The 230,686-nt window shown below is 36.6% G+C and carries 233 protein-coding genes, 2 tRNA genes, 3 pseudogenes and 9 other annotated features (2 of these 247 running past the window's edge); of the genes and pseudogenes, 183 read left to right on the top strand and 55 right to left on the bottom strand.

Translation table 11 applies throughout. The features are described 5' to 3' along the window. Positions 1–1,267, top strand: partial view of a DHA2 family efflux MFS transporter permease subunit gene (locus AC3EMB_RS22475; protein ID WP_353810691.1) — the 3' portion only. 533 nt of this gene lie to the left of the window's left edge; 1,267 of the gene's 1,800 nt are visible here — the last part of the coding sequence; its start codon lies off the left edge, out of view; its stop codon occupies positions 1,265–1,267. A 21-nt stretch (positions 1,268–1,288) separates the two neighbouring features. Here the strand turns inward: AC3EMB_RS22475 and AC3EMB_RS22470 are convergent, their stop codons facing one another. From AC3EMB_RS22470 to sspI, 5 genes are all read right to left on the bottom strand, one after another. After that, the gene (locus AC3EMB_RS22470; RefSeq protein WP_488517283.1) at positions 1,289–1,645 is read right to left on the bottom strand and encodes an ammonia permease; all 357 of its coding nucleotides are present in this window, start codon (positions 1,643–1,645) and stop codon (positions 1,289–1,291) included. Between the two features lie 38 nt (positions 1,646–1,683). Next, positions 1,684–2,055: a hypothetical protein gene (locus tag AC3EMB_RS22465; RefSeq protein ID WP_000491395.1), complete on the bottom strand. Its 372-nt coding sequence runs from the start codon at positions 2,053–2,055 to the stop codon at positions 1,684–1,686. Positions 2,056–2,242: 187 nt separating this feature from the next. Further along, on the bottom strand, positions 2,243–2,956 hold the full coding sequence (locus AC3EMB_RS22460; protein WP_001182112.1) for a CPBP family intramembrane glutamic endopeptidase: 714 nt from the start codon (positions 2,954–2,956) through the stop codon (positions 2,243–2,245). 290 nt (positions 2,957–3,246) lie between these two features. Continuing rightward, positions 3,247–3,804 carry an HD domain-containing protein gene (locus AC3EMB_RS22455; RefSeq protein ID WP_072940436.1) on the bottom strand — a complete coding sequence of 186 codons (558 nt, stop codon included), beginning with the start codon at positions 3,802–3,804 and terminating at the stop codon, positions 3,247–3,249. Positions 3,805–3,980: 176 nt separating this feature from the next. Next, on the bottom strand, positions 3,981–4,190 hold the full coding sequence (gene sspI, locus AC3EMB_RS22450; RefSeq protein ID WP_000009509.1) for a small acid-soluble spore protein SspI: 210 nt from the start codon (positions 4,188–4,190) through the stop codon (positions 3,981–3,983). 82 nt (positions 4,191–4,272) lie between these two features. Between sspI and AC3EMB_RS22445 the strand changes: the two genes are divergently transcribed. The 5 genes from AC3EMB_RS22445 to AC3EMB_RS22425 all read left to right on the top strand — a co-directional run bounded on the left by AC3EMB_RS22445 (position 4,273) and on the right by AC3EMB_RS22425 (position 10,941). Beyond that, positions 4,273–5,070: a TrmH family RNA methyltransferase gene (locus AC3EMB_RS22445; RefSeq protein ID WP_001986644.1), complete on the top strand. Its 798-nt coding sequence runs from the start codon at positions 4,273–4,275 to the stop codon at positions 5,068–5,070. A 48-nt stretch (positions 5,071–5,118) separates the two neighbouring features. Further along, positions 5,119–5,347: a binding site (T-box leader), on the top strand. Between the two features lie 44 nt (positions 5,348–5,391). Next, complete coding sequence (gene pheS, locus AC3EMB_RS22440) at positions 5,392–6,426, top strand: phenylalanine--tRNA ligase subunit alpha (RefSeq protein WP_000388220.1); 1,035 nt, start codon at positions 5,392–5,394, stop codon at positions 6,424–6,426. Positions 6,427–6,444: 18 nt separating this feature from the next. Continuing rightward, positions 6,445–8,865 (top strand): phenylalanine--tRNA ligase subunit beta, encoded by a 2,421-nt coding sequence (pheT, locus tag AC3EMB_RS22435; RefSeq protein WP_098125965.1) that lies wholly within the window; start codon positions 6,445–6,447, stop codon positions 8,863–8,865. 153 nt (positions 8,866–9,018) lie between these two features. Beyond that, positions 9,019–9,270: a binding site (T-box leader), on the top strand. Positions 9,271–9,322: 52 nt separating this feature from the next. Then, positions 9,323–10,714 carry an asparagine--tRNA ligase gene (asnS, locus tag AC3EMB_RS22430; RefSeq protein WP_000432189.1) on the top strand — a complete coding sequence of 464 codons (1,392 nt, stop codon included), beginning with the start codon at positions 9,323–9,325 and terminating at the stop codon, positions 10,712–10,714. Positions 10,715–10,806: 92 nt separating this feature from the next. Continuing rightward, a complete protein-coding gene (locus AC3EMB_RS22425; RefSeq protein WP_000039588.1) occupies positions 10,807–10,941 on the top strand; it encodes a YuzL family protein in 135 nt (44 codons plus the stop codon). Between the two features lie 41 nt (positions 10,942–10,982). On the opposite strand, the gene AC3EMB_RS22420 is transcribed toward AC3EMB_RS22425, so the two are convergent. From AC3EMB_RS22420 to rnhC, 3 genes and pseudogenes are all read right to left on the bottom strand, one after another. Further along, entirely contained in the window at positions 10,983–11,234 is a 252-nt protein-coding gene (locus tag AC3EMB_RS22420) for a hypothetical protein (protein ID WP_353810690.1), read from the bottom strand. A gap of 13 nt (positions 11,235–11,247) precedes the next feature. Further along, positions 11,248–11,481 (bottom strand): annotated as a pseudogene (locus AC3EMB_RS22415) (hypothetical protein). 132 nt (positions 11,482–11,613) lie between these two features. Beyond that, entirely contained in the window at positions 11,614–12,549 is a 936-nt protein-coding gene (rnhC, locus tag AC3EMB_RS22410; protein ID WP_353810689.1) for a ribonuclease HIII, read from the bottom strand. A 124-nt stretch (positions 12,550–12,673) separates the two neighbouring features. Between rnhC and zapA the strand changes: the two genes are divergently transcribed. The 13 genes from zapA to srtB all read left to right on the top strand — a co-directional run bounded on the left by zapA (position 12,674) and on the right by srtB (position 28,404). After that, positions 12,674–12,943, top strand: coding sequence for a cell division protein ZapA (zapA, locus tag AC3EMB_RS22405; protein WP_000082701.1), 270 nt, complete (start codon positions 12,674–12,676; stop codon positions 12,941–12,943). A 1-nt stretch (position 12,944) separates the two neighbouring features. Beyond that, a complete protein-coding gene (locus AC3EMB_RS22400) occupies positions 12,945–13,484 on the top strand; it encodes a CvpA family protein (RefSeq protein WP_000565409.1) in 540 nt (179 codons plus the stop codon). 55 nt (positions 13,485–13,539) lie between these two features. Then, a complete protein-coding gene (polX, locus tag AC3EMB_RS22395) occupies positions 13,540–15,258 on the top strand; it encodes a DNA polymerase/3'-5' exonuclease PolX (protein ID WP_071731433.1) in 1,719 nt (572 codons plus the stop codon). A gap of 19 nt (positions 15,259–15,277) precedes the next feature. Next, positions 15,278–17,638, top strand: coding sequence for an endonuclease MutS2 (locus tag AC3EMB_RS22390; RefSeq protein ID WP_000893743.1), 2,361 nt, complete (start codon positions 15,278–15,280; stop codon positions 17,636–17,638). Positions 17,639–17,833: 195 nt separating this feature from the next. Then, the gene (locus tag AC3EMB_RS22385; RefSeq protein ID WP_000700737.1) at positions 17,834–18,523 is read left to right on the top strand and encodes a 23S rRNA pseudouridine(2604) synthase RluF; all 690 of its coding nucleotides are present in this window, start codon (positions 17,834–17,836) and stop codon (positions 18,521–18,523) included. A gap of 108 nt (positions 18,524–18,631) precedes the next feature. Next, positions 18,632–18,887: a binding site (T-box leader), on the top strand. A 115-nt stretch (positions 18,888–19,002) separates the two neighbouring features. Beyond that, on the top strand, positions 19,003–20,328 hold the full coding sequence (brnQ6, locus tag AC3EMB_RS22380) for a branched-chain amino acid transport system II carrier protein BrnQ6 (protein ID WP_000842650.1): 1,326 nt from the start codon (positions 19,003–19,005) through the stop codon (positions 20,326–20,328). Positions 20,329–20,818: 490 nt separating this feature from the next. Beyond that, a complete protein-coding gene (gene isdC, locus AC3EMB_RS22375; RefSeq protein WP_023523143.1) occupies positions 20,819–21,532 on the top strand; it encodes a heme uptake protein IsdC in 714 nt (237 codons plus the stop codon). A gap of 23 nt (positions 21,533–21,555) precedes the next feature. Continuing rightward, a complete protein-coding gene (locus tag AC3EMB_RS22370) occupies positions 21,556–22,014 on the top strand; it encodes an NEAT domain-containing protein (protein WP_000476164.1) in 459 nt (152 codons plus the stop codon). A 24-nt stretch (positions 22,015–22,038) separates the two neighbouring features. Then, positions 22,039–24,885, top strand: a complete 2,847-nt coding sequence (locus AC3EMB_RS22365) for an NEAT domain-containing protein (protein ID WP_488517282.1) — start codon at positions 22,039–22,041, stop codon at positions 24,883–24,885. 69 nt (positions 24,886–24,954) lie between these two features. After that, the gene (isdE, locus tag AC3EMB_RS22360; protein ID WP_071731436.1) at positions 24,955–25,836 is read left to right on the top strand and encodes a heme ABC transporter substrate-binding protein IsdE; all 882 of its coding nucleotides are present in this window, start codon (positions 24,955–24,957) and stop codon (positions 25,834–25,836) included. Between the two features lie 27 nt (positions 25,837–25,863). Next, the gene (locus AC3EMB_RS22355; RefSeq protein ID WP_001036841.1) at positions 25,864–26,847 is read left to right on the top strand and encodes a FecCD family ABC transporter permease; all 984 of its coding nucleotides are present in this window, start codon (positions 25,864–25,866) and stop codon (positions 26,845–26,847) included. Further along, positions 26,837–27,607, top strand: a complete 771-nt coding sequence (locus AC3EMB_RS22350; RefSeq protein ID WP_488517281.1) for an ABC transporter ATP-binding protein — start codon at positions 26,837–26,839, stop codon at positions 27,605–27,607. Before AC3EMB_RS22355 ends, AC3EMB_RS22350 begins: the two co-directional genes overlap by 11 nt. 32 nt (positions 27,608–27,639) lie before the next feature. Then, positions 27,640–28,404, top strand: a complete 765-nt coding sequence (srtB, locus tag AC3EMB_RS22345; protein WP_157417504.1) for a class B sortase — start codon at positions 27,640–27,642, stop codon at positions 28,402–28,404. A gap of 72 nt (positions 28,405–28,476) precedes the next feature. Here srtB and isdG read toward each other — a convergent pair whose 3' ends face one another. Continuing rightward, positions 28,477–28,800: a heme oxygenase gene (gene isdG / locus AC3EMB_RS22340; protein WP_000587818.1), complete on the bottom strand. Its 324-nt coding sequence runs from the start codon at positions 28,798–28,800 to the stop codon at positions 28,477–28,479. A gap of 293 nt (positions 28,801–29,093) precedes the next feature. On the opposite strand from isdG, the gene AC3EMB_RS22335 reads away from it, so the two are divergent. Further along, complete coding sequence (locus AC3EMB_RS22335; RefSeq protein WP_053563583.1) at positions 29,094–30,293, top strand: class I SAM-dependent rRNA methyltransferase; 1,200 nt, start codon at positions 29,094–29,096, stop codon at positions 30,291–30,293. Between the two features lie 38 nt (positions 30,294–30,331). On the opposite strand, the gene AC3EMB_RS22330 is transcribed toward AC3EMB_RS22335, so the two are convergent. Both AC3EMB_RS22330 and AC3EMB_RS22325 read right to left on the bottom strand, forming a co-directional pair. Then, a complete protein-coding gene (locus tag AC3EMB_RS22330; RefSeq protein WP_001014310.1) occupies positions 30,332–30,526 on the bottom strand; it encodes a YwbE family protein in 195 nt (64 codons plus the stop codon). Further along, positions 30,527–30,700 carry a hypothetical protein gene (locus AC3EMB_RS22325; protein WP_001293578.1) on the bottom strand — a complete coding sequence of 58 codons (174 nt, stop codon included), beginning with the start codon at positions 30,698–30,700 and terminating at the stop codon, positions 30,527–30,529. It lies immediately after the preceding gene. Positions 30,701–30,868: 168 nt separating this feature from the next. On the opposite strand from AC3EMB_RS22325, the gene AC3EMB_RS22320 reads away from it, so the two are divergent. The 7 genes from AC3EMB_RS22320 (at position 30,869) to AC3EMB_RS22290 (ending at position 36,068) form a co-directional block, all read left to right on the top strand. Beyond that, on the top strand, positions 30,869–31,561 hold the full coding sequence (locus tag AC3EMB_RS22320; protein WP_000018029.1) for a response regulator transcription factor: 693 nt from the start codon (positions 30,869–30,871) through the stop codon (positions 31,559–31,561). A gap of 1 nt (position 31,562) precedes the next feature. Further along, complete coding sequence (locus AC3EMB_RS22315) at positions 31,563–32,498, top strand: HAMP domain-containing histidine kinase (protein WP_053563585.1); 936 nt, start codon at positions 31,563–31,565, stop codon at positions 32,496–32,498. 125 nt (positions 32,499–32,623) lie between these two features. Beyond that, positions 32,624–33,547 carry an ABC transporter ATP-binding protein gene (locus tag AC3EMB_RS22310; RefSeq protein ID WP_353810687.1) on the top strand — a complete coding sequence of 308 codons (924 nt, stop codon included), beginning with the start codon at positions 32,624–32,626 and terminating at the stop codon, positions 33,545–33,547. Next, positions 33,540–33,701 (top strand): hypothetical protein, encoded by a 162-nt coding sequence (locus AC3EMB_RS22305; RefSeq protein WP_000931814.1) that lies wholly within the window; start codon positions 33,540–33,542, stop codon positions 33,699–33,701. The genes AC3EMB_RS22310 and AC3EMB_RS22305 overlap by 8 nt, the downstream gene beginning before the upstream one ends. Before the next feature lie 34 nt (positions 33,702–33,735). Continuing rightward, positions 33,736–34,440: an ABC transporter permease gene (locus tag AC3EMB_RS22300; protein WP_000475536.1), complete on the top strand. Its 705-nt coding sequence runs from the start codon at positions 33,736–33,738 to the stop codon at positions 34,438–34,440. A 35-nt stretch (positions 34,441–34,475) separates the two neighbouring features. Continuing rightward, a complete protein-coding gene (locus tag AC3EMB_RS22295; protein WP_353810686.1) occupies positions 34,476–35,348 on the top strand; it encodes a DUF4097 family beta strand repeat-containing protein in 873 nt (290 codons plus the stop codon). A 24-nt stretch (positions 35,349–35,372) separates the two neighbouring features. Then, a complete protein-coding gene (locus tag AC3EMB_RS22290) occupies positions 35,373–36,068 on the top strand; it encodes an ABC transporter permease (RefSeq protein WP_053563587.1) in 696 nt (231 codons plus the stop codon). Between the two features lie 63 nt (positions 36,069–36,131). Here AC3EMB_RS22290 and AC3EMB_RS22285 read toward each other — a convergent pair whose 3' ends face one another. Next, a complete protein-coding gene (locus AC3EMB_RS22285) occupies positions 36,132–36,464 on the bottom strand; it encodes a YfjL-like protein (protein WP_001093302.1) in 333 nt (110 codons plus the stop codon). A gap of 136 nt (positions 36,465–36,600) precedes the next feature. Next, the gene (locus tag AC3EMB_RS22280; protein ID WP_157417506.1) at positions 36,601–37,104 is read right to left on the bottom strand and encodes a DinB family protein; all 504 of its coding nucleotides are present in this window, start codon (positions 37,102–37,104) and stop codon (positions 36,601–36,603) included. A 154-nt stretch (positions 37,105–37,258) separates the two neighbouring features. On the opposite strand from AC3EMB_RS22280, the gene AC3EMB_RS22275 reads away from it, so the two are divergent. Continuing rightward, complete coding sequence (locus AC3EMB_RS22275) at positions 37,259–38,158, top strand: tetratricopeptide repeat protein (RefSeq protein ID WP_488517280.1); 900 nt, start codon at positions 37,259–37,261, stop codon at positions 38,156–38,158. 197 nt (positions 38,159–38,355) lie between these two features. On the opposite strand, the gene fhuB is transcribed toward AC3EMB_RS22275, so the two are convergent. After that, positions 38,356–40,392: a Fe(3+)-hydroxamate ABC transporter permease FhuB gene (fhuB, locus tag AC3EMB_RS22270; protein ID WP_075719466.1), complete on the bottom strand. Its 2,037-nt coding sequence runs from the start codon at positions 40,390–40,392 to the stop codon at positions 38,356–38,358. A gap of 7 nt (positions 40,393–40,399) precedes the next feature. Continuing rightward, positions 40,400–41,374 (bottom strand): ABC transporter substrate-binding protein, encoded by a 975-nt coding sequence (locus AC3EMB_RS22265; protein ID WP_071731444.1) that lies wholly within the window; start codon positions 41,372–41,374, stop codon positions 40,400–40,402. Positions 41,375–41,825: 451 nt separating this feature from the next. Here AC3EMB_RS22265 and AC3EMB_RS22260 point away from each other — a divergent pair, with 451 nt between their 5' ends. The 8 genes from AC3EMB_RS22260 (at position 41,826) to uvrC (ending at position 50,563) form a co-directional block, all read left to right on the top strand. Then, positions 41,826–42,881, top strand: coding sequence for a BclA C-terminal domain-containing protein (locus AC3EMB_RS22260; RefSeq protein ID WP_488517279.1), 1,056 nt, complete (start codon positions 41,826–41,828; stop codon positions 42,879–42,881). A gap of 189 nt (positions 42,882–43,070) precedes the next feature. Then, positions 43,071–44,756 carry a long-chain-fatty-acid--CoA ligase gene (locus AC3EMB_RS22255; RefSeq protein WP_488517278.1) on the top strand — a complete coding sequence of 562 codons (1,686 nt, stop codon included), beginning with the start codon at positions 43,071–43,073 and terminating at the stop codon, positions 44,754–44,756. Positions 44,757–44,862: 106 nt separating this feature from the next. Continuing rightward, complete coding sequence (fadR, locus tag AC3EMB_RS22250; RefSeq protein ID WP_000742223.1) at positions 44,863–45,450, top strand: fatty acid metabolism transcriptional regulator FadR; 588 nt, start codon at positions 44,863–44,865, stop codon at positions 45,448–45,450. A gap of 11 nt (positions 45,451–45,461) precedes the next feature. Beyond that, a complete protein-coding gene (locus AC3EMB_RS22245) occupies positions 45,462–46,238 on the top strand; it encodes an enoyl-CoA hydratase (RefSeq protein ID WP_000911291.1) in 777 nt (258 codons plus the stop codon). A 78-nt stretch (positions 46,239–46,316) separates the two neighbouring features. Then, the gene (etfB, locus tag AC3EMB_RS22240) at positions 46,317–47,090 is read left to right on the top strand and encodes an electron transfer flavoprotein subunit beta (RefSeq protein ID WP_001029028.1); all 774 of its coding nucleotides are present in this window, start codon (positions 46,317–46,319) and stop codon (positions 47,088–47,090) included. Between the two features lie 36 nt (positions 47,091–47,126). Then, a complete protein-coding gene (gene etfA, locus AC3EMB_RS22235) occupies positions 47,127–48,104 on the top strand; it encodes an electron transfer flavoprotein subunit alpha (protein WP_000101946.1) in 978 nt (325 codons plus the stop codon). Positions 48,105–48,315: 211 nt separating this feature from the next. After that, positions 48,316–48,630 (top strand): thioredoxin, encoded by a 315-nt coding sequence (trxA, locus tag AC3EMB_RS22230; protein WP_001018944.1) that lies wholly within the window; start codon positions 48,316–48,318, stop codon positions 48,628–48,630. A gap of 148 nt (positions 48,631–48,778) precedes the next feature. After that, positions 48,779–50,563 carry an excinuclease ABC subunit C gene (uvrC, locus tag AC3EMB_RS22225; RefSeq protein WP_000544300.1) on the top strand — a complete coding sequence of 595 codons (1,785 nt, stop codon included), beginning with the start codon at positions 48,779–48,781 and terminating at the stop codon, positions 50,561–50,563. Positions 50,564–50,678: 115 nt separating this feature from the next. Here the strand turns inward: uvrC and AC3EMB_RS22220 are convergent, their stop codons facing one another. After that, positions 50,679–51,128: a YslB family protein gene (locus AC3EMB_RS22220; RefSeq protein WP_000042214.1), complete on the bottom strand. Its 450-nt coding sequence runs from the start codon at positions 51,126–51,128 to the stop codon at positions 50,679–50,681. 299 nt (positions 51,129–51,427) lie between these two features. Here AC3EMB_RS22220 and sdhC point away from each other — a divergent pair, with 299 nt between their 5' ends. From sdhC to AC3EMB_RS22200, 4 genes are all read left to right on the top strand, one after another. After that, the gene (sdhC, locus tag AC3EMB_RS22215) at positions 51,428–52,054 is read left to right on the top strand and encodes a succinate dehydrogenase cytochrome B558 (protein WP_000678354.1); all 627 of its coding nucleotides are present in this window, start codon (positions 51,428–51,430) and stop codon (positions 52,052–52,054) included. A gap of 13 nt (positions 52,055–52,067) precedes the next feature. Next, a complete protein-coding gene (gene sdhA, locus AC3EMB_RS22210; RefSeq protein WP_000676743.1) occupies positions 52,068–53,861 on the top strand; it encodes a succinate dehydrogenase flavoprotein subunit in 1,794 nt (597 codons plus the stop codon). After that, the gene (sdhB, locus tag AC3EMB_RS22205) at positions 53,854–54,615 is read left to right on the top strand and encodes a succinate dehydrogenase iron-sulfur subunit (RefSeq protein WP_001291830.1); all 762 of its coding nucleotides are present in this window, start codon (positions 53,854–53,856) and stop codon (positions 54,613–54,615) included. The genes sdhA and sdhB overlap by 8 nt, the downstream gene beginning before the upstream one ends. Before the next feature lie 90 nt (positions 54,616–54,705). Beyond that, positions 54,706–55,152, top strand: coding sequence for an acyl-CoA thioesterase (locus tag AC3EMB_RS22200; RefSeq protein ID WP_488517277.1), 447 nt, complete (start codon positions 54,706–54,708; stop codon positions 55,150–55,152). Between the two features lie 36 nt (positions 55,153–55,188). On the opposite strand, the gene AC3EMB_RS22195 is transcribed toward AC3EMB_RS22200, so the two are convergent. After that, positions 55,189–55,968, bottom strand: coding sequence for a M15 family metallopeptidase (locus tag AC3EMB_RS22195; RefSeq protein ID WP_423097714.1), 780 nt, complete (start codon positions 55,966–55,968; stop codon positions 55,189–55,191). 266 nt (positions 55,969–56,234) lie between these two features. Between AC3EMB_RS22195 and motA the strand changes: the two genes are divergently transcribed. Together motA and motB are read left to right on the top strand one after the other, a co-directional pair. Then, positions 56,235–57,029 carry a flagellar motor stator protein MotA gene (motA, locus tag AC3EMB_RS22190; RefSeq protein WP_000344862.1) on the top strand — a complete coding sequence of 265 codons (795 nt, stop codon included), beginning with the start codon at positions 56,235–56,237 and terminating at the stop codon, positions 57,027–57,029. Beyond that, positions 57,019–57,807 (top strand): flagellar motor protein MotB, encoded by a 789-nt coding sequence (motB, locus tag AC3EMB_RS22185; RefSeq protein WP_001256741.1) that lies wholly within the window; start codon positions 57,019–57,021, stop codon positions 57,805–57,807. Before motA ends, motB begins: the two co-directional genes overlap by 11 nt. Positions 57,808–57,831: 24 nt before the next feature. Here motB and AC3EMB_RS22180 read toward each other — a convergent pair whose 3' ends face one another. Continuing rightward, complete coding sequence (locus AC3EMB_RS22180; RefSeq protein WP_000782771.1) at positions 57,832–58,659, bottom strand: 5'-nucleotidase, lipoprotein e(P4) family; 828 nt, start codon at positions 58,657–58,659, stop codon at positions 57,832–57,834. A gap of 343 nt (positions 58,660–59,002) precedes the next feature. On the opposite strand from AC3EMB_RS22180, the gene AC3EMB_RS22175 reads away from it, so the two are divergent. From AC3EMB_RS22175 to AC3EMB_RS22165, 3 genes are all read left to right on the top strand, one after another. Then, the gene (locus AC3EMB_RS22175) at positions 59,003–59,887 is read left to right on the top strand and encodes an ABC transporter ATP-binding protein (RefSeq protein ID WP_000058130.1); all 885 of its coding nucleotides are present in this window, start codon (positions 59,003–59,005) and stop codon (positions 59,885–59,887) included. A gap of 2 nt (positions 59,888–59,889) precedes the next feature. Further along, a complete protein-coding gene (locus AC3EMB_RS22170; protein WP_001224987.1) occupies positions 59,890–61,116 on the top strand; it encodes an ABC transporter permease in 1,227 nt (408 codons plus the stop codon). A 118-nt stretch (positions 61,117–61,234) separates the two neighbouring features. After that, a complete protein-coding gene (locus tag AC3EMB_RS22165; RefSeq protein WP_000512998.1) occupies positions 61,235–61,666 on the top strand; it encodes an Rrf2 family transcriptional regulator in 432 nt (143 codons plus the stop codon). A 59-nt stretch (positions 61,667–61,725) separates the two neighbouring features. On the opposite strand, the gene AC3EMB_RS22160 is transcribed toward AC3EMB_RS22165, so the two are convergent. Further along, complete coding sequence (locus AC3EMB_RS22160; protein WP_000913213.1) at positions 61,726–62,391, bottom strand: aquaporin; 666 nt, start codon at positions 62,389–62,391, stop codon at positions 61,726–61,728. A gap of 142 nt (positions 62,392–62,533) precedes the next feature. Beyond that, positions 62,534–63,499, bottom strand: a complete 966-nt coding sequence (locus AC3EMB_RS22155) for a DMT family transporter (RefSeq protein ID WP_001201639.1) — start codon at positions 63,497–63,499, stop codon at positions 62,534–62,536. 100 nt (positions 63,500–63,599) lie between these two features. Between AC3EMB_RS22155 and AC3EMB_RS22150 the strand changes: the two genes are divergently transcribed. After that, positions 63,600–64,172 (top strand): helix-turn-helix domain-containing protein, encoded by a 573-nt coding sequence (locus tag AC3EMB_RS22150; RefSeq protein WP_488517276.1) that lies wholly within the window; start codon positions 63,600–63,602, stop codon positions 64,170–64,172. A 70-nt stretch (positions 64,173–64,242) separates the two neighbouring features. On the opposite strand, the gene AC3EMB_RS22145 is transcribed toward AC3EMB_RS22150, so the two are convergent. Then, positions 64,243–64,428: a PspC domain-containing protein gene (locus AC3EMB_RS22145; RefSeq protein WP_000044337.1), complete on the bottom strand. Its 186-nt coding sequence runs from the start codon at positions 64,426–64,428 to the stop codon at positions 64,243–64,245. Positions 64,429–64,607: 179 nt separating this feature from the next. On the opposite strand from AC3EMB_RS22145, the gene AC3EMB_RS22140 reads away from it, so the two are divergent. The 5 genes from AC3EMB_RS22140 to AC3EMB_RS22120 all read left to right on the top strand — a co-directional run bounded on the left by AC3EMB_RS22140 (position 64,608) and on the right by AC3EMB_RS22120 (position 69,269). Next, a complete protein-coding gene (locus AC3EMB_RS22140) occupies positions 64,608–65,849 on the top strand; it encodes an amidohydrolase family protein (protein ID WP_000219588.1) in 1,242 nt (413 codons plus the stop codon). 98 nt (positions 65,850–65,947) lie between these two features. Continuing rightward, complete coding sequence (locus AC3EMB_RS22135; protein WP_053563595.1) at positions 65,948–67,243, top strand: purine/pyrimidine permease; 1,296 nt, start codon at positions 65,948–65,950, stop codon at positions 67,241–67,243. 165 nt (positions 67,244–67,408) lie between these two features. Continuing rightward, entirely contained in the window at positions 67,409–67,633 is a 225-nt protein-coding gene (gene gerE, locus AC3EMB_RS22130) for a spore germination transcription factor GerE (protein ID WP_000659484.1), read from the top strand. Positions 67,634–67,740: 107 nt separating this feature from the next. Continuing rightward, positions 67,741–68,403, top strand: a complete 663-nt coding sequence (locus AC3EMB_RS22125) for a type 1 glutamine amidotransferase domain-containing protein (RefSeq protein WP_016512275.1) — start codon at positions 67,741–67,743, stop codon at positions 68,401–68,403. Between the two features lie 227 nt (positions 68,404–68,630). Further along, positions 68,631–69,269 carry a TetR/AcrR family transcriptional regulator gene (locus AC3EMB_RS22120; protein ID WP_029443378.1) on the top strand — a complete coding sequence of 213 codons (639 nt, stop codon included), beginning with the start codon at positions 68,631–68,633 and terminating at the stop codon, positions 69,267–69,269. A gap of 48 nt (positions 69,270–69,317) precedes the next feature. Here AC3EMB_RS22120 and AC3EMB_RS22115 read toward each other — a convergent pair whose 3' ends face one another. Then, a complete protein-coding gene (locus tag AC3EMB_RS22115; protein WP_071729569.1) occupies positions 69,318–70,001 on the bottom strand; it encodes a type 1 glutamine amidotransferase domain-containing protein in 684 nt (227 codons plus the stop codon). Between the two features lie 367 nt (positions 70,002–70,368). On the opposite strand from AC3EMB_RS22115, the gene AC3EMB_RS22110 reads away from it, so the two are divergent. The 14 genes from AC3EMB_RS22110 (at position 70,369) to AC3EMB_RS22045 (ending at position 80,759) form a co-directional block, all read left to right on the top strand. After that, positions 70,369–71,694, top strand: a complete 1,326-nt coding sequence (locus AC3EMB_RS22110) for an MFS transporter (RefSeq protein ID WP_053563596.1) — start codon at positions 70,369–70,371, stop codon at positions 71,692–71,694. 213 nt (positions 71,695–71,907) lie between these two features. Next, complete coding sequence (gene racE / locus AC3EMB_RS22105) at positions 71,908–72,717, top strand: glutamate racemase (protein WP_016512279.1); 810 nt, start codon at positions 71,908–71,910, stop codon at positions 72,715–72,717. Positions 72,718–72,900: 183 nt separating this feature from the next. Beyond that, positions 72,901–73,950, top strand: coding sequence for a spore germination protein GerM (gerM, locus tag AC3EMB_RS22100; RefSeq protein ID WP_001126743.1), 1,050 nt, complete (start codon positions 72,901–72,903; stop codon positions 73,948–73,950). 131 nt (positions 73,951–74,081) lie between these two features. Continuing rightward, on the top strand, positions 74,082–74,819 hold the full coding sequence (gene rph, locus AC3EMB_RS22095; protein WP_366985805.1) for a ribonuclease PH: 738 nt from the start codon (positions 74,082–74,084) through the stop codon (positions 74,817–74,819). Positions 74,820–74,830: 11 nt separating this feature from the next. Further along, positions 74,831–75,439 (top strand): XTP/dITP diphosphatase, encoded by a 609-nt coding sequence (locus AC3EMB_RS22090; protein WP_000815949.1) that lies wholly within the window; start codon positions 74,831–74,833, stop codon positions 75,437–75,439. 13 nt (positions 75,440–75,452) lie between these two features. Next, positions 75,453–75,956: a metallophosphoesterase gene (locus AC3EMB_RS22085; RefSeq protein ID WP_000645488.1), complete on the top strand. Its 504-nt coding sequence runs from the start codon at positions 75,453–75,455 to the stop codon at positions 75,954–75,956. A gap of 108 nt (positions 75,957–76,064) precedes the next feature. Beyond that, positions 76,065–76,138, top strand: a tRNA-Gly gene (locus AC3EMB_RS22080). A 1-nt stretch (position 76,139) separates the two neighbouring features. Further along, positions 76,140–76,213 (top strand) — tRNA-Arg (locus tag AC3EMB_RS22075). A 111-nt stretch (positions 76,214–76,324) separates the two neighbouring features. After that, positions 76,325–77,323, top strand: a complete 999-nt coding sequence (locus AC3EMB_RS22070; protein ID WP_098405580.1) for a tyrosine-type recombinase/integrase — start codon at positions 76,325–76,327, stop codon at positions 77,321–77,323. A gap of 671 nt (positions 77,324–77,994) precedes the next feature. Further along, entirely contained in the window at positions 77,995–78,678 is a 684-nt protein-coding gene (locus AC3EMB_RS22065; protein WP_488517784.1) for a hypothetical protein, read from the top strand. After that, complete coding sequence (locus AC3EMB_RS22060) at positions 78,675–78,875, top strand: hypothetical protein (protein WP_488517275.1); 201 nt, start codon at positions 78,675–78,677, stop codon at positions 78,873–78,875. The genes AC3EMB_RS22065 and AC3EMB_RS22060 overlap by 4 nt, the downstream gene beginning before the upstream one ends. A gap of 29 nt (positions 78,876–78,904) precedes the next feature. Continuing rightward, positions 78,905–79,093, top strand: a complete 189-nt coding sequence (locus AC3EMB_RS22055; protein WP_001244915.1) for a hypothetical protein — start codon at positions 78,905–78,907, stop codon at positions 79,091–79,093. A 157-nt stretch (positions 79,094–79,250) separates the two neighbouring features. Beyond that, entirely contained in the window at positions 79,251–80,114 is an 864-nt protein-coding gene (locus AC3EMB_RS22050; protein WP_173601233.1) for a hypothetical protein, read from the top strand. Positions 80,115–80,177: 63 nt separating this feature from the next. After that, positions 80,178–80,759, top strand: coding sequence for a hypothetical protein (locus tag AC3EMB_RS22045; RefSeq protein WP_000382612.1), 582 nt, complete (start codon positions 80,178–80,180; stop codon positions 80,757–80,759). 805 nt (positions 80,760–81,564) lie between these two features. Here the strand turns inward: AC3EMB_RS22045 and AC3EMB_RS22040 are convergent. The 6 genes from AC3EMB_RS22040 to AC3EMB_RS22015 all read right to left on the bottom strand — a co-directional run bounded on the left by AC3EMB_RS22040 (position 81,565) and on the right by AC3EMB_RS22015 (position 85,700). Continuing rightward, positions 81,565–81,777, bottom strand: a complete 213-nt coding sequence (locus AC3EMB_RS22040; RefSeq protein ID WP_000472089.1) for a helix-turn-helix transcriptional regulator — start codon at positions 81,775–81,777, stop codon at positions 81,565–81,567. A 684-nt stretch (positions 81,778–82,461) separates the two neighbouring features. Beyond that, positions 82,462–82,707, bottom strand: a complete 246-nt coding sequence (locus tag AC3EMB_RS22035) for a hypothetical protein (RefSeq protein WP_488517274.1) — start codon at positions 82,705–82,707, stop codon at positions 82,462–82,464. 206 nt (positions 82,708–82,913) lie between these two features. After that, positions 82,914–83,351, bottom strand: a complete 438-nt coding sequence (locus AC3EMB_RS22030; protein WP_488517273.1) for a hypothetical protein — start codon at positions 83,349–83,351, stop codon at positions 82,914–82,916. Further along, positions 83,320–83,796, bottom strand: coding sequence for a hypothetical protein (locus AC3EMB_RS22025; protein WP_098070577.1), 477 nt, complete (start codon positions 83,794–83,796; stop codon positions 83,320–83,322). Before AC3EMB_RS22025 ends, AC3EMB_RS22030 begins: the two co-directional genes overlap by 32 nt. Positions 83,797–84,288: 492 nt before the next feature. Next, entirely contained in the window at positions 84,289–84,870 is a 582-nt protein-coding gene (locus AC3EMB_RS22020) for a recombinase family protein (RefSeq protein ID WP_000873666.1), read from the bottom strand. 635 nt (positions 84,871–85,505) lie between these two features. Beyond that, complete coding sequence (locus AC3EMB_RS22015) at positions 85,506–85,700, bottom strand: hypothetical protein (RefSeq protein ID WP_488517272.1); 195 nt, start codon at positions 85,698–85,700, stop codon at positions 85,506–85,508. A 623-nt stretch (positions 85,701–86,323) separates the two neighbouring features. On the opposite strand from AC3EMB_RS22015, the gene AC3EMB_RS22010 reads away from it, so the two are divergent. From AC3EMB_RS22010 to AC3EMB_RS21980, 7 genes are all read left to right on the top strand, one after another. Next, entirely contained in the window at positions 86,324–86,956 is a 633-nt protein-coding gene (locus AC3EMB_RS22010; RefSeq protein WP_044584843.1) for a hypothetical protein, read from the top strand. 230 nt (positions 86,957–87,186) lie between these two features. After that, positions 87,187–87,363 carry a hypothetical protein gene (locus AC3EMB_RS22005; protein WP_488517271.1) on the top strand — a complete coding sequence of 59 codons (177 nt, stop codon included), beginning with the start codon at positions 87,187–87,189 and terminating at the stop codon, positions 87,361–87,363. A 19-nt stretch (positions 87,364–87,382) separates the two neighbouring features. After that, positions 87,383–88,327, top strand: a complete 945-nt coding sequence (locus AC3EMB_RS22000; protein ID WP_488517270.1) for a phage antirepressor KilAC domain-containing protein — start codon at positions 87,383–87,385, stop codon at positions 88,325–88,327. 203 nt (positions 88,328–88,530) lie between these two features. Then, positions 88,531–88,800, top strand: coding sequence for a helix-turn-helix domain-containing protein (locus tag AC3EMB_RS21995; protein WP_044584840.1), 270 nt, complete (start codon positions 88,531–88,533; stop codon positions 88,798–88,800). A gap of 115 nt (positions 88,801–88,915) precedes the next feature. Beyond that, positions 88,916–89,710: a hypothetical protein gene (locus AC3EMB_RS21990; RefSeq protein ID WP_488517269.1), complete on the top strand. Its 795-nt coding sequence runs from the start codon at positions 88,916–88,918 to the stop codon at positions 89,708–89,710. Positions 89,711–89,774: 64 nt separating this feature from the next. Continuing rightward, positions 89,775–90,002 carry a hypothetical protein gene (locus tag AC3EMB_RS21985; RefSeq protein WP_488517268.1) on the top strand — a complete coding sequence of 76 codons (228 nt, stop codon included), beginning with the start codon at positions 89,775–89,777 and terminating at the stop codon, positions 90,000–90,002. A gap of 33 nt (positions 90,003–90,035) precedes the next feature. After that, positions 90,036–90,281 carry a hypothetical protein gene (locus AC3EMB_RS21980; RefSeq protein WP_488517267.1) on the top strand — a complete coding sequence of 82 codons (246 nt, stop codon included), beginning with the start codon at positions 90,036–90,038 and terminating at the stop codon, positions 90,279–90,281. Between the two features lie 539 nt (positions 90,282–90,820). Here the strand turns inward: AC3EMB_RS21980 and AC3EMB_RS21975 are convergent. Together AC3EMB_RS21975 and AC3EMB_RS21970 are read right to left on the bottom strand one after the other, a co-directional pair. After that, entirely contained in the window at positions 90,821–91,177 is a 357-nt protein-coding gene (locus AC3EMB_RS21975; protein ID WP_001173693.1) for a DUF6572 domain-containing protein, read from the bottom strand. 12 nt (positions 91,178–91,189) lie between these two features. Next, a complete protein-coding gene (locus tag AC3EMB_RS21970) occupies positions 91,190–92,143 on the bottom strand; it encodes a WXG100 family type VII secretion target (protein ID WP_423115121.1) in 954 nt (317 codons plus the stop codon). Between the two features lie 624 nt (positions 92,144–92,767). Between AC3EMB_RS21970 and AC3EMB_RS21965 the strand changes: the two genes are divergently transcribed. Beyond that, positions 92,768–92,968 carry a hypothetical protein gene (locus AC3EMB_RS21965; protein WP_000124460.1) on the top strand — a complete coding sequence of 67 codons (201 nt, stop codon included), beginning with the start codon at positions 92,768–92,770 and terminating at the stop codon, positions 92,966–92,968. A gap of 84 nt (positions 92,969–93,052) precedes the next feature. Here AC3EMB_RS21965 and AC3EMB_RS21960 read toward each other — a convergent pair whose 3' ends face one another. Beyond that, positions 93,053–93,667 (bottom strand): PH domain-containing protein, encoded by a 615-nt coding sequence (locus AC3EMB_RS21960; protein WP_000473869.1) that lies wholly within the window; start codon positions 93,665–93,667, stop codon positions 93,053–93,055. Between the two features lie 519 nt (positions 93,668–94,186). Here AC3EMB_RS21960 and AC3EMB_RS21955 point away from each other — a divergent pair. The 7 genes from AC3EMB_RS21955 (at position 94,187) to ysxC (ending at position 103,625) form a co-directional block, all read left to right on the top strand. Continuing rightward, positions 94,187–94,435 carry a hypothetical protein gene (locus AC3EMB_RS21955; protein ID WP_001983650.1) on the top strand — a complete coding sequence of 83 codons (249 nt, stop codon included), beginning with the start codon at positions 94,187–94,189 and terminating at the stop codon, positions 94,433–94,435. A gap of 197 nt (positions 94,436–94,632) precedes the next feature. Then, on the top strand, positions 94,633–95,631 hold the full coding sequence (locus AC3EMB_RS21950; protein WP_000358255.1) for a hypothetical protein: 999 nt from the start codon (positions 94,633–94,635) through the stop codon (positions 95,629–95,631). A gap of 309 nt (positions 95,632–95,940) precedes the next feature. Continuing rightward, complete coding sequence (tig, locus tag AC3EMB_RS21945; RefSeq protein ID WP_353810681.1) at positions 95,941–97,218, top strand: trigger factor; 1,278 nt, start codon at positions 95,941–95,943, stop codon at positions 97,216–97,218. A gap of 264 nt (positions 97,219–97,482) precedes the next feature. Then, entirely contained in the window at positions 97,483–98,742 is a 1,260-nt protein-coding gene (gene clpX / locus AC3EMB_RS21940; RefSeq protein ID WP_000472289.1) for an ATP-dependent protease ATP-binding subunit ClpX, read from the top strand. 106 nt (positions 98,743–98,848) lie between these two features. After that, positions 98,849–100,519, top strand: coding sequence for an ATP-dependent protease LonB (gene lonB / locus AC3EMB_RS21935; RefSeq protein WP_000119173.1), 1,671 nt, complete (start codon positions 98,849–98,851; stop codon positions 100,517–100,519). A gap of 182 nt (positions 100,520–100,701) precedes the next feature. Then, a complete protein-coding gene (gene lon, locus AC3EMB_RS21930) occupies positions 100,702–103,032 on the top strand; it encodes an endopeptidase La (RefSeq protein WP_000097288.1) in 2,331 nt (776 codons plus the stop codon). Continuing rightward, positions 103,029–103,625: a ribosome biogenesis GTP-binding protein YsxC gene (gene ysxC, locus AC3EMB_RS21925; protein WP_000869118.1), complete on the top strand. Its 597-nt coding sequence runs from the start codon at positions 103,029–103,031 to the stop codon at positions 103,623–103,625. The genes lon and ysxC overlap by 4 nt, the downstream gene beginning before the upstream one ends. A 34-nt stretch (positions 103,626–103,659) precedes the next feature. Here ysxC and AC3EMB_RS21920 read toward each other — a convergent pair whose 3' ends face one another. Both AC3EMB_RS21920 and AC3EMB_RS21915 read right to left on the bottom strand, forming a co-directional pair. After that, positions 103,660–104,076, bottom strand: coding sequence for an organic hydroperoxide resistance protein (locus AC3EMB_RS21920; RefSeq protein ID WP_000359774.1), 417 nt, complete (start codon positions 104,074–104,076; stop codon positions 103,660–103,662). A 2-nt stretch (positions 104,077–104,078) separates the two neighbouring features. Continuing rightward, a complete protein-coding gene (locus AC3EMB_RS21915; RefSeq protein ID WP_016080166.1) occupies positions 104,079–104,531 on the bottom strand; it encodes a MarR family winged helix-turn-helix transcriptional regulator in 453 nt (150 codons plus the stop codon). 415 nt (positions 104,532–104,946) lie between these two features. Between AC3EMB_RS21915 and hemA the strand changes: the two genes are divergently transcribed. From hemA to pheA, 32 genes are all read left to right on the top strand, one after another. Beyond that, positions 104,947–106,281, top strand: a complete 1,335-nt coding sequence (gene hemA, locus AC3EMB_RS21910) for a glutamyl-tRNA reductase (protein WP_000547868.1) — start codon at positions 104,947–104,949, stop codon at positions 106,279–106,281. A 17-nt stretch (positions 106,282–106,298) separates the two neighbouring features. Next, on the top strand, positions 106,299–107,132 hold the full coding sequence (locus tag AC3EMB_RS21905) for a cytochrome c biogenesis protein (protein WP_000009005.1): 834 nt from the start codon (positions 106,299–106,301) through the stop codon (positions 107,130–107,132). A gap of 15 nt (positions 107,133–107,147) precedes the next feature. After that, on the top strand, positions 107,148–108,077 hold the full coding sequence (gene hemC / locus AC3EMB_RS21900; protein WP_016080168.1) for a hydroxymethylbilane synthase: 930 nt from the start codon (positions 107,148–107,150) through the stop codon (positions 108,075–108,077). A 2-nt stretch (positions 108,078–108,079) separates the two neighbouring features. Further along, positions 108,080–108,832 carry a uroporphyrinogen-III synthase gene (hemD, locus tag AC3EMB_RS21895; protein WP_098679244.1) on the top strand — a complete coding sequence of 251 codons (753 nt, stop codon included), beginning with the start codon at positions 108,080–108,082 and terminating at the stop codon, positions 108,830–108,832. Positions 108,833–108,852: 20 nt separating this feature from the next. Then, the gene (gene hemB / locus AC3EMB_RS21890) at positions 108,853–109,842 is read left to right on the top strand and encodes a porphobilinogen synthase (protein ID WP_001087056.1); all 990 of its coding nucleotides are present in this window, start codon (positions 108,853–108,855) and stop codon (positions 109,840–109,842) included. Continuing rightward, complete coding sequence (hemL, locus tag AC3EMB_RS21885; protein ID WP_000712942.1) at positions 109,842–111,128, top strand: glutamate-1-semialdehyde 2,1-aminomutase; 1,287 nt, start codon at positions 109,842–109,844, stop codon at positions 111,126–111,128. The genes hemB and hemL overlap by 1 nt, the downstream gene beginning before the upstream one ends. A gap of 82 nt (positions 111,129–111,210) precedes the next feature. Then, positions 111,211–112,221, top strand: a complete 1,011-nt coding sequence (gene spoVID / locus AC3EMB_RS21880) for a stage VI sporulation protein D (protein WP_003271973.1) — start codon at positions 111,211–111,213, stop codon at positions 112,219–112,221. Positions 112,222–112,287: 66 nt separating this feature from the next. Continuing rightward, positions 112,288–113,313 carry a spore coat protein YsxE gene (ysxE, locus tag AC3EMB_RS21875; RefSeq protein WP_000350660.1) on the top strand — a complete coding sequence of 342 codons (1,026 nt, stop codon included), beginning with the start codon at positions 112,288–112,290 and terminating at the stop codon, positions 113,311–113,313. Between the two features lie 217 nt (positions 113,314–113,530). Continuing rightward, positions 113,531–113,762 (top strand) — a binding site (T-box leader). Positions 113,763–113,799: 37 nt separating this feature from the next. Beyond that, positions 113,800–116,445 carry a valine--tRNA ligase gene (locus AC3EMB_RS21870; protein WP_488517266.1) on the top strand — a complete coding sequence of 882 codons (2,646 nt, stop codon included), beginning with the start codon at positions 113,800–113,802 and terminating at the stop codon, positions 116,443–116,445. Between the two features lie 93 nt (positions 116,446–116,538). Beyond that, a complete protein-coding gene (locus AC3EMB_RS21865) occupies positions 116,539–117,840 on the top strand; it encodes a bifunctional folylpolyglutamate synthase/dihydrofolate synthase (protein ID WP_023523115.1) in 1,302 nt (433 codons plus the stop codon). A 164-nt stretch (positions 117,841–118,004) separates the two neighbouring features. After that, a complete protein-coding gene (locus AC3EMB_RS21860) occupies positions 118,005–118,955 on the top strand; it encodes a hypothetical protein (protein WP_023523114.1) in 951 nt (316 codons plus the stop codon). Positions 118,956–119,188: 233 nt separating this feature from the next. Beyond that, positions 119,189–119,764 (top strand): Maf family protein, encoded by a 576-nt coding sequence (locus AC3EMB_RS21855; RefSeq protein ID WP_029443367.1) that lies wholly within the window; start codon positions 119,189–119,191, stop codon positions 119,762–119,764. 46 nt (positions 119,765–119,810) lie between these two features. After that, the gene (radC, locus tag AC3EMB_RS21850; RefSeq protein WP_053563605.1) at positions 119,811–120,488 is read left to right on the top strand and encodes a RadC family protein; all 678 of its coding nucleotides are present in this window, start codon (positions 119,811–119,813) and stop codon (positions 120,486–120,488) included. 157 nt (positions 120,489–120,645) lie between these two features. Then, entirely contained in the window at positions 120,646–121,665 is a 1,020-nt protein-coding gene (gene mreB / locus AC3EMB_RS21845) for a cell shape-determining protein MreB (RefSeq protein WP_000466736.1), read from the top strand. A 41-nt stretch (positions 121,666–121,706) separates the two neighbouring features. Then, positions 121,707–122,558 (top strand): rod shape-determining protein MreC, encoded by an 852-nt coding sequence (gene mreC, locus AC3EMB_RS21840; protein ID WP_001135487.1) that lies wholly within the window; start codon positions 121,707–121,709, stop codon positions 122,556–122,558. Between the two features lie 14 nt (positions 122,559–122,572). Beyond that, a complete protein-coding gene (gene mreD, locus AC3EMB_RS21835; protein WP_000975765.1) occupies positions 122,573–123,118 on the top strand; it encodes a rod shape-determining protein MreD in 546 nt (181 codons plus the stop codon). A gap of 35 nt (positions 123,119–123,153) precedes the next feature. Further along, positions 123,154–123,840, top strand: coding sequence for a septum site-determining protein MinC (minC, locus tag AC3EMB_RS21830; RefSeq protein ID WP_000391521.1), 687 nt, complete (start codon positions 123,154–123,156; stop codon positions 123,838–123,840). A gap of 2 nt (positions 123,841–123,842) precedes the next feature. Further along, positions 123,843–124,640 carry a septum site-determining protein MinD gene (gene minD, locus AC3EMB_RS21825; RefSeq protein WP_000503309.1) on the top strand — a complete coding sequence of 266 codons (798 nt, stop codon included), beginning with the start codon at positions 123,843–123,845 and terminating at the stop codon, positions 124,638–124,640. Positions 124,641–124,773: 133 nt separating this feature from the next. Then, entirely contained in the window at positions 124,774–125,520 is a 747-nt protein-coding gene (gene spoIVFA / locus AC3EMB_RS21820; protein WP_071729577.1) for a stage IV sporulation protein SpoIVFA, read from the top strand. Continuing rightward, positions 125,513–126,373 carry a stage IV sporulation intramembrane metalloprotease SpoIVFB gene (spoIVFB, locus tag AC3EMB_RS21815; protein ID WP_000599064.1) on the top strand — a complete coding sequence of 287 codons (861 nt, stop codon included), beginning with the start codon at positions 125,513–125,515 and terminating at the stop codon, positions 126,371–126,373. Before spoIVFA ends, spoIVFB begins: the two co-directional genes overlap by 8 nt. Before the next feature lie 67 nt (positions 126,374–126,440). Beyond that, entirely contained in the window at positions 126,441–127,829 is a 1,389-nt protein-coding gene (locus AC3EMB_RS21810) for an Rne/Rng family ribonuclease (protein WP_016512286.1), read from the top strand. A gap of 77 nt (positions 127,830–127,906) precedes the next feature. Continuing rightward, positions 127,907–127,984 (top strand) — a sequence feature (ribosomal protein L21 leader region). A gap of 14 nt (positions 127,985–127,998) precedes the next feature. Further along, the gene (rplU, locus tag AC3EMB_RS21805) at positions 127,999–128,307 is read left to right on the top strand and encodes a 50S ribosomal protein L21 (protein ID WP_000270907.1); all 309 of its coding nucleotides are present in this window, start codon (positions 127,999–128,001) and stop codon (positions 128,305–128,307) included. 11 nt (positions 128,308–128,318) lie between these two features. Further along, positions 128,319–128,663 (top strand): ribosomal-processing cysteine protease Prp, encoded by a 345-nt coding sequence (locus tag AC3EMB_RS21800; protein ID WP_002094147.1) that lies wholly within the window; start codon positions 128,319–128,321, stop codon positions 128,661–128,663. A 3-nt stretch (positions 128,664–128,666) separates the two neighbouring features. After that, a complete protein-coding gene (gene rpmA, locus AC3EMB_RS21795; RefSeq protein WP_000944957.1) occupies positions 128,667–128,957 on the top strand; it encodes a 50S ribosomal protein L27 in 291 nt (96 codons plus the stop codon). Positions 128,958–129,020: 63 nt separating this feature from the next. After that, positions 129,021–129,569 (top strand): Spo0B C-terminal domain-containing protein, encoded by a 549-nt coding sequence (locus AC3EMB_RS21790; protein WP_488517265.1) that lies wholly within the window; start codon positions 129,021–129,023, stop codon positions 129,567–129,569. After that, the gene (obgE, locus tag AC3EMB_RS21785) at positions 129,569–130,855 is read left to right on the top strand and encodes a GTPase ObgE (RefSeq protein WP_000497127.1); all 1,287 of its coding nucleotides are present in this window, start codon (positions 129,569–129,571) and stop codon (positions 130,853–130,855) included. The genes AC3EMB_RS21790 and obgE overlap by 1 nt, the downstream gene beginning before the upstream one ends. 140 nt (positions 130,856–130,995) lie before the next feature. After that, positions 130,996–131,703, top strand: coding sequence for a response regulator transcription factor (locus AC3EMB_RS21780; protein WP_002082113.1), 708 nt, complete (start codon positions 130,996–130,998; stop codon positions 131,701–131,703). Then, on the top strand, positions 131,693–132,775 hold the full coding sequence (locus tag AC3EMB_RS21775) for an ATP-binding protein (protein ID WP_488517264.1): 1,083 nt from the start codon (positions 131,693–131,695) through the stop codon (positions 132,773–132,775). The genes AC3EMB_RS21780 and AC3EMB_RS21775 overlap by 11 nt, the downstream gene beginning before the upstream one ends. Before the next feature lie 93 nt (positions 132,776–132,868). Further along, positions 132,869–133,645 (top strand): ABC transporter ATP-binding protein, encoded by a 777-nt coding sequence (locus tag AC3EMB_RS21770; RefSeq protein ID WP_000114529.1) that lies wholly within the window; start codon positions 132,869–132,871, stop codon positions 133,643–133,645. After that, on the top strand, positions 133,620–135,542 hold the full coding sequence (locus AC3EMB_RS21765; protein WP_075718177.1) for an ABC transporter permease: 1,923 nt from the start codon (positions 133,620–133,622) through the stop codon (positions 135,540–135,542). The genes AC3EMB_RS21770 and AC3EMB_RS21765 overlap by 26 nt, the downstream gene beginning before the upstream one ends. Before the next feature lie 49 nt (positions 135,543–135,591). Then, positions 135,592–137,505, top strand: coding sequence for an ABC transporter permease (locus AC3EMB_RS21760; RefSeq protein ID WP_072940472.1), 1,914 nt, complete (start codon positions 135,592–135,594; stop codon positions 137,503–137,505). Between the two features lie 96 nt (positions 137,506–137,601). After that, entirely contained in the window at positions 137,602–138,453 is an 852-nt protein-coding gene (gene pheA / locus AC3EMB_RS21755; protein WP_488517263.1) for a prephenate dehydratase, read from the top strand. 160 nt (positions 138,454–138,613) lie between these two features. Here pheA and AC3EMB_RS21750 read toward each other — a convergent pair whose 3' ends face one another. From AC3EMB_RS21750 to AC3EMB_RS21740, 3 genes are all read right to left on the bottom strand, one after another. Next, the gene (locus AC3EMB_RS21750; RefSeq protein WP_023523107.1) at positions 138,614–139,261 is read right to left on the bottom strand and encodes an MOSC domain-containing protein; all 648 of its coding nucleotides are present in this window, start codon (positions 139,259–139,261) and stop codon (positions 138,614–138,616) included. A 79-nt stretch (positions 139,262–139,340) separates the two neighbouring features. After that, complete coding sequence (locus tag AC3EMB_RS21745; RefSeq protein WP_000812275.1) at positions 139,341–139,883, bottom strand: transcription repressor NadR; 543 nt, start codon at positions 139,881–139,883, stop codon at positions 139,341–139,343. Continuing rightward, positions 139,883–141,025 (bottom strand): IscS subfamily cysteine desulfurase, encoded by a 1,143-nt coding sequence (locus tag AC3EMB_RS21740; protein ID WP_053563611.1) that lies wholly within the window; start codon positions 141,023–141,025, stop codon positions 139,883–139,885. Before AC3EMB_RS21740 ends, AC3EMB_RS21745 begins: the two co-directional genes overlap by 1 nt. Before the next feature lie 152 nt (positions 141,026–141,177). Here AC3EMB_RS21740 and nadB point away from each other — a divergent pair, with 152 nt between their 5' ends. The 5 genes and pseudogenes from nadB (at position 141,178) to AC3EMB_RS21715 (ending at position 147,626) form a co-directional block, all read left to right on the top strand. Beyond that, positions 141,178–142,707, top strand: a complete 1,530-nt coding sequence (nadB, locus tag AC3EMB_RS21735) for an L-aspartate oxidase (protein ID WP_095690179.1) — start codon at positions 141,178–141,180, stop codon at positions 142,705–142,707. A 19-nt stretch (positions 142,708–142,726) separates the two neighbouring features. Beyond that, positions 142,727–143,560, top strand: coding sequence for a carboxylating nicotinate-nucleotide diphosphorylase (nadC, locus tag AC3EMB_RS21730; protein WP_001092229.1), 834 nt, complete (start codon positions 142,727–142,729; stop codon positions 143,558–143,560). Between the two features lie 30 nt (positions 143,561–143,590). After that, the gene (gene nadA, locus AC3EMB_RS21725; RefSeq protein WP_095690180.1) at positions 143,591–144,697 is read left to right on the top strand and encodes a quinolinate synthase NadA; all 1,107 of its coding nucleotides are present in this window, start codon (positions 143,591–143,593) and stop codon (positions 144,695–144,697) included. Between the two features lie 225 nt (positions 144,698–144,922). Further along, positions 144,923–145,079, top strand: a pseudogene (gene safA / locus AC3EMB_RS21720) (SafA/ExsA family spore coat assembly protein); the annotation flags it as partial. A 1,899-nt stretch (positions 145,080–146,978) separates the two neighbouring features. Further along, a complete protein-coding gene (locus AC3EMB_RS21715) occupies positions 146,979–147,626 on the top strand; it encodes a YhcN/YlaJ family sporulation lipoprotein (protein WP_016080194.1) in 648 nt (215 codons plus the stop codon). 33 nt (positions 147,627–147,659) lie between these two features. On the opposite strand, the gene AC3EMB_RS21710 is transcribed toward AC3EMB_RS21715, so the two are convergent. Further along, positions 147,660–148,094 carry a branched-chain amino acid ABC transporter substrate-binding protein gene (locus AC3EMB_RS21710; protein ID WP_141240979.1) on the bottom strand — a complete coding sequence of 145 codons (435 nt, stop codon included), beginning with the start codon at positions 148,092–148,094 and terminating at the stop codon, positions 147,660–147,662. 430 nt (positions 148,095–148,524) lie between these two features. Between AC3EMB_RS21710 and AC3EMB_RS21705 the strand changes: the two genes are divergently transcribed. Next, positions 148,525–149,055, top strand: a complete 531-nt coding sequence (locus AC3EMB_RS21705; RefSeq protein ID WP_000871172.1) for a BofC C-terminal domain-containing protein — start codon at positions 148,525–148,527, stop codon at positions 149,053–149,055. A gap of 14 nt (positions 149,056–149,069) precedes the next feature. On the opposite strand, the gene AC3EMB_RS21700 is transcribed toward AC3EMB_RS21705, so the two are convergent. Continuing rightward, positions 149,070–150,014, bottom strand: coding sequence for an iron-hydroxamate ABC transporter substrate-binding protein (locus AC3EMB_RS21700; RefSeq protein WP_197242774.1), 945 nt, complete (start codon positions 150,012–150,014; stop codon positions 149,070–149,072). Positions 150,015–150,202: 188 nt separating this feature from the next. Between AC3EMB_RS21700 and ruvA the strand changes: the two genes are divergently transcribed. Genes ruvA through yajC form a run of 6 tightly spaced genes read left to right on the top strand, consistent with a single transcriptional unit; the run spans position 150,203 to position 154,536 of the window. Continuing rightward, complete coding sequence (gene ruvA, locus AC3EMB_RS21695; RefSeq protein ID WP_000464511.1) at positions 150,203–150,820, top strand: Holliday junction DNA helicase RuvA; 618 nt, start codon at positions 150,203–150,205, stop codon at positions 150,818–150,820. Between the two features lie 5 nt (positions 150,821–150,825). Further along, complete coding sequence (gene ruvB, locus AC3EMB_RS21690) at positions 150,826–151,827, top strand: Holliday junction branch migration DNA helicase RuvB (RefSeq protein WP_000344450.1); 1,002 nt, start codon at positions 150,826–150,828, stop codon at positions 151,825–151,827. Next, positions 151,824–152,024: a DUF2905 domain-containing protein gene (locus AC3EMB_RS21685; protein ID WP_000970410.1), complete on the top strand. Its 201-nt coding sequence runs from the start codon at positions 151,824–151,826 to the stop codon at positions 152,022–152,024. Before ruvB ends, AC3EMB_RS21685 begins: the two co-directional genes overlap by 4 nt. A 19-nt stretch (positions 152,025–152,043) precedes the next feature. Further along, complete coding sequence (queA, locus tag AC3EMB_RS21680) at positions 152,044–153,096, top strand: tRNA preQ1(34) S-adenosylmethionine ribosyltransferase-isomerase QueA (RefSeq protein WP_000354014.1); 1,053 nt, start codon at positions 152,044–152,046, stop codon at positions 153,094–153,096. A gap of 12 nt (positions 153,097–153,108) precedes the next feature. After that, complete coding sequence (gene tgt / locus AC3EMB_RS21675; RefSeq protein WP_000125365.1) at positions 153,109–154,248, top strand: tRNA guanosine(34) transglycosylase Tgt; 1,140 nt, start codon at positions 153,109–153,111, stop codon at positions 154,246–154,248. A 27-nt stretch (positions 154,249–154,275) separates the two neighbouring features. Next, positions 154,276–154,536: a preprotein translocase subunit YajC gene (gene yajC, locus AC3EMB_RS21670; protein WP_000991115.1), complete on the top strand. Its 261-nt coding sequence runs from the start codon at positions 154,276–154,278 to the stop codon at positions 154,534–154,536. A 36-nt stretch (positions 154,537–154,572) separates the two neighbouring features. Here the strand turns inward: yajC and AC3EMB_RS21665 are convergent, their stop codons facing one another. Next, positions 154,573–154,956, bottom strand: coding sequence for a TIGR04086 family membrane protein (locus tag AC3EMB_RS21665; protein ID WP_000349148.1), 384 nt, complete (start codon positions 154,954–154,956; stop codon positions 154,573–154,575). 103 nt (positions 154,957–155,059) lie between these two features. Here AC3EMB_RS21665 and AC3EMB_RS21660 point away from each other — a divergent pair, with 103 nt between their 5' ends. Then, positions 155,060–155,707 (top strand): DUF421 domain-containing protein, encoded by a 648-nt coding sequence (locus tag AC3EMB_RS21660; RefSeq protein WP_000454821.1) that lies wholly within the window; start codon positions 155,060–155,062, stop codon positions 155,705–155,707. An 80-nt stretch (positions 155,708–155,787) separates the two neighbouring features. Here AC3EMB_RS21660 and spoVB read toward each other — a convergent pair whose 3' ends face one another. Then, positions 155,788–157,347, bottom strand: coding sequence for a stage V sporulation protein B (spoVB, locus tag AC3EMB_RS21655; protein ID WP_000198301.1), 1,560 nt, complete (start codon positions 157,345–157,347; stop codon positions 155,788–155,790). Between the two features lie 185 nt (positions 157,348–157,532). Here spoVB and AC3EMB_RS21650 point away from each other — a divergent pair, with 185 nt between their 5' ends. The 12 genes and pseudogenes from AC3EMB_RS21650 (at position 157,533) to AC3EMB_RS21595 (ending at position 172,496) form a co-directional block, all read left to right on the top strand. Next, a complete protein-coding gene (locus AC3EMB_RS21650; protein WP_000886979.1) occupies positions 157,533–157,817 on the top strand; it encodes a post-transcriptional regulator in 285 nt (94 codons plus the stop codon). 269 nt (positions 157,818–158,086) lie between these two features. Beyond that, positions 158,087–160,351: a protein translocase subunit SecDF gene (gene secDF, locus AC3EMB_RS21645; protein ID WP_053563616.1), complete on the top strand. Its 2,265-nt coding sequence runs from the start codon at positions 158,087–158,089 to the stop codon at positions 160,349–160,351. 156 nt (positions 160,352–160,507) lie between these two features. Continuing rightward, on the top strand, positions 160,508–161,401 hold the full coding sequence (locus AC3EMB_RS21640) for a cation diffusion facilitator family transporter (RefSeq protein ID WP_000409746.1): 894 nt from the start codon (positions 160,508–160,510) through the stop codon (positions 161,399–161,401). 101 nt (positions 161,402–161,502) lie between these two features. Then, positions 161,503–163,842, top strand: coding sequence for a single-stranded-DNA-specific exonuclease RecJ (recJ, locus tag AC3EMB_RS21635; RefSeq protein WP_095690184.1), 2,340 nt, complete (start codon positions 161,503–161,505; stop codon positions 163,840–163,842). Positions 163,843–163,889: 47 nt separating this feature from the next. Beyond that, positions 163,890–164,402 carry an adenine phosphoribosyltransferase gene (locus AC3EMB_RS21630; protein WP_000346215.1) on the top strand — a complete coding sequence of 171 codons (513 nt, stop codon included), beginning with the start codon at positions 163,890–163,892 and terminating at the stop codon, positions 164,400–164,402. A gap of 210 nt (positions 164,403–164,612) precedes the next feature. Next, positions 164,613–166,796, top strand: coding sequence for a GTP diphosphokinase (relA, locus tag AC3EMB_RS21625; protein ID WP_001262795.1), 2,184 nt, complete (start codon positions 164,613–164,615; stop codon positions 166,794–166,796). Positions 166,797–166,812: 16 nt separating this feature from the next. Then, complete coding sequence (locus AC3EMB_RS21620) at positions 166,813–167,253, top strand: D-tyrosyl-tRNA(Tyr) deacylase (protein ID WP_001266965.1); 441 nt, start codon at positions 166,813–166,815, stop codon at positions 167,251–167,253. A 267-nt stretch (positions 167,254–167,520) separates the two neighbouring features. Then, positions 167,521–167,853 (top strand): annotated as a pseudogene (locus tag AC3EMB_RS21615) (YrdB family protein). Between the two features lie 82 nt (positions 167,854–167,935). After that, positions 167,936–168,112: a hypothetical protein gene (locus AC3EMB_RS21610; protein ID WP_001242605.1), complete on the top strand. Its 177-nt coding sequence runs from the start codon at positions 167,936–167,938 to the stop codon at positions 168,110–168,112. Between the two features lie 54 nt (positions 168,113–168,166). Continuing rightward, positions 168,167–168,397: a binding site (T-box leader), on the top strand. A 69-nt stretch (positions 168,398–168,466) separates the two neighbouring features. Beyond that, positions 168,467–169,738 carry a histidine--tRNA ligase gene (gene hisS, locus AC3EMB_RS21605; protein ID WP_000027079.1) on the top strand — a complete coding sequence of 424 codons (1,272 nt, stop codon included), beginning with the start codon at positions 168,467–168,469 and terminating at the stop codon, positions 169,736–169,738. Positions 169,739–169,750: 12 nt separating this feature from the next. Beyond that, on the top strand, positions 169,751–171,526 hold the full coding sequence (aspS, locus tag AC3EMB_RS21600) for an aspartate--tRNA ligase (protein ID WP_000840885.1): 1,776 nt from the start codon (positions 169,751–169,753) through the stop codon (positions 171,524–171,526). 202 nt (positions 171,527–171,728) lie between these two features. Then, positions 171,729–172,496 (top strand): tRNA threonylcarbamoyladenosine dehydratase, encoded by a 768-nt coding sequence (locus AC3EMB_RS21595; RefSeq protein ID WP_000903182.1) that lies wholly within the window; start codon positions 171,729–171,731, stop codon positions 172,494–172,496. A gap of 577 nt (positions 172,497–173,073) precedes the next feature. Here AC3EMB_RS21595 and AC3EMB_RS21590 read toward each other — a convergent pair. Next, a complete protein-coding gene (locus AC3EMB_RS21590; protein ID WP_000857709.1) occupies positions 173,074–173,715 on the bottom strand; it encodes an RsfA family transcriptional regulator in 642 nt (213 codons plus the stop codon). 37 nt (positions 173,716–173,752) lie between these two features. Further along, positions 173,753–175,039, bottom strand: a complete 1,287-nt coding sequence (locus AC3EMB_RS21585; RefSeq protein WP_000812919.1) for a replication-associated recombination protein A — start codon at positions 175,037–175,039, stop codon at positions 173,753–173,755. A 293-nt stretch (positions 175,040–175,332) separates the two neighbouring features. Here AC3EMB_RS21585 and cymR point away from each other — a divergent pair, with 293 nt between their 5' ends. From cymR to AC3EMB_RS21550, 7 genes are all read left to right on the top strand, one after another. Further along, positions 175,333–175,749: a cysteine metabolism transcriptional regulator CymR gene (cymR, locus tag AC3EMB_RS21580; protein WP_000704116.1), complete on the top strand. Its 417-nt coding sequence runs from the start codon at positions 175,333–175,335 to the stop codon at positions 175,747–175,749. 35 nt (positions 175,750–175,784) lie between these two features. Then, positions 175,785–176,930, top strand: a complete 1,146-nt coding sequence (locus AC3EMB_RS21575; protein WP_053563619.1) for a cysteine desulfurase family protein — start codon at positions 175,785–175,787, stop codon at positions 176,928–176,930. A 16-nt stretch (positions 176,931–176,946) separates the two neighbouring features. Further along, complete coding sequence (mnmA, locus tag AC3EMB_RS21570; RefSeq protein WP_001038010.1) at positions 176,947–178,062, top strand: tRNA 2-thiouridine(34) synthase MnmA; 1,116 nt, start codon at positions 176,947–176,949, stop codon at positions 178,060–178,062. Between the two features lie 109 nt (positions 178,063–178,171). Further along, positions 178,172–178,831, top strand: coding sequence for a tetratricopeptide repeat protein (locus AC3EMB_RS21565; protein WP_000066409.1), 660 nt, complete (start codon positions 178,172–178,174; stop codon positions 178,829–178,831). Positions 178,832–178,926: 95 nt separating this feature from the next. Then, positions 178,927–181,263 carry an SF1B family DNA helicase RecD2 gene (gene recD2 / locus AC3EMB_RS21560; protein WP_000528080.1) on the top strand — a complete coding sequence of 779 codons (2,337 nt, stop codon included), beginning with the start codon at positions 178,927–178,929 and terminating at the stop codon, positions 181,261–181,263. A gap of 127 nt (positions 181,264–181,390) precedes the next feature. After that, on the top strand, positions 181,391–181,579 hold the full coding sequence (locus AC3EMB_RS21555; protein WP_000469281.1) for a hypothetical protein: 189 nt from the start codon (positions 181,391–181,393) through the stop codon (positions 181,577–181,579). Positions 181,580–181,597: 18 nt separating this feature from the next. Beyond that, on the top strand, positions 181,598–181,726 hold the full coding sequence (locus tag AC3EMB_RS21550; RefSeq protein ID WP_001053553.1) for a YrzQ family protein: 129 nt from the start codon (positions 181,598–181,600) through the stop codon (positions 181,724–181,726). A 46-nt stretch (positions 181,727–181,772) separates the two neighbouring features. Here AC3EMB_RS21550 and AC3EMB_RS21545 read toward each other — a convergent pair whose 3' ends face one another. Next, complete coding sequence (locus tag AC3EMB_RS21545; protein ID WP_000242539.1) at positions 181,773–181,985, bottom strand: hypothetical protein; 213 nt, start codon at positions 181,983–181,985, stop codon at positions 181,773–181,775. A gap of 176 nt (positions 181,986–182,161) precedes the next feature. Between AC3EMB_RS21545 and AC3EMB_RS21540 the strand changes: the two genes are divergently transcribed. Further along, positions 182,162–183,229 carry an AI-2E family transporter gene (locus AC3EMB_RS21540; protein WP_000793129.1) on the top strand — a complete coding sequence of 356 codons (1,068 nt, stop codon included), beginning with the start codon at positions 182,162–182,164 and terminating at the stop codon, positions 183,227–183,229. 44 nt (positions 183,230–183,273) lie between these two features. Here the strand turns inward: AC3EMB_RS21540 and AC3EMB_RS21535 are convergent, their stop codons facing one another. Next, the gene (locus AC3EMB_RS21535) at positions 183,274–183,618 is read right to left on the bottom strand and encodes a PH domain-containing protein (protein WP_000209466.1); all 345 of its coding nucleotides are present in this window, start codon (positions 183,616–183,618) and stop codon (positions 183,274–183,276) included. Positions 183,619–183,859: 241 nt separating this feature from the next. Then, positions 183,860–184,079: a binding site (T-box leader), on the top strand. A 40-nt stretch (positions 184,080–184,119) separates the two neighbouring features. Between AC3EMB_RS21535 and alaS the strand changes: the two genes are divergently transcribed. The 12 genes from alaS (at position 184,120) to AC3EMB_RS21475 (ending at position 196,227) form a co-directional block, all read left to right on the top strand. Beyond that, the gene (gene alaS / locus AC3EMB_RS21530) at positions 184,120–186,762 is read left to right on the top strand and encodes an alanine--tRNA ligase (protein WP_075716650.1); all 2,643 of its coding nucleotides are present in this window, start codon (positions 184,120–184,122) and stop codon (positions 186,760–186,762) included. 76 nt (positions 186,763–186,838) lie between these two features. Further along, entirely contained in the window at positions 186,839–187,105 is a 267-nt protein-coding gene (locus AC3EMB_RS21525; protein WP_000348591.1) for an IreB family regulatory phosphoprotein, read from the top strand. Positions 187,106–187,108: 3 nt separating this feature from the next. Continuing rightward, entirely contained in the window at positions 187,109–187,522 is a 414-nt protein-coding gene (gene ruvX, locus AC3EMB_RS21520; protein ID WP_001221193.1) for a Holliday junction resolvase RuvX, read from the top strand. 12 nt (positions 187,523–187,534) lie between these two features. Beyond that, on the top strand, positions 187,535–187,813 hold the full coding sequence (locus tag AC3EMB_RS21515) for a DUF1292 domain-containing protein (protein WP_000392245.1): 279 nt from the start codon (positions 187,535–187,537) through the stop codon (positions 187,811–187,813). Between the two features lie 224 nt (positions 187,814–188,037). Next, positions 188,038–189,108, top strand: coding sequence for an endolytic transglycosylase MltG (mltG, locus tag AC3EMB_RS21510; protein ID WP_000572135.1), 1,071 nt, complete (start codon positions 188,038–188,040; stop codon positions 189,106–189,108). Positions 189,109–189,311: 203 nt separating this feature from the next. Then, complete coding sequence (locus AC3EMB_RS21505) at positions 189,312–189,953, top strand: O-methyltransferase (protein ID WP_000389102.1); 642 nt, start codon at positions 189,312–189,314, stop codon at positions 189,951–189,953. Between the two features lie 7 nt (positions 189,954–189,960). Next, on the top strand, positions 189,961–190,890 hold the full coding sequence (locus AC3EMB_RS21500; RefSeq protein WP_000742793.1) for a peptidase U32 family protein: 930 nt from the start codon (positions 189,961–189,963) through the stop codon (positions 190,888–190,890). Positions 190,891–190,908: 18 nt separating this feature from the next. After that, positions 190,909–192,189, top strand: coding sequence for a peptidase U32 family protein (locus AC3EMB_RS21495; protein ID WP_000217961.1), 1,281 nt, complete (start codon positions 190,909–190,911; stop codon positions 192,187–192,189). Between the two features lie 17 nt (positions 192,190–192,206). Then, entirely contained in the window at positions 192,207–192,845 is a 639-nt protein-coding gene (udk, locus tag AC3EMB_RS21490) for a uridine kinase (protein ID WP_000537080.1), read from the top strand. 278 nt (positions 192,846–193,123) lie between these two features. Beyond that, a complete protein-coding gene (gene greA, locus AC3EMB_RS21485; protein ID WP_014894880.1) occupies positions 193,124–193,600 on the top strand; it encodes a transcription elongation factor GreA in 477 nt (158 codons plus the stop codon). A gap of 93 nt (positions 193,601–193,693) precedes the next feature. After that, positions 193,694–195,448 carry a peptidoglycan D,D-transpeptidase FtsI family protein gene (locus tag AC3EMB_RS21480; protein ID WP_071729611.1) on the top strand — a complete coding sequence of 585 codons (1,755 nt, stop codon included), beginning with the start codon at positions 193,694–193,696 and terminating at the stop codon, positions 195,446–195,448. A 116-nt stretch (positions 195,449–195,564) separates the two neighbouring features. Next, positions 195,565–196,227, top strand: coding sequence for a YrrS family protein (locus AC3EMB_RS21475; protein WP_000897094.1), 663 nt, complete (start codon positions 195,565–195,567; stop codon positions 196,225–196,227). Between the two features lie 35 nt (positions 196,228–196,262). Here AC3EMB_RS21475 and AC3EMB_RS21470 read toward each other — a convergent pair whose 3' ends face one another. After that, on the bottom strand, positions 196,263–196,478 hold the full coding sequence (locus AC3EMB_RS21470; RefSeq protein ID WP_000010984.1) for a YrzA family protein: 216 nt from the start codon (positions 196,476–196,478) through the stop codon (positions 196,263–196,265). A gap of 136 nt (positions 196,479–196,614) precedes the next feature. Here AC3EMB_RS21470 and AC3EMB_RS21465 point away from each other — a divergent pair, with 136 nt between their 5' ends. The 13 genes from AC3EMB_RS21465 (at position 196,615) to AC3EMB_RS21405 (ending at position 208,627) form a co-directional block, all read left to right on the top strand. Next, positions 196,615–197,253 (top strand): class I SAM-dependent DNA methyltransferase, encoded by a 639-nt coding sequence (locus AC3EMB_RS21465; protein WP_000536323.1) that lies wholly within the window; start codon positions 196,615–196,617, stop codon positions 197,251–197,253. A gap of 14 nt (positions 197,254–197,267) precedes the next feature. Continuing rightward, positions 197,268–197,963, top strand: coding sequence for a 5'-methylthioadenosine/S-adenosylhomocysteine nucleosidase (mtnN, locus tag AC3EMB_RS21460; RefSeq protein ID WP_001217027.1), 696 nt, complete (start codon positions 197,268–197,270; stop codon positions 197,961–197,963). An 82-nt stretch (positions 197,964–198,045) separates the two neighbouring features. Then, entirely contained in the window at positions 198,046–198,969 is a 924-nt protein-coding gene (locus AC3EMB_RS21455) for an O-acetylserine dependent cystathionine beta-synthase (RefSeq protein ID WP_095690186.1), read from the top strand. Between the two features lie 3 nt (positions 198,970–198,972). Then, positions 198,973–200,106 carry a bifunctional cystathionine gamma-lyase/homocysteine desulfhydrase gene (locus AC3EMB_RS21450; protein ID WP_001201921.1) on the top strand — a complete coding sequence of 378 codons (1,134 nt, stop codon included), beginning with the start codon at positions 198,973–198,975 and terminating at the stop codon, positions 200,104–200,106. Positions 200,107–200,367: 261 nt separating this feature from the next. Further along, complete coding sequence (adhE, locus tag AC3EMB_RS21445) at positions 200,368–202,971, top strand: bifunctional acetaldehyde-CoA/alcohol dehydrogenase (protein WP_000260463.1); 2,604 nt, start codon at positions 200,368–200,370, stop codon at positions 202,969–202,971. A 126-nt stretch (positions 202,972–203,097) separates the two neighbouring features. Next, positions 203,098–203,325: a YrhC family protein gene (locus AC3EMB_RS21440; protein WP_000661454.1), complete on the top strand. Its 228-nt coding sequence runs from the start codon at positions 203,098–203,100 to the stop codon at positions 203,323–203,325. 157 nt (positions 203,326–203,482) lie between these two features. Then, positions 203,483–204,430, top strand: a complete 948-nt coding sequence (locus AC3EMB_RS21435) for an ABC transporter substrate-binding protein (RefSeq protein WP_048558750.1) — start codon at positions 203,483–203,485, stop codon at positions 204,428–204,430. Between the two features lie 5 nt (positions 204,431–204,435). Next, complete coding sequence (locus AC3EMB_RS21430) at positions 204,436–205,464, top strand: FecCD family ABC transporter permease (RefSeq protein ID WP_002082127.1); 1,029 nt, start codon at positions 204,436–204,438, stop codon at positions 205,462–205,464. Then, positions 205,451–206,269, top strand: coding sequence for an ABC transporter ATP-binding protein (locus AC3EMB_RS21425; RefSeq protein ID WP_000626528.1), 819 nt, complete (start codon positions 205,451–205,453; stop codon positions 206,267–206,269). The genes AC3EMB_RS21430 and AC3EMB_RS21425 overlap by 14 nt, the downstream gene beginning before the upstream one ends. Next, positions 206,236–206,631: an ankyrin repeat domain-containing protein gene (locus tag AC3EMB_RS21420; protein WP_053565472.1), complete on the top strand. Its 396-nt coding sequence runs from the start codon at positions 206,236–206,238 to the stop codon at positions 206,629–206,631. The genes AC3EMB_RS21425 and AC3EMB_RS21420 overlap by 34 nt, the downstream gene beginning before the upstream one ends. Before the next feature lie 428 nt (positions 206,632–207,059). Then, positions 207,060–207,599: a GNAT family N-acetyltransferase gene (locus AC3EMB_RS21415; protein ID WP_366988038.1), complete on the top strand. Its 540-nt coding sequence runs from the start codon at positions 207,060–207,062 to the stop codon at positions 207,597–207,599. A gap of 70 nt (positions 207,600–207,669) precedes the next feature. Next, positions 207,670–208,128 carry a GNAT family N-acetyltransferase gene (locus tag AC3EMB_RS21410; protein WP_000276127.1) on the top strand — a complete coding sequence of 153 codons (459 nt, stop codon included), beginning with the start codon at positions 207,670–207,672 and terminating at the stop codon, positions 208,126–208,128. Positions 208,129–208,249: 121 nt separating this feature from the next. After that, positions 208,250–208,627, top strand: a complete 378-nt coding sequence (locus tag AC3EMB_RS21405) for a hotdog family protein (RefSeq protein ID WP_000111564.1) — start codon at positions 208,250–208,252, stop codon at positions 208,625–208,627. A 38-nt stretch (positions 208,628–208,665) separates the two neighbouring features. Here AC3EMB_RS21405 and AC3EMB_RS21400 read toward each other — a convergent pair whose 3' ends face one another. Continuing rightward, a complete protein-coding gene (locus AC3EMB_RS21400; RefSeq protein ID WP_001020693.1) occupies positions 208,666–209,211 on the bottom strand; it encodes a helix-turn-helix domain-containing protein in 546 nt (181 codons plus the stop codon). A gap of 156 nt (positions 209,212–209,367) precedes the next feature. Between AC3EMB_RS21400 and AC3EMB_RS21395 the strand changes: the two genes are divergently transcribed. After that, positions 209,368–209,772 carry a DoxX family protein gene (locus AC3EMB_RS21395; RefSeq protein ID WP_001071553.1) on the top strand — a complete coding sequence of 135 codons (405 nt, stop codon included), beginning with the start codon at positions 209,368–209,370 and terminating at the stop codon, positions 209,770–209,772. Positions 209,773–209,794: 22 nt separating this feature from the next. Next, positions 209,795–210,652 (top strand): VOC family protein, encoded by an 858-nt coding sequence (locus tag AC3EMB_RS21390; RefSeq protein ID WP_488517262.1) that lies wholly within the window; start codon positions 209,795–209,797, stop codon positions 210,650–210,652. A 14-nt stretch (positions 210,653–210,666) separates the two neighbouring features. Here AC3EMB_RS21390 and AC3EMB_RS21385 read toward each other — a convergent pair whose 3' ends face one another. From AC3EMB_RS21385 to AC3EMB_RS21375, 3 genes are all read right to left on the bottom strand, one after another. Further along, entirely contained in the window at positions 210,667–210,981 is a 315-nt protein-coding gene (locus AC3EMB_RS21385) for a 4a-hydroxytetrahydrobiopterin dehydratase (protein ID WP_000979553.1), read from the bottom strand. After that, the gene (locus AC3EMB_RS21380) at positions 210,962–212,716 is read right to left on the bottom strand and encodes an aromatic amino acid hydroxylase (RefSeq protein ID WP_095690190.1); all 1,755 of its coding nucleotides are present in this window, start codon (positions 212,714–212,716) and stop codon (positions 210,962–210,964) included. Before AC3EMB_RS21380 ends, AC3EMB_RS21385 begins: the two co-directional genes overlap by 20 nt. A 163-nt stretch (positions 212,717–212,879) precedes the next feature. Then, positions 212,880–213,107 (bottom strand) — a binding site (T-box leader). 50 nt (positions 213,108–213,157) lie between these two features. Further along, positions 213,158–213,386: a binding site (T-box leader), on the bottom strand. A 220-nt stretch (positions 213,387–213,606) separates the two neighbouring features. Then, the gene (locus tag AC3EMB_RS21375; protein ID WP_095690191.1) at positions 213,607–216,354 is read right to left on the bottom strand and encodes a S8 family peptidase; all 2,748 of its coding nucleotides are present in this window, start codon (positions 216,352–216,354) and stop codon (positions 213,607–213,609) included. A 228-nt stretch (positions 216,355–216,582) separates the two neighbouring features. Between AC3EMB_RS21375 and AC3EMB_RS21370 the strand changes: the two genes are divergently transcribed. Next, entirely contained in the window at positions 216,583–217,821 is a 1,239-nt protein-coding gene (locus AC3EMB_RS21370) for a TolB family protein (RefSeq protein ID WP_095690192.1), read from the top strand. A 39-nt stretch (positions 217,822–217,860) separates the two neighbouring features. On the opposite strand, the gene AC3EMB_RS21365 is transcribed toward AC3EMB_RS21370, so the two are convergent. Both AC3EMB_RS21365 and AC3EMB_RS21360 read right to left on the bottom strand, forming a co-directional pair. Continuing rightward, a complete protein-coding gene (locus AC3EMB_RS21365) occupies positions 217,861–217,983 on the bottom strand; it encodes a DUF4023 domain-containing protein (protein ID WP_016512308.1) in 123 nt (40 codons plus the stop codon). A 69-nt stretch (positions 217,984–218,052) separates the two neighbouring features. Next, a complete protein-coding gene (locus AC3EMB_RS21360) occupies positions 218,053–218,388 on the bottom strand; it encodes a phosphoglycerate mutase (protein WP_095690193.1) in 336 nt (111 codons plus the stop codon). A gap of 168 nt (positions 218,389–218,556) precedes the next feature. Between AC3EMB_RS21360 and AC3EMB_RS21355 the strand changes: the two genes are divergently transcribed. The 3 genes from AC3EMB_RS21355 to AC3EMB_RS21345 all read left to right on the top strand — a co-directional run bounded on the left by AC3EMB_RS21355 (position 218,557) and on the right by AC3EMB_RS21345 (position 220,479). Continuing rightward, a complete protein-coding gene (locus AC3EMB_RS21355) occupies positions 218,557–219,159 on the top strand; it encodes a histidine phosphatase family protein (RefSeq protein WP_095690194.1) in 603 nt (200 codons plus the stop codon). 18 nt (positions 219,160–219,177) lie between these two features. Continuing rightward, complete coding sequence (locus AC3EMB_RS21350; RefSeq protein ID WP_095690195.1) at positions 219,178–219,714, top strand: delta-aminolevulinic acid dehydratase; 537 nt, start codon at positions 219,178–219,180, stop codon at positions 219,712–219,714. 264 nt (positions 219,715–219,978) lie between these two features. Then, complete coding sequence (locus AC3EMB_RS21345; protein ID WP_000236608.1) at positions 219,979–220,479, top strand: DoxX family protein; 501 nt, start codon at positions 219,979–219,981, stop codon at positions 220,477–220,479. 41 nt (positions 220,480–220,520) lie between these two features. Here AC3EMB_RS21345 and AC3EMB_RS21340 read toward each other — a convergent pair whose 3' ends face one another. Then, complete coding sequence (locus AC3EMB_RS21340) at positions 220,521–221,405, bottom strand: alpha/beta fold hydrolase (protein ID WP_000819813.1); 885 nt, start codon at positions 221,403–221,405, stop codon at positions 220,521–220,523. Between the two features lie 15 nt (positions 221,406–221,420). After that, the gene (locus tag AC3EMB_RS21335; protein WP_095690196.1) at positions 221,421–222,254 is read right to left on the bottom strand and encodes a GNAT family N-acetyltransferase; all 834 of its coding nucleotides are present in this window, start codon (positions 222,252–222,254) and stop codon (positions 221,421–221,423) included. 261 nt (positions 222,255–222,515) lie between these two features. On the opposite strand from AC3EMB_RS21335, the gene AC3EMB_RS21330 reads away from it, so the two are divergent. Together AC3EMB_RS21330 and AC3EMB_RS21325 are read left to right on the top strand one after the other, a co-directional pair. Beyond that, complete coding sequence (locus tag AC3EMB_RS21330; protein ID WP_000714908.1) at positions 222,516–223,901, top strand: alkaline phosphatase; 1,386 nt, start codon at positions 222,516–222,518, stop codon at positions 223,899–223,901. A 54-nt stretch (positions 223,902–223,955) separates the two neighbouring features. Further along, the gene (locus AC3EMB_RS21325; protein WP_071729627.1) at positions 223,956–224,423 is read left to right on the top strand and encodes a hypothetical protein; all 468 of its coding nucleotides are present in this window, start codon (positions 223,956–223,958) and stop codon (positions 224,421–224,423) included. Positions 224,424–224,503: 80 nt separating this feature from the next. On the opposite strand, the gene AC3EMB_RS21320 is transcribed toward AC3EMB_RS21325, so the two are convergent. After that, on the bottom strand, positions 224,504–225,154 hold the full coding sequence (locus tag AC3EMB_RS21320; RefSeq protein ID WP_000456213.1) for a GTP pyrophosphokinase: 651 nt from the start codon (positions 225,152–225,154) through the stop codon (positions 224,504–224,506). A gap of 353 nt (positions 225,155–225,507) precedes the next feature. On the opposite strand from AC3EMB_RS21320, the gene AC3EMB_RS21315 reads away from it, so the two are divergent. From AC3EMB_RS21315 to AC3EMB_RS21305, 3 genes are all read left to right on the top strand, one after another. Next, positions 225,508–226,131 (top strand): nitroreductase family protein, encoded by a 624-nt coding sequence (locus tag AC3EMB_RS21315; RefSeq protein ID WP_001008498.1) that lies wholly within the window; start codon positions 225,508–225,510, stop codon positions 226,129–226,131. Between the two features lie 146 nt (positions 226,132–226,277). Beyond that, positions 226,278–226,427 carry a 50S ribosomal protein L33 gene (rpmG, locus tag AC3EMB_RS21310; RefSeq protein ID WP_001265617.1) on the top strand — a complete coding sequence of 50 codons (150 nt, stop codon included), beginning with the start codon at positions 226,278–226,280 and terminating at the stop codon, positions 226,425–226,427. A gap of 88 nt (positions 226,428–226,515) precedes the next feature. After that, a complete protein-coding gene (locus AC3EMB_RS21305; RefSeq protein WP_095690197.1) occupies positions 226,516–228,009 on the top strand; it encodes a YcdB/YcdC domain-containing protein in 1,494 nt (497 codons plus the stop codon). 43 nt (positions 228,010–228,052) lie between these two features. On the opposite strand, the gene AC3EMB_RS21300 is transcribed toward AC3EMB_RS21305, so the two are convergent. Continuing rightward, positions 228,053–228,973: a hypothetical protein gene (locus tag AC3EMB_RS21300; protein ID WP_095690198.1), complete on the bottom strand. Its 921-nt coding sequence runs from the start codon at positions 228,971–228,973 to the stop codon at positions 228,053–228,055. Between the two features lie 152 nt (positions 228,974–229,125). On the opposite strand from AC3EMB_RS21300, the gene sigK reads away from it, so the two are divergent. Then, positions 229,126–229,839 (top strand): RNA polymerase sporulation sigma factor SigK, encoded by a 714-nt coding sequence (gene sigK, locus AC3EMB_RS21295; RefSeq protein WP_000051382.1) that lies wholly within the window; start codon positions 229,126–229,128, stop codon positions 229,837–229,839. 290 nt (positions 229,840–230,129) lie between these two features. Continuing rightward, on the top strand, positions 230,130–230,686 hold the 5' portion of the coding sequence (locus AC3EMB_RS21290) for a phosphatidylserine decarboxylase (protein WP_095690199.1). 232 nt of this gene lie beyond the right edge of the window; the window shows 557 of its 789 coding nt (coding positions 1–557); the start codon lies at positions 230,130–230,132; the stop codon falls past the right edge of the window.

The following is a 230,686-nucleotide window of genomic DNA, read 5'->3' as shown; positions in this document are numbered from 1 at the left end:
CATTTGTGCTACTTCAGGAAACTTTACAATGATGATGACAGGTCGCGTAATTCAAGCAGTTGGTGCGGGTATTTTAATGCCGGTTGGTATGAATATCTTTATGACGTTATTCCCGCCTCATAAACGCGGAGCGGCGATGGGATTACTAGGTGTAGCGATGATTTTAGCGCCAGCTATCGGACCAACTGTAACAGGTTGGGTGATTGAAAACTATAGCTGGAACTTAATGTTCTATGCGATGTTTATTATTGGTTTAATTATTACGTTCCTATCTTTAAAATTCTTTACACTAGCTCAGCCAGTGTCTAAAACGAAATTAGATATATTCGGTGTGGTTAGTTCAAGTATTGGACTAGGAAGCTTATTGTACGGATTTAGTGAAGCTGGAAATAATAGTTGGACTAGTGCAGAAGTCATTATTTCACTTGTTATCGGTGTAATTGGTTTAGCGTTATTTATTTGGAGAGAGTTAACAACGGACAATAAAATGCTTGATTTACAAGTATTTAAATATCCAGTATTTACTTTTACTTTAGTAATTAACGCAATCGTTACGATGGCATTATTCGGAGGTATGTTATTGCTTCCAGTATATCTGCAAAACATTCGTGGCTTTACGCCAATTGAATCTGGTTTACTACTTCTTCCAGGATCATTAATTATGGGGATCATGGGACCAGTAGCGGGTAAATTATTCGATAAATATGGCATTCGTCCATTAGCGATAATTGGATTGGCAATTACGACGTATGCGACATATGAATTTACAAAATTATCGATGGATACACCGTATAGCGTTATTATGACGGATTATATTATACGTTCAATTGGTATGTCATTCATTATGATGCCAATTATGACAGCTGGTATGAACGCGCTACCGATGAAATTAATTTCTCACGGTACAGCAACGCAAAATACGTCAAGACAAGTAGCTGGTTCAATCGGAACAGCGATTTTAATCACACTTATGACGCAACAAACAACTGCTCACGTAGCAGATTACGGCAACATGTTAACAACATCAAACCCAATTTTAGTTGATAAATTACACGGCATGGGTCAAAGCTTAGTGGCCTTAGCTGGATCAGCTCAAGCAGGAGACGCGATGAGCACACAACTATTATATGGACAAATTTCAAAGCTATCTGCAATTAACGGTATTAACGATGCCTTCTTAATTGCAACGATACTTGCAGGGATTGCTTGGGTGTTATCGTTCTTCTTACCATCAGGCAATAAACCAAATAGAAAAGCAGGGAATTAATTTCCCTGCTTTTTTGTCTTTTTAAAGAGTGAGATATAAAAAATGATAACCAGTTACGGAGCACAGCCCTGCTAGAAACAAAATTATCCCCATAGAACGAATACTTGACATGTGTCTGCCGCTTATAATAGCTAATAGTCCAGCTAAAGAGAAGAAGTACCAATATAAAGTTCCAGAAATTGGAATGATCCCCTCTAAATCTATTCCAGAACCTATACAAACGATAGGAACAACGATAAGTAATATGCTAATTAAACCAGCTATAATGGTAAGTAATTTACGATGTTTCATGCCAGCAATAATTAAAAAAATGCCGACGATGAATTCGCATAACATTAAAGTAAGAGCTAAAATCATCCAAGTTAATATTCCAAACACTTCTGTATTACCTCCGATTTGTAGGTTGCTAAAAAATATTATATATAGAATGAATCACCTACAGACATGAGCTCCCAGAAGATAACACCTAATATTCCAATGGTAAAAATAATGAATCCCATATTACGTATACTTTTAATTTTGGCTTGTACTCCACTTACCCCTGCTAATAATCCAGTTAAAGAAAATAGGGTCCAGTAAAGAGCAGTTGGAATCGGGAAAATTGTATCGATATGAATCCCTACACTTAAAAGAACAAAAGGTAGTGTGACAAAGGATAGGCTAAGTAGCCCCATTAAACCAACGAGTAATTTCCGATATTTAATCCCCGTTACTATTAAAAAAATACCACCAGCAATCCCGCATAGTAAGAGAAGTGGCGTGAAAAGCATCCAAATAATACTGAACATATGTAAACTCCTTTATGTGAATTAAGTTATATTTTACTACATGAGGTTTATTTTGGATATTATTAATGAGTATATATAAATTGAAGGAAATGGGTAATAACGATACGGATTATCAAAAACGCTAACCGCAGAAGAGTTTGAAGTTATGATAAAAGAGTAAAGAGAGGTATCGCGATGATACCTCTTTTTAACTCAAGAATGCCAACATGTTATTCATAATATGAAATAACATAGCTGGAATAATGGACTTTGTTTTTTTACATAAAATGGCCATTAATAATCCCATAAAGAAAGTAATTACCATTACCCCAAGTGAGTATGTATGAGCGATACCGAAGAAGAAACTTGTTACGATGGCTGCAATCCAAAATGGAAAGCGTTCTGAGAAGAAGCGAAGTATAAAACCACGGAAAATAAGTTCTTCAAAAATGGGTGTGAGTATTGCAAAGCTGAGAAGTAATAATATTTGATATTGCTTAAAGACGTCTAAGCTTAGTGCGGAAGATTGCTGCTTTGTTGCGTCTTGGAACACATAATTTAACAAGATGTAATTGAGTATGATGTTGATAACGAAGAAAAGAAGTAAGTATACGTATGTGCGCCATTCTTTCAGTGTTTTAAAGTTAAAAGATTTTAGTAGTAATTTTTTTGCGGGTTCGAATTTAAAAATGAAGAATAACAATACAGCTAGTTGTAATACGGTACTTGCAGTATTTGCAATAGATTCATACAGGGCAACTTGTTTTTTATCTGTAAGACCTGCTGTATAAATTGTTAATGGCATTGCGAGGAACACAGTAATAAGTCCAGTCCCAAAAAAGGCGAATAAAACAGAGCTAATAAATTGTCCCCATGACATCGAGTGTTTTTGTTCATTAGAAAGCTGTGTAGCGGGTTGCATTTGTAAAATCACCTCTTTTATATTTGTATATTTAATTATAAAGTAAAATGTTTTTGAATGTAATATTTAAATATTACATATAAAGTGAAACTTTAATCATTGGGGAGGTTCATCCCCCACTGATTATCAGCCCTCACCAATCGGGCTTTTACGGGCAGTTGATTCCCCACCTAACTTCCTCGTCTTTGCTGAATTTCGAGGTGGGGGTCTTACTGCCCGTTAATGCGGGATAAAGGTTTATTTTCCATAAAATAATAAAAGAGGTATCACCCTGTAGTGATGCCTCTTTCTCATTGATAACTATGTTCTGTCTTGTTATTCAATTTGGCTTGCTCTATTTGCAATTCACGCTCTACCAATCGATCTAATTGCTGAATAGCTTTAAGTGCTTTTTCATAAGAAATCGTTCTATAATGATGAGCTCCGCCTGGTTCTTCATCTGCTTCGTCTGCCCATTTAATAATGTTTTGAAGAGATGTTCTTTCAATTTCTTGTTCCACTAAGAAAGAATCTGTATGCAGAAGAATTGCGATAGAAATTTCTTTTGCTAGTTTTGGATGTTCTCCTAATCTAATAAGCAATTTATGTGCTCTTTCAGCACCTTTAATTGCATGGATATCATTCTTTTTATATAAGTCATAGTCCCATTCGCCGCCTGTGTACCACGTATGATGTCCGATATCATGAAGGAAACCGGCTTTTGTCGCAGCATCGACTGAGGCGTGATGCTTTTTGGCTAGGTGAAACGCATGGTAAGCGACAGCGATCGCGTGGACCATTCCAGAACGGTTTACGTATTTTTGTGTAATGTGATGTTTAAAAACTTGTTCAAGCGTAATACGGTGCATAAAACATTCACTCCTTTTATCTAATGATGTATACGAAGAAAAATCGATCGGTTTAAATGTATTTTGAACATTGTACTCCATCATAGTTCGTTAGTAAAGTAGAAATGTTTAGGAGAAGAAAAATTTTTTTCGTAAAAAAATCACCTTAGCTTATGCGAAGGTGATTTTCAAATTGCTTATTTTTTTAATCCTTGCTCTAGTGTTTCTAACATTTCGTGCTTTTCATTTTCATCAGCGTTTTTCCAAATGACTTCAAATAAAACGCCAAGACCTGGAAGCATTTTTTCTTCACCGCTTTGAATTGCATCGACAATTGTTTCTTGTAATTGATCTTGTGAATTACCAGATACATTCGCTAATACGGCACCGCGTAAATTAAAACTCATTGCTTTCACCTCTTCTTCAGAATTGAAACTGACGTTAGTTTTTGTTCTTTTTTATGTAAATATGTATGAAAAATAGGCTATAATGATAAGACAAGAAGAGAGGGAAATACATATTATGAAAAACATTGATTCAGTACAAAATCCGCGTGTAAAGCAGTGGAAAAAGCTGCAAACGAAAAAAGAACGCGATAAAAAAGGTTTATTTTTTGTAGAAGGATTTCACTTAGTCGAGGAAGCTCTGAAGGCAGGAATTGTAACAGAACTTATCGTTTCAGATCAGACAGACCTTCCGAAAGATTGGACAGTTAATGATGTGGAAATGTATATCGTGCCTGAGGCGATTGTAAAAATACTTCGTGAAACAGAAACGACGCAAGGTGTATTTGCTGTTTGTGAGAAGCATGAGAAAGAAGTAGCTCTTACTGATGGGAAATTCCTTTTATTAGATGGCCTGCAAGACCCAGGTAATTTAGGAACAATTATTCGTACAGCTGATGCAGCTGGTATTCACGCCGTTGTGCTTGGAGAAGGTTGTGTTGATGTTTACAATAGTAAAGTACTCCGCTCTACACAAGGTTCTATTTTCCACTTGCCAATTGTAAAAGGGAACTTAGAAGAATGGGTAGACAAGTTAAAAGAAAATAACGTTCCTGTATATGGAACAGCTCTTGAAAATGGAGTTCCGTATGGTGAAGTAACTCCGGCCGGAAGTTTTGCATTAATTGTTGGAAATGAAGGAAATGGCGTACGCCAAGAAATTCTTGCAAAAACGGATCAAAACTTGTATATTCCGATTTACGGCGGGGCAGAATCATTAAATGTTGCGGTTGCAGCAGGGATTTTAACGTATTATTTGCAAAGCCCGGTTGCGAACAAATAAAAAACTTCTTATAATAAGTTGAAGTACATTATATTAAAAGTTAAATAACGAAAAACGTTGATAGAGAAGAGTAGCTTACAAAATCGCCATATAGGGAGAGAGTGCCGTAGACTGAAAGCATTCTTATGGTAGACGGAAGTGAATTCACCTCTGGAGTTGACGCCAGGACCATGTATATGTAAAGGCGTTCCGGTCAGAATTGATCGTTATAACTAATGAGTGGGCAGACTTGTTCTGTCAATTTAGGGTGGTACCGCGAATTTACCTCGTCCCTTTTTGGGAGCGAGGTTTTTTTATTTTTAAAATTAGGAGGGTTCCAAAATGGAAGCACGTTTAAAAGAGCTAAAGCAAAAAGCGTTAGAGCTTATTGAAGAAGCGAAAGAGTTAAAGGGCTTAAACGACGTACGCGTAGCGTATTTAGGAAAAAAAGGTCCAATTACAGAAGTATTACGCGGCATGGGAAAATTATCAGCAGAAGAGCGTCCACGTATGGGAGCATTAGTAAATGAAGTACGTGAAGCGATTCAAACGCGTCTAGAAGACAAAATTGGTAACTTAGAAAAAGCAGTAATTGAAGCGAAATTAGCTACGGAAACAATTGATGTTACATTACCAGGTCGTCCTGTTGAAACAGGTTGTCACCATCCGTTAACAGCTGTTGTTGAACAAATTGAAGATGTATTCATCGGTATGGGTTATGAAGTAGCTGAAGGAACAGAAGTAGAAAAAGACTACTACAACTTCGAAGCACTAAACTTACCGAAAGATCACCCAGCACGTGACATGCAAGATACATTCTACATTACAGAAGAAACGTTACTACGTACACATACATCTTCTGTGCAAGCACGTACGATGGAAAATAATAAAGAAAAAGGCCCAATCAAAATTATCTGTCCTGGTAAAGTGTATCGCCGCGATGATGATGATGCGACGCATTCACATCAGTTCATGCAAATTGAAGGTCTTGTAATTGATAAAAACATTCGTATGAGTGACTTAAAAGGTACACTGCAAGTATTCGTGAAAAAGATGTTCGGTGAAGATCGTGAAATCCGTCTTCGTCCAAGTTTCTTCCCATTCACAGAGCCATCTGTAGAGATGGATATTTCTTGTATGATGTGTCATGGCAAAGGTTGCGGCACTTGTAAAGGAACTGGCTGGATTGAAATTTTAGGCGCAGGTATGGTTCACCCGAACGTACTTGAAATGGCTGGTTATGATTCAAAAGAATATCAAGGTTTCGCATTCGGTATGGGCGCAGAGCGTATCGCAATGTTGAAATACGGCGTAGATGACATTCGTCATTTCTATACAAATGATGTACGTTTCTTACAACAATTCAAACGAGCGTAAGGGAAGGAGAGGATAAATATGTTCGTATCATATCGTTGGTTACAAGAGTATGTAGATATTAAAGATGTAACAGCACAAGAACTAGCAGACAAAATCACGAAAAGTGGTATTGAAGTAGAAGGCGTTGAAGTATTAAATAAAGGTGTAAAAGGTGTTGTAGTTGGTCACGTATTAGAATGTGAAAAACACCCAGAAGCTGATAAATTAAGCAAATGCTTAATCGATATCGGTGAAGAAGAGCCAGTTCAAATTATTTGTGGAGCTGCTAACATTGCAAAAGGTTTAAAAGTACCAGTTGCAAAAGTTGGTGCTGTACTTCCTGGTAACTTCAAAATTAAAAAAGCAAAACTACGTGGTGAAGCTTCTCACGGTATGGTTTGTGCTCTTCAAGAGCTTGGCATTGATGGAAAGTTAGTTTCAAAAGAATATGCAGATGGTATCTTCATCTTCCCAAGTGACGCTGAAGTTGGTGCAGATGCACTTGAAATTTTAAACTTACACGATGAAGTACTTGAGCTTGGTTTAACACCAAACCGTGCAGATTGCTTAAACATGTTAGGTGTTGCATATGAAGTGGCTGCTATTTACGGGCGAGAAGTAAAACTTCCAGCTATCGAATTACAAGAAATAGCAGAAAAAACTTCTGATTATATTTCTGTAAGTGTAGAAGCGAAAGAAGAAAACCCATTATACATTGCAAAAATGGTTAAAAACGTAAAGATTGGTCCATCACCAATGTGGATGCAAACTCGCCTTATGGCAGCTGGCATTCGTCCAATTAGCAACGTAGTTGATATTACAAACTACATTTTAATGGAATACGGTCAACCGTTACATGCATTCGATTACGATAAATTAGGTTCAAAAGAAATCGTTGTTCGTCTTGCAAAAGAAGGCGAAAAAATTGAAACGTTAGATGATCAAGAGCGTACATTACAAAGCCACCACCTTGTAATTACAAACGGAACAAAAGCTTTAGCTGTTGCTGGTGTAATGGGCGGAGCGGATTCTGAAGTTACAAATGAGACAGTAAACGTTCTAATTGAGTCTGCATACTTTGCAGGTCAAACAGTGCGTCGTACATCAAAAGACTTAGGTCTTCGTAGTGAATCAAGTGCACGTTTCGAAAAAGGAATCGACCCAACACGTACATTTGAAGCAATTCAACACGCAGCTGCTTTAATGGCGAAATATGCTGGCGGTGAAGCGCTTGAAGGTGTAGTAGAAGCTGACAACTTACAAGTACAAGAGCGTACAGTATCTGTTACTGCTGAAAAAGTAAACCGTGTATTAGGTACAAATATTTCTGCGAGTGAAATGGGTACAATGTTTACAAACTTGAAATTCCCATTCACAGAAGTAGAAGGAACATTCCATGTAAATGTACCAGCACGTCGTCCTGATATTACAATTTCAGAAGACTTAGTAGAAGAAGTGGGCCGTCTATACGGTTATGACCACATTCCAGTTACATTACCTTCTGGAACGATGACTCGTGGTAAATTAACATCAGCACAAACGAAACGTCGTAAAGTACGTCGCTTCTTAGAGGGTGCTGGTTTATATGAAGCAATCACGTATTCATTAACAAGCGCTGACAAAGCGAAACAATACATGGTTGAGCCAAACGAAAAAGCACCTGTAAACCTTGCGCTTCCAATGAGCGAAGAGCGTAGCCAACTTCGTTTAAGCTTAGTGCCACAATTGCTAGAAGCAGTTTCATACAATGTTGCTCGTAAAAACGACAGCGTTGCTTTATACGAAGTAGGTTCTATCTTCTTACCAACAGAAGCAGGAGAACTTCCGAAAGAAGAACAACACCTTGCAGGTGTTATGACAGGTCTTGCCCTTCACCATGCATGGCAAGGTGAGAAGAAAGTAGTAGACTTCTTCGTTATGAAAGGTGTACTAGAAGGACTATTTGACGTACTTGGCGTTTCAAACCAAATCACATATGCACCAGCAAAACGTGAAGGTATGCACCCAGGCCGTACAGCTGACATCGTATTAGATGGCGAAGTAATTGGTTTCATCGGTCAATTGCACCCAGAAGCAGAAAAACAATTAGATGTGAAAAATACATTCGTATTTGAACTATCTCTTGTAAAAGTATTCGGTGCAGACGCTGAAGAAACTTACTACTCAGCAATTCCGCGTTTCCCATCTATGACACGTGACATGGCTGTTGTAGTAACAAAAGAAACAAAAGCTGGTGAAATGAAGCAAGTCATTGCTGAAGCTGGCGGAGAACTTCTGAAAGACGTAACACTATTCGACTTATACGAAGGTGAAAAAATGGAAGAAGGCAAGAAATCACTTGCATTCTCTATGACTTACTTCGATGCAGAACGTACGTTAACAGACGAAGAAGTAACAGAAGCACATAACCGTGTATTAACAACGGTAGAAGAGAAATTTGGTGCGGAGTTACGTAAGTAATTAGAAAATTGCCGGATTCATTCCGGCAATTTTTTTATTGCACAATCGTCGAAAGATGTCGGTAAGTCGATATATTACAAAAATCGCTTATATATTTTCTGGCATCTTGCATCTTTCTCTCGAATGTAGTACATTAATTTTAGTTTAACAAAATGAAAGACGATGATAAGGAAAAGTAGTATATACTATAATCCAAAGCGAGTCAGGGGCGGTGAGAGCCTGATGAGGCGGTATATGTGAAGAACACCTTGGAGTTGCTAACCGAAATTGAATCTTGTATTCAAGAGTAGACTTAGACGGGAATCCGGCCTGTTACAAACCGGGAAGTATGTATTACATACGAGTTAAAGTTGGTCTTTATGACAAATTGGGTGGTACCGCGAAGTTTAACCTTTCGTCCCTTTATGGATGAAAGGTTTTTTTGTATTTAAATATATCAGCAAAGGAGAATTTCACTATGGAAAACACATTAGTAAAAAGTCTGTATAGAGATACAGAAAAGTATGCAGGTCAAACAGTACAAGTATCAGGGTGGATTCGTAACTTACGTGATTCAAAAGCATTTGGTTTCATCGAATTAAACGACGGTAGCTTCTTCAAAAGCGTTCAAATCGTTTTCGATACAGAATTAGAGAACTTTAAAGAAATTGCAAAGCTTCCACTTAGCTCTTCAGTGAAAGTAGAAGGTAAAGTAATTGCAACGCCTGGGGCGAAGCAACCATTTGAAATTAAAGCAGAAAAAATTGATATCGAGGGCTTATCAGATTCTGATTACCCACTTCAAAAGAAGCGTCATACGTTTGAATACTTACGTACAATCGCTCACTTACGTCCAAGAACAAATGCATTCTCTGCAACGTTCCGCGTACGTTCTATCGCAGCATTTGCGATTCATCAGTTCTTCCAAGAGCGTGGATTTGTACATGTTCACACACCAATCATCACTGGTAGTGATACAGAAGGTGCTGGCGAAATGTTCCGCGTAACAACACAAGATTTAAACAACGTACCAAAAGGTGAAGACGGACAAGTTGATGAATCAAAAGACTTCTTCGGTAAAGAAACAAACTTAACAGTAAGTGGACAGCTGAACGCTGAAGCGTATGCATTAGCATTCCGTGATGTATATACATTCGGACCTACATTCCGTGCGGAAAACTCAAACACAACTCGCCACGCTGCTGAGTTCTGGATGGTTGAGCCTGAGATTGCATTCGCTGAGTTAGGCGATGTAATGGATCTTACAGAAGATATGCTGAAATATGCAATGAAATATGTATTAGAGCATGCACCAGAAGAAATGGACTTCTTCAACAGTTTCGTTGATAAAACAGTTCTAGAGCGTATGAACAACGTGATTAACTCTGACTTCGGTCGCATCACATATACAGAAGCAATTAAAGTACTTCAAGAATCAGGTGCTGACTTCAAATACCCAGTAGAATGGGGTATTGACTTACAAACAGAGCATGAAAGATACTTATCAGAAGAGATCTTCAAACGCCCTGTATTCGTAACTGACTACCCGAAAGACATTAAAGCGTTCTACATGCGTATGAATGAAGATGGAAAAACAGTAGCTGCTACTGACCTTCTAGTTCCTGGCATCGGCGAATTAATCGGCGGAAGTCAACGTGAAGAAAGAATGGACGTTTTAGTAGACAGAATTAAAGAATTAGGTATGAACGAAGAGGACTACTGGTGGTACTTAGAACTTAGAAAATACGGCGGTACAAAACACGCTGGATTCGGTCTAGGTTTCGAGCGCTTCCTAATGTACATCACTGGTATGGCTAACATCCGTGACGTAATTCCATTCCCAAGAACTCCAGGTTCTTCTGAGTTCTAAAATGTGAAAAAAGCGAGAGGATTTCCTCTCGCTTTTTATTTTGCATAGTTTATTACCCTGTAGCAAAAAGTAACGCGAAGGGGTGAATATAAATGAGTAAAAAAGTAAAAAAAGATCATTCAAGATCGGGCCTAGGTTCTCCAGAAGTAGAAGGACAAGGAACGACGACACATGAAACAGGTTCTCATAAAGTACCTTCATCTAATAAGAAGCAGAAACGAAGCTAATATAACAAAGGAGAGTCTTAAGGGCTCTCCTTTGTTATGTGTTACATCATATTATCGTTAATTTCTTTTGTAATCTTATTTATGTCTTTGTCTAATCGATCGAAATAGAAAAACCACAGTAAACTTATGAACACGTAATAGATGGCCATAACGCTAAGGCTATCAGATATGTTTTCGAATGTGGATTTAGTAGTGAAGAAAGTGCCCCAAACAGTAGAAATAATGAAGTAAGAAAGTGGAACTACGAGGTGTATGAAAACATATAATAATTTTTTAACTTTCACAGCGTCCATATGAATTCCCTCCTTATGTAAACAATCCTTTTCTTCTAATCATGAATTCAAATTCCTCACAGAAGTGTTGTAGCTTGTTGTGCATCGTGTTTCACGATAAATTTTCGAATCCGAAAATTTAATAGGAATGATCTACCATATCTTTCGATTAAATTTTGGAACTCCTGTTGCTCACTTAATAGTTGGATATTCTCCCTAATTTTGAATTGTCTTTCATGGGATTACCTAGTAAGATGTTTAGAATCATTTATAGAAATAGTAATAGGAATTATCTTCTTTAATTTTAATAATATGTATATTTATGTTGTGACATAATTACAAGGACAATAGTAGGGTGAAACAAAAAACAGGAGTTTGTAGGCTCCTGTTTTTGTCGATACTATTTTAATAAGCGAAACGCCTTCTCTGTATTAGCAAAATGCAGTTTCACAAACTCAGGTAATCGTTCTTTACCAAGCTTTTGAATTAATTTAGCAGCGGCGATATCAACTTGTTTACCAGCACCTTTTGGAAGTGGCATACCAGCTTTTTTACTTAGTTCGTCAAACTGTTTTACGAATGAGTAGCGAGCTAAAATAGAAGCAGCGGCTACTGCTAAATGGACGCTTTCACCTTTCGTAGCGAAATAAACATTTTCACGCTGTACCTGTTTTTGTTTTGCTAAATATTTATAGTATGTATCAGGTTGTGTGAATTGATCGATTAAGACGCCTTCAGGTTTTGTAGGTGCCATTTTAGCTAATAAGTTTGTAATAGCTTTATTGTGTAGTAAAGCTTTTAACTTACCTTGATTGTTTCCTTTATCAAATAGCTCGTTATATTTTTCATTATGAAGGACAAGAGAGCTGTAAGGAACAACGTGTAGAAGTTGTTTCGCAATGGCAGTAATTTGATCGTCATTTAAGTTTTTAGAGTCTTTTACACCAAGTTCTTTTAGCAGTGGGATTTGCTCTGCATCCACATATACAGCAACGACTGTCATCGGTCCAAAGAAATCTCCCGTACCAACTTCATCAGACCCTACAATAGACATTGTACCGATGGAAGCGGGCGGCGCATAACGATGGGAATCGACAGATTTTTTTACAGCTGTTTTCGGTGTTTGAGAGACAGTTTGCCAACGAGAAGCTTCTGCTTCAGCGCGGCCTCCTTGGAACATTACTTTTCCAGATTTATACGCTGTAATTGTGCAAGATGGTACCTTTGCCATGAAGATTCCGCCTTGTGGAATTTTTGGGCTAAGCGAATGTTTATATTGTTGTTTCATGTCTTCAATTACTGTAGAATTTGTTTGAATTACGATAGAATTTGACATAATGGTCGCCCCTTTTTTTATATTGTTATTTTTATCATATCGGATTGTTCTTTCTGTTTCCATATTATGAAGGTTCATGGTATGATAAACTTTAGGATTCTGTACGTGATTGGAGGCCGGTGAGTTGTCACAACAAAAGGGAAAGAAAAGTCGAATTAATGTAGAAATCTATGGTCAGCAATATTCAGTTGTTGGCGATGAAAGTACAAGTCATATCCGCATGGTAGCAGCGATTGTGGATGATAAAATGCGCGAACTCAATGCCAAGAATCCTTCGCTTGACACGAGTAGACTAGCGGTATTGACGGCGGTAAACGTCATACACGATTACATAAAATTAAAAGAAGAACATGAGAAATTGAAAGAAAGTATGACAAAAAAAGGAATGGAATAACATGATTGATATTATTATCATTTTACTGCTTGTTATGGGATTTTTCCTCGGCTTACGCAGAGGGTTTATTCTGCAACTTGTAAAGTTAACAAGCTTTATTATCGCATACCTTGTTGCATACTGGTACTGTAAAGATTTAGCGCCAGCACTTGCGAAATTTATTCCGTATCCATTTGATAAAAACGTATCTGTTCCAGAATGGATTGATGCAAATAATATTGAGACAGTATTTTATCAAGCGCTTGCGTTTATCATATTGTTTATTATCACTAAAATTGCACTTTCATTACTTGGTAATTTGTTAAATATGTTTGCAGAAATACCGGTTTTAAAGCAAGTAAATGCGTTTGCGGGGGCAATCCTCGGATTTTTAGAAGTATATATTATTTTGTTTGTCTTAATTATCATTGGAAATATTCTTCCGATTGAACAAGTACAAACACCATTACAAAAATCATCAATTAGCAAAATAATTGTAGACGATACACCGATTCTATCTGAAAAGGTGAAGGAACTATGGCAGACAGGTAGCAGAGTATAACTTCTCTTTTTTCGGAAAGAGAAGTTTTTTTCTATGAAAGAAAGGCGGGGCAATGATGAAAGTAAATAAAAAACAAGTTATCAAATTATTAGAGACAATCGGGCTTTTTATGGAACTAAAGGGTGCGAATCCATTTAAAATATCTGCATTTCGTAAAGCGGCAGCAGCATTAGAAAGTGACGATCGTAGTCTTTCTGAAATTGAAGATTTCACAAAGATTCCAGGGATCGGAAAAGGAACAGCAGCCGTTATTCAAGAATATATAGAATCGGGAACATCTGAAGTATTGCAAGAACTTGAGAAAGAAGTACCTAGTAGCTTATTGCCGTTATTAAAACTACCAGGACTTGGTGGTAAAAAGGTGGCTAAGTTATATAAAGAACTTGGTGTTGTTGATATGGAATCGCTAAAAGCTGTTTGTGAGGAAAATAAAGTACAGGCTTTAGCAGGTTTCGGTAAGAAGACAGAAGAGAAAATATTAGAAGCAATCGATCAAGTAGGCTCTCGTCCAGAGCGTTTACCAATTGCGATGGTATTGCCTATTGCCGGGGAAATAGAGGAGAAATTGTCGAATGTTGCTGAAGTCATTCGTTTCTCTCGCGCTGGTAGCTTACGCCGTGTTCGTGAGACAGTGAAAGATTTAGATTTTATCATTGCAACGACAGAACCAGCAGCGGTACGTGAGCATTTACTACAATTCGATAATATGATTGAAGTAATCGCGAGTGGAGATACGAAAGTTTCTGTCCGTCTTCAATATGAATATGATATTTCAATTGATTTTCGTTTAGTAAAACCAGAAGAGTTTATTACAACTCTTCACCATTTCACAGGATCAAAGGACCATAACGTAAAAATGCGTCAAATCGCAAAAGATAAAGGCGAGAAAATTAGTGAGTACGGTGTAGAGAACTTGGAAACAGGTGAAGTGAAAACATTTGAGACTGAAGAAGACTTCTTCGCTCATTTCGGTCTGCCATTTATTCCGCCAGAAGTGCGTGAAGATGGAAAAGAAATTGAATTAATTAAAGAGTATCCAAACTTAATTCAGTTTTCCGATATACAAGGTGATTTACATATGCATACAACTTGGAGTGACGGTGCTTTTTCTATTGAAGAAATGGTACAAGCGTGCCGTGCTCGTGGATACAAGTTTATGGCGATTACTGATCACTCGCAATACTTGAAAGTAGCGAATGGTTTAACGAAAGAGCGTCTTCGTGAGCAAGCGAAAGAAATTGAACGTATGAATGAAAAGTATCCAGACATTACAATTTTACGCGGAATTGAAATGGACATTTTACCAGATGCCTCGCTTGATTTTGATGATGAAGTATTAGAAGAATTAGACTATGTCATTGGAGCGATTCACTCTAGCTTCTCACAAGACCGTGAAACGATTATGAAACGTCTGCGTACTGCACTTGAGAATAAACATGTCACAATGATTGCCCATCCGACAGGACGTCTTCTCGGGCGCCGTGAGGGTTATGATGTAGATACAGATTTATTAATTAAACTCGCAAAAGAGACAAATACAGTTTTAGAATTAAATGCGAATCCGAACCGTCTAGATTTAAGCGCGAAATTATTAAAACAAGCACAAGATGCTGGTGTAAAAGTAGCGATTAATACGGATGCTCATACACTTGAAATGTTAGAAGATATGGAAACAGGTGTAGCTGCAGCACGTAAAGGTTGGATTCAAAAAGATAACGTGATTAACACATGGGATATTGAACGTTTATTAGACTATATTAAACGTAATAAGTAACACAAGGGGGACCTGCAACATGTTAGAAAGAACGTTGCGTGTATTAGAATACAATAAAGTAAAAGAACAATTACTTGAACATACAGCCTCTTCACTTGGCCGTGATAAAGTGAAGAATTTAGTGCCGAGCACTGATTTTGAAGAAATTGTGGAAATGCAAGATACAACGGATGAAGCAGCGAAAGTCATTCGTTTAAAAGGTAGTGCACCATTAGGTGGCATTACGGATATTCGCTCAAATGTGAAGCGTGCAAAGATTGGAAGTATGTTAAGCCCCAATGAACTACTTGATATTGCGAATACGATGTATGGTAGTCGTAATATGAAACGTTTTATTGAAGATATGGCTGATAACGGTGTCGAGCTTCCGATTTTAGAAACTCATGTCGCTCAAATTGTATCTTTATATGAGTTAGAAAAGAAAATTACAAATTGCATCGGTGATGGCGGTGAAGTAGTCGATAGCGCGAGTGATAAACTGCGTGGTATTCGTACTCAAATTCGTACTGCAGAAAGCCGTATTCGTGAAAAGTTAGAAAATATGACACGTTCTTCAAACGCGCAAAAGATGCTGTCTGACTCGATTGTAACAATTCGTAATGAACGTTACGTAATCCCAGTAAAACAAGAATACCGCGGCGTATATGGCGGTATTGTTCACGACCAATCTGCTTCTGGACAAACATTATTTATTGAACCACAAGTAATTGTAGAATTAAATAATGCACTACAAGAAGCACGTGTGAAAGAAAAACAAGAAATTGAACGCATCTTATTAATGTTAACAGAAGAAGTGGCAGTAGAAGCCGATATCGTTTTATCAAACGTAGAAGTAGTTGCAAATCTTGATTTCATCTTTGCGAAAGCTTTTTATGCGAAGCGAATTAAAGCAACGAAACCAATCGTAAATAACGAGCGTTATATGGATTTAAGACAAGCTCGTCACCCGCTAATCGATCCAGAAATTATTGTGCCAAATAACATTATGCTAGGTAAAGATTTCACAACAATTGTTATTACAGGACCGAATACAGGTGGTAAAACAGTTACGCTGAAAACGGTTGGTATTTGTGTATTAATGGCGCAATCTGGCCTTCACATTCCAGTAATGGATGAGTCAGAGATTTGTGTATTTAAAAATATCTTTGCTGATATTGGTGATGAGCAGTCGATTGAACAAAGCTTAAGTACGTTCTCCTCACATATGGTGAACATTGTAGATATTTTAGAAAAAGCTGATTTTGAAAGCTTAGTTTTATTTGATGAATTAGGTGCTGGAACAGACCCGCAAGAAGGTGCTGCACTAGCCATTTCGATTTTAGATGAAGTATGTAACCGCGGTGCTCGCGTTGTTGCTACGACGCATTACCCAGAATTAAAAGCGTACGGATATAACCGTGAGCAAGTTATTAATGCGAGTGTTGAGTTCGATGTGAACACATTAAGCCCAACGTATAAATTATTAATCGGTGTACCAGGTCGCAGTAACGCCTTTGAAATTTCGAAGCGCCTTGGATTATCTGATCGCGTTATTGACCAAGCACGTAACCACATTAGTACAGATACAAACAAAATTGAGAATATGATTGCGAAGTTAGAAGAAAGTCAAAAGAATGCAGAGCGTGACTGGAACGAAGCAGAGGCACTTCGCAAACAATCTGAGAAACTTCATCGTGAGTTGCAACGTCAAATTATTGAGTTTAACGATGAGCGTGATGAAAAACTATTAAAAGCGCAAAAAGAAGGGGAAGAAAAAGTCGAAGCTGCGAAGAAAGAAGCAGAAGGGATTATTCAAGAACTTCGTCAATTGCGTAAAGCACAGCTTGTAAATGTGAAAGACCATGAGCTTATTGAAGCGAAGAGCCGTCTAGAAGGAACAGCGCCAGAGCTTGTGAAGAAACAAAAAGTAAACGTGAAAAACACTGCGCCGAAACAACAGTTACGCGCAGGTGATGAAGTAAAAGTATTAACGTTCGGTCAAAAGGGTCAATTACTTGAAAAAGTAAGTGATACAGAGTGGAGCGTACAAATCGGTATTCTGAAGATGAAAGTAAAAGAATCTAACATGGAATACATTAACACACCGAAGCAAACAGAGAAAAAAGCAGTCGCAAGTGTGAAGGGTAGAGATTACCACGTTTCATTGGAACTTGATCTTCGCGGTGAACGTTATGAAGATGCAATGATGCGCGTTGAAAAATATTTAGACGATGCCCAGCTTGCAAGTTATCCTCGTGTATCAATCATTCACGGTAAAGGAACAGGAGCGCTTCGCCAAGGTGTACAAGATTACTTGAAGAAGCATCGCGGCGTGAAGAATTACCGTTACGGTGACATGGGCGAGGGAGGCCTAGGCGTAACAGTTGTCGAATTAAAATAGCAAACAACGAAACAAAGGGGAAACCATTATATGTTTATGGACAAACTTGCAAAAGTATTGTTAGCTTGTTGTGGAATATTTTTGGTGATTGGGGTTATTTATTTAGTTGTTTTTGCGAAGTGAAAAAGCGTCAATCGTGGCATAATGATATTGCCATAGATTGACGTTTTTATTATATATGAAAAGGAATAAAACATGAAAATCAACCAATACATAAGCGAAGCAAAATCATGCTCAAGACGTGAAACAGACCGCCTTATTAAAGCTGGACGCGTGGCTATTAATGGCGAAATATGTACGCACGGTGCACTTGTGAGCGATGGTGATGTTGTAACGATTGATGGACAGGTTATTGCGAAAGAAGAGAAAGAAAAGGTGTATATCGCATTCCATAAACCAGTCGGAATTACTTGTACAGCAGCTGATCATATTGAAGATAATATTATTGATTATATCAATTACCCAGAGCGAATCTTTCCAGTTGGGCGATTAGATAAAGCATCAGAAGGACTTATTTTATTAACGAATGATGGCGCGATTGCCAATCAAATTTTACACGGTGATCACGAACACGAGAAAGAATATGTTGTCACAGTCGATAAACCTTTTACGGACTGGTTTATTGATGAGATGTCCAGCGGTGTAAAGATTAAAGATGGTATGACGAAGCCGTGCAAAGTGACGAGAGTCGATCAATCAACATTTCGTATCGTTTTAACGCAAGGAATGAACAGGCAAATTCGTAGAATGAGTCGTGCTTTCGGATTTACTGTAATAAAGCTAAAGCGAGTGCGCATTATGAATATAGAGCTAAATGAGCTTGGAGTAGGAAAATGGCGGAACATTGCAACTGAGGAATTAGAGATATTAAAAGGGCAGTTATAGGGAGGAAAAATTTTCTCCCTATATTTTTTTGTCAGAAAAAATAAAACTATTGATTTTTTAAAAAATAGCCCATATAATAAAAAACAACAAGTTTCGACAAGATATTTTATAAAAGTAATGATGAGGACATGAGTTGTATTTTACGATTCTCAGAGAGGGGAGCCTTAGGCTGTGAGCTTCCTAATACGAAAAGACAAGCTTACCACCTCTAAACTTCAAGAGTGAACTGCATACATGATGCATTGTAATTCTTGACGGATAAAACCGTTATCAATTTACACGAGCTATAAAATGAGCTTATTTTGCTATAAATTCATTTTATTAGAATAAGGGTGGAACCACGATTTCAACACTCGTCCCTTTGTTAGGGACGGGTGTTTTTTGCGTTCTTTTACGGGGAAGTATGCTTGAAAGAGGATATGTGACGGATTTAAAATCAGAATATTTTGTCAATTAATTATTTTAGGAGGTTAGTAGAAATGAAATCATCTTTAAAGTTTTCAGAGATGTTTGCAATAAGTTTAATGTTATTTGCACTGTTTTTTGGTGCAGGCAATATGATTTTTCCACCAGCGTTAGGGCAAGGTGCTGGAACGGACGTATGGATCGCGCTGTTTGGTTTTATCGTAACAGGGGTTGGACTACCTTTATTAGGAGTAATTGTTATAGCTTTAAAGGGAGATATTAATGAGCTAGCAGGACGTGTACATCCTATATTCGCACTTGTTTTTATCACTGCAATTTATTTATGTTTAGGCGTATTCGTAAGTGTGCCGCGTACAGGAACAGTAGCTTATGAGATGAGTGTTGCACCGTTTTTACCAAGTGAGATAGCTGGTCAGTCATATCCACTTGTTATCTTTACACTTATTTTCTTTGCAGTCACTTTCTATTTAGCTTTAAATCCTTCGAAATTAGTGGGGCGTATTGGTAAAGTACTAACTCCAATATTATTAGCAGTTATTGCAATTATCGTAGGTAAAGCACTTATTACACCAATTGGAGAATTTGGTGCACCGACAGAAGCGTATAGTGCTCCTCTCTTCAAAGGATTTATTGATGGATATTTAACTTTAGATGGACTTGCAGCACTTGTTTTCGGAAATGTTGTAATTCATGCGTTAAAAGAAAAAGGCATTACAAATAAAAATAGTATTGCAAAAGTAACAATCTTTGCAGGATTTATTGCAGCACTTGGTTTACTACTTGTATATTTAGCGCTTGCGTATCTTGGAGCTTCTAGTGTATCGCTTGGAATGGGCGCAAACGGAGGAATTATTTTAACAAATGTCGTGAATCATTTATTTGGTAGCTACGGAACTTTATTACTAGGGATCGCAATTACAGCAGCATGTTTAACAACTTCTGTAGGTATTGTTGCAGCTTGTGGTGATTACTTCTCTTCCTTATTACCAAAGCTTTCTTATCAAAAAGTCGTTTTCATTTTCTGTGTATTAGCATTTATGGTAGCAAACCTTGGGTTAACTCAGTTAAATGCATTAGCATTACCAATCTTAATCGCCATTTATCCAATTGGAATCGTACTTATCGTATTATCACTTGTTGAAAACTACGTTCGTCTTCCATTAGCGATGTATGTGGGCGGGATTGTAGGAGCATTTGCAATAAGTTTCTTTGATGGGTTACACAATGCAAACCTTCAAATTGCAGCGCTAGCACCTATTTTAGATAAGATTCCATTATATAGTGTAGGAATTGGTTGGTTAGTTCCAGGCATAATCGGTATAGGATTTGGTTATATAGTTTCTAAGTTTCAAAAGCAGGAAATTGCTGTAGAAAAATAGGGAAAAGAGGCTTTCTATAATAGAAAGTCTCTTTTTTTGTAGAAAAAGCCACATATAGAGAAATTCAGATATTAAAAATTTTATACGTAATATAGTTGACAAAAAAATTATGAGTAGGCTAAGATTGACTTAGTTGTGGAAATATTGGAAGGGAAGTGAGGGAAAAGGGTTTTCTATAACTAAAGTGTTGTTAGGGGGAAGAGGTGAAAGAAGAGGAGAAGAGATAGTTTATTTTTTTTGATTTATATTGAGAATGATAATCAATAAATAAGTTTTGAAATTTTTTCTCAGTTTCTATGCCTTCATATAAGGAATAGGGTGAGATATTATTTTTAACATTCAATGAGAATGATAATCAATAATACTTATATTACATAAAAGAATGCTAATTAAATAATAGGTAGAAGAGATTATTTTTTTCTTGTAAATTGAGAATAATTATCATTTTCAAAAAGTGAAGTGAAAGATAACAAAGGAGGAAACAAGAAAAATGAAAAAGGTTTCTGTATTACCCGCTTTTATTATAACGTTCGTATGTATGCTAGCTTTTCTTGTAATGCCATACGGGAATGCTTCAGCAAAACTAGCTGATGGTACTTACGATATTAATTACGTAATTCAAAAAGCGGAAAATGATTCAGCTTCAATGGCAAATGACTATTTTGAAAAGCCAGCAAAATTAATAGTGAAAAACGGTGAGATGAGAGTACAAGTTCCGATGAATCATAGTGCTTGGATTACAGAATTTAAAGCACCAGAGAACGGGAATTTTGTTGATGCGAAAGTTGTTAGTAAAGATGAATCGGCAGATAAAAGAACAGTAGAGTTTAAAGTAGATGATTTATCCAAACCAGCAGCTGTAAAAATTCATGTTGTTGTACCAAATGCAAACTATGACCACCACTACACAATTCGTTTTGCTTTTGATGCAAATGTAAAAGCTGTAGGTGGCGATAACGGCGTAGCTGCTACAACAAAAAATAATGATCAAGCGAAAACAGATACACAAGTAAAAGAAGAGAAAACAAAAGTAGAGAGTAAGGAAACAGCTAAAGAAGCGAACAAAGAAACAAAAAATGAAAATGGAAAAGCTGAAAAAACAGATAACCCAAAAACAGGCGATGAAGCACGTATTGGATTGTTTGCAGCGTTAATTCTTATTTCAGGTGCTTTCTTAATTCGTAAAGTGAAATTGAGTAAATAAATCTTTTGAAGGGTGATGAATATATGTTTAAACAATTTAAAATGATTATTGCCGTATTTGCTGTTTTATTTACATTTATCGCAACACTAGGTTTACAAGATGCAAAGGCTGCTACAAAACTAGCTGATGGAAAATATAATATTGCTTTTACTGTATGGAAAGGCGATAAAGACGAATCGTCTAGAATGAATAGTTATTTTGAAAGCCCAGCAACATTAACAGTTAAAAATGGAAAACAATATGTTTCATTTAAAGTGAAAGATAGTGCTTCTATTAAAAGTTTCCAAGTAGAAAAAGATGGTCAATTTGTAGAAACAACCGTGTTAAGTGAAAACAAAAAAGATAATACTAGAGTTGTAGAATTTGAAGTTGCTGACTTGTCAAAAAAACTAAATGGCAAGGTGAAAATTAATATTCCAATTATTAATTATAATGCTTCGTATGATATTCGCTTTGTATTTGATGGGAACAGTATTAAATAATTTTCAAAAGGGAGAGTCGTTCCATTGAACAGGTATACAAAAATTATTGTTGCTATGTTTTTAATGATATTTACATTCGTATCAACATTACAACCACTTGCAGTTCAAGCAGCTACCAAGTTGGCTGACGGTGAATATTCAATTGGCTTCAAAGTTTTAAAAGATACATCAGATGAAGAATCGATGATGAATCAATATTCAGTAAGCCCGGGAACTTTAAAAGTGAAGGATGGGAAAAAGAAAGTATCCTTTACATTAACGAATAGTTCATGGATTACGAAGTTTGAAACAGAAAAAGCAGGTAAGCTAGTTGCGACAAATGTAATTAGTGAAGATAAAGAAAAAGACACAAGAGTAGTAGAATTTGATGTAGAAGATGTAGAGAAGGTATTAAATGCAAAAGTAAAAGTAGATATTGATTTTTTAAATTATCATCATGAGTACGACGTTCGTATTGCATTTGATCAAAATAGCATTACACCAATTCATGTAGAAAAACCAAATGAAAAAGAGGACCCAGCTAATAAGCCAAATCCAAATGAAACTACCGATCCAGGTCAGAAGCCCGACCAAAAGCCTGACCCAGATCAACAACCAAATTCTAACACAATTACAGATGGTGCGTACAGCATTCCATTTAAAGTATTAAAAAATCAAACAGATGAAGAATCTAAGATGAATACTTACATGGTAAATCCAGGAGTATTAAAAGTAGAAAACGGTAAGAAAAAAGCAATTGTAACACTAAAAAGTAGCTCATTAATTAAAAATTTCCAAACGGAAAAAGATGGCGCATTTGTTGATGCAAAAGTAGTGAGTGAGGATAAGGAAAAAGATACAAGAGTAGTAGAGTTTGAAGTAAACGATTTATCTAAAAAACTAAATACAAAAGTATTTATCGAAATGGCATCAAGAAATTATAAGCAAACGCATGATGTACAACTTTTATTTGAACAAGATAAACTTGAACAAATTAAAAATGAAGAGAAACAACCAGAAGTAGAAAAACCGGAAGCAGAAAAACCAGAAGTAGAAAAACCAGAAGTAGAAAAACCAGAAGCAGAAAAACCAGAAGTAGAAAAACCAGAAGTAGAAAAACCGGAAGTAGAAAAACCAGAAGCAGAAAAACCAGAAGTAGAAAAACCGGAAGCAGAAAAACCAGATGAAAATAAAAAACCAGATGCTGAAACAATTAAAGATGGTGAATACAGCATCAATTTTAAAGCATTAAAAGATCAAACAGACGAAATTTCAATGATGAACACATATACAAAAAGTCCAGGTGTGCTAAAAGTAAAAGATGGTAAGAAGTATGTATCATTTACGTTAACGAACAGTTCTTGGATTACAAAATTTGAATTTGAGAAAAATGGTTCGTTTGTTGATGCGAAAGTAATAAGTGAAGATAAAAAAGCTGATACACGCGTAGTGGAAGTAGAAGTACCAGATTTATCGAAAAAGTTAAATGCAAAAGTAAAAGTAGATATCGATTCAATGAATTATCACCATTTTTACGATATTCAATTTGCATTTGATAAAGGTAGCATTAAGCCGTTAGACAACCAAGGTGGAAATAACAACCAAGGTGGAAACGACAACCAAGGCGGAAACGACAACCAAGGTGGAAATAACAACCAAGGTGGAAACGACAACCAAGGAGGAAACGACAACCAAGGCGGAAATAACAACCAAGGTGGAAACAACAACCAAGATAATAACACAACAATTGATCCAAAAGCTCTTAAAGATGGTGAATACAGCATTGGCTTTAAAGTGTTAAAAGATCAAACAGATGAAATCTCAATGATGAACACATACACAAAAAGCCCAGGTGTATTAAAAGTAAAAGATGGTAAGAAATACGTATCGTTTACATTAACAAATAGTACATGGATTACGAAATTTGAATTTGAGAAGAATGGTTCTTTCGTTAATGCAAAAGTGTTAAGTGAAAATAAAGAACAAAATACAAGAGTAGTAGAAGTAGAAGTAAACGATTTGTCTAAAAAATTAAATGCAAAAGTAAAAGTAGATATTGATTCAATGAATTATCACCATTTCTACGATGTTCAATTTGTATTTGATCAAGACAGTATTAAAGCTTTAGGGAACCAAGGAGGAAACGACAACCAAGGCGAGAATGACAACCAAGGAGGAAACGACAACCAAGGCGGGAATGACAACCAAGGTGGAAACAACAACCAAGGTGGAAATAATAACCCGAAAGTAATAGTTGATCCGACAAATTTAGTAGATGGCCAATATGATATTACATTTAAAGTATTAAAAGATAAAACAGATGAGATTTCAAAGATGAATGACTATGTTGTAAATCCAGCGAAATTAATCGTAAAAGATGGTAAAAAATACATTGAGATGACGCTGAAAAATAGTGCGTGGATTACGAAATTCCAAACGGAAAACAAGGAACTATTCGCTGATGCGAAAGTAGTAAGCGAAGATAAAAATGCAAATACGCGAGTAGTACAGTTTGAAGTAGAAGATCTATTTAAAAAATTAAACGCAAAAGTAAAGGTAGACATCGATGAGATGAACTACCATCATTTCTACGATGTACAAATTCAATTTGATACAAATAATATCGGCGCGTTAGGAACTATTAAAGAGGAACCGAAAAATGAACCGAAAAATCCAGTGACTACACCGAAAGTAGATAATGTAAAAACAGTAGGTACTCCTGATTTTAACCGAAATGCAGATGGTCAGAAGAAAAAAGAAGATACAAAAAATGATTCGAAAAAAGAGAAAAACTCAAAAACTGCAGATACAGCACAACTTGGTTTATACATGGTGTTACTGCTAGGTTCACTTGCTTTACTAGTTCGTAAATATAGAGCAGGTAGATTGTAATTTTTGGAGTCTTGATGCATGTTCGCGTGCATCAAGACTTGTTTCATATTGTATGGAAGGGAGTGGTGATTGAGAGTGAAGAAAATCGTAAGTGTACTAATGGCTATCATTTTGTTAATGAGTATAGCCGGGTGCTCATCACCAAAAAAAGAAACAGCAAAGCAGGTAAAGAGTGAGAGTAAGGAGCGCGTTGTTGCAACAACAGTGGCTGTTACTGAAATTATGGATGCGTTAGAAGTAGATTTAGTCGGCGTTCCAACAAGTTCTAAAACTTTACCGAAGCGATATAAAGGTTTACCTGAAGTTGGGAATCCAATGAGTCCAGATATGGAAAAGGTAAAGTCATTAAAGCCTTCAGAAGTGTTATCTGTGACAACACTTGAATATGAATTAAAGCCAGTTATTGATGGTGTGGGTATGAAAGCAAACTTTTTAGATTTAACGAGTTTAAAAAATATGCAAAGTTCTATTAGCGATTTAGGTAAGAAATATGGACGTGAAAAGCAGGCTGAAGCAGTAGTAACTAAGTTAGATAAAAAGGTTGCTAGCATTCAAAAGGAAGTAAAAGGAAAGAAAGAACCGACAGTGCTTATATTATTAGGTGTGCCGGGCAGTTATTTAGTAGCAACAGAGCATTCTTATATTGGAGATTTAGTGAAACAACTAGGTGGTAAAAATATTGTGCAAGGTGAACAAGTAGAATATTTAGCTTCTAATACAGAGTATTTAAAGAAAGCTGATCCAGATATTATTTTACGAGCAGCTCATGGTATGCCTGATGAAGTTGTAAAAATGTTTGATAAAGAATTTAAAACAAATGACATTTGGAAACACTTTGCTGCGGTTAAAAATAACCGTGTATACGATTTAGAAGAGCGTTTATTTGGAACGACAGGCAATTTAGCAGCAATTGAAGCGTTAGATGAATTGAAAAAAATGATGTATCCGTGATGCATTTTAATATAAAGGAAGAGCAGAATGAATAAAAAAACTTGGAGTTTCCTCATTGTTACTGCATTGCTCATTGTTATGACATCATTGTCAGCGATGAAAGGGAGTTTAGAAGTAGGTATTGTTGAACTTGTGCAAGGGATATTTACAGGTGGGAATGAAGATGTTGAAGTCATTAAAGATTTACGTTTCCCGCGTATTATTATTGCGCTGTTCACTGGAGCGGCTCTTGCTGTTTCAGGGGTGCTTTTTCAAGCTGTTATGAAGAATCCACTCGCTGATGCTGGGGTAATCGGTATATCTTCAGGAGCTAGTTTTATGACACTCGTTATTATTACGTTGTTCCCGCAATTCTTTTTCTGGACACCCGTATTCGCCTTTTTAGGTGGTGCGTTTGCGTGTTATCTCGTTTATTCGTTTTCATGGAAGTCAGGGTTAAGCCCGCTTCGCATTATTTTAATTGGTATTGCCATTAATGCGATGTTTACTGGATTAAATGAATCATTCGTTACGATTTGTGGGTATTTTATTAAGAGTATTAAGCAAACGACGACTTCTAACATAACAATGAAGACGTGGGGCGATGTAGAAATAATGGTGACTTATGGAACGATTGGTCTTATTCTTGCTCTGTTCGTAGGAGCTTGGTGTAACTTATTATCGCTACAAGATAAGACTGCGAAAAACTTAGGCTTGCACGTGACGAGAGTTCGTCTTATTATTTCTGCCATTGCAGTACTCTTAGCGGCAGTATCAACAGCGATTGCAGGTGTTATTGCTTTTGTAGGATTACTAGTTCCGCATATTTCAAGACAATTAGTCGGTTCAGACCATAAAGTATTAATTCCATTTTCTGCTCTTGCAGGCGCGTTATTAATTTTGACGGCGGATACGATTGGAAGGTTAATTGTGCCACCTAACGAAATTCCAGCAGCAACAATTATGGCGGTTATTGGTGGTCCATTCTTAATATTCTTGCTTAGAAAGAGTGATAAAGTTCATGGAAATTAAAAATGTAACCTTTTCATACGATAACGTAACAAATCGTTTAAAGTCTGTTAGTAGTGAAATAGAAATTGGGAAAATTACAATAATCATTGGCCCGAATGGATGCGGGAAATCAACATTACTTAGTGTCATGTCTAGAAATCACGTTCCTAGCAGTGGAGAAGTAATACTTGATGGGAAAGCGATTAGTGAATATAAACCGAAAGAGTTTGCTAGAAAGCTAGCAGTTGTCCATCAACAAAATGAGGCTCCAGCAGATATTACAGTGGAAAAGCTAATAAGCTTTGGGCGTATGCCATATAAAAATATTTTCTCTCCGCAAACAGATGAAGATAGAGAAGCGATAGAGCGCGCACTAGTATGTACGAATTTACAAAGTAAGCGTGATAAGCCAATCTATGCTTTATCTGGTGGAGAGAGGCAGCGAGTTTGGATTGCAATGACATTAGCTCAAAATACACCAATGCTTTTCTTAGATGAACCGACAACATATTTAGATATTTACTATCAGCTAGAAATATTAGAGTTAGTGAAAGAGTTAAATGAAGTGTATGGGCTAACGATTGTAATGGTATTACATGATATTAATCAAGCCATTCGTTATAGCGACCATATTATCGTTATGAAAGATGGAAAGATCATTACGAAAGGTAATCCTAATGATGTAATAACAGAAGAAATGGTTAAAGCAATATATGGTGTAGATGTCATTGTAAAGCAGGATGAAGATACCGGATTGTACATGGTACCTATGGGAATCTAAAGGCTGAGCATAATCCGTTTTGAGGTGATAATTTGAATAGTAAGAAAGGACGGAAAAAGAATTCTTTTTTTCAACGTATACTTACAATTGTGTTTTTAGGAATCTTTTTCTATTCAATGTATGAGTTGGGCGGGATTTTCATGGATTATTATGAAAATCGTAAAGTAATGGCTGAGGCACAACATATTTATAAAAGAAGTCCAATGGAAGAAAAATCAGAAGATGGAGAGGTACGTAAACAGTTTCAGGATCTCCAGAAAATTAATCCAGAGATAGTCGGATGGATTACGATGGATGATACACAAATTAATTATCCAATCGTTCAAGCAAAAGATAATGATTACTATTTATTTCGTAATTATAAAGGTGAAGATATGAGAGCGGGCAGCATTTTTATGGACCATCGTAATGATGTGAAATCTCGAAATCGCAATACGATTTTATATGGTCATCGTATGAAAGACGGTTCTATGTTTGGTAGTTTAAAAAAGATGTTGGACGAAGACTTTTTCATGTCCCATCGTAAATTATATTACGATACATTATTTGAAGGATACGACGTTGAAGTTTTTTCAGTATACACGACAACAACGGACTTTTATTACATTGAAACGGATTTTGAAAATGATGCAGCATATACATCGTTCTTAAAGGAAATTCAAGAAAAATCACTGTACAAAACGGATACGGAATTGACGGCTAATGATGAAATTGTAACACTTTCTACTTGTGACTATGCGCTTGATCCAGAGGCTGGAAGGCTAGTTGTACACGCAAAATTAGTAAAAAGAAATTAAAGAAAAAAGTATAGAATATGAGAAGTGATAGATAACGCTTCTCATATTCTATACTAAAAAAAAGAACTGTTTTTACTGTGCTGCAGCCATTGGCATACGTACAACTTTTACATCATAGTAAGCAATTTTATTATCAAGAATATATTCTGGCATCCCGCCTTGATGTGAGTGAGCATCTTTAAATGCGGCGCTCTTTGTCCAACCTTGGAAATCTTCTTTTGCATTCCAGCGAGTGCTAATTGTTACTTCATCATAATCAACTGTATTTTGCGTTAAAAGAACTTCTAGACCTAAAAAGCCTGGCATCGTTTCAACTTTACCTACTTTATTAAAACGCTCAATTAATTTATGTCCATTTCCCTTTGTAATTTTAGCTGTATTTGTAACAATAATCATGTTTATTCCTCCTATAAATGTAGCTATATTTTCAAGAACTCATATACATTAAATGATAATGAAAATCATTATCAATGTCAATGGTAAATGTGAAATATATAATTTTTTCTATTATTTTGGACAGTGAGAGTTCCATTTCAAAACGTAGTAAATATGTGGCGGTTAAGTGTGAGAATGAGCGAGTTGTACTAGCAAAGCAATAATATGGTATAGTGAAACGAGGCTGTTTTTTCAGGCTCGTTTTTTAAATGCTTCCTATAGAGAAAGCATGCAAATGGAAAGGAAGTTATTATATGCGATCAGAAGTAACTATAAAAATAAAACCGAAATTTATAAAAGAAATTAAAAGTGGATATCCACTTATTTTAAAAGATGCAATTCAAAATTTAAACGATGTTCGTGAAGAAGGGACAATCATCAAAGTAGTAGATGAGAAGAACAACTTTGTCGGAAAAGGTTATTATGGAAAACAAAATAAAGGATACGGCTGGATTTTAACGAGAAAAGAGAGTGAACAAATTAATCAATCTTTCTTTGAAAGTAAAATCAAATCTGCCTTACATAAACGAAAACAATTTTATAAATCAAGTGATACGACAGCATTCCGTGTGGTGAATGGTGAAGGTGATGGTCTTGGTGGATTAATTATCGATTACTATGACGGCTACTACGTAGTAAGTTGGTATAGTGAAGGGATTTACACTTTCAGAGATGAGATTATAGCAGCTCTTCAAAAAGTAGCAAACTTTAAAGGCATTTATGAGAAAAAGCGTTTTGATACGAAAGGGAAATACATTGAAGGTGATGATTTCGTAGCAGGAGAGCGCGGTGAGTTCCCGCTTATCGTAAAAGAGAATGGTGTGAACTTCGCTGTATATTTAAATGACGGAGCGATGGTTGGTGTATTTTTAGATCAGCGTAACGTGCGAAAACAAATTCGTGATAAATATGCAAAGGGAAGAACCGTGTTGAATATGTTCTCTTATACAGGTGCTTTCTCTGTATTTGCAGCGCTTGGCGGAGCGAGCAAAACGACGAGTGTGGATCTTGCAAATCGTAGTTTAAGTAAAACGATTGAGCAGTTTAGTGTAAATGAAGTTGATTATGAAGCACAAGATATTATTGTAGAAGATGTCTTTCTGTACTTCAAATATGCAGCGAAGAAAAAGATGAAATTTGATATGGTCGTACTTGATCCTCCAAGCTTTGCACGCTCAAAGAAATATACATTTAGTGCAGCGAAAGATTATAAAAATTTATTAAAAGAAACAATTGCTATTACAGAAAATAACGGGATTATCGTTGCTTCTACAAATTGTAGTGCGTTCGATATGAAAAAGTTTAAAGGCTTTATCGATACGGCATTTAAAGAAATGAATGGCAAATATAAAATATTAGAAGAACATTCTTTACCAGAAGATTTCCGTACCATTGATCAATTTAAAGAAGGAGACTATTTAAAAGTAGTTTTCATCGAGAAAATTAAAGGGTAATAAAGAAAAGGAGCTCGAGTTTACTTGAGCTCCTTTTCTTATTGAACGATATTTTGTACTCTACCGACTTGCCCGTCTTGCAATCGTACTTTAATGCCATGCGGATGGGAAGGGGAGTTTGTTAAAATATCTTTTACAATTCCACGTGTTAATTTGCCGGTGCGTTGATCTTGTTTTAATACAATATCAACTTCAAGGCCGGGTGCGATATTAGAACGTTTTTGTCCGTTCATTTATACACCTGTACGTCTACGTTGGTTGTTTGTTTTCTTCGTTTGTTGGTTTTGTAATTTTTTTGTTTCTTGGCTTTGGTTTTTGGCATTCTGACCATTACCGTTACCTTGCTTTTTCTTTGCAAGTTGTTCGCGCATTAAATCAGCTAAGCTTACTTTTTTGTTTTCTGACATGATAAGTCTCCTTTATATAAAGTTAATTATGAACTATCGTAGTAAATTTCATCATATCATTGTTATGGAAGGAAGGGAAGTTGGTTTGAAAATTCATATTATTCTTCACAGTGTTCATTCGTTACGATACAATTAGCATGTTAATGTTTGTAAAAAGGGGATAGACATATGTCACATCATATTTTATTAGTGGAAGATGATATTTCAATTCAAGAGATGGTGGAAAAGTATTTAATAAAAGAGGGCTTTCAAGTTACAATCGCGTCTGATGGAGAGGAAGGCGTGAACACATATTTAAAAGGTTCATTTGATTTGATTATCCTCGACATTATGATGCCGAAGCTAGATGGATTAGAGGTTGTACGTATTATTCGTGAAAAAAGTGCAGTTCCGATTTTAATGATGTCGGCAAAAGATACAGATGTTGATAAAGCTGTTGGATTAGGACTTGGAGCAGATGATTACATTTGTAAGCCGTTTTCTATGATTGAATTGGCTGCACGTGTAAAAGCAGGTATTCGGAGGTCTACGAAATACTCGGCTACAGAAACAATAGAAAAAATGATTCAAATTGGTGATTTAACAATTGATCCAATTAATTTTACAGTTGAAAAAAACGGGAAGCCTCTCAAACTCACTTTAAAAGAATTTGAGATTTTAAAGCTATTCGTAAAGAACCAAAATCGTGTATTTACAAAAGCGCAAATATATACGTTAGTTTGGAATGAAGAGTATTACGGTGACGATAACGTTATTAATGTTCATATGAGAAGATTGCGTGAGAAAATCGAAAGTGATCCATCTAATCCAGAATATATTAAAACGTTATGGGGCATCGGCTATAAGTTGGAAGTGATGTAATATGGTCAATTTGTTAATAGGTATTATTTTTATATTGTTATGTGTTATTTATATGCAATATAGAATGAGAAAAAATAGTAGTAAAAATTTACGATACACATATGAAAAGTTAGAAAGTATTGTAAATGACAAAACAGGCGAGACGTTACTCGTTATGACAGATGATCTAGAATTGCAAAAATTATTAGTGGCAATTAATCAATTATTAGATGCAAAACAGAAAACGAATGCAGATCATGCAAAAGTAGAAATTTCGATGAGAAAAATGCTTTCAAATATTTCGCATGACTTGAAAACACCACTAACAGTTATTCTTGGATATACAGAAATGTTAAATAAGGATAAAACGATAAGTAAAGAAGAACAGCAAATATTACTTGAAAAAGTGCATACGAAAACACTAGAAGTGATGGAGTTAATTCATAAGTTTTTTGACTTGGCAAAATTAGAATCTGGTGACAAAGCAATTGAAATGACAAAAGTAAATATGAATGAAGTTTGCCGCGAGAAGATTTTATCTTTTTATGATTTAGTGACGACGAAAGGTTTTCAGGTTCATATTGATATACCAGAAAGAAATATATACGCACTTGGAAATGTAGAAGTATTAGGTAGGGTATTGAATAATTTAATATCAAATGCGATTACATATGGAGACGATGGAAAGGCACTTGGTATGACGTTAAGAGATGATGAAACGAGTGTGTATATAGACGTATGGGATAAAGGAAAAGGGATTGATGAATCTCATATTGATAAAGTATTTGAGCGTATGTACACACTTGAAGATTCAAGAAATAGATTGTACCAAGGAAGCGGTCTAGGATTAACGATTACGAAACGGCTTGTGGAAGCGATGGACGGAAAAATTCACCTCTCTAGTAAACCGTATGAAAAAACAATTTTTACAATTGTATTAACAAAGATGCAATTTTAGCTTGTAGAGCAGTAGATTCTACAAGCTTTTTTTCAGCGTAAGGAATTTGTAAGAAACGGGTAAGAAAAAAGAGATTTCCGTTGTCTATTATAGAAATATAGAGTATTGCGAAAGGGGAAAGTAACATGACATATATATTAAAAACAAACCAGTTAACGAAAGTGTTTAAAGGGAAAGAAGTTATTTCCGGTGTTAACATGCATGTGAAAAAAGGAGAAATTTACGGTTTTTTAGGACCAAACGGTGCTGGTAAAACAACGATTATGAAAATGATTACAAATTTAATAAAACCGACGAGTGGTGATATTGAAATCTTCGGTGAGAAATTAACAGATACATCTTATGAAGTACTAAAAAGAATGGGGACAATTATTGAATACCCAATCTTTTATGATAAATTAACGGCGAAAGAAAACTTAGACCTGCATTGTGAATATATGGGCTACTACGATAAAAATGCAATTGACCATGCTTTACATTTAGTGAAACTAAAAGGGATAGATAATAAAAAAGTAAAAGATTTTTCATTAGGAATGAAACAACGACTCGGTATTGCAAGGGCAATCGTGACAAAGCCAGAATTGCTCATTTTAGATGAACCAATTAACGGTTTAGATCCAATTGGTATTAAAGAGTTACGAGAGTTATTTAAAATGCTCTGCAAAGAATATGGCATTACATTATTAGTTTCTAGTCATATTTTAGGTGAGATGGAACTAATGGCGGATACAATTGGTGTTATTCAAAATGGAAAACTAATAAAAGAAGTTTCAATGAAGAGTATTAACGGAAAACAAACAGAGTACATTGAAATCACTGTTCCTGATGTGAAACGTGCAGTTTATATTTTAGAAGATAAACTTGGTATAAAAAACTACAAAATAATGAGTGGAACCATGATTCGTGTGTATGATACGTCAGCGTCTCAGCAGGCCATTTCAAAAGCACTTATTATGAACGATGTGGAAATTGAAAGTATTAATAAGAAACATAGTTCCTTAGAAGAATATTTCTTAAATGTAATGGATGGAGAAGGGATTCATGCTTAATGGACTGTGGCTGAATCTGGTAAGTGGATTTATCGTAATGCTAATAAGTGGAATTTTATATTATAGAAAACCAGAGCGGAAATGGTTGTTGATTCTACTAGTGATAGGAATGTTAAGCTTCGTTACTGCTGGAATTAGAATGTTAGCAGCGTAGAGACAGGTATATAAAGAATGGAGGCGTAATTTATATGTTTAAATTAATGAAGCTCGAATGGAAGAAACATAAATTATCTAGTTACTTTAAAGGGGTAGCAATTTGTATTATAGCAATTTTTGCGGCGGTAAGTCTTATGGCATGGGGATCTAAGGTAGAGGATGATTTGATGTTCTCTAGCTATATGGAATACATGTCTTTAGCAAATATTCTTATTAGAATTACATTTATTATTTTTGCATCGGTTATTTTATCACGTTTAGTGATTGATGAATACAAGAACAAAACAATACAGCTACTATTTATGTATCCACTGCAAAGGAAAATGCTAATGAGTGCGAAATTAACAATTGTTTTTTGTTTTTGTTTTGTGAGCACGATTATCGCTACTTTCATTATTAGTTTGCTCATATTCTGTATGAATCCAATAATGGGACTACTTGAAACGCCTGTTACGATGGGGGAAATAATAGCTATCGTTCCAGCTACTATTATAAGTGCATTTATGATATCTGGTATTAGTTTAATTCCTTTATTTTTTGGAATGAGAAAGAAATCAACACCGACAACGATTACTTCTGCAGTAATAATTGGGATGATGATGAACAGTAACGTTGGTCCTGGAAATGGTCAAGTAAGTATGTTTGATTTTATAGCTATCCCAATAGTGCTCTGTTTATTAGGAATTTTCATTAGCTATCTATCGTTTCGTAAAATTGACAAGATAGATGTGGCGTGAAGTAAGCCTAAAACAAAAAACGAACTGGGGTATGAATGGTGAAAAAAATAATAGTAATTGCAATATTATTCATTACAATTGCTAGTGCGGTTTTTGGTTTCAAGGTATTTCAGGGGAAAGATTTTAAGAAAGAAAAGTCTTTTGATATAAATAATATAAAAGCAATAGAAGTAGACAATGAAAATTGGAATCTTGAGTTTAAAAGTACAGACGCTAATAAAATAGTAATTTCTGCTCAAGGTGAACAAGCAGATAAAGAGATAGATCCTGTCAAAATAGAAAATGACGAAAATAAAATTGTGATTAAGCAAAAACAAAAGATGAACAGATTTTTTTATGGTTTTACGTTTAGAAAGAAAAATAGTATATGTATAGCTATTCCGAAGAAAGAGATAGATAAAATTGTATTAAATAATAAATCGGGTGATGTGAAAATAAACGATATAGTAGTAAAAAGCATCGTGACAAAAGGCAAATCTGGAGATGGAATGATTACAGGACTATCGGCAGAGAAGGGTGAATTTACATCCGAAAGCGGAGATTTAATGTTAAAAGATAGTTCATTACAAGAAGTAAATATAACTTCCACTACTGGTGATAATTACGTGAAAAATGTAAAAAACGAAAATATGAACATCACTTCAACATCTGGGGAAGTATTACTGAAAGGTATGACAGAAGGAAAATCATTATTTGTAGAAACAAAATCAGGGGATATTGGCGTACGGTATAAAGTTGTCCCGGCATCATTGAAGCTTATGGCTAAAAGTAATTTGACTGACGTAATAGTGGATTTAAAAGGACTTAAGAAAGATAAAAATACAGAAAAGATAAAAGAAGGAACTATTGGTGATGCAAAAAACGAAGTGAAGATTTTAAGTAAAACAGGGGTAATTTATATTGATTAAAGTTTAAATGAAAGGAGGACTATCATGCTACGTCTTATGAATCTAGAATTGAAGAAGTTTAAGTTTGGATGGTATGTGAGGGGAGCAGTTATTGCAAATATCATTATACTGGCATTATTAATCTTTGTTAGTTTCATTGCACAAATAGAAGGAGATCCAGAAATAAGAGATCCGCAGATGATTTTGCTAATGGCTAGCACAATAGTAAGAGCAACATTTATTATTTTTGGTAGTGTATTAATAGCAAGGTTAATAATTGGCGAATATAAAAATAAAACAATACTACTCATGTTTTCTTATCCCATTAACCGAAAGAAAATGATGGCTAGTAAGTTGGCTATTACAGCGATAGTAACATTTATAACAGTTATTGTATCTAACATTTTAGTAGTAGGAATTTTCTTTGGGATAGATAGTTATTTTTCAATTCTTCCTAATTCATTCACAGTAGATCAATTGGTGCAAGAAGGAATAAAACTAGTTCCTTTAGCCATTGCAACTGCGGGGATGAGTTTAATCCCATTATATTTCGGAATGCGTAAACGTTCAGTGCCAACTACAATTGTTTCATCTCTTATCGTTGTCTCAATTGCAATGAATACCAACCCAGAGTTTCCTACAGCAACTTTACTTCCCCTTCAACTAGCACTCGCAGCAATTGGAGTTGTGATTGCATATTACGGCATTAAAAATATAGAGAAGGAAGATATAACTGTATGATAAGAATATACAAAAAAGAGTTGGCGTTACACCAACTCTTTTTTGTATATGTACGCTTCGTTACTACTCTGTAAATTTAGAGTGTGTGCTTAAATACTTTTGCACTTCTGGAGAAATGTTAAAGTTATTAGGACTTTTATATTCGATAGTAAACTCGCCATCGGTACTTGTTTCAAAGGAGATTGCATAGCTATTCATTTTAGCATCGTAAGAAGTATTTTTGACTTCTGCATCTAGATTAAAATATTTTGTAATATACTCTTTTGAGTCCGTAATTGCTACTTGTTTTCCCCAAGGGGTACCATAATAGGTGAAATAAAGAGATACACTAATAACTCCAATAAGAGAAGTTAGTAAAATAGTTCCCATAGCTATTTTTTTATTTTTTGTATTCAATTTGGTTACTCCTCTTCGTAATATGTATTCATTTTAACCTATCTTTTCCATAAAACAACCATTAAGAAAAAATAGTTTCACATGAAACAAGTTACAGAAAAAGACAAGATATGTAAACATCTTGTCTTTTTTGTCGTTACATTTTAGGAGCTTCCATTCCAGCCGCAGCCCATTCTTCTTTTGCGGGGCCATATACGCCAGGAACTGTTAAGCCAGCTTGTCGCATTAAAACCGTCATTTGTCCGCGGTGGTGATTTTGATGATTAATGAGTGTCATTAAAAATATAGAATTCGGCATAGGGCGACCAAAGAAGTCATTAATAGTAGCTAAGTCTTTATCAGTCCATTTACTTTGAAGTGTTTCAACAAAAGCCGCGTTTACTTTACGGTATTCATCTGCAATTGTTTTTGCAGAAGTTGGAACAGGATAATCTTTCGATTCTCCTTCAAACTTTAGCCCTGTGCCAGATAGTATAACAGGAATTGCCGTCACGATGTGCCAAGCAACTCTACTTAACGTCCAATGTTCAGGTGCAATTTCCTGTGATAAAGATGCATCGGTTAATGAATCAAGCATTTTCTGAGTAGACTCTGCTTCGTATGTCCATGATTGCAAGAAGCCTTCAATTGTTTGGTACATTATTGTTATCCCCCTCTACTTATGTTCATAGATTAAGTTCGAGAAGAAATGACAAGTTCCCTTTATGTTTTAATGATGGTATCATAAAATTTTATATATAAATTTTATGATACCATTGAGTGTATATAGAATTATATTAATTTAGGGGGATATTATGAAAAGATTGATTTTAGGAATCATAATTTTATTTTTAATGGTAGGATGTAGCAATGAAACCTATAAAAAAGCAATGGATCAAGGGGAATTGGCGTTAGCGAGTAAAGAATATGACACGGCAGTAGCATCATTTGAGCTAGCATTAGAAGAGAAAAAGGATGATAAAGAAGCAAAGGTATTAAAAGACCAAACTACTAAGATGATAAGTTCGATAAAAGAGAAATCGAGTGGAAATATAGAACAAGCAATAGGTTTGTTTCAAGAAGTAGAAAAGATGAAAGATGGTTCCGCAATCCTTCAAAGTCAAGCGAAAGAACAAAAAGATTCGCTCATAGAGCATAAAGAGTTAAAAGGTCAATATATAGGTCAATTGGAAAAGGCAGAGAAGTTAAAGAATGATAAAAAGTATGAAGAGGCTAAAGGGATAGTAAATAAAATTGTTAACGATACTGGCCAAAATCAACAATTTATTTCGGAAAATCAACGGGCTGAAGAGCTGAATAAGCAAATAGATGGCTTACTAACTCAACAAGCAGAAGTTAAGAGAAAAGAGGAAGAGTTAAAAAATGAAAAGAAAAAAGAGGCTGATATTGGAAAGTTAAAGGGGTCTTGGATGTCATCAGAAAGTACAGACAGGCCAGTTGGGTTGGAAATAGAATCTATTAATAGTGAGAAAACAGGCGGAGAATTTATGGAACATAATATTTTTGGGAAAGGGACTACTATAGGAGACTTTCGAATATTAAGTGTGGACCAAGGGATTATTTCCATAGAGCTTGTATTTTTAATGGGAGAAAGAAAACAGAAGGTTGATTTGAAACTTGAGGAGAACACATTAACTGTACATCATGAGTTTATGGGAGGGACTAAATCTGTGAAATTAGTGAGATCAGAGTAATTTATCCCGCTATTCACCTGCAGTAAAATTCCCACCTCAAGATTCGGCTGGAGCAAAGAAGTTGGGTGGGAGATCCACTGCTCATAAAAGCCCAATTGGTTTGGGTTAATAATTAGTGGGGATGAAGAACCCCCCACTAATTAAAGTTTCACTTTATTTAGTATATAAAAAGGAGGCTTCTAAAACGAAGCCGTCTTTTAATTAACCTTCTTCCCACTCTTCCTCATCAACCATAAGAAATAAGGCGCTCCAAGTACAGCGACGACAAGGCCAGAAGGGATTTCTTTCGGATATGCGATTGTACGTCCAAGTAAGTCAGCAACAGAAAGAAGGATTGCTCCAAATAGTGCTGAACAAACGAATAGTCTTTGATGGTTCATACCAACAACAATTCTTGCTAAGTGAGGTGCGACAAGGCCTAAAAAGGCAATTGTACCGACAGCAGCGATATTTACTGATGCAAGTAGTGTCGCTAGCACAATTAGAGCAAGACGTGTTTTATTTACTGGTTGCCCAAGTCCAGTTGCTAGATCGTCTCCCAGTACGAGAACGTCAAGTTGTTTTATTAAGAAAAAGATAATGAATACAAGAATTAGAGATGGATATAGAATGATATTTTCTAAGTGATTCCACCCTCTTGCATACGTACTGCCAGATAACCATGTTAAAGCAGCGGCAACATTCAAATTGGCTCTAACGATAAAGATTTGAATAATTGCTGAGCCAAGTGCAGAAATACCAATCCCTATTAAAGCAAGAGCTGTGGGGCTAAACCCTGATTTCCATGAGAAGAAGAGGACAATTCCTACTGCAAGTAGTCCACCAATAAATGCACCAATTGGTAGGAAGAAACCAGGAAGTGTAGGAAAGACATACATAACAGTTAAAGCACCGACACCAGCTCCCGATGAAATACCAATAATAGAAGGATCGGCAAGTGGGTTTCGTAATATACCTTGGAAAACAAGCCCACTTATTGCAAGGCATGCACCAGCAATAGCGGCAACGAGCATTCTTGGTAATCGAAGATTCATCATCATGTTTTTGTCAAATTGTGTTAATTGACCTGATATAACATTTGTAATGCTTTCGATATAAGCGTTACTACCGATTGTAATACCAAGAGCAATCGTCACAATACAAAGTGTGATAGATATAATGATTACCTTTTTATAAGAGTAATAGCGGGAACTAGCTCCAGCTGCATTCGCACCGTTATCATTCATATATTGTTTCGACTTCATCATTCGATACACTAAGTAAATAAGCCAAGGAGATCCAATCATTGCTGTGACTGCCCCAACAGGAAGTTCTGCACCGGTTGGATCTATTAATCTACCGACAACATCTGCTCCAAGCAATAATACTGCCCCCCATAAGAAAGAAGAGAGAAGAAGAGTAAAGTGTTGACGGTATCCGATAAGGCGCATTAAATGAGGTGCAACTAAGCCGACAAATCCAATTGGTCCAACAACAGTAACAATTACTGCTGTTAAAAAGATTGCAGCAATGAAGGCGATAAGACGTGTTACTGCTATTTTTTCACCAAGAGAAACAGCAACATCATCACCAAGTAAGAGAATGTTGAGTTTACGAGATATAAATAGTAAAACTAGGAAAGAAATAATGATAAATGGAAAAGCAAATTGAACGCCATCCCAGTTATTTTGAATAAGAGATCCAGCTCCCCATAAAAATAAACCAGCTGTTTCATTTTCATAGAAAAGCTGCATCGTTCCGGTAAAGGCAGAGAGCATTAATGTAACGACCATACCAGCTAATGCCATTCTGAGTGGGGTTCCCTTTTTTCCACCAGAAATACGGTATACAAATAAAGCAGTAATAGCACCGCCGATAAATGTGAACAGAAGAGAATTAATTTGTAAACCTTTCGGTAAGAAAATTGTAGCCGCTACTAGAAAGAAATATGCGCCAGAGTGAATACCCATTGTACTGGATTCAGCAAGTGGATTTTTCGTTAACGTTTGTAAAATAACCCCTGATGCAGCAAGAGCGCCTCCAGCTAAAATGGCAATTACGGCTCTAGGTAATCGAAGCATGATTAAAGTTTGATGTTCTAGCGATTGGTTCGGTGAGATAAGAGCATCAATAATCATACTATAGGAAATATTTGCTTGACCTTGTCCGATATGAATAAAGAAAAGGAGGAGCAAGAGAGCTGCTCCTCCTCCGAATACAAGACTTGCTCGAAGTGTATGTTGTAAGCTATTCATTGTGTAATCACTTCTTCGCTGTCATTACATCTGCTACTTGTGTTGCTAAAGATGTTGCAGACTCAGGACCACCGAAAATCCAAGTGTCGCCTTTTAATTTATACATTTTGTTTTCTTTTTTGAACTTTAATTCTTCCCAAGCAGGGTTGCCTTTTAGTTGCGTGTCAAAAATGTTATCTTCATCCGCTACAATGTAAATGAAGTTTGAATCTTGTACACTTTGTAATGATTCTACAGTTGTTTGTTTGAAACCATCTGGCTCAGATTTTCCTGCTTCAAAAGTATTTGTTAAACCTAATTTTTTTGTAACTTGTAAAGCTAAAGAATTGTCAGTTAAGATACGGAATGTTGGTACGTTTTTAGCAGTAAATGCTTGTGCCATTGCGATGTTTTTATCTTTTAAGTCTGCTTTCTCAATTTTTGCTTTTGCATCAGCGAATGCTTTATCCATATCAGCTAATACTTTTTTACCTTCTTCTTCTTTTCCAACTGCTTTTGCAATTTGTTTAAATGTTTCTGTCATTTCAGCAAAGTGATCGTTATTGCTTGTTGATGGATCAAACATAACTGTTGGTGCAATTTGCTCTAATTCATTTTTAATTGCTTTACCACGGAATGAAGCTGTGATAATTAAGTCTGGTTTTAAACGGCTAATTTCTTCTAAGTTTGGTTGTTGACGTGTCCCTACATCTACAACATCTTTACTTGGTTTTGTTTTTGTATTTACCCATTTATTATAATTCTTAATGTCTGCCATCCCTACTGGCTGAACACCAAGTGCTAATAAGTCTTCTGAATATACCCACTCAAGTACAACTACTTTTTTTGCTGGTTTATCTAACTTCGTTTCCCCTTCAGCGTGTTTAATTGTTATAGCTTGATTTTTATTGTCCGCTTTTGTTTCTTTTTTCTCCTCTTTTTGCTGTCCGCATCCAACAGCGAATAGAAGAACTACTATGAAAATACTGATAATTCTCTTCATCTTCTGCCCCCAAATTAAGTGTTTTTTGTAACTAGTACCATAAGTGAAAATGGTTATCAATTACAACACCCAAATCATACTATGAGGGTATTTTAAGTGTCAATATATTTTTAAAATTTTGACGAAAAATAACGAATTATACGGATTTTTATAGATTATAGTCGCTATTTATGAAGAATAAGCCTCTTTACTAAAAATATTGGCGAATGTGGAAAGTTTAAATGGGAAAGTGGCTGTGTACGATAGTGTAATGTGTATTGTTAATAGTCTGTGGAGATAAGGCGAAAGTACAAGCAAAAGGAGAGTGAATTGCATGTAATAATTACTAGAATGTATGGAGGAAATCTGTGTTTTATCCCCGACTAGGCAAAGTATTTCTTTGTTATTTAGATAGGTGTTTTTTAAGTCGGTGATTGCGCTAAAAAGATCGAATGTAAAGGAAGTGATCAACATGTCTTCATGGAGCAATAACGTAAATGGATATTGTGGGTGTAATAATCAAAATGGTGTACATGTTGATTCATGCTGTTTTAGTTGCGATGGGACAGTTCCTAAGGTTGGTCCAACCGGTCCGACGGGGGCAACAGGAGTAACAGGCGACACAGGTCCAACGGGAGCGACAGGAATAACAGGAGCAACAGGCCCAACGGGGGCGACGGGAGTAACAGGTTCAACAGGAGCAACAGGTTCAACAGGAGCAACAGGTCCAACGGGAGCGACAGGTTCAACAGGTCCAACGGGAGCGACAGGTTCAACGGGGGCGACGGGAGTAACAGGTTCAACAGGAGCAACAGGCCCAACAGGAGCGACAGGTTCAACAGGTCCAACGGGAGCGACAGGTTCAACAGGTCCAACGGGAGCGACAGGTTCAACAGGTCCAACGGGAGCGACAGGTTCAACAGGAGCAACAGGTCCAACGGGAGCGACAGGTTCAACAGGAGCAACAGGTCCAACGGGAGCGACAGGTTCAACAGGTCCAACGGGAGCGACAGGTTCAACAGGTCCAACGGGAGCGACAGGAGCAACGGGTCCAACAGGAGCGACAGGAGCAACGGGAGCGACAGGCTCAACAGGCTCAACCGGAGCTACAGGTACAAGTATCACGGCGACATATGCATTTGCAAATAATACGTCGGGAACAGCGATATCGGTAGTTCTAGGTGGAACGAATGTCCCGCTTCCGAATAATCAAAATATCGGTCCAGGTATTACGGTTTCCGGGGGAAATACAGTATTTACGGTTGCAAATGCTGGTAATTATTATATTTCATATACAATTAATATAACGGCTTCATTATTAGTCAGTTCACGGATTACAATTAATGGAGGGGCACTTGCTGGGACGATAAATTCTCCTGCGGTAGCAACCACATCATTTAGTGCAACAATTATTACAACTCTTGCAGCAGGAGATGCTATTAGCTTACAATTATTTGGTTTGTTAGCTGTTGCGACATTATCAACAACTACCCCAGGAGCGGTATTAACAATTATAAGATTAAGTTAATGACAAACTCTCTTACTCTTTTAAGATTAAGAGAGTTTCTACATATAATAAGAAGTTAATGAAGTAAAACATAGTTATATAAAAGTCAGAATATTATGATTGTAACGTTATGGTGACTATAATATAATGAAAATAACCATCATGAATGAACATTCATTTATTTTTTATGTATTTGAAGGGGGAATGAAGGTGGAAAAACCATGGTTGAAAAGTTATCCAGAGGAAATTCCGAGTACGATTTCTTATGATATTCAGCCGCTTCATAGATATGTAGAACAGATGGCTTCTCGCTACCCAGAAAAGAAAGCGCTTCACTTTTTAGGGAAGGATATTACGTTTTCGGACTTCCATGATAAGGTGAAGCGGTTTGCAAATTATCTTCAAAAGCTCGGTGTGGAAAAGGGTGATCGAGTTGCTATTATGTTGCCGAATTGTCCGCAAGCTGTAATTGGTTATTACGGTACATTACTTGCGGGAGGTATCGTAGTACAAACCAATCCACTGTATACAGAAAGGGAATTAGAATATCAGCTTCATGACTCGGGAGCAAAAGTAATTCTTTGTCTCGATTTAGTGTTTCCAAGAGTAACGAATGTTCAATCTACTACAAAAATTGAGCGTATTATCGTAACTCGTATTGCAGACTTTTTACCATTCCCTAAAAATCTATTGTATCCATTTGTGCAGAAAAAACAGTCGAATTTAGTTGTGAAAGTATCAGAGAGTGAAACGATTCATCTTTGGAATTCAGTAGAAAAAGAAGTGAATACGAATGTTGAGGTGCCTTGTGATCCTGAAAATGATCTAGCTCTTTTACAGTACACAGGAGGAACAACCGGATTTCCGAAAGGAGTTATGTTAACGCATAAAAACCTCGTCTCTAACACGTTAATGGGAGTTCAATGGTTATATAATTGCAAAGAAGGAGAAGAAGTCGTTCTTGGGGTTCTTCCATTTTTCCATGTTTATGGTATGACAGCTGTTATGAATTTAAGTATTATGCAAGGATACAAAATGGTCCTTATTCCAAAGTTTGATATGAAAATGGTTTTTGAAGCGATTAAGAAGCATAAAGTGACATTGTTTCCAGGGGCACCAACTATTTATATAGCTCTTTTAAATAGTCCGCTTTTAAAAGAATACGATATTTCTTCTATTCGTGCTTGTATTAGTGGATCAGCACCACTGCCAGTAGAAGTACAGGAAAAGTTCGAAAAAGTTACAGGTGGTAAACTAGTAGAGGGATATGGTTTAACAGAATCCTCTCCGGTTACACATAGTAATTTTTTATGGGAAAAGCGAGTGCCAGGTAGCATCGGAGTTCCGTGGCCAGATACAGAAGCAATCATTATGTCGCTTGAAACTGGTGAGGCATTACCGCCAGGAGAAATAGGTGAAATTGTAGTGAAAGGCCCTCAAATTATGAAAGGATATTGGAATAAGCCAGAGGAAACAGCGGCTGTATTGCAAGATGGCTGGCTCCATACAGGTGATGTTGGCTACATGGATGAAGATGGATTCTTCTATGTAAAAGATCGCAAGAAAGATATGATTGTCGCAAGTGGATTTAATGTGTATCCTCGTGAAGTTGAAGAAGTATTATATGAGCATGAAAAAGTGAAAGAAGTAGTGACAATTGGAGTTCCAGATCCGTACCGAGGAGAGACAGTTAAAGCATTTGTTGTGTTAAAAGAAGGTACGGAATGCTCTGAGGAAGAATTAAATCAGTTTGCACGTAAATATTTAGCGGCTTATAAAGTGCCGAAAGTATATGAGTTTAGAGATGAATTGCCGAAAACGACAGTAGGGAAAATTTTGCGCCGTGTTCTAATAGATGAAGAGAAGAGAAAGAATGAGGATGAGCAAACGGGCTAAGGCCCTTTCTTTTTGAAAAAATAGGATTGACACTTTTCTAAATAGTCAGTATTATAAGAATATGAATGACTATTCATTCAGTCATCTTCTTGAAGGGGACAGTAAAGTGAAGAAAAATAGACCGAAATACAATCAAATTATTGATGCGGCAGTCATTGTGATTGCGGAGAATGGGTACCACCAAGCGCAAGTTTCTAAAATCGCAAAGCAAGCTGGGGTAGCTGATGGCACGATTTATTTATATTTTAAAAATAAAGAAGATATATTAATATCCTTATTCCAAGAGAAGATGGGAGAATTTGTCGAAACAATTCGTCAAAAAACAGCAGGAATTGAAAGCGCTGTATCGAAGTTATTCATGTTGGTAGAAACGCACTTCTTGCTGTTGTCGCAAAATGATCCGCTTGCTATCGTTACGCAATTAGAGCTAAGGCAGTCCAATCAAGACTTGCGCCTTAAAATAAATGAAGTATTAAAAGGCTACTTACAAGTTATGGATGAGATTTTAGAGACTGGTATAAAACAAGGTGAATTTCAAGCAGATTTAAATGTTCGCGTGGCAAGACAAATGATCTTTGGAACAGTAGATGAAGTTGTGACCAATTGGGTAATGAGCGATCATAAGTATGATCTGGTCGCACTTTCAAAAACGGTACACGGGCTACTTATTGCAGCTTGTGGTTATCGTCAATAATGGGAGGGATCATGTTGAAATTCCTATCTGTAAGAGTTGAAGATCATATCGCGGTGGCGACGTTAAATCACGCACCAGCGAATGCGATGTCTTCACAAGTTATGCATGACGTTACTGAATTAATTGATCAAGTGGAAAAGGATGATAACATTCGTGTTGTTGTTATTCACGGTGAAGGACGTTTCTTCTCAGCAGGAGCAGATATTAAAGAATTTACATCTGTTACTGAAGCGAAGCAAGCAACAGAATTAGCACAGCTTGGACAAGTTACGTTTGAGCGTGTTGAAAAATGTTCAAAACCAGTTATTGCGGCAATTCATGGAGCGGCACTGGGCGGCGGCCTTGAGTTTGCTATGTCTTGCCACATGCGCTTTGCAACTGAAAGTGCAAAACTTGGTTTACCTGAATTAACACTTGGATTAATTCCTGGCTTTGCAGGTACACAGCGCTTACCACGTTATGTTGGGAAAGCGAAAGCTTGTGAAATGATGTTAACAAGTACACCAATTACTGGTGCAGAAGCATTAAAGTGGGGACTTGTTAACGGATTGTTCTCTGAAGAATCATTTTTAGATGATACGCTTAAAGTTGCAAAACAAATTGCTGGAAAAAGTCCAGCAACAACTCGTGCTGTACTAGAGTTATTGCAAACGACAAAATCGTCTCATTACTATGAAGGTGTACAACGTGAATCACAAATTTTTGGTGAAGTATTTACGAGTGAAGATGGAAGAGAAGGTGTAGCCGCATTTTTAGAAAAGCGTAAACCTTCATTTAGTGGCAGGTAGTTCAATTATTTTTTTAATATAAATTAACAGAAAATTAAAATTGATAGAATCTTTCTGAAAAACAAGGGGGTAAATGGAATGAACATCTACGTACTCATGAAACGAACATTTGATACAGAAGAAAAAATCGTAATTAAAAACGGTGCAATTTACGATGGCGAAGCGGAATTCATCATCAACCCTTACGATGAATATGCAATTGAAGAAGCAATTCAAGTAAGAGACGCACAAGGTGGAGAAGTTACAGTTGTAACAGTCGGTGGCGAAGATAGTGAGAAAGAACTTCGTACTGCATTAGCAATGGGCTGTGATAAAGCGGTATTAATTAATATTGAAGATGATGTAGAAAATGGTGACCAGTTCACGACAGCAAAAGTACTTGCTGAGTATTTAAAAGATAAAGATGCAGATTTAATTTTAGGCGGAAACGTTGCAATTGATGGTGCATCTGGACAAGTAGGGCCACGCGTAGCTGAAGCGTTAAATATTCCATATGTAACGACAATTACAAAACTTGAAATTGACGGTACAAATGTGAAGATTGAGCGTGATGTTGAAGGTGATACAGAAGTGATTGCAACTTCATTACCAGTTTTAGTAACAGCACAGCAAGGTTTAAATGAACCTCGTTACCCATCGCTTCCAGGTATTATGAAAGCGAAGAAAAAGCCACTAGAAGAATTAGAATTAGATGATTTAGATTTAGAAGAAGATGATGTGGAAGCAAAGACAAAAACAATTGAAATCTATTTGCCTCCTAAGAAAGATGCAGGAAAAGTGTTACAAGGCGAGCTGCAAGATCAAGTAAAAGAACTTGTATCGTTGCTCCATACAGAAGCGAAAGTAATCTAATAAAATACGAAATTATATATGCAGGAGGGAAAATCTATGGCTCGTAAAGTATTAGTAATGGGTGAAGTTCGTGATGGATCGCTACGTAACGTTTCGTTTGAAGCGGTAGCAGCAGCAAAAACAATTGCAGAAGGCGGTGAAGTAGTAGGTCTTCTAATTGGAGACAGCGTTGCCTCTTTTGCAAATGAATTGATTCATTACGGTGCAGATCGCGTTGTGACAGTTGAAAATGATAAATTAAAATCATATACATCTGATGGTTATGCACAAGCGTTTTTAGCTGTACATGCTGAAGAAAATCCAGAAGGTATTGTCTTTGGACATACGGCACTTGGTAAAGATTTATCACCAAAATTAGCAGCGAAGCTTGAAGCTGGTTTAGTTTCTGACGTAACTGCTTTAGAGGTTGAAGGTGGAAATGTTATCTTCACTCGTCCAATTTACTCTGGTAAAGCATTCGAGAAGAAGATTGTAACAGACGGCATCTTATTTGCGACAGTGCGTCCAAATAACATTGCAACTCTGGAAAAAGATGAGTCTCGCAGCGGTGACGTATCTTCTATTACAGTTGATGTGAAAGATTTACGTACAATTATTCAAGATGTTGTCCGTAAAACAGCAGAAGGTGTGGATCTTTCTGAAGCGAAAGTTATTATCGCTGGCGGACGCGGTGTGAAGAGTGAAGAAGGATTTAAACCATTAAAAGAGTTAGCTGACGTACTAGGCGGCGCTGTTGGGGCATCTCGTGGTGCTTGTGACGCTGAATACTGTGAGTACTCATTACAAATTGGTCAAACTGGTAAAGTTGTTACGCCAGACTTATACATTGCATGTGGTATTTCTGGTGCGATTCAGCATTTAGCAGGTATGTCTAACTCAAAAATAATCGTTGCGATTAATAAAGATCCAGAAGCAAGTATCTTCAAAGTAGCTGACTACGGTATTGTTGGTGACTTGTTCGAAGTTGTACCTCTTTTAACAGAAGAGTTTAAAAAGTTAAAAGTACATTCATGATTTAAGTACCCTTGAGTTCCAAGTGAAGTACCCCTATATATAGAAAAAGGTGAGAGATCCCCTGTCTCTCATCTTTTTAGTATTTAATCCATATTTTTATATAGTATAAAGGAACATTTTTTTGTTACAATACATAACGATACATATTATTCGCCACGTATATAAGTTAATGATATACTCTTGGTAGAATATACTTGAAGGAGGAAATAAAATGGCAATTGTAAACGCAAATGACCAAAGCTTCGCAGCTGAAACTAGCGAAGGTGTTGTATTATTAGATTTCTGGGCACCTTGGTGTGGACCTTGTAAAATGATCGCTCCTGTATTAGAGGAGATCGATGCAGAACTAGGCGAAAAAGTAAAAGTAGTAAAAGTAGATGTTGATGAGAACCAAGAAACTGCTCGTCAATTCGAAGTAATGAGCATTCCAGCTCTTTTCGTATTAAAAGACGGTAAAGTAGTTGATCAAACGTTAGGTTACAAACCGAAAGAAGCGTTAGTAGAATTAGTTTCTAAACATTTCTAAAATAAAAAAGCTACCAGTTGGTAGCTTTTTTTATTTTCTTTTTTACAGTCTTTCCGTTACAATAAAAGAACGTATGTTGGGTGTTTGAGCATAGTATGTTTTCAAGGGAAAATAAAAATGCTAAGTATGTAGAAATGGAGGGAGACGAGTGCACGAACATTTGAAAGAGAAGTTGGCTATTTTACCAGATCAACCTGGTTGTTATTTGATGAAAGATAAGCAAGGAACGGTTATATATGTTGGAAAGGCAAAAGTGCTTAAAAATCGTGTGCGCTCGTACTTTACTGGTTCACATGATGGGAAAACACTGCGGCTTGTAGGAGAAATTGTTGATTTTGAATATATTGTAACCTCTTCGAATTTAGAAGCACTTATTTTAGAGTTAAATCTCATTAAAAAATATGATCCGAAATATAATATTCAATTAAAAGATGATAAAACATATCCTTTTATTAAAATTACGGCGGAGAAGCAACCGCGCTTACTCATTACTCGAAATGTAAAAAAGGATAAAGGAAAGTATTTTGGTCCTTATCCAAATGCACAATCTGCTCATGAAACGAAAAAACTGCTAGATCGTATGTATCCACTTCGGAAATGTACGAATATGCCAGATAAAGTTTGTTTGTATTATCATATGGGTCAATGCTTAGCGCCGTGTGTGAAAGAAGTGACGGAAGAACAAAATAAAGAAATTGTAGATGAAATTATTAAGTTTTTAAATGGTGGACATAAAGAAGTTCGTTCAGAATTAGAAGTAAAAATGTATGAGGCCTCAGAGAAACTAGAGTTTGAACGTGCAAAAGAGTTGCGTGATCAAATTGCTCATATTGATGCGATTATGGAAAAACAAAAGATGATTATGAGTGACTTAGTGGATCGTGATGTGTTTGGATATGCAGTGGATAAAGGATGGATGTGTGTTCAAGTTTTCTTCGTTCGAAAAGGAAAGCTAATTGAACGTGATGTTTCTATGTTTCCAATTTACGATGAACCAGAAGAGGGCTTTTTAACGTTTATCGGCCAATTTTATGAAAACAGTAGTCATTTTAAGCCGAAGGAAATTGTCGTTCCAGGAAGTATAGACTCGGAATTAGTAGAGCGCTTTTTAGAAGTAGAAGCGACACAGCCGAAACGTGGTAAGAAAAAAGACCTTGTAGAATTAGCAAATAAAAACGCGAAAATTGCTCTTGAAGAGAAGTTTTACTTAATTGAACGTGATGAAGAACGAACGATTAAAGCAGTAGATCATTTAGGGAAGCAGCTTGGGATTGAAACGCCGTATCGTATTGAAGCGTTTGATAACTCAAATATTCAAGGAACAAATCCTGTTTCTGCAATGATTGCTTTTATCGATGGGAAACCGGCGAAGAAAGAGTATCGAAAATATAAAATTAAAACGGTTCAAGGGCCAGACGATTATGAGTCTATGAGAGAAGTTGTGAGGCGCCGTTATACAAGGGCCCTTAAAGAAAATTCACCTTTACCTGATTTGATTATTATTGATGGAGGAAAAGGCCATCTAGCGGCTGCAAGTGATATTCTAGAGAATGAGCTCGGATTATATATTCCGATGGCAGGTCTTGTGAAAGATGATAAACATAAAACCTCCCATTTAATTATTGGGGACCCACCGGAACCTGTGATGCTTGAGAGAAATAGCCAAGAATTTTATTTATTGCAGCGTATTCAAGATGAGGTGCATCGATTTGCGATTACATTCCATCGTCAATTACATGGGAAATCTGTCATTCAATCAGCATTGGATGACATTCCAGGAATAGGTGATAAACGGAAAAAGGTATTGTTAAAACATTTTGGTTCATTAAAGAAGATGAAAGAAGCTTCTATAGAGGAATTTGTCGAAGCGGGTATGCCGAAAAATGTCGCGGAGACGATTTATACGTATTTAACAGATAAGAAGACGTTGTAGTTTACAACGTCTTCTGTTTTTTGGTATAATTTCTGAAGATTTAAAATAAATGCATCTGAATGAAAATACAAAAAAGTCAACTAAACTGATATGTCTAGTTGACTGTAGGTAATGCTTACACTTCAATGAGATCTTTTATATCCCATTTTACAAGAAATGTAATAGAGTCAGAACGTTTTTTCTTTTCTTCGTATGACTCTGCAACGACGTTCCGTTGCTTTTGAATTTGTTCAGCGATGAATCCAGCTTCTAGTTGATAAGAAGAATGTCGTTTTTGTTTTTGACGTTCTGCAATGAGTGTGCCTTTAAGTTGGAACTGCATTTCACGACGCTTATGTTCAATAATGCTTAAAGTGCCCCAGCCAGCTTTTTCAAAGAACTGAATGACTTCTTCAATTGTTTCTAGCGGATATTTTCTTGCAAGGTTTCTACCAGACCAGTATAAAATACCATCTAAATCGTTGCCGATTAAATCAGGTAGTAATTCTTCACGTAGCAATTCATAAGCGAAGGCGTTCAATGAAACATCTTCTAAAGATGTTATATCGATTGTATTTTTACTCACAATATTCCCCTCTTTCTATAGGGATTATTATATAACATTTTTCATTTATAAAAACAGATTTTTCTTTAGGGAAATCTGAATATCTAAGAAGAAAAAAAGAATTGCCAAATTATATGCAAATTATGTATACGTTTTCTTGACGCTTCGACAAAAATAGGGGTAAAATGAACTTGTTATCAAATTATGCTGAAATATTTCGAATAATTTTTTCAGTTTTTCTTATGCCAATAGTGAAAAAACATTATTGTTATAAATTAATCTGAAAACAGCAGTCAAACATTCAAGGGGGTAATGGGGACATGAAAGGCCGCGAGTATACGTTTCGTAAGTGGCACTCATTAATGGGGGTCATCCCGGTTGGTGTCTTTTTGACGCAACATCTAATTGTAAACAACTTTGCAACAAGAGGAGCAGAGGCTTTTAACAAAGCTGCAGGCTTTATGGAGCTCCTTCCATTCCGGTATGCGCTAGAAATTTTCATCATCTTTTTACCGATACTGTACCATGCTATATATGGCTTATATATTGCATTTACAGCTAAGAACAATGCGGTTTCTTACGGTTATTTCCGTAACTGGATGTTCGTTTTCCAAAGAATTTCAGGTATCGTTACGCTGATTTTCATTTCTTGGCACGTCTGGGAAACTCGTATTCAAGCAATGTTAGGTAAAGAGGTAAACTATGATATGATGGCAGATATTTTAAACAATCCAGCTATGTTTGCATTCTACTTAGTTGGTGTTGTTTCAACAATTTTCCACTTTGCAAATGGACTATGGACATTCTGCATCAGCTGGGGAATTACAGTATCTCCACGTTCACAAAGAATCTCTACTTATGTAACATTAGCTATTTTCTTAGGTCTATCTTATGTAGGTGTGAGTGCATTATTAGCGTTCATCGATCCACAGCTAGCAAATCAGTAAGGAGTGGGAGAGCATGAAAGGGAAACTTATAGTAGTCGGCGGTGGCTTGGCTGGCTTAATGGCAACGATTAAAGCGGCAGAAGCAGGAGTAAATGTTGAACTGTTTTCTTTAGTACCAGTAAAACGTTCACATTCTGTATGTGCTCAGGGCGGAATTAACGGTGCCGTAAATACGAAAGGTGAAGGGGATTCTCCATGGATCCACTTTGACGATACAATTTATGGTGGGGACTTCTTAGCGAACCAACCACCAGTTAAAGCAATGTGTGAAGCAGCACCTGGTATCATTCATTTAATGGACCGTATGGGTGTTATGTTCAACCGTACGGAAGAAGGACTTCTTGATTTCCGTCGATTTGGTGGAACGCAACATCACCGTACAGCATTTGCTGGTGCAACAACTGGACAGCAATTACTTTACGCATTAGATGAGCAAGTACGTCGTCACGAAGTAGCAGGACTTGTAACGAAATATGAAGGCTGGGATTTCTTACGAGCTGTTGTTGATGATGAAGGTGTGTGCCGAGGAATCGTTGCACAAGACTTACAAACTATGGAGATTAAAAGTTTCGGAGCTGATGCCGTGATTATGGCAACAGGGGGCCCTGGTATCATTTTCGGAAAATCAACAAACTCCATTATTAATACAGGTACAGCAGCTTCTGCTGTATATCAACAAGGTGCATATTATGCAAATGGTGAGTTCATTCAAATTCACCCAACGGCAATTCCTGGAGACGATAAATTACGTCTTATGAGTGAATCTGCACGTGGTGAAGGTGGACGTGTTTGGACATATAAAGATGGTAAACCATGGTACTTCTTAGAAGAAAAATATCCGGCTTACGGAAACCTTGTACCTCGTGATATCGCAACGCGTGAAATCTTTGATGTTTGCGTAGAGCAAAAACTAGGTATTAACGGTGAAAACATGGTGTACTTAGATCTTTCTCATAAAGATCCGAAAGAACTAGATATTAAACTTGGTGGAATTATTGAAATCTATGAGAAATTTACAGGGGATGATCCTCGTAAACTACCAATGAAAATCTTCCCAGCTGTTCACTATTCAATGGGTGGACTATGGGTTGACTATAAGCAAATGACGAGTATTCCAGGTTTATTTGCAGCAGGTGAGTGTGATTATTCTATGCACGGTGGTAACCGCCTTGGTGCAAACTCACTATTATCAGCAATTTACGGTGGTATGGTAGCAGGACCAAACGCAATTGAATATATGAAAGGTCTTTCTAAATCATCAGATGCTGTTTCATCTACTGTATATGAGCAAAATGAATTAATCGAAACAGAGAAATTTAACAATATTTTAACGATGGATGGTAATGAAAATGCATATGTTCTTCATAAAGAGCTTGGAGAATGGATGACAGATAACGTTACAGTAGTTCGTGAAAATAAAAAGTTATTAGAAACAGATGCGAAAATTGAAGAGTTAATGGATCGTTACAAACGTATTAACATTAACGATACAGCGAGATGGAGTAACCAAGGTGCTTCATTTACACGTCAACTTGCAAATATGTTTGAGTTAGCACGTGTTATTACAATTGGCGCATATAACCGTAATGAGAGCCGCGGGGCGCATTACAAACCTGAATTCCCAAATCGTGATGATGCAAACTTCTTAAAAACTACTATGGCAAAATTTGAAGGAGAAGGAAATGCACCAGCATTCCATTACGAAGACGTTGATGTTTCATTAATTAAACCGCGTAAACGTGATTATTCTTCAAAACATGATGTAGCTGCTAAGGGTGAAGAGAAGGGGGATAAACAACATGTCTGAGAAAACAATCCGCCTCATCATTACGAGACAAGATGGACCAGATGCACAAGAGTTTGACCAAGAGTTTGAAATTCCATATCGTCCTAATATGAATATTATTTCGGCGCTTATGGAAATTCGTCGTAATCCTGTTGATTCAAAAGGAAACCAAACAACTCCGATCGCATGGGATATGAACTGCTTAGAGGAAGTATGCGGTGCATGTTCGATGGTTATTAACGGAAAGCCACGTCAATCATGTACGGCTCTTATTGACCAATTAGAACAGCCAATTCGCTTAAAGCCGATGAAGACATTCCCAGTTGTACGTGATTTACAAGTTGACCGCAGTCGCATGTTTAATGCTCTAAAACGCGTTAAAGCTTGGATTCCAATTGATGGTACGTATGACTTAGGTCCAGGACCAAGAATGCCTGAGAAAAAGCGTCAATGGGCTTATGAGCTTTCAAAATGTATGACATGTGGTGTTTGCTTAGAATCATGTCCAAACGTAAACAGTAAGTCTGACTTTATTGGACCAGCGCCGTTATCACAAGCTCGTTTATTCAACTCACATCCAACGGGTGAAATGCATAAAGCAGATCGCTTACGTGCAATTATGGGAGATGGAGGGCTAGCAAACTGTGGTAACTCTCAAAACTGTGTGCAATCATGTCCGAAGGGTATTCCTTTAACAACTTCAATTGCGGCATTAAACCGCGATACAACAATTCAATCGTTCAAAGATTTCTTTGGTAGCGATAATAACTATTAATAAATATTGCCTCTTCATTTTGAAGGGGCAATATTTATAACTGTATTTTTCAGTTTATTCTGTTTTTTTGGGTGGGAAGGGGAGATAGCGTTGAAGAGAATTTCTTATATTGAAGACTTCGAGAAATGGGAAAGTGGTTTTTCATTTTACAATCCTGTAAAGGTTCGTTTTGGTGAAGTAGATATGTTTGGACATGTAAATAATGTCGTTGCTTTTACTTATTTTGAAGAAGCTCGTATCGCGTTGTTTAAAGAACTTGGATTTATGCAAGAGTGGACACATGCATCATCAGAAACGATGATCGTTGTTGCGGATTTACAATGTAATTTTATTAAGCAAATATATTTTGATGAACAGTTGAAGGTGTATGTAAAGGCAGGATCGGCTGGGAACTCTTCTTTAGATCTACATTATATGGTGAAGAATGCAGAAGGAGAGGTTTGTTTAGTAGGTCGTGGAATGATGGTTCAAGCGTCGAAAAAAACAGGAAGAGGCGAACCATGGCCTGAAGAATGGAAGAAGAAATTACTACAATGATAGAGTGAAAGAAAAATAAGAGAGCAATTTGCTCTCTTATTTTTTGTCTTCCATCGCTTCTTCTAATGTTAAGTGATGTTTATATAGGTATGTAGCGTATGGATTACCAACGTAGCGTAAGTGCCATGGTTCATATGCATATTCTGTTGTATCTGTTTTATCTTCTAAGTAACGAATGACAAAGCCGAATTCATGAGCGTGTTCCGCGACCCATTTTCCTTCTGCTGTCTCCCCGAAAATAGGCTCTAATTGAAATTTAGCTGTTTTTGAACTAATATCCATTGCTAAACCCGTTTGGTGTTCACTCGTACCAGGAATTGCGCTTACTGAATTAGCCTCAGCTTTTCCTTGACGTCTAACGTATGTATCATGCAACGATTTTTGGCGTTTGTATGAACGATAACCAGATACAGCTGTAAGATCAAGCCCTTCTTTTTTCGCAGCTTTGAACATGTTTTCAAGTGCCTCCGCAGCATCTTTACGTAGCAATGTTTTTTCTTTATCTTTTGGACTAGAAAATGGTACGTTTGGTCTCGTTAAGTCTTCAGGAATGTATCCATCTGGTAGTTTTCGATGTTTATTAATTAAGACAAGATTAGATTTTGGATTTGTTACAACTGAAAAGTCATTGTCTATTTTCTTTGCATTATGATTAGCTTTTGGAAAAGCAGGAATCTCTTCTTTTGGGTGGTTAGTATGTTTTTGACTTTCGACAGCTTTCGCTTCATTATGTAGTGGTGATTTAGAACCAAAGTAAGTGAAAGATGTGATACCGATTACAATAGTAGTGGCAGAAATAATTATTATCTTTTTCATAATGCCTTGTAATCACAGTCCCTTCTTAATAAAATGTGTATCGTTTTTTTATTATAAGTCTAGTTTGTTGGAAAAGGAATATAAGAGTCATAACGTAATAGAAATGCAAAGAAAATGTCAGAAAATGTGTGAATTTGTAGTATTTTTTTATATAATTCATTTCTTATCTTTCATGAATTGCATTTTTTATGTAATATATATACATAAGAAGATGTAGCGATTATCGAGAATAAAGAACTTCTTGTATAGACTAGGAGTGAATGGGAATGGATTTTGCAACAATTATTGGACTTGTTTTAGGATTTTTAGCAGTGGTAGTAGGGATGGTCGTCAAGGGCGCTGACGTAACAGCCTTATTAAATCCTGCCGCAGCATTAATTATTTTTATCGGTACATTTGCTGCAGTATGTATTGCATTTCCGATGAATCAACTAAAAAGGGTTCCAAAACTATTTAAAGTTCTTTTTGGTTCAAATAAAAAGGATTTAAGTTATGAACAGTTGCTAGAATTATTTGTTCATTGGACATCTGAAAGTAGAAAATACGGTATTTTGTCTTTAGAGCAACAATTAGACAAAATTCAAGATGAATTTCTTTTGCGCGGTATGAAATTTGTGATTGATGGCGTATCCGCAGAAGATTTAGAGCAGATTTTGGAATCTGAATTAGAGGCAATTGAAGAAAGACATGCAAAGGGAGCTGCTATTTTTTCACAAGCTGGTACGTATGCACCGACATTAGGAGTTTTAGGTGCTGTTATCGGTCTTGTAGCTGCGCTTGGTAACTTAACTGATATTGAAAAGTTAGGTCATGCTATTTCGGGTGCGTTTATTGCAACGATTTTTGGTATTTTTTCAGGTTATGTATTATGGCATCCATTTGCAAATAAGTTAAAGCAAAAATCTTCAGCTGAAATTGAGAAAAAACGTTTAATCATTGATTGTTTATTAATGTTACAAGAAGGTACATATCCGTTTATTATGAAGAACCGCATTTTAGGTGCACTTTCTGCAACTGAGCGTAAAAAGCTAGAAAAAGGAGCAGAAAAAAATGCGGAGTAAGAAAAATAGAAGAGGCAAAAAGAAAAAACATGATGAGCATATCGATGAAACGTGGTTAATTCCATATTCTGATATGTTAACGTTGTTATTTGCATTGTTTATCGTTTTATTCGCAATGAGTAGTATAGATGCTGCGAAGTTTAAACAGATGGCAGTTGCTTTTCGAAGTGAATTAGCTGGGGGAACAGGTAACAAAGAATTTTTAAGTGATCAAAAGCCAAATGAGGAAAAAGAATTATCAGCAAGTAGCCTTGAGGCAGAACAAGCAAAAAAACAAGAAGAAGCTAGAGCTAAAGAAAAAAAAGAGATGGATGAATTGAAAGCACTACAAAAAAAGATTGATCAATATATTAATGAAAAACAATTATCCTCTTCTTTTCAAACTAAATTAACTGAAAAGGGATTAATGGTGACAATATTAGAAAATATACTGTTTGATTCGGGGAAAGCAGATGTGAAATTAGAATCTTTAGGGATTGCGAAAGAGATGTCTAGCTTACTTGTTTCAGCGTCACCTCGTGAAATTACAGTATCGGGTCATACGGATAATGTCCCTATTGCCAATGCGCAGTTTGCGTCGAATTGGGAATTAAGTACGCAGCGGGCAGTTAATTTTATGCAAGTATTACTGCAAAATAAAGAATTACAACCAGAAAAATTTAGCGCGATTGGATACGGAGAATACCGTTCAATTGCTCCAAACGATACACAAGAAGGAAAGGCAAAGAATAGACGTGTGGAAGTGTTTATCTTGCCTTTAACAGAGAAAGTAAAATAAAGAGGATGGCGAATGCCATCCTCTTTATTTTACTTCAAATGATTTTAAGTTGTCGCGACGGATTTTATCTTTTTCTGCATCTGATTTTTTGAAATCATAATCATATAAAGCGCCTTCCCAATCGCCATACATTGGATTCGGGAAAATAATGAATTTCTCACCAAATTGTGCTTTTGAATCTTCTACTGTTTGGTTACGATCTTTTACAGATTTTCCATCAAAACCTGTGAAATCAGATAAGTTATCACCGAAGAATAAGACAATATCATGGGTTTGAGAAACGAGTTCACGGCGTTTTTCTTTTCCTTTTTCTTTCGGATCTTGTAGTAATATATGTTCTTTCGTTGCTTGAGGAGCACCTACACGCTCAAGATTTTTAATTGTTGCATCTAGTTGGTTCGTTTTACGATTTGAGATGTAGTAAATATCTACACCTTTAGACTCTGTATATTTTAAGAAATCAATTGCGCCTGGAAGGGCTTCAGCCTCAGCTTTATTAATCCAATCATCCCATTTGTAAGGATAGCCTTTGCCTGTTTTTACGCTCATTGCTTGATGAGGACTGTTATCTAAAACAGTTTCGTCTAAATCAAGTACGATAGCAGGTTTTTTCTCTGTCCCTTTTGCAAGAACTGCATCAAGCTTTAATTGACCGATATTGTACCCTTGGTAGTAAAGTGCTTTCGTTTCGCCAGCTGTTTGATACCATAAATCAGCCATTAATTGCTGTTCTGTTAATTTTACTTTCTCTTCTTTCGCCACTGTTTTCTCTGGTGTTCCTGAACATGCTACAAGTGATGTAGATAGAACCGCTACAGATAATAGAGTGGTAATGCCCCTCTTCATCTTCATATGTACCCTCCTTGATGTTAGAAAATCATTTTATATTATATATTAAAATATAATATTTTTATATGAACATTTGCATATTGTCTTTTGTATATATAGTAGTATGTCCTATATTAGAAAGATGAGCAAAATAATAATAGTTATTTTGACAAGTTTTATTGTCGTAATGACAATTATAATTGACAAAAAGAGTTTTACTATTTACAATTTTAACTAAATAGAACAAATGATGGATTAATGACGGTGTTTACATATAAGAGGATGAAGTGTAGTGCTATATTTTTTCTTGAATAAACATAGTCTTTGAAAGAGAGTACGAATGATACTAAAGGGGAGGCTTTATACTTTGAGTTTACAAATTCAAAACTTAACGAAACAATTTGGGGAATCAAAAGCAGTTAATGGTTTGCAAATTTCGTTACCAAAAGGTGAAGTACTAGGATTACTTGGACGAAATGGTGCAGGGAAAACAACAACAATCAAAATGCTTCTCGGATTATTAACGCCTAATGAAGGTACGATTACGTGGGATGGAAAAGCATTTGGGGATAGTGGCGTAACAATTGGGTATTTACCAGAAGAAAGAGGTTTATATACAAAAAGTAGAGTAATAGATCAGTTGCGATATTTTGGTAGATTAGAAGGAATGTCGAAGAAAGAAGTAGATCAAGCTATTGATCATTGGTTAGAGCGTTTAGCGATACCAGAATATAAATTTAAAACGGCTGGAGAGCTTTCAAAAGGGAATCAGCAAAAAATCCAATTAATTGCTGCTCTTCTTCATAATCCGGAACTTCTCATTTTAGATGAACCATTCAGCGGCCTTGATCCAGTTAACGCCGGGATGTTAGCTAGTATTATTGAAGAACAAGTACAGAGCGGAAAGACGATTATTTTATCAAGTCATCGTATGGAACAAGTAGAGGCTTTTTGCCAACATGTATGTATTTTGAAAAAAGGTGAAGCAGTCGTAAAAGGACAGCTAAGTGATATTAAGAAAGAATACGGTTTCCGTAATTTAACGATTGAAGATACAGTAGAGAATGAAAAGGGATTAGAAGCTATACATGTATCGTATGAAAAACAACAAGGCCTTCTTTATGTGAAAGTACAAGACGATGCGGAAGCTCTCAAGATTTTGCAACAGTTGCAAGAGCAAGGTGTTAGCTTACGACAATTTAAAATGTTAGAGCCGACGTTAAATGAAATCTTTGTAGAGAGGGCGAAATAACGATGCGTAAATTTTCTCACGTATTTTCATTTTATTTTAGGGAAGCATTTTTATCTAAAAAATCATTAATTACGAGCGCGATTTTATTTTTAGTTGTGTTTGGGATTTTTGCATTTAATCATTTTACTTCAGGCGATGATAAAAATAAGGATAAAGATAAAATTGCAGTTGTAGTAGAGAGTTCCACATATAAAGTACAAAAAGATGAGCTAAATAAGCTATTGCCATCAGCAAAAATAACACTTGGTTCAAAGGATGATTTTGATAAACTGCATAAGCAAGTAGAAGAAGGCGATTTAGATGGTCTATTCCATGTGACGGAAAAGGGTGGGGCTCCATCGATTACATATATGTATAATGGATTTCCAAGCCAAGCAACTTCTGCAATTATGGCAGGATATTTAAAGCAACAATATACGATGGTGACAATTGCCAAAAATAATGTTTCACCAGAAATTGCACAGCAATTACAAACAGAAATTCAAGTAAAGCAAGAAGCGATAAAAGATCGTACATCTTCTTTCGGAATTGCCTATTTCTTTACATTTGCTTTATATATGTTTATTGTAGCGTTCGGAAATACAATCGCAATGAATATTGCATCTGAGAAGGCGTCACGTGTAATGGAAGTAATGCTTCCGAAAGTGAAACCTCTTACGATGATGTATGCGAAAATTTTAGCGGTTGTTTCAACGGCTTTATTGCAACTTGTCATATTGGCGTGTGGTTATCTTATTCCATATTTGTTAGGTTGGGTCGATTTAGAAAGTGCCTCACTATTTGGTATTCCAATTGACTTTACGAAATTAGATGCAAAGGTTGTAAGCATGTTTCTTGTTTATTTCATTACGGGATATTTACTTTATGCAATGATGTATGCTGCTGCTGGAGCTGTCGTGTCTAAGACGGAGGATTTACAAGCTGTATCTTTCCCGGTAATGATTTTAATTATGGCTGCATTCTTCATTAGTATTAAATCATTAAGTGATCCGAATAGTACTATCGTTGTTGTAAGTTCTTACGTTCCATTTTTTACACCGATGGTTACCTTCTCACGTATTGTAGCTGGTGAAGCAGGTATGCTAGAAATTACGATAACATTAGCAGTCTTATTGGCGACAATTGCGATATTAAATGCTGTTACAAGCCGCATTTACGTAAATGGCGTAATGAATTACTCAGATAAAGTGAAATTTAAAGATTTAGCGAAATTTATAAAGCGTCAATAATGAGAGAAAAGCATGATTTCCTATTGAAATCATGCTTTTTCTTTATGTATAAATTAAAAATAGTATATAATAATAAGAGTCGTCTTTTAATAGAATGAATAAAAAGGAGGGTGTGCAGATGGGGATTAGTAGTCGTTTTACAGTAGGTGTTCATATGCTGACATTACTTGCGATAGATCGAAACTCTCGCTGTACCTCTGAATGGATTGCCGGTAGTGTGAATACAAATCCAGTTGTGATTCGTCGCATTACAGGAATGTTGAAGAGAGCAGGACTTGTTGATGTACAAGCTGGTAAAGGTGGTACGACACTTGCTCGAGATTTAGAAGAAATTACATTACTTGATGTATATAAAGCAGTGGAAGTTGTAGAAGAAGGACAGCTATTTTCCTTCCATGAAAATCCCAACATTGAATGTCCAGTAGGAGCTAATATTCAATCAGTATTAGAAATTATTTTAATGCAAGCGCAAGAAGCGATGGAAAACGTGCTTGCAAATGTAACGGTAGATCAATTAGTTACAAATTTAAAGTCTAAAATGAAAGAATAAAAAAGCGAGCTTCCTCATAATGAGGGCTCGCTTTTTTTTATTCAGAAATATTGAAAATTCTATTTTTCAGTATTTAAAATGAATTTACCTACGATAGCTGCGAAGATACCACCAAGAATTGGTGCTACGATGAATACCCATAGTTGAGAAAGTGCTTCTCCACCAACAAATAAAGCTGGTGCGATACTACGAGCTGGGTTAACAGATGTTCCAGTTAACGGAATTCCTAATAAGTGGATTAAAACTAATGTGAAACCAATTACTAGTCCGGCTAAAGAAGAACTTCCTTTTTTACCTGTTACAGCGACGATAACTAAAATAAATACGAAAGTTAAAATGAACTCAACTAAAAATGCTCCAGATAAACCAAGAGTTCCGAAACCATTTTGTCCTAAATTATCTAAAGGTGTTTTAGCAGATTTTAAAATTGTTACTAACGTTGCAGTTCCTAATAAACCACCTAAAATTTGAGCTAATACATAATAACAAAGTTCCATAGCGTTCATTCGTTTGTTGATGAACATAGCTACTGATACTGCTGGGTTAATGTGACATCCAGAAATTGTTCCGATGCTATATGCCATAGCTACAATAGATAAGCCGAAAGCCATAGCGATTCCTAATGTTCCAATTCCTTCGATTCCGCCGCCAGTGACAGCTACTCCAGTTCCGAATAATACAAGTACAAATGTACCAATAAATTCAGCGATTGCTTTTTTTAACATAATTTACCTCCTATTAATGCGCATGAAACGTATTATAACATACGTTTTAGTATAAACAGCCAATGAAATACTATTCTGATAAGGCAAAATAGGGGGACAATAAAAAAGAGTATGGTTCATCTCTATAGAACCATACTCTTTTTTATGCTGATTTTTTCTGTTTAACGGCTGGAATAGATCGGTTTAAAATACTATTTGCAACCATTCCTAACATAATAATAATCATTCCAAGTAGGGAAAGCCCGCCAGGAAACGAACCATTCAAGAAAACAATTTCTCCAAGTACGGTAAAGACCATCGTTCCAGCTTGTGTTGCTTCAACAGCTCCAAGTAAAGCCAGGTTATCTTTTGCTAAGTCAGTAGCAAAGAAAAATGTCATCGTTGCAATAACGCCGGAACATAATGCTAACAAAAATCCTTGAAGCATTTGGCTAGATGTTGGAATACCCGTAGTAGAAAATCCGTATACACCAAGCAAAATTGTTATAGGAAGACTTCCAATTGCCATTCCTAATACACGTTGGAACGTATCAAGGCGTCCGCCAACAAGCTCCATCATTTTTCGGTTACCGAACGGATATAAGAAAGCGGCTAATACGACAGGTAAAAAACCTGAAATGAACTGAGTCATTGTAATATGGCCTGCGGCAGTTGCTTGCATACAAATTACACCAAGTAAAATAAATAAAGCAACATATAAGCTACGAAGTGGAATTTTTCCACGTACAAGTTTCGTACCTGATTTTGTTTCTATTTTCACAAAAAATAGTGGTGATAGTAGTAAACCAGCTAAAATCGTAACTTGCCAAGTTCCAGCAACGAGCCAAGCTGGAGAAAAGACAGCTGCGAAACTTAATAAAGAATAAAAACCAATACCGGCAACAGAACCCCATCCGATCCACGCCAATGGATGTTTTTTTAACTCTTTCCATAATCCCCTAAAGTTTTTGCGAAATAAAACGATAAGGAATAAAATAGGAAGAGCAAATAAAAAACGGAAGGAAGCTGTCCAAGCCCAGCTCGTTCCAGATACATTCATTGCTCTATTAATAATAAAGGTTGCAGAAAAAAAGGCCGATGATAAAAGACCTAATAAAATTGCGCGCATGAAGTATAGCACTCCTTTCGAAAATAAATAATTATGTATAGTATGATATACTTTAATTGAATAAAAGTAAACTATTTTATACTTTGAGGTGGTTTTATATATGAAAGAAAATGAAGATATGCAAACGAAAGAAGTCATTCAACAAGTTGGACAATTATTGAGACAAATTCGAAATGAACAGAAATTAAGTTTAGAAGAATTAGCTCATAAAACAGGAGTTAGTAAATTAACATTAGGAAAGATCGAAAGAGGGGAAACAAATCCGACGCTAGCTGTCATTTGGAAAATAACGAAAGGGTTATCAATACCTTTATCTAGATTAATGGTTTTTGGAGAACCAGTAGCCGTTGCGCGCTGTGGAGAAGGATTTGCAGTAGATGTAGGACAAGCATGGCATTTAGAAACGATGTTCCGTTATACGAAAGAAACAGGGATGGAAATGCACCGTGCTTGTTTACGATCAAATAGTATATATGAACCAGAAGCTCATCATGAAGGTGCGATTGAGCTTGTAACGGTAATGAAAGGGAAAGTATCGATTCAAGTAGAAAGCGATGTATACGAATTAAATGAGTTTGATTCCATTCAATTTGAAGCGAATAAGAAGCATATTTATAAAAATGAAGAAGAAGAAGTGGCGGTATTACATTTAACGATGAAATATTCTTCATGAAAAAATCCCCTATAGAAAAATCTATAGGGGATTTTGTATACACTATGCTCAAATATATGAAAGAATGTTATTAGTAAGAGCGTGGCATAAGTAATAAACAAATAAAATAAACTAAAAACCCCGTCCCAAAACATAAAACTGCAATGACCCAAAGTATGCGAATGAGAGTAGAGCTAATATCAAAATATTCTCCTAAACCACCGCATATACCAAATAGCATTTTATCAGTTTCGGATTTACATAATCTTTTTGACATCTTCCAATACACTCCTTTTTATAGCAAACTCTATACTTCTATTCTATATGGAAATCTATGAGGAGACTATGAGGTTGTATGACATTTTTTTAGGGAACAGTCATATTAATTGTCTTAATTTTCAGTTGATATTAAAATTATAGTAAGAGGTACTTTTAATAAAGGGTGGGGAAATAGAGATGACGGTATATTGGTTGACTAATGTAACGCTTGAATCGGGGTATACATATGAAGAGGGGAGAATTTCAAAAACAGAAACAGAGTTATGTAGTTTACTTATTGAAGAGGGACGAATTAAAAAAATTATAGCAGGGACTGTTCAAGAGGAAGGGGTACTCATTCTTGATGCTAATCGTTTATTAATTTTGCCCGCTTTCGAAGAGATGCATATTCACATTGATAAGACATATTATAGTGGTCCTTGGAAAGCTTGTATGCCAGCAGAAAGTATTTTTACACGTTTTAATGAAGAAGAAAAAATTTTACCAAAGCAATTAGCGACTGCCCAAAATAGAGCAGAAAATATGCTAGAGTTACTACTGCAAAATGGTGCAACGAATATTAGAACGCATTGTAATGTTGATCCAATTATTGGGCTTGGTAATTTGGAGGCGACGTTAGCGGCATTAGAAACATATAAAAATCGAGTGTCTAGTAGAATTGTTGCGTTTCCACAACATGGATTATTGCGCAGTAATTCTGTGCAACTCGTGAAAGATGCGATGCGTATGGGTGCTCATCTAGTCGGAGGCGTAGATCCAGCTACAGTGGATAATGACATTGAAAAATCATTACATACAATTATGGATATCGCAGTAGAATTTAATGCGGATGTTGATATTCATTTGCATGATGCGAATAATCTTGGAACATTTACGATGAAGAGATTGGCAAGTTTAACAGAAGAAGCAGGATGGCAAGGTCGTGTAACAATTAGTCATGCACTTGGACTTGGTGGTGTTACTGATAAAGAGGCTGAAGAAGTGGCAGAAAGACTCGCAAATGTAAATATTGATATTACTTCAACGGTACCAATTGGTAAACAAGTAATCCCAATTCCGTTATTAGATAAAAAAGGTGTTAAGGTTTCATTAGGAAATGATAGTATTACAGATCATTGGTCACCGTTTGGAACAGGTGATATGCTTCAAAAGGCGAATCGATTAGCAGAGCGTTTTGGGTGGAGTGACGAAAGGTCTTTAGGAAAAGCACTTCGCTTTATTACAGGAGGAAAAGAAACGTTAAATAATGAAGGGAAGCGAGTATGGCCGAATGTAGGGGATGAAGCGAGTTTTGTTTTGACAAATGCGACATGCGCTGCTGAAGCAGTAGCGCGTCAAACAGAAAAACGTTTAGTCGTGTATAAAGGAAATATTGTTGTTGGAAGTTTAAATGAGGTGGAATTAAATAATCTTGTGTAGAAGAATCGTTTAAATATTTTGAGGGGGGTTCTAATGGTAAGTCTAGAACTCTTCTTTTTTATTCTTACAGTATATTTTTTATAGGAAAGCTAGAAGGGATGAAAATTTTGGACAATCAACATAACCAAAATCATATTATGGGAACTTTGCAATGGTTTATATTTTTATTAGCAAATTCAATCGCACTACCAATTGTCGTTGGCGGATTATTTCATCTTACGACGGAAGAAATATTTTATTTAATGCAGCGTACGTTTTTTGTAGTTGGTATATCTTCTTTTTTACAAGGCTGGCTTGGGCATAGACTGCCAATTGCGGATGGGCCGGCTGGATCTTGGGTTGGTGTATTTACCGTGCTTGCTTATGCAACGGCCGGACAGGATCAATTACATAGTACACTGCAAATTTTAGAATTAGGAATGATAATCTCCGGTGTTATTTTAATAGGATTAGGAGTAACTGGTTTTATAGGACGTATTTTATTTTTATTTACGCCGCTTGTGACAGGGACGTTTTTACTTTTATTATGTTTACAATTAAGTGGTGTATTTTTAAAAGGAATGTTAGGGATTACAGCTACTATTTCTCAAATTGACGGATTTACAGCAATGATCGCGTTTAGTATATTTTTGTTCGTTATTATACTATCTAATTTCGGAAAAGGCTTTGTCAAAAGTTATGCAGTTTTAATAGGATTAATTAGTGGGTGGATTATTTTTCTCATTGCAGGAAAAGTGACAATCCCATCTCAAGTAACTCATTTTGTGCAACTTCCACATATATTTGCTTGGGGACTTCCAAAATGGAATACAGGTATGGCTGTATCAAGTTTCGTTATGGTATGTATTTTAGTTTCGAATACGGTGGCAGCTATTATAGCAATTAATCAAGCAACTATTCATAAAGCGACTATTGAACAAAAACAGTTGAAAGATGGAACATGGGTTGGGGGGATTTCACATATCATCTCTTCTGTATTTTCAACTGTAGGTGTCGTTCCGTTACCAGCAACGGCAGGATTTATACGTTTAACAAAACAAAAGTATATACGATCGTTCTTAATGGCATGTGCGTTACTAGTCGTAATGTCTCTTTTTCCAAGTATTATTCGTTACTTAGCATCTTTACCATCTGCTGTCGCATCGGCTGTTTTAATGGCTTCGTTCGTACAGTTAATTGGAATTGGATTTAATAATATAAAACAAGTGCCGATGAGTGAAAGGAATGTAACGATTTTAGGCGTTGCAGTATTATTTGGCAGCGGCGTTATGTTTTTACCGTCTGGAGCACTCCAATCCTTGCCGTCTGTTATGCAATATATATTCGGTAATGGTTTATTTGTAGGTACGGTTGTAAGTATATTGCTAGAACAAATATGGCGCGTTGGAAAGTAAGTGGATAAAAAGAGTGTACGCACTGTATAAAAGTCTAAAATAACATAGGAAATAAAGCCCATTTTCATTCACCACCTGCACATTTCGTTCATACAATATCTTGACTAAATAAACACCCAACTTACACATACACAGCTCTGGCTTAAGCAAGGAGGGTTATACCAGTTGAAGGAAAAAGCGTATCAATCTAAACCTTTACTCACAAAGAGAGAAAGAGAAGTATTTGAATTACTGGTTCAAGATAAAACAACGAAGGAAATTGCAGGTGAACTTTTTATAAGTGAAAAGACAGTTCGCAACCACATCTCAAACGCAATGCAAAAGCTAGGGGTTAAAGGACGTTCACAAGCAGTTGTGGAGCTTCTTCGTATGGGAGAGCTCGAACTATAAGAAAGCAGCCGACTTTTATACAAAGAGTCGGCTATTTTTTTGTTTGCTTCACTTGCTATATGAATGATAAGAACACTCCATACATAAATAGGTAATAAGGAGGGGATATGTTGAAAAGGATACTGTTAGTTTCAACAAGTGCTCATGATATGAATGGACACCCGACGGGTTTGTGGCTTGAAGAGCTCGCAGCTCCTTATCATTTATTTAAAAAGGCTAAGTTTGATGTTGATATTGTGTCAATAAAAGGCGGGAGAGTACCTATAGATAGAGTGTCTATTCCGAATGGTATACCTCGCGAATTCAAGCATGTAGCTTCTTTATTACAAAATACGAGGCCGATTTCAAATGTTCATTTCTCGGATTATGATGCGGTTTTATTTGGTGGTGGGCACGGGGCGATTGTAGATTTTCCAGGCAATCCATATGTAGCAAATTTGATTGAGAATATGTATAACAATAACCGGATTGTAGCGGCTGTTTGTCACGGAGTAAGCTCCTTAGTCGGTGTGAAAAATAAGGATAGCTCGTTTTTTGTTGCCGGTAAGCGTATAACAGGTTATACAAACGATGAAGAAAAAGCTGTACATTTAGAAAAGCGCGTTCCGTTTTTGTTAGAAAGTAAGTTGAAAGAAGAAGGAGCTTTGTTTTATGTAGCGCCTAATTTTACGCCGCATGTGGTAGTAGATGGGCATTTAATTACAGGGCAAAATCCACAGTCTAGCGTGGAAATAGGTAAGGCTATAAAAAGGGCTGTAAATAAATTATAGAAAAAGTACCCGCTACTAACAAAGGTAGTGGGTATTTTTATCCTAAAATTCCCCCCTCAAAATTGGTTTGTAACTGTCCAGTTGGTGATAATGGATTCTAGTTCTTTATGTATAGTATATGAAAATGTAATAAACTAAAAAAGCATAATGAGTATAATAACTTCATTTATAATCATTCGTGAATTTGCTATACTATTTTGTATGGACAAAAGGGGAGGCTCTTTTAAATGAGAAAAGTCGCATGTGCAAATACTTATATTAATAAAATAAAGCCCGTTATTAGAAAGACGAGTTTTAGCCAATTGAAAATAGATGAAATTGCGAAATATATGGATATTAGTAAAGCTACTTTATATAAACGTTTTTCTTCGAAAGATGAAATTATTGAGGCGGTAGTAGAGGATTTTATGAATTATCTACTCGAAGGTGATGCGGACAATCAAGATGAAAGCATGTCTTTTGCAGAACGTTTCCAAAAGACGTTTATCCACTCTTTAAAATGTGTGACATATATTTCGGATGTTTTTTTGCAAGATTTGAAAGAAGCATATCCGCATTTGTCAGATCAATTAGTCGCTGCACAACAAAATCGTAATCATAATTTGCAAATGTTTTTTGAAGCGGGTATGGAACAAGGTTATTTTAATAAAATGAATGCACAATTATTTATGGTACAAGATGATGTGATGTTACGACGTATTATAGATCATTCTTTTTGTATTCAGTACGATATTACTTTAAAGAAAGCGATACTTGATTTTTATCAATTAAAGAAGTATCAACTTTTTAAACCAGAGTATATAGAAGCAATTGATGATTCTGAAATTGAAAAAGAAGTTATTGCTATTTTGCAAATGATTTCGTAAAAAAGCAGATCTCCCTTAGTAGAGGGAAATCTGCTTTTTTAGTACATATTATTTTTGCAACTGTTTTAATACTAATTCGGCTACTGAACCACCTGAAGCTGGGTTTTGACCAGTGATAACACGATTATCTTCTAGAGCAAAAGCTTCCCAAGGCTGTGCAGCTTTTTCGTAAAGTCCTCCATTTTTAATGAGTTCATCTTCTGTTAAAAATGGAACGAATTGATCTAATTCAGCTAATTTTTCTTCTTCATTTGAAAAGCCTGTTACCTTCTTACCGCTAATTAAACGATCCCCATTACTTAATGTAATATGAAATAAACCAGCTGCTCCATGACAAACGGAAGAAACAATACCGCCGTTTTCATAAATATTGCGGCTAATATTTTGAAGTTCTTTATTTTCTGGGAAGTCCCAAATAACCCCGTGACCACCTGCGTAATAAATAACAGCGTAGTCTTCTGGATTCACTTCACTTGGTTTCATTGTAGAACCGAGGCGATTCATAAACTCTTTCTTTTGGTACCATTCCCAATCGATGCTCTCCGCCATTGCTAAACTATGTGGATCAATTGGTGTATAACCGCCTTGTGGACTGACGTAATCAACTTCGTAACCCGCTTCTTCTACTTTTTTTACGAAATGTACAGCTTCACCGAGCCAAAGTCCGGTAGCCCTATTTAAATTTGGGTATTTTTCTACGCTTGTTAATACAACTAACATTTTTTTCTTCATCATAATCCTCCTATAATGTCTCTTCTATATAAAAGTTCTGTATTCGTTTCATTTTATTAAGTTAAAAAATGCAAATTTGAATAATCATGCCAGTCCTCCTTATATCAGCTTCGAAATTAGTGTATAATAACTTTTGAACAAAGTAAACTAAAAAGACTAAATTAGTTTACTTTGTATGTTTTTCGTTGACAAACTGTAATGCTGAAACTATGATAGTTCCATGAATATCGAACAATATACGTGTTTCGTTTCGAATTCAATTTATACATTTAATGAAGTTGTTTAGTGGTGATACAACATTTAAATAACTTCATTTTTTTATCTATAGTTTGACAGTTTTAAAATTGCAATCAGGAGAGTGTTACACATGGGGAAAGATATAAGTAACCATTCGAAATGGTTTGTTTTTACATTATGTTTTATTGTTTTGTTAGGGCCGATGAACGCTGTGTTATTTAATGTAGCGCTAGAGGATATTGCTAATGATTTATCAATTAGTCAATCGAAAGTAAGTTGGGTTGTAGTAGGGTATTCTTTAGTCGTCGGTATCGGTTCGATGATATATGGAAAACTGGCTGATCGTTACAGTGTAAAAAGGCTATTAATTATTTCTATTATCATATTTGTAGCTGGTTCTATTGTTGGGTTTGTGAATCAATCTTATGAGATTATCATTTTCGCAAGGTTAGTGCAGGCGAGCGGAGGAGCAGCGTTTATTGCGCTTAGTATGATTGCGGTGGCTAAATTAGTTGCTCCAGCTAAAAAACCGGGTGCGTTAGCAATGATTAGTTCTTCTATTGCATTAGCGGTTGGTATTGGACCTTTAGTTGGTGGGGCAATTACAAATACGTTAGGGTGGCCGTATTTATTTTTATTTATGGTTATTTCAATGGTTGGTATTTTCTTGCTCGTAAAATTTATGCCAGAAGAGGTGCAACATACCGATGAAGTGTTCCACTTTGATTTCATTGGAGCATTTTTATTATTTGTATTGATTACGACCGTTTTATTAGGAGTGAATATTAATAGTTGGCTTTTTGTGTTATCTGTTGCTTTCCTATTTTTATTCAAGGCTCATATGAAGAGAGCAGAGTCGCCGTTTATTGATATTGAGTTGTTTACAAATAAACCATTCCTGCGTTTAATAGCGGTCGGATTTATCATTAATGTGGCGTTATGTGCTAGTTTATTATTATTACCATTACTGTTAGGAAGAGGGCACGGATTGTCTCCGTTCGTTATTGGAATTGTATTGTTTCTTGCATCTCTCTTTGGTATTGTATCTAGTTTTATTACCGGAAAGATTATTCCTGCGTTTGGGAATGTGAGGATGATGTATGTAGCGTCTGTAGTTATGATCATTGGCTTTTTAATTTTAGGGATTATTCCAGACGGGAACTTACTCTTTATTTTATTTGCGGTTATTTTAACATTTATGAGTTATTCGGCAATTCAAGTATCATTAAACACATTTATTCCGAAAACATTAAATCCAGCTAAAGTTGGAGTCGGCCTTGGTTTATATAATTTAATTAACTTTTTCGGTATGGCATTCGGACCAGCTGTAGCAAGCAAAATTATGGAATCTACAAATAGTTATCGATTGAATTTTATTTTGATCGTCATTTTAATTTCTGTTCATTTCGTCTTATTAATGGGAATGTCTTCTTTTCAAAAAAAGATGGATCAATGAATATGCACTTTATATAGAAGAAACCGACTTTCTTATAGAAGGTCGGTTATTTTTCTATCTTGCAAATTATGAAAAAAAGGAGCAAAATAAAAAAGGTCCTAGTCTATACATGGGCAAATGAAAATTTTCATACAGAAGCATTTGAAGTGAGCGAACTTAAAGTGTGTAAAATATAATGATAAACATAAAAGATGATGAATGAGAAAACGGGTGATGAAGTTGAATAGAGCAATCGGTGTTATCGATTCAGGAGTTGGCGGTTTAACAGTAGCGAAGGAATTAATTCGTCAGTTGCCGAAAGAGCGTATCATATATTTAGGAGATACAGCACGTTGTCCTTATGGTCCACGTTCTCGAGAAGAAGTACGTCAATTTACGTGGGAAATGACGGAGCATTTACTAGATTTAAATATTAAAATGTTAGTTATTGCGTGTAATACAGCAACTGCAGTTGTATTAGAAGAGATGCAAAAACAATTACCAATTCCAGTAGTAGGAGTTATTCACCCAGGATCACGTACAGCTTTAAAAGTGACAAACACGTATCACGTTGGGATTATTGGAACGATTGGAACGGTGAAAAGTGGTGCATACGAAGAGGCGTTAAAGTCTATTAATAACCGTGTTATGGTAGAAAGTTTAGCTTGTCCACCTTTCGTTGAACTTGTAGAGAGTGGGAATTTCGAAAGTGAAATGGCGTATGAAGTTGTAAGAGAAACGCTGCAACCACTGAAAAGTACCGATATTGATACACTTATATTAGGGTGTACACACTATCCGATTTTAGGACCTGTTATTAAAAAAGTAATGGGAAATAAAGTACAACTAATTAGTTCTGGTGATGAAACAGCACGTGAAGTAAGTACAATCTTATATCATAGTAAAATGTTAAATGAAGGAGAAGAACAAAGCGATCATCTCTTCTTAACAACAGGAAAAATAGGCTTGTTTAAAGAAATTGCATCAAAATGGTTCGGTCAACCGATTGAAAATGTGAAGCATATTCATTTAGAAAAAGAATAATAGTAGAATTCATATAAGTGAGCTCCTGAGAAATCAGGAGTTTTTTGTTTTATCTTGCTATTTGCTGGGCAGTTAGACCCTCCACTGATTAAAGTTTCACTTTATAAGAGGCACAGCTTGTTCTAAAATGTGAAACGGCTCGTATACATAATAGTACAAACTTAGATTTTAGGGGGGAATGGCATGCCTAAATCCACTTTTAAATGGGTTGTTGGTGCTACTGTGAGCGCTGTTTTACTAACAGGGTGTGGCTTTATAAATCAGGAGAAAGCAACTGAACAAATTGATCCGCCAAAACAAGTTACGTATACAGAGGGTGGGAAGAAAGAAGTAGCTAAAAAAGATAAGCAAGGGCAAATGGTAAATAGAGAACTATACCTTGTTGATAAAAATGGTTATGTTGTACCACAAACGTTAGCTATACCTACTCCGAAAGCAAATGAGACTGTGAAGCAAACGTTAGAATACCTTGTGAAAGATGGACCGGTAACGAATTTATTACCGAATGGGTTTCGTGCAGTCATTCCGGCGAATACAACGATGACTTTAGATTTGAAAAAGGACGGGACGGCAGTTATTGATTTCTCTAAAGAAATGAAAAACTATGCGAAAGAAGAAGAGCGTCAAATCATTGAATCTATAGCGTGGACGTTGACGCAATTTACAGAGATAAAACAAGTGCAGTTCCAAATAAATGGTGAGAAATTGGCGAAGATGCCGGTTGCTGGTACACCGCTTGGTGAAGGAGTGAGCCGTGCAAATGGTATTAACTTCGATGATGAACAAGTAGCAGATGTAACAAATACAAAACCAGTCACACTGTATTTTATGGCGCAAAATAATAATAAACAGCAATACTACGTACCAGTCACACGCCGCGTTGCGGAAGGTAAAGAAAATGACTATGCAGCAATTATAGATGAACTTGTAAAAGGTCCGATCCATCAATCGCTCCTGAATGATTTTAATCCAGGCGTTAAGCTTATTACGAATCCGAAATTACAAGACGGAAATCTTACATTAAACTTTAATGAAAATATATTTGTAAACCCAGATAAAAATATGATCTCAAATTACGTATTGAAGTCGTTAGTTTTATCTTTAACAGAAAAGAAAGGTGTGAAAAATATTTCTATTGAAGTGAATGGAAAAGCAAATCTTATAGATGAAAAGGGAGGAAAGTTAATAAAACCTGTAGATCGTCCAGAAAACGTGAATACAGGTAGTTTTTAATCTTGAATAATTTGATATACTTAAGTAAGAAAGGAGAATTGCTTTTTGGGTTCTCCTTCTTTTATTGTATACATATCATACATTTAAATTTGGCTATACTAACGAGTAGTAATTAAGAGGAGGTTATTTTTATGCGAGTAGATGGTAGAGAGAAAACAGAATTACGCCATATACATATTCATACGAATTATTTAAAACATCCAGAGGGATCTGTATTAATTGAAGTTGGGGATACAAAGGTGATTTGCTCAGCGACAATTGAAGAGCGTGTCCCGCCGTTTATGCGTGGAGAAGGAAAGGGCTGGGTAACAGCTGAATATGCGATGATTCCACGTGCGACAGAACAACGTACAATTAGGGAGTCAAGTAAAGGGAAAGTAACAGGACGTACAATGGAAATTCAACGTCTAATTGGACGAGCATTACGTGCGGTAGTTGATTTAGAAGCGCTTGGCGAGAGAACAGTTTGGATTGACTGTGATGTTATCCAAGCAGATGGTGGAACGAGAACAGCGTCTATTACAGGTGCATATGTAGCGATGGTATTAGCTTTCGAGAAATTATTACAAGCAGAAAAAGTATCTAAAATTCCAGTAAAAGATTATTTAGCAGCAACGTCAGTAGGAATTGTTGAAGAGCAAGGTGTTGTTTTAGATTTAAACTATGCAGAAGATTCTAAAGCAGACGTTGATATGAACGTAATTATGACTGGAAAAGGCCAATTTGTTGAAGTGCAAGGAACTGGAGAAGAAGCGACGTTTAGTAGAGCGCAGTTAAATGAACTACTTGATGCTGCGGAAAAAGGCGTTTTCCAACTGATTGATATACAAAAAGAAGCTTTAGGTGACATCGTATCTCATATAGAGTAGAGGTGGAAAGTATGAAACAAGTTGTTGTAGCGACAAAAAATATGGGAAAAGTACGTGAGTTTGCTGAGTTATTTGAGCGATTTGATTTAGAAGTGAAATCATTACACGATTTTCCTCATATTGAAGAAGTCGAAGAAACTGGTGAAACATTTGAAGAAAATGCAATCTTAAAAGCGGATAGTTTGAGTAGACAGTTGAATTCTATCGTAATTGCGGATGATTCGGGTCTTATTGTAGATGCTTTAAATGGAAAACCAGGAGTGTATTCAGCGCGTTTTGCTGGTGAACCGAAAAATGACCAAGCAAATATCGATAAAGTGTTACAAGAATTAAATGGCGTTGACTTTGAAAAGCGTAAAGCTCGTTTCTATTGTGCATTAGCAGTTGCTTTCCCTGAAGGTGATAAAAAGCCTGTCATTGTAAATGGGACATGTGAAGGGTTTATCTTAGAACAACGCCGCGGAGAAAATGGCTTTGGATACGATCCGATTTTTTATGTGGAAGAATACAAAAAAGCAATGGCGGAATTAAGTTCAGATGAAAAAAATGCTATTAGCCATCGTGGCCGTGCTCTTCGTAAGTTAGAAGAAAAAATCCCGGAATGGTTTTTAGGAGAATAAGGGAGAGAGAATGATGAAAGCTTTAATCGTAAGCGATAGTCATAGCTCTGTGAAGGAATTACAGCAGTTGAAAGAGAAATATGAAGGGAAAGTAGATATCATGATTCATTGCGGTGATTCAGAGCTAACGCCTGCTCATGAAGAACTGCAAGGTTTCCATGTTGTAAAAGGAAACTGTGATTATGCTAACTTTCAAGATGAAATTGTAACTGATGTAGATGGAATTCGCTTCTTAGTAGTGCATGGACATCGCCATAATGTGAAAATGACATTACAAACGCTAGCGTACCATGCTGAAGAAGTGGGAGCGCAAGTTGCATGCTTCGGACATTCTCACGTATTAGGTGCGGAATTAATCGAGGGCGTTTTATTTATTAATCCAGGCAGTATTTTATTACCACGTCAGCGTGTAGAAAAGACATTTGCTTTATTAGAAATGGATGAAAATCAAATGGAAGTTCGTTTTGAAACGTTAGACGGACAACTAGTTGAACAAGCAGTTTTTAAAAGAGGATAAGAAAATTTATCCTCTTTTAAAAAAGGTGTTGACTTTATGTGTGGTTATACATATAATAAATATTGTCGATAGGGCAACGGCGCTAACGAAGAAAAGAAAATAACATATGCGGGTGTAGTTTAGTGGTAAAACAAGAGCCTTCCAAGCTCTGGTCGAGAGTTCGATTCTCTTCACCCGCTCCATGTCCCAGTAGCTCAGCCGGATAGAGCATACGCCTTCTAAGCGTACGGTCGGGAGTTCGAATCTCTCCTGGGACGCTAACAAAACCTTTTGCGGTGACGTCAAAGTCCGCAATATATAAGCTCTCTAATTCGTAAGTTGAATCGTACAATGTGCGGTCGCTAACGAGTTAGGGGGCTTATTTTTTTATGTCTAAAAGACGTGATTCTTTAACGATTAGTGAGGATTTATCGAATGTTTTTGGCGATAGATTGAAAAGCGATCAGCGAAAGAAAGAGACCGCAGAAAATTGTTATACGTTCAATTTAACAATCGACAAAGCGCTCGAGATAATTGTGCGTCAAATGAAAGCGACAGGCTTACGTGAGCGCACGATAAACGATTATTACATACACGTTAGTCATTTTGCGAAAATAACAGACACGCACTATATAGAAGAGTTGAACGTTAATCATATTTACGAGTGGTTGTCGTCTATGAATGTTAGTAATCAAACGAAATTAACCCGTTTGAAGTGTCTAAAGGCATTTCTAGGACGTTGTCATGATAACGGGTGGATTGATATTAACTTTTGGCGCAATGTGAAGATAAAGGTGGATACACCTGTTAAAGAAGGTGCGACAGACCGTGAAATTAATATCTTGTTATCGGTACTCGATTTAACACGATTCTTAGATTTACGAGATGCTACCGCTATCTTACTTATGTATCAGACGGGAATACGTGTCGGCACATTGGCGCAACTAGAACATAAGCACGTCGATTTAGATGCAAAAGTATTAAATGTCGATGGTGGAATTATTAAGAATCATGAATCGATATATCTACCGTTTGATGATGTTCTGGCGCGGTTAATAAGCGTTCTTATGAAACAAAACGAAATTATTCGAAGAGAATATAACGTAAAAAATGATTATCTCTTTATTACGAAGAGCGGTGGAAGTGTTTTAACTAGTCCGACGAATAACATTATATCAAAACGAATGACTAAACATGCGAAGGAATACGGGCTTAAAAATATTAATCCGCACGCCATACGTAGAGGTTTTGCGAAGAATCTCTTAAAGAAAGGCGCAAATGTCGCGCTGATATCAAAGGCGCTAGGGCATAGTGATATATCCGTTACAACGCGTTATCTGCATTTAGATAAAAATGAAGTGGCGGAAAGTCTACGAAATTTCTTGTAAATAAAAAGTCCCCGACGGCAATCGGAGACTCAAAACATACACAAATCAAACTAAATAACGGACAAGCCGTATCAGTTCGACCATCTACTTTGCATTTTATCGAAAAAATTCGGAAATTGCAAGGCGTCTTTAGTAATGTCTTTTTTAGGTACTGATGCGGTAAGTCACGACGTGGAAGCCGTACCAAGTCGATAACTTAAAAACGTAAAAGGGTAGCTAGACCACTGCATCCACTAGCGCTATACAAACCAACGCATATCATTCCCCGTGCGTCGTATAGGTCTAGCTGATTGCGGGCATTGTACGGCAAGGGTGGAAATACGTTGTTACTACGGTAACAGGGTGTATCGAAAGATTTACGCACTACGGGACGTTTTGTAGTGTAGAAAGTCGATATGTGTGAAAGCACAAGGACGGGGAATGCGTTACTGAAAACCTCACACAACGAGCCGACGCTAGTTGTTAACGCCTTACCTCTATTCGCATTGACGATTATTTTTATCTCTGCGAAATAGGGGTTCAAACTGCGCCCAGCTTCCTACAACTTCCTCACCTCTGCTAGTCGATGCGTCACCATTCGTCAATAGCATAAATTCGATATTGAACGCCACTAGCGGAAGTGAGGTGAATATCGGAGGGTACAGGTGCTATACGAGGTGGAAGACTTACGTATGGAAAGCAGACTTACTATAAGACGATACGCAAATAAAGGCGAAGACATAAAAGAAACATTAAATAGAATAGCGATACTAGCTAAAGAAGAAGTGGAAGATTATTACACTGGAATATGCGATAATAAGTATGTAGAAAAAATTGAAGCGCACTACATACCGTTAATAGAGCGCCTAGCCAACGATAACTGGCATAAGATGAATAACGAAGTACACTTTATAGACGATTGTTTCCGTAGAATAAGATATGCGACTAGAACGTTTGATATAAATAAGGGCGATTTCGATAAGAGGGTTAAGTGTTTTATTTATCAGGCTTTACGTAAATATTGCGGAGAAAGAGGAAAAAGAAGAACGGTACTAACACTTATAAGTGATATAAACGTACTTGAAACGCTAGAGGTTTGTGCAGAAAATGCGGAAGAGAAAGCGATCTGCAATATAATGACTACCCGAGATACTTGCGCAAAGCTATATGAAAACATATGCAAGAAGAAAATAGATTTTATTGTACTAGATACTATGATACATACGGCAGAGAATTACAATAGGGTTACAGAAGCCGAAATCTCTAGAGTATTATCGAAAAAGACGGGGCAATCATTTGATTCCGCTAGAAGTACGGTGAGAGGATTTAAGCAGAGAATCCGAAAAAGAAATATTAGAAAGGAAGATAGGGCGTGAAGGATAGAAAGAAAGAGAAAAATACAAGGGTGAATCTGTTAATAGTTGCATTTGTATTGCTGGTTGTTACAAAGATAATCGGAAACGTCATTATAGGTGGGGTAGCAGTATTGTTTGCGATGGCTGTAGTCGCATCGGTTATTACTGCGAGAATAGGGGGCTTTATGCGGAAGAAGAAAGAAGAAGAGGACATATAAAGATTTGGAAAAGATGGAGGAATTATGCTATGAGGAACAAGCGTAAAGAGAGATATTTAATTATATTCGCATTTTTATTTATGTGCGCAGCGAAGGCATTCGGAAACCTATATGTAGCAGCATTCGGTGTTGTATTTGGATTATCGGTAGGTTTGGCATGTGTTACTGAGATGGTTGGCGATTTTATACGCAGGAGGAAAGGAGAAGGAGACGCCTGATGAATTGATTTAATAAAGATTGTGGTGAATACATAAAGGGTAATATCGAAGTATGTTACGTATGGGAATTTGAGTGTCCTTTTTGAAATATGCTATTAATATATAACAAATTAACATAGGTTGATTGATATGCATTAAAATACACGGGGGAATTACTATGAAGCCATTGAAGAAAGTAGTTTTATTAGGTGTGGCGACAATGTCAATCTTTAGTGCTTGCTCTACGAAAGAAAAAGCGGATTATGAGCCATATAAGAAACAAGAATCTGTTGAAACTGCGCAAGGAGAAGAGGAAACATCCAATCCGTCTAAGGTCGAGAGGATTGAAGATGAACCTACGAAGGATGAGAAACCGCAACAAGTGGAGGAATTCACGAAGGAAGATGCGGAGATTAACGACAGACGTCCATATTATAAAGATGCAAATAACGACGCGCCAACCGTATCACTAGAACAGTATGACGGCATCAAGGTCGGAATGTCTGCGAATAAAGTCAAGGAGATAGCGGGAACGCCTAGATTCATCGAGAAATATAAGTCGTTCTCTATCTACGGATATTTAGGGCGTGGTGGAGAAGGCACGATGACTATAACGTTTAATCCTGATGGTAGTGTAACGAAGAAAGAGCAAGATGGTCTTAGAAATACTCAAGTTAATGAAAATAGTTCAACTGGTAATGGTGACCGTAATTCTAAACCTGCTACGAAATCTAGTACTAAAATTCCGAACGATTACTGCGGACATGGGCACGATGAAACGAAGGAACCAGAGCATGACTGCGATAAGATTATTGATGAAGAGGCACACCGAAGACATCTAGAGCAACAGGAAAGAGAATATGAAGAACAGCAACGTAAGGAAGCGAAAAAATACCAAGATGAAATGACTGAAGAGGATAAGGCGAGAATCTTACGTCAAGAAAAACGTTGGAATACGCCTAGCGGTGGTATTGGTGCTACTTGGCAAGATGAATTAAAAGAAATAGAAGAGAAGGAAGCGCAAGAGAATGCACAACAATAGCACATTACAACGGGCGGTGGGAACTGATTTTTTGTGACTGGCGGAATAAAAGGGGGATGTATAATGGACGTAATTTCAAAATGGACTAATCATCATATGAGCATTAGGGGAAGAAAAAATTTGGTTTCCTCTGATGAAATGTGGAGTGAAAAGTTTATAGATTTACAAAATAATAAAGGTAATTTAGAAATTGTTAAATCAAATACTTTGCTATTCAGGGTTCATAATGGTGGGAATGATGAGCCAGATTATGATGATTATGATGATCGGGGAGAAAATCAAAACGAGGAGTATGCGTATAATTATAATAACTGGCTAGATGAGAATAATGTTGAGCGTATTCGTTTTGATAATCATTGGGTATCATTTACAAAAAGTGTAGATGTTATTGGTTCAAATTATTTTGGTGAAAATGGACGCAGAGGATTTGTTATAGTGATTTCTTCTGATAAGGCAATTGATATTTCTTCTTTGAGAACTAGAGGATTCGATGAGCAAGAAGTTGTTGCTCCAATGGATAGAAAAACACTAAGAGAAATATTGAATTTCAAAGACTTCATAAAGAAGTATGGTACTGGAAATTCTGATTATGAAAAAAGCGAAAAATACCAAGACGAAATAAAGGAAATGGAGATTCAGAAATAAAATAACGTAGCCGACGCAAAAGAACGCATAATAGCAAAGGCAAAGGCATTTGCGTCGGTATATGTGTAGCGAGAGTATTGCGCATGTGCAACGCCAGTTGTTGTTAAGTTGTTGTTAAGTTGTTGTTAATTGAGCGTTTTGTATTGAAATGTTGCTTAGAGCAACGTTATAATAGGAATATGGATGCATTGGCAGTGCATTGTAAAAGCAGAGGCTAAAGCAAAAGTATTGCAAACGCAAACGTAAAAAGCAGACGCTTAAATGTATACAAAAGCCAGAGCGTTTTATAATATGCAGAATATTTACTGGCATTTAAGGAATACTATATAAAGAAAAAAGTCTCTCAAGTGCTACCAACACTGAAAGACTTTAGATAAAAATATTACTTCTTTCCTTTGCTCATGTTAATCATTCCCATAACGACCATGAGTAAGGAACAAACCGCAGTAACGGTGATAGCATCCATGTATGTATTCACCACCTTACGAAGCTTGTCGTACTACCAATACGACGGGCTTTTTTCGTATATTCGTATTATAACCCAACTTGGTTATAGATTCCAAAAGTTATTTTCTATACAAAAAACTAAATCTTTATTTTGAAACTAATAGGAACAAGCCTAAAGTAATCATGAACTACTATGCTTTGAGGTATGCGAAACTGTATAATAATTTCCTAACACTTCTAAGCGAAGCGGTACGCATTAATTTGCGCCCACTTCGTTTTTTGTTTTATTGTTTAGTAATGTATCTCGCCATTCTTTCTATAAATTACCAATAATTAGGCGGTGTGCACAAACTGCTTTTTACTTTCTCATTTTTTCTTTTCTTGTCAAAATATCTTGTTTATAAAATAATTTATCGCGAGTTGTCTCTTTAATCGGTGTTATTTTCCCCTCTTTTACCAATTTGTTTAAATACTGTCTAGAACACCCGAGAATATCTAATGCTTCCGATGAATTTAAAATTTCATCTTGTATAAATTTTGTTAGTTGTTCTTTTGTTTCAAATTTAAACATTCTTCTTCTCCTTTATATACAGGATAATTATATTAACCAACATTAAAAATACAGCTATTCCAGTAAAAATAATGTAGGTATAGCTCCCCGTATCTAGATTGTTATAATCAAGGGTTGTTAAAACAAAAATTAAAAATATAGCAACAGGGACATTTGTCCAGATGAATTTTTTCATAATTAGTATGAATGTGTTATAACCTTAGGTATAGGAGAGGCTTCTCTCTCCCTGTGGTTACTTGGAGTCGTCTTCTTGGTGGGAGCGACTCTTTTCTCTTTAACCTTGTAGTATATGTATCTACACTGTTTTCACTTAGTGATGATAACTGACTCAAGGCTACTATTACAGCACCTAAGACTATCCACAAATTCATGCTTTCACCTCCATTTCCTTATAACCTTATTATACAATATAGTTGATATGAGGCAATTGATTCGTATGCTTTTTCCTTAAGTTGATTAAAAACGCAAGTAGCAAAAATCTATTTCTCTTAAAAGACTACTAAATAACTGATAAAAGGGTGCTAGGTTGATTAGTCTATTTACTATTTTCCACCTTTCCCGCATTTGTTTCGTACCTCTGTTTATTTATATTTCATACTGTATAAATCGAATGTTAATATTAATGTAAACTCGTGTAATATTTTCGGTGAAACGGCGAATGGGCTAACCACATTAGCGTCTTTTTTATGACTTCGTATATGTATAATTTTTTATATGATAAGCACTGCAAATACGTATGTTAATCGTTGGGATATCGTACACTAATCGACTGTACACTAGCTGATAATATAGCGCATGATATAATGTCTTATCCATGTTAGCCTGTAGCGTTAATTCTTCGTTAATATCCGCAGTATTAACGTCTGTCTTCGTCTTCTTATCGATATTTAACTGTTGTATATGAACATATTTGCTATCACGTAATAACATACGTACTTGTAGCGTTGCCTGTTTCGGATATGATCGCCGATTTTATATGCAAAAGGGCATGAGTAATTGTTAAAGTTTTAATATAGAAGTGGAAAGACATTGGTTTGCAAGTGGTAGAGTAGAGGTATAGTGCGTCTATTAAAAAGAGGGAGCGCTGTACACAACGCCCTCGGTATTAATCTTAATTAATAGTGTTGTATCAATACTTAATTACTAAGAGCGATTCGGGCTATATCACCAATTCGTATAACTCTATCGCCTTTTCTTCTCCCTGTAATCTCATTTTCATCTATCTTAATTTTTTTTACTGTTGTCCTTGTTTCTGTAGTTCCTGTAATTCCGCTAAGTCCAGACATACTATGAGAAAGTGCCTTCTGAAGAGGGGAAGGGACATGTACGTCTTTAGTTTCTATTTTTTTGCAAACTGCAAATTCTGAATACACTTCAGTTACCTCTAGTGTATCTTTAATGAAGTCGAGTGTCCCGAGCACCTTACCTTCATTAAATGGGTCAACTATTTCATCTCCTTCCAAAAATATTTCAATACTATCTCCTATTGAAATACCATCTCTTAGCCCACTATTTATTACAAGGCTATATTCATCAATAATCTTAATCACTTTGAATGTTATATAACTGTTCATCAAAATCCCTCTTTTCCTTATTTATTATCTCGTTTGTTTTGCTTTTTACTTGTGTTGCAATAGTTCTTACTTCTTGATGTTGCTGCCCTCTGTATGTATTTTTTACATACGCATCAAATTCAGTGATTAATACACCTAACTCGGGTAAGTCATGATGTATAAATAACTTTCTTTTATGTACAAAATTATTATACTTATCAATTGACTCATCGGAATCCCTTTTTTCGTCTTTTAGTTGAGTGAGTTCAGTATTTACAGAAGTTGAACTTTTTTGAACTTTAGTTAGTTTTATGTGCAAATATATTATTATTCCCAGTAAATAAACAGTGGAGAATATGAATGTTAAGAGCAACTTTGTAGTAATGCTCCATGAAGGATTAATGAAGCCTAGAACTCCAGCAAACGCAGGTAGTATAGTGAAAATAAAAGTTAAGAACTGCTTCAATTCATTTCACCTCCTTTAATTATAAGTTTAATAGTTCACTGGCTTTCCTCATTTAAGATTATTATACATTTTTTCTTAGTATTATAATAACTGCATATGCTTGCTTTTTCCAAGTGAAATTGATTATTTGTATCCGAATGTAGTGAAATGAATTTATCTGTAGTGAAACGTAGGATTATCCATTGATTTGGCCTCAATATGAATCGTATAAGTGTAGTCAAATGTAGCGTGGTGAATCAGAATGTAAACTATGTGATAATTTAACGGTAAGTAATCGAAACCCTTGCGAGAGTGAGCGTCAGACGCATATAAATGAGCGTGCATTTGTTTGCATTTGTTTGCGATTCGGGAATTATCCGAAGGTATATGTGCATGAATTACGGTAGGTTAACGATTGAATTTTGCTTATATATCTGCTGAAAGGGTAGGAAGAGCGCCGACTTCGGAACTCAGGGGGGGGGAGAAATCAGCGCATAATAAAAAGACACCGACCTATTCTGCCGATGCTTCTTGCTGGTCACGTTGCTTTCTAGCGAATCGTTGTAGCGTACTCATGCTAATACCCGTTGCTTCCGATAGCTGGCGGAATGAGTAGCCCATTTTCTCTTTCATACGCATAGCTTCGACTAGTTTTTTATCTGAATGCGACTTCGGGCGACCTTCCTTGTAATTTGGATTCTGTCTAGCTACTATTTTACCTTCCTGCGTTCTTTCTAAGATTAGGTTACGCTCCATTTCTGCGACTGCTAATAACGTTTGTAAAAAGAAACGCCCCATTGTCGTATCTTCTAGTAGTCCTACGTTGAGAACGTGAACCCTTATACCTCTCTTGAATAGCGCTTCAATTATCTCGATACCTTCCTTTGTATTACGTGCAAGGCGATCTAGCTTTGTTACTGTCAGTGTATCTCCTTCGCTTAATATTGCGAGTACTTTCGATAGTTCGGGGCGGTCTGTCGTCGTTCCCGTGAACTTTTCCGAATAAATGACCGCGCACCCTTCTGCTTTTAACGTTTGTAATTGTGATTCTAAATCTTGAGTTACCGTTGAGACACGAGCGTATCCATATTTCATAATTAATCCGTCCTTTCTGCGTCACTATTTTTGACATAAAGTTATGACACAACAAGATGATGCTATATTACTACACTTTAAAATCTATGTCAAATCTCGAGAGTTATGACATAAGTATAATGACATATGACATTGCATCTATTGACCAAGCCCTTATTACATACTCGAATACCCCGCTATGTGTTTCGTATTACCAAGCGCTGACACCACATCACCAACAGCCCGCACTATATTACCAACAGGCGTATGCCTATCCTCGCATACCCGACGTACCACACCACAATACCACGGCGCTCACATGATCGCTCGTACACGTTCAATCAATATAAAAATTCGAAGTAGCTAACGGCTCTTATTCGGCTTGACTGACGCCTTTAACGCAATAGGCTACGTACACGTACTATATAGTACAGCGTATAACTACATCATGCCGTGGCTTGCCGTGCTCACGATGAGCATATGAACGTTGTGCGTGATTGATTCGATTGTCTTTGCGATTCAATTCAAAATAATAATGAAAAGATTGCGAAGTTATTTTGATTGCTTTCTTCTTCGTTGTCTTCTTCTTCGATTGTCTTTGCGATTGTAATTCGAATCGAATTCGTAAATGATTTCGTCTCTCTTTCTTCTTCGAATTAAGTTTCGATTGTGATTGCGATTCGAATTAAGTTTCGAACTTCTTTGCGTTTGCTTTTGTGATTCGAATTCGTTTCTTTTTGAGTCTCAAAACTTTTGCGAAGTCTTTGAAGCACTTCTTTGACTCGCTGACGAACGATAAGGACGACGTGACCAAACACTCGCCCATCACTCGAAAACTCGCTACCCTCCAAGCCACCCCCTTGATACCCCTGAAGCAAGCCCCTACAAATAGCGCACACCATTTTTGAACCGAGGGGTTAAACGCAATCATCTAGTGAAGCCCTTGCCATTCCGTCACGATGCCCACTAAATCGCAATGTAGTCCGCCCTTATGGACGTATATGAGTACGTCAATAGATACGTAGGGACAGCGTTTATATAAGTGAATAGAAAAAAGATTATATCGAATTAACCTTTTTCGTGGGTGTGATGCCCCTATGTAATTGTAAAACGACGCACCCCACTACGGCGTCAATTACAAACACTGGTCGGGCGATCTTCCCTAGCGCCCAGCCCCCTTTCTATTCTACTAGTAATGCGTGGCGATCTTTTTAATAAAGTACTTACGTTATTACTATTATTGCGTTAGCTTTAGCTACGCTCTTACGAAGTAAGACAGATATATAACTCTCGTTATATATATAATCTCATTCGTATAAATATCGTTAATAGATAAATCTTGTATCCGTGCAAATATGGGTAAATTTACGACTGAATTCAAACGAATTTCACGTAATCCCATACGCAAATAAGTGTAATCCCATACGCAAATATAGGAATACATAAAATACCAATTGTAACGGGAGGAATCAACATGAAGTCAATCATAACTAAGTTAATCAATGGCGACACTATCGAAGATATCAGCGAAGAAATTCAATTCACAAAGGAACAACTAGAAGAGCCAGCGAGCGAAATCACGAAGCGATACAAAAAGCAAGGGCTAGGGCAACACGTCTTTGATAAGTCGAAGGACGCACCGAAAAAGACGACGGAAAACGCCCACGAATTCGACGAGAGGGGAAAGCACCCACGTACATTCGTCAAGATGCCCCACTATTTGCGTTATTACTCGTATATGGTGGATTACGGCGTAAAGGACTCGGCAATACTTATGTATCAATTAATCATAGATTTCTATAATGCGAGCGAAGGTAAGTCGTACCCATCTCAATATGTTCTCGCCTTACAGTCGGGAAAGAGCATACGTAACGTAGTAGGAACGCTAAAAGCGTTAAAAGACGTGGGACTAATCGAAGTAAGGCGCACAAGTATCGGAAGTAGTAACGAATATAGACCGCTCACACCATTACCGCCCGAAGAACTATTTACACGCTACCCGCAAGCGCTAAAGCGGTTAATAAAGAATCACGCAATGATTACAGAAAAGCGTGAACGTGATTTTAAAAGGCGAGAAGAAAAGAAAAAAGAAAGCAAGTGGGAATAATTCAAGGGCGATCCGTGAGCGAAAATATAAAACTACTATTAAAGAAAGGATGATGCGCAATGTGCTACGGATACATAGATATTCCGAAGTCAGAGTATCGCTATCTTGATTTATCCGAGTCGAAGAAAGCGGAAATGAAAGCACGTAAGGGTCGTCGTCGACGGCGTAGGAAGACAAGAAGCACCGCCGAGAATTCGAGCGAGGGTGTGACTATCATCGAAGGTAATAACGTGGTGAAGGTCGATGCGAAGACAAATGAACCGAAAGGGAAGCCGAAGACAATCCTTAGACAACAAGCGGAGCATTCTTTGCATAGAAAGCCGAAAAAAGTTCCGATAATTATCGAATGGAATGGCGGGAAAACGTTAGAAGACGATGAGCAAGCGCTTATAAAGCGACTAAACTAACTAAGGGAGAGAATGAGAAATGAAGGAATTAGAACTAGTAATGAATAAGGGAGCAGTAGCGGGAAGAATTGACGAATTAATCGAATCAAAGGCGCAACGTGACGAATTGGCGGGACGTATCGGCGTACTAGAAAAGGTCAAAGGATTATTACTACTTCCTAACACGGAATTTGCGTTGAGTAGACAGGTTGCGGAATTCTATGAAGTACCATACGAAGCAATAAACACGATTGTAAAAAGATACCGTGAAGAATTAGTGAGTGACGGAATGCAATATATGACATTCCCACAAATCCGAGAATTAGTAACAGTCCAAAATGAACCGTTACATAAAATGGGGGTTTCGTATCGTGGATGCAATATGTTTAATAGACGTTCAATTCTACGAATCGGAATGCTACTGAAACATAGCGAGGTTGCGAAGGAAGTCCGCACCCAGTTGCTAAACATCGAAGAGAAGGCGGGCGAAGATGTCAAAGTAGCCGAAATCAATAACGAACTAGAGTTACAAATGGAATTAGCTGGCGCACTTATGAGCGGTGACGTACAAGGCGTTGCCCTAGTTAATGCGAAAATCATCGAATACAAAAACCGCCATATTGCGGAAGTCGAAGCGAAGCTGAACGAAGTCAAGGAAGAAAGAGATTCACTAGGCGAAAAGGTGACGGAATTCATTGAATCCGACGAAGTATATTCGTTTGGTGATGTCGCAGTGGGAATCGATGGAATGTCTGCACAAGCATTGCGCAAATTCCTACAAGAACATGGCGTACTGGGTCATAAGTCGAGAGGTGACGTATATCGACCAATCGGAAAGTACAGGGATATGGGTTGGTTCAGTATACAAACGAGAGTGGCAAAGTGGTCAGGAGTTCCGTTCACTAACACGTACATTACGACGAAGGGGCGCATGGAAATCGCTGAATTCTATAAGAAGATGCAAGCGAAGGAGATGATTGCGTAATAATTTCAATTACCGTACTGGTAGTATGCAAATTATATACCGTCAGCCCCCGATATATAACGTAGGAGATTACGAGCGGATACGATAGATGATTACATATGGCGGGCTTCCCTTACAGTCCGTCTCCTCCCTTTTATTTATCCGCTAAGTATGGGAAACACAAAAACTCAGTATATGATTAACAATGCCAGGAGGTACAGGAAATGGGAGCAAAAGACATCAAAGCACTTCGGCAACTCATGGGGTTGCCACAACATGAATTCGCAAGGCTTATCGGCGTAGCGGAATTAACGGTCAACAAGTGGGAGCGAGGACACGTACAGCCGAAACGAGAAAGTATTCAGCGAATTGAGTCGTTAGTAGGTACGAAAAACCTACAGGTTATACAATCGACACTCATTCATAATATGCCGTTACTAGAGGTGGCGGAAGATATTCAGAAACGCATTCAGGCGAAGAAGCGTGAGAGTTAAAATGCCAACAAGAACAAAACGGATCGCCCGCAGCCATTTCATAAAATGGTGCAAAAAGGCATTCGATTCATTAAAGGTATAAACCAAACTAAACTAATTAAGGGGATGTATTAATATGACAAACACTAAATCAATCAATGAGTTAATCCGAGAAGCAATAGAAATCAAAAGTACTGTACCTAGTTTCGTAGTCGAAATGGTAAAAGGTCAGGGCGGACTATACGAAACATTAGGAAAAGTAGGTTCAGATATGAATCTAACGCCCCAAGGTCAGGGAGCGAAGAAAATACGAGTGAAAAAAGTCGCTGAATATGCGCTAATGGCTGAAATGAAAGAACGCCGTGAGAAGTATAATGCGTTACTAGACGAAGCTGAAAAGCAAGTACGAGCGAAGTTAACACCGCAATTCGAAGACCTAGAAGAAGGCGACCGTATTTTGTATGATGCGGAAATCAATGACCTAAAAACGAAGTTGTTACTATCAGCAAACGAAAACCTATCAATGAAATACCTAGAGAAAATGGTAAATCTAGCGAGCAAGAACGGAAAGACGGCGTTAGAATTGCAAGGATATCTAACTGGGCAACTGGCGGAAATGGTCGGCAAGAGTCAGAATCTAACATATATCCGCCCGCAACTACTAACGATGTCTAAGAAACTAACACAGGCATCACAGGTCGACGATTTCGACGGCATCAAGGCGCAACTAAACGATATTAGTCAAATGCGAGAAGTTCCATTCGCAGTAGGTCAAACGCAATCGTTTATCACAGATAATATCGGACACGTTGCAGGTCGATACGTAAATAATCCTACGAAGTATTTCGAAGACCATGCGGAAACGGTTGAATTAGTAGAGGAAAAGATTAAGAATCATCAACGATTCGGTCACGACTTATTCAGAGAGTAAGAGGAACGGGGGCTTCGTGCCCTCGCATATCTCGTAAATTATAAATATATCGGAGGTAATCGAAATGGAAAAGGTTAAAACGATGAAAGATACGAACCCAGCGAAGTACCTTAGTGATGCGATGGTGGAAGCGAAGAAGAAATACGGAAAGCGCCCATTCAATATGATATTCAATCATAAGAAAAACGCATGGGATGCGATTCCTATCGTTAAAAAGGGCAACGCTGGGGTCGATGCGTATGAATTGCGCACACGAGGTTACACAAGCGACGAAGTAAGTTTCACGAATTAAAAAAAATCGCTGAAAAAGAAAGGGAGAGATAATATGACGAAGAGAAACAAAACAACGCTAATACTACATAATGCGGACATTGTCGGGGATATCGGCGAAGCATTACGAAGTGGAATCGAATTAGTACCATCGGCACACACGGAAATGGATAGAATCACAAGAGAGGACGAAGGTGCAACGCTATCGGATATGGCATTACTGAATGCGGTTGGGCGTGTGCGAGAGAGTAAGCGACGAAATAGAGCGGTGAAGATGGCGGTAGAGGTGGCGACAGCATGAAGAAACAAGGCGAATAATGGCGAAGTAGCGGATAGTAAAGTAAAGTAAAGTAGATGCGGAATTGGGCGGGGCTAAGTGTCCTCGCTCTTTTTTATGCACTATATTCAAAAACTTCAATACCGAGATTCGGTCATACGGCTCGAAAACTTTCACTTCTCGGGTATTAGGACGTCTAATTGCGTTAGAATCGCGCGTAGAGGAATTGGTAGAATAAGAGTGCTTTTAACGTTGACGTAGGGCTACTATATAGCGTATAATATTAATTAACAAAACGGTCAGTTGACCGCACAAATGAACGTTCAGCAAGCGATGAAAGAATCGTTTATATATCGTAGGTAATTGACGGGTCGGGAGTTCGAATCTCTCCTGGGACGCTAAAAAAACCTTGTTATCTTTTGATAACAAGGTTTTTTGTTTGTCTACAAATTGATGTATGTGCAAGAAGTGTAAAATATAACGCAATATATGATAATTATTATTTATTATGGATTGAAGTACATTAAGAAAAGAGCGCCATTTATGCGCCCTATTCCTCTTATTTAATTTAAAGAATCAATAGGTTTATGATGGAACTCAAATCCATATCCAGATTCTCCTAATTGTTCACTTACAATATTATAAAACTTTTTCCCGTAAAAACTAGGTTCATTCTGCGAATACACTTGTATAATGAAATGTGTTCTTCCTATTGTACTTGGAACTTTTTCGTAGATTTCATCACTTTCAATGAATCCTAAATATGTATTGATTTTGTCTTGTAAAAGTAAAATGTGTTCATCGTCAAGTTCCTCGCTTTTATTCCACTCTAAAGCATCAAAGATTGTTAAGTATACATTATCTTTATTATCCTCATCTATTAAAACTAAATCGACTTGATCCGTATCATGTAATGCCATATAAAAGCCTCCTTATTCTTCTTTTCTTATTACATTTATTTTCGTTGGTGGAATCTCTTCTAAATGTTCAAATGGTGGTTTGTTCCTACTTTTAACTATTGCACCTGATTCCGCAATTTCAGGGAAGGCTTTTTTCTGATTTTTAGTAAGAGGTGCAGTAGGTGAAGATTTTAACTCTACTAAGTCAATCTTGCCATTTGCGTCCTTGCCTCCTATATCTATACGAGTGCGTACGCCCGATTTTGTTTGTACGGTTATTTGTTCATTCAATTCAGATTTAGGTTTTTGTTGTTTTATAACCTCGAACATTTTTGTTTCGTATTCTTTACCTGCTAAGCTATTAGCTTTTAAAGTTTTCCGTTGTTTTTCTAGTGTGGCTGCTGCATCTATTGCATTGGAAACTTTTTTTGCGCCTTTGACTACTTTTATTCCCTTACCAACAGGCGTAAGCCCCGCAAAAACCATGACACCAGCACCAGTGCGTTCCCACCATGAAAGTTTTTCGCCAGTATCGGGATCAACACCTTCTATAACACGTCGTACATCGTATTCTCCCGATAACTCGCCCACTAGGTCTCTAGTAACTTTCTCTAAACTTTCACCATCTTTTTTCGAAGAAGATGCACCAGGTGATGTGTTGTTATTTTCTGAAGAAGGGGTATTAGCTATAATCTCACTTTCAACTAGATTGCCGTCGTACTCAGCATCTGCCGTGCGGAACTTTTCCGCAACTCTTTCTAATTCGGTAGCTATTTTATCGAATTCCGTTAAAACTGTGAACATTTTTGGTTTAGCTTCGTTAAACATTTGATAGAAATGTTGGCTAGTTGCTCCTGCCCAGTTTGCGGCAATATGTTCTGTTTGATTGTATAAACCATTATGTATTTGTTCTAAGGTGTACCGTACGTTCTTTACCGTCTTGGCTACTTGCTCTAGACGTTCAGGTGTTACTTTTATTTGTACCATACCATCCCTGCTTCTCCTATAATATTTTCACAAGAAAATTATACCATATCTATACATTAGCCAGTGTATGTTAAACAAGCCATGAAAGAATCGCTTATATATTGTAGATAATAGGTGGGCCGGAAGTTCGGATCTCTCTTGGGACGCTAAAAATTGATGTTTTGGTGTAAGAGATGGGGTTAGGAATAAAATAGCATAATTAATACGAGTGAAAGATTATCACAAGAAGTGATTACTTATAAGTTTCGCGTCTAGTTTGGGTTATAATTGTAGCTCATTCTTAATATCTGTAACCGTTCCTTCGATATTAAGCAGTTATATGTAATTCTTTTTCTTAAATAAAAGGAGCGCCGTTTATGCGCCCTGTTCCTCATAGTATTTAATTTAAAGAATCAATAGGCTTATGATGGAACTCAAATCCATATCCGTATTATCCTAATTTTTTACTTAGAATGTTCTAAAACTTTTTACCATTCTAGTAAGATTGAGCATCGATTGTCGGAACTTATCCCCGGCAGTGTGTTACAATTAATAGAAGCGGAAAACGAGAATCTCCAATTGACTGGACCTGTGATTGGTTAGAGGGTTTAAGAAGGTCGTATAAAAAAGGGAGATGGCGCAAAGATGGCGAGATCAAACGAGAATGATTTAACGGAGAAATTGGCAGAAGGTCACCGGAAATATGGTGATGGCAATTTTACAGTACAGAACATCGGTGATGAAACTAACCCGAATTGGACTGTTGTAAAAAATGTGAGGAAGGGATCAGCAGGCATTCGCGAGGGCGAAGATATATTAAGACTGCGATCAAAATATATAAAATAGTACGGAAATGGCCGGAGTGGGAGTTCTCATCTCTCCTAGGACGCTAAAAAAACCTTGTTATCTTTTGATAACAAGGTTTTTTGTTTAATTATTAATAAACTTTTCAAATACAAAACCATAATCTTTCACATTATATTGTTTCTTCGTATCAACAAGCCAGTTAAAGGCAATCTCGTTCATTTCTTTAAATTGCTCTGCTAAGTTTACTTGTGCGTTTGAAATACGGCTAAAGGCATTAGATGCCATATCTAAACTTTTATGTGCATATTGTAATGTAATATCGTTGTCGTATGAAATTTCTTCGATTTTAAGTAAAGCCTTATATAAATCTTTTAATTCTTCAATATGTTTTTTATGAACATCAATTGAGTAATGTTCATCGCCCATTTGAAACTTAATTTCTACATCTAAATCAATTGTTCCTGCAGTTTCAAGTGCTACGTTTTTAATTTGATATTTGCTATAACTAAAGCGGCGTAGTGTACGTTTTTTACTTGTTGCGCTTGTACCGTCTAAGTGAATTAACCCTTTGTTTGTGAAGCAATATTCATCTGATTTGGATTTAATTAGAAAGTAAATTTTCTCCCCATCTTCATGCATCACATAATCATCAGCATCGACCTTATCATAGTCTTTAGGTGTAATGACAGAACCTACATCGCTTAGTCCTAATACATCTGCCGCCATTTTTTTAAACATATATAATCCCCCTTGTAAATTAAATTCTTAATTGTACAAAAATATATTAACACGATTTTCACCCGTTGTTTTCTTGTAATACGAAAATATCTGAAAGTAAGTTAAGAAAAGTAACGAATAATTATTTTGATTCTAAATTATTTATTAAATCTATTAGTTTAAGAGTCGATTCGTCCAAAAATAACTAAAAGAAAAAAGTTGATTTTACAAGTGATTATAGAGAAATTCCGTGAAAGCACCTCAAGCGATATGAGGTGTTTTTCAATCTCTTTTTGAAATCTTACAATTCTGTAAGGTAACTGTAAGGTAGTTCGATGGTAAGAAATTGCTAATCTTTTATAATGAAGATAACAACGATAAAACGAGGAGGAAGAAATGATGAAAGGATTAGTTGTAACGGGCTTAACGGTTGCTTTTGGATTTGTAGCGTATGAGAAATTAACGTATGTAGTTGATGTTGTGAAACATTTGATCGCTTAGAGAAAACAGCCATGAGAGGGAAAGGGAATGAGTGAATGAATGGAATGGTTATTTGGAATTATAGGTACTTGTAGTGTAGTGTTATTGTTCTTTGTCCCAAGTGGTATACTTAGTTCGACAACAAGTTTGTTCTTCTTAAGTTTGTTTGCTTGTACGATGCTTATTATTATGTTTTTAATGAAGCGAAGTAAACCAATCTTCTATTTTAGCATGATTGTTATGGCAATTATTGTTCTCCAAATTATTACCCTTGTAATATACCCCACAATTATAAAAGCTTTCCATTAATGATGAATCCTCTGCGCTTGTTGCTGGGGATTTTTATTTGTACAATTTTAATTTTTAGTAGAAATTTATTCGTATTGGAATGTAAAAATTAAATATTTTCATATTTCAAACAAATAGTTTAGGGATGTTGTGTTCTCATTACGCATTTGATATATTTACTTTGAACATAATTAAAATCAAGAAAAAGAGGCGGACGTATGGATAAAAAAGAAAATACGGTCGTATTGTTTCCACAACTATCAGAGCGCTATATTGATGAAGGTTTTTTAGCGCTGAAAGAGCGGGAATTCGAAGATGCATTGCGTTGCTTTGAAATATTACGTCAGTATAATGCGGAAACGGAACAAACGGAATTAGCTTCAGTTATTTGTTTACTCGAATTAAAACGTATGGAAGAAGCGAAAGACAAATGTGAACAGTTGCTTAAAACAGGAGTTGTCTTATTTGGTGATATTCTTGAAACGTACGTAACTATTTTAGTTCAAACAAATGATTATGAAGGTGTTATTGAAACTGTTGAAAAGGTTTTACAAACGAAAGATATAATGCCTGATCAAAAGGAAAAATTAGCGCAGCTTGCTTTATTTGCAGAAGGTATGCTAAATGAGGGAGATGCATCGCTAGTGGATTCAAATTTTGAATTGGATGAGTTTACTAATGAAATTTTTGGAGAAAACTTTGGACAGAAGCTAAGAGCGATTCAGCGACTTTCGTTAAAAGACTTAGATCTTGCATTACCTGTTTTAAAGAAATTTTTAATAGACGAAGAGCAGCACCCCTATTTGAAAACTTCTATTTTGTATAAAATGATAGAAAGTCAGGTAGAAGAAGAAATAGAGGTAGAAAAGTTTGGAAATACGATTAAGGTGATTCCAGCATTTACAGGTCATAATGAGGAGCAATCCAATAACATTATACATAAATTATCAAGCCGATTAGAGCAAAATTATCCCGATATATTTGAAGCAATGGTTACATATTGGAAAGAGTTGCAAATTAGCGTTTTCCCATTCGCTCTATTAATGGATAAAGAAGAGATTTGGTCAGCTGTTTTAGAGAGAATTGGAAGAAAGCGTTTCGGATTGGCTATAGATGAAGAAGAGCTTATGGCAGCATATAATATCGAATTGGAAGAGTTTCATATTGCCTATCAATGGTTATTACGTGTTGAAAGAGAAGGATATTTGCCCGTATAATTATGAAAAAGAATCGTTCAGTTCTTGAAACGAGCATATTCTATGTTATAATGTAAGGGTTGCAAAAGGCAGAAATCTGCCTGTTTGTAAGAGAAGAGAAGTGTAATTCTCTTACTTAATATGTTTCATATTATTCTCGAACAAAATATACCGTAGTTGTCTTCTGGGCAATTAGTAGATTGGAACATTATATCTGAAAGCTTTTGCTAGAGGATTATTTGTGTATTTGTTATTTCAAAAAAGAGATAATGAAGATCTTAATCTATAGAGGTATGTGCATACATTATTATAGTTGGAGGGAAAGAATAAATGTCTACAAAATGGGAAAAATTAGAAGGTAACGTTGGCGTTTTAACAATCGAAGTTGATGCTAAAGAAGTAAACAACTCTATCGACGCTGCGTTCAAAAAAGTAGTAAAAACAATTAACGTACCAGGTTTCCGTAAAGGAAAAATGCCTCGTCCATTATTCGAACAACGCTTTGGTATTGAATCTTTATACCAAGATGCTTTAGATATCATTTTACCAAAAGCATACGGTGAAGCGATCGAAGAAGCTGGTATCTTCCCAGTTGATCATCCTGAAATCGACATCGAGAAGTTCGAAAAAAATGCTAACCTTATCTTCACTGCAAAAGTTACAGTGAAACCTGAAGTTAAATTAGGTGAGTACAAAGGTTTAGCAGTAGAAAAAGTTGAAACAACTGTAACTGACGAAGATGTAGAGAACGAATTAAAATCTTTACAAGAGCGTCAAGCTGAACTAGTTGTTAAAGAAGAAGGAACTGTTGAAAACGGTGATACAGCTGTAATCGACTTCGAAGGTTTCGTTGATGGCGAAGCATTTGAAGGCGGAAAAGGCGAAAACTACTCTCTAGCAATCGGTTCTGGTACATTCATCCCAGGTTTCGAAGAGCAAGTAATCGGTCTTAAATCTGGTGAGTCTAAAGACGTTGAAGTATCATTCCCAGAAGAGTACCATGCTGCTGAATTAGCTGGCAAACCAGCAACATTCAAAGTAACAATTCACGAAATCAAAACAAAAGAACTTCCTGAGTTAAACGACGAGTTCGCTAAAGAAGCAGACGAAGCGGTTGCAACTCTTGATGAATTAAAAGCAAAACTTCGCACAAACTTAGAAGAAGGCAAAAAGCACGAAGCTGAGCACAAAGTACGTGACGAAGTAGTAGAATTAGCTGCTACTAACGCTGAAATCGAAATTCCAGAAGCTATGATCAACACTGAGTTAGATCGTATGGTTCGTGAATTCGAGCAACGTTTAAGCCAACAAGGTATGAACCTTGAGCTTTACTACCAATTCACAGGTACTGACGCTGACAAATTAAAAGAGCAAATGAAAGAAGATGCACAAAAACGTGTAAGAATCAATCTTGTTCTTGAAGCTATCATTGAAGCTGAAAACATCGAAGTTACTGAAGAAGAAGTAACTGCAGAAGTTGAAAAAATGGCTGAAATGTACGGTATGCCAGTAGACGCTATCAAGCAAGCTCTTGGAAGCGTAGACGCTTTAGCTGAAGATCTTAAAGTGCGTAAAGCTGTAGACTTCTTAGTAGAAAACGCTGCATAATAAAATAACAAGGCACGATTTTAATCGTGCCTTGTTTTATAAATATAGAAATATATTTATAAAACTTTTCGATGGAGAAGGAAAAGTTCCTTTACAAGTCGAATATACATATTTCAAAAGTTTTAAAATTTTTTTATTTGTACATAACTAGTCATATTATTTGTATTTCTCGCCACGTAGTGACATAATATGTATTTACATACGATACATTTATCGTGTACATACGAAGGCAAGAGGTTAGCACTTTGTAAGGGGTGTGAAAATATGTTTAAATTTAATGATGAAAAAGGGCAATTAAAATGTTCTTTCTGTGGTAAAACACAAACGCAAGTTCGAAAGTTAGTGGCAGGTCCAGGTGTTTACATTTGTGACGAGTGTATCGAACTTTGTACTGAAATTGTACAAGAGGAGCTTGCGAAGGACGAAGAAGTAGAATTCAAAGATGTACCGAAACCGGTAGAAATTCGTGAAATCTTAGATGAGTATGTCATCGGGCAAGATAGCGCGAAAAAAGCACTAGCGGTAGCGGTATATAACCATTACAAACGCATTAATTCTAACAGCAAAATTGATGATGTAGAATTAGCGAAGAGTAATATCGCACTTATCGGGCCAACAGGTAGTGGTAAAACATTACTTGCACAAACGTTAGCGCGTATTCTAAATGTTCCATTTGCAATCGCGGACGCAACATCTTTAACAGAAGCTGGATATGTTGGGGAAGATGTAGAAAATATCTTACTAAAATTAATTCAAGCAGCTGATTATGATGTAGAGAAAGCGGAAAAAGGAATCATTTATATTGATGAGATTGATAAAGTGGCACGTAAGTCCGAAAATCCATCAATTACACGTGATGTATCTGGTGAAGGTGTGCAGCAGGCACTTCTGAAAATTTTAGAAGGTACTGTAGCAAGCGTTCCACCTCAAGGTGGTCGTAAGCATCCGCACCAAGAGTTTATTCAAATTGATACAACGAACATCTTATTCATTTGTGGTGGAGCGTTTGATGGCATTGAGCCGATTATTAAACGTCGCCTTGGTGAGAAAGTAATTGGATTTGGTTCTGAGAAGAAAAATGCTGATGTAAATGAGAAGCATGTTTTATCTCACGTATTACCAGAGGATCTTTTAAGATTTGGTTTAATTCCAGAGTTTATCGGTCGTCTTCCAGTTATTGCGAACCTAGAGCCACTTGATGAAGATGCTCTTGTTGATATTTTAACGAAACCGAAAAATGCACTTGTTAAGCAATTCCAAAAACTATTGGAGCTTGACGATGTTGAGTTAGAGTTTGAAGAAGGTGCACTAATCGAAATTGCGAAAAAAGCAATTGAACGTAAAACGGGTGCTCGTGGACTTCGTTCTATTATTGAAGGCTTAATGCTTGATGTAATGTTCGAACTTCCATCTCGTAAAGATATCGAGAAGTGTATTCTTACAAAAGAAACAGTAGCTGATAATGAACCGCCAAAATTGGTGTTACAAGACGGTACTGTACTTGATACAAAAACATCTGCATAATGCGAAAGGGAAACAGCAATTTTTATAATTGCTGTTTTTCTTTATGTTTAGCTACGTTCCTCCGCGGAAATACTAAGAGATAAAATATTGCGGGAGGAAATAAATAATGAGCTGGACAAATATATTTTTAGTTGTTCAACTTGTTTTTGGTGTAATTGTCGGATTATATTTCTGGCATTTACTTCGAAATCAACGAACACAAAAAGTTTCAATTGATCGAGAATCGAAAAAAGAATTAGAACAGCTTCGTAAAATGCGTGAGATTTCTTTAACAGAGCCGCTAGCAGAAAAGGTGCGTCCTACAACCTTTTTAGATATTGTAGGGCAAGAGGACGGGATTAAGTCCTTAAAAGCGGCTCTTTGTGGTCCGAATCCGCAACATGTAATCATATATGGCCCGCCAGGTGTTGGGAAAACAGCGGCAGCACGTCTTGTATTAGAAGAAGCGAAACGAAATCCTAAATCTCCATTTCGTACGAATGCAACATTTATTGAACTTGATGCGACGACAGCTCGGTTTGATGAACGTGGTATCGCAGACCCTTTAATTGGTTCGGTGCATGATCCGATTTATCAAGGTGCTGGGGCGATGGGGCAAGCAGGTATTCCGCAACCGAAAAAAGGTGCTGTAACAGATGCGCATGGTGGTATTTTGTTTATTGATGAGATTGGCGAACTCCATCCGATTCAAATGAACAAAATGTTAAAGGTGTTAGAAGATCGAAAAGTATTTTTAGAAAGTGCGTACTATAGTGAAGAAAATACGATGATCCCAACATATATACATGATATTTTCCAAAAAGGCTTACCGGCAGATTTTCGCTTAGTTGGAGCAACGACACGTTCGCCAGAGGAAATTCCTCCTGCTATTCGGTCACGTTGCTTAGAAGTATTTTTCCGTGAATTAGATACGGAAGAGATTCAAAAAGTAGCGAAAAACGCCGCGGAAAAAGTGGAAATGCAAATAGGTGAAAATGGTATTGAAATGATTGGGATGTATGCAAGAAATGGACGAGAGGCGATTAATCTCGTACAAATTTCTGCTGGTATGGCGATAAATGAAGAACGTTCTTTCATTAAAGATGAAGATATAGAGTGGGTTGTTCACTCAAGTCAGCTTACGCCGAAATACGAAAAGCACATTTATCCGATTCCAAGGATTGGTCTTGTAAATGGTCTTGCTGTATACGGACCAAATACAGGTGCGTTATTAGAAATTGAAGTAACAGCAATTCCGGCGAAAGATAAAGGATCGGTAAATGTTACCGGAATTGTAGAAGAAGAAAGTATTGGTAGTCAAACGAAATCGATTCGCCGTAAAAGTATGGCAAAAGGCTCTGTTGATAATGTATTAACAGTACTTCGTTCTTTAGATGTGTTGCCAGAAGGATACGATATACATATTAATTTTCCAGGTGGTATCCCAATTGATGGACCTTCTGCAGGAATCGCTATGGCAACAGGTGTATATTCTGCGGTGCATCGCACATATGTAAATAATGAAGTAGCGATGACAGGTGAAATAAGTATACATGGAGAAGTAAAGCCTATTGGTGGCGTGTACGCAAAAATAAAAGCTGCGAAAAAAGCGGGAGCTAAGAAAGTCATTATTCCTGCTGAAAATATGCAACCATTTTTGTATACGATAAAGGGAATCGAAATTATTCCTGTCCGTAAATTAAAAGAAGTATTTGAGTTAACGTTTATGCAAGAAAATATGCATAGAGAGCTAGATGTACATACTAACGTAGACGAAACAGATGCACAATCTATGTAAAAATAAACAATAATAAAATTTGCCAGACTTCGTTTAAGTTTGTATGCTTAATCGGAGTCTTTTTTCTTTTCGTGAGGTAGAAAAACAAGCTATTTACAATTGCGAGGAATCTCAGCAATTGCATCTAGGTGTATTGTAATATAAAATAGTTGAACAGGAGTTTAATTTATTATGGAGGTGCTATGTCTAGTATGAATACGAACGAAAGAATCGTGCCCCTCCTACCATTAAGAGGCGTTCTCGTATATCCAACGATGGTTTTGCATCTTGATGTAGGACGTGATAAATCGATACAAGCACTAGAGCAGGCGGCAATGGATGAAAATATCATCTTTTTAGCAATGCAAAAAGAAATGAATATCGATGATCCGAAAGAAGATGACATATATAGTGTAGGTACAGTGGCGAAAGTAAAGCAAATGCTAAAATTGCCGAACGGTACGCTTCGTGTCCTTGTGGAAGGTTTACATAGAGCAGAAGTAATAGAGTTTATCGAAGAAGAAAATGTAGTACAAGTGTCTATTAAAACGGTAACTGAAGAAGTAGAAGATGATTTAGAAGAGAAAGCTCTTATGCGTACGTTACTGGAGCATTTCGAACAATATATTAAAGTTTCGAAAAAAGTTTCAAATGAAACATTTGCAACGGTAGCTGATGTAGAGGAACCAGGGAGATTAGCTGATTTAATTGCTTCTCACTTGCCGATTAAAACGAAGCAGAAACAAGAGATTCTAGAGATTGTATCTGTAAAAGAACGATTACATACACTTATTTCAATTATTCAAGATGAACAAGAGTTACTTAGCCTAGAAAAGAAAATTGGGCAACAAGTGAAACGTTCAATGGAGCGCACGCAAAAAGAATATTTCTTACGTGAGCAAATGAAGGCGATTCAAACTGAACTTGGCGACAAAGAAGGTAAGGGCGGAGAAGTAGAAGAACTTCGTGAAAAAATTGAACAGTCAGGAATGCCTGAAGAAACAATGAAGGCTGCGCTGAAAGAATTAGATCGTTATGAAAAGTTACCAGCAAGTTCTGCGGAGAGTGGTGTTATTCGCAATTATATTGATTGGTTATTAGCGCTTCCGTGGACAGAGGCAACAGAAGATATAATTGATCTTGCTCATTCGGAAGAGATTTTAAATAACGATCATTACGGTCTTGAAAAAGTGAAAGAGCGTGTACTTGAATATTTAGCTGTACAGAAGTTAACGAATTCATTAAAAGGACCTATCCTTTGTTTAGTAGGCCCTCCTGGGGTCGGAAAAACTTCGTTAGCGCGTTCAATTGCAACATCATTGAATCGTAACTTTGTCCGTGTATCTCTTGGTGGTGTGCGTGATGAATCTGAAATTCGTGGTCACCGCCGTACATATGTTGGAGCAATGCCAGGACGCATTATTCAAGGTATGAAAAAGGCGAAAACAGTTAATCCAGTCTTCTTATTAGATGAGATTGATAAAATGTCTAACGATTTCCGTGGAGATCCATCAGCAGCATTACTTGAAGTATTAGATCCAGAACAAAACCATAACTTCAGTGATCATTACATTGAAGAACCATATGATCTATCGAAAGTTATGTTTGTAGCAACTGCTAATACACTTTCAAGTATTCCAGGTCCGTTACTTGACCGTATGGAAATCATTTCGATTGCTGGCTATACAGAACTTGAAAAAGTACACATTGCTCGTGAGCATTTATTGCCGAAACAATTAAAAGAGCATGGCTTACGAAAAGGTAATTTACAAGTACGTGATGAAGCGCTTCTTGAAATTATTCGTTATTATACACGTGAGGCTGGTGTTCGTACGCTAGAACGCCAAATTGCAAAAGTTTGCCGTAAAGTAGCGAAAATTATCGTTACAGCAGAACGTAAACGTATCGTTGTGACAGAGAAAAAGATTGTTGATTTACTTGGTAAACACATATTCCGTTATGGGCAAGCTGAAAAAACAGACCAAGTTGGTATGGCAACAGGTCTAGCTTACACAGCAGCAGGCGGCGATACACTTGCAATTGAAGTTTCTGTAGCGCCAGGAAAAGGGAAACTAATTTTAACAGGGAAACTTGGGGATGTTATGAAAGAATCCGCACAAGCTGCGTTTAGTTATATACGTTCTCGTGCAGAAGAGCTTCAGATTGATCCGAATTTCCATGAGAAAAATGATATTCATATTCATGTTCCAGAAGGAGCAGTTCCGAAAGATGGACCGTCAGCAGGTATTACGATGGCAACGGCACTTATTTCTGCACTAACAGGTATTCCTGTAAGTAAAGAAGTAGGTATGACAGGTGAAATTACACTTCGTGGTCGTGTATTACCAATTGGTGGCTTAAAAGAAAAAACATTAAGTGCTCACCGCGCAGGCTTAACAAAAATTATTTTGCCAGCAGAAAACGAGAAAGATTTAGATGATATTCCAGAGAGCGTAAAAGAAAACCTTACGTTTGTGCTTGCATCTCATTTAGATGAAGTATTGGAGCACGCATTAGTAGGAGTGAAACAATGAAAGTAACAAAAGCAGATATTGTAATTAGTGCTGTTAAACCAGAACAATATCCAGACAGTGATTTACCAGAAATTGCATTAGCAGGTCGTTCAAATGTCGGGAAGTCTTCCTTTATTAATAAAATTTTAAATCGTAAAAAGTTAGTGCGTATTTCTTCTAAACCAGGAAAAACGCAAACGCTGAACTTTTTCTTGATCAATGAGATGATGCATTTTGTTGACGTTCCAGGTTATGGATATGCGAAAGTGTCTAAATCGGAGCGCGCGGCATGGGGGAAAATGATTGAAACGTACTTTACAACGCGTAAGCAATTAGACGCAGCTGTATTAGTAGTTGATTTACGTCACCAACCGACAAGTGATGACGTGATGATGTATGATTTCTTAAAGCATTATGAAATCCCAACAATTATTATTGCGACGAAAGCTGATAAAATCCCGAAAGGGAAATGGCAAAAGCATTTAAAAGTTGTAAAAGAAACGCTTGCTGTTGAAATTGGCGATGAAATCGTTCTATTCTCTTCTGAAACAGGACTTGGAAAAGAAGAAGCGTGGAAGGCAATTCATAAAATGACAAAAACAAAAAACGCGTGACGAATGTCGCGCGTTTTTTTCTTTATATAAGCTGTTAACGTACGTTTAATGTAACTTCAATATTACCTCGTGTTGCTTTAGAGTAAGGACATACACCGTGAGCCGCTTCTACAAGTTCTTGTGCTTCGCTATGTGAAACGCCAGCGACATGTACATCAAGCACGGCAGATAGGCCAAAACCACCATCTGTATCTTTTCCGATAGAAACGTGAGCGGTTACTTCTGTACTTTCTACTTTCATACGTTTTGTACGAATGACAAGTTGTAATGCACTATCGAAACAAGCTGCATAACCAGCTGCAAATAGTTGTTCTGGATTTGTTGCTTCTCCACCTGCACCACCTAGTGCTTTCGGCATTTTCACATCAAGATTTAATATGCCATCATCTGAAACTACTTTCCCATTTCTTCCACCTGTTGCTGTTACTGAAGCAGTATATAATTTATCCATATTTATTCCCCTTTTCCATCATTAATTGTTTTCATTGTTTCAATTAGTTTATTTAGTTGAATTAATAAAGAGCGATATTCTTGCTCTGTAATTCCTAAGTTTGTAGCCATTGTTGTCGGTAATGAACAAGCCTTTTCCTTTAAATTTTTACCTTGTTCTGTTAATTCAATACAAACTTTTCGCTCGTCTTCTTTGGAACGAACACGTTTTACAAGTGTTAATGATTCCATTCGTTTTAACATAGGTGTTAACGTACCGGAATCTAAAAATAGACGCTCTCCAATTTCTTTTACTGTTAGTCCATCTTGCTCCCATAGTACGAGTAAAGTAATGTACTGGGGATACGTAATACCCATCTCTTCTAAATAAGGTCGATAAAAACGAGTAACCTCTCTAGAACAGGCATAAATAGAAAAACAAAGTTGGTTATCTAGATGCAAAGAGTCCTCTGTCATACATAACTCCCTTCTTATTAAGTTGTGCACAATTTAATTTTGTAAAATCAATATAACGAAAAAGAAATAAAATGTCAAATACATTGTATTGAGAAAGTGTTTGCTACATTTTGGAACAATCATACATATTTTCCTTCATGATGAAAGAAGATAGGAAAGATGATGTTATAATTTATATGGAATAGTTTCCATCACTTGATTATGAGGACTTTTTTTGGTAACGTACAAATAGAGTTATTAATTTATAATCATTATAAAGTAGAAGTTTTTTTATTAGTTTGCTGAATCTCCTTTATTACATACGGAGAATAATTAAAAAATAATCGGTTGTTCACACGATTGTCAGATTCATAAGAGGAAAGTTGTATTATGATAGTAGATAAAGTGATAAAACGGGTGAAGGGGGACATGCTGCGTGCATATTCTTGTTGTTAGTGTAAATTATCGAACAGCCCCTGTAGAATTTCGTGAGAAACTCACATTTCAGGCAGCAGAGCTAGAGCGAGCGATGACTACATTACAAAATCAAAAGAGCGTGTTAGAGAATGTCATTGTATCAACTTGTAATCGCACTGAGATTTATGCTGTTGTCGATCAATTACACACGGGACGGTATTATATTAAGAAATTTTTAGCTGATTGGTTTCAGCTTGAAATAGAAGAAGTCGCACCATATTTAACTATTTTTGAACAAGATGGTGCAATAGACCATTTATTCCGCGTAACGTGCGGTTTAGATTCTATGGTAGTGGGAGAAACACAGATTTTAGGCCAAATAAAAGATAGCTTTTTAGAAGCACAACAAGTTAAAGCAACAGGCACAATTTTTAATGAATTGTTTAAGCAAGTCATTACATTAGCAAAACGTGCCCACTCAGAAACAACAATTGGTGAAAGTGCGATGTCTGTTAGTTATGCTGCTGTTGAGCTTGGAAAGAAAATATTTGGCGAGTTAACGGATTGTCACGTGCTTATTCTTGGTGCTGGTAAAATGGGCGAACTTGCATTGCAAAACTTATATGGAAGTGGTGCTCGTAAAGTAACAGTTATGAATAGGACGCTTTCGAAAGCAGAAGTAATGGCTGAGAAATATATGGGACATGCAAAATCATTAAGCGAATTACAATGTGCATTATTAGAAGCAGATATTTTAATTAGTTCAACTGGTGCATCTGAGTATGTCATTACGAAAGAGATGATGACAAAGGTGGAGAAAATGCGCTCTGGTCGTCCTTTGTTTATGGTTGACATTGCAGTGCCACGTGATATTGATCCAGCGATTGATGAGCTAGAAGGTTCTTTCTTGTATGACATTGATGATCTGCAAGGAGTAGTGGAGGCAAACCGTGCTGAGCGTTTGAAAGAAGCAGAGAAAATTCAATTTATGATTGAAGAGGAAATTGTTCTATTTAAAACGTGGTTAAGTACACTTGGTGTTGTTCCATTAATATCAGCTCTTCGTGATAAGGCACTTGCAATCCAAAGTGAAACGATGGTAAGCCTAGAGCGAAAAATACCAAACCTTAGTGATCGTGAGAAAAAAGTTATTAGTAAGCATACGAAAAGTATTATTAATCAATTATTAAAAGACCCAATTTTAGTAGCAAAAGAAATAGCTGCTGAAGAGGGAGCGAGCGAAAAACTAGCGTTATTTGCAAAGATTTTTGATTTAGAAACGGAAGAAGTAGAGAGTCGTGCGGAAGAAGTAGAACATAAAAGAGTGTGGACACCATCCGTTCCATCTTTATAATTTGGAAGGATGATCGGATGAGTTTTTTAAATAACAGTATTATTTATCATATTGCAATTATTTTATATGCTTGTAGCATTAGTTTATATTTTATAGATTATTTCCAAAGTAACCGAAAGGCGAACCGATTTGCTTTTTGGTTACTTTCGATTGTATGGGTATTGCAGTCTATTTTTATGTTGCTTAGGGCGACAGATTCAGAAACGAATCCCATTTTAACTTTATTATCAGGGATTTATTTTTATGTTTGGTTATTGATTACGATGTCGTTAGTCATAAATCGATTTATGCGCGTTGACTTTTTAGTCTTCTTTACAAATGTTGTTGCATTTGGCGTAAGCGCTTTTTCTATTTTTACACCGCTCGGAAAGATGTCGCCAGTACTTGCAGAGCAATTAGTTTCAGAACTTGTATACGTGCATGTTGGAATGGCGATTATTTCTTATGCAACGTTTACGGTATCGTTTATTTTTTCTATTATGTATTTACTGCAATATCGCCTATTAAAAAAGAAAAAGTGGAATGCGAGATTAAGAAGGTTAGGGAATTTACCGAAGCTTGAATCTACGTCTTACGGATTAAATTTATTTTCTGTTCCATTTTTCTTACTAGCAATTTTATTGGGGTGTATATGGGGATATACAAAATTGGACAATTTCCATTGGTATGATACGAAAGTAATCGGATCTTTTGTCGTTCTATTTGTGTATTGCACAGGTTTATATTTACGAGCGGCAGATGTGTTGCAAGGTAAGAAAATTGTACAGTGGAATATCGGATCGTTTCTCGTAATGCTAGTAAACATTTTTCTATTAAGCAGTTTATCCAATTTCCACTTTTGGTATTTATAATGAGGAGAGAGAATTATGCGCAAAATTATTGTAGGGTCACGAAAGAGTAAACTAGCATTAACGCAAACAAACTGGTTTATTGATCAGTTAAAAGCGCTAGGTCTACCATATGAATTTGAAGTGAAAGAAATTGTCACAAAAGGTGATGTTATTTTAGATGTTACTCTTTCAAAAGTAGGCGGAAAAGGCTTGTTCGTTAAAGAAATTGAGCATGCGTTACTTACGAAAGAAATCGATATGGCTGTACATAGTATGAAAGATATGCCGGCCGTACTTCCAGAAGGTTTAATGATTGGCTGTACACCAAAGCGTGTTGACCCTCGGGATGCTTTTATCTCAAAAAATGGAGCATCGTTTAAAGAGTTAGCGGAAGGTGCTATTTTAGGTACGAGTAGTTTAAGACGTAGTGCACAGCTACTCGCTGCGAGACCAGATTTACAAGTGAAGTGGATTCGCGGGAATATCGATACACGTTTACGTAAATTAAAAGAAGAAGATTACGATGCGATTATTTTAGCGACAGCTGGATTACAAAGAATGGGCTGGGATGATGAAGTTATTACAGAACATTTAGATGAAACGTTATGTGTACCTGCTGTAGGACAAGGTGCATTAGCGATTGAATGTCGTGAGGATGATAAGGATTTATTGCAATTGTTAGCGCATATTAATGATGCGATAACAGAAAGAACAGTGGCAGCGGAGCGAGTATTTCTTCATAAACTTGAAGGTGGATGCCAAGTTCCAATCGCTGGATATGCAACCCTTACAGAAAACGATGCAATCGAATTAACAGCTCTTGTCGGCTCTATGGATGGCTCTGTTTTATTAAAAGAGACAGTAGTGGGTACTAATCCTGAAGAAGTAGGATTAGAGGCCGCGGACCGTTTAATTAAACAAGGCGCCAAAGAACTCATTCTTGCTGCAAATAAGGAGCAACAATAAATATGAACGCTCTCGCTGGAAAAACGGTATTGATTACACGTGCCCAGCATCAAGCGAAACAAATGAGTGTAGCAGTGAAAGAAAAGAGCGGAATTCCATTGGAAATTCCGCTTTTGCGTATGGAAGGTATGTCTCATAGGCAAATTCAACATATTGAAGAGCAGCTACATTCATACGACTGGGTTATTTTTACGAGCAGAAATGGTGTAGCTTTTTTTCTAGATAGTTTAAAAAAGAAACTACCACTAACCATTAAAATCGCTGTGGTAGGTGTGAAAACAAAATTAGAGTTAGAAAAAAGGGGCTATCAAGTTCATTTTGTCCCGAATTCATTTGTTGCAGAAGCATTTGCCGAAGAGTTTCTAAAAGAATTAAATGGAAACGAACGTATTTTATTTCCAAAAGGCAATTTAGCAAGAGATGTAATACCAGTTAAACTGCGTGAAATTGGTGTTTCTCTAGATGAGTTGATCGTATACGGTACGAAAGTGAATGTAGAAAAAAAGCAAGAGCTTATAGCAGCGTTGAAGTTAGGAGAAGTAGACATTATTACATTTACGAGTCCTTCAACTGTTACTAGTTTTGTTCGTTTACTTGAGGGTGCAAACTGGAGAGAATGGACAAAAAAATGTACAATTGCTTGTATAGGACCTATTACGGAAAAAGAGGCAAGTCGTTATTTTCCGTCTGTTATTGTGCCGAAAGAGTACACTGTAGAAGCATTACTACAATGTGTTTGTGAATCTATAAAATGAAAGAATGGGGATAGAAATCTATGAACTCTTTACAATTTAATCGTCATCGTCGTTTAAGACAAAGCGGGGGCATGCGTGCGCTTGTGCGTGAAACGTTTTTACATACGGAAGATTTTATTTACCCTATTTTTGTATTAGAAGGTGAAAATGTTCGTAATGAAGTTCCTTCTATGCCAGGCGTATATCAAATTTCTTTAGATTTATTGCAAGCTGAAATGCAAGAAGTTGTTGATTTAGGTATTCGTTCTGTTATTGTATTTGGTTTACCTGCTGAAAAGGATGAAGTTGGATCATCAGCATATTGTGATCATGGAATTGTACAACGTGCTATTCAGCAAATTAAAGGTGATTTCCCTGAGCTAGTAGTAGTCGCAGACACATGTTTATGTCAATTTACAAGCCATGGTCATTGCGGTGTAATTGAAGATGGTATTATTTTAAATGACGAGTCTCTTGCAGTTCTTGCGAAAACAGCTGTAAGTCAAGCGAAAGCAGGAGCGGACATTATTGCGCCATCAAACATGATGGACGGCTTCGTAACAGCAATTCGCCATGCATTAGACGAAAATGGTTTTGGACACGTGCCAGTTATGTCGTACGCTGTGAAATATTCATCAGCATTTTATGGACCATTCCGTGATGCTGCGCACGGTGCACCGCAATTTGGTGACCGTAAAACATATCAAATGGATCCGGCAAACCGTATGGAAGCATTCCGTGAAGCAGAATCAGATGTAATGGAAGGTGCAGATTTCTTAATCGTAAAACCAGCTCTTTCTTACTTAGATATCGTTCGTGATGTGAAAAATAACTTTAATTTACCAGTCGTCGCTTATAATGTAAGTGGTGAATATTCGATGATTAAAGCGGCAGCGCAAAATGGCTGGATTAATGAAAAAGAAGTTGTTCTTGAAAAATTAATTAGTATGAAACGTGCAGGAGCAGACTTAATTATTACGTATCATGCGAAAGATGCAGCAAAATGGTTACAAGAAGGAGGCGCTAAATAATGAAAAAGTTTGATAAATCGATTGCGGCGTTTGAAGAGGCACAAGACTTAATGCCTGGTGGCGTAAATAGCCCGGTTCGTGCTTTTAAATCTGTTGGGATGAATCCGTTGTTTATGGAGCGTGGAAAAGGCTCTAAAGTATATGATATTGATGGGAATGAATACATCGACTACGTATTATCATGGGGGCCTTTAATTCATGGTCATGCAAATGATCGTGTTGTAGAAGCGTTAAAATCTGTTGCTGAAAGAGGTACAAGCTTCGGTGCACCAACAGAAATTGAAAATAAATTAGCAAAACTTGTTATTGAGCGCGTGCCATCAATTGAGATTGTGCGTATGGTTAACTCTGGAACGGAAGCAACAATGAGTGCACTACGTTTAGCTCGTGGTTATACAGGTCGTAATAAAATCTTGAAATTTATTGGTTGTTACCACGGTCATGGTGATTCGCTATTAATTAAAGCTGGTTCTGGTGTGGCGACTTTAGGTTTACCAGATAGTCCTGGTGTACCAGAAGGTGTAGCGAAAAATACGATTACAGTAGCTTATAACGATTTAGAAAGCGTAAAATACGCGTTTGAACAATTCGGTGATGATATTGCTTGTGTAATTGTAGAACCAGTAGCAGGAAATATGGGGGTTGTTCCTCCGCAGCCTGGATTTTTAGAAGGTCTTCGTGAAGTAACAGAACAAAACGGTGCATTGCTTATTTTTGATGAAGTAATGACAGGGTTCCGAGTAGCTTATAATTGTGGCCAAGGTTATTATGGCGTAACACCTGATTTAACATGCTTAGGTAAAGTAATCGGTGGTGGTTTACCAGTAGGAGCATACGGTGGTAAAGCAGAAATTATGCGCCAAGTTGCACCAAGCGGACCGATTTACCAAGCTGGTACTTTATCAGGTAATCCACTTGCAATGGCAGCAGGTTATGAAACGTTAGTACAGTTAACGCCAGAATCATATGTAGAATTTGAGCGTAAAGCAGAAATGTTGGAAGCTGGATTACGTAAAGCAGCTGAAAAACATGGCATTCCACATCATATTAACCGTGCAGGTTCTATGATTGGTATTTTCTTTACAGATGAGCCCGTTATTAATTACGATGCAGCAAAATCTTCAAACTTAGAATTCTTTGCGGCTTACTATCGTGAAATGGTAGAACAAGGTGTATTCTTACCGCCATCTCAATTCGAAGGTTTATTCTTATCGACAGCACATAGTGACGCAGATATTGAGGCGACGATTGCAGCAGCTGAAATTGCAATGTCAAAATTAAAATAATGTATTAGAGAAAAATCGCTCTCCATAAGGGGGGGCGATTTTTTTTTATTCATAAAGTAAGCTTTCCCTACATAAATCTGTAATGACATATAGTTTGGGAGGGGGAAAAGAAGTGGCTGCAGATCATTCGTTACGATTTTCATTAAAAGAATCTGTTTGGTTCCAAAAGGGACAGGAAGTCGATGAACTTTTGTCAATTTCGTTAGATCCAGACGTTGAGATAGAAGAGCTTGATCATGAAGTAATCGTGAGAGGGCAATTAGATTTAACGGGAGAGTATGTTGCACGAAAAGATGATTCGGCGTATTCATTAAGAGAACTATCGCCAGCAAAGTCAATTGATTATGTAGAAACAAGGGAAGATGGGGTTAATGAACTTGTTCATTCCTTTCCGCTTGAAATATCAATTCCGAGAAATCGAGTGAAAGTAATTGAAGAGCTATATGTATCAATTGAGGAATTTGATTATGAATTAAAGGAAAATGGTTGCTTACAATTATTAGCGGATATATCTATTACCGGTTTGTGTGATGAAGAGAGAAACGAGGATGAAGCTGAAGAGGAAGAAACGGTGTATGCCGAGTTAGAAGAAGATTCAGCGCAAGAGGATGAAAATAGACCGGCGCCGCATGTAGAAGAACCAGCATATAAGGAATCAGATGAGTGGGAAGATTACGCATTTGAACCGTTCCAATTAGAGGAAAGAAAAGAGCAGGAATTAGAAGAAGAGAAGATAGAGGAACATGAATTTGTGGAGCGTGAAGAGGAGCAAGAAACAACGCCGCAATTTGAATTGTTTGGGCGAAAAGATTTCAAGAAAGAAAAAGCGAAAAAGCAGGAAGAACAAGAAGAAGAGTACTCACAGCGAGATGAAAATGCGCTTTATTTAACAAAACTATTTACGAAAGAACCGGAAGAAGAATTTACAAAGTTAAGAATGTATTTCGTGCAAGAAGGGGATACAATTGAATCTATTGCAGAACGTTATGAAACGTCTGTGCAAAATGTGTGCCGTGTCAATCAAACAGAAGATATATTTTTAAATACGGGGCAAATTATTTATATTCCGGTTTCAAGGGTAAAGGCGAAATAAGGAAGTGAGTGTTTTCACTCGCTTCTTTTCTTAGAGGCTATGTTTTGAATAGAAAGGGTTATTCGTATGGATATTGAATTACGAAATCACTATGAACCTATCGTGAGGCAATATAGATTGGATACGCAGCATATGGAAGAGCACGGAAGCGTAATGAAAATTTATACGAATCAAGGTCCATATGCACTCAAGAAAATAGAAGGCAGAAAGTTAGAGCGGAATAATTTTCTGCATCATATTCAATATTTGAAGGAGAAAGGTTTTTCAAATTATGTACCTATATACCACGCGACGGATGGAAATTATATTTTAAGTGACGGGACGTATAATTATTATTTAATGCCTTGGTTAGAACGTGCAGAAGGAAACGGCGAGGATAATGATCAATACCATAAAATGTTTCAGACACTTGGAACGTTGCATCAAAAAACTGTGAAGGAAGAAACATATACGGAAGAAGATTTAGAAAAACATTATACAACTATATCCGATCGCTGGGAAAATGATGGTGAGATGTTAGAAGAGTTTCTCGTAGAATCTGAATCAAAATGGTATATGTCCCCGTTTGAATTACAATATTGTACGTACTATCATCATGTAATGAGAGCGCGTGAATTTGCAACGAAGCAATTAAATGAGTGGAACGATGCGATGAAAGAAAAAGAGAAAACACGTATTACTTTTGTGCATGGTAACGTGTCACTTAATCATTTTTTATTTGACTATGAGCGAAATGGCTATTTTATTAGTTTGGAAAAATCGAAGTTTGCAACGCCTGTGCAAGATATAGTAGGTTTTTATTCACGGTCTTTAAACACATATCCAATCGCAAGAAGTGATCGGTTTGAATGGTTTCAAATGTATCAAAAAAATTTCCCTTTTACGAAAGAAGAGCAACTACTTATGTTTGCGTATATGACGTATCCATCGCAATTTATTCGGCAAATCCAGTCTTATAAGAAAAGAAGAGATAATCGCAACGAGGAAAATGAACTGCGCGGAGTAAAGAGTTTGCAACAATCGCATTGGCTCGTTAGCAATATAGAATATTTCCTGTCACAATTACAAGCTGCCCAGCAAGGGAACGGGTAAAGTAAAACTTTAATCAGCGGGTGGCTCCAACCTAACTTCTTTGCTTCAGCTGAATTTTGAGGTGGGGTCTTATTGCCCGCAAATAGCGGGATAAAGAAGATAAGTAGAGAATGCTACTTATCTTCTTTATATTCACCCGAAAAGTCATAGTTTTAAATTTATCTTGACGAATAAGGTTTCGTTTTTTACACTATTGTATATAATAATTAACAATCATATAAATGCCTTGAAGGGGAAGAGTATAACATGAAACGTCTTCAGAGAGGAGAATCAGTAGCTGGGAGATTCTCTAGATAGTTATGTTAGAAGGTAGCCCTGGAGCATCTTTTCTGAACAGAATAGTTCTCATTAGGAAAAGACGGATTTGTCCGTTATCAAATTAAGAGTATAAGCAAATTATGAATTTGTTTGTAAATAAAGGTGGTACCGCGATGTCCCTCGTCCTTTTTGGATGAGGGACATTTTTTATTTTAAGGAGGGAAAATAATGTCAAACACGGAAAAGAATTTACCAACTAAATATGATCATATGTCCGTTGAAGAAGGCCTTTATCAATGGTGGCTTGAAGGCAAATATTTTGAAGCAACAGGAGACGAGAAGAAACAACCGTATACAATTGTAATTCCACCTCCGAACGTAACTGGTAAGTTACACTTAGGTCATGCTTGGGATACAACTCTTCAAGATATTTTAACTCGTACGAAGCGTATGCAAGGTTACGATGTGCTATGGCTTCCAGGAATGGACCATGCTGGTATCGCAACACAAGCGAAAGTAGAAGGAAAACTTCGTGAAGAAGGTATTTCACGTTACGATCTTGGCCGTGAGAAATTCCTTGAAAAAGCTTGGGAGTGGAAAGAAGAGTACGCTTCTCACATTCGTCAACAATGGGGGAAAGTCGGTTTAGGACTAGACTATTCTCGCGAACGTTTCACATTAGACGAAGGTTTATCTGATGCGGTTAATAAAGTATTCGTTCAATTATACGAAAAAGGCTTAATTTACCGCGGTGAATATATTATCAACTGGGATCCAGCAACACGCACAGCTCTTTCTGATATTGAAGTAATTCATAAAGAAGTTCAAGGTGCATTCTACCATATGAACTATCCGTTAACAGACGGTTCAGGTCACATTCGCCTTGCTACTACTCGTCCAGAAACGATGCTTGGTGATACAGCGGTAGCAGTTCATCCAGAAGATGATCGTTACAAACATTTAATCGGAAAAACAGTTACACTTCCAATCGTAGGTCGTGAGATTCCGATTATTGCTGATGAGTACGTAGAAAAAGACTTCGGAACAGGCGTTGTAAAAATTACACCAGCTCATGACCCGAACGACTTTGAAGTAGGTAACCGTCATGACTTACCACGCATCTTAGTAATGAACGAAGATGGATCGATGAACGAAAAAGCTGGTAAATATAACGGTATGGATCGTTTCGAATGCCGTAAAGAATTAGTGAAAGACTTACAAGAAGCTGGCGTATTAGTAGAAATCGAGCCACATATGCATTCAGTAGGTCATAGTGAGCGTAGCGGTGCAGTTGTTGAGCCTTACTTATCAACACAATGGTTCGTAAAAATGGCTCCACTTGCTGAAAAAGCAGTAGCGCTTCAACAAAAAGAAGAAGAAAAAGTAACGTTCGTACCAGAGCGTTTTGAAAACACATATTTACGATGGATGGAAAATATTCATGACTGGTGTATTTCTCGTCAATTATGGTGGGGACACCGTATTCCAGCTTGGTACCATAAAGAAACTGGTGAAGTATACGTAGGTACAGAAGCACCAGCAGATATTGAAAACTGGAATCAAGATAACGACGTACTTGATACATGGTTCAGTTCAGCGCTATGGCCATTCTCAACACTTGGTTGGCCAAATGAAGATTCAGCAGACTTCAAACGTTACTATTCAACAGATGCACTAGTAACGGGTTATGACATCATCTTCTTCTGGGTATCTCGTATGATTTTCCAAGGTTTAGAGTTTACAGGCGAGCGTCCATTTAAAGATGTATTAATTCACGGTTTAGTTCGTGATGAGCAAGGTCGTAAGATGAGTAAATCTCTTGGTAACGGTATTGACCCAATGGATGTTATCGAGAAGTACGGTGCAGATGCAATGCGCTATTTCTTATCAACAGGAAGTGCACCAGGTCAAGATTTACGTTTCAGCATGGAAAAAGTAGAATCTACTTGGAACTTCATTAATAAAATTTGGAACGCATCACGTTTCGTATTAATGAACATGGATGATATGAAGTATGAAGAAATCGATTTAACTGGTGAAAAATCAGTTGCAGATAAGTGGATCTTAACTCGCTTAAACGAAACAATCGAGAGTGTAACACGTAACATGGATAAATATGAGTTCGGTGAAGCTGGTCGTTCATTATACAACTTCATTTGGGATGATTTCTGTGACTGGTACATTGAAATGGCGAAACTTCCACTATACGGTGAAGATGAAGCAGCTAAGAAAACGACTCGTTCTATTTTAGCTTACGTATTAGATCAAACAATGCGTCTATTACACCCATTCATGCCATTCGTAACAGAGAAAATTTGGCAACATTTACCGCATGAAGGCGAATCTATTACAGTAGCTGCGTGGCCAACAGTTCGCGAAGATTTACAAGATACGGAAGCTGCGGCAGAAATGCACCTTCTAGTTGATATCATTCGCTCTGTTCGTAATATTCGTGCAGAAGTAAATACGCCAATAAGCAAAAAAGTTCAAATGCAAATTAAAGCAAAAGATGAGGCTGTACTTGCTCAACTTACGAAAAATAGCTCTTACATTGAGCGTTTCTGTAACCCAAGCGAATTAACAATTCAAACGGACTTACAAGCGCCAGAAAAAGCAATGACTGCAATCGTATCAGGTGCAGAGTTATTCTTACCGTTAGCTGATCTTATCAATCTTGATGAAGAGAGAGCTCGTCTTGAGAAAGAACTTGAGAAGTTCGATAAAGAAGTAGAACGTGTACAGAAGAAACTTTCTAACCAAGGTTTCGTAGCGAAAGCTCCTGCAGCGGTTATTGAAGGAGAGCGTGCGAAAGAGCAAGATTACCTAGAAAAACGCGAAGCAGTTCGTCAACGTCTAGCAGATCTTGAAAAGTAAAAATATTTTTAGAGACTCACTATATTGGTGAGTCTCTTTTCTTTGCGTATAATAGAACTATGAAAGTTGTCTTTTGAAAGGGGAAAAGCATACGTGATACATACATACGAAGAAGCGATAGGGTGGATTCATAGCCGATTGAAATTTGGTATTAAACCAGGATTAGAAAGAATGAATTGGATGCTAGAAGAGCTCGGAAATCCAGAGCGTCATATAAAATGTATTCATCTTGCTGGTACAAATGGAAAAGGTTCAACGTTAACATATATGCGTTACATGTTAGAAGGCGCGAAATATAAGGTAGGAACGTTTACCTCTCCTTACATCGAAACATTTAATGAACGCATTAGTGTGAATGGAACACCAATTGCAGATGAAGAGATTACTGAACTCGTAAAGATGGTAAAACCAGTCGTGGAAAAACTAGATGAAACGGATTTAGGGGAAGCGACTGAGTTTGAAATTATTACTGTTATGGCAATTTGCTATTTCGGTAAAGTCAATTTCTGTGATGTTGTTTTATTTGAAACAGGGCTCGGTGGACGTTTTGATTCTACCAATGTTATACACCCTGTTCTCACGATTATTACGAATATCGGTCACGATCATATGCATATTTTAGGGAATACACTAGGAGAAATTGCATATGAAAAGGCGGGGATTATTAAGTCTGGTGTGCCGGTAATTACTGGTGTAAAAGATGAAGAAGCTTTGCAAGTCATTCAAAATGTTGCACAGGAAAACCATGCAAACTTATACGAACTTGGCAAGCATTTTACAGCGTTACATAAACAGTCTAACGAAGATGGGGAACAGTTTGATTTTACTTGTCCTTTTACCGCATTTGAAGATTTGCAAATCTCAATGAAAGGTATTCATCAAGTAGGAAATGCAGCGCTAGCACTTATGGCAGTAATGTATGTAAAAACATATTTATCATTTTTAATTGAGGAAGAGGGAATAAGAACGGGATTACGGGAAGCGTATTGGATTGGGCGCTTTGAAAAGCTACAAAGTAACCCGGATATTATTATAGATGGTGCTCATAATCCAGAAGGTATCGAAAGCCTTGTGAAAACAGTAGAAGCGCATTACAAAGATAAAAATGTAATAGTTTTATTTACTGCCCTTGGTGATAAACAATTGCATAACATGGTAGGCCGATTAGAAACCATTGCAGATGAAATGATTTTTACAACATTCGCCTTTGATCGTGCTATTTCTGCAGACAAGCTTGCATCATATTCACAAAAAGAATCAAAATTAGTTTTTGAAAATTGGAAAGAGGCAATTGATACAAAAGTTGAAATGATAGGGGAAAATGATGTTTTTATCATAACAGGTTCTCTTTATTTCATTTCTGAAGTTCGAAAATATATTCGAGAGAAAAACTAGATAGTCTTTGCTATCTAGTTTTTTGTTCTACAAATGAAGTCAAATGCATACATATAAGATAAATATATAGGGTTATTTGGCGAATTCCTCTGACAAATATCTCGTTTTTTTGTGAAATGAATATGATATGATGCGGACAACGATAAGAGGTGAGGTGTGAGTGTATGGACAAGCAATCACGAACGATCTCAGTGAAAGTGAATGGAACAGAAGCGAAGTATGAGGAAAAGAAGAAAGATGAATTTGAATGGATGGTAGTAGAAAGTGAACGACCTAAAAATGTTGTTCCGTTTCAAAAAGCGAAATCAGTGTCTGTGGAAAAATACCGAAAGAAGTGGAGTAATACATTAATTGCAATCGTTGCAACCGCAATTATTATCGGTACGACGTTTGGAATGGGGATGCTTCATTTACTTACTGGACAAGGAACAACAGGAGGAAGTGAAGTAACTGCTTCAAGGCCGACTGGAAATGGAGAATCAAAGGTGGGTGGAACGGCAGAACAAACACCAGCACCGAAAGAAGAAAAACAAAAGGCGCAGACAGGAACGTCATTGGATCCGATGAAATTATTCTTTGTTCAAGGGGGGCTTTATTCTTCTGAAGAAAAGGGACAGGCAGCTCTTGAAGAATGGAAAGGCAATGGGGGCATTGGTGCTTTGAGACCGAGCGGGGATAAGTATGCAATAGTTGTTGGTATTGCTAGCGATGAACAGGCTATAAATCAATTAATGACTAAGTATAAAAATGATGGTGTCTCCGTTTTAAAAAAGAACTGGGATATAACAGATAAAGCATTGCTGAAAGATGATAAAGAAGTAGGAACATTTTTAACAAAAGTGCAGCCATTATATACTCATTTAGCAAAATATGCTTCTAGCGTACAAGTTGGTGGAAAAAGCAGCGCAAAAGATATAGAAGTGATTGAAAAAGAATGGAAAGCGATTGAAAAAGAAGGGAAAAGTATGAAGCGAGAAGAAGCAAAGAAACTGTATATGTATACGTCGGTAGCTGTACAAACAGTAAAAGATGGGAAAATGGATAAGGAATCTTTGGCGAAATTAAATCAAGTTATTATTGATGGCTTACTCTCGTATGAAAAAATTGTTTCGTAGAAAGTGAAATGATAGGATAATAAAATGAGTAAGAAAGAAGTACATGTACTTCTTTCTTTTCTTTTGAATTTAGAGCAAAGTGCTTTCTCTATGACAGGAATATAATCGTATGCAATAAAGAAGTGTTATTTTTAGTTAGAGAAATTAATATTTCTTTCATTTGTGGGCAAACTATTCCTTTGATACGATTGATATAAATTGTTCTGCTTCATGTGAGAAAGGAAGGAGAAAATATGAAAAAAATAATTTTAGCTTCAGGGTCACCTCGGAGGAAGGAATTGCTTGAGTTAGCTAGCGTACCATTTGAAATCGTTGTAAGTGAAGTAGAGGAAACAATTGGTGCATATTCATCGCCTTCTGATATTGTAATGTCGCTTGCCTTGCAAAAAGCATCAGCGGTTGCAGAAAATAATAGTGATCACATTGTGTTAGGTGCAGATACAATTGTTACATATGAGTCGCGTATCCTTGGTAAGCCTTCTAATGAGGATGAGGCGAAAGAGATGTTACAATTACTATCTGGGAAAACACATGAAGTGTATACAGGTGTTGCGATTATATCAAAAGAAAAAACGGTTACTTTTTATGAGCGTACAGAAGTTACGTTTTGGGAATTAACAGAAGAGGAAATTGATACATACGTCGCGTCGAAAGAACCTCTTGATAAAGCAGGTAGTTATGGGATTCAAGGTAAAGGGTCTATTTTCGTTCAACATATTCAAGGGGACTACTATAGTGTAGTTGGCTTACCAATTGCACGTCTCGTTCGAGAATTAAAACAATTTGATATTGATGTAACCCATGCGTAAAATTGCATGGGGTTTTCTTTGAGAGAACAAATAAAGGGGTGGAGAGATGAACGGTATTCGTGATGTTGTAAGAGAAGAACAACCACGGGAGCGTTTATTGTCAGAAGGTGCTGGAAGTTTATCAAATCGAGAGCTCCTCGCAGTGTTACTCAGAACAGGTTCTAAAGAAGAAACAGTTTTAAAGTTGTCAGATAAAATTTTACACCAATTTGATGGCTTACGTATGTTGAAAGATGCAACATTAGAAGAGCTAATTAGTATACATGGGATTGGGATTTCAAAGGCATCGCAACTTATGGCAGCCTTTGAGCTAGGCAGAAGAATGGTACGTTTAGAATATCAAAATAGATATAGTATTCGAAGTCCAGAAGATTGTGCGAAATACATGATGGAAGAAATGCGCTTTTTACAACAAGAGCATTTTGTTTGTTTATATTTAAATACAAAAAATCAAGTTATACATAGGCAAACGATCTTTATTGGAAGTTTAAACACGTCAATTGTACACCCAAGGGAAGTTTTTAAAGAAGCCTTCCGTCGTGCAGCAGCCTCTATCATATGTCTTCATAACCATCCCTCAGGAGATCCCACGCCGAGCCGTGAAGATATTGAAGTAACAAAACGCTTAGTAGAATGCGGTCAGATTATCGGAATTGAAGTGCTTGATCATATTATAATAGGTGACCATAAATTCGTGAGTTTAAAGGAAAAAGGTCATATTTAAGACTATGCTTTTTACTTATTTTGTTTTATAATGTGATTTATGAGTTTTTTGTAGAAATTTATCTACAAAAAGGATAAAGATATAAAAAACGTACTGTTTTTATAATATAAAGTAAGAAAAAATGAGTCCGTGAAAACAAGAAAGGAAGATAAATAATATGTTTGGATTTGGTGGATTTACTCGCGATCTTGGAATAGACTTAGGAACTGCGAACACGCTTGTATATGTAAAAGGAAAAGGTGTAGTTTTACGTGAACCTTCAGTAGTTGCGTTACAAACTGATACGAAACAAATCGTTGCTGTAGGTAGCGATGCAAAACAAATGATTGGTCGTACACCAGGGAACGTTGTGGCACTTCGTCCGATGAAAGACGGTGTAATTGCTGATTATGAAACAACTGCAACAATGATGAAATATTACATTCAACAAGCTCAAAAATCAAACGGTTTCTTCTCACGTAAGCCGTATGTAATGGTATGTGTACCATCTGGTATTACAGCTGTAGAAAGACGTGCAGTAATCGATGCGACTCGTCAAGCGGGTGCTCGTGATGCTTATCCTATCGAAGAGCCATTTGCAGCAGCAATTGGTGCAAACTTACCTGTTTGGGAACCAACTGGTAGTATGGTTGTTGATATCGGTGGTGGTACAACAGAAGTTGCAATTATTTCTTTAGGTGGTATTGTAACAAGCCAGTCAGTTCGTGTTGCTGGTGATGATATGGATGATTCAATCATTCAGTACATTAAGAAAAGCTATAACTTAATGATTGGTGAAAGAACAGCTGAAGCATTAAAATTAGAAATTGGTTCTGCAGGCGAGCCAGAAGGTATCGAGCCTATGGAAATTCGCGGTCGTGATTTAGTAAGTGGTTTACCAAAAACAGTACTAATTCAGCCAGAAGAAATTGCAGATGCATTAAAAGATACAGTAGATGCGATTGTAGAATCAGTTAAAAATACGTTAGAAAAAACGCCACCTGAATTAGCGGCTGATATTATGGACCGCGGTATCGTATTAACAGGCGGCGGGGCATTACTACGTAATTTAGATAAAGTAATTAGTGAAGAAACGAAAATGCCAGTTCTTGTTGCAGAAGATCCATTAGATTGCGTAGCAATTGGAACAGGTAAAGCATTAGACAATATCGATCTTTTCAAAACTGCTGCTCGATAATATTGCAAAATAAAAATCAGTGAAATTAAGAGGGTGTGAACGTGCCACAGTTTTTCTTAAACAAAAGATTAATTGTTTTGTTGGTTAGTATTATTCTTCTCGTGGCATTGATTGGAATCTCATTGAAAGAACGGAACAGTTTAACATGGCCAGAGCAGTTTGTTAAAGACACTGTCGGTGTTGTAGAACGTGTATTCCAAAAGCCAGCGAAATACGTAGCTGGATTCTTCGAAAATGTAGAAGATGTAAAGCGCACGTATGAAGAGAATAAAGAATTAAAAGCAAAATTAGATAATTATGCAGGTCTATCAGGGAAAGTAAAACAACTAGAAGATGATAACAAGAAGCTACAAGAGCTAACTGGTAAAAAAGAGTTAAATAGCGGGTATACTGAAATTCCAGCTACTGTTGTTTCTCGTAATCCAGATAAATGGTACGATTTAATTGGAATTGATAAAGGGGCACAGCAAGGAATTAAAAAAGATATGGCTGTAGTAACTTCACAAGGGTTAGTTGGAAGAGTGAAAAGTGTATCTCAGTTTACATCATCAGTAGAATTACTAAGTTCTATGAGCCGAACAAATCGCGTTTCTGCTATTGTACAAGGGCAAGAGAAAATCTTTGGTTTGATTGAAGGTTATGACAAAGAAAAACAATTACTTCTTTTCACAAAGATTGGCTCTGATGCACCGGTAGAAAAAGATCAACTAGTTGTAACATCTGGACTTGGTGATATTTTCCCGAAAGGTCTTGTAATTGGAAAAATCGTTGATGTTCAGCCGGATGCATATGGCTTAACAAAAACAGCTTATGTAAAACCTGCCGCTGATTTAAATGACGTAGAGCATATTACGGTTGCTAAACGTGCAACACCTTCAGCGCCATTAGAATAGGAGGAGAAGAAGAGATGATGAAGATATTAAAAAGAGCAGCTCTTCCTCTTTTGCTCCTTTTTGTGTTTCTATTTGAAAATATGTTTGCTACTGTTGTTCCAACGGATGTGTTTTGGAAAGACAGTATAGCAGCACCGCATTTCTTTATAATCGTCTTATGTTTTATTACAGTGTATTATAGTCCGGTCCAAGGGATTTATTACGGACTATTATTTGGCTTCTTATTTGATACCGTATACACAGAACTTGTCGGGATATATATTTTTGCTTATCCGATTTTAGCTTATTTAGTTTATAGTGTGATGAAAGTATTACAATTGAATTTATTTATTGTTGTTTCTATCATATTAGCTAGCATTGTAGCACTAGAGTATTATGTGTATGGATTCTTAACTTTGTTAGGACGTACTCATATGCCAGCGCATGTCTTTTTCACAGATCGTCTCCTTTCTACTTTATTGTTAAATGCTATTTTCTTATTGATAGTTTGTTTCCCACTGAGACGATATATAGTGCGTCTTTCAAAAGCGATGGAAGAAAAAGAAAAAAGGATTTTCTAATTTTATGTCGAATTGAATCGGTGGGGTGAACTTTAGTGGAAGAAAAAAAGCAACAAAATGTAACGATAAAAGGGACAAAAGATGGGATAACGCTTCATTTAGATGATTGTTGTTCATTCTCAGAATTATTGATGGAATTAGACGAAAAACTTTCTACACATTACTACGATGGTGATGGGCGCTCTTTAATTGAAGTGCATGTGAAAGTAGGAAATCGTTATTTAACAGAAGTCCAACAAGAAGAGATTCGTACGTTAATTCGTAATAAAAAGAATCTTGTTGTGGATTCAATTGAAAGTGATGTTATCACTAAAGCAGAAGCAATAGCTTGGAAAGAAGAAACAGAAATTGTCCCTATTTCCAAAATTGTTCGCTCTGGACAAGTTTTACATGTAAAAGGAAATTTGTTGTTAATTGGAGATGTTAATCCAGGCGGAACGGTTATCGCTGGGGGGAATATTTTTGTCGTAGGATCATTAAGAGGAATTGCACATGCTGGGTATTATGGGGATTCAGATGCTGTAATCGCTGCATCTGTTATGAACCCGATGCAACTTCGAATTAGTGATGTGGCAATGCGGGCTCCGGAAGAGAAAGAAGACGGAGCGGAGGCGGCAGAATGTGCGTATATTAATGAGAACAATCACATTGTTGTCGATCGCCTGCAACTTCTCACTCATCTTAGACCTAATTTAACAAAGTTAGAAAGGGGAATTGTATAGCTGTGGGAGAGGCAATAGTAATTACATCTGGAAAAGGCGGAGTAGGTAAAACTACTACATCTGCGAACATTGGTACGGCCCTAGCGTTATCTGGAAAGAAAGTGTGCTTAATTGACACAGATATCGGTCTTCGAAATTTAGACGTAGTAATGGGGCTGGAAAATCGTATTGTATTTGATCTTGTTGATGTCGTTGAAGGGCGTTGCCGTTTACCTCAGGCTCTTATTAAAGACAAACGTTTTGATGATCTTTATTTATTACCTGCAGCACAAACGAGTGATAAATCAGCGGTAACACCTGAACAAATGGATGAATTAATACAAGTATTACGTCAAGATTATGATTACATATTAATCGATTGTCCTGCGGGGATTGAGCAGGGATTTAAAAATGCGGTAGCTGGTGCGGATAAAGCAATCGTTGTTACGACTCCAGAAGTATCCTCAATGCGCGATGCGGATCGTATTATTGGGCTTTTAGAAAAAGAGGATATTGAACCACCGAAACTTGTTATTAACCGTGTACGTAGTCATATGCTTCATGAACAGGATATGTTAGATGTTGATGAAATTGTACGTACATTGTCAATTGAGCTTCTTGGTGTTGTCGAAGATGACGATGAAGTTATTCGAGCTACAAATACAGGTGAACCTGTGGCGTTGCAACCAAGCGGAAAAGCAGCGTTGGCTTATCGTAATATTGCAAGACGCTTGTTAGGTGAGAATGTACCATTACAAGCATTTGAACAAGAAAAGGTATCGGTATTTGCAAAGGTGAAAAACTTCTTTGGAATCCGTTAAGAGCACTTCGCACATATGCGAGGTGCTTTCTTTTTTCTTCACACGAATATCTTTCTTTCTTAGCTCATACATATGTACAAACTGTATACAACTGTTTCTATTGAAATTAGCTTAACGAAAGAAAGGAGACAGTATGAAGAATAGACGCGTAGAAGAAATTAAAAAGCGGATTGCAAAAAGGAAGGCCGAGCAAGAAAGGATGGAGGAAGAACAGTATTTTACCGGAGGGAATTTTGATAGCGAAACAGTAGTTATTGAAGATGGAGAAAAGGAAATACATCCTTTATTTCGAAAGGAAGTCTTTTTCTTCAAAGTTTTATTATCGGCAATATTAGTTCTTTCGGTTGCTATTTTATATAAGAATGCTCCTTCTTCATTCAATGGAGCTAAAGCTGTTACAGAAAAAGTGATGAAAGAGGAATTTCAGTTTGCTACTGTAGCGAAATGGTACGAAAAGCAATTTGGAAAACCGCTCGTATTCTATTCGCCAAACGAGAAAAAAGAAGGAAGTATTCAGCAAAAAGATTATGCAATTCCCGCTTCTGGAAAGGTAATGCAAGGGTTTCAAAAAAATGGCCAAGGTGTATTTGTCCAAACAGCTAGCAATGCAACGGTTGAGTCAGTGAATGAAGGATTAGTTGTTTTTGCGGGTAAGAAAGAGGAACTTGGAAATACAGTTCAAATTCAACATGCAGATGGTACGGAGTCATGGTATGCAAACTTAAACGATATGTCAGTGAAATTATATGATTACGTTTCAAAGAAACAAAAAATTGGAACGGTGAGTAATGATACAAATGATAAAAATGGAAAGTTTTATTTCGCGATAAAAAAGAATGAAAAATTTATTGATCCGATCCAGGTGATATCATTTGATTAAATATAGAGACGTTTTGACGAAAATTTCCGTGCATCCATTATTTTGGGTTATTATTGTCATTGGTATTTTTACTGCACGTTTTAAAGAGTTACTACTGTTATTTTGTATCGTTCTTATTCATGAACTTGGGCATGCTATTGCAGCAGCACACTATAATTGGCGTATAAAAAGAATTCAGCTTTTGCCGTTTGGTGGCGTGGCCGAGCTTGAGGAACATGGTAATAAGTCATTGAAAGAGGAACTTGTTGTCGTAATTGCAGGGCCGATTCAACATGTTTGGATGATGCTGGTAGGTTATATGTTGTTTGAAGCCGGTTGGTTGAATGCAGATTTATATTATTTCTTTATGTGGAATAATATAATTATTTTAGCGTTTAATTTACTCCCTATTTGGCCGTTAGATGGCGGGAAAGTATTGTTTAATATACTATCATATCGTTTTCCTTATTTACAAGCACATGAAAAGATGATGAAATTGTCATGTGTTTTTTTTGGTGTAATATTAGGATGGCAGTTGCTCTGGAATAGTAACAATATTATGATGTGGGTACTACTCATATTTTTGGCAGTGTCGTTATATCAAGAGTGGAAACAAAGACGGTATGCATTTATGCGTTTTTTATTAGAACGTTATTATGGAAATAAAAGAGGGATTGAAAAGATTGCACCTATTGAAGTGCAATCAGAAGATCATTTATATAAGATATTCACAAAATTTCGTAGAGGATATAAGCATTCTATTATCGTCCGTGGAAAATATAAAGAGCATTACACATTGGATGAAAATGAATTGCTCTATGCATATTTTACTGAAAAACGAACAACCTCATCAGTTGAAGAATTAATCGGTTAGTGTTGACGATAGCACTAACCTTTTATTATTGTAAAAGCAAAGAAGATTATAAAGTGAGGAAATAATTTTGAAAACGTTATATGTGAATTACGCTGGTTCGGAAAAGCGCGTTGCAATTGAAGAGAAGAAAAAGATTGTTGAGTTTTTATGGAAACGTAATGAAGAGCAAGAGATTGTTGGGCATATTTATGTTGGACGTATCGTAAGAACAATTGCTGGAATGAACGCAGCTTTTGTAAATATAGGTTTAGAAAAACATGCGTATCTTTCATACGATGATGTACCACCTTCTTATCGTATACATGAAGGGCAAGCGATACTCGTACAGGTTGTGAAAGAGGCAATTGATACGAAAGGGCCTAAATTGACAGCGAATATAGAATTTACCGGGAAATATGTCGTTTATATGCCGTTTGATGAGATGCGAGCTGTTTCTCGGAAAATAAAAAATAATAAAAGAAGACAACAGTTACTTGAAATTGAAGTAGAAGGAACGGGAGGTTACATTTTCCGCTCTGCTTCTGAAAAAGGGGAAATTGAAGAAATACAAGCTGAAATGCAAGGGTTACAACAGTTGTATGAAGAGTTAAAAAGAAAAGAGGATCAAGGAAAGGCGCCGTTATTACTTCATCGACCGGCGACCTTTTTAGATCGTGTATTTCAAGAGAATCCAATTGAAACAATTGAAAAAGTAGTTGTAGATACAAGAAGTATAGTAAAAGAGTTAGAAGACAAAGTTGGAAAAGAAAAAGTATCTTTTTATAATGAAAAGTCTTCGATGTTTAACCATTTTGGAATAGAGCGTGAAATTGAGAAAGCACTCCAAAAAATTGTGTGGCTTCCAAATGGTGCTTATTTAATTGTAGAGCAAATGGAGACGATGACTGTAATTGATGTGAATACGGGCAAGTTTACTGGAAAACAAAATTTACAAGATACAGTACTTCGCACAAATGAGATGGCAGCTGAAGAAATTGCACGCCAATTAAGACTTCGTGATATTGGTGGTATGATATTAATTGATTTTATTAATATGAAAAAAAGAGAAGATAAAGAAAAGGTAAGAGAATGTCTCATAGCTGCTATGAAAGATGATCGTACTTATACAAGAGTACTTGGATTTACTGAGTTAGGAATTTTGGAGATGACACGAAAACGTAAAAAACATTCTTTACGTGACGTATTACTAGAAGAGTGTGTATCTTGCAAAGCGACGGGTTATGTAATGTCGTATGAAACAATTGCGTATGAGCTAGAGAGAGAATTAATCACATATGGCAACATAGAGGATGAGGCAGTATTAATCGCTGCGCCTAAAGAACTGCAAAAACAATTTTTGCAAAAAGAATTACAAAAAAATATTCCATTTGAAATTTATTTCAAAGATGATATTATCGAAAAGTACGCTATTATCCGTTTTGGAAGTAAAAAAGAAATTGTAGAACGGAAAAAATAGTTAGTAGAAGATTCATTGACAATACTCAATGAATTATGGTAACATCTTTATGTTATAGTTTATAGCACCTAAACGGCTATATGCTACAACCGCACAAGACAGGTTCCCTAAAGGCATTTATGTCTACCTCGTTTTTGGCGAGTCTTAGTAATTAAGAGGAGGTGCAAGTATGTACGCAATTATCGAAACAGGTGGAAAACAAATTAAAGTTGAAGCTGGTCAAGCAATCTACATTGAAAAATTAGATGTTGAAGCTGGTGAAACTGTTACTTTTGACAAAGTTCTTTTCGTTGGTGGCGAAAACGTTAAAGTTGGTAGCCCAGTTGTAGAAGGTGCAACAGTTACTGCGAAAGTTGAAAAACAAGGTCGCGCTAAGAAAATCATCGTTTTCAAATACAAAGCGAAAAAGAACAATCGTAAGAAACAAGGTCATCGTCAACCTTACACTAAGCTAGTTGTTGAAGCTATCAACGCTTAATTCTGGTTAACATGATTAAAATTACGATAAGTCGCACGAAATTAGGAAGTATCCAATCATTTAAAATGACTGGACATGCCGATTATGCGCCACATGGACAAGACCTTGTCTGTGCTGGAACTACAGCGGTTGTGTTTGGTTCTATAAATGCAGTGGAAGAACTTTGTAATGTGCAGGCAACTATTGAACTCGGAAGTGATGGCGGATTCTTAACGTATGAATTGCCTAATGATTTAGACGTTCATGCAGCAGAAAAAGCACAGATACTTTTAGAAGGATTGGTTGTTTCGCTTAAGACGATCGAACTTGATTACGGAAAGTATATCCGTTTAATAGAAAAAGTGCAGGAGGTGTAACGTATGTTAAGATTAGATCTTCAGTTTTTCGCATCTAAGAAAGGTGTAGGTAGTACAAAGAACGGTCGTGACTCTCAGTCAAAACGTCTTGGTGCTAAACGCGCAGATGGTCAAACGGTTTCAGGTGGTTCAATTCTTTACCGTCAACGCGGTACAAAAATTTATCCAGGTGTTAACGTTGGTCGTGGTGGCGATGACACTTTATACGCGAAAGTTGACGGCGTAGTACGCTTTGAGCGTCTTGGCCGTGACCGCAAACAAGTGAGCGTATATCCTGTTGCTCAAGAAGCATAAGAACTCACGGAAAACTCTAACCTGAGTGCAGGTTAGAGTTTTTCTATATTAAGGGGTATCTAAATGAATGAAAAATGGACAATTATAGATGCATTGCGCCATTCAAGACATGATTGGCTCAATCGTATGCAGATGGTGAAAGGAAACCTTTCACTTGGAAAAGTGGAAGAAATTCATAGTCTCATCGATCGTTTTGTCCAAGAAGCGAGACAAGAATCCAATCTGATGGGGCTATCAATGCCTTTATTTTCAGAGTGGATTTTAACATATAATTGGAAACAGCAGCCGTGCTTATTGGAGTACGAAGTATTAGGGAAATTACATAACTTATCTCACTTAGATGAGACTGTATGTACATGGACGAATCAATTTTTCTCAATGCTTCAGCATAGTTTAGACGTATATGTTGAAAATTATGTTTGTATCACAATTGAATGTGACGCGGAGAATGTTCGTTTCTTTTTTGATTTTCGTGGTAAGCTAACGAGTGTAGAAGAACTACAGAATTGGCTTGCGACCCAAAACAATAAATGGTATTCCATTTCTTATACAGTGCGAGACGAAGAAGTCTCAGTTATATTACAACCAATTGAAAAAAGTGTGGTGAAATAATGTTTGTAGATCAGGTCAAGATATATGTAAAAGGCGGCGACGGTGGTAACGGTATGGTTGCGTATCGTCGTGAGAAGTATGTTCCTAAAGGTGGCCCAGCAGGTGGCGACGGCGGTAAAGGTGCAGATGTTGTTTTCGTAGTTGAGGAAGGCTTACGTACATTAATGGACTTCCGCTACCAACGTCATTTCAAAGCTGATCGCGGTCAGCACGGAATGAGTAAAGGTCAGCACGGGCGTAAATCTGAAGATTTACTTGTAAAGGTTCCGCCAGGAACAGTAGTAAAAGATGAAAAAACTGGTCAAATTCTTGCCGATTTAGTAACGCATGGACAAACTGCTGTAATTGCAAAAGGTGGCCGTGGTGGCCGTGGTAACTCACGTTTTGCAACAGCTACGAACCCAGCGCCAGAAATCGCTGAGAACGGGGAACCAGGTCAAGAGCGTGATGTCATTCTAGAACTTAAAGTACTAGCAGACGTTGGACTTGTTGGATTCCCAAGTGTAGGTAAATCTACATTATTATCTGTTGTATCATCAGCGCGTCCGAAAATTGCAGAGTATCACTTCACAACAATCGTTCCGAATCTTGGTGTTGTTGAAACTGGTGATAACCGCAGCTTCGTTATGGCTGACCTTCCAGGACTAATTGAAGGCGCACATGCTGGCGTCGGACTTGGACACCAATTCTTACGTCATATTGAGCGTACACGTGTAATCGTGCATGTTATTGATATGTCTGGTTTAGAAGGCCGTGATCCATATGAAGATTACGTAACGATTAATAATGAATTAAAAGAATACAATCTTCGCTTAACTGAGCGTCCACAAGTTGTTGTTGCAAACAAAATGGATATGCCAGATGCAGAAGAAAACTTACAAGCATTTAAAGAGAAAGTGGGAGACGAAGTAAAAATTTTCCCAATCTCAGCTGTAACAAGACAAGGTGTTCGTGACTTACTGTTTGAAGTAGCAAACTTAATAGAAACAACACCAGAATTCCCAATACATGAAGTTGCGGATGAGTCTGATACAAGTGTAATGTACAAATTTGATACTGAAGGTGTTAAATTTGAAATTACACGTGAAAGTGATGGCACGTTTGTTATCTCTGGTTACGATATCGAGAAAACATTCAAGATGACAGACTTCTCACGTGATGAATCTATACGTCGTTTCGCTCGTCAAATGCGCGGAATGGGTATTGATGAAGCGCTTCGTGCACGTGGTGCAAAAGACGGAGATATTGTGAAAATTCTTGAATATGAATTTGAATTTATCGATTAAGACTGCCGAAATACGGCAGTCTTTTTTTATATCGTAAAAATCGGATTTATATAGGAAAAAATCCCCACTAATTAAATTTTCAATTTATAATGGAAAAAGGAGTAAATGTAGAAGAATTCTTTTATGGGGAGAAAAAGAACATGTATAAAATATTAATTGTAGAAGACGATGAGAAAATTGCGGGAATATTAGAGGAGCATTTAGAAAGGTATGGCTATCAATCATTTAGAGCAAGTGATTTACGTCATATAAAAGATGAGTTTGTAAAAATAAATCCTCATCTTGTGTTACTTGATATTAATTTACCGTACTTTGACGGTTTTTATTGGTGTCGTCAAATTCGTACTGTATCGAATGCGCCGATTATTTTTGTTTCTGCAAGAACAGGGGAAATGGATCAAGTAATGGCGATTGAAAATGGCGGCGATGATTATATTACGAAGCCATTCCATTTAGATATCGTAATGGCAAAGGTGAAGAGTGCGCTTCGCCGTGGCTATGGAGAGTATGCCTCTGCTGCTGAGAGTGATTGTTTAGGTGTAAATGGACTGTTGTTATTCCCGTCCCAGCATATCGTTGAGTGGCAGGGACAACAAACTGAACTGACAAAAAATGAGTTTTACTTATTAGAGTGTTTAATGAAACAGGTGAATCAATATGTAACGCGTGAAGAACTGTTAGAAGCTCTATGGGATGAAGTAGCATTTGTGGATGATAATACATTAACCGTAAATGTAAAACGTGTAAGGAAGAAACTAGAAGAGCTAGGCATTAAAAATGCAATTGTAACGAAACGTGGATATGGTTATGCGCTTCTTACAGAGTGGGGCGAAGGGCATGAAGGTTAAAAATTACCTCATGGACCGCTTTTCTTTAATACTTTCTTATATTGTTAGCCTTTGTTTATTTGGGCTTGTTTTGCAGTTGCAAAGTCTTTTAGAAAAGAAATCCATTGATTGGAGTACGTGGTTATATGGACTTTTATTAGGGACAGTTGTGTTTACTGTATACCTCATTTACGATTACCGAAAACGGAGTGTGTTTTTAAAGAGGATCGAAAAGTATGTTACTGGTGGAAATACATTACATGACTCTTTACTTATTGATGAATCTTATACATCAGAGCAAGAAATGGTCGTTGAATCTTTTACGTTATTAAGACAGCAATATATGAATGAAGTTCATAAACAGCATGGGAAAGAGCAACAGCAAATGATATTTATGAACCAATGGATTCACCAAATGAAAACACCAGTATCTGTTATTGAATTATTGTTGCAGAAGTTTGGCAAGGAGCATCGTGAGGCAAGAGCAACAGTTGAAAGTATTCGTGAAGAAAATAACCGTATACTAAATGGTTTAGATTTAGCGTTACATATGGCAAGGCTAGAGCAGTTTGCGAAGGATTATAAAGTAGAAGTAGTAAATGTTATAGATGTCGTGCGAGGTATTATTAATGAAAATCGAAAATCCTTCATTCAATCGTCTGTATTTCCGAAAGTGATGTTTGAAGAAGATACTTGTATGGTTGCATCTGATAGAAAATGGCTGAGTATTGCTATAGGTCAAATTGTTGTAAACGCAATCAAGTATACAAAAATTTCAGCGGCAGAGAAAAAAGAAATTCAATTTCAAATTGAAGAGAAAAATCAAAAGGTGTTATTACATATTAAGGACAATGGAATTGGTATTCCAGAGCAAGACGTAAAGCGCATATTTGATCCATTCTTTACGGGAATAAATGGACGTAAAACGAGAGAAGCGACTGGGATGGGCTTATATATTACGAAGGAAATTTGCGATAATTTACATCATGGAATATATGTTCAATCGGCTGAAGGAGAAGGAACAACATTCACGTTCCAATTTGCAAAAGATGAAGAGTATCATACATTAATGAGAAAAATGACAAAACTGTAAGATAACAAAACGTTTTGTAAGGAAAATCACTCGTTTCTTTTTCTTATTTTTCTTATAGTAAATGTAAGAAGAAAACACATAGGGGGATTAGAAATGAGTGTTCTTGAAGTAAAAGGATTAACGAAGGTGTACCAATCAAAAGGTTCAGTAGCGACGACTGCTTTAAACGATATAAATTTTAAAATAGAAGAAGGCGAATTTGTAGGGATTATGGGTCCTTCAGGAAGCGGAAAAACGACGCTTTTAAATTTATTAGCAACAATTGATAAGCAAACTTCAGGTCATGTGCTTGTAAATGGTGAAGAAATTAATCAAATGCGTGCTGCAAAATTAGCGGAGTTTCGCCGTACACATTTAGGGTTCATTTTCCAAGATTTTAACTTACTTGATACGTTATCGATTAAAGAAAATATTATTTTACCGCTTGTAATGGCGAAGAAATCTGTAAATGAAATCGATGCGAAAGTGCTTGAGATTGCAAAGTTTTTAAATATTGAAGAAATATTAAATAAAAAAGTATACGAAGTATCAGGCGGACAACAACAACGTGCAGCAGCAGCGAGAGCAATCATTCATGAACCGACGTTAATTTTAGCAGATGAGCCAACTGGAAACTTAGATTCGAAGTCAGCGAAATCGCTAATGGGCGCTCTGCAAGATTTACACGAGCAAAAGAAAGTAACAATTGCAATGGTTACGCACGATCCAGTAGCGGCTAGTTATTGTGAACGTATCCTTTTCATACGCGATGGAGAAATTTTCTCGGAAATACATAAAGGAAGAACGAAACAAGCCTTTTTCCAAGAAATTCTGGACGTACTTGCGATGCTAGGAGGAGAGTATCATGAACTTTCGCCAGCTCGCGCTTAATAATGTAAAAGGAAATTGGCGTAACTATAAAGCGTTTCTTATAAGTAGTTGTTTATCGATTGTCGTATTTTTCATGTATGCTTCTTTTATTTATCATCCAGATGTCGTAAGCGGTAATATTAGTATGAGGAAGATGATCACAAAAGGATTAGAATCGATGAATTATATTGTGGTCATCTTCTCGGCACTCTTTATTTTATATGCAAATTCAACGTTTTTACGAGCAAGAAAAAAAGAGTTTGGTCTACTAACATTAATTGGCGGAACGAAATCGCAGCTCGGCCGAATGATTATATTAGAGCAACTGATGTTAGGTAGTATTGCAATTGTAGTTGGTATTGGGGCTGGAATGCTTTGTTCAAAATTATTTTTCCAAGCGTTAAGCGTATTATTGAAAATAGATAAGACACTTCCACTCGTTTGGAATAGTAAAGCAATTCTTATTACAGCTGGTGTATACTTTATTCTATTTTTAATCCTATCATTGTTTAGTGTTTGGACAGTCGGGCGCTTGCAAATTATTGATTTATTAAGAGAAGCAAGAAAGCAAAAAGTAGAGCCGTTTGCATTTACATGGTTATGTGTAGTTGGTATAGGATGTATTATTGCTGCGTATGTACTTAGCTTCCAAGTAACGTTTCTGAATTTCCTCATCCTCTTTTTACCGGTGGTAGGACTGACAATTGGCGGAACGTATTTACTATTTACACAAGGTAGTACAGTCGTATTAAAAGCATTGCAAAAACGAAAACAATCTTTTTATACGTACCCAAATATGTTCGTCCTTAGTAACCTTATTTATAAAATGAAAGATAATGCTCGTTTTCTATTTGTAATTTCTATTATTACGGCGGTTGTATCCTCGGCAGTTGGCACGCTTTACGTATATTTTGAGGATATGAGTTATAAAACGGTAGTCAAAACTCCACATGCTATTTCATATGAGGAAAAGGGGTTAAATACGCATAACCTTATTAATGAAGAAAAGGTACAGCAGCTTGTGAAGAGACACGGGTTTGAAGATGCGCGAAAAGTAACCTACGTTAAACTACCGGCAACACAGAAAATAACGTTGTTTAATAGTGAACATGAAGTACCGATGACGATTATTTCAGAAAAAGAATATAATGCAGAAGTGCGTGAACAAAAGAGAGAGCAAGTTACAGAAGTTCATAATGCACCAGGCAGTGCAACGATGGTTATGGTCGATATGGCAAATGAACTGATGAAGATAGACCGTACGAAACCGTATGAATTTACAATTAACGGACAAAAGCAGTCTGTTCAGTTAAATAGCCCAACTTCATTTTCTGTTTTTAATGATAGTGAATATCTCGTTGTAAATGATCAAGATTTTGAGAAGTATGCAAAACTCGTACCAGATGAAGAAAAGACGAAATATTACGGTTATTATATTGAGGATTGGAAAAGTACAGAAGATCTTGTATTAGATTTGAAAAATGAAATTGCACCAGAAAAGCAAGGAGAATTGAGAAATTCAGTGTTTGCGTATAAGGATATAAGAGAAGGTGGAGCGATTACAATGTTCATCGGTTTCTTCGTGGCGGTACTATTCTTCTTCTTCGCTTGTAGTATGACATACTTTAAATGGTTTAACGATAAAGAACAAGATCGTATTCAATTTAAATCGTTAAAGAGAATCGGTATGACAGATAAAGAAATTCGCAAAATTGCGATTCGACAAATGGGAGTTATCTTCTTTATCCCAATTTTAATCGGTTCCATTCATAGTGGATTTGCTCTTCATACGTTAGGGAAAATGCTTTATATTAATTTGTGGAAATCAGGTGCGCTTGTAATTGGAGCATACATTTTAGCTTCTGCCATTTACTTTATGATCGCGCAAAGAGGATATTTAAAACACGTAAAAAGCTAGGGGAACCTCTAGCTTTTTGCCTATGTAGTAAGTTACAGGAGGACGATAGATGAACATTCGGCAACTAGCGCTGCAAAATATAAAAGGAAATTGGCGTAATTATAAAGTGTTTTTCTTAAGTAGTTGTTTTGCAATATTTGCATCTTTTGCATATATGTCTGTTATTGTACATCCGTATATGCAAGAGACGATGTGGTATCAAAACGTACGCTGGGGACTTATCATATGTAATGTTATAATTATTTCTTTTTTCGTCATATTTATTTTGTACTCTACTTCTATTTTCATAGAAGCACGTAAGAAAGAATTAGGGTTATATATGTTAATGGGAGCAACGAAGTCTAACGTAATAGGAGTAATTATGACCGAGCAAATATTAATTGGAATTTTTGCTAATATTTTCGGTATAGGGCTGGGCTTGATCTTTTTAAAGCTCTTCTTCATGGTGTTTAGTATGTTACTGGGGCTTCCGAAAGAACTCCCTGTTATATTTGACGTAAGTGCGATTGGTGTAACATTTATTACATATATGGTCGTTTTTATTCTGTTATCTTTTATAAGTGCTTTACGTATATGGAATATAAAAATCATTCGGTTATTGAAAGAATTTCGAACAGATAAAAAAGAGAAGAAAACATCAAAGTGGCTTTGTATATTCGGCTTTATTTGTTTAGGGATAGGATATGCGTTAGCGCTACAAGTGACGATGGCTACGATAGCAATATACTTTTTCCCTGTGTCTATACTTGTCTTTTTGGGAACGTATTTTTCTTTCGCGCATGGTGCTACCCAAGTGTTAGAAATGATAAAGCGAAATAAAAAGATTATGTATACATATCCATATTTGTTTATAGTGAATCAATTGTCACATCGAATGAAGGAAAATGGTCGCTTTTTCTTTCTGATGTCTATGGCAACGACGTTTGTAGTTACGGCAACAGGTACGGTGTTCTTGTATTTTTCTAGCATGCAAGATATGTGGCGAACTGGAGGGGTACACTCGTTTTCGTACATAGAAAAAGGTATTTCTACTTATGAAGTCTTTGAAGAAGGTGCGGTTGAAAAATTACTGAATCAATATGGGTATGATGATTTTCAATATATGAGTTTTGTTGGAGTGTATGCATCCTTTCAGTCTAATAAAGGAGAAACAACAATAGCACCGCTTATAAAAGAAAGTGATTATAACCAAGAAGCGAGGAAACAAAAACAGAAAACATATCATCCTAAAAAAGGTACAGTGACACTCGTTTATTATAATAAATACAATAATTCGAATGTATATAATCAAAAAGAGATTCAATTGCAAGTAATGAATCAACCATATCAATTCGTATTTAACGGTCAGAAAGAAGGGGTTCAATTTAACTATCACCCTTCGTACATTAATGGTCTGTTCTTCGTTATGAATGATGAAGACTTTGACAATATAGCAAATAAGGTTCCTGATTCTGAAAAGATGATATATAGAGGCTACACATTATCAAATATCGAAAAGACGAAGAAATTGAACGAAGATTTACGGAAACATATGAAACAAGATAATAATAATGCATTTCGAAGTAATATGGAGTTATATGTAAGTATGAAAGAAGGCGGCGATATTACTCTATTTGTGGGCTCGTTTATTAGTATATTATTCTTTCTTACTTCATGTAGTATCGTGTATTTTAAATGGTTCCATAATATTGCATCGGACCGAAAGCAGTATGGTGCACTCTCTAAACTTGGAATGACGAAGGAAGAAGTATGGAAAATTTCTCGTTGGCAATTATGTATGCTATTTTTTGCGCCAATTATAGTAGGGAGTATGCATAGTGCAGTTGCGTTATATACGTTTCATAATACTTTTTTTATGGATGGATCATTAAAAAAAGTAGGTTTGTTCATTCTGTTTTATATCGTAGCATGTATCATTTATTTCTTCTTCGCTCAAAGAGAATATAAGAAACATTTAGACTAGCAAATGCTAGTCTTTTTTTAATATTCGAAATTTACATAGAAGAATATAAAAAAGTATGGTATAACAGTAAGAAAACGAAAAAGAGGGGAAAAGACGATGATTCGAGTAGGATATTTAGGACCAGAAGCAACATTTACAAATATGGCGGTGAGTCGTTTTTTTCCGGAAGCAGATCATGTACCGTATCGAACGATTCCAGATTGTATAGATGCAGCTGCAAATGAAAATGTAGACTTCGCAGTCGTACCGTTAGAAAATGCAATAGAAGGTTCAGTGAATATAACGGTTGATTATCTTGTACATGAGCAGCCGCTTGCTATTGTAGGAGAAATTACAGTACCAATTCAGCAGCATTTACTTGTACATCCGCAGTATGCAGAAGTGTGGGATGAAGTATATGCGATGCATTCTCATCCGCATGCCATTGCACAGTGCCATAAGTTTTTAAATGAAGAATTAAAAGGAGTAACTGTTCGAGATATGACATCCACAAGTGCCGCTGCGCAATATGTGAAAGAACATCCTGAAGAAAAAATTGCCGCTATTGCAAATGAAGCAGCTGCAGAAAAATACGGATTAACAATTGTAAGACGTAGTATTCATACGCATAAAAATAATCACACACGTTTCCTAGTACTTCATAAGAAAAAGAAAGCAATACTCCCGAATAACGGAGAAAACCGCGGAGAGAAAACGACGCTTATGATAACGTTACCTGCAGATTATGCAGGTGCCCTATATCAAGTGTTATCAGCTTTCGCATGGAGAAAATTAAACTTATCAAAAATCGAATCGCGTCCGATGAAAACAGGTCTTGGAAATTACTTTTTCTTAATCGATGTCGATAAAGCATACGATGACGTATTATTGCCAGGCGTAACGATGGAACTCGAAGCACTCGGTTTTTCTGTTACTGTGCTGGGGAGTTATTCTTCTTATTGGTTGTAAGATGTAGATGGAATATTTGTATTTGCCTAATCGTCCATATCATTTCATTGCCTAGTATATTTTTTGATAGATTAATAAAATCCCACCTGCAAAAGGTGGGATTCTTTATCCCGCTATTTGCCGGGCAGCCCGATTGGTGAGGGCTGATTAAAGTTTCACTTTATTTTAACTTCGCAAGACGATCTTCTAACTGACCACGCCAAATATCAGCTAGTTCTGGAACAGCAAGAATTTTTTCAATGCCATCTTTATCTTTTCTATTATGAAAATAAATTTCGTTAGAGAACAAAACAGAAACATTGCCGGGTTGACGTTCTAGTAATGTAATTTTAGAATCTTTACGTACAGTACCTTCTTGAAGAACGCGGCATAGGTAGCCAGTAAATCCAGTTGCTACAATGCGCGGCAAAATGCCAGGGATGCCAAGACGTTTTGAAATTGTGCTACAAGGTACGCGAGCTTGCGTTACTTGAATGATTGCTTCGCCTAGTTGATATGTATCTCCGATGCATACGTCATGCTCTAACATATTTGTTACGGTAATGTTTTCACCAAATGTGGAAGCGGGAAGCGTAGTTTGAAATTCCTCTTCCCATAGTGCGTAATGCTCGTGTGGGTACACACAAACAGCACGATCAGGTCCCCCGTGATGTTTTAAATCCGCTACGTCATCACCACGAAATCCGTCTTTTGAGAGAAAGGCCTCTTCTGTAGGATCTTTACATATACCTGTTATCATTTCTTTATCTTCGCCATATTTCATTTGTTTCGGTTTGCCAATGCTAAAGTGAACGAGTTCAATTCCCATATTTGATCTCCTTTACGATTGATTACAATATTATAGCATTAAAAAAGCACAGAGAATGATAAAAACTCTGTGCTTTACATTAATAAACGAGAAATCCTGCTTTATCCAGTGCCTCACAAGCAGCATCTAATTTTTCTTTAGAATCTGCCTCGATTGTATGTAAGTGAATACCATCTGTTAGTTGTGAAAGATAGGAAGCATTTGTGTTTTCGATTTTTTGTAAATATTGCTCTACATCAAAGCGATTGCTTACCATAATGGATGCTGTTAAGTCACCGTATACAGGATGCTCAACTTTTACGTCTTTAATCGTAACGCCATGGTCAACAAGCATTGTAAGTTCCTGACGTACTTCTGCTGGTTTATGTTGGCATACAATTACGCGTTCGAAAGTTTGTTGCTTCTCTTGTGGCTTTAAATATAAATAACCTTGAGCAGTCGCAATAATTGGTTCGTTTCGTGCTTTAAGCAAGGAAATATCTTGCACGATAACTTGTCTACTTACGTTCGTCTTTTTCGATAGTTCATTCCCCGATAACGGTTCATTTGCAGCAAGAAGCCACTGGAGGATAAGCTGTCGTCTTTCTTCACCTAAAATCTTTTTTTGTTCATTTTGTTTCATTATGATTTAACACCTCTATAAAATTGATTTCCAATTGTGTGTAGTGCATGAATAGTAGTATCAATTTGATCTTTCGTTGTTTGTTGTCCGAAAGAGAAGCGGACATATTGTTTGGCCTCTTCATACGTTTTTCCAATTGCAAGCATAGTTTTCGAAGGTTCTTGTTTACCGACTTGGCAAGCACTTCCGGTGGAAATGGCAATACCATGACGATTACATTCTAGCATAGTATATTGACCTTCTATTCCTTTTATTGTAACCCCAACAATATGTGGTAAACAAGAAGTAGAATGACCTTCTACTTCAATTTCTAGCGGAAGTGTTTGTATTTGCTCTAAAAAGTAGGATCGTAACTCTTTAAAACGTAAACTTTCTTCCCATTGAGTTTTTAATATATTTTCAGCAGCTGTTAAAAAAGATGCGATGCCGGGAACATTTACTGTACCTGGGCGAAATCCTTTTTCGTGAGAAGTTCCTGGAAATACTTGTTCCCAGCGAGATTGCGGATTTATGTAGCAAGCGCCGACACCTTTTGGTCCGTATATTTTATGTGCTGAAACAGAAAGACTATCAATCCCCATCTCAAAAACATGGATAGGCAGTTTACCAAACGTTTGCACACAATCCGTATGAAATAAAACATTATATGTTTTTAAAAGTGCCCCGATTTTTGTAATGTTTTGAACGGTTCCGATTTCAGAGTTTCCATGCTGTATACTTGCTAGCACAGTATCTTCTGTAATAGCTGCCTCTAAATCTACTAAACAAATGAGTCCGCTTTTATCAACAGGAATTTCAGTGATCGTATAGCCTTTTGATTTTAGAGATTGAAAATAACTTCGAATGGATGCATGTTCCATAGGTGTCGTAATAATATGCTTCTTATTTCGGGCATTTAGAAGTGATTGAATCGCAAGATAGTTCGATTCCGATCCACCGCTTGTGAAAAATACTCCTTGTTCTTTGCCTCCAATCATTTCCGCAAATGTTTTTCGGCAAACTTGTAATAAAGAAGAAGCCGTTCCTCCAATATCATGTAAACTTTGTTCATTTCCGAAGTATTGCGAAGCTGCTTTCATATATGTTTGTAACGCTTCCTCGCTCATAGGTGTAGTAGCTGCATAGTCAAGATATATCATCATGTAAGTTCCTCTCTCTAGTAAGAGTTACATTTCTTTTACTTTTTAAATGGTAGTGAAAATAAGAATTATAAAAAAACTCTTGTCATTATTTTAAAACTATGTAAATATAGGTGTCAAGACAGTTGAAAAGTGTAAAGTAGGAGGCAACAATTATGCCAAGTGCAGATGTCTTAATTATTGGAAGTGGCGTTGCGGCACTTCGTGTTGCAAAAGAGATTTGTCACGAAAAGAATGTGATTATTATCACAAAGGAGACGAAACGTAATAATAATACACATTTAGCTCAAGGTGGAATTGCCGCAGCGGTAGCTACATATGACAATCCTAATGATCATTTTGAAGATACGTTAGTAGCAGGGTGTCATTATAACAATGAAGAAGTGGTCCGTTATTTAGTCGAGGAAGGACCGAAAGAAATTAATAACCTTATTGAAAGAGGAATGAAATTTGATGGAGATGAAACAGGTCCTCATCTTGGAAAAGAAGGAGCGCATCGAAAACGTCGTATTTTACATGCAGGTGGCGATGCAACAGGAAAGAATTTATTAGAGCATCTTATTCAAGAAGTAGCTCCATACGTTACGGTAGTGGAACAGGAAATGGTGCTTGATTTTATTATAGAAAAAGATAAATGTGTTGGGGCTTTAACTCGCAACAATAAAGGAGAACTGAAACGTTACAATGCAGATTATACGGTGTTAGCTTCAGGCGGTATTGGCGGTTTATACGCCTTTACTTCTAATGATGAGACAATTACAGGTGATGGACTTGCAATGGTGTACCGTGCAGGCGGAGAGCTTGTAGATTTAGAGTTTATACAATTTCATCCGACGATGTTATACGCGGGTGGGCGTTGTTCCGGCCTCGTGTCCGAAGCCGTTCGCGGAGAAGGAGCTGTCCTTATAAATGGCAAGGGGCAGCGTTTTATGATGGATATACATTCCGAACAGGATTTAGCGCCTCGTGATGTAGTCGCAAGGGCTATTCATGAACAGCTACTTGCGGGTGAAAAAGTGTACTTAAACATCGAAATGATTCAAAACTTTGAACAACGCTTTCCGACCGTGTCATCGATATGTAAAACGAATGGAGTCGATATAAATAAAAACCTTATTCCAGTCGTGCCCGGTACTCATTTTCACATGGGTGGCGTGAAAACGAACTGTGATGGAGAGACGTCTATTCCGAACCTATACGCAGTCGGGGAAGTAGCTTGTAATGGGGTTCATGGTGCAAATAGATTAGCGAGTAATTCATTATTAGAAGGTCTTGTGTTTGGAGGAAGAATCGGAAGGCACATTTTATCTAGAGAGACAAAAGAAAATGTGAACATGCTAGCCGAAAAAGAAGCAAAGTTTATCGTTCTGAATCATTTACCGACGAAAGAAGAAATACAAAAATGCATGATGAAATATGTTGGGATTGTGCGAACAGAGCAAAGTTTATCTTATGCGAAGAGATGGCTTAGTAAGTATGGTGTTCGAAATATGATATTACAACATGATGTTCTTACGAATGAAGAGATAACGCTTATTAATATGTTAACAGTTTGTGAGCTTATAGTTGTTTCAGCCCTGCAAAGAGAAGAAAGTATTGGCGGGCATTACCGAAGTGATTATCCAGATAGAAATATAGGAAATAAAGAGATTGTTCGAGTAAAGAGAAAACTACAACTTGTGTGATGAGGGGAAGAGGGGCTTTATGAACACGATAAAAGTTAAAGAAGCATTAAATCGATTTTTTTTAGAAGATATAGGAGAAAGAGATGTAACATCTCAGCTTATTTTTCCAGATAACTTACTTTCGAAAGGAACGTTTCTTGCGAAGGATACAGGGGTCTTTGCAGGACGTTTAGTAATTGAATCAGGATTTAAATTAATTGATGAGAGAATTGAAGTAGAGCTTCATAAAAAAGATGGGGATCTTGTAGAAAAAGGCGAAATCATTGCAACTGTGCAAGGGCCAATTGCATCGTTATTAACAGCAGAGCGCGTTATATTAAACGTTATTCAGCGTATGAGCGGAATAGCGACGATGACGCGTAAAGCGGTTCTTGCTTTAGATAGTAGCCATACTCGCATTTGTGATACGCGAAAAACGATGCCAGGACTACGTATGTTTGATAAGTATGCAGTCGTGTGTGGTGGTGGATTTAATCATCGCTTCGGTTTATATGATGGTGTCATGATTAAAGACAATCATATTGTGTTTGCTGGTTCTATTACAAAAGCTGTTACATCAGTGAAAGAAAAGTTAGGACATATGGTGAAAGTAGAAGTAGAAACAGAAACTGAGGAACAGGTGAGAGAGGCTGTTGCTGCTGGTGCGGATATTATTATGTTCGATAATCGTACGCCAGATGAAATCCGGGAGTTTTCGAAAATTGTACCAAGCGCTATCGTTACAGAAGCTTCAGGGGGCATCACAATTGAAGATTTATCGAAATACGGAAAAACAGGGGTAGATTATATTTCACTTGGAGCGTTAACACATTCAGTGAAAGCACTTGATATTAGTTTCAATATTGAAGGGTAAGGAAAGTGGCTTAGAGGGGGAGAAACGTATATGAGTATTTTAGAACAAGTACAGCCAATTGAAACGATGTTACCAGAGCGTTATTACACGATGTCAACGGAAGATATGGAAAAGCGTGTTCGTGAAATTAAAGAGAAGATGGGGAAAATGTTATTCATTCCAGGGCATCATTATCAAAAAGATGAAGTGGTACAATTTTCAGATGCAGCAGGGGATTCACTTCAGCTTGCGCAAGTTGCAGCGAGCAATAAAGACGCAAAATATATTGTGTTTTGCGGGGTGCACTTTATGGCGGAAACAGCAGATATGTTAACGACAGATGATCAAGTTGTCATCTTACCAGATATGCGTGCAGGTTGTTCGATGGCGGATATGGCAGATATTGAACAAACAGAAAGAGCGTGGAAAGAGTTAAAGAAATTATTTGGAGATACGATGATTCCGTTAACATATGTGAACTCTACAGCTGCAATTAAAGCGTTTTGTGGTCGTAACGGAGGAGCAACAGTAACTTCTTCTAATGCAAAGCAAATGGTATCTTGGGCGTTTACTCAAAAAGAGCGTCTCGTCTTTTTACCAGACCAACATTTAGGGAGAAATACAGCGTACGATTTAGGTATCCCGTTAGATAAAATGGCAGTATGGGACCCACACACAGATTCATTAGAGTACGATGGGGAGATAGAAGAAATTCAAGTGATTTTATGGAAAGGGCATTGTTCTGTTCATCAAAATTTTACAGTGAAGAACATTGAGAGCGTACGAAAAAATCATCCTGATATGAATATTATTGTACATCCAGAATGTTGCTATGAAGTTGTAGCTGCTTCAGATTATGCAGGCTCAACGAAATATATTATTGATATGATTGAATCGGCGCCATCTGGTAGCAAATGGGCGATTGGTACAGAAATGAATTTAGTGAACCGAATTATTCAGCAACATCCAGATAAAGAAATTGTTTCACTTAATCCATTTATGTGTCCATGCTTAACGATGAACCGAATTGATTTGCCTCACTTATTATGGGTACTTGAAACGATAGAAAGAGGAGAAGAAATTAACGTTATTAGCGTAGATAAACAAGTAACGGCAGAAGCGGTTCTTGCATTAAATCGTATGTTAGAGCGTGTGTAAAGCAACGGTATTCCCGTTGCTTTTTTTCATACATATAATCATAACAAGAACAAAATGGGCATACATTGTTTTGAAGAAATCATTGTGGTTCTTTATGCTTATTCCACTTCGAATGATATTGAAAATCGAAGAAGTGATAAAAGTGAAAAGAAGTTAATGTTATTTAGAAAGAGTTACTTCATGAGATTTGTTACTTATAGATAAGTTATACAGGAGGGGGAAAATTTGAAAATTCATATCGTGCAAAAAGGGGATACCCTTTGGAAAATTGCGAAAAAGTACGGAGTGGATTTTGATACGTTGAAAAAAACAAATACACAACTTAGTAATCCAGATTTAATCATGCCAGGTATGAAAATTAAAGTGCCATCCAAGAGTGTTCACATGAAACAACAGGCTGGGGCAGGCTCAGCGCCTCCAAAGCAATACGTAAAAGAAGTGCAGCAAAAAGAATTTGCAGCAACACCAACTCCGCTTGGAATAGAAGATGAAGAAGAAGTTACGTATCAATCAGCACCAATTACACAGCAGCCAGCTATGCAACAAACACAAAAAGAAGTGCAAGTAAAACCGCAGAAGGAGATGCAAGTAAAGCCGCAAAAAGAAGTACAGGTGAAACCGCAAAAAGAGGTGCAAAAAGAACAGCCAATTCAAAAAGAGAAACCAGTTGAAAAACCGTCTGTTATTCAAAAACCACCTGTGATAGAAAAACAAAAACCGGCGGAAAAAGAAAACACGAAGTTTTCGGTAAATGTATTGCCACAGCCGCCACAACCACCAATAAAACCGAAAAAAGAATATAAAATTTCAGATGTAATAAAAAAAGGAAGCGAGTTAATTGCTCCTCAAATTAGTAAAATGAAACCTAACAATATCATTTCTCCGCAAACGAAAAAAAATAATATAGTATCGCCGCAAGTGAAGAAAGAGAATGTAGGGAATATAATATCGCCACAAGTGAAGAAAGAAAATGTAGGAAATATAGTATCGCCGCAAGTGAAGAAAGAAAATGTAGGAAATATAGTATCGCCGCAAGTGAAGAAAGAAAATGTAGGGAATATAGTATCGCCGCAAGTGAAGAAAGAAAATGTAGGGAATATAGTGTCACCGCAAGTGAAAAAAGAAAATGTAGGGAATATAGTGTCACCGCAAGTGAAGAAAGAAAATGTAGGGAATATAATATCGCCGCAAGTGAAGAAAGAAAACGTAGGGAATATAGTATCGCCAAATGTATCGAAAGAAAATGTAGTTATTCCACAAGTCATACCGCCAAATATTCAAATGCCAAATATTCAAATGCCAATTATGGATAACAACCAGCCACCGAATATAATGCCAATGATGGATAACAATCAAATGCCGAATATGATGCCAATGATGGATAACAATCAAATGCCGAATATGATGCCAATGATGGATAACAATCAAATGCCGAATATGATGCCAATGATGGATAACAATCAAATGCCGAATATGATGCCAATTATGGATAACAACCAACCACCGAATATGATGCCAATGATGGATAACAATCAAATGCCGAATATGATGCCGATAATGGATAACAATCAAATGCCGAATATGATGCCAATTATGGATAACAACCAACCACCGAATATGATGCCAATGATGGATAACAATCAAATGCCGAATATGATGCCGATAATGGATAACAATCAAATGCCGAATATGATGCCAATGATGGATAACAATCAACCACCGAATATGATGCCCTATCAAATGCCGTATCAGCAGCCCATGATGCCGCCGAATCCGTATTATCAACAACCAAATCCATATCAAATGCCATATCAGCAAGGAGCGCCGTTTGGCCCGCAATATACGTCTATGCCAAACCCAAATATGATGCCAATGGATAATAATATGCCGCCGCTTGTGCAGGGTGAGGAAGATTGTGGATGCGGAGGAGAAAGTAGACTATATAGTCCACAACCAGGTGGTCCGCAATATGCGAATCCTTTATATTATCAACCAACTCAGTCTGCATATGCACCACAGCCAGGAACGATGTATTATCAACCAGATCCACCAAATGTATTTGGAGAGCCCGTTTCAGAAGAAGAGGACGAAGAAGAAGTTTAAAAAGGCGGGAGTATTCCCGCCTTTTTTGCATGCGTGTTAATTAAGAAAATGCAGTTTTTTTATGAGGTGCTAGAAAATTCCCAGTGAAATATTAACAGTGTAAAAACCTTCTCTGTTACTCATCATAAGAGGGAGCTTTTCAGTAGAGAAGCTCATTCTAACAGAGGGGGTTTTTGTATTGAATACGAAAGTAAAAGTGATTGCTGCTTCTTTGTTAGTTACCAGTGCATTAGCTGCATGTGGTACACCAAAAGATAACAATGCAATGGATGGACGTAACTACAATTACGAGCGTACATCTTATAATGATACACACCAGTATCGTGATAATGTAACGCGTAATGATCGTTATACAGATTATGTAACATATAGAAATGGTCGTAACGATACAGGATATAATAATTATTACCGCGATGTAAATTATAATGGCCAAATTGCTAATCCACATCCAACACGTAATATTACAATGAACAATTCATACATTAACAATGATGGTAAAACAGCAGAAAGAATTACAAATCGTGTGAAACGTATGAATAACGTAGACCGTGTGTCTACAGTTGTATATGGAAACGATGTAGCGATTGCGGTAAAACCACGTAATCCAGTATCGAATGAAACAGCGCTTGCAAATGAAGTTCGTCAAGCTGTTGCAAATGAAGTTGGAAACAGAAACGTATATGTTTCTGTAAGAAATGATATGTTTACTCGTGTCGATGCAATGAGTACTCGTCTACGTAACGGTACAGTTACAAACGATTTTAATCGTGACATAGTGAATATGTTCCGAGACATTCGTTACGGTTTAACTGGTACAGTACGATAGCAAAACAAAAGAGGAAGGGGTAGCCCTTCCTCTTTATTCATCGTTGTCTTGTAAACGACGTTTTTTAATAAAATAACCAACGGAGTAAGAAACTAAAAAGCATATGAAAAGAATACTACCTGTTAAAATAGCTTCAAACAGTGGTCTTTCTGGACTGAAAATAATATAAATAATAGCCATAACGATTCCTACAATAAGGGAGCGGAAGACAAGTTTATAATAAGGAGTTAATTTTATTTCCTTTTCACTTTCTTCTACATCGATTGAAACACTTAACTGTAAATAACTAAGGACGATACTTGTAAGAATAAATAATAGCCATAATGGAGATTTCGTAATTTGATCCATTCCTTCAGTGAATCCGATATAGCCTAAAATGCCAATTATACCAAGCGATTGAAAAAGAAAGGCAATACGTATGTTTTTTAATGTTTTCAGAATGAGACGTTCATCCTTTATTTTTTTCACAATATCCATCTCCTGTTTATTATGATTTCGCTGTTATATTAATTGTAACATATACATTACTTTTATCAATTTATAATTTACATACTATTCAGTTGGATAAAAGAGGGAATAAAATATTTTTATAAACATGTTGCACTTATACTTTATTAATGTTATATTAACAAAGCGATGAGCTAATTTACGTAAGACGAGAGATATGCTTAAGTGCTAAACACGCGAATGTGGTCGCCTGGTCTCTCGCCGTAAACGCATCAAGACGCCTGCTTTGCAGGCGTCTTTCATTTTATATAAAAGTAAATGATACATGCAGATGAGGTAAACCCTTATCTGCATTTTTTATTTTTCGAAAGAAATGTAATATGGATAAAACCACCATTTCCGGAAAAACTACTAATGAAAGTATGATCTTGCCTAAAAGAGGTGAACGGAAATGAAATGGATACTGATTGCGATGCAAGCTTTCGTTATGATGTTTTGTTTCGTTTATGAAACGAATGTGAAGGCGGAAGGGCCAGTACCAGAAGTAACGGAAAAAGAACCTGAGGTTACAATTTTATTAGAGCGTATGTATGTTGATGGAGAAGTAAGTGAGGAAATACTTACAGAAAAAGTAGCGGATTTAGAAAAGTTTTTACAGCAATATAAAGAATGGCAACTTGTTGATCGTGATGATGTACAAATCGTATTACAAAAGAAAGTTGATGATATTTCTCCGTTATTGAAAACGAGCGGGTATTTTGGTGTTTCAGAGGAAGGGATATTACAAATTTTCAAAGGTGTGCCAAAAAGTGATAATGCGATCCATTCTTTCTTTCAAATTGATATGAAAAAGCTTGAGAGTTATGAGCGTGCGAAATTGAAGCGTGGTATTCGGATTAAATCAAAAGAAGGTTTTGTAAAGACGATTGAAAAAATGAAACAATACGCAGTGCAAAATAAGAAAAAAAGCAGCTCATGGTGAGCTGCTTTTTTTTCTTATTTGTTTTTAGCTAAAATTTCTTTTGCGATTTCATCAATTAGCATATCTTTTCCGATTGGATTGAATGCTTTCGTATTGAAGACTTCATTTGATACTTCATATACGTGATTATTTTTAACTGCTTTATTGTCTTTCCAAACGGCACTGTTTTTGTAGTCTTCGTAAACTTTATCAGCTTCGCCGCCGAAGTTTACAATAAACATTTGGTCAGGCTGGAATGCAACTAGACCTTCTAGTGATACTTGCGCCATCGTTTGTTTTAAATCCGTACCTTTTGTTGCTGGAAGTTTTAAGTCATTAAAGATGATGTCACCGTATCCGAAGCTACCATATACACGGAAGTTTTGTGGTGTAACTGCAACGAACATAAAGTTCTCATCTTTTGTTTTCTCTTTAATTTTTTTAGATAAAGAGTCTGCTTTCTTATCGTAGTCTGCAATCCATTTGTCTGCTTTCTTCTCTTCGTCAAATAGCTTACCTACTTCTTTAAACTTACCACGCCAGTCTTCTAAGTTTGTTTCTAGAACAACTGTAGGTGCAACCTTTTCTAGTTGATCATAAATTTTTAATTGACGGTTGTTTAAAATAATTAAGTCTGGTTTTAAAGCAGTAACAGCTTCTAAATCAACTTTAGGTGCCCAGTACCAACCAACTGCTTTTACTCCATCTAATTTGTCTGTTAAGTGATTTTGGATTTTATCTTTATATGTATTTGCTGTACCAACAGGTTTGTGTCCAAGAAGTAATAGTTCTTCTGTTGATCCAGATAAGTCAACAATTCTCTTTGGATTTACTGGAATTGTAGCTTCACCTTTAGCATGTTTTATAACTTTTGTTTTCGGTTGTTCTTTTGCTTTTGATTCTTCTTTTTGAGAAGAACAGCCAACGATAGAAAGAACAACAAGCATAATAGTAAATAAAATAAATAGCTTACGTTTCATCCTGATGTAACCCCTTTAATTAGTATTGATAATCATTATCGACCTCTGTATATTAAGGTGCTTTAACCTTTCTGTCAATGGAAAATAACAGAAGTTTCAAGTGGAGAACATTTGTTGGGGCAGTCTCGCTTTTCTATCATTAAATATGTTAAAATGGAATACATGATTTAAGAGGGAGAGATCGTATTTTGTTTGAATATGTTACAGGTTACGTGGAGTATGTAGGGCCGGAATATGTCGTAATTGACCATAATGGAATTGGTTATCAAATTTTCACACCGAATCCGTATGTATTTCAAAGAAGTAAGCAAGAAATCCGTGTCTATACATATCATTATGTGAGAGAAGATATTATGGCACTTTACGGGTTTAAAACACGTGAAGAGCGTTTATTATTTACAAAGTTGTTAGGCGTGTCTGGCATTGGGCCAAAAGGCGCTCTTGCAATTTTAGCTTCTGGTCAAACAGGACAGGTCGTTCAAGCGATTGAGCATGAAGATGAGAAGTTTTTAGTGAAATTCCCAGGCGTCGGAAAGAAAACAGCACGCCAAATGATTTTAGATTTAAAAGGAAAACTAGCAGATGTCGTACCAGATGCATTTGTGGATTTATTCTCAGACACAGAACGTTTTGATGAGAAGAAAGGTTCATCAGCTGAGCTTGATGAGGCACTGGAAGCTCTGCGCGCACTTGGATACGCAGAACGCGAAGTTTCTCGCGTTGTACCAGAGTTATTAAAAGAATCATTAACGACGGATCAGTATATTAAAAAGGCACTTAGTCTTTTACTAAATGGTAAGAGGTGAGTATAATGGACGAACGTCTCCTTTCAGGGGAATCTGCATATGAAGATGCGGATTTAGAATATTCATTACGGCCACAGACGCTCCGTCAGTATATTGGCCAAGATAAAGCGAAACATAATTTAGAAGTATTTATTGAAGCAGCGAAAATGCGTGAAGAAACGTTAGATCACGTGCTTTTATATGGACCGCCAGGTCTTGGTAAAACGACGCTTGCGAATATTATTGCAAATGAAATGGGCGTTAATGTTAGAACAACTTCAGGTCCCGCTATTGAAAGACCAGGAGATTTAGCTGCTGTATTAACAGCGCTTCAGCCAGGGGATGTATTATTTATTGATGAAATTCATCGTTTGCATAGATCAATTGAAGAAGTATTGTATCCTGCGATGGAAGACTTTTGCCTTGATATCGTAATTGGAAAAGGGCCTTCAGCACGTTCTGTACGCCTAGATTTACCGCCATTTACATTAGTTGGAGCAACGACACGCGCCGGAGCATTATCGGCACCGCTTCGTGACCGCTTCGGTGTACTTTCAAGGTTAGAGTACTACACAGTAGATCAGCTTTCTGCGATTGTTGAACGTACAGCAGAAGTGTTTGAAGTTGAAATCGATTCGTTAGCTGCATTAGAAATTGCAAGACGTGCTCGTGGTACACCTCGTATTGCGAATCGTCTTTTAAGACGTGTACGTGATTTCGCGCAAGTTCGTGGTAACGGAACGGTTACGATGGAAATTACGCAAATGGCATTAGAGCTACTGCAAGTAGATAAATTAGGTCTAGATCATATTGATCATAAATTACTGCTTGGTATTATTGAGAAATTCCGTGGTGGTCCAGTTGGATTAGAAACGGTTTCAGCAACAATTGGAGAAGAATCTCATACGATTGAAGATGTGTATGAGCCGTATTTATTACAAATTGGCTTTTTACAACGAACGCCAAGGGGCCGAATTGTAACGCCGCTTGCGTATGAACATTTCGGAATGGAGATGCCAAAAGTATGATGGAGATGCCCAAAATGCTTATTACAGCGGGAATTTTACTCATCGTTGTTGGATTAGCTTGGAAGTTCATTGGCAGGCTTCCAGGCGATATTTTTGTGAAAAAAGGAAACGTTACCTTTTATTTTCCTATCATTACATGTATTGTGTTAAGTATTGTACTATCTTTTATTATGTATATAATAAATCGATTTAAATAAGAAATAGGTGGATATAGCTATGGATATAAATCTGTTTGATTTTCATTTACCAGAAGAACTTATTGCACAAGTCCCGTTAGAAGATCGTGAAACATCAAGATTAATGGTGTTAGACCGTGAAACAGGTGATATTGAGCATAAACATTTTACGGACATTCTTTCTTACTTACATGAGGGGGATTGCTTAGTTTTAAATGAAACGAAAGTTATGCCTGCTCGTTTGCACGGTGTGAAAGAAGATACAGGCGCGCACATTGAAGTACTTCTTTTAAAACAAGAAGAAGGCGATAAGTGGGAAACGCTTGTAAAGCCAGCGAAACGTGTAAAAGAAGGAACTGTTATCTCTTTTGGCGAAGGGAAATTAAAAGCAACTTGCACAGGAACTGCAGATCAAGGTGGACGTCAGCTTGAATTTTCATATGACGGCATCTTCTATGAAATTTTAGATGAACTTGGGGAAATGCCACTTCCTCCATATATTAAAGAGACGCTAGAAGATCGCGATCGCTATCAAACAGTATATGCGAAAGAAATCGGTTCAGCAGCAGCGCCGACTGCGGGACTTCACTTTACAGAAGAGTTACTTGAGAAGTTAAAGCAAAAAGGCGTTCAGTTGGCATTCATTACACTTCACGTAGGGCTTGGAACATTTAGACCAGTTTCTGCAGACACGATTGAAGAACACCATATGCACGCAGAATATTACCATATGTCTGAAGAGACAGCGGCATTATTAAATCGTGTGAAAGAGAATGGTGGACGTATTATTACTGTAGGTACGACATCAACTCGTACGTTAGAAACAATTGCAACAGATCATGACGGTAAGCTTTGCGCCGCTTCTGGATGGACAGATATTTTCATGTATCCGGGATATGAATTTAAAGCAATTGATGGTTTAATTACAAACTTCCACTTGCCGAAATCAACATTAATCATGCTTGTAAGTGCATTTGCAAATAGAGATAATGTACTTCATGCTTATAATGAAGCAGTAAAAGAAAAATATCGTTTCTTTAGCTTCGGTGATGCAATGTTCGTTGCATCTCACGCTAAAATGAGAAACAAATAAAAGGAGTAAGTTATGACAGCAATTCGTTATGAATTTATTAAGACATGTAAACAAACGGGTGCCCGTTTAGGTCGTGTGCATACACCGCACGGTTCATTTGATACACCAACATTTATGCCAGTTGGTACACTTGCGACAGTTAAGACAATGTCACCGGAAGAATTAAAAGCAATGGATTCTGGCATTATTTTAAGTAATACGTATCATTTATGGCTACGTCCAGGTCATGAAATTATTCGTGAAGCAGGCGGCTTGCATAAATTTATGAACTGGGATCGTGCAATCTTAACAGACTCTGGTGGTTTCCAAGTATTCAGTTTAAGTGACTTCCGTCGTATTGAAGAGGAAGGCGTTCACTTCCGTAATCACTTAAATGGAGATAAATTATTCTTATCACCAGAAAAAGCGATGGAAATCCAAAATGCATTAGGTTCGGATATTATGATGGCATTTGATGAGTGTCCGCCATTCCCGGCTACTTTTGAATATATGAAGAAATCTGTAGAGCGTACGAGCCGCTGGGCAGAACGTTGCTTAAAAGCGCATGAACGTCCGCAAGATCAAGGTTTATTCGGTATTGTACAGGGCGGGGAGTACGAAGAGCTTCGTCGTCAAAGTGCGAAAGACCTTGTTTCAATGGACTTCCCTGGTTACGCTGTAGGTGGTTTATCTGTTGGTGAACCGAAAGATATTATGAACCGTGTACTTGAGTTTACAACACCACTTCTTCCAGATAATAAGCCTCGTTACTTAATGGGTGTAGGTTCTCCTGACTCATTAATCGATGGTGCAATTCGTGGTATTGATATGTTTGACTGTGTACTTCCAACTCGTATCGCTCGAAATGGTACATGTATGACAAGTGAAGGTCGACTCGTTGTAAAAAATGCGAAATTCGCAAGAGACTTCGGTCCGCTTGATCCAAACTGTGATTGCTACACATGTAAAAACTACTCACGTGCGTATATTCGTCATTTAATGAAATGTGATGAAACGTTCGGAATTCGTTTAACGTCTTATCACAACCTTCATTTTCTGTTAAACTTAATGGAGCAGGTGAGACAAGCTATTCGTGAAGACCGTCTTGGCGATTTCCGCGAAGAGTTCTTTGAACAGTATGGCTTTAATAAACCGAATGCTAAAAACTTCTAATACATAATTTAAAAGGAGGAACAAAAGATGAATGCAGGTATGATGAATATCGTTATGATCGTTGCGATGTTTGCGATTTTCTATTTCTTATTAATTCGCCCGCAACAAAAACGTCAAAAAGCAGTTGCTCAAATGCAAAGTGAGTTAGCAAAAGGTGATGCTATCGTAACAATCGGTGGTTTACACGGTACAATCGAATCAGTAGATGAGACGAAAATCGTTATTAAATCTGGTGGTTCACACTTAACTTTCGATCGCAATGCGATTCGTGAAGTTGTGAAAAACTAATGTGGAAGGCCCTGCATGAAATGTGCAGGGCCTTTTTTAGTTACTTTGCTTTGACATATTTACACCGAAAATACCACCGAGTGTACTCGCCCCCATTAATGCTAATTGATAAAGTAATTGTGAGTTCGATAAGGTTTGAGAAAAGCCTAAATAGTTAACTAGAAAGACGAGTATAGTGAATGTGAGCCCTGTTGTGAAACCTACTAGCCAACCTTTTCCTTGAGCCTTTTTGCCGGCAGTAAATCCAGACATAAGCATAGATAAAAGAGCGAGTATAAAAATAGTAACGGTTAATGTCCCTTCATTTATATTTGTAAACTTTAATAAAAGAGCCATAATCATACTAGTAATAGATGCAAGAATTAGTAGTGTAACAATACCGAAGCCAATTGCAGTTGATAATTTTTTCGTTCCATCCATTTATGCATTCCCCCTTTTTAATACAAGCATATTTTCCTTTTGCCCAAGTTAGACTAGTTTCTTTTTTATAGGGGAGTCTATACGTAAAAAAGGAGATGTAGAAATGGAATGGATATCAATAATTGGACGGACAATGCTTTTATATATCATCATCTTAATTATTTTTCGTCTTATGGGTAAACGTGAGATAGGAGAGCTAAGTGTATTAGATTTAGTCGTATTTATTATGCTTGGAGAAATGGCCGTAGTGGCAATTGAAAATACCGATAAATCACTTTGGCATCAATTAGTTCCGATGACTTTTCTTATGTGCATCCAAATTATTTTGTCAGTCATTTCCCTAAAGTATCAACGCTTTCGGCATTTAATAGAAGGTGAGCCAGCTATTCTTGTAAACGCGGGGAAGATTGATGAAAAGAAGATGAGAAAGCAACGGTATAATATAGATGATTTAATGATGCAATTAAGGGAACAAGGAGTTGGAGATATTCGGGATGTAGAATATGCTATTTTGGAACCGTCTGGGAAGTTATCTGTCTTTCAAAAACAAAAAAATAAACAAGATACATTACAGTTTACGCTTCCTCTTATTATTGATGGAGAAATTCAATCTAGTCATTTACAAATGATTGAGCATACAGATGAATGGCTTATTGAGAAATTAAAAAACTTAGGTTATAACGATGTAACACAAATTTTATACTGTAGTTTTCAAAACGGACAATTTTTTGTTGATGTAAAAGAAAATTAGAGATTTATCCTTTGAAAGAGTAAGAATGATTGGTTTAACTAATAATCAGTGGAGATTACCCCACTGATTAAAGTTTCATCTTATTTCAAAAATGAAAGTTTACGAATGATAGGGAGACGACTTAACTCTTCTTTTCGAATGAGTTTGAAAGTGAAGAGAAGTACGATATAAACAATTGTTGTTAAAGTGATTTCCCATAATGTTTGTATGCCAAGGGAATGAGAGAAAATAATATATTTATGGAGATAAAAACCGAAGGCGCCTGCGATACCGATGGCAAGTCCGCCGAAAATATAGTCTTTTGCGTAAATGGTAAATGTAATCTTTTTTAAAACAGTAGCGTAGTGAAGAAATGTTACTGTTACAATATTTGCAGCGATAGCAAGTGCAACCCCCATCATTTGAAATTCTGGCCTTGATGCTAGTACAAAAATAACGATTAATTTCACGATGGCACCAATAAATGTATTCATCATTGCAGCCCTTGCTAAGTTTAAAGCTTGCAAAACAGAGGTAAGTGGACTTTGGAAATAATGAAATAAAAAGCAAGGCGCAAGAAGTTGAATGAATGCTGTTGCGCTGTCTGATCCATACATAAGAGTTAAAACAGGAGAAGCGAATACGTATAATATAACGACAGACCATCCGCCGGTAATTAATGAAATTCGAAGTGCTTGTTGTAAACGGTGCTCCACTAATTTATGTTGTCTTTTTGCCATTGCTTCACTAATAGAAGGGACGAGCGCTGTAGAAAGAGCGTATGTAATAAAGGCGGGTAGTGATAGAAGCGGGAATGCATAACCGTTTAATATACCGTATTGCTGGGTTGCAACAGAAGCAGCGACACCAGCGATTGCTAAGCTTTGCATAACGACAATAGGTTCAAAAAAATATGAAACGGAGCCGATCAAACGACTTCCTGTAGTTGGAAGGGCAATATCCATCAGAGAATAAAATGTCCCTTTGCTTTCCTTTACAGTAGTGAAAAATCCAGAGCGTATTGATAAATGTTTTTCTCGCTGAAATAACGTGAGTAAAAATAATAAGGATGCAACTTCACCGAGAACAGCTGATAACATAGCACCGGCTGCAGCGTATTCTATGCCGTAAGGTAAAAATAACTGGATGCATATAGCGATAATGGTAATGCGGACGACTTGTTCTAGAACTTGCGCATAAGCGCTAGGTTTCATGTTTTGTTTCCCTTGAAAGTAACCACGCAAAACAGAAGAAACAGCAATAACCGGGACAACGGGCAAAATGGCCATTAATGGATAGTACGTTCTTTCGTCGGTTAATAATGTTTTTGCTAAAATAGGCGTGAGGAACATAATTCCGATTGTTAAAATGATACTAATAACGGATGTAACAGCTAGTGATACGGTTAATATTTTTTTAACTCTTTGTTTATCGTTTACAGCTTCCGCTTCTGCTACAAACTTTGCGATTGCGACAGGAAGACCAATTTGTGTCAATGTAATTGCTAAAATGAATGTAGGAACGGCCATCATATAAAGACCAACGCCTTCTTCTCCTAAAATACGTGCCATTACTATGCGGTTGATAAAGCCAAGTATTTTTGTAATAAAGCCGGCTATCATTAAAATAAATGCGCCTTTTAAAAAGCTTTGTCTCGTCATGTTCTTCTCCTACCTTCTCAAAATCAATGGAATGATTTACAATAATTTATATGCACGTACGAGACAAGAATGACAAGCATTTAAGAGAGTGAAGTATGATAGTGCTCTTGAAAGTAGTTATTGCTGTCCATTAGAGCGGGATTAAAGCGACTTTTTCGTGCTGAAATAAGAAGGAGATGTTATAAATGTTAGATAGAGAGGCTTTGGTAGAATCATACCGCGGACAGTTACAAGTCGTTTTAGAAAGTAAAGTAGAAGAGTTTCAAATGTTCGGTTACGACCGAGTAACAGATGATGACATTTGGAAGTTTCTCAAAGTGAAAAAGTGGAAGAAGATAGACAGCGATGTTAGATTGTATGAATTAGTTAATGACGTATTAACAGTAAGTACTAATGAATATATGACATATTTAACTGTTGAAGCTTACCAAGCACCGCTTTGGTCATTTGATGAGTACGAAAATAAATAACCGACTGCAATTGGTTTGTTCTTCCTTTTGCAGTATAATGATATGTATTGATAAAGAGGAAATAATTGTGTCTAAGATTATATATAAAGGAGGTAGTGAAGAGGAAAATAAATGATGAAAGTGTAGGGAGTGTAAAAGCTTACCTATACAGCTAGTGATGAGCTAGCAAAAATTATAGAAAGGAAGTCTACTAACTAGGCGTATGCACACGTATAGCAGTGAATCGTAAAAGATTTATTGAAAGTGTTAGTAGCAGAAAGAGGGTACATATGGCAAAGCGTGGTACGAGAATTGCCGCCTTTTTCCTCATCGTCTTATTAATCGGTGGAGTAATTGGTGCGGCAGGAAAAGACATAGCAAAAGGAATTAGTCTAGGACTAGACCTTCGCGGTGGTTTTGAAATTCTGTATGAAGTAAAACCAGCCAAAAAAGGTGATAAAATCGATCGAGACGTACTTGTAAGTACAGTAGGTGCTCTTGAAAATCGTGTCAATGTTCTCGGTGTAAGTGAGCCGAACATTCAAATCGAAGGGCAAGATCGAATTCGTGTACAGCTTGCTGGTGTACAAGATCAGCAAAAAGCACGTGAAATGTTATCAACACAAGCGAAATTAACATTCCGTGATGTGGATGATAACCTTCTTATGGATGGAACGGATTTAAAAGGCGGCGGAGCGAAGCAAACATTTGATGAGCAAGGCCGTGCGAGCGTAGGTCTTACACTAAAAAGCGCTGAAAAATTCCGTGAAGTAACTGAAAAAATTTCTAAAATGCCACCACCAACGAATTTAATGGTAATTTGGCTTGATTTTGAAGAAGGAAAAGATTCGTATAAAGCAGAATCTGCAAAACCGAATCCAAAGTTCTTATCAGCAGCAACAGTAAACCAAGTATTTAACCAAGCTGAAGTATCTATCGTAGGTGGAAACTTCACAGTTGAAAGTGCGAAACAACTTTCATCTTTATTAAATGCAGGTGCACTGCCTGTTGATTTAAAAGAAATGTATTCAACATCTGTTGGAGCGAAATTTGGTCAACAAGCATTAGACCAAACAATTTTCGCTAGTGCGATTGGTATCGCTCTTATTTTCTTATTTATGCTTGTGTATTACCGTTTACCAGGACTTGTAGCGGTTATTATGTTAGGTCTATACATTTTTGTTACATTACTTGTCTTTAACTGGATGCATGCGGTTCTGACATTACCAGGTATTGCCGCATTAGTGCTCGGGGTAGGTATCGCAGTTGATGCGAATATTATTACGTACGAGAGACTGAAAGAAGAGCTGAAAATTGGTAAGTCCATGATGTCAGCATTCCGAGCTGGTAACCATCGTTCATTAGCAACAATTTTAGATGCGAACGTTACGACTCTTGCAGCTGCAGGTGTGTTATTTGTATATGGTACAAGCTCAGTACAAGGGTTTGCAACAAGTTTAATCGTAAGTATTTTAGTCGGTTTCATTACGAACGTATTCGGTACTCGTTTCTTACTAGGTTTACTTGTAAAGAGCCGTTACTTCGATAAAAAACCAGGATATTTTGGTGTGAAACAAAAGGATATTATTCCGTTAACAAAAGGTGTAGTACATCCACCAACGAAATTTGATCGTATTAACTTCGTGAATATCGGTCATAAATTCCTTATCTTCTCAATTGTAGTTGTAATTGCAGGTGCAATTATCCTGCCAATTTTCAAATTGAATCTTGGTATTGACTTTGCAAGTGGTACACGTATGGACTTGCAATCAAAACAAGCACTTACTGTAGCTGATGTTCATAAAGATTTTAAAGAGTTGAACATTGATGTGAAGGAAGAAAATATTGTACCGACTGGGGATGACAATAAAGGTTTCGCAGTTCGTACATTAGGTGTTTTATCAAAAGATGAAATTGCGAAAACAAAAACATTCTTCCATGATAAATATGGTACGGATCCAAACATAAGTACAGTTTCACCGACAATCGGTAAAGAAATTGCACGAAATGCATTTATCGCTGTACTGATTGCTTCTGCAGTTATCATTTTATACGTAAGTATTCGATTCCGATTTACGTATGCGTTATCTGCAGTACTTGCATTATTACATGACGCATTCGTTATGGTTGTTATGTTTAGTATTTTCCAATTAGAGGTAGACTTAACGTTTATCGCTGCAGTACTAACAATCATCGGTTATTCTATTAATGACTCGATTGTTACATTTGATAGAAACCGTGAATTATACAAACAGAAAAAACGAGTGCGCGATATAAAAGACCTAGAGGAAATTGTAAATGCAAGTATTCGCCAAACGCTTGGTCGTTCGATTAACACCGTATTAACAGTGTTACTCCCAGTAATTGCACTACTTATCTTCGGTAGTGAGTCACTACGTAACTTCTCGTTTGCGTTACTTGTTGGATTAATAGTAGGTACGTACTCTTCTGTTTTCGTTGCCTCTCAAATTTGGTTAATGCTTGAAAACCGTCGTTTGAAAAAGGGGAAAAACAAGAAGAAGGTTGAGAAAGTAGAATCTGAACCGCAAGTATAGAAAAGATGATGCCTTATTATGAGGCATCTCTTTTTTCGTTTGTGGATACAATAAGATAGCAACTTTTTGATGGGAAGAAGATGGAAGAAAGTGGTGGTGTTATCGCTGTTTTTGTTAAAATAAAAAGATAGGTTAAGAAAAGAAGGGATTTTAATTATGGAAAAAGATGAACGTTTTAAACAGGCCGAGTTTGGTGCTATTGTCGGGATCGTTGGTAATATTATATTAGCAATTGTAAAGGCGGTAATTGGTTATATTGGGAACAGTAAAGCACTGCTAGCAGATGCGGTGCATTCTGCATCAGATGTAATTGGTTCGCTAGCTGTACTTTTTGGATTGCGAGCGGCAAAGCAGCCACCTGATGAAGATCATCCGTATGGTCATGGTAAAGCGGAATCGATTTCAGCGATTATTGTTGCGGTATTATTATTTATTGTGGGACTTGAAATCGCGATTTCATCTATAAAAGCTTTTTCGCAAGAACTAGAACCGCCGAAAGGAATTACGATTTTTGCTGTTGTTCTTTCAATCGTCGTGAAAGAAGGAATGTTTCAATATAAATTCCGATTAGGGAAAAGGGTAAATAGTGATGCAATTATTGCAAATGCATATGAGCACCGTTCGGATGTATTTTCTTCAATTGCAGCTTTAATCGGTATTTGTGCAGCTATACTCGGTGGTAAGCTTGGTATAGACTGGCTTGTATATGCTGATCCGATTGCAGGATTAGTTGTTTCGCTTCTTGTTGTAAAAATGGCATGGAGCATTGGAGCGGAAGCAATTCATGCAACGCTTGACCATGTTCTTCATGAGGAGGATGTTATTCCGCTTAGAGAAGCAGTTCTTCAAGTAGATGGTGTGAAAAAAATTGGTTCTTTATATGCACGGGAGCATGGTCATTATGTTATTGTCGATATTAAAGTGTCTGTAGATCCATACATTACTGTAGAAGAAGGACACCGTATTGGAAAACATGTGAAAGAAATACTTATGAAACAAGATAATGTACAAAATGTATTCGTACATATAAATCCGTATTCTCCAAATTAAACATCATTAACATTTTAGTATATAGATATTGCATCGTAGTTTGCATTATATTGTCACCCCTTAATCTGTCTTGTATAATGAACAGGTTAAGGGGTGATTTCGTGTTACAACCGAAGACGCGTTGGAAAGAAAAAAAATATAATGACGAACGAGTGAGTGAATTAGCAAGTAAATTACAGTTATCGCCACTTGTCGTTTCATTATTCCTCGGTAGAGGACTAGATACAGAAGATAAGATTTTAGATTTTTTAAATACAGAAAATCAAGAATTTCATGATCCATTTTTATTAGAAGGAATGGATAGAACGGTAGAACGTGTAAATAAGGCGATTCAAAATGGAGAACAAATATTAATATTTGGTGATTACGATGCAGACGGAGTAAGTAGTACAACTGTGTTATATCTTGCTCTTCAAGAATTAGGTGCAGAAGTAGAATTTTATATTCCAAATCGTTTTACAGAAGGGTATGGGCCGAACGAAGAAGCGTTTCGTTGGGCGCATAGCGCAGGGTTCTCACTGATTATTACTGTCGATACTGGCATTGCAGCAGTACATGAAGCGAATGTAGCGAAAGAGCTTGGAATAGATCTAATTATTACAGATCACCATGAGCCACCGCCAGAATTGCCAGAAGCACTTGCGATTATACATCCGAAATTAGATGGCGGTGTATATCCGTTTCACTATTTAGCTGGTGTAGGTGTTGCGTTTAAAGTTGCGCATGCACTATTAGGCCGTGTACCAGAACATTTATTAGAGATTGCAGTAATCGGTACAGTAGCCGATTTAGTGTCACTTCATGGTGAAAATAGGTTGCTAGTGAAACGCGGTTTAAAACATATGCGTATGACGAAAAATATTGGTTTAAAGGCATTGTTTAAAGTTGCTAACGTTTCGCAAAGTGAAATTACAGAAGAGAGTATTGGCTTCTCAATTGCACCGCGTATTAATGCGGTCGGGCGTTTAGAAGATGCAACGCCGGCTGTACACCTTTTATTATCAGATGATCCTGAGGAAGCAAAAGAGTTAGCCGAAGAAATTGATGAGCTGAACAAACTGCGAAAAGATATTGTAAAGCAAATTACAGAAGAGGCTATCGCTGAAGTTGAAAATAACTTCCCGCCAGAAGAAAACAAAGTGTTAGTACTTGCAAAAGAAGGTTGGAATCCGGGTGTAATTGGGATTGTCGCTTCTAAATTAGTTGAACGTTTTTATCGTCCGACTATTGTATTATGCATTGATCCTATAAAAGAAACAGCAAAAGGCTCAGCGCGTAGTATTGCAGGATTTGATTTATTTGCAAATTTATCAGATTGTAGAGAGTTATTGCCACACTTCGGAGGGCATCCGATGGCAGCGGGAATGACGCTACATATGAATGATGTAGATGAATTACGTCGCCGCTTAAATGAACAAGCAGATGCAATTTTAACAGAAGAAGATTTTATTCCAATTACAGCAGTTGATGTTTTTTGCAAAGTAGAGGATGTAACACTAGCGGCAATTGAAGATATGCAGAAGTTAGCACCATTTGGTGTTGGAAATCCGAAACCACGTATTGCAGTGAAAGATGCAGAGTTAGAAAGTATTCGCGCAATCGGATCAGATGGCTCTCATTTAAAAATGGCTCTTCGTGATGGACAAGCAACACTGGATACAATTGGATTTGGTTTTGGTGCATATGCGAAAGAAATCTCTCCAGTTGCAAAAGTATCTGTAATAGGAGAAGCATCCATCAATGAATGGAATAATTTTAAGAAGCCACAATTAATGGTACAAGATATTGCTGTAGAGGCGTGGCAATTATTTGATTGGCGTAGTATGCGTAATGCAGAAGCAAATTTAGCAGAACTTCCGAAAGAAAAAATAACAATGGTGTATTTTTCTGAAGAGGTATTGAATAAATTTTCTTTAGAGAGCTATAAAGAGAAGCTCATGCATGCTTCAGAAGTAACGCATTTAGATGATCAATATATCGTGTTACTTGATTTACCAAAAGGAACAGATGAATTAAGTGAGCTATTTAAAGTAGGATTCCCAGCGCGAATTTATACGCTGTTTTATCAAGAAAATAACCATCTATTTAGTACAGTTCCTACGAGAGAACACTTTAAATGGTACTATTCTTTCTTAAGCCAAAAAACACCATTTTCTTTAAGACAATATGGAGAACAACTATGTCGCCATAAAGGCTGGTCAAAAGATACAGTAAATTTCATGACACAGGTGTTTTTTGAGTTAGAATTTGTTACAATAAAAGATGGCGTCATTTTTATGGCAGACAAAAAACAAAAGCGTGATTTAATTGAATCGAACACATATCGTGAGAAAATGAACCACTTACAATTAGAAAAAGAATTGGTTTATAGCACATATCAGCAACTATATACATGGTTTGAAACGATTCGTAATCATAAAGAAGTAGAACAGTTAGGGTAAAGGATTTGTATTTACAAACCTTTTAGATCTGAGGAGGATTCAGAAATATGGATTTCAAGCAACATATCGCAATTGTACCGGATTATCCGAAAGAAGGTATTGTGTTTAAAGACATTACACCTTTAATGAATGACGGTAAAGCATACAAAGCAGCAACAGATGCAATCGTTGAGTACGCAAAAGAAAGAGATATCGATGTTGTAGTAGGACCAGAAGCTCGTGGTTTCATTATCGGTTGCCCAGTTTCTTATGCGTTAGAAGTAGGATTTGCGCCAGTTCGTAAATTAGGAAAATTACCACGTGAAGTAATTACAGTTGACTACGGTAAAGAATATGGTAAAGATGTTTTAACAATCCATAAAGATGCAATTAAGCCAGGTCAACGCGTATTAATTACAGATGATCTATTAGCTACAGGTGGAACAATCGAAGCGACAATTAAGTTAGTTGAAGAGCTAGGCGGAGTTGTAGCAGGGATTGCATTCTTAGTAGAGCTTACTTACTTAGATGGTCGTAAAATGTTAGATGGTTACGATGTATTAGTATTAGAAAAATACTAATCACTATATAGGTAAAACTACGGTGATAAAAAGTACCCGTGAATCTCTTGGAGAGGAGCGGGTACTTTTGTATAATTGAACAAAAAATCATGGTGAAATGTCAGTAAAATCTTTTCCTTTTCACAATTCACAATCATTGGGTTATAATGATAGAATATAATTTATTCTATTAAATAAAGATAAAGTCAATTTTCAATAAAAGGTGATTCGATGGCAAATGAGCAGGTACTAACAGCTGAACAGGTACTCGAGAAAGCAAGTCAATATTTAGCGGATGAAGATATTGAGCTAGTGGCACGTGCTTATGAATATGCACGTGATGCGCATAGCGAACAATATAGAAAATCGGGTGAACCGTATATTATTCATCCGATCCAAGTTGCAGGTATTTTAGTTGATTTACACATGGATCCAGCTACGGTATCAGCAGGTTTCTTACATGATGTAGTGGAAGATACAGAGATTACGTTAGAAGATATTGAACGGGAATTTAACAAAGAAATTGCTATGCTTGTTGATGGTGTTACAAAGCTTGGGAAGATTAAATATAAATCTCACGAACAACAACAAGCAGAAAACCATCGCAAAATGTTTATTGCAATGGCTCAAGACATTCGAGTTATTTTAATTAAACTAGCTGATCGTCTTCATAACATGCGTACATTGAAACATTTGCCTCAAGAGAAGCAGCGTCGCATAGCGAATGAAACGTTAGAAATCTTTGCACCTTTAGCACATAGACTCGGAATTAGTACTATTAAATGGGAGCTAGAGGATACGTCACTTCGCTATTTAAATCCCCAACAATATTATCGTATTGTAAATTTAATGAAGCGTAAACGTGCAGAACGTGAAGAATACTTAGACGAAGTAATGACTGGTATTCGTGAGAAATTAAAAGAAGTTGCAATTCAACCTGAGATTTCTGGAAGACCGAAACATATTTACAGTATTTATCGTAAAATGGCACTGCAAAATAAGCAGTTCAATGAAATTTACGATTTATTAGCTGTACGTGTTGTTGTAAATAGTATTAAAGATTGTTATGCGGTGCTTGGAATTATTCATACGTGCTGGAAGCCGATGCCAGGTCGTTTTAAAGATTATATTGCAATGCCAAAAGCAAATCTATATCAATCTCTTCATACGACTGTAATTGGACCGAAAGGTGATCCACTTGAAGTGCAAATTCGTACGAAAGAAATGCACGAAATTGCAGAATTCGGGATCGCGGCACACTGGGCGTACAAAGAAGGAAAAACAGCAGAAACAACAGGTACATTAGAGAAGAAACTCACATGGTTCCGTCAAATACTAGAATGGCAAAATGAAGCTTCTAATGCAGAAGAATTTATGGAGTCATTAAAAATTGATTTATTCTCTGACATGGTATTCGTCTTTACACCGAAAGGCGATGTAATGGAATTACCACTTGGATCGGTTCCGATTGATTTCGCGTATCGTGTCCATTCGGAAATTGGGAATAAAACAATTGGTGCAAAAGTAAACGGTAAAATGGTGACGTTGGATTATAAATTAAAAACAGGCGACATCATTGAAATTTTAACGTCGAAACATTCGTATGGCCCAAGTCAAGATTGGGTAAAACTTGCTCAAACATCTCATGCAAAAAATAAAATTCGTCAATTCTTTAAGAAACAACGTAGAGACGAAAATATTGAAAAAGGCCGTGAACTTGTTGAAAAGGAAGTACGTGGTCTAGAGTATGAGATGAAAGAAGTATTAGCGCCTGATAACTTAAAACGCGTCGCTGAGAAATTTAACTTTGCAAATGAAGAAGATATGTTTGCAGCAGTTGGATATAGCGGAATTACAGCTTCGCAAATTGTTACGCGACTAACGGACAAGTTCCGCAAACAACGCGAAGAAGAAGAAATTGTTGAAGTTAAAGAAGTTCGTAAACCGATGAAAATTCGAAAATGGGATTCTGGTGTAAAGGTAAGCGGTGCTGATAATTTATTAATCCGTTTATCGAAATGCTGTAACCCAGTTCCAGGCGATGATATCGTTGGATATATTACGAAAGGCCGAGGTGTATCGATTCACCGCCGTGATTGTGTAAACGTTCATACAGAAGAAGCTGTAGAACGTTTATTAGAAGTAGAGTGGGAAGGTAGCCCTGAAAAAGAAATTGAGTATAACGTTGATATTGAAATTTCGGGTTACGATCGCCGTGGTTTATTAAATGAAGTACTGCAAGCTGTTACAGAGACGAAAACGTACATTTCAGCTGTTTCTGGTAGAAGTGACCGTAATAAAATGGCAACAATTAATATGTCAATCTCGATTCGTAACTTACAACACTTGAAAAAAGTAGTAGAACGCATTAAACGCGTTCCAGAAATTTATGCAGTACGACGCATGATGCATTAATAGGGAGTGTAGAAAGATGAGAGTTGTTTTACAACGATCAAAGAAAGCGTCTGTCACAGTAGACGGTGAGATCGTAGGACAAATTCCGTTCGGTTTAACATTACTAGTTGGCATTACGCATGAAGATACAGAAAAAGATGCAACTTATATTGCGGAAAAAATTGCAAACTTACGTATTTTTGAAGATGAGAGCGGAAAGATGAATCATTCTGTACTTGATGTAGAAGGACAAGTCCTATCTATTTCGCAATTTACATTATACGGAGATTGTCGCAAGGGAAGACGTCCAAACTTTATGGATGCTGCGAAACCTGACTACGCAGAGCGTTTATACGATTTCTTTAATGAAGAAGTTCGCAAACAAGGATTGCATGTGGAAACAGGGAAGTTCGGAGCAATGATGGACGTTTCTTTAATCAATGATGGTCCGGTGACCTTAATTGTAGAAAGTAAATAGTGTTGATAAAAAAGAGAGGGTTATATAATCCTCTCTTTTTTATACATTGTTGTATGTTTTGTTCATTTATCCCGCATTAACGGGCAGTAAGACCCTCCACCTCAAAATTCAGCGGAAGCAAAGAAGTTAGGTGAGGATCAACTGCCCGTAAAAGCCCGATTGGTTCAACTAATAATCAGTGGTGGATGAACAAAACCCCCACTGATTAAAGTTTCACTTTATCATAGGATTAATTTAAAGGGGAATAAAAGAAAAAGAAGGTGTAGCATGCTTCAAGAATTTAATATAGCTTTACGTTTTATGTTAGAGTTATGTATTCTTGGGATTGTTGGATACTGGTGATATCGAGTAGGAACAACAATGGCTATAAAAATTACACTTGCTATCATTATTCCAATTGTTATTGCTGTCATTTGGGGGCTATTTGGAGCTCCACATGCAGAATGGGAAGTACAAGGTATATTACATGTATTATTAGAAATTATCGTATTTGGAGTAGGTGTTGCAGCGTTATATCATTTGAAGCATCATATGCTCGCAAGTGGACTGGCTATTGTTATTGTTGTAAATCGAATACTAATGTTTATTTGGAATCAATAGCAGTTTCGGTTATGTATAACTCTCTCATCAATATGGAACAATAAAAAGTAAAACATCCATATTGAATGTGAGGGATATACGTATGCGTATGAATGAAAAAGGGCATTCTGTTACAAATGGTGCAAATCAACTGTTTAACGTGAATTTTCATGATTTCATTTCAAAAGAGCAAAATAATACTTCAATGGAGCTTGCTTCCGAGTTTGGGATTTCTCTTCAAGATGTAAAGCGTTTAAAGAAGCAGATTGAACGTTCTTAGAGCACTTGACAATCCTACTTAACAAACGTATAGTAATTTTATATTTACATATGAATATAACCGTTGATAGAGAAGAGTAAATGAGATACACATGGAAAGAGAAGAAATGTCTTAGGCTGAAAACATTTCTGCATGATGACTGATTGAATGACACTCTAGAGGTTTCAACTTGAACGGCATATATGCTTAGTAGGGATGAACGCATATTTAAGCGTTATTAAAAAAGTGGAAGCATACGTGCTTCAATTAGGGTGGCACCACGGGTATAATACTCTCGTCCCTACTGTTTAAACAGTAGAGGCGGGAGTTTTTTTATTTTTATTAAGATTAAAACAATTTGAGGAGGAACTGAATATGTCTATTCAAATCCCACGCGGAACGCAAGATATTCTTCCAGGCACTGTTGAGTTATGGCAGTATATCGAAGGGCAAGCACGCGAAATTTGCCGTCGTTACAATTATAAAGAAATTCGTACACCAATTTTTGAGCACACTGAGCTATTTTTACGCGGTGTTGGTGATACGACAGATATCGTACAAAAAGAAATGTACTCATTCCAAGATCGTGGAGAGCGCAGCTTAACATTACGTCCAGAAGGTACTGCACCTGTTGTACGTTCTTACGTTGAAAATAAAATGTTTGGTGATGCAACACAACCAACGAAATTATACTATATCGGTCAAATGTTCCGTTATGAAAGACCACAAGCAGGTCGCTATCGTCAATTCGTACAATTCGGTATCGAAGCAATCGGCAGTAATGACCCTGCAATTGATGCAGAAGTAATTGCACTTGCTGTTGAATTTTACCGCGGCATGGGCTTAAAAAATATTAAAGTTGTATTAAACAGTTTAGGTGACGCAGCGAGTCGTCAAGCACACCGTGATGCATTAATCGCACACTTTGAGCCACGTATCGGCGAATTCTGCTCTGACTGTCAATCTCGCTTAGAAAAGAACCCACTTCGAATTTTAGACTGTAAGAAGGACCGTAACCATGAATTAATGGCAACAGCTCCATCTATTACAGAATACTTAAACGAAGATTCAGCAGTATACTACGACAAAGTACAAGAACTATTAACGATGATGGATGTTCCATTTGAAAAAGATCCGAACTTAGTGCGTGGTTTAGACTACTATCAACATACTGTTTTTGAAATTATGAGTGAGGCAGAAGGTTTCGGTGCGATCACTACATTAAGCGGTGGTGGCCGTTATAACGGACTTGTACAAGAAATCGGTGGACCAGAAATGCCAGGTATCGGTTTTGCAATGAGTATTGAACGTTTAATTATGGCGCTAAAAGCTGAAAACATTGAATTACCACTTGAACATAGCATTGATTGTTACGTTGTAGCGCTTGGTGAAAAAGCGAAAGACCATGCTGCAAAAGTGGCATTCGATCTTCGTAAAGCTGGATTGTCGGTTGAAAAAGATTATTTAGATCGCAAAATGAAAGCACAATTTAAATCAGCAGATCGTCTAAAGGCGAAATTTGTAGCTGTATTAGGAGAAGATGAGCTAGATAAAGGCATCATTAACTTAAAAGATATGGCAACAGGTGAACAAGAAGAAGTAGCGTTAGATGTATTTGCTTCATACGTAGCAGAGAAATTAATATAGGGGGAACTTACAGTGGCTGAAAGAACACATGCATGTGGAAAAGTAACAGTAGAAGCTGTTGGACAAACAGTTCAATTAAAAGGTTGGGTACAAAAACGCCGTGACTTAGGTGGATTAATCTTTATCGATTTACGTGACCGTACAGGTATCGTACAAGTTGTATTTAACCCAGAAACATCAAAAGAAGCGTTAGAAGTAGCAGAAACAATTCGTAGCGAATACGTATTACACATAGAAGGTACAGTTGTTGAACGTGGTGAAGGCGCAATTAATGACAATATGGCAACTGGTCGTATTGAAGTACAAGCAACAAAAGTAAATGTACTAAATGCAGCGAAAACAACACCAATTATTATTGCTGATGATACAGATGCATCAGAAGATGTGCGTTTAAAATATCGTTATTTAGACTTACGTCGTCCTGTAATGTTCAACACATTCAAAATGCGTCACGACGTAACAAAAACAATTCGTAACTTCTTAGATACAGAAGAGTTCTTAGAAGTAGAAACACCAATTTTAACGAAAAGTACGCCAGAAGGAGCTCGTGACTATTTAGTACCAAGTCGTGTACATGACGGTGAATTCTATGCATTACCACAGTCACCACAGTTATTTAAACAGCTTCTTATGGTCGGCGGATTTGAGCGTTACTATCAAGTAGCACGTTGTTTCCGTGACGAAGATTTACGTGCAGATCGTCAACCAGAATTCACGCAAATCGATATTGAAGCTTCATTCTTAACACAAGATGAGATTTTAGAAATGATGGAGCGTATGATGACGAAAGTTATGAAGGATGCAAAAGGTGTAGAAGTTAGTGCACCATTCCCTCGTATGAAATATGCTGATGCAATGGCTCGCTACGGTTCTGATAAGCCAGATACACGCTTTGAAATGGAACTAACAGACTTATCTGAGTTTGCAGCAGGTTGTGGCTTTAAAGTGTTTACAAGTGCTGTAGAAAGCGGCGGACAAGTAAAAGCAATTAATGCAAAAGGTGCTGCAAGTAAATATTCTCGTAAAGACATCGATGCATTAACTGAATTCGTGAAAGTATACGGTGCAAAAGGTCTAGCTTGGCTTAAAGTTGAAGAAGACGGCCTAAAAGGACCGATTGCGAAATTCTTCGGTGAAGAAGATGCAAATGTGTTAATGAGCACATTAGAAGCTACTGCTGGCGACTTATTACTATTCGTAGCAGATAAGAAGAGCGTTGTTGCAGATAGCTTAGGCGCACTTCGTTTACGTCTAGGTAAAGAGCTTGAGTTAATTGACGAAAGTAAATTTAACTTCCTATGGGTAACTGATTGGCCACTTCTTGAGTACGATGAAGATGCAGATCGTTATTTCGCAGCTCACCATCCATTCACAATGCCATTCCGTGAAGACGTTGAGCTACTAGAAACAGCACCAGAAAAAGCACGTGCACAAGCATATGACCTTGTATTAAACGGTTATGAGCTTGGTGGTGGATCACTTCGTATTTATGAGCGTGACGTACAAGAAAAAATGTTCAAAGCACTTGGATTCTCACAAGAAGAAGCGCAAGAGCAATTCGGATTCTTATTAGAAGCATTCGAATACGGTACACCACCACACGGCGGAATCGCATTAGGTTTAGATCGTCTTGTTATGTTACTTGCAGGCCGTACGAACCTTCGTGATACAATTGCATTCCCAAAAACAGCAAGCGCAAGCTGCTTATTAACAGAAGCTCCAAGCCCAGTTGCAGAAGCACAGCTTGAAGAGTTAAACTTAAAATTAAGCTTAAAAGAAGAGAAGTAAGAATAGGGTCTAGATGGTTATACTATAACCATCTAGACTTTTTTAATGGATAATTAAAAGAAGAAACAAAATCCCGGTTTACACTATGTTTTCATTATCAAAATATGTATTTTTAGGAATTCTATAACTTTTTCTATACAAATAGTCGGAAAAACGCTAGAATACATGGTAGACCATTTTTGTAATAGGAGTGTAGAGCTGAATGTTACATCAATTTTCACGTAATGAATTAGCCTTCGGTAAAGAAGGACTTGAAATATTAAAAAATAGTACAGTCGGTATTTTAGGAATTGGCGGCGTAGGTTCATTTTCAGCTGAAGCGTTAGCGCGTTCTGGAGTAGGACGTCTCGTATTAGTTGATAAAGACGTTGTAGATATTACAAACGTAAACCGTCAAATTCACGCTTTAGTATCTACTGTAGGACGTTCAAAAGTAGAATTAATGAAAGAGCGTATTGCAGACATTAATCCGGAATGTGAAGTAATTGGATTAGAAATGTTTTATACAGATGAAACATATGAAGAGTTCTTTAAACACGGTTTAGATTTCGTAGTGGATGCATCTGATACGATTACGTTCAAAATCCATTTAATTAAACAATGTTTACGTCGTAAAATTAAAATTATCTCATGTATGGGTGCAGCAAATAAAATGGACCCAACTCGTTTCCGTATTGCGGACATTTCTAAAACACATACAGATCCAATTGCGAAAGTAATTCGTACGAAGCTTCGTAAAGAGGGTATTAAAAAAGGTGTAAAAGTTGTCTTCTCTGACGAAAATCCAATCGTAATTCGTGAAGAAGTACGTAAAGAAATCGTACCAGACGAGAATGCAAAAATTCGTAAAGCGAAATTACCGCCTTCATCAAATGCATTTGTACCATCTGTGGCAGGCTTAATTATGGCAAGTCACGTTGTACGTGAACGTATTAAAAATGTAGAAGTGAAACGTGTAGGGCAAGAATAAAAGAAAAGCATATATCCATTTTGGATATATGCTTTTTTATATGTATTAAAGAAATATGGATATTTGCATCACTACTAGTTCACATGTAAGTAAGGTTAGTAAGTAATAATCATATTTATCTGATTTATAGGCGGATGTCTTTTTTAGGCTGTTAATGGTGAAAAGAGCTAAAGTCAGGACGAGAAGGCCAAGAGTTATTTTGAAGATTATTAATGAAATAGCAACCATCTCCCTTTAAAAGGTATATGTTTATAATAACATTTTAGTAAAAATTATCCAATATGTTTTAGGAGTTTTCTTGTATGACAGGGAGTAATGTTATTGTAAATCTTTGTCATTAAATCGATCTCCTTTATTGAATCGTTGATATATTGTAAGTTGTGATAGATATATTTGAAAAATCGTTGATATATTGCAAGTTGTGATAGATATATTCGAAAAACCGTTGATATATTGCAAGTTACGATAGATATATTCGAAAAATCGTTGATATAAATTCATTTACCGACATGTATATATACGGTTTACCGAAAACAAACAAGGATGTCACTTAGTCAAAAAAGTGACATCCTTGTTTTTAATTCTCTGCAGAATATATAATATCTAAATTTCCATTTTGATCTGTCTTGAAAATGGGAGCAATCTGTTCTTCTTGTTCTTCAACCGAAACAAGTTTTCGAGCGCGATCCATAATTCGAACAAGCATCGCGTAATCTTCTTCGATTGCTTGTTGTTTTTTTGTGAGTACCGCTAATTTCGTTTCAAGTTCATGATTCGTTTTTTGCAGAGAAGTGAGCTGAGCTTGTAATACATCATTTTCAGTTTGCAACTTTGCAAGTGAAGGATTGTTATGTTCTAAATTTTGTAAAAACGAGATGACATTTTGCATTGTAAGATCTTGTTTACTTGGCGTAATATCTTCTGAAAAATCGGCGTCAATTACGAGTTGTTTCGTTTTCGTGAACCGATCTTTTTCTATATTAGCTTCAGAACGTTTTAATTCTTTACGTTGTTTTTTTGCAAGCTGCACCGCATCTTCGTAATTCGGTCTTACTTCAGCATTCCATCTAAAACCACAAGCTGCGGAAGTGCGGTTTAAAGCGTCGCCAACTTCATCAAACGCTTTTATTTGTGTACTTCCGCTGCGAATATGTCGCAAAACAGTTTCTGCTAAAAGGAGATCATCTTCTTTTGTCCATGCATCTTGACGTGTTTTCATAAGCGAAGCCTCCATAATGGTGACGTTTTCGTTTATGTTACCCTTTATTTTTCGTTTTATTCGAAGTTTGTAATCTTTCATAAACAGTAGAAAGTGCTTGCTCAAATTTCCCTGTCGTTTTCGGTTTATAATATTGCTTGTTTTTTATTTTATCAGGTAAGTATTGTTGCCTTACCCAGCCATTTGGATGGTCGTGTGGATATAAATATCCAATGCCTCTTCCGAGTGATTCTGCGCCTTTGTAATGACTATCTTTTAAATGGCTTGGAATGTCACCTGTTTGACCGTTGCGTAAATCGTGTAATGCAGCATCAAGTGCTTTATAAGCTGAATTTGATTTTGGTGATAAGCATAGCTCTATAACGGCATTTGCAAGTGGGATGCGTGCTTCTGGGAATCCAACTCGTTCAGCTGATTCAATTGCAGCTAGTGTACGCGGTCCAGCTTGTGGGCTAGCAAGTCCAATATCTTCATAAGCCATAATAAGAAGGCGTCTGCCAATACTTTGTAAATCACCTGCTTCAATAAGGCGTGCTAAATAATGGAGCGCTGCATTTACATCACTTCCGCGTACTGATTTTTGAAATGCTGATAATACGTCATAATGAGCATCGCCGCCTTTGTCGTGAACGAAGCTCTTCTTTTGTAAGCATTCTTCTGCAATCTCGAGTGTGATTTCAGCCGCTTGATCGTCTGTAGTAAAGCTAGATAATACAGCAAGTTCAAGTGCGTTATAAGCGGAACGCATATCACCACCAGAGGCATTTGCAAAATGATGTAGTGCTTCATCTGTTACCGTTACAGCATATTCTCCAAGGCCTTTTTCTTTATCTTCTAAAGCTCTTTTTAACCCAATTAAAATATCATCTTCTGTTAGTGCGTGTAATTCGAAAATTTGACACCTGCTTCGAATAGCGGAGTTTATTGCATGGAATGGATTACTTGTCGTTGCACCAATTAAAGTAAGAAGTCCGCTTTCTAAGTGGGGTAATAGAAAGTCTTGCTTTGCTTTATCTAGACGGTGAACTTCATCTAGAATTAAAACGAGGTGTCGATGCATCTTTGCTTCTTGTACGACAACTTCCATATCTTTTTTATTGTGAGTAACAGCGTTTAATAGACGAAACGGGGTACCGGTACTTCCTGCAATTGCACTGGCAATGGATGTTTTTCCTGTACCTGGAGGACCGTATAAAATCATAGATTGAAAATGATTTGCTTGGACCATTCGCCATAAAATCTTTCCTTCACCAACTAAATGTTGTTGCCCAATAATTTCTTGAATATTTGTAGGGCGCATTCGATGTGCGAGTGGTTGTTTCATTTAGACCGTCTCCCTTAATATATAATCTCGTTCTATCGTATCATTTTTTTCTACGAAATTTGAAATAGGATGCTGTTTTATGGGAAAAATGAAGAAGAATATTTTCATTTTTCTTTCAATTGTAATAATTTCCGAGTTTTTCAATGTGATTTTATGTTATCATTTTGATACACAAGTTGAAATTTCTTATAATACTATATTATGCTATAATTTCATAGGATTTTAAATTGTGTTCTTTTTATAAATAAGATATAACCAATAGAAGTGAAAATTTGAAAAGAGGTGCAAAATAGATGAAGATTTCAACAAAAGGCCGCTATGGCTTAACAATTATGATTGATCTTGCAAAAAAGTTTGGTGAAGGTCCGATTTCATTAAAATCAATTGCGCAGGCGCATGACTTATCCGAGCATTACTTAGAGCAATTAATTTCACCACTTCGTAACGCTCGTCTTGTAAAGAGTACGCGCGGGGCATATGGCGGATATGTATTATCTGATCAACCGGCTAACATTACAGCTGGGGATGTAATCCGTGTATTAGAGGGACCGATTAGTGTTGTAGAAATGATAGAAGAAGAAGAGCCAGCACAGCGCCAGTTATGGATGCGTGTTCGTGATGCGGTGCAAGAAGTGTTAGATAGTACAACGTTAGAAGATTTAGTACGTTATGAGGAAGAAAATCACGGGGGCTATATGTTTTACATTTAATTCCTTGTGAAACGATTTGGAAAGAAGGAGATTTAATGGAACGCATTTACTTAGATCATGCTGCGACATCTCCGACTCACCCAGAAGTGGTCGAAAAGATGATTCCATATATGACAGAAATATTCGGGAACCCGTCTAGTATTCACTTTTATGGACGTCAAACTCGTCACACAGTAGATGGGGCGAGACGAGTGTGTGCACGCAGCATTCATGCGAATCCGAATGAAATTATATTTACGAGTGGTGGTACAGAAGCTGATAATTTAGCGCTTATAGGTGTAGCACGTGCGAACCGTCATAAAGGTAACCACATAATAACGACGCAAATTGAACATCATGCGATTTTGCATACGTGCGAATTGTTAGAGCGTGAAGGGTTTGAAGTGACATATTTACCTGTCGATGAAACAGGACGCATTCAAGTTTCTGACATACAAAAGGCATTAACAGAAGAGACGATTCTTGTATCTATTATGTTTGGGAATAATGAAGTAGGGACAATGCAACCAATTGTGGAAATAGGAAAGCTGCTAAAAGAGCATCAAGCTTATTTCCATACAGATGCGGTACAAGCTTACGGTTTAGTAGAAATTAATGTGAAAGAGTTTGGTATTGATTTATTATCAATTTCAGCTCATAAAATTAATGGGCCAAAAGGTGTAGGGTTCTTATTCGCTGGTGCAAATGTGAAATTTGAGCCGTTATTAATAGGCGGAGAGCAAGAAAGAAAACGCCGTGCTGGTACGGAAAATGTGCCTAGTATTGCTGGGCTTCAGCATGCAATTCTTATAGCTGAAAAAACTCGTGAGCAAAAAAATGCCCAATATGAAGAGTTTAAAGATATAATGGTATCTGTCTTCAAAAATGAAGGCATTACTTTCGAGGTAAACGGAAACTTAGAACATCGCTTACCGCATGTACTTAATGTAAGTTTTACAGGAATGAACATTGAACCGTTTCTTGTGAACTTAGACCTAGCTGGCATTGCAGTATCAAGTGGTTCTGCTTGTACAGCTGGTTCGATTGATCCATCACATGTATTAGTAGCGATGTTTGGAAAAGACTCCGATCAAATACGTTCATCCGTACGCTTTAGTTTTGGACTTGGAAATACGAAAGAGCAAATTGAAAAAGCGGCGTACGAAACAGTGAAAATCGTGAAGCGATTAACACAAAATTAGCATGGGAGGTGACATGATGAACAAACTACCTCACGAAACACGCGTTGTCATCGGAATGTCCGGTGGCGTCGATTCATCTGTAGCAGCACTTTTATTAAAAGAGCAAGGTTATGATGTAATCGGAATTTTTATGAAAAACTGGGATGATACAGATGAGAATGGTGTCTGCACAGCAACAGAAGATTACAATGATGTAATTGAAGTGTGTAACCAAATTGGTATTCCGTATTATGCAGTAAACTTTGAAAAACAATACTGGGATAAAGTATTTACGTACTTCTTAGATGAGTACCGAGCTGGTCGTACACCAAACCCAGATGTAATGTGTAATAAAGAAATTAAATTTAAAGCATTTTTAGAGCATGCAATTGCGCTTGGTGCCGATTATGTAGCAACAGGTCATTATGCACGCGTTGCTTATATGGACGGCGAATATAAAATGCTTCGCGGCGTTGATGACAATAAAGATCAAACATATTTCTTAAATCAATTAAGCCAAGAGCAATTATCAAAAACAATGTTCCCGTTAGGTGAATTAAAGAAACCGCAAATTCGTGAAATGGCGAAAGAAGCTGGCTTAGCGACAGCGGCGAAAAAAGATAGTACAGGTATTTGCTTCATTGGTGAGCGTAACTTTAAAGATTTCTTAAGTAACTACTTACCGGCACAACCAGGTGTAATGCAAACATTATCTGGTGAAGTGAAAGGGAAGCATGACGGTTTAATGTATTATACAATTGGACAACGTCATGGCCTTGGAATTGGTGGTAATGGTGATCCATGGTTTGCTGTTGGGAAAAATCTAAAAGAAAACATTTTATATGTTGATCAAGGATTCCATAACGAACTTCTATATGGTGATGAAGTTATTGCTACGAATGTAGGATGGGTAAGTAACAAAGAAAAAGAAACAGAATTTAAGTGCACGGCGAAATTCCGTTATCGTCAAGAAGACAATAAAGTAACGGTTCAAATCGTTGATGAAAATACAGTTCGTATTCTTTGTGATGAGCCAATTCGTGCAATTACACCAGGACAAGCAGTCGTTTTCTATGATGGAGATGAGTGCTTAGGCGGTGCTACAATTGATGAAGTATACCGTAGTGGTAAGAAATTGGATTATTTAGGATAAACGAGAAGCCTCTGCCGATTAGCGGTTAGAGGTTTCTTTTACATAAAGCGAATTTTCGTTCGCTTGGAAAATACATTCTTTGTTATAATTTGTTGTAGAGGTGAAGGACATGTCAAACAAACTTGAAACAGGTATTCAATATATGCAAGAAGGAAACTGGGAAGAAGCAGCTAAAAATTTTACAGAAGCAATCGAAGAAAATCCGAAAGATGCGCTTGGATACATTAATTTTGCAAATTTATTAGACGTATTAGGTGATAGCGAGCGAGCGATTTTATTTTATAAACGCGCACTAGAGTTAGATGATAAATCTGCAGCTGCCTATTATGGTTTAGGAAATGTATATTATGGCCAAGAGCAATTTACTGAGGCGAAAGCTGTATTTGAACAAGCAATGCAAGCTGGATTACAATCAGCTGATGTAACATTTATGTTAGGTATCACACATGTACAGCTTGGAAATGATCGTCTTGCACTACCATTCTTACAAAGAGCAACAGAATTAGATGAAAACGATGTAGAAGCTGTATTCCAGTGCGGACTTTGCTTTGCGCGATTAGAACATGTTCAAGAGGCGAAACCTTATTTTGAAAAGGTATTAGAAATGGATGAAGAGCATGCAGATGCGTATTACAATTTAGGTGTTGCGTACGTATTTGAGGAAAATAATGAGAAGGCTCTCGCTTTATTTAAGAAAGCAACTGAAATTCAGCCAGATCACTTTTTAGCGGGTAATGGCGTTCGTTTATTAGAGCAAGAAGCTGAATAAGATAAAAATATAGTTTAATGGGTAGTTATCCCTCATCTAAAAAGGTGGGGGATGTACTGCTCATTAAAGTGAAAATATCGGAAAGGAGAGGAAAGATGGGAAATCAACATGCAATGGATTTGTTTGAGGAAGAGAAAAAGTTTATAAAAGCGCAAGTTCTTCATACCATTTTCCACAACGAAGAAAACCTCTATTCCGTTGTCAGTATGAAAGTCATTGAAACGAATGAAACGTATGACGAAAAGAAAGTAATGATAAACGGTCATTTTCCCCGCATGCATGAAGATGAAGTGTTTACATTGACTGGTCATTTTAAGGACCATCCAAAGTATGGAAAACAATATATGGTTGAAACATTTAAAAAAGAATTGCCGCAAACAAAAGCAGGTATGGTGCAATATTTAGCGAGTGATTTATTTAAAGGGATAGGAAAGCGTACAGCGGAAAAAATTGTGGATCATCTCGGGGAACATGCTATTTCTAAAATTATGGATGACCCTGAGGCGTTAAATGGTGTTGTTAACAAACAAAAGGCTCAGGAAATATATGAGACAATTGTTGAACATCAAGGATTAGAGAAAGTAATGAGCTTTTTAAATGGTTACGGTTTTGGAACGAAACTTTCTATTAAGATTTACCAGCAATATAAAGAGATGACATTAGAAGTGATTCGTAATAATCCGTATCAACTTATTGAAGAAGTGGACGGGATTGGTTTTGGACGAGCGGATGATATAGGGCGTGCGTTAGGGATATCGGGTAATCACGACGACCGTGTACGAGCGGGATGTTTTTACACATTAGAGAATGTCTCATTGCAACTTGGTCACGTTTATATGAGGAAAGATCAACTTGTAAGAGAAACGATGTCACTTTTAAACAATCAAGAAGGAAGAGTGACTGAAGAAGATATTATAGGTTGTATTGAAACGATGCAAAGTGAAGGGAAAGTCATCATAGAAGAAGAACGAGTGTATTTAGCAACTTTATTCTACTCTGAAAAAGGTGTTGTAAAGTCTATTCGTCGATTGATGAATCAAGAGGAAACACCTTCATTTCCTGAAGCAGAAGTGTTAAAAACATTAGGTGAAATTGAAGAACAGTTGAATGTACAATATGCACCATTTCAGCAAGAAGCGATTCAAACGGCACTTCATAAACCGATGATGTTATTAACAGGTGGACCAGGAACAGGAAAAACAACCGTTATTAAAGGGATTGTTGAAATGTATGCGTCACTTCACGGATTATCGTTAAATCCGAATGAATACAGTGATGATAATCCATTTCCAATACTATTAACAGCTCCAACAGGAAGAGCAGCGAAGCGGATGAGTGAATCGACAGGACTTCCAGCTTGCACAATTCACCGTTTGCTTGGCTGGACGCCAGAAGGATCTTTCCAACGTAATGAAACGGATCCTGTCCAAGGTAAGCTCCTTATTATCGATGAATTTTCAATGGTTGATATTTGGCTCGCAAATCAGCTATTTAAGTCGCTACCAACGAATATTCAAGTTATCGTTGTAGGTGATGAAGATCAGTTGCCATCTGTAGGACCTGGACAAGTATTAAAAGATTTATTAAATGCAGGTGCAGTTCCGACAGTGAAGCTTACTGAAATTTATCGTCAAGCAGAAGGCTCATCTGTTATTCAACTTGCCCATGCAATCAAAGACGGCACACTCCCGCCAGATTTAGCGCAAAATAAAAAAGATCGTTCGTTTATCAGCTGTACAGGGGCTCAAATTGTTGAGGTTGTGAAAAAAGTTTGCGAAAACGCTAAAACAAAAGGCTTTAGTGCAAGGGATGTTCAAGTATTAGCACCGATGTACCGCGGGCCTGCTGGTATTAATGTATTAAACGAAGCGCTGCAACAAGTATTTAACCCGAAAAGGGAAAAGAGTAAAGAAATCCAGTACGGTGATGTTGTATACCGAAGAGGCGATAAAGTACTGCAACTCGTTAATCAGCCGGAGAGCCAAGTGTTTAATGGGGATATCGGAGAAATTGTTTCGGTGTTTTATGCGAAAGAAAACGTTGAGCAACAAGATATGATTATCGTTTCATTTGATGGAATTGAGGTAACGTATACAAAGCCGGATTTAAATCAAATTACACATGCATATTGTTGTTCGATTCATAAATCACAAGGTAGTGAATTTCCGATTGTTATTATGCCGATTGTGAAAAGTTACAACCGTATGTTACGCCGTAATTTAATTTACACGGGCATTACAAGAAGTAAGAAGTTCCTTATTATTTGCGGGGAGGAAGTAGCTTTCCAATCTGGTGTAAATCGCCTTGATGATGCAATGCGTCAAACAACTTTAGCTAGTCGCTTGCAGGAATCACAAGGAGAAGTACAGATGGTCACAGTTAATGGCGAGGAAATGGACGTGGAAAACATTTCACCGTATGATTTCATGTAACAAGGTGAAATTATATAGTGAAACTTTCAAACGCATAGCGTTGAAAGGCTCCAGCAATGTATAAATGAATGCGGTTTGGACATAATGGCGAATAGAATCTGGGAGACTGTAAGGAGATGAAAGCCATATGTTCATTTGTCCAAATTGCAAAGGGAAAGACATTGGGAAAATAGGTGTCAACCAATTTTATTGCTGGAATTGTTATATCGAATTATCGGTTTCAAAGGGGAAAATCCATACGCATCAAGTTGAGGAAGATGGTTCATTAAGCTCTCTTGATGATTTATTTGATGAGAATGAAAGAACGATCGGATAACGAAAAGGGGGATTTACTTTGAATCTACGCAATTCATTAATCGCATTAGGTGTTGGAGCTGCAGCATATCAATATGCTCGTAAGCAAGATGTATTTTCAAAACGCAATATGAAAAAAGCACGTAAGATGATTAAGTCTTACTTATAATCATTTCGATGAAGTGAAAAACTCCCTTATAGACAAGGGAGTTTTTTTATGCACTCATATGCAAATAAAAAAGTCCAATTTCTGAGAAAAGATAAGATAGACCGTAACAGCCGACGCCAAGTATTCCATACTGCCATAATTGCTTCGCTTTTTCTTTACGTGAGGAACGAATAAAGAACCCCTTCCAAATACCAAAGCCGATACAAATCCATTCAAGAATCATAAAAAGTGCTGATAATCCAAGCATAAACAAAACCATAATTAGCCCTCCTGATTACATTATTTCATGCTGTATTCTCAGGGGTGGTTGTCCTTGTTATGTTATTTATATGTACGTCTTTAAAAAACAGTATGGTCCGTATGAAAAGATTTTAAAAGTTTCACACATAACCTAACCCATTTATTTTCAAAATAAAGGTGGAGGAGGTTTTTCATGTGAAGAATCTTAAAATCATTTGGATATATCGTTTAGGATTATTGTTACTTGTTTTTCTTTGTTTGCTCGTCTTTTTAAAAATTAAGCCACTATGGGCACCGATTATTTTTGTATTTAAAGTAGCGATTACGCCGTTTCTTATCGCCTGTTTTATTGCGTATTTATTGCACCCTTTAATTGAAAAAATTCATAAGGAAGGGATGCCCCGTACACTTGCCATTTTGCTCATTTATATCCTTTTCTTTGGCGGAATTGGTTATGGGATTTATAAAGGAACACCAGTCGTTATTAAACAGTTACAAGAGATTAATGAACAATTTCCGCAGTTTACAAAGATGTACGATTCGTGGATGGATGGCGTTACAGAACAAACAGCGAATTTCCCTTCGTTCATTCATGAAAAGGTGAAACAACTTTTTGTGGGTGTGGAAACGAAGATTCAAGCGCTTTTAAATAAAGTGATGAGTACAGCTCGTGGTGTACTCGATTCATTGCTCATTATTTTCTTAATACCGTTCATTGTATTTTACATATTAAAAGATTATGGTGAGTTTTATCATATCTTTTGGAAACTAGTCCCAAGTAAATGGCGAGGTACGGGGCAAATGCTTGCGAAAGAAATTGATAAGTCACTTGGAAGTTATATTCGAGGACAGTTATTTGTTTGTTTAGTATTAGGGGGAGTATCAGCTCTTTCTTTTTGGTTTATCGGTATGAAATATCCATTATTGCTTGGCATTATTATTGGGGTAACGGATATAATCCCGTACTTTGGTCCTATTTTAGGAGCGATCCCGACGTTAATGATTGCAGCAACAGTATCAACGAGTTTACTTATTAAGGCGGGGATTACGATTGCTATTTTGCAATTTGTGGAAAGTAACATTTTATCGCCTTACATTGTTGGTAAGTCACTTCGTATGCATCCTGTTATTATTATGCTTGCATTACTAGTTGGGGGGGAAGTAGCTGGTATTGTAGGATTACTAATATCGGTTCCGATTTTAGCAGTTATTCGTACTGTCATTGTTCATGTGAGACCTCTCTTGAAAAAAGAAAATGTGTAAGTATAGAAGCCCTCTATGTAAGAAATAGAGGGCTAATCATATATTTATTTAGAAAGCTGCTCGTGTATCTTTTGAACGAGGGAGCTCACATCATTTGTTTGAATATGTTTTATTTTTTTCCATTCATTATCATACATAAATACAATTTGATTGTTGAAAAGACGCTTTTGTTCTTTTAGATTAGAAATTTTTGCAAAAGAGTACTCTTCAAATATTGGATTCTTACTTACATCTGGCCCGTAAAAGAATAACCTTTTGTTCGTTAAAATTAGCAATCCTGGCCTTGCGACGGAACGATAAATAAATATGTCTAATGAACATGCTGCGTAAAATAATATCGTTTCGTCAGTTGCTAATATGTTTTTAGCTTTGTTAAGTAAGGTTGTCATTGTGATCGCTCCTTTATTTTATTAACAATAATTTAATTATAGCAAAAAAAGTAATATTTAGAAATTTTTATAAATTATTATTGTAAGGAGATTCCAATTTATTAATAAACGCATAATATATGAAAAGGCTGTTAAGAATGAATAGTAGAATACCTATGATTAATAAGCGATTAATACAATATAAATGATTATCTACATTGACAAACTTAAGAGAATTCTATTATATTTAGTCATATAATACATTAAATCAATGACGGAACAAGTACGTTACAGTCCATTTATAGAGAGAAGCTTCCATATGGCTGAAAGAAGCTTTAAATGAAGGGTAACAGAAAGCTAATCCTGAGAGCAGCTAATCACTGCCGTCTTGCCACGTTACGGCACCATGAGGTGATGAATTGATTGTTATTGTAATCAATTCATAATTAGGGTGGTATCGCGAGTTAACTCTCGTCCCTTTTATAGGGACGGGAGTTTTTTATATTTAAGGAGGAAAATACAATGAAACAACTAACAGGCGCACAAATTCGTCAAATGTTTTTAGACTTTTTCCAAGAAAAAGGACATGCAGTAGAACCTAGTGCATCACTAGTTCCACATGAAGATCCATCTCTTCTATGGATTAATAGTGGTGTAGCAACATTAAAAAAATATTTTGATGGACGTGTAATCCCACAAAATCCACGTATTACAAATGCTCAAAAATCAATTCGTACAAACGATATTGAAAACGTAGGGAAAACAGCTCGTCACCATACATTCTTTGAAATGTTAGGAAACTTCTCAATCGGTGATTACTTCAAAGAAGAAGCAATTACATGGGCTTGGGAATTCTTAACGAGCGACAAATGGATCGGATTCGATAAAGAATTACTATCAGTTACAATCCATCCAGAAGATGAAGAAGCATTCACAATTTGGAATGAGAAAATGGGCGTTCCAAAAGAGCGTATTATCCGCTTAGAAGAAAATTTCTGGGATATCGGTGAAGGACCAAGTGGACCGAATACAGAGATTTTCTATGACCGCGGAGAAGCTTACGGTAATGACTTTAGTGACCCAGAATTATATCCAGGCGGAGAAAACGAGCGTTACTTAGAAGTATGGAACCTTGTATTCTCTCAATTTAATCATAATCCAGATGGTTCATATACACCACTTCCTAAGAAAAACATTGATACAGGGATGGGTCTAGAACGTATGACATCTATCGTTCAGGATGTGCCTACGAACTTTGATACAGATCTATTCATGCCGATGATTGGTGCAACAGAATCAATTTCTGGTGAGAAATATCGTAATGGCGATTTAGAAAAAGATATGGCGTTTAAAGTAATTGCTGACCATATCCGTACAGTAACATTTGCTGTTGGTGACGGTGCTCTTCCTTCTAACGAAGGCCGTGGTTATGTATTACGTCGTTTATTACGCCGCGCTGTTCGTTATTCGAAGAAATTAAACATTAACCGTCCATTCATGTTTGAATTAGTACCGGTTGTTGGAGAAGTAATGAAAGACTTCTATCCAGAAGTACTTGAAAAGAAAGATTTCATTGCGAAAGTTGTGAAAAACGAAGAAGAGCGTTTCCATGAAACACTTCATGATGGTGAAGCAATTTTAGCTGAAGTTATTACAAAAGCAAAAGAAGAAAAAACAACTGTTATTTCTGGAGTAGATGCGTTCCGTCTATATGACACATACGGTTTCCCAATTGAATTAACAGAAGAATATGCAGAAGAAGCTGGCATGACAGTTGATCATGAAGGTTTTGAAAATGAAATGGAAAAACAACGTGAGCGTGCACGTGCTGCTCGTCAAGACGTTGACTCAATGCAAGTTCAAGGCGGTGTACTTGGAGAAGTTAAAGTAGCGAGTGAGTTCGTTGGTTACGGTACAGTTGCAACAGAAAGTAACGTTGTTGCACTTGTGAAAAACGGCGAATACACAGACAGCTTACAAGCTGGTGAAGAAGGACAATTAATGCTTGATGTAACACCATTCTATGCTGAGAGCGGTGGACAAATTGCAGACCGTGGTTACCTTCTTGCTGATGGCGTGAAAGTTCTTGTAAAAGACGTGCAAAAAGCACCAAATGGTCAAAACTTACACAAAGTTGTTGTTGAAGAAGGTACATTAACGAAAGATGCGGCTGTGAAAGCTATTATCGATACGAAAAACCGTAGTAGCGTTGTGAAAAATCATACAGCAACTCACTTACTACACCAAGCATTAAAAGATGTACTTGGAACACACGTTAACCAAGCAGGTTCTCTTGTAACTTCTGAACGTTTACGCTTTGACTTCTCTCACTTCGGTCAAGTACAAGCTGACGAATTAGAAAAAATTGAGCGTATGGTAAACGAGAAAATTTGGGAAAGTATTGATGTTGAGATTTCTCAAAAAGCAATCGAAGAAGCGAAAGAAATGGGCGCAATGGCATTATTCGGTGAAAAATACGGTGATGTTGTACGCGTTGTACAAGTTGGCGATTACAGCTTAGAGCTTTGTGGTGGTTGTCACGTTGATAATACAGCTTCTATCGGTATTTTCAAAATCGTTGCTGAGTCTGGTATCGGTGCAGGAACTCGTCGTATTGAAGCAGTAACTGGTAAGTCTGCATACGAATTAATGAACGATCAAGTAGGTTTATTAAAAGAAGCAGCAGGAAAAATGAAAACAAATCCGAAAGATATTTTAACAAGAGTTGATGGTCTATTTGCCGAAGTAAAACAACTGCAAAAAGAAAATGAATCTCTTGCTGCGAAATTAAGCAATATCGAAGCTGGAAACTTAACTGATTCTGTAATGACAGTTGATGGTGTGAATGTATTAGCAGCGAAAGTAAATGTTGCAGATATGAACAACTTACGTACGATGATGGATGATCTAAAAAATAAATTAGAGTCAGCAGTTGTTGTATTAGCGTCTGTTAATGACGATAAAGTAAACATCCTAGCAGGTGTAACGAAAGACTTAATTGGCCAAGGTTACCATGCTGGTAAACTTGTGAAAGAAGTAGCTTCTCGTTGCGGCGGTGGCGGTGGTGGCCGTCCTGATATGGCACAAGCAGGCGGTAAAAACCCAGCTCAAGTCGAAGAAGCTTTAGCATTTGTAAAAGAGTACGTTAAATCTGTTTCAAAATAAAGAGATAGTAGTGTACAATGGTAGGGAGAGGAGAAGTTCTTCTCCCTATACTTACTATATAAGTGAGGTGCTTGAAATGGACGGTTTTGATAAAACAATGAAGTTTAGCATTCAAGATGAAAAACAGAGTGTCCATGTAAATGATGTACTTTTAACTGTGTATGATGCACTTCAAGAAAAAGGCTATAATCCGATTAACCAAATCGTCGGTTATTTATTAAGTGGAGACCCAGCATACATACCTCGCCATAAAGATGCACGTAGCATCGTTCGCAAGCTTGAACGTGATGAGATTATTGAAGAGCTTGTGAAGTCTTACTTGAAACATCATCGTGAGGAGTAGTTTATGCGGATATTAGGTTTAGATGTAGGTACAAAAACAGTCGGAGTTGCAATTAGCGACGAAATGGGCTGGACAGCACAAGGATTAGAAACAATTAAGATTAACGAAGAACGAGGTCACTTTGGTTTTGATCGTATTTCTGAGTTAGTAAAGCAGTACAATGTGGATAAAATAGTAGTAGGTTTACCTAAAAATATGAATGGTACAATTGGCCCACGTGGTGAAGCGTGCCAACAATTTGCAGAAAACCTACGAGAGCTGTTACAATTAGACGTTGTAATGTGGGACGAGCGTTTGTCAACGATGGCAGCGGAACGTCTACTCATTTCAGCTGATGTAAGTCGTAAGAAGCGAAAACAAGTAATCGATAAGATGGCTGCAGTCGTAATCTTACAAGGATTTTTAGATAGTAAATAAGAGGTGACCAAAATGGAAGAAAATCAAATTACAATTGTAGACGAAAAAGGTAACGAACATTTATGTGAAATTATTTTCACTTTTGATGCTGAAAAATTTGGTAAAAAATCATATGTAGTCTTCTCTCCAATCGGTGAAGTAGACGAAGATGGAGACCCAATTTATGATGCAATGGCTTATGAGCAAAATGAAGAAGAGGGCGGAAGCTTACTTCCAATCGAATCTGAAGAAGAGTGGGAAATGGTACAAGAAATGTTCAACACTCTTGCTGATGAGCAAGAAGCTGAATAATAGGTACTGAAAAGATGGACGACATACAGTCCATCTTTTTTTGTATTTATATGTAAAATGAAAGATTTTTTGTCGAAACTGTGTAAGTCTTTGTAGTATAATGAGACGGATTGTAGAAAAATAAAGTGTCTATTAAAAAAAGATAAGTGAATTTGTTGCGTTTTTACATCGTGCTGTATAGAAAGGTGTACATACGGTCTACAATTAAGTAAGGAGGAAATGTTTTGATAGAGAATCAAGTGAAAAAGAAGCGTAGACGCATCTTTTTATTTTCGATTATTGCACTGCTTTTAGTTTGTGGTTCAGTCTATGCGTATATTTCATCCGCATTAGGACCAGTTGATAGCGGGAATAAAAAAGAGATTGAAGTAGAAATTCCGAAAGGATCATCTACAAGTAAAATTGGAGAAATTTTAGAAGAAAAAGGCGCTGTAAAAAACGGTACAGTTTTTAGTTTTTATACAAAGGCTAAATCGAAAAGTTTACAAGCAGGTACATATTTATTAAACCCTTCAATGAATGCTGAAGATGTGATCGAACAAATGTCATCTGGCAACGTGCATCGTCCAGCTCTTTATAAAGTGACGATTAAAGAAGGGGCGCAAGTAACTGAAATTGCAGAAACGATTGCGACAGAACTAAAGTGGAATAAAGATGATGTTACGCGTCAATTAAACGATAAAGCATTTATTCAAAAAATGCAGCAAAAGTATCCGAAGTTATTAACGGATAAAATCTTTGATAGTAATATTAAATACCCATTAGAAGGTTATTTATATCCTGCAACGTATTCGTTTTATAAGAAAGATACAACGTTAGAAGAAATTGTAATTCCGATGCTTGAGAAAACAAATGCAATCATTGTTCAAAATGAGGCGAAAATGAAAGCGAAGAACTGGGATGTTCATCAGCTTTTAACATTATCTTCACTTATTGAAGAAGAGGCAACTGGTTTTACAGATCGTCAAAAGATCGCTAGTGTCTTTTATAATCGTTTAGCAAAAGGTATGCCGCTTCAAACGGATCCAACGGTATTATATGCACTTGGAAAGCATAAACAACGTGTATTATACGAAGACTTAAAGGTCAACTCACCGTACAATACGTATGTTGTAAAGGGATTGCCGGTAGGGCCGATCGCAAACTCTGGTAAACATTCAGTGGAAGCTGCGTTAGAACCTGCGCAAACAGATTATTATTATTTCTTAGCTGCACCAAGTGGTGAAGTGTACTATGCGAAAACATTAGAAGAGCATAATGCATTAAAGCAAAAATACATTACGAAAAAACAGTGAAATGGGGAGGGATAGCGAAAAAAGTCGCACATCCCTCTTTTTTGTGGTAAAATATATCGGGTTAAAAACTGGCAGAAGAATCGTTTTTAATATCAAAACGGGACGTACAAGCTAAGGGTAAAGCTGGCTTGTATTTTTATTGCATTCTATGTGGGAAAAGACGTCATAGAGGCACTTCTCCATGTAAATAAGGAGGACCATTTATGGAGGATGCAGTTAACGAGTACCTATTATCATTTATTGATCCGAAAGATAAATTAATTCTTGAAATGGAAGAATATGCAACAGAAAATCATGTGCCGATTATGGATCGACTTGGAATGGAATTTATGCTGCAATTTTTACGTTTAATTGGACCGAAAAGCATTTTAGAACTTGGAACAGCAATCGGTTATTCTAGTATTCGTATGATGCAAGCTATTCCAAATTCACGTATTGTGACAGTTGAGCGCAATCGTGAGCGATATGAAAAAGCACTTGAATATATAGAACGTTCCCCAGTAACAGATCGTATTTCAGTTATTTACGGTGATGCGTTAGAAACAGGTGAACAAGTAAAAGAACACGGGACATTTGACGTTATTTTTATTGATGCAGCAAAAGGACAGTATCGTCGCTTTTTTGACTTATATGAACCGTTATTAAATCCTGGTGGCGTAATTATTTCAGATAATGTTATGTACCATGGTCTTGTAACGACAAAAGAGAAGATTGAAAACAGACGTACACGTGGTTTAATCCGTCGTATTAAGACGTACAATGAGTGGCTTATGAACCATGAAGGATATGATACAACGATTTTCCCAATTGGTGATGGAGTAGCTGTTAGTAAAAAGAGAGGGTGACCAAGGTATGAAGAAACCTGAATTGTTAGTAACGCCAAGAGCGGTGGCGGATATCGAACTTCTTGCGAAAGCAGGAGCAGATGCGGTAATGATCGGTGAGCAAAAGTTTGGTTTACGTTTAGCAGGGGAGTTTTCACGTGAAGATGTAAAACAAACTGTGAAGATTGCGCATGAAAATGGTGTGAAAGTATACGTAGCAATGAACGCTATGTTCCACAACGATAAAGTAGAAGAATTAACAGATTACGTTTCATTTTTAAATGAAGTAAATGTAGATGCAATTGTTTTCGGAGATCCAGCAGTATTAATGGCTGTTCGCGAAGTAGCGCCAAATATGCAGTTGCACTGGAATACAGAAACGACAGCAACGAATTGGTTCACTTGTAATTACTGGGGCCAAAGAGGAGCGAAGCGTGCTGTATTAGCTCGTGAGCTGAGCTTAGATGAAATTGTTGATTTAAAAGAAAATGCTGAAGTGGAACTAGAAGTACAAATTCACGGTATGACTTGTATGTTCCAATCGAAGCGTTCATTAGTAGGAAACTACTTTGAGTATCAAGGACGTAATCTTGACATTGAAAAGAAAAAATATGAAGAGAATATGTTCTTATATGACCCAGAGCGTAATAATAAATATCCAATCTATGAAGATGAAAATGGTACTCATATTATGAGTCCGAACGATATTTGTTTCATCGATGAATTAGAGGAACTAATCGAAGCTGAAGTTGACAGCTTAAAAATCGATGGTGTACTAAAAAGTTCTGAATACATTATTGAAGTAACGAAGAAATATCGTCAAGCGATTGATTTATGCGTAGAAGATCGTGATGCGTATTATGACGTGAAAGATGCTCTATATAAAGAAATAGAAGAAATGCAACCAGTAAATCGTCCGTTAGACACAGGATTCTTCTTTAAAGAAACGGTTTACTAAACGAGGAGGGTGTAGGAAATGACTGTACAAGAAATTTCACGAGTGATCGATGGCAAGCGCGTTATTGTGAAGAAACCTGAACTGTTAATCCCTGCGGGTAACTTAGAAAAATTAAAAGTAGCTATCCATTATGGGGCAGATGCTGTATATTTAGGTGGACAAGAATTTGGTCTTCGTTCGAATGCAGGTAACTTTACGCTGGAAGATATGGCAGAAGGCGTTGAATTTGCAAAGAAATATGGAGCGAAAATATATGTAACAACAAATATTTTCGCACATAATGAAAATATGGACGGGCTAGAGGAATATTTAAAAGGGATTGAAAAAGCTGGCGTAACGGGAATTATCGTTGCTGATCCGCTTATCATTGAGACGTGTAAACGTGTAGCGCCTTCTGTTGAGGTGCATTTAAGCACACAGCAATCACTATCCAACTGGAAAGCAGCACAGTATTGGAAAGAAGAAGGTTTACATCGTCTTGTATTAGCTCGTGAAGCAAGCTATGAAGAAATGAAAGAAATTAAAGACAAAGTGGATATTGAAATTGAAGCATTCGTCCATGGTGCAATGTGTATCGCATATTCAGGAAGATGTACACTAAGTAACCATATGACAGCGCGTGACTCTAATCGTGGCGGTTGTTGCCAATCTTGCCGCTGGGATTATGATTTAGTTCAAACAGTATCACAACATAAAGATGCAAAAGAGCTTCCTCTATTCCAAGAAGAAGATGCTCACTTTGCGATGAGTCCAAAAGATTTAAATTTAATTTTATCAATTCCGAAAATGATTGAAATTGGAATCGATAGTTTAAAGGTAGAAGGACGTATGAAATCAATCCATTATGTAGCGACTGTAGCAACTGTATATCGTAAAGTAATTGATGCTTATTGTGCGGATCCGGATAACTTTGAGTTTAAACAAGAATGGTTAGATGAGCTTGATAAATGTGCAAATCGTGATACAGCTCCTGCATTCTTTGAAGGGGTTCCAGGACATCAAGAGCAAATGTTTGGAAATCATAGTAAGAAAACAACGTATGATTTTGCTGGTTTAGTGTTAGATTATAATGAAGAAACGGGCATCGTAACGCTTGAGCAACGTAATCATTTCAAACCAGGACATGAAGTGGAGTTCTTTGGACCAGAAATAGAAAACTTTACGCAGACGGTGGAGAAAATTTGGGATGAGGATGGAAACGAATTAGATGCAGCGAGACATCCGTTGCAAATCGTGAAATTCAAAGTGGATCAACCAGTGTATGTGAATAATATGATGCGCAAAAGCATACTTCAATAAGAAAGAGTGGTAGTCGAATGGGGACGAATAAGCCTGTTGTAATTGGAATCGCTGGTGGTTCAGGATCAGGAAAAACAAGTGTAACGAAAGCGATTTTTGACCATTTTAAAGGTCATTCCATTTTAATCTTGGAGCAAGATTATTATTACAAAGATCAAAGCCATTTACCAATGGAAGAGCGTTTAAAAACAAATTATGATCATCCGCTTGCGTTTGATAATGATCTGTTAATTGAACATTTGCAGCAGTTGCTTGCATATGAGCAAATTGATAAGCCTGTATATGACTATACATTGCATACGCGTTCAGAAGAAATTATTCCAGTTGAGCCGAAAGATGTAATTATTTTAGAAGGAATTCTTATTTTAGAAGACCCACGTCTTTGTGAGTTGATGGACATTAAGTTATTCGTTGATACAGATGCTGACCTTCGTATTCTGCGCCGCATGCAGCGTGATATTAAAGAGCGCGGTCGTACGATGGATTCAGTTATTGATCAGTACGTAACTGTTGTACGTCCAATGCACAATCAATTTATTGAGCCTTCTAAGAAGTTTGCGGATATTATTATCCCTGAAGGTGGACAAAACCATGTTGCAATTGATATTATGGTGACAAAAATTGCAACAATTCTTGAACAAAAAGTAAATTTGTAATAGCATAGTAAAAGATATACGGTAGGAAGGGATTTTTTCCCTTCCCATCGAATACAATGAAACATGCAACCTCATCTATATATAGGTGAGGGCATATTTATATCAACTTTCCATACATATCTTCTTTATATAAAGAAGAATTGGAAATACGGGGTTGTATGTGACAACTCCGCTAGTGCAAGGGTACTAGAAACCTCCGCTAACAATGGAAGCGGAGGAGTTTTCATATGGAACTCCTCTTTTTTTCGGGGGATTGGTATATAAAAGGAGTGGAAAATATGTCAACAGAAAAAACATACCCTATGACGCAAGAGGGTAAGCAAAAACTAGAGAACGAACTTGAGCAATTAAAAACAGTAAGACGTAAAGAAGTAGTAGAACGTATTAAAATCGCACGTAGCTTCGGGGACCTTTCTGAGAACTCTGAGTACGATGCAGCGAAAGATGAGCAAGCATTCGTAGAAGGACGTATTACACAATTAGAAAATATGATTCGTAACGCAGTTATCATTAAAGATAATGGCGAAGTATCTACTGTTGTTACATTAGGTAAAACAGTAACATTTAAAGAATTACCAAATGGAGATGAAGAAGCGTACACAATCGTAGGTAGTGCGGAAGCTGATCCATTTGAAGGAAGAATTTCTAACGATTCTCCAATCGCAAAAAGCTTATTAGGTAAGCAAATTGGTGAGAAAGTAACAATCCAAACACCAGGCGGAGAAATGCAAGTAGAGATTGTCTCTGTAAAATAATAAAAAAATCACTCGTGTAAAAACGAGTGATTTTTTTATTTGTATAAAAGATGAAACACTCCGTCCAAACTATAACAGACGAGGTGTTTTTTTATGAAAATAAAACGGAGAATTACAATTGTTTTAATTTGTTTTATGGGCATTATGTTTTTATTGCTTTGTCGTTTAATTCAAATTCAAATTATAGATACAGAATCATTTACTGATCGCAAAATAAATTTAATTGAAAAAAGTGTTACGCAACGTACGCAATCCATTGCAGTAGACGATGGACGTGGGCAGTTTATAGATCGTAGTGGTAAAGAAATAGGTGAGGAAAAGTATCCTGTTTTAATTGTTTTTCCATTTTTACAAATAAAAAATGACATGTTAGAGAAAATCGCGCATATCATTGGTGTGTCGAGACAAGAGATCAGAAGACAAATGAAAAATAAAAAAAATGCATTTATACTGCAAGGGGAAACTGCTCCATTTCGAGTGACAAGAGAGCAGATGGAGAAGGTGAATCAATTACATGTATTAGGTATTGTAGCAGCTGAAGTGCGATTAAAACAAACTGGGGAGATAAATCATTTAATTGGTGATGTAGGGGAGAACGAAAGAGAATTTCAAAAGCGATATGGAGAAGTGAAAAAAATTTCAAAACAAACGCCGATAGGTATTTCAGGATTACAGCAATCATTTGATGAATTTTTATTGACTGATGGAGAGGCAAAAGTATTGTATCAAGTAGATCGGCAAGGAGAACCGATTTTCGGAAAGCAAGCGAAATATACTTCACCAGGAAATCCATTTTACCCCGTTAGGATTCAAACTACTTTACATAAAGGGTTGCAGCAAAAAGCAGAAGAAGTGATTGAAGCAAATGAAATAAAGAAGGGGGGATTAGTATTACTTGATGTAAAGACAAATGAAATATTAGCGATGGTCAGTAAGCCGTCTTTACAAGTAAGAGATAAGAATTTATATAAGACTACACTTGAAAATCAAATGTTAACGCCGCATTTTCCAGGCTCTGTTTTTAAAACAGTAGTTGCAGCTGCAGTCATTGATCAAAAAGTAAATTTGTTTAATCGGACATTTAATTGTAATAAAGATTTATATGGTGAAAACGACCCACAAGTTATGATGGGTACACTTAACTTCAAAGAGAGCTTTGCTAGGAGCTGTAACAGGACATTTTCTGAGTTAGGTAACGAGCTATTACAAAAGGATAGGACGGTGCTAGAAACATACGTAGCAGCTTTAGGAGCAAATGAAAAGGTCGGATGGAAAGGTTCTGTATTTCATACACCTCATTTCGAGCAAATGCCAGAAGAAAAAGGCTCTACTATTTGGGGGAATGAAGAAAATAAAAATAGTAAAAAAGCGGTAGAGCAAACAGCGATTGGACAGAAAGATGTACGTATATCACCTCTAGCAATTGCTAATATGATGGCGACGATTGCGAGGAATGGAGAAAAAATGGAAGTGAAAGCTGTTGAAAAAATAGTATATAAAAATGGAGCGGATTTTTTTACATTTGAGAACCATACGTTACATGGAAAACAGCTTTCGTATGAAACAGTGAAAACATTACAAGAGTTATTAAGAGGCGTTGTAACAAGGGAGAAAGGAACAGGAACGGCATTCCGCTCGTTGCCGCTCAGTGTCGCTGGAAAATCCGGGACAGCGCAAACAGGGAAAGGGACGAGGGTGAATCGCTGGTTTGCAGGTTATTTTCCGTATGAGAATCCAAGATATGCTTTAGTTGTTGTTGATCTAGAGACTGATAACAAAGTGAATAAAGTCACACCTATTTTTAAAGATATGGTAGGAGCAATCTATCAATTGGAGAATGAAAAGTAATCTTGCAATTTATAGTGAATTGTTTTCATTTCATGAAAATATCAGTGTAAATGTTCAACCTTTCTAGATTTAATGTTACAATAGCAATTAGGAAAAACTGCATGGAGGTTTGGAGAATGGCAGGAGGATCAAGATTCCAACAGAAACAACAAAAACGTCGTCAAAACGGTGTTTTAAATATTGCAATCGCTATTGTATTACTATTAGTAGCTATTGTAGCATATCAATTGTTCGTTCCTAGTACGAAAGAGCAAGCATCTTCTACTGATAAGAAAGTCTCTCAACAAACAACAAAGAATGAGAAAGCTGGAAAATCAGAAGATAAAGAATCTGCTAAGAAAAAAGAAAAAGAAAAAGAGCAAGCAGAAGCTAAGCAAAAAGCTGAAGAAGAGAAGTTAAAGGCTGAGGAAGAAAAGAAAAAAGCTGAAGAAGAAGCGAAAGCTAACGAGAAAGTATCAGCTGAAAAAACTGTATCCAAGGCAAAAGAGGCTTATACAAAACCTTCTTGGAAAGCTGTAGGAACAGAGCAAGGTTCATCACCAGCGATGACGTTTAAACAGGGGTCATCAGATTGGAATGAGATGCAAAGTGCAATTGCTGCAGGTATTGAAGTACCGAAGGAGCAATTAGTATTCCATTTTGTTGGAAGAGACAAAACTGGAAAGAGTAAAGCTTATGGTGACGTTCAAGATAAGCAAAGTGGAAAAAGATATTACGTAAATATTGATTGGGTAGACAATGAGGGCTGGAAACCAGTACTTGTTCAAACTCTAAACTAAAAAAGAGAAGCTCCTTAGGAGCTTCTCCTTTTTAGTTAACGCAATTTCTTTAATTTAAAATGAACAACCGCGCTATAATACGGTCTTTTGCTTTCAGGATCCATAACCATTTGATGTGAGATGTGATGAACTTCAAGCATAAGTGCTTTATTATTATCGATTTGTTCACTAATTTTTCGTTCTAAAGAAGCTAAGTCTCCCGCTTCAAAAAATTCTACTTTATCTTCTAACATTTCAAAGGTAAATGACATGAAGACGGCCCCTCTCCTATGTAATCAACTATAGTGTAACAAAGAAAAGAAGGAAATACCATGTACATTTCAATTGACATTTTTAGAAAGAGGGAATATCATACTGATAAAACCGATAAGAAAAAGGGGAATTTTTATGGGCACAGAATTTAATGGTTTATTTGATGAGTGGGCTCATACGTACGACTCATTCGTACAAGGCGAAGATATACAATATAAAGAAGTTTTCGCCCATTATGAGGATATTCTAGAGGATGTAGTTAACAAGTCATTTGGTAATGTATTAGAATTTGGTGTCGGTACAGGTAATTTAACAAATAAATTATTACTTGCTGGCCGCACAGTTTACGGTATAGAACCGTCGCGTGAAATGCGTATGATTGCAAAAGAGAAATTGCCAAAAGAATTTTCGATTACAGAAGGTGATTTTCTTTCGTTTGAAGTCCCAAATTCAATTGATACCATTGTAAGCACCTATGCATTTCATCATTTAACAGATGATGAAAAAAATGTAGCGGTTGCGAAGTATAGTCAATTGCTAAACAAAGGTGGTAAAATAGTGTTTGCTGATACGATATTTGCAGATCAAGATGCATATGATAAAACTGTTGAAACAGCAAAACAAAGAGGTTTTCACCAGTTAGCAAACGATTTGCAAACGGAATACTATACACGCATTCCAGTTATGCAGACTATTTTTGAAAACAATGGCTTCCATGTAACGTTTACGAGATTAAATCATTTCGTTTGGGTAATGGAGGCAACTAAGCAATAGAAAGAGGGATTAGATTGAGAATTGCTGTAATTGGAGCAATGGAAGAAGAAGTACGTATTTTACGTGACAAATTAGAACAAGCAGAGACAGAAACGGTTGCAGGTTGTGAATTTACGAAAGGACTATTAGCAGGACATGAAGTAATCTTGTTAAAGTCTGGTATTGGTAAAGTAAACGCAGCGATGTCAACGACAATTTTATTAGAGAAATATAAGCCTGAAAAAGTAATTAATACTGGTTCAGCTGGTGGATTCCATCATTCTCTAAACGTTGGTGATGTAGTTATTTCCACTGAAGTTCGTCACCATGACGTAGATGTAACAGCATTTAACTATGAATATGGTCAAGTACCAGGAATGCCGCCTGGATTTAAAGCTGATGAGGCGTTAGTTGCATTAGCTGAGAAATGTATGCAAACTGAAGAAAATATTCAAGTTGTAAAAGGCATGATTGCAACAGGCGATTCATTTATGAGTGATCCGAACCGCGTTGCAGCCATCCGTGATAAATTTGAAAATCTTTATGCGGTAGAAATGGAAGCAGCAGCTGTCGCACAAGTATGCCACCAATATGAAGTTCCGTTTGTTATCATTCGCGCACTTTCTGATATTGCTGGTAAAGAATCAAATGTTTCATTTGATCAGTTTTTAGATCAAGCAGCTCTTCATTCTACAAACTTTATCGTAAAAGTGTTAGAAGAGTTAAAGTAATGTAACAAAAAGGCAACTGTCTCATATAAAGAAAATACATACAGTTGCCTTTTCTTTATTGGCAAACAAGGGGGAGAACACGATGAATGTATATCGTGGAGTTCATGAGTTAATTGGTCATACACCAATTGTAGAAATTACTCGTTTTTCACTTCCGAAAGGGGTCCGCTTATTTGCAAAGCTTGAATTTTATAACCCAGGCGGAAGCGTTAAGGATCGTTTAGGAAGAGAATTAATCGAAGATGCGCTAGAAAAAGGGCTTGTTATCCAAGGTGGAACAATTATTGAACCGACTGCTGGGAATACTGGTATTGGACTGGCACTTGCAGCATTAGAACATGATTTACGTGTTATCGTTTGTGTACCAGAGAAATTTAGTATTGAAAAACAAGAATTAATGAAAGCACTAGGTGCAACGGTCGTGCATACACCGACTGAGCAAGGAATGACCGGTGCAATTGCAAAAGCAAAAGAATTAGTAAATGAAATACCGAATTCATACTCTCCAAGTCAGTTTGCGAATGAAGCAAACCCGCGTGCTTATTTCAAAACACTAGGTCCTGAACTTTGGGATGCACTGAATGGAGAGATTAACATATTTGTTGCTGGAGCAGGAACTGGCGGTACGTTTATGGGGACTGCATCTTATTTGAAAGAAAAAAATATAGATATTAAAACAGTTATCGTAGAGCCAGAAGGATCTATTTTAAATGGTGGTAAGGCTGGTTCACATGAGACCGAAGGAATTGGACTGGAATTTATCCCGCCATTTTTGAAGACATCTTATTTTGATGAAATTCATACGATTTCTGATCGGAATGCATTTTTACGAGTGAAAGAATTAGCGCAAAAAGAAGGACTTCTCGTTGGGAGCTCTTCAGGAGCAGCATTTCATGCGAGCTTACTTGAGGCAGAGAAGGCAGCACCAGGTACAAATATTGTAACCATTTTTCCTGATAGCAGTGAGCGCTATTTAAGTAAAGACATATACAAAGGATGGGAATAAAAAATGAGAGCAAAGACAAAGTTAATTCATGGTATTCGCATAGGAGAACCTTCAACTGGATCTGTAAACGTACCGATCTATCAAACAAGTACGTACAAACAAGAAGCGGTTGGTAAGCATCAAGGATATGAATATTCACGTACAGGCAACCCAACACGTGCAGCTTTAGAAGAAATGATTGCCGTATTAGAAAATGGTCATGCTGGATTTGCATTCGGTTCTGGAATGGCTGCTATTACAGCGACAATTATGTTGTTCTCAAAAGGTGACCACGTTATTTTAACAGATGATGTTTATGGTGGAACGTATCGTGTTATTACGAAAGTATTAAACCGCTTCGGTATTGAACATACATTTGTAGACACAACAAACTTAGAGGAAGTTGTAGAAGCAATTCGTCCAAATACGAAAGCGATCTATGTGGAAACACCAACGAACCCATTACTAAAAATTACTGATATTAAGAAAATATCTACTCTTGCTAAAGAGAAAGATTTATTAACAATTATTGATAATACATTCATGACGCCATATTGGCAGTCGCCGATTTCTTTAGGAGCAGACATTGTACTTCATAGTGCAACGAAATATTTAGGAGGTCATAGTGACGTAGTTGCAGGTCTAGTAGTGGTAAATAGCCCACAACTAGCAGAAGACCTTCACTTTGTACAAAACTCAACAGGAGGTATTCTTGGACCACAAGATAGCTTCTTACTACTTCGCGGTTTAAAAACATTAGGAATTCGTATGGAAGAACATGAAACGAATTCACGCGCTATTGCTGAATTCTTAAATAATCATCCAAAAGTAAATAAAGTATATTACCCAGGTCTTGAATCACATCAAAACCACGAATTAGCAACAGAACAAGCAAATGGATTTGGTGCTATTATTTCGTTTGATGTAGATAGTGAGGAAACATTAAATAAAGTACTTGAGAAACTGCAATACTTTACACTTGCTGAAAGCTTAGGAGCAGTAGAAAGTTTAATTTCTATCCCATCTCAAATGACACATGCATCAATCCCAGCAGATCGCCGTAAAGAATTAGGAATTACAGATACATTAATTCGTATTTCTGTCGGTATTGAAGATGGTGAAGATTTAATTGAAGATTTAGCACAAGCGCTAGCGTAATAAAAAATGCACTGCTAATGTGGAGCAGTGCATTTTTATTATGTTAATTTGTGAAATGTTTCACAAATTAGACATACACAAATGAAATGATTTCATGTATATTGAATTCATGAAATGTTATTCACGAGTAAATTTGTGAAATGCTTCACAAACGATGGGATTCATGTAGGACGGTAACTCTATTTTTTTTCGCTAATCGGGACTTATTATGACCTATAGGGACTTATAAAGACCGTGATAACAGAATAGGAGGAAATTTACATGGTAGTCAAAGAGAAAGTTGTCAATGAAATGCAAGAGGTAAAAGAGATGATTGATACGTTAGTAAATAACGGTCAACAAGCTTTACAAGCATTAGAAAGTTTTACACAAGAGCAGATTGACAACATTGTTCATGAAATGGCATTAGCAGGTGTTGATCAACATATGCCACTTGCAAAATTGGCTGTTGAAGAAACAGGCCGTGGTGTCTATGAAGACAAATGCATTAAAAATATTTTTGCCACTGAATATATTTGGCATAGTATAAAGCAAGATAAAACGGTAGGAATTATTCACGAAGATCCTCATGAAGAAATAATAGAAATTGCAGAACCTGTCGGTGTAGTAGCTGGGGTAACACCAGTAACGAATCCAACGTCGACAACAATGTTTAAAGCTTTGATTGCGATAAAAACGAGAAATCCAATTATTTTCGCATTTCATCCTTCTGCACAAAATTGTTCGGTGGCAGCAGCGAAAACCGTATATGATGCAGCAATGAAAGCTGGTGCACCAAAACATTGTATTCAATGGATTGAAAGACCGTCTGTCGAAGCGACGAAACAATTAATGAACCATGAGGGTGTGGCACTCGTTCTAGCAACTGGAGGCGCTGGTATGGTGAAATCAGCTTACTCTACTGGAAAACCAGCGCTAGGTGTAGGTCCTGGTAATGTACCGTGTTATATAGAAAAATCAGCACATGTAAAACGAGCTGTTAATGATTTAATTTTATCGAAAACATTTGATAACGGTATGATTTGTGCATCGGAACAAGCAATCATTGTCGATAAAGAAATCTATGATGATGTTAAAACAGAAATGATCGAAAACAATTGTTACTTTGTAACAGAAGAAGAAAGAAAAAAATTAGAAAAGCTCGTTATAAATGAAAATACATGTGCAGTAAATAGTGATATTGTAGGAAAATCAGCACAGTATATTGCCGAATTAGTTGGGATTACTGTTCCTGAACATACAAAAATGCTTGTAGCTGAAATTCAAGGTATCGGAGCAGCATACCCGTTATCTCGTGAGAAACTGAGCCCAGTATTAGCCTGTGTGAAGGCGAATTCATTAGAAAAAGGATTTACATATTGCGAAGAAATGTTGAACCTCGGTGGTTTAGGACATTCAGCAGTTATTCATTCTACAAATAAAGAAGTGCAAAAGCAATTTGGATTACGTATGAAAGCTTGCCGTCTCATTGTAAATGCACCTTCATCACAAGGTGGAATAGGGGATATATATAACGGATTTATTCCATCACTTACACTTGGTTGTGGTTCTTACGGAAAAAATTCAGTTTCCCAAAATGTAACAGCGACTCATTTATTAAATATAAAAAGGCTGGCAAATAGAAAAAAGAATATGCAGTGGTTCAAATTGCCACCAAAAATTTATTTTGAAAAACATGCTACAGCGTATTTAGCAAATATGCCTAACATTTCACGTGCATTTATTGTAACGGATCCTGGAATGGTTGAACATGGCTATGTGGATACAGTCACGCACTATTTAAACAAGCATGCAAATGATGTGAAAATTGAAGTTTTCTTTGAGGTCGAACCAGATCCATCAGATGAAACTGTCTTTAAAGGTGCGGAAATGATGAGAAGCTTTAAGCCAGATGTAATTATCGCACTTGGTGGTGGTTCAGCTATGGATGCAGCAAAAGGAATGTGGTTATTCTATGAGCATCCAGAAACGACATTCTATGGCATTAAACAGAAGTTTTTAGATATAAGAAAACGTACATGTAAATATCCGGAATTAGGAAATAAGGCGCAGTTTGTTGCGATTCCAACAACATCAGGAACAGGATCAGAAGTGACACCATTTGCGGTTATTACAGATAAGAAAAATAATATAAAGTATCCGCTCGCAGATTATGAATTAACACCAGATGTAGCAATTGTTGATCCGCAATTTGTAATGACAGTACCACCACATGTAACAGCAGATACTGGTATGGATGTTTTAACACATGCAATTGAGGCGTATGTGTCTGTTATGGCAAATGACTATACAGATGGATTAGCATTAAAAGCTATTGATCTCGTATTCAAATATTTACCGAGAGCATATAAAGATGGAAATGATGAAGAAGCACGGGAAAAAATGCATAATGCTTCTGCAATTGCAGGGATGGCATTTGCAAATGCTTTTCTAGGTATTAATCACAGCTTAGCACATAAAATTGGTCCAGAATTCCATATTCCGCACGGACGTGCAAATGCAATTCTTATGCCGCATGTAGTCCGCTATAATGCTATTAAGCCAAGAAAACACGCATTGTTCCCAAAATATGAGCACTTTGTAGCAGATGAACGCTATGCACATATTGCGAGAATGCTCGGGCTTCCAGCAAGCTCAGTAGCAGAAGGTGTGGAATCACTCGTCAAAGCAATTATTGAGCTTGGAAAAAGCTTAAATATTAATATGAGTATTGCCGGACAAGGGGTAGATAAAGAGCAATTTGAAGAGGTTGTTGGAGTATTAGCAGAAAGAGCTTTTGAAGATCAATGTACAACTGCTAATCCAAAGTTACCGCTTATTTCAGAGCTGAAAGAAATTTATATGGAAGCATATAAAGGTGAATAATGATTAAAAAAGAGCCGCAGTAAAGCGGCTCTTTTTTTGTTGGAAAACATCTCCCAGAATGGCTGTATTTACTGGTCTTTCAGTTTCATAGAATATGATAAAGTGAAATGGAGGAGTGAGAATATAATGAAAGAATTACAAGGGAAAATAGAAGATTATACTAGGTTCGGACAAATTCTTCTCGCTGTAAGTACATTGTTAATGGTTGGCTTGTTGATTCCGGATGGAGCAAAAGAGACAATCCAATTTTTTGTTATGATGGGGAGCATCGTTATATTTTTAAGTTTATCGTTCTTTTTCTTTCAGCGTGTGAAAGTGATGCGTGACCAGTTAGAGGAAAATGAATGTGAATAATATTGTTAACTAGAGCGCGGCGAAAAGAAAGAATCTTTTTGTCGCGCTTTTTGTTTTTTGTAGAAAAATGTATGCGTTTCATGTTGACAATGATAATCCTTATCAATTAAAGTAGAGTAGTAGTTAATGATTATCATTATCAATTAGAGGTGAAGGAATGAAAAAATCTATTACGCTATTTACAGCGATTTTATCTATTTTTTTCTTGTTAATAGGTTGCAGTGCCAAAGGGGACGAAAAAGCGTCTGCAACCAAAATAGAAAAAGGAAAAGAAAAAATCGAAATTACCGACCTGTCAGGGAGAAAGGTAACATTCGATAAAGTACCAGAAAGTTTTGCAACATTAAGTATGGGAGACATGGATATTATTCATGCTTTAGGTGGAAAAGTAGTAGGTCGTCCGGATACGAAATTAACTCTTCCAGAGGAGTTAAAGAAAGCAAAAGTAATCGGGAATGCACATCAACCGAACTTTGAGCAAATTGCTAGTTTAAAGCCCGATGTACTTGTTGCTAACAATGGATTCCAAAAGAATGTGCCAACGGTTGAAGGACAGGGAACGAAAGTAATCATTTCTTCTGCGAATTCTGTACAAGATATTCAAAAGAATATTGAATTATATGGAACGGTAATGAAGAAAGAAGATAAAGCAAAAGAACTTAATCAAAAAATCAATGATCAAATGAAGAAATATGAGAAAAAGAGCGATGTGAAAGCATTGCTAGTGTATGGCGCACCAGGTACTTATTTAGCGGCATTACCAACATCTTTATCAGGTGATGTTTTAGAAAAAACAGGCGGGAAAAATATTGCTTCTGATTTTCCAGAAACGAAAGAATATCCGCAATATGCACAGCTAAGTGTAGAACGTATTATTGAGGCGAATCCAGATGTCATTTATTTAATTACACACGGAGATCCCAAAAGTGTGAAAAAAGCATTCGAAGGCGAAATGATGAAAAATGAAGCGTGGAAAAATTTAGATGCAGTAAAACAAAACCGCGTAGTTATTTTGCCACCTGATTTATTTGGATCTAATCCTGGGACAAAAGTTACAGAAGCAATGGACTTTATGTATAAAAGTATACAAGATGTAAGGAAATGATACGTATGGAAAGTAGTGAAGTAGTAAGAGAAAAGGAACATCCTTTTGCGAAAAAAAGATGGATAATAGCAGTTACTTTAGTTGTATTAACAATTCTAGGCCTCTTTTACGGACTTTTCGCAGGAAGTTTATCTTTTTCTGTACGAGACATTCTAACAGGTATACAAGATGAAGGTTCGACAGTTCATCGAATTGTATGGGATCTTCGCATACCGAGAGTTCTCGTTGGGTTTATAGTAGGAACATGTTTAGCTGCATCTGGTACACTGCTGCAAGGGGTTATGAGAAACCCTCTTGCAGATCCTGGTATTATCGGGGTTTCATCTGGAGCAGGCCTTGTAGCAATTGTCATCATGATTTTATTCCCACAGCATCTAGCTTTTTTACCACTAGGGGCGTTTTTAGGAGCTTTCATAACAGCGATGGTTATTTATGCTTTATCATGGCAAAAAGGGGCACCACCTTCAAGAATCGTCTTAGTAGGAGTGTCAATCAATGCATTAATTGGTGCAGCAACGTCAGCTTTAATGTTATTACATAGTGACAAAGTACAATCCGTGTTACCGTGGCTAGCGGGCGGCATTGGTGGTGTAAGTTGGGCACATTTAAACATGATTATTTATTATGCAATATTCGCCATTATATTAGCTTTCTTTGGTATTAAGCATATTCGAGTGTTAATGCTTGGAGATGAAATGGCAAAACTATTAGGACATAATGTGGAAAAAAGTCGGTTTTATTTAATCGTAGTAAGTACATTATTAGCTGGAATTGCGGTAAGTGTGTCTGGTCTTATTGGATTTGTCGGTCTTGTCGTACCACATATGCTACGTTTATTAGTTGGAAATGATTATAGATATTTGCTACCTTTATCATGCCTTGGCGGCGGGGTATTACTTGTTTTTGCAGATGCAATAGCTCGAAGTTGGTTTGACCCAATCGAATTGCCTGTTGGTATTTTACTGTCCTTCTTAGGTGGTCCTTTCTTCTTATATTTAATTCATAGAGGAGGAAAACAACGTGATTTCCGTTAACAAAGTGTTTTATGCACACTCTGAAAGATTTCAAATGCAAAATATGAATGTACATATTAAGGCTGGAGAAATCGTTAGTTTAATTGGTCCGAATGGATCGGGAAAATCTACTTTGCTTCGTTTAATAGCAAGGCTACTGAAACAAAGCGAAGGGGACATCATTTTAGATGGGAAAAATATTCATATGATGAAGAGTGCTGATGTAGCGAAGCAATTAGCGATGTTACCACAAATGCATGATCATCAATTAGATTTGACAGTGAAAGAACTAATTGAGTTCGGAAGAGGTCCACATAAATCATGGAGTAGCCGCTTAAATAAAGAAGATGAAGAAATTGTTGATTGGGCATTGTCTGTTACAAATCTTGAAGGGTATGAATATCGTCTTTTACATTCTTTATCAGGAGGGGAACGGCAACGTGCTTGGATTGCGATGACGCTAGCGCAACGTACAAATGTCTTATTATTGGATGAACCAACAACCTTTTTAGATATCGTTCACCAGTTGGAAGTAATGGAACTTGTGAAACGATTAAATGAGGAGTTTGGAATGACAATTATAATGGTTTTACATGACATTAACCAAGCTGCTCAATATAGCGATCGTTTACTCGTATTAAAGCGAGGAAAGATTCAGTATGATGGTATACCAGAAGAAGTACTATGCCATGAAATGTTTCAACATGTATTTGGCATAGATGTAGATATTTTTCAAGGAAATGACAAACCGTTTTTTACACCGAAACGAATTTCTAGAAGGGGAGAAGAGCGATGCAAACAGAAGAGCGTATTACCACTGAATTAGTAAGAGAATTTGTTATGGCAGCTCACGGGAATTTAGAGAAAGTACAAGAGCTATTAGCTGAATCGCCAAGCTTACTTCACGCCTCTTATAATTGGGGTGGATCAGATTGGGAAAGTGCGTTAGGCGCATCGGCACATGTAGGTCGTAAAGATATTGCTCTTTATTTACTAGAAAAGGGTGCTCGGATGGATATTTTTGCAGCAGCTATGCTTGGTGAATTAGAAGTTGTACAAGCTATTTTAGTAGCTCAACCAGAAGCATTGCGTGCATCTGGCCCTCATGGTATTTCTCTTCTTCAACATGCACGAATGGGTGGAGAGAAATCTAAGCGTGTATATGATTATTTAGCAATACTATCTTAATGAACGAAGGAAGTTCTTATGTGCGGTAAACTTTTCACTTGAAACAATTGGAAAGTTTACCGCCCGTTAGAACGGGATAAGTATCTAGTATATTTGAAAATCTTACACCCCCCTCAATTGTAGTTTTCTTTATGCTAGTTATGATATGGATGCAGTGGACAATATTTGTCTACTGCTTTTTTTAGTTATTAAGAATGAATATTCTGTATTTTATTGTTGGTTCATTTATCCCGCTATTTTCCAGGCAGTAAGACTCCCGCCTAAAAATTCGGCTAAAGCAAAGAAGTTAGACGGGAGATACACTGCCCGTAAACGCCTGGTTGGTGAAGGCTAATAATCAGTGGGGATGAACAAAATTTCCCACTGATTAAAGTTTCACTTTATAATAAATAGTAACATTTCGTATACACACAAAACGTGATCGTGAAATGAAGAAAAAATTAGTGGAAAGGAGTTCCAGCATGTTTCATACAGAACGTTTACAAATTCGCAAATATACAATGGATGATTTACAGTTCTACGCTTCACTGTGGGGGAACGAGAAGGTAATGCGTTATATTGGAAATGGGACGTTAAAAACATATATGCAGTGTAAAAAAAGTCTGGAGGAATGGGTGATTCCTAGCTATAAAAACGGTCTCGGTTTATTTGTATTGATTGAAAAGGAAACGGGAACAAGAATTGGTCATGCAGGGCTGGTAAAGCAGAAGATAGATGGAAAAGAGGAAATTGAAATTGGTTATTGGTTACTTCCTCAGTATTGGGGAAAAGGGTATGCAAAAGAAGCGGCGGCAGCATTTCGTGACTATGGTTTCCAAGCATTACGAATGAATAAATTAATTTCTCTTATTAATCCGAATCATCCCGCCTCAATATTTGTTGCTAGAAAAACCGGGCTCAGCTATGAGAAAACAACGTCATTTCATGGAATCGATGTTCTAGTTTATTCTATTAAGCGTGTTGGATGAAAAAATTACTTTTTTAAAGGTAAATTGCATTTTTTGAAGAATGGTATATGAAAATAAAGGGAGGGGTTACATGTACATTTATCATAATGGACTTATTATTCGTGAGGGAACGAGTAGCGTACCAGCATATGCAATTAAAGCTTTGTTTGAAGATGCTGGTTGGAGTAATGATAATATCCCTTCTTGGCAAATTGAAAAATTTACGATAGCATTCGAAAATTCAACATGGGCTTTCACAATTTGGGATGAGGAAGAGATGGTTGCGATGGTTAGAGTCATTTCTGATGGAATTATGATTGCGAACATAGTAAATTTAGTTGTGAAGTGTGAATATAGAGGGAAGGGATTAGGTAAGAAGCTTGTAGCTCTTTGCCTGCAAAAACTTCCCCACGGTGATTGGTTTGCGCATACATCAGCGAACAATTTTGATTTTTATAGAAGTTGTGGATTTGAAGTTAGAGAGCTATCGAGAAATGGAACATGTGCGTATTATGGATACCAAGTCGCGAAAAGAGATGGTCACCGATAAATGAATGGAAAGTAAAAAAGTATAGCGAGGTAATTTTGAGACTTTTGATAATAGAGAATGGATTGAGGCTCGTTTTATGATAAAATAAAAGAAAATTCTGTTTATTATTAGGGGGATAAAAATGAGTGTAAAAGCTGGGGATGTATTTAAATATGAAAGAAGATTTACTGAGGAAGAAGTTTTTGAATTTGCAAATATTACCGGTGATAAAGGTAGACACCATGTGGAATACGATGAAAATGGAAGATTAATGGTTCATGGTTTATTGACTGCTAGCATTGGGACGAAAGTGGGAGAAGAGTTACATTACATAGCAAGAGAATTAGTAAGTGAGTTTATTAGACCAGTTTTCACAGGAGATACGATCACTTGTGAACTAACTTTAACAAATGTTGAGCAAATGGAAGGCTATAAAAAAGTTTCAATCGAGTCAGTTTATCGCAATCAGCATGAAAAGACTGTACTAGTTGGGACAAGTTATGGAATTATAAGGGGATAAAAAAGAAGCCTGTTTAACAGGCTTCTTTTTTTTATTATTTAATAAACACGTTTTCGATTTTCCGCATAACTAGAGATGAGTAATAATGCAGTTTCTTCTCCTATATTACGAACAATATGAGGAACGCATGCATTCCATGAGAAAGAATCACCTTCTTCTACAATTGCAATATCTTCACCGTGCTGAACTTCTAGTTTTCCGCGTAATACAAGGTGACATTCTTCCCCTTCATGGGCATTTGGTGAGTTTTCTTTCGGGAATCCAGTAGGGATTTCTACTAAAGATAGGCGAAGGCCCCCTTGCTCCGCAACATGTTCAATTCTTTGCTCATCTTTGCCGTATACACTGTATTTCCGTTCTTCTTTTTTGACAATTTTTAATCGATCTTTTTGCTCTAACAATAAATAGGGAAGGGGAACGTTTAAAAAATTGGAGATCGTTTCTAAAGTTGAGATAGATGGTGATGTTTTATTATTTTCAACCTGACTCATAAATCCTTTAGAAAGACCTGTTCCCTCGCAAATTTGTGCAATTGTTATGCCTCTACGTTGACGAATTTCACGTATTGCAGAACCAATATTCATAAAATCAAGCTCCTTTTTGTAAACAACTATTTGTATCATAGCAAAAAAAATATATTTTTTCCCAGTGAAAATGAATTGACGAATAAAAAAAATTAGTGTATGTTTTGTAATGTAAATAAAAGTTTTGTATAAGAAAACTATAAAGGAGAGAATGAAATGAATCAACATATTGGTAACTTAATTATTCGTATCGTGTTAGGGGTAACATTCTTCATGCACGGTTTAACAAAATTCCAATCAGGAATTGACAATATTGCAGGATGGTTTACAAGTATTGGTTTACCAGGAGGACTTGCATACGGTGTAGCAACGTTTGAATTAGTTGGAGGTCTATTATTAATTCTAGGTTTAGGTGTAAGATATATTGGATTATTATTTGCACTTGTTATGGTTGGAGCAATCGTAAAAGTGAAATGGTCAGCTGGTTTATTGGGAGATGGAAAAAATCCTGGTTTCGAATTAGAACTTGCATTATTAGCAATGGGTGCATACTTATTTGTTGCAAAAGCTGATGGTTTTGTAGATAATTTCTTAAAAGAAAAAATGTCAAAAAAGAACTAATTTAAATGGGGGGGCTAACAAGATGAGTTTTCAACTTCATCCCGATACAACACTTGATGTTGTTCATTTATACGTATCTAATGTAAAGAAATCACTAGAGTTTTATACGGAAGTACTAAGTATGAAGGTGCTAAGAGAAGAAGAAGCAGTCGTTACATTTGGGAATGAAAATGATGAACCACTTCTTATCATTGAAGAAAAGAAAGAAGCTTTTCCGAAGCAAAGAGGAAGAACAGGGTTATATCATTATGCAATTTTATTACCAAGTAGACAGGATTTAGCGAATGTTCTTCGTCATCTTGTAGAGATGGTATATCCACTACATGGCGGAGCCGATCATTACTTTAGTGAAGCTCTTTATTTAGCTGATCCAGATGGAAACGGGATTGAAATTTATCATGATCGACAAAAAGAAGTTTGGCGTGATGAGAATGGAGAACTCCCATTTGTTAGTAACCCGTTAGCTGGTGAAGAATTATTACAGCAAGGAAGTACATGGAATGGCTTTCCAGATGGTACTGTGATGGGGCATATTCATTTTCATGTAGCTGATTTAGAGGAAGCGAAACGTTTCTATGTTGATGGTCTTGGTTTTGAAGTAACGATTCCAGCTCGTAATGGAGCATTGTTCGTATCTGCAGGTGGTTATCATCATCATATCGGTTTAAATACATGGCAAGGTGAAGGGGTACCACCGCAAATGCCAGGTTCTGTTGGTTTGAAATATTTCACAGTTGTACTAGCGAATGAAAAACAAAAAGAGCAAGTATGTGAAAGCTTAAAAAATATTGGCAAGATTGCTACGTACAAAGATGGAATATTACAAGTCGAGGATCCATTTGGACATTGTATCCATTTCAAAATAAAAGGAGAAGCCTAAAAAGGCTTCTCCTTTTATTTTCTTATAATTGCTTTTTCGTTTTGTAAAAATAGTTCATCAAATTGTTTTGCAAGCTCAAAATCTAGTTTCGTTAAACCTTTTGCATTCCAAGATGACAAAGTAATAATAACTGCTTTATACTGGATAAGGATAAATGGATGGTGATTATGTTCTTCTGATAGTTTGGCGGCTTCAGAGACAAATTCGACTCCTTTTAAGTAGTCGGAAAACATATATTTTCGTTCAATCCATTTCTCATCTTTTACCATCCATTTATCTACCTTCAATAATTCTTCGTGAACTTGTTCTTCAGTTAATCTTAGCATCATTTTTCACATCCTTTACTGGAAGTAACGCAAGACCATTGTTAATAAGGCGTGTTACAGCTTCGTCAGTTGTGAAAGTAGAAAGTTGATGTAGTAATGCTGCCGATGTTTCATGCCCTTTGTTATGCTCTAAAAGTAACTCTAATACTTCAAGGCGCAGCAACCATTCTTTCGCATAAAATTTATTTAATACTTCTTGAATTGCTACTAATTGATCGATATGCGCGTCGTGTAGAATCCCCTCACTTCGAATATCTCGAACTGTTTGATACATACGTTCAAGTTCATTCAGTACAAGTGGAGCAGGAATTTCGTGAACTTCTTCATCCATTGGGAAAAATGCTGCGGCATCTGCGGCACCTGGGAATACTGAAGTGATTTGTGAGCCAACAGCCATATCAAATGCGCCCCATGAAGCATCAAATAAAACGCGGGCGTTATAAGTAACTGTGCAATCGATAAAGGAAATAAGAGCAATTTTCTTATCGTTTTTTACAATATCTGTTACTGTTCCTTTTACATGAATACCACTTGCAAAAGTAAACTCAGCGATAGTTCCAATTGTAATTCCTAATGATTGTAGTTGTTCGTCTGTACAATTTTCTAATGCAATATTTTCAGTGAGTAATCCAATCGGTGTTCCAAATCCGTCACTGTGTACAGAAGTAGAATGATTTGCTAACTGTTTATTATGAAGCGCTAATGCCGTTGGCGAATTTGTTCGCATGTAAATTAATTCACCTGCATCGTTTTTAATTGTCTCGCTAAATGTACCTGTAATTTGTAATCCACTATTTAGCTCAGCTGTTGCATAGTTCTCAGAGCGAATTGCTTTTTCTAAACCTTCTTTTCCACCTGTTTTAAAGGCCATTGTTTTAGAAAATGTTTCAAGCGCATCTGTTAATTCTTCAAAGGATTCACAAACAAATAGTTGTGGTTGCATTTTTGTTACGTCATAAGTTGTCCCTATACATGCTTCGATAGAAAATGGAACCTTTTCTACAGCGTCTGTTAAGCAATGTTTGCTTTCGCCAACAGAAGAAAGGAGACCAGCACCATATATCTTTGGATCATCTATATTTCCGATCAATCCATATTCTACTGTCCACCAGAAAAGACGTGAAATTTGTTCAGCTTCTGATAAACCAGAAACTAAGTTTTGTTTTTCAATTACAGCATTTTCAGCAGCCTTAACTTCATCAGGAGTAGAAGTAGGGCTTTCTTTCACTATCGTTAATGTACGAACAGCTTCAAATGCATCATGTTCTTCTTTTGTAGAGAAAGCTTTTGCACCAATTTGCCCAAAACGTTTCACATATTTTGCATATGTAGGATCAAGTAAAATCGGTGCGTGTCCTGCGGCTTCGTGTACGATATCTGGAGCTGGTGTGTACTCGATATTTTCTACTTTCCGAATATCTGTTGCGATCGGTAGTAATCCGTGTCCTTGAAAATCGAAGAATGCTACGCCGGGAATAAGTCCGTCAATCGTTACAGCGCCCCAGCCACTTGGTGCCAAACACTCATTCATTTCTTCTACTTTTGGAATTGCATCTATATTAATACCAGATGATTGTAGTCCGTTCACATAGGCTGGATGAGCAACGTCTTTTAAGAAGCTATGATTTTGTCTCATAATGTAACGCCACACAGCGTGATTCACCGGTGTGTATTGATCATAATGTTGTGTGGATACGAATGGTTTTAAATGCGATGGAATTTCTGTTTTCTTTGTCATTTAGACATCCTCCTTTTTTTCTATAAAATTGAATATCGATTTCGTATAGCTTGTATCACCTCCCTTCATTATTTGTAAGCGCTTATAAAATTTTATCATAAGATTCGGAATTATTTAACATCTGTTTCTGTGAGAAATAGAAAAAGCCCCTATCGGAAAATCCGATAGGGGCGAAAGAATCGCGGTACCACCCTATTTGTAAGTGAAAATATACTTACATCTCAATTAATGATAACGGAAAAATTCCGTCTTTTCCTTCATGCATAAAAGCACTACGAAAAAGAAGCTCCAGAATTGTAATTCATACTTATATATGTGCTAATTTCCACCGACCATTAGCTCTCTGTAACAGGGATATAAGATACTACTGCGATTCTTTCAACGCGTATATATGAAATTGTGTAAGAGGATGGACGCAAAAAAGTCCCTATCGGAAAATCCGATAGGGACGATAAAAATCGCGGTACCACCCTATTTGTAAACAACTAATTGTTTACCACTCACTTTACGATAACGGAAAGATCCGTCTTTCTCTTCATGCATAAAAAGCATTACGGGAAAGAAGCTCCAGAATTGTAATTCACGCTTGTATATGTACTGATTCGCACCAACCATCAGTTCTCTGAGACAGTGATATAAGTCGCTACTAGTATTCCTTCAAAGCCGATATATAATTCGTTCAACTAAACTATGTTTTGTATTATAAAACTATATTAAAAAAATTGTCAACAAAAATTTTTTATCCCGTGTTAATGAGCAGTAAAATTCCTACCTCAAAATTCGGTTGGAGCAAAGAAGTGAGATGGGAGATTAACTGCCCGTAACTCCCGATTGGTGAAGGGTAATAATCAGTGGGGATGAACGAAATCTCTACTGATTAAAGTTTCACTTTATTTCACTTCTAAATTAACAGTTAAATTAGAGGTATTGCCAGCTGCATCAGTTGCTACAATGTGAATAGTATTTTTTCCTTCTTGTAATTGAGTACGATCGAAATAAATGTCATAGCTTTTCTCCCAAGGGTTCAGGAATGCCTGGTCCCATACACCATTTCCGTTAATTTCATATTGCATTCTCACTGGAATACCAGGTGCTATCCAACCAGATTCTGACATCCAATCTAGTAGAATATCATCAACTTTTCCTCTAATTACGAGATTTTCTTGGTCAACTTCGTATGTTAACTTAGGTGCAGTTCGATCAAGAAATACAGCAGCTGTTTGTTTTGTTTCTCCGCCAGAATTAGAAGCAACTGCTTCGATTTGATATAGCCCGTCAGCTAAAGGAGTTCCATCGGTTTTTGTACCATTCCATTTGAAAGGTTTGTATCCAGGAGTTGCATTTTTAGCTTGATGGATAATCCCTTGATACGTTACACGTTCTTTCGTAACTAAATTTGCATGCAATGTTACATCATCCACAGGCGCAACTAAATAGTAGTTGATGAGATTATCATCTAGTACTTGGTCGCCATTTGGGCTAAAAGTAGAATTAATAATTTCAAGTCCATCGATACGTTTATAATCTTTAGGATCGATACTAAATGTGAATGGAATTCGAATTTCTTCTTTTGCCCCTTGTTCTTTTACATATACATTTCCAGTATACACACCTTGTGGTAGTGAGCTATCTACAGTGATAGTAAATGGTTTTTCGGTACTACTATTCGGTTGAATGCTAATCGATGAAGGGACAGAAGCTTTTACTTTTGTGTTTGCATCTAGTAACTCCACACGAGTTGAAAAACTTTTCTTTTTACTAGAAAGGTTTTGTAATGTAACATTTTGCGTCAGTTTTACTTTTCCGCTATTTGGCTTAATAAGACCAAAGCTGACATTGTTAGGTTTTACTAATACATTTGTTTGAGCTGCTTTCGGAATGTTAATTAAACCTGATCCTTGTGCCATAACAGGGTATGTATTTTCATTGACATCATGTAATGTTTTTGCATTGTTAGCAAGAGCCGCTTTCAATTGTTCTGTCGTCCAATCAGGATGCATTTGACGCAAGAGGGCAACCGCTCCAGCTACTTGCGGAGCAGCCATACTTGTTCCGTTATGCGATTCATAGCCGCCTCGCGGTACTGTACTAGTAATTTGTACTCCAGGTGCAACAACATCAGGCTTTATTAGCCAACTTCCTTGTGATGGTCCTCTTGAACTAAAGTTACCGATAAGTTCTGTTTGCTTTGGTTGTCCAATTTTTATATTTTTCTTTCGTTTTGTAATTAAAGTTTTTAATTCTTCCCCATTTGTATTTGATAATTGCATTACTGGGACAGCTAGATGTTCACGTGAAAAATATTCCGGCATCATATTAATTTCTTTTTCGCTAGAGATTAATAACACACCAAGTGCCCCAGCTTGCTTCGCTTGTTCTGCTTTTACTAATGTACTAGAAGTACCTTGTAAAATAAGTGCGAATTTCCCTTTCACATCTTGTTTTGCATAATCACTTGGATTGCCATAACCAACGTATACAAGAGGGGAATCATTTCCTATTGGAAAATCGGATTTTGATAACGGTAACCCTTGATATGTTTTGCTGGAACCAGCTACTTGGAATGTTGGAAACGGGATAGAAACCGTAGATGCTCCAACAGAAATGACACTACTTGCGTTACCGGGAGCATCAACAGACCAAGGTTTTGGTCCGTCATTTCCATTTGAAACGACAGTAGTAACACCAAGTTTCGCTGCTCGTTCTAACGTTAATGTTACAGGCTGATCAGGTACATTTAAATCCTGCCCAAGGGAGAGGTTTAACACATCCGCACCATCTTGAATCGCTCGCTCAATCCCTTGGATAATATCATCTGTTGTACCAGTTCCACCGTCATTCATTACACGATAGGCTAGAATAGAAGCGTTTGGAGCAACGCCTTTAATTTTTCCATTACCCGCAATAATTCCAGCTACATGAGTACCATGTACGTTACCATCCATTGGATCGCTATCTTCATCAACCGTGTCATATCCACCGATATAATTTGCCTTTAAGTCAGGGTGTGTATAGTCTACGCCAGAGTCGATAATGGCTACTTTCATGCCTTTTCCATCAAGCGGTTTGCCAGATGGATCTTTTAAATTCCACGCTTCAGGTGCACCAATTGTCGGTCCACCGATATTTGGTGCTTCTTCGTTAGTAGTACTTTTTGATGTTTCATGCAATTTATATGTTAAGTTCGGATAGACTGCTTTTACTTCAGGTAAAGAGGCAAGAGAGGTAATTTGATCTCCAGGAACTGAAATAGAGAATCCGGAAAATAACGTATTATACACTTCTTTAATTTTTGCACCAGGTGCTTTTTCTTTTATTTTCTTAGTCGTATCTTCTTGTGCTTTTTTTAGCTCAGCATGATAAGACTGCGCATTACTATTTTGTAAATCTGGAGCATGCTGAATATTACTTTGAGCAGCGAGAGGTGCATGTTGCAATTCTACAATTACTGATATTTCTTTTGTTGTTTTCGTTTCAACATTTTGAGCAATTTTATGTTCTCCCCACTGTTCAATCGTTGTTTTTAATTGTGGACTAAATTGCTTCTCCTTTTGTAGTGATTCAGCATGAGCGCTTAAAGCTCCAAAACTAGAAAAGACAAGCGCCATGCTTAATAGTGTAGATGTAGTTTTTTTCATTGATACTCCCCCTAATAAAAAGTGCCAATATTCAGAAATGTAATCTTACATTTTAGTTAGAACTTATAAATATAAATGTTGGCTAAACTATACTTTCGACATAATTCATACCAATCCTCTATGAATTGAAAATTTCTTGGGGAATTTTTTCTGATTATGTCGAATCGATATTTTTCACATATTGTAGGAAGAAAGTGAGGAATGCTATGAGGGAAATGGAGTGATGGTATGAAAAGGCTAATAGTAAGTGGTAGTGTAGTGTTGTTTATGTTTTTATGTTCTATCGCTATTACTAGCGCAGAAAATAATAGTGTGAAAGTTGCTTTTATTCGTCATCATAACCTTTGGATTAAAGTTGATGGGAAAGAAAAACAACTTACAAAAGGAGAGAACATAACAGGGCCAAAGTGGTCACATGATGGAGAATGGCTGGCATATGTAAAAGGGGAGAAACAAAATATTCTTGAGTTATATCGGCTGAAAGATGAAAAGAAAGTTACGCCGTTTCACTCAGAAGCATCGAATTATCAATGGTCACCAACAGAAAATATAATTGCATTTATATTTACAGGTACATTGAATACATTTGATGTAGAAAAAAAGAATGCAGATTTTGAAAATGTATCGGCTGGTGTGGGTGATTATGCATGGTATCCTGATGGAAAGAACTTTCTTGTATCCTCTGAAGCGCACTTACTTCCAACAGGATGGACAGGGGCTCAGCTATATGAAGTGCAAAAAGATGCACATATGAATCCTCACAAAATGAAGCATTTGTATGCATTGCCAAATGAACATGATGATTTTCTAGCGTTAGTAGCAAGTGGCTTTAAGTGGTCACCAGATCAAAAGTGGATTTCATTTTTAGCGGTACCGACAGCTTCATGGTCAGCTGATAGTAATACGCTTTGCTTAGTTCGAGCAGATGGTAGTCGGTTTGAAATAGTAGATCAAATGCTATTAAATACAGAATGGTTCAAATGGGCGCCATCAAAAAACATATTGGCTTATATTGAAGGAAGCGGGAGAGTTGCATTAGAGAATAAACATTTAAAAATAAAAGAACTGCCAGCACTCCAGCAGCAAACATTTACGCCGAAAGGATATGTGGATTGGGATTTTACATGGAAGAACAATAATGTAATTATCGTTTCACGAGCAAAAGAGGGAGGGTTTGAAACTCTGCCAGAAAAAAGGCCATTCCCATCTTTATATGAGATAAATAGCACAAGCGATAAACAATATCAAATTACAAAGTCATCTAATAAGCAAGGCGATTATCATCCAATTTTCATGAAGAAGAGCAATCAATTAATATGGATACGTTCAGATCGTAAGAAAGCTGATATATGGATAGCTCATAGTGATGGAAAACATGAAAAGAAGTGGATTGAAAATGTAGATGTACCAGAGTGGTATTATGAGAAATGGAATTGGGAAAATGTTATCTCGGTGAAAGAAGAATAAAAAACTGCCTAAAAGATTGTTTTAGGCAGTTTTTTACTGTTATTTATGTGTTTTATTTGGCTTTTTTTTCGCTGGGTTTCCGTTCCCTTGGCGCTTTCTATTTCGTTCATCTTTTGCTTGTTTTTCATGTAGTGTATCTAAAAATTCATTCGAGTTACTCATGTTTATATCTCTCCTTTCATTTTGTCATGATTACTATAACCATTTAGGAGGATAATCATGAGTTAGAAGTTAGGCACTTAATTTTCTTCGATAATGTAAGTAAAATATTCCATACATAACAAATAGCATGAGTAAAACTTGTAACTCTACATTTGCCTTTAAAATAGCTGCGATAGGGTCTGGTAAGTACGGTGTATCATTTGTGCTTAAACCTAACCATTTATTTAAGAGGCTAATGGTACAAAACATAAAAACACCGGACCAGCTTGCCGTAATTGCTTTTTGTTTAATTTTTGTTTCACGTTCATCATCTGTAATCCAAGGATTAGCAGTTTTATCACTACTAAAGAAGCCGTTTATATATCCCCATACAATCATTCCAATAAAGACAATTATCCATTTCATATATGTAATTCTCCTTTCGGTGTAAAAAGTATTTTACATGTAATATTGTAATATTTTACAAACTTTCGTGTCAAACCTTTTTTACATATCGGTTTTTATACAGCAGGAATAAAGAATGCAATAGGGAAGAAATATGTGTGAGGATTTTATAGTAAGAGGAGACTGAATATGAAAATCGTTTTTGTTCGGCATGGTGAAGGTGAACATACAACGGATTTACCAGAAAGTTTACAAGTGTTTGAACCACCATTGACGAGAGTAGGAAAGGCTCAAGCTAAATTACTTCAACGTGATGTATCATTACAAGAAGCGGATATATTAATTGTTAGTCCTACACTTAGAACTTTACAAACGGCGACAATATGGAGTGCGAAAGTAGCTTGTCAAAAAATAGTCCATCCATATGTATCTCCGCGTATTTTTCCTTATCGAGAAGGAGCGAAAACATTACCGTGCGATTATATAGTAGATCAGGGAATGATAACAAAGTTATTTCCGCATTTTTCGATAGAGAAAAGCTCAAATAATCAGTTATGGAAGGAAGGTATAAACACTATTTCAGAGAATAGTTTTCAGCAAATAGTAGATGAATTTCTTCTTTGGTGTTATGAACTGGGTGCGGAAAGAATTTGCATTGTATCTCACGATGGAACAATTACAGCATATAGGCAATATTTACAGAAAGTCGTTTTAACTAGATCAGATTTTTTGAAAGAAACAGGTATATATGAAATGGATTTATCCCATAAAAGTCTGATTGATAAGGGCTGATTATAGGATGGAGGTTGTTTGTTGAATATTGCATTAGTAGTTGGTTTTAATTCGGATTTAGAGGCGCAATCAATACGAGCATCTCTTGAGTATTTTGGTGCAAGAGTTGTGACATATTGGATTGGTAGACCGAAAGATTTTGTAGAAGTTCTTTCTGGAAAGAACTTATTTAACGATATTAATTATATTATTTTTTGCTTTCATGGTGAAGAAGGGAAGTTTGTCATGGAAGAGTTAGGCGAAGAAGTATATGAACAAGATGAACCGAGAGGGTATTTTAGTAAAGCAGAAATTTATAAATATGCAAAATTGCATAATACACATATTGTAAATAGCGGGTGCACATTAGGGGAGCAAAAACTTGCAAAATCTTTTTTACATAGTGGTGCAAAATCATATATTGGATCGATTGATTATGTAGATGGAAATGCAGCACTTATGTTTACTATACGCTTATTTTATGGGGTTATTAACCATGGGAAAACGTTAGAAGAAGCGTTTCAAGAAGCGAGTTTAATTGATGAGGAGACACATACATTTCGATTCTATAATTAGTATGAAACACGTTTATTCTATATTCGAATAAACGTGTTTCACATTTAACTCACAATTTTTTTACATTTTTTTTAATGAAAATGATTATCACCTGTGGTATGATATGTTCAAGTTTTTACAGGTAATAAAAGTTACTATATAAACGTTAGTTTTTAATGTTTCATACACATGTCATGAATTATTCATAATTAACGTTTGAAAAATAAGTAACTAATGTTATTATATTAACTGTAACTAACTTAATTACAACTTTAGGAGGAAGATATGGTTATTCAATTTTTAAGAGAAAACAAAGCAGTTTCTTTTGTATTAGCAGTAATTCGAGTATATCTTGGTTACACATGGTTAATGGCTGGAATCGGTAAACTACAAGGAAAAGGATTCGATGCAACAGGTTATTTGCAAGGCGCAATTGAAAAATCTAAAGGTGCACAACCGGCTGTTCAATCTTGGTGGGCATCATTCTTACAAGAATTTGCAATTCCAAATGTAGATTTGTTTAATACGCTTGTAACATGGGGAGAAATTTTAGTCGGAATTGGTTTAATTGTAGGCTGTTTAACAAAAACAGCGGTCTTTTTTGGTCTTGTAATGAACTTTTCCTATATGTTTAGTGGGTCAATTGGTGTGAACCCTGAGATGGTTATCTTATCTATGTTTGTTCTTGTTGCCGGTATGAACGCTGGGAAATTTGGAATGGATGGCTTTGTTATCCCGAAAGTATTAGGATCAAAAACTCAAAAACGCCAAAAGCAAGCTGCTTAATATATGAAAACGGGTATCTCAAAATGAGATACCCGTTTATGTTATTTTTCAACTTTGATCGGATTGTTCTTAAAGAAGTCTTGTACATACCCGACAAATTCTTGTGGTTCTTGGCGAAATGGTGCATGATAACCTTTTTCAATAATATGTAAAGTGCTATTTTTTAAGAATTGATGATACGTTTCTCCTTCTTTCCAAGAAACGCTACTATCATTTCTGCCCCATATAATTAAAGTCGGCTGTTTCATTTCATTCGCATTAATTTTAAGCCGTCTAGGCCATAGTTTCATTTTGTTATAATGCTCTTCATCGTTACGTTTGAATTTCACTTTGCTCTCATCATAATCAGTAATAGAAGAAACGGCATTTAAATCAGTCGGCAATTGTGGTTTTGGTGAGCCTTGTTTAGTAACGAATGTATGAGGACCACCTGTAGCATCAGTTAAAATAAGGTGAGTAACTGCTTCAGGATATAAATATGTTAAATTTAGAGAAATTTCTCCCCCCATGGAATGCCCCAGTATTGCGAATGAATCATACCCTAGTTTTTTCATTAATTTATAATACAAATTTGCATGAGTTGGAAAAGAATAATAAAAATCCATTGGCTTAGATGAGCGCCCGAATCCTAAAGCATCTACAGAAATAATTGTATGATCTTTTGCTAAATCGGAGTAAATCTTTTGAAAACCATCTGATGACCCTCCAAAGCCATGAATCATAAGTAAAGGTGGTTTTTCATTACCAATCTTTTTAAAGTAAATGGTTTGACCATCTATTTCTACCATTTTTTCCTCGGTAGCTAGTTTAGCTGTAATTGTATTTTTCACTTGCTTTACTTGTTCTACTGGCTTTTCTGCTGCACTACATCCTACTAATAGTGTAAGAGTAAGACAACCTACCATAAAATAGCTAAATCGCTTCAATTAGGTGTCTCCTTTCTAACATAACGCTGTATCTATCATAGCAAATAGCATATTACGATTTCCAGGAAGTTGGCTACCATTTTTTATCATAAGAGGTGAAAGGAGCGTTTCTTGGAAATTTTCTGTTTGAAGAAATTTACGAAATATAAATTGTGAGTGTGGGACATCAATTCGTACTATACCATTCCAACATTCACATATCTTTTTTAATAATTGAATAGCATCTTCTTCTTGCTTGGCGATAAGTGGATGGATACATAATATATTGCCCTTTTGTATGCATAATGAAAAAGCTTCTATACGGTTATTTCTTTCAATTTTAAAAGCGTGTATGGCCCTTGGTAATAGCAAAGAGTAAAGTAGAGAACGATTCACACCAGTTGCAATTTGATCAAGAGAAGTAAGAGATATAAGGTCTTCTTCTCGTACTTGTTTTAAGTGAGAAGGATACGTCTTAGTAGTTTGCTTTTCAAAACGATGAATTGTTGTTGCTGTTTGAAATCCACATGATGTGTATAGAGGTTCGCCAGCTTTTGTCGCAATAAGTGCAATTGGTTGTTTTGGATGAATTTGTTCCAAGCAATGATTTAGCAACATGCGCCCTATTCCTCGTCCTTGAAAATTAGGGTGAACGATTAACATACCAATGGAAGTGAAGTTACTTGTAAAAGGAAATACTCCTCCAGTCGCAATGAGTTTGTTTTCATGAATATAACCTACAAGTGTGCCGATAGAAAGATACATTTCGAATTGCTTTTTCATAAAAATTTCATCGTGTAACCATCCAACAGATTTGCAAAGATTAAGTAATTCAAAAATAAAAGACTCATTTAGCTTTACTATTTTCATAAAGGCTCACCGCATTTCTATTTAATTTCATAAAAATAGAGTCAAAATGTAAAAAAAGAGATTTACGTTAAATGAAATCCAACCTGTTTATATTTAAATTGTAAAGGGCAGGATGGCTGATACGAAGAGACAAAGTTATACAAATTATAACTTATATTTACATAAGTTAACAAAAAATTTACATACAGCTAATTTTCTCTTAATAGTCTTCCATTAAATTTGATAGTGGGAAATGAATAACCTAATTAGGGGGACAAGACAGTGAAAAAGTTTGTGAAAAAAGCATGGCCATTTGCAGTTGTGGCATCATTAGCAGTTACTTCGGTAGCAACATGGAATTTTACTCGTTCTAGTGAGGTTAATGCAGATGAGAACGGAAGCAATGCAAAGATTAAAAATGTTATCGTATTAATTGGGGATGGTATGGGCCCTTCATATATGACGGCTCACCGTTATATGAAAGATAATCCAAAAACCTTTGAAATGGAATCTACAGAATTTGATAAGCATCTTGTAGGAACACAAAAAACATACCCAGAAGATGAGCATGAAAATATTACAGACTCTGCATCAGCAGCAACAGCTATGTCAGCAGGGATTAAAACATATAATGCTGCAATTGCAGTTGATAATGATAAAGCGGAAGTGAAAACGGTTCTTGAGCAAGCGAAAGAAAAAGGGAAATCAACGGGACTTGTTGCAACTTCTGAAATTACACATGCAACACCAGCTGCTTTCGGTGCGCATGACATTAGCCGTAAAAATATGGACGCAATTGCAAATGATTATTTTGATGAGAAAATTAAAGGGAAGCATAAAGTAGATGTTATGCTTGGCGGCGGCGTAAAGAACTTTGTTAGAAAAGATCGTAATCTTACAGAAGAGTTTAAGAAATCTGGTTATAGCTATGTAACGGATCGAGATCAATTGTTAAATGATAAAAATGATCAAATTCTTGGTTTATTTGCACCAGGTGGATTAGATAAAATGATTGACCGTAATGATAAAACACCTTCATTAGAAGAAATGACTAATGCAGCAATTGAGCGTTTGAACAAAAATAAAAATGGTTTCTTCTTAATGGTGGAAGGAAGTCAAATCGACTGGGCTGGACATGATAATGATATCGTTGGTGCAATGAGTGAAATGGAAGACTTCGAAAAAGCTTTCAAAGCAGCGATTGAGTTTGCGAAAAAAGATAAAAATACGTTAGTTGTTGCAACGGCAGACCACGCTACAGGTGGATTATCTTTAGGGGCCAATGGCGAGTATAACTTTAAAGTAGATCCAATTAAAGCTGCAAAACGCACACCAGACTTTATGGCAAATGAGATTGCAAAAGGTGCAAATGTAGAAGAAACATTGAAAAAGTATATTGATTTACAATTAACTCCAGAAGAAATTCAAGCTGTAAATGATATAGCTCCGTCAAAAGATGTAACAAAGATTGATAATGCAATTGAAGATATTTTCAATAAGCGCTCGGTTACAGGCTGGACAACTGGTGGACATACAGGGGAAGATGTGAACGTGTATGCATTTGGTCCAGGTAAATACTTATTCTCAGGCGTTCAAGAGAATACAAATATAGCGAAACGTGTCTTTGATATCGTTGGCGGTGGCGATCCGAATAAAGGAAGACGTTAATTAAGAGCGAAAGTGAGGCGAAATGCCTCACTTTTCTTTTTAGGAGTTGGGAATATGGAAAAAATATTTAGGAAATTAAGATTCCTTCTAGTATTTGTAGTATTACTAGTTGGATGTCAACAAGAAGAGAATAACGTAGAACAAAAATCTACTACTAAAAAAACTGAGGAAAAGGTACAAATAACAAAAGAAGAAGAGAAATCTATTCAAGATGTTATTACTACATTTGTGCGAACGACGAATGAAAAAAATCTTGCAGAACATATGGAGTTATTTTCAAAGAAGATGCCTAGTGCTGAAGACTTAAAAACACAAAAAGAAGCCGCATTTCAAAAGGGAAATAAGAAGATTGAATTGGAACATATAGATATGAAAGCTAGTAAAGTAGGGTATGTTATTGTTGAAACGAAAGAAAAGGAAGTAGACGATAGTGTCACTCTTCAAAAGAAAGTACAGTACGCTCTTGGAAAAGAAGATGAGAAATGGAAGATTGAAGAGGTTCGCACGATAGAGAAAAAATAACGTGAAACTTTAATAAGTGTGGGAGTCGCACTTTCCAAAAATGGTATAAAAAAAGGTTCTCATTGGCGAGAACCTTTTTTTTATAGTGGTAGCATAATTTGATTTGAGCATGCCTCAATATCATCAATATCTTGACGAATTGTGGCCATTTTATTATCAAGATCTTCAGCTTTCATTGCTGCATCATGTAGTTCATCTTTTAAATACTCCGGTATTTTCCCTTCATATTTATAATAAAGTTTGTGTTCTAAACTTGCCCAAAAGTCCATTGCCAGTGTACGTAACTGAATTTCTGCAAATACATCTTTTGTACCAGAATTCAGTGATAAAGGATATTTAATAATCATGTGTAAACTTTTATAACCGTTTCCCTTTGGATTAGCGATATAATCTTTTACCTCTATGATTTCCATATCTTCACGCTTTTGAATGACTTCTTTTAAATGATAAATATCTTCTACGAAGCAACATGTAATACGAATACCAATAATATCTTGTAAATGCGTTTGAGCATTTTCAACTGTCGGTAATAAATTTTTACGTTCCAGCTTTTTAATAATACTTTCAGGTTGTTTTAGTCTTGTTTTTATATGTTCAAACGGGTTGTAATCCTCTAAAAATTGAGCTTCCCGGTTCATAATTTCAAATTTAGTTTTTAACTCTTCTAAAGCAAATGTATATGGTAATACAAAAGCTTTCCAGTAGTTAACTGTTGATTGATTATATTCCATTTTATATACACACCTTTTCCTATTTACAAGTGAGGTTGTTATTATACTAAATACCAAATCATATAAGCACAAGCGGCAAATGATGAGATCATAAAGCGATATTTAGTTTTCATACTTTCAACTCCTTTCGAGTAAGATTCTATATAAATAAACGTGATTGTTAATAAGTTCACTATGTACAATTTCTATAGTAATAGATTCGTGTGAATTTCGTATGAACTAATTGTTTCAGCTTTTTGTCTTTTTTGCTGTTAATCATAATTATTATTCGGATTTAAAGTGTTTTTATTTGATTTATCCATTTGTATAAATTAATGTATATTTAAATTTATAGTTATTAAGGAGGATATACGGTGAACTTTGAAGAATTAGCAATTGCTAGACGTTCTGCAATGAAATTTATACAAGGTATAGAAATCCCTGATGAGGATTTTAAAAAAATATTTGAGTTAACTAAGCTTTCTCCATCTTGCTATAATTTGCAGCACACACATTATGTTGTAATTCGTGATCAAGAGCGAAAAGAAAGATTAAAAGAATTAGCGTTCGGTCAATATAAAGTATCGAGTGCATCAGCGGTAGTGCTCGTTTGTGGTGATAAAAGAGCATACCAAAATGTTGAAAATATTTACTTCGGTATGAAAGTTTTAAAAATGATTGATGAATGCGAATATGAAGATACCATTAGGCAAACGAAAGGTTTATATGAAGGAAAAGGAGAGCGTTTCATGGAGGATGAAGCGATTAGAAATGCTTCGTTAAGTGCGATGACTTTTATGTACGCAGCTAAATATTATGGATATGATACATGTCCAATGATTGGTTTCGATGAAAAAGCAGTACAAAGTGAATTAAATATGCCAGAGCATGTAATACCTGTTTTAATGATTACGATAGGGAAAAGTGATACGACTAAAGTTCGTCCAAGAGGATATCGAAAGCCAATTAGTGAGTTTGTTACATACGAATCGTTTTAATAAAATTTATTTAACTATAAAAACAAGGGGATTCTAAATAGAATCTTCTTGTTTTTGCAATTGACAAATAGAATGAAGTTTTATAATATATAAATCGTAATCATTACGTTTTAGTTTGCGATCTTTGAAAGAAAGGAGAATTACCTATGCGTGTAAATATTACATTAGCTTGTACGGAGTGCGGTGATCGTAATTATATTTCTAAAAAAAATAAACGAAACAATCCAGAACGCATCGAACTAAAAAAATATTGTCCACGATTAAAGCGAGTAACGTTACATCGTGAGACGAAGTAGAAGACTAGAGATATCTCTAGTCTTTTTTTGTTAATAATTTTTGGTTTTCTTTGCTATAATTACCTTAAATTGTAACGAAGGAGAGGGTATGGTGAATCAAAAAGATAAAGAAAGAAAAGAGCACGTAGCTCATATTATTGAAATTCCAGATGAATATAGGCTTGTTGTAGATGATCAAGAAGGGGTTGATGACCCGTATCATCTATTATGGTGGGGACATAAAGATGATGAGGAGAAACAGATACAAATTCAATTAAATAGACATACTGGTAATTTAATTGAATTTAGGATAGATGATGGAAATTCTTTTTCGAGTGATAAGGGAGCGATAGAGGAGAATAAAGCAAGAGAGGTTGCAAATACATTCTTAAAAAAATATACAAAAGAAGAATATGAATTCTATACATATGTAACGGTTAAGGACGACAGGCGCGGTTGGAAAGAAGTAAATTATATGCAAGAAGTGAATAGCTATCCATTGCCGAATACTGGGTGTGTTGTGCAAGTGCACCCTTCAGGTAATGTTGTGCATTTTCATTACAATGGACAAAAAGCCATAGAGAAAAAACCGTTATGGCCAAGTGAAATTGTTGGGGAGAATATCGTTTTAGAAAATTTGAAAGCTAGACAAGATATGAGACTTGTATTTGTAGATTTAACATACTCTTCATGTGAGTATGAAAACGGGGAAGAAGTAAAAGGGTACCATCTTGTATATGAACCAGAGCCTAGTCATGCGTTTATTGATGCAAGTACAGGTAAAGATTTATATGGGCTAGAACACTATAAATTACCTTCTACAGTACTTGTTGATAAACCGCTAAAGAGTAGTCAAAAAAAAGATGTGTTTGATTTATTTGATTGGGACAAGGGGAAGTTTGTCAAAATAGATGAAAAAGTAGATGAGGATGAAGTCCGGATAAAATTTGTATTAAAAGAAGAATTACAAAAAGAAATAGAAGAGAAGGATTCATATTCAATGGATGAGTTTTATAAAAAACATTTTCCGATGTTGAAACATGATGAATTCGTTGTAATTACTCTAGATAAAGAAACAAATCAATTGCTTTCTTTTTTTATGTGGAAGGATGAGAAAAAAAGGAAAACAATCTTATCAAGAGAGCAATGTTTAAGCAAGGCACTTCAATTTTTAGAGCATATTATCCCAGATGCGACAAAGTATGTTCAACTTTGGGATAATTATGAGGAGGAAGAGGGGATAGAGAGGTTTTCCTTTTCAATCTATGTAAATGACATTCATGTAGAGCGGAAATATATTATGATCAACATCAATGCAGAAAATGGTGCTGTGATGCACTACTCTGGAGAGTCTGGCAACTTTATAAAAGAATTACTTACATATGAAACAACACCAAAAGTAACAAAAGAAAAAGCGTTAGAAATATACAGAGAGGCTATCCGAGTTAAATTAGAATGGTTTGTGGATCATGATGCAGAGGAAACGAAATACAAACTACTGTACAAACAAACGACAGATGAAAAACATAAAGAACCTTTTGATTGTAGTCGGGAAATTCGTTATATTGATGCCCAAACTGGGAGAAAGATTTGGAGTAAGTAAAATAAAAAGAGTTATTTTTCAAAGAAAATAACTCTTTTTATTTTTATAATTTGTCTGTTCGTTTTTCAAAATTAAATGTGATAGGAAGATTGGAAGAAGAATTATCACTTTTAAATGTTACTTTCCATTCTTTAGTATGGGCTTTAATTTCAAAATTAAGAAGATTCATCGCTCTACGTTTATCTATTTCTAAAAACATATTATGAATTTCTGGTTCTTGCTGTAAATTAAGAGCCTTTAGTGTGACTGTTAATGTGAAAAAATTTTGCCCTTCATATACTATTTTTGATATTTTTGTTTTTTGTGTATTTAACAGTATATAAAAACGGTCTGATGGAGTTAATTGTACAGAGTCATCAGTAATTTCATTCTCGCTATTATAAAGTTCAACTAAGAAAGATGTACTATGGGAAGAATGTTTTTTGCTTGTAATCTGTAATTCAGTAGGAATCATCGGTATTTCATAAAAATCATTCCTTATTATGTTATTGTAATCCTCTGAAAATTTACGGACTTCTTTTGGAAAAGAGTCTTCTTGTGTACTTAAAAAAGTTTTATGTTGCTTTGGAGTTTTTTTACTAAAATTTAATGTTCCTTTAAAGTAATAATTGGATCCAGTTAAAAATAAAAAACTACAAATTAATAAAAAAATTCGATACGGATTTTGAAAGTTAAAGAACAGTAGTATACATGTAATAAATCCAATTACATAGAAAATAAAGATAAGTAGTTCTAGTTTTGAGTGAAAGGAGAAACCATAATTATGAAAAAATTTCATTCCAATTATAATTTGAGCTCCAAAAAACAAAGAAATTCCAAATTGAAAAAATAATAAATCAGGCCCTCTCTTAATAACAAAAGTAATGAACGAAATGAAAAGTAAAAATACCCCTAAATAAATTGTTACATTTAATAATCGATCTAATGTAAGCATGAATAGTTTCCCCTTTAATAGCATATTCATATATAAATAACAATTTTATATAATTATAATATAACAATAAAATATTTTAAATGTTGGAAGTGTTGAGTTTTATAAATAAACTGTACAGACACAAACAACCTCAAGCCCACATACACATAATAAAGACCACTATTTTGGCGGAGGTGAAAGGTTTGAGTCTATTCGCCGCAATTGGATATATGGTTCGAGAAGTGTTTGTCTTTGTTTCTTATGTGAAAAATAATGCGTTTCCGCAGCCGTTATCATCAGATGATGAGAGAAAGTACTTAGAGTTAATGGAGCAAGGTGATGCTCAAGCGAGAAATCTTTTAATTGAACATAATTTACGGCTTGTAGCTCATATCGTTAAAAAATTTGAGAACACAGGAGAAGATGCAGAAGATTTAATTTCAATTGGTACAATCGGACTCATTAAAGCGATCGAGAGCTATTCTGCAGGAAAGGGAACGAAGCTTGCGACGTATGCAGCACGCTGTATTGAAAATGAAATTTTGATGCATTTACGTGTACTAAAGAAAACGAAAAAAGATGTTTCACTTCATGATCCGATCGGGCAAGATAAAGAGGGCAATGAAATATCGCTTATTGATATATTAAAATCAGAGTCTGAAGATGTAATTGATATGATTCAGCTTAGTATGGAGTTAGAAAAAATTAAAGAGTATATCGATATTTTAGACGAAAGAGAAAAAGAAGTGATTGTGAAACGTTTTGGACTTGGGCTAGATAAGGAGAAAACACAGCGGGAAATAGCTAAGGCGCTTGGCATTTCTAGAAGTTACGTATCACGGATCGAAAAGCGTGCTTTAATGAAAATGTTCCACGAGTTTGTAAGGGCAGAGAAAGAGAAAAAAGCGAAAGAGTAAAGTGTATTAGAAGCAGCCATATTTTAAAATGGGCTGCTTTTCTTATTGTAAATAAGAAAAGAAAACGCGTTATGCTAAGAAGAAATACATGTTCACTGTTGAAAATGATGGATTCTATCTGTAATATTAGAAGGTGCTAAATAATTTAAGAATAATACCATACTTAGTTTTCTGTATGTATAATAAGGCTGCTTTATATGATATGTGGGAATAAGAACCAATTTTACGTATGATATAGAAAGAAAATAAGGGAAAACTAAAGTTATAGACTGATTAGGGGGTTTCGCAATTTGCGACGTACATTATATCGACTTATGATAGAACTTACAAATGGTCGCTTTACTTCTTATATATTACGTAAATTTGCACAATCTCGTTTGAGCTCTATCATTATTCCATCGTATGCGAAAGTTTTTCAAATTAATCAAGATGAGATGGAAAAGGGTTTGAAGGAATATAGAACATTGCATGAATTATTTACGCGTAAGCTAAAAGAAGGAAAGCGTAGTATTGATACAGATGCATCGAGTATCGTTAGTCCTGTTGATGGTGTTTTTGCAGATCATGGTCCTATTGAGGATACAAAAACATTTGATATTAAAGGAAAGCGCTATTCAATTGTGGATATGCTAGGTAATGAAGAACGTGCAACGCGATATGCAGGCGGTACATATATGGTAATTTATTTGAGTCCAAGTCACTATCATCGCATTCATAGTCCGCTTTCTGGTTCTGTGACTGAAAGATTTGTACTCGGTAGAAAATCGTATCCGGTAAATGCAGCTGGTATGGAATACGGGAAAGAACCGCTGTCAAAAAATTATCGTTCTGTTACAGAAGTAAGCAG

The organism is Bacillus sp. LQ16, from assembly GCF_057784645.1.
The sequence above is the reverse complement of the archived record's forward strand: the minus strand, read 5'-3'. Positions and strand labels throughout refer to the sequence as shown.

Bases quoted from the DNA above. Each gene is read 5' to 3' on its own strand.
- AC3EMB_RS22465 (WP_000491395.1), bottom strand. From the start codon at position 2,055: ATGTTCAGTATTATTTGGATGCTTTTCACGCCACTTCTCTTACTATGC.
- AC3EMB_RS22460 (WP_001182112.1), bottom strand. From the start codon at position 2,956: ATGCAACCCGCTACACAGCTTTCTAATGAACAAAAACACTCGATGTCA.
- AC3EMB_RS22455 (WP_072940436.1), bottom strand. From the start codon at position 3,804: ATGCACCGTATTACGCTTGAACAAGTTTTTAAACATCACATTACACAA.
- sspI (WP_000009509.1), bottom strand. From the start codon at position 4,190: ATGAGTTTTAATTTACGCGGTGCCGTATTAGCGAATGTATCTGGTAAT.
- AC3EMB_RS22445 (WP_001986644.1), top strand. From the start codon at position 4,273: ATGATAAGACAAGAAGAGAGGGAAATACATATTATGAAAAACATTGAT.
- pheS (WP_000388220.1), top strand. From the start codon at position 5,392: ATGGAAGCACGTTTAAAAGAGCTAAAGCAAAAAGCGTTAGAGCTTATT.
- pheT (WP_098125965.1), top strand. From the start codon at position 6,445: ATGTTCGTATCATATCGTTGGTTACAAGAGTATGTAGATATTAAAGAT.
- asnS (WP_000432189.1), top strand. From the start codon at position 9,323: ATGGAAAACACATTAGTAAAAAGTCTGTATAGAGATACAGAAAAGTAT.
- AC3EMB_RS22425 (WP_000039588.1), top strand. From the start codon at position 10,807: ATGAGTAAAAAAGTAAAAAAAGATCATTCAAGATCGGGCCTAGGTTCT.
- AC3EMB_RS22420 (WP_353810690.1), bottom strand. From the start codon at position 11,234: ATGGACGCTGTGAAAGTTAAAAAATTATTATATGTTTTCATACACCTC.
- rnhC (WP_353810689.1), bottom strand. From the start codon at position 12,549: ATGTCAAATTCTATCGTAATTCAAACAAATTCTACAGTAATTGAAGAC.
- AC3EMB_RS22400 (WP_000565409.1), top strand. From the start codon at position 12,945: ATGATTGATATTATTATCATTTTACTGCTTGTTATGGGATTTTTCCTC.
- polX (WP_071731433.1), top strand. From the start codon at position 13,540: ATGAAAGTAAATAAAAAACAAGTTATCAAATTATTAGAGACAATCGGG.
- AC3EMB_RS22390 (WP_000893743.1), top strand. From the start codon at position 15,278: ATGTTAGAAAGAACGTTGCGTGTATTAGAATACAATAAAGTAAAAGAA.
- AC3EMB_RS22385 (WP_000700737.1), top strand. From the start codon at position 17,834: ATGAAAATCAACCAATACATAAGCGAAGCAAAATCATGCTCAAGACGT.
- brnQ6 (WP_000842650.1), top strand. From the start codon at position 19,003: ATGAAATCATCTTTAAAGTTTTCAGAGATGTTTGCAATAAGTTTAATG.
- isdC (WP_023523143.1), top strand. From the start codon at position 20,819: ATGAAAAAGGTTTCTGTATTACCCGCTTTTATTATAACGTTCGTATGT.
- AC3EMB_RS22370 (WP_000476164.1), top strand. From the start codon at position 21,556: ATGTTTAAACAATTTAAAATGATTATTGCCGTATTTGCTGTTTTATTT.
- AC3EMB_RS22355 (WP_001036841.1), top strand. From the start codon at position 25,864: ATGAATAAAAAAACTTGGAGTTTCCTCATTGTTACTGCATTGCTCATT.
- AC3EMB_RS22350 (WP_488517281.1), top strand. From the start codon at position 26,837: ATGGAAATTAAAAATGTAACCTTTTCATACGATAACGTAACAAATCGT.
- isdG (WP_000587818.1), bottom strand. From the start codon at position 28,800: ATGATTATTGTTACAAATACAGCTAAAATTACAAAGGGAAATGGACAT.
- AC3EMB_RS22335 (WP_053563583.1), top strand. From the start codon at position 29,094: ATGCGATCAGAAGTAACTATAAAAATAAAACCGAAATTTATAAAAGAA.
- AC3EMB_RS22330 (WP_001014310.1), bottom strand. From the start codon at position 30,526: ATGAACGGACAAAAACGTTCTAATATCGCACCCGGCCTTGAAGTTGAT.
- AC3EMB_RS22325 (WP_001293578.1), bottom strand. From the start codon at position 30,700: ATGTCAGAAAACAAAAAAGTAAGCTTAGCTGATTTAATGCGCGAACAA.
- AC3EMB_RS22320 (WP_000018029.1), top strand. From the start codon at position 30,869: ATGTCACATCATATTTTATTAGTGGAAGATGATATTTCAATTCAAGAG.
- AC3EMB_RS22315 (WP_053563585.1), top strand. From the start codon at position 31,563: ATGGTCAATTTGTTAATAGGTATTATTTTTATATTGTTATGTGTTATT.
- AC3EMB_RS22310 (WP_353810687.1), top strand. From the start codon at position 32,624: ATGACATATATATTAAAAACAAACCAGTTAACGAAAGTGTTTAAAGGG.
- AC3EMB_RS22305 (WP_000931814.1), top strand. From the start codon at position 33,540: ATGCTTAATGGACTGTGGCTGAATCTGGTAAGTGGATTTATCGTAATG.
- AC3EMB_RS22300 (WP_000475536.1), top strand. From the start codon at position 33,736: ATGTTTAAATTAATGAAGCTCGAATGGAAGAAACATAAATTATCTAGT.
- AC3EMB_RS22295 (WP_353810686.1), top strand. From the start codon at position 34,476: ATGGTGAAAAAAATAATAGTAATTGCAATATTATTCATTACAATTGCT.
- AC3EMB_RS22290 (WP_053563587.1), top strand. From the start codon at position 35,373: ATGCTACGTCTTATGAATCTAGAATTGAAGAAGTTTAAGTTTGGATGG.
- AC3EMB_RS22280 (WP_157417506.1), bottom strand. From the start codon at position 37,104: ATGTACCAAACAATTGAAGGCTTCTTGCAATCATGGACATACGAAGCA.
- AC3EMB_RS22275 (WP_488517280.1), top strand. From the start codon at position 37,259: ATGAAAAGATTGATTTTAGGAATCATAATTTTATTTTTAATGGTAGGA.
- fhuB (WP_075719466.1), bottom strand. From the start codon at position 40,392: ATGAATAGCTTACAACATACACTTCGAGCAAGTCTTGTATTCGGAGGA.
- AC3EMB_RS22265 (WP_071731444.1), bottom strand. From the start codon at position 41,374: ATGAAGAGAATTATCAGTATTTTCATAGTAGTTCTTCTATTCGCTGTT.
- AC3EMB_RS22260 (WP_488517279.1), top strand. From the start codon at position 41,826: ATGTCTTCATGGAGCAATAACGTAAATGGATATTGTGGGTGTAATAAT.
- AC3EMB_RS22245 (WP_000911291.1), top strand. From the start codon at position 45,462: ATGTTGAAATTCCTATCTGTAAGAGTTGAAGATCATATCGCGGTGGCG.
- etfB (WP_001029028.1), top strand. From the start codon at position 46,317: ATGAACATCTACGTACTCATGAAACGAACATTTGATACAGAAGAAAAA.
- etfA (WP_000101946.1), top strand. From the start codon at position 47,127: ATGGCTCGTAAAGTATTAGTAATGGGTGAAGTTCGTGATGGATCGCTA.
- trxA (WP_001018944.1), top strand. From the start codon at position 48,316: ATGGCAATTGTAAACGCAAATGACCAAAGCTTCGCAGCTGAAACTAGC.
- sdhC (WP_000678354.1), top strand. From the start codon at position 51,428: ATGAAAGGCCGCGAGTATACGTTTCGTAAGTGGCACTCATTAATGGGG.
- sdhA (WP_000676743.1), top strand. From the start codon at position 52,068: ATGAAAGGGAAACTTATAGTAGTCGGCGGTGGCTTGGCTGGCTTAATG.
- sdhB (WP_001291830.1), top strand. From the start codon at position 53,854: ATGTCTGAGAAAACAATCCGCCTCATCATTACGAGACAAGATGGACCA.
- AC3EMB_RS22195 (WP_423097714.1), bottom strand. From the start codon at position 55,968: ATGAAAAAGATAATAATTATTTCTGCCACTACTATTGTAATCGGTATC.
- motA (WP_000344862.1), top strand. From the start codon at position 56,235: ATGGATTTTGCAACAATTATTGGACTTGTTTTAGGATTTTTAGCAGTG.
- motB (WP_001256741.1), top strand. From the start codon at position 57,019: ATGCGGAGTAAGAAAAATAGAAGAGGCAAAAAGAAAAAACATGATGAG.
- AC3EMB_RS22180 (WP_000782771.1), bottom strand. From the start codon at position 58,659: ATGAAGATGAAGAGGGGCATTACCACTCTATTATCTGTAGCGGTTCTA.
- AC3EMB_RS22170 (WP_001224987.1), top strand. From the start codon at position 59,890: ATGCGTAAATTTTCTCACGTATTTTCATTTTATTTTAGGGAAGCATTT.
- AC3EMB_RS22165 (WP_000512998.1), top strand. From the start codon at position 61,235: ATGGGGATTAGTAGTCGTTTTACAGTAGGTGTTCATATGCTGACATTA.
- AC3EMB_RS22160 (WP_000913213.1), bottom strand. From the start codon at position 62,391: ATGTTAAAAAAAGCAATCGCTGAATTTATTGGTACATTTGTACTTGTA.
- AC3EMB_RS22155 (WP_001201639.1), bottom strand. From the start codon at position 63,499: ATGCGCGCAATTTTATTAGGTCTTTTATCATCGGCCTTTTTTTCTGCA.
- AC3EMB_RS22150 (WP_488517276.1), top strand. From the start codon at position 63,600: ATGAAAGAAAATGAAGATATGCAAACGAAAGAAGTCATTCAACAAGTT.
- AC3EMB_RS22145 (WP_000044337.1), bottom strand. From the start codon at position 64,428: ATGTCAAAAAGATTATGTAAATCCGAAACTGATAAAATGCTATTTGGT.
- AC3EMB_RS22140 (WP_000219588.1), top strand. From the start codon at position 64,608: ATGACGGTATATTGGTTGACTAATGTAACGCTTGAATCGGGGTATACA.
- AC3EMB_RS22135 (WP_053563595.1), top strand. From the start codon at position 65,948: ATGAAAATTTTGGACAATCAACATAACCAAAATCATATTATGGGAACT.
- AC3EMB_RS22125 (WP_016512275.1), top strand. From the start codon at position 67,741: ATGTTGAAAAGGATACTGTTAGTTTCAACAAGTGCTCATGATATGAAT.
- AC3EMB_RS22120 (WP_029443378.1), top strand. From the start codon at position 68,631: ATGAGAAAAGTCGCATGTGCAAATACTTATATTAATAAAATAAAGCCC.
- AC3EMB_RS22115 (WP_071729569.1), bottom strand. From the start codon at position 70,001: ATGAAGAAAAAAATGTTAGTTGTATTAACAAGCGTAGAAAAATACCCA.
- AC3EMB_RS22110 (WP_053563596.1), top strand. From the start codon at position 70,369: ATGGGGAAAGATATAAGTAACCATTCGAAATGGTTTGTTTTTACATTA.
- racE (WP_016512279.1), top strand. From the start codon at position 71,908: ATGAAGTTGAATAGAGCAATCGGTGTTATCGATTCAGGAGTTGGCGGT.
- gerM (WP_001126743.1), top strand. From the start codon at position 72,901: ATGCCTAAATCCACTTTTAAATGGGTTGTTGGTGCTACTGTGAGCGCT.
- rph (WP_366985805.1), top strand. From the start codon at position 74,082: ATGCGAGTAGATGGTAGAGAGAAAACAGAATTACGCCATATACATATT.
- AC3EMB_RS22090 (WP_000815949.1), top strand. From the start codon at position 74,831: ATGAAACAAGTTGTTGTAGCGACAAAAAATATGGGAAAAGTACGTGAG.
- AC3EMB_RS22085 (WP_000645488.1), top strand. From the start codon at position 75,453: ATGAAAGCTTTAATCGTAAGCGATAGTCATAGCTCTGTGAAGGAATTA.
- AC3EMB_RS22070 (WP_098405580.1), top strand. From the start codon at position 76,325: ATGTCTAAAAGACGTGATTCTTTAACGATTAGTGAGGATTTATCGAAT.
- AC3EMB_RS22065 (WP_488517784.1), top strand. From the start codon at position 77,995: ATGGAAAGCAGACTTACTATAAGACGATACGCAAATAAAGGCGAAGAC.
- AC3EMB_RS22055 (WP_001244915.1), top strand. From the start codon at position 78,905: ATGAGGAACAAGCGTAAAGAGAGATATTTAATTATATTCGCATTTTTA.
- AC3EMB_RS22050 (WP_173601233.1), top strand. From the start codon at position 79,251: ATGAAGCCATTGAAGAAAGTAGTTTTATTAGGTGTGGCGACAATGTCA.
- AC3EMB_RS22045 (WP_000382612.1), top strand. From the start codon at position 80,178: ATGGACGTAATTTCAAAATGGACTAATCATCATATGAGCATTAGGGGA.
- AC3EMB_RS22040 (WP_000472089.1), bottom strand. From the start codon at position 81,777: ATGTTTAAATTTGAAACAAAAGAACAACTAACAAAATTTATACAAGAT.
- AC3EMB_RS22035 (WP_488517274.1), bottom strand. From the start codon at position 82,707: ATGTTATTACGTGATAGCAAATATGTTCATATACAACAGTTAAATATC.
- AC3EMB_RS22030 (WP_488517273.1), bottom strand. From the start codon at position 83,351: ATGAACAGTTATATAACATTCAAAGTGATTAAGATTATTGATGAATAT.
- AC3EMB_RS22020 (WP_000873666.1), bottom strand. From the start codon at position 84,870: ATGAAATATGGATACGCTCGTGTCTCAACGGTAACTCAAGATTTAGAA.
- AC3EMB_RS22010 (WP_044584843.1), top strand. From the start codon at position 86,324: ATGAAGTCAATCATAACTAAGTTAATCAATGGCGACACTATCGAAGAT.
- AC3EMB_RS22000 (WP_488517270.1), top strand. From the start codon at position 87,383: ATGAAGGAATTAGAACTAGTAATGAATAAGGGAGCAGTAGCGGGAAGA.
- AC3EMB_RS21995 (WP_044584840.1), top strand. From the start codon at position 88,531: ATGGGAGCAAAAGACATCAAAGCACTTCGGCAACTCATGGGGTTGCCA.
- AC3EMB_RS21990 (WP_488517269.1), top strand. From the start codon at position 88,916: ATGACAAACACTAAATCAATCAATGAGTTAATCCGAGAAGCAATAGAA.
- AC3EMB_RS21985 (WP_488517268.1), top strand. From the start codon at position 89,775: ATGGAAAAGGTTAAAACGATGAAAGATACGAACCCAGCGAAGTACCTT.
- AC3EMB_RS21980 (WP_488517267.1), top strand. From the start codon at position 90,036: ATGACGAAGAGAAACAAAACAACGCTAATACTACATAATGCGGACATT.
- AC3EMB_RS21975 (WP_001173693.1), bottom strand. From the start codon at position 91,177: ATGGCATTACATGATACGGATCAAGTCGATTTAGTTTTAATAGATGAG.
- AC3EMB_RS21970 (WP_423115121.1), bottom strand. From the start codon at position 92,143: ATGGTACAAATAAAAGTAACACCTGAACGTCTAGAGCAAGTAGCCAAG.
- AC3EMB_RS21965 (WP_000124460.1), top strand. From the start codon at position 92,768: ATGGCGAGATCAAACGAGAATGATTTAACGGAGAAATTGGCAGAAGGT.
- AC3EMB_RS21960 (WP_000473869.1), bottom strand. From the start codon at position 93,667: ATGTTTAAAAAAATGGCGGCAGATGTATTAGGACTAAGCGATGTAGGT.
- AC3EMB_RS21955 (WP_001983650.1), top strand. From the start codon at position 94,187: ATGGAATGGTTATTTGGAATTATAGGTACTTGTAGTGTAGTGTTATTG.
- AC3EMB_RS21950 (WP_000358255.1), top strand. From the start codon at position 94,633: ATGGATAAAAAAGAAAATACGGTCGTATTGTTTCCACAACTATCAGAG.
- tig (WP_353810681.1), top strand. From the start codon at position 95,941: ATGTCTACAAAATGGGAAAAATTAGAAGGTAACGTTGGCGTTTTAACA.
- clpX (WP_000472289.1), top strand. From the start codon at position 97,483: ATGTTTAAATTTAATGATGAAAAAGGGCAATTAAAATGTTCTTTCTGT.
- lonB (WP_000119173.1), top strand. From the start codon at position 98,849: ATGAGCTGGACAAATATATTTTTAGTTGTTCAACTTGTTTTTGGTGTA.
- lon (WP_000097288.1), top strand. From the start codon at position 100,702: ATGTCTAGTATGAATACGAACGAAAGAATCGTGCCCCTCCTACCATTA.
- ysxC (WP_000869118.1), top strand. From the start codon at position 103,029: ATGAAAGTAACAAAAGCAGATATTGTAATTAGTGCTGTTAAACCAGAA.
- AC3EMB_RS21920 (WP_000359774.1), bottom strand. From the start codon at position 104,076: ATGGATAAATTATATACTGCTTCAGTAACAGCAACAGGTGGAAGAAAT.
- AC3EMB_RS21915 (WP_016080166.1), bottom strand. From the start codon at position 104,531: ATGACAGAGGACTCTTTGCATCTAGATAACCAACTTTGTTTTTCTATT.
- AC3EMB_RS21905 (WP_000009005.1), top strand. From the start codon at position 106,299: ATGAGTTTTTTAAATAACAGTATTATTTATCATATTGCAATTATTTTA.
- hemC (WP_016080168.1), top strand. From the start codon at position 107,148: ATGCGCAAAATTATTGTAGGGTCACGAAAGAGTAAACTAGCATTAACG.
- hemD (WP_098679244.1), top strand. From the start codon at position 108,080: ATGAACGCTCTCGCTGGAAAAACGGTATTGATTACACGTGCCCAGCAT.
- hemB (WP_001087056.1), top strand. From the start codon at position 108,853: ATGAACTCTTTACAATTTAATCGTCATCGTCGTTTAAGACAAAGCGGG.
- hemL (WP_000712942.1), top strand. From the start codon at position 109,842: ATGAAAAAGTTTGATAAATCGATTGCGGCGTTTGAAGAGGCACAAGAC.
- spoVID (WP_003271973.1), top strand. From the start codon at position 111,211: ATGACATATAGTTTGGGAGGGGGAAAAGAAGTGGCTGCAGATCATTCG.
- ysxE (WP_000350660.1), top strand. From the start codon at position 112,288: ATGGATATTGAATTACGAAATCACTATGAACCTATCGTGAGGCAATAT.
- AC3EMB_RS21870 (WP_488517266.1), top strand. From the start codon at position 113,800: ATGTCAAACACGGAAAAGAATTTACCAACTAAATATGATCATATGTCC.
- AC3EMB_RS21860 (WP_023523114.1), top strand. From the start codon at position 118,005: ATGGACAAGCAATCACGAACGATCTCAGTGAAAGTGAATGGAACAGAA.
- AC3EMB_RS21855 (WP_029443367.1), top strand. From the start codon at position 119,189: ATGAAAAAAATAATTTTAGCTTCAGGGTCACCTCGGAGGAAGGAATTG.
- radC (WP_053563605.1), top strand. From the start codon at position 119,811: ATGAACGGTATTCGTGATGTTGTAAGAGAAGAACAACCACGGGAGCGT.
- mreB (WP_000466736.1), top strand. From the start codon at position 120,646: ATGTTTGGATTTGGTGGATTTACTCGCGATCTTGGAATAGACTTAGGA.
- mreD (WP_000975765.1), top strand. From the start codon at position 122,573: ATGATGAAGATATTAAAAAGAGCAGCTCTTCCTCTTTTGCTCCTTTTT.
- spoIVFA (WP_071729577.1), top strand. From the start codon at position 124,774: ATGAAGAATAGACGCGTAGAAGAAATTAAAAAGCGGATTGCAAAAAGG.
- rplU (WP_000270907.1), top strand. From the start codon at position 127,999: ATGTACGCAATTATCGAAACAGGTGGAAAACAAATTAAAGTTGAAGCT.
- AC3EMB_RS21800 (WP_002094147.1), top strand. From the start codon at position 128,319: ATGATTAAAATTACGATAAGTCGCACGAAATTAGGAAGTATCCAATCA.
- rpmA (WP_000944957.1), top strand. From the start codon at position 128,667: ATGTTAAGATTAGATCTTCAGTTTTTCGCATCTAAGAAAGGTGTAGGT.
- AC3EMB_RS21790 (WP_488517265.1), top strand. From the start codon at position 129,021: ATGAATGAAAAATGGACAATTATAGATGCATTGCGCCATTCAAGACAT.
- obgE (WP_000497127.1), top strand. From the start codon at position 129,569: ATGTTTGTAGATCAGGTCAAGATATATGTAAAAGGCGGCGACGGTGGT.
- AC3EMB_RS21780 (WP_002082113.1), top strand. From the start codon at position 130,996: ATGTATAAAATATTAATTGTAGAAGACGATGAGAAAATTGCGGGAATA.
- AC3EMB_RS21775 (WP_488517264.1), top strand. From the start codon at position 131,693: ATGAAGGTTAAAAATTACCTCATGGACCGCTTTTCTTTAATACTTTCT.
- AC3EMB_RS21770 (WP_000114529.1), top strand. From the start codon at position 132,869: ATGAGTGTTCTTGAAGTAAAAGGATTAACGAAGGTGTACCAATCAAAA.
- AC3EMB_RS21765 (WP_075718177.1), top strand. From the start codon at position 133,620: ATGAACTTTCGCCAGCTCGCGCTTAATAATGTAAAAGGAAATTGGCGT.
- AC3EMB_RS21760 (WP_072940472.1), top strand. From the start codon at position 135,592: ATGAACATTCGGCAACTAGCGCTGCAAAATATAAAAGGAAATTGGCGT.
- pheA (WP_488517263.1), top strand. From the start codon at position 137,602: ATGATTCGAGTAGGATATTTAGGACCAGAAGCAACATTTACAAATATG.
- AC3EMB_RS21750 (WP_023523107.1), bottom strand. From the start codon at position 139,261: ATGGGAATTGAACTCGTTCACTTTAGCATTGGCAAACCGAAACAAATG.
- AC3EMB_RS21745 (WP_000812275.1), bottom strand. From the start codon at position 139,883: ATGAAACAAAATGAACAAAAAAAGATTTTAGGTGAAGAAAGACGACAG.
- AC3EMB_RS21740 (WP_053563611.1), bottom strand. From the start codon at position 141,025: ATGATGATATATCTTGACTATGCAGCTACTACACCTATGAGCGAGGAA.
- nadB (WP_095690179.1), top strand. From the start codon at position 141,178: ATGCCAAGTGCAGATGTCTTAATTATTGGAAGTGGCGTTGCGGCACTT.
- nadC (WP_001092229.1), top strand. From the start codon at position 142,727: ATGAACACGATAAAAGTTAAAGAAGCATTAAATCGATTTTTTTTAGAA.
- nadA (WP_095690180.1), top strand. From the start codon at position 143,591: ATGAGTATTTTAGAACAAGTACAGCCAATTGAAACGATGTTACCAGAG.
- AC3EMB_RS21705 (WP_000871172.1), top strand. From the start codon at position 148,525: ATGAAATGGATACTGATTGCGATGCAAGCTTTCGTTATGATGTTTTGT.
- AC3EMB_RS21700 (WP_197242774.1), bottom strand. From the start codon at position 150,014: ATGAAACGTAAGCTATTTATTTTATTTACTATTATGCTTGTTGTTCTT.
- ruvB (WP_000344450.1), top strand. From the start codon at position 150,826: ATGGACGAACGTCTCCTTTCAGGGGAATCTGCATATGAAGATGCGGAT.
- AC3EMB_RS21685 (WP_000970410.1), top strand. From the start codon at position 151,824: ATGATGGAGATGCCCAAAATGCTTATTACAGCGGGAATTTTACTCATC.
- queA (WP_000354014.1), top strand. From the start codon at position 152,044: ATGGATATAAATCTGTTTGATTTTCATTTACCAGAAGAACTTATTGCA.
- tgt (WP_000125365.1), top strand. From the start codon at position 153,109: ATGACAGCAATTCGTTATGAATTTATTAAGACATGTAAACAAACGGGT.
- yajC (WP_000991115.1), top strand. From the start codon at position 154,276: ATGAATGCAGGTATGATGAATATCGTTATGATCGTTGCGATGTTTGCG.
- AC3EMB_RS21665 (WP_000349148.1), bottom strand. From the start codon at position 154,956: ATGGATGGAACGAAAAAATTATCAACTGCAATTGGCTTCGGTATTGTT.
- AC3EMB_RS21660 (WP_000454821.1), top strand. From the start codon at position 155,060: ATGGAATGGATATCAATAATTGGACGGACAATGCTTTTATATATCATC.
- spoVB (WP_000198301.1), bottom strand. From the start codon at position 157,347: ATGACGAGACAAAGCTTTTTAAAAGGCGCATTTATTTTAATGATAGCC.
- AC3EMB_RS21650 (WP_000886979.1), top strand. From the start codon at position 157,533: ATGTTAGATAGAGAGGCTTTGGTAGAATCATACCGCGGACAGTTACAA.
- secDF (WP_053563616.1), top strand. From the start codon at position 158,087: ATGGCAAAGCGTGGTACGAGAATTGCCGCCTTTTTCCTCATCGTCTTA.
- AC3EMB_RS21640 (WP_000409746.1), top strand. From the start codon at position 160,508: ATGGAAAAAGATGAACGTTTTAAACAGGCCGAGTTTGGTGCTATTGTC.
- AC3EMB_RS21630 (WP_000346215.1), top strand. From the start codon at position 163,890: ATGGATTTCAAGCAACATATCGCAATTGTACCGGATTATCCGAAAGAA.
- relA (WP_001262795.1), top strand. From the start codon at position 164,613: ATGGCAAATGAGCAGGTACTAACAGCTGAACAGGTACTCGAGAAAGCA.
- AC3EMB_RS21620 (WP_001266965.1), top strand. From the start codon at position 166,813: ATGAGAGTTGTTTTACAACGATCAAAGAAAGCGTCTGTCACAGTAGAC.
- AC3EMB_RS21610 (WP_001242605.1), top strand. From the start codon at position 167,936: ATGCGTATGAATGAAAAAGGGCATTCTGTTACAAATGGTGCAAATCAA.
- hisS (WP_000027079.1), top strand. From the start codon at position 168,467: ATGTCTATTCAAATCCCACGCGGAACGCAAGATATTCTTCCAGGCACT.
- AC3EMB_RS21595 (WP_000903182.1), top strand. From the start codon at position 171,729: ATGTTACATCAATTTTCACGTAATGAATTAGCCTTCGGTAAAGAAGGA.
- AC3EMB_RS21590 (WP_000857709.1), bottom strand. From the start codon at position 173,715: ATGAAAACACGTCAAGATGCATGGACAAAAGAAGATGATCTCCTTTTA.
- AC3EMB_RS21585 (WP_000812919.1), bottom strand. From the start codon at position 175,039: ATGAAACAACCACTCGCACATCGAATGCGCCCTACAAATATTCAAGAA.
- cymR (WP_000704116.1), top strand. From the start codon at position 175,333: ATGAAGATTTCAACAAAAGGCCGCTATGGCTTAACAATTATGATTGAT.
- AC3EMB_RS21575 (WP_053563619.1), top strand. From the start codon at position 175,785: ATGGAACGCATTTACTTAGATCATGCTGCGACATCTCCGACTCACCCA.
- mnmA (WP_001038010.1), top strand. From the start codon at position 176,947: ATGAACAAACTACCTCACGAAACACGCGTTGTCATCGGAATGTCCGGT.
- AC3EMB_RS21565 (WP_000066409.1), top strand. From the start codon at position 178,172: ATGTCAAACAAACTTGAAACAGGTATTCAATATATGCAAGAAGGAAAC.
- recD2 (WP_000528080.1), top strand. From the start codon at position 178,927: ATGGGAAATCAACATGCAATGGATTTGTTTGAGGAAGAGAAAAAGTTT.
- AC3EMB_RS21555 (WP_000469281.1), top strand. From the start codon at position 181,391: ATGTTCATTTGTCCAAATTGCAAAGGGAAAGACATTGGGAAAATAGGT.
- AC3EMB_RS21545 (WP_000242539.1), bottom strand. From the start codon at position 181,985: ATGGTTTTGTTTATGCTTGGATTATCAGCACTTTTTATGATTCTTGAA.
- AC3EMB_RS21535 (WP_000209466.1), bottom strand. From the start codon at position 183,618: ATGACAACCTTACTTAACAAAGCTAAAAACATATTAGCAACTGACGAA.
- alaS (WP_075716650.1), top strand. From the start codon at position 184,120: ATGAAACAACTAACAGGCGCACAAATTCGTCAAATGTTTTTAGACTTT.
- AC3EMB_RS21525 (WP_000348591.1), top strand. From the start codon at position 186,839: ATGGACGGTTTTGATAAAACAATGAAGTTTAGCATTCAAGATGAAAAA.
- ruvX (WP_001221193.1), top strand. From the start codon at position 187,109: ATGCGGATATTAGGTTTAGATGTAGGTACAAAAACAGTCGGAGTTGCA.
- AC3EMB_RS21515 (WP_000392245.1), top strand. From the start codon at position 187,535: ATGGAAGAAAATCAAATTACAATTGTAGACGAAAAAGGTAACGAACAT.
- AC3EMB_RS21505 (WP_000389102.1), top strand. From the start codon at position 189,312: ATGGAGGATGCAGTTAACGAGTACCTATTATCATTTATTGATCCGAAA.
- AC3EMB_RS21500 (WP_000742793.1), top strand. From the start codon at position 189,961: ATGAAGAAACCTGAATTGTTAGTAACGCCAAGAGCGGTGGCGGATATC.
- AC3EMB_RS21495 (WP_000217961.1), top strand. From the start codon at position 190,909: ATGACTGTACAAGAAATTTCACGAGTGATCGATGGCAAGCGCGTTATT.
- udk (WP_000537080.1), top strand. From the start codon at position 192,207: ATGGGGACGAATAAGCCTGTTGTAATTGGAATCGCTGGTGGTTCAGGA.
- greA (WP_014894880.1), top strand. From the start codon at position 193,124: ATGTCAACAGAAAAAACATACCCTATGACGCAAGAGGGTAAGCAAAAA.
- AC3EMB_RS21480 (WP_071729611.1), top strand. From the start codon at position 193,694: ATGAAAATAAAACGGAGAATTACAATTGTTTTAATTTGTTTTATGGGC.
- AC3EMB_RS21475 (WP_000897094.1), top strand. From the start codon at position 195,565: ATGGCAGGAGGATCAAGATTCCAACAGAAACAACAAAAACGTCGTCAA.
- AC3EMB_RS21470 (WP_000010984.1), bottom strand. From the start codon at position 196,478: ATGTCATTTACCTTTGAAATGTTAGAAGATAAAGTAGAATTTTTTGAA.
- AC3EMB_RS21465 (WP_000536323.1), top strand. From the start codon at position 196,615: ATGGGCACAGAATTTAATGGTTTATTTGATGAGTGGGCTCATACGTAC.
- AC3EMB_RS21455 (WP_095690186.1), top strand. From the start codon at position 198,046: ATGAATGTATATCGTGGAGTTCATGAGTTAATTGGTCATACACCAATT.
- AC3EMB_RS21450 (WP_001201921.1), top strand. From the start codon at position 198,973: ATGAGAGCAAAGACAAAGTTAATTCATGGTATTCGCATAGGAGAACCT.
- adhE (WP_000260463.1), top strand. From the start codon at position 200,368: ATGGTAGTCAAAGAGAAAGTTGTCAATGAAATGCAAGAGGTAAAAGAG.
- AC3EMB_RS21440 (WP_000661454.1), top strand. From the start codon at position 203,098: ATGAAAGAATTACAAGGGAAAATAGAAGATTATACTAGGTTCGGACAA.
- AC3EMB_RS21435 (WP_048558750.1), top strand. From the start codon at position 203,483: ATGAAAAAATCTATTACGCTATTTACAGCGATTTTATCTATTTTTTTC.
- AC3EMB_RS21430 (WP_002082127.1), top strand. From the start codon at position 204,436: ATGGAAAGTAGTGAAGTAGTAAGAGAAAAGGAACATCCTTTTGCGAAA.
- AC3EMB_RS21420 (WP_053565472.1), top strand. From the start codon at position 206,236: ATGCAAACAGAAGAGCGTATTACCACTGAATTAGTAAGAGAATTTGTT.
- AC3EMB_RS21415 (WP_366988038.1), top strand. From the start codon at position 207,060: ATGAAGAAAAAATTAGTGGAAAGGAGTTCCAGCATGTTTCATACAGAA.
- AC3EMB_RS21410 (WP_000276127.1), top strand. From the start codon at position 207,670: ATGTACATTTATCATAATGGACTTATTATTCGTGAGGGAACGAGTAGC.
- AC3EMB_RS21405 (WP_000111564.1), top strand. From the start codon at position 208,250: ATGAGTGTAAAAGCTGGGGATGTATTTAAATATGAAAGAAGATTTACT.
- AC3EMB_RS21400 (WP_001020693.1), bottom strand. From the start codon at position 209,211: ATGAATATTGGTTCTGCAATACGTGAAATTCGTCAACGTAGAGGCATA.
- AC3EMB_RS21395 (WP_001071553.1), top strand. From the start codon at position 209,368: ATGAATCAACATATTGGTAACTTAATTATTCGTATCGTGTTAGGGGTA.
- AC3EMB_RS21390 (WP_488517262.1), top strand. From the start codon at position 209,795: ATGAGTTTTCAACTTCATCCCGATACAACACTTGATGTTGTTCATTTA.
- AC3EMB_RS21385 (WP_000979553.1), bottom strand. From the start codon at position 210,981: ATGATGCTAAGATTAACTGAAGAACAAGTTCACGAAGAATTATTGAAG.
- AC3EMB_RS21380 (WP_095690190.1), bottom strand. From the start codon at position 212,716: ATGACAAAGAAAACAGAAATTCCATCGCATTTAAAACCATTCGTATCC.
- AC3EMB_RS21375 (WP_095690191.1), bottom strand. From the start codon at position 216,354: ATGAAAAAAACTACATCTACACTATTAAGCATGGCGCTTGTCTTTTCT.
- AC3EMB_RS21370 (WP_095690192.1), top strand. From the start codon at position 216,583: ATGAAAAGGCTAATAGTAAGTGGTAGTGTAGTGTTGTTTATGTTTTTA.
- AC3EMB_RS21365 (WP_016512308.1), bottom strand. From the start codon at position 217,983: ATGAGTAACTCGAATGAATTTTTAGATACACTACATGAAAAACAAGCA.
- AC3EMB_RS21360 (WP_095690193.1), bottom strand. From the start codon at position 218,388: ATGAAATGGATAATTGTCTTTATTGGAATGATTGTATGGGGATATATA.
- AC3EMB_RS21355 (WP_095690194.1), top strand. From the start codon at position 218,557: ATGAAAATCGTTTTTGTTCGGCATGGTGAAGGTGAACATACAACGGAT.
- AC3EMB_RS21345 (WP_000236608.1), top strand. From the start codon at position 219,979: ATGGTTATTCAATTTTTAAGAGAAAACAAAGCAGTTTCTTTTGTATTA.
- AC3EMB_RS21335 (WP_095690196.1), bottom strand. From the start codon at position 222,254: ATGAAAATAGTAAAGCTAAATGAGTCTTTTATTTTTGAATTACTTAAT.
- AC3EMB_RS21325 (WP_071729627.1), top strand. From the start codon at position 223,956: ATGGAAAAAATATTTAGGAAATTAAGATTCCTTCTAGTATTTGTAGTA.
- AC3EMB_RS21320 (WP_000456213.1), bottom strand. From the start codon at position 225,154: ATGGAATATAATCAATCAACAGTTAACTACTGGAAAGCTTTTGTATTA.
- rpmG (WP_001265617.1), top strand. From the start codon at position 226,278: ATGCGTGTAAATATTACATTAGCTTGTACGGAGTGCGGTGATCGTAAT.
- AC3EMB_RS21305 (WP_095690197.1), top strand. From the start codon at position 226,516: ATGGTGAATCAAAAAGATAAAGAAAGAAAAGAGCACGTAGCTCATATT.
- AC3EMB_RS21300 (WP_095690198.1), bottom strand. From the start codon at position 228,973: ATGAATATGCTATTAAAGGGGAAACTATTCATGCTTACATTAGATCGA.